The organism is Streptomyces sp. NPDC060232 (assembly GCF_042726555.1).
In the GTDB taxonomy this organism is placed as follows: Bacteria; Actinomycetota; Actinomycetes; order Streptomycetales; family Streptomycetaceae; genus Streptomyces.
Genome location: NZ_JBHXAG010000012.1, coordinates 57672 through 241401 on the forward strand (window position 1 = coordinate 57672; position 183730 = coordinate 241401).

Here is a 183730-nt window from a genome sequence, read left to right on the forward strand (position 1 = left end):
GTCGGCGGGGGCGTCGATCAGCCCCTTCTCCCCGGCGTCCGGCACGGCGGCGAGGATGACCAGGTCGCGCAGCCGCTCCAGCAGGTCGGCGACGAACCGGCGCGGGTCGTTCCCACCCTCGACGACCCGGTCGACGACCTCGAAGGCGGCCGCGCCGTCCCCCGACGCGAAGGCGTCGACGACGGAGTCGAGCAGGGAGCCCTCGGTGTAGCCGAGCAGGGAGGTGGCCATGGCGTACGTCACACCCTCCTCGCCGGCGCCGGCGAGGAGCTGGTCCATGACGGACATCGAGTCACGCACGGAGCCCGCACCGGCGCGCACGACGAGCGGCAGCACGCCGTCCTCGACGCGGGCGCCCTCCCGGCCGCAGACCTCGCCCAGGTACTCGCGCAGGGTCCCGGGCGGGACCAGGCGGAAGGGGTAGTGGTGCGTCCGGGACCGGATGGTCCCGATCACCTTCTCCGGCTCGGTGGTGGCGAAGATGAACTTGAGGTGCTCCGGCGGCTCCTCGACCACCTTCAGCAGGGCGTTGAAGCCCGCCGAGGTGACCATGTGGGCCTCGTCGATGATGTAGATCTTGTAGCGGCTGGACGCCGGGCCGAAGAATGCCTTCTCCCGCAGGTCACGGGCGTCGTCCACACCACCGTGCGAGGCGGCGTCGATCTCGATGACGTCGATGGACCCCGGCCCGTTCCTGGCGAGGTCCTGGCAGGACTGGCACTCCCCGCAGGGGGTCGGAGTGGGACCCTGCTCACAGTTCAGGCACCGGGCGAGGATGCGCGCGCTGGTGGTCTTTCCACACCCGCGCGGCCCGCTGAACAGGTACGCGTGATTGACCCGGTTGTTCCGCAGGGCCTGCATCAGGGGTGCAGTGACATGCTCCTGACCGATGACCTCGGCGAACGACTCGGGGCGGTAGCGGCGGTACAGCGCAAGGGACGACACGTCTACGAGGTTATCCGGGCCCACCGACAACAGCGGCCCGCCGACGCCACCGGACCCCGGAACCCAGGGCCCCGGGAACGCAAAGGGCCCCCCACGCACCCGCCAGAGCCCACTTACCCTTGCTGCCTTCCGGCCCTGGGGGAGTTGGGTGAGATAGCGCCACGTGAGGGGCTGGGCCCCACCCTAGCGGATCCGCACCCCCGGAATCGACCCCGCCCCCGCCCGGAAGCCAGCACCGCCCCCCGCCGGATCCCCGCCGAACGATCACGTTCGCGAGCACCCCTCCACGTCTTGTATTGTTTGCGGCGGAGGATTCGCCTAGAGGCCTAGGGCGCACGCTTGGAAAGCGTGTTGGGGGCAACCCCTCACGAGTTCGAATCTCGTATCCTCCGCCACGGCTGACCAGCCGAAACGAAGACCTCGACCGCACCGCGGTCGAGGTCTTCGTCGTGCGCCCGGTCTCAGTCTTGGTCTCATTTATTTCGGACATTTGATCACGAACCCCTGTGGTGCCACTACGATCGCCGGTCATGGACTGGCTGGAGCGGACCGCGACGTTGAGGCAGTGGACCAAGGGCGGGGCGCGGGCTCCCCACAAGCCGCTACTCCTGCTTTACGCCCTCAGCCGGTTCCAGGAGGATGCTGACAGCGAGCTGTTCTACAGCGCGGTGGAGGAGGACCTGAAGCGGCTGCTGGCCGAGTACGGTCCGCCCAACAAGACGACGCCCGCCTACCCCTTCCACCATCTGACCAGCGACGGGGTGTGGGAGGTGCGCACCGACCGCGGACCCGGCAGCCCCGGGAGCGCGGTGCGGGAGCTGCGGGCATCCCGGGCTGTCGGGCGACTGGCACCGGAGCTGCGGGCGGCACTGCGGCGGGAGCCGGCGCTGCTGGGCCGGATGACGCGCGTACTGCTCGACCAGCACTTCCCACCCTCGCTGCACGGCGAAATGTGCGAAGCGATCGGGCTGGAGCTGGAGCCCACGGAGACCGGACGGCCCCCGTCAGCACGACGGCAGAGGGACCGGCGGATGCGGGAGCTGGTACTGACGGCCTACGAGTACCAGTGCGCCTTCTGCGGATACGACGGGCGGATCGGGGCCGCGCCAGTCGGCCTGGAGGCCGCGCACGTGCGCTGGTGGGCGTTCGGCGGCCCGGATGACGTCGACAACGGCCTGTGCCTGTGCGCACTGCACCACAAGCTCTTCGACAAGGGCGTCCTCGGTGTCGGCGACGGCCACCGCATCCTCGTCTCGCAGCACTTCGTCGGGCGCAGCCCCGCGGCCCGCGAGCACGTCATAGCCCTCGCGGGCCGCCGTCTCGTCGGCCCGCAGCCGGGCGTCCGCCCCGTGGCGACGCGCCACCGCTCCTGGCACACCAGCCAGGTCTTCCACGGCGCCCCGCGCCCAGGCGCAGATCTTCCGCGGAGCCGATCTCGCGGTGCCTCGCGCAACCGCCCGCAGGTCAGCCCTGGTACTCCCACGGGTTGAGCAAGAGTGCGCCGGTCCGGGCCAGGTGCTTGACGTTCCGGCTGACAAGGGTCCACCCGTTCGCGAGGGCGGTGGCGGCGATCAGCGCATCCGGCGGATCGATGCTGGTTCCGGCGCTCTTCAGTTTCCGATGAAGGGCGAGGTACGCGAGGGCCTCCTGTTCTCCGACGGCCGCGATCCGGTCGCCGTAGTCAAGGCGAATGCCGTCGAGCGCCCGCTCGAAAGCGGCACGCCGTGCCTGGTCCGGCGTCGCAGCGATGCCGGCCCCGATCTCAGCAATCGTGATGACACTCAGGTAGAGGCCGGTTGCCGGGACCGAACGGGCAGGCGACAACAGCCGAAGCCGGCTTCGGCCGGGTGGTGATCTCGGAGACCACGTTGGTGTCGAGCAGATAGATCACTCGCCGTCCGCCGCATCGTCGTAGGAACGCTGCCCGAACTCCAGGCCCTCGAACGGTGCCGACTCAAGCCGATCAAGGAATCCGTCACTGCCGAGGGTGGCCCAGCGGTGAAGCATCTCTGGAAGGGCGTCGATGTCCGTGTCGGCGAGTTCGGCGTCGAAGTGCCCGAGCTGCTGTTCGGGCAAGGACTCCCGGATCTCCCGAATCGTCCGCAGCGGATGTGAATCTTCAGGCCGACGGGGCGGAAGCGGAAGGTTCGGGGCAGTACTCATGATCGGCTCCTCCACGAAGCGGTCCGCGGGCCCATACCTGGGGACAAGCCTAGAGTGGTCGGCCGCCGGGCAGGTCGGATCCGGGCGAACCCCAACCAGCCTGGTCTCAGTTCTGGTCTCATTCGCCCTCGTCCAGCCCCGTCCGGACAGGGTCACCCCGAACCCTCCGCCGCAGTTCAGGACGCCCCGACCCCCGCCGGACCCCCGTACGAACATTTGGAAAGCGTGTTGGGGGCAACCCCTCACGAGTTCGAATCTCGTATCCTCCGCAGTCGCCTGACCAGGCGAAACGAAGACCCCGGACCGCTTCAGCGGCCGGGGTCTTCGGCATGCTCTGGTCTCAGCTCCAGTCTCACTCATTTCCGACATTCGCGACATTCTTTGGGATGCGTCGCGACGCCTCCCCCGCGAGGGCCTAACGCCCGGACCGGCAGGCGCATGCCACAAGCCAGACCGACGGAAAGAGGAGTATGTTTTATGGAGGCGTACTTCTATATCTGGAGCAGCTCGTGGACAAGCCTGCCGAGATGTTCGACCGGGATTACGAGTGGTCGGCGCTGAGCCGGTTCATCGCCGATCCTCAGCCAGGAGCGACCCTGGGTGTGGTCTCCGGGCGTCGCCGCCAAGGCAAGACGTTCCTACTGGATGCCGCCTGCCGTGCCGCCGGAGGGTTCTATTTCGGTGCGACCGAGGCCGCCGATGCCGAGTCGCTACGGCGGATCAGCGCAGCGCTGACCGCGCACGTCCGCCCCGCGAGCCCGTTCCACTTCGCCAACTGGGCAGAGGCCGTCGACGCTCTGCTCGCGCTCGGCGCCGAGCGGCCCGTCCCCGTGGTGATCGACGAGTTTCCTTACCTCGCCAAGGCCAACCCGGAGCTGCCCTCGCTCATCCAGGAGGCGTTGCGGCCTCTGCGTGACCAGCGCACCGGCTCCCGTACCCGGCTGCTGCTGTGCGGCTCGGCGCTGTCCTTCATGGGCCGACTGCTGTCGGGCAACGCCCCACTGCGCGGACGGGCCGGACTGGAACTGGTCGTCCGCCCCCTGGACCACCGCCTCGCCGCCGAGTTCTGGGGCATCACCGACCCCCACCTGGCCATGAAGGTGAACGCGATCGTGGGCGGCACTCCCGCCTACCGGCGCGAATTCGCACGCGGCGACTCGCCAAAGGGGCCGGACGACTTCGACGACTGGGTCGTCCGCACCGTCCTCAATCCCGAAACCCCTCTCTTCCGCGAGGCCCGCTATCTACTGGCCGAAGAACCCGACCTCCGCGACACCGCCCTGTACCTGTCCGTCCTGGCCGCCGTCGCCGACGGCAACGCCACACGCGGGGGCATGGCCGGCTACCTGGAACGCAAGGCCACCGACATCGCCCATCCCATCAACGTCCTCGAAGACGCGGGCCTGCTGCACCGGGACGCGGACGTCTTCCGCGACAACCGGCCCACCTACCGCATCGCCGAACCGCTGATCGGCTTCTACCACGCGATCATGCGACCGGTCTGGGACCAGCTCGAACGCCCCGGCAGCGCGCCACGGGTCTGGCAGGCCAGCCGTCGCCGCTTCGTCAGCAATGTCCTCGGGCCCCATTTCGAACAGGTCTGCCGCGACTGGGCATTGCATCACGCCGACCCCGAGCTCCTGGGCGGTCTGCCCGCCCGCGTCGGACACGGCGTCGTCCACGACGCCAAGGCCCGCACCGGCCACGAGGTCGATGTCGCGGCCATCGGAATCGCCGACGGCGCCAAGCCTCCACTCCTGGCCATCGGGGAAGCCAAGTGGAACGACACCATGGGCATCGCCCACATCGAGCGCCTCCGGCACATCCGCGACCTCACCGCCCAGGCCGGGCGCTACGACACGACCAACACCCGGCTCATCTGCTTCAGCGGAGCCGGATTCAACGACAAGGCACACGTCGTAGCGGCAGCCGACCCGGACATCCGATTGATCGACCTGGCTACTCTCTACGGCCAGGTCTGACATCTCGGCGTCGCCGGAAGGTCAGCCTTCGGCACCTCGCAGCACCGCCAGCAGTTCCCCTACTGTTCCTTCAGTACGGGAAGCAGGTAGATCAGCACCATGGTGAGTGACGTCGGCAGGCAGAAGCCCACGATTGCCCTCCAAAGTTGGTAGCGGCGACCGGTCCACCACTTGTCCAGGAAGGGGAGAAGAAGGCTGCTGATAGCCAGCAGCAGCGTGCCCTGCAACACCAGCGCTACATCACCGCGCGCCAAGCCGAATGCCTGACAGGCCCAGCCGTACAGGAGGGCCCCGATCAGGACCAGGCTAGGCAAGAAGATGATCGCAAGCCGACGCCCTGCTCTCCGCTCCGCGGCCTCCATCTCGGGAGTGACGATCTTGACGCGAACGTAGCGGGGCATGTCTCTCCAAGGACCGCGTGTGCCAGGTAAGTAGAGCTGCAGCAGCGTATCGATCCCATCGAACGCACGTGCCGATATGCGCGAGCCCAGACAGCCACCCCTGACACTGTGATGACACTCTTCGAGGACAAGCGGAACTACCGACGGTGAACGCCGCTCTCTACCTGATCGACACCAGCGCCCTCGCCCGCTTCATGCGCGGCGACGCGGAGCAGTACGGCTGGGACCAGGCGGCGGCCGCCGGCCTGATCGCCACGTGCCCCATCACGGAGCTGGAGTTCTTCCACAGCGCCCGATCAGCCGCCGACCGGACGCGCGGGATCGAGGACGTCCGCCTGATCTTCGGCTGGGTCCCGGTCGACGACCGGGCCTGGCAGGTCCAGGAAGCCCTCGCCGAACAAGGCAAGCAGCGCAGCGCCGGTGCGGTGGACCTCGTCGTCGCCGCGACCGCCGAGCTGCAGGGACTCACTCTTCTGCACAGTGACCACGACTTCGAAGGCATCGCCGCAGTAACCGGCCAGCCCCTCCAGTGGTACGGCCCTCGGGCCGCAAGTAGCCGGGCGGTGGTTGCAGTCCTGGTTGCATCCACCCTCGTCCAGCCCCGTTCGAAGGGGCCGTACCGAACGCTCCGTCGCAGGTCAGGACGGGTGGGGCGCCCGCCGGACGGGCGCCGATCCGATGCGACCGGGCGCGGACGCGGTCCGGCGGGGCTCTCGGCCGGGGTCAGCCGAAGGTCGGCATCTCGCCTACCGTCGTCGACATGTCGATCACCGCGAAGGCGGCGCCCTGCGGGTCCGTGACCGCCGCGAAGCGGCCGAACGGGCTGTCCATCGGGCCGAAGTGCAGCTTCCCGCCGTGCTTCTGGGTCTTCGACACCGCCTCGTCGCAGTCCGGGACCCCGAAGTAGACGTGGACGTACGGCGGCAGCTCCGGCGGGAAGTCGTCGTCCATCTTCATCCGGCCCAGCACCGGCTGCGCCGGCGCGCCGAGGCTGAAGACCTTGAAGTCCACGTCGGCCATCTCCGGATCGTCTCCCGGGTCCATCTGCTCGACGGCGTACGGGAAGACCTTCGGCAGGAAGGCGTCCGGCTTGGCCGGCTCCCGGGTGAAGACCTCCGCCCAGGCGTAGGAACCCGCCTCGCCCATCTTCTCGAAGCCCTTGTGCTCGCCCGGCTGCCAGACGCCGAAGACGGCGCCGCTCGGCTCCTTCGCGATGAGCATCGTGCCGAGGGCGCCGACCTGCATCGGGCCCATGAGGACCTCACCGCCGTTGGCGGTCACCTTCCCGGCGGTGGCCGCCGCGTCGGGCGAGGCGAGGTACAGACACCACTGCGAGGGGGCGTCGATCCCGGGCATCGGCGGTACGACGGCCGCGACGGCCTTGCCGTCGGAGTAGGCCTGCGTGTAGTTGCCGTACTCGCTGCTGGACTCGCCGAAGGTCCAGCCCAGCACGTCGCCGTAGAAGGTCTTGGCGGCCTCCACGTCCCTGAACATCGCGTCCACCCAGCACGGCGCGCCTTCGGGGAACTCTTGCATGTTCGATCGACTCCTCGGCTCGTTCGCGGCTGTCGTCGTACTCACGCTAGGCGCGCGGTGTGCCGACCGCGCGGGGAGCGCGCCCGCGCGGGACGCTGGAGCCATGGACAAGGACATCACCATCCGGCTGGCGCAGCAGCCCGAGGCCGACGCGCTGCTCGGCCGGAGCCCGCTCGCCGCGCTCGTCGGAATGCTGCTGGACCAGCAGGTACCGATGGAGTGGGCGTTCTCGGGGCCCTGGACGATCGCCCAGCGGATGGGCGCGGACGACCTGGACGCGCACGCCATCGCCGCGTACGACCCGGAGGCCTTCGCCGCCCTGCTCTCCGAGAAGCCCGCCGTGCACCGGTATCCGGGCTCGATGGCGACGCGGATCCAGCAGCTGTGCGCGTATCTGGTGGAGCACTACGGCGGGAGCGCCGAAGCCGTGTGGGCCGACGCCGCGACGGGGCGGGAGCTGCTGGGGCGCCTCAAGGCGCTGCCGGGCTTCGGGGAGCAGAAGGCGCAGATCTTCCTCGCCTTGCTGGGCAAGCGGTTCGGGGTGCGGCCGACGGGCTGGCGGGAGGCCGCGGGCGGCTACGGCCAGGCGAACGTCTACCGTTCGGCGGCCGACATCACCGGGCCGGAGTCCCTGGCCAGGGTGCGGGCGCACAAGCAGGAGATGAAGGCCGCAGCCAAGGCCGCGAAGGCCGCCGGGGGCGCATGAGCGGGTGCCCGCGCCGGTTGCCGGGCCGGTTGCCGGGCCGATTCCCGAGCCGGTTGCCGCGCCGATTCCCACGCCGATTCTTGAGCTGGCTCCCGAGCTGGCCCCCGGCCTGGGTCGACCGGCCGCACATGGTCCTGATCGACCCCTGATACCGGTCGATCAGGACCGTAGGTTGGGGGACATGACAGAGTTCGCAACCCGCGCCGCCACCGCCGAAGCCATCCAGGACGCCCCCGGCAGCCTCATCACGCTGCTGACCGACACCGCCGAGCTGACCTGCAACACCGCCACCTTCGAGGAGGGCGCGGCAGGCGCCCCGGTGCACTTCCACACCAGGGCCACCGAGTTCTTCCACGTCACCGCCGGACGCCTCGACGTCCTGGTCGGCGACGAGATCCAGACCCTGGACGCCGGCGACTTCATCGCGATCCCGCCGGGCGTCAAGCACGCCTTCGCCCCCGCCGCCGGCCACACGGCGAGCGTCTTCGTCGGCTTCACCCCCGGCATGGGCCGCTTCGACTACTACCGCCTCCTCGGCCGGGTCAACGCGGGCGAGGCCACCGTGCAGGACATCAAGGACAGCTCGGCGACCTATGACAACCACTACGCCGAGAGCCCCGCCTGGAGCGGCCGCCGCCGCAGCGCCGAGCCGTAGACCACGTCCGCGTCGAGGCGGCGCAGTTCCTCCGCGATCAGTTCGGCGCCGCTGCGGATCTTCAGGGCCACCCTGCGGTCGGGGCTCCCCGGCAGGATCAGGGTGGCCAGCGCGCCCGCGGGCCGGTCCACCCGGATCTCCCCGCCCGTGGTGCGCAGCACCACCCCGGTGATGACCGGGCCGTCGGTCGCGACCCGGTCCACCGGGACCCCGAGCCGGTCCTCCAGCCAGCGCGCCAGCAGCTCGGCGCTCGCGTTGTCCGGCTCGCTCTCCACCGCCGCACCGGTCACCGGCAGAGGCTTCTGGTCCAGGGCGGCGGCCAGCAGGGCCCGCCACGGCGTCAGCCGGGTCCAGGCCAGGTCCGTGTCGCCGGGCTGGTAGCCGGCGGCCCGCTCGTCGAGCACGCCCACAGGGTCGAAGGCGGCGGCCGCGTCCGTGATCCGACGCTGCGCGAGCGCGCCCAGCGGGTCCCGTGCCAGGTCGGCGGGGGCATCGCCTGGCCACCACGCCACCACCGGCGCGTCCGGCACCAGCAGCGGCAGTACGACCGACCCGGCCTGCTCGGTCAGCGCCCCGTGCAGGCGCAGCAGTACGAGTTCGCCGGCCCCGGCGTCCGACCCGACCCGCAGCTCGGCGTCGACCCGGCTCGCGCGCAGCTTGTGCGGGCCGCGCGAGACCCGCTTGATGACCGCGATGATGCGGCACGGGTGCTCACGCGAGGCCTCGGAGGCCGCGCGTACGGCGTCGTAGGCGTTCTCCTCGTCGGTGACGACGACGAGCGTCAGCACCAGACCCATGGTGGGGCTGCCTATCGCCCGGCGTGCTGCGAGCAGGGCCCGGTTGACCTTGCTGGACGTGGTGTCGGTGAGTTCGGTCCGCATGCACCGAGTCTGTCACCGCGTCATCTGCGCCTGCGCGCCGTACCGAAGACGGAGCGCGAGATCTCGCGGCCCAGCTGCGTGCCGATCGAGCGGGCCAGCGAGCGGAACAGCCCGCTGCCCACCACCTGCTCGGCCAGCGAGGGCTCCGACTTCGGGGCGCCGCGCCCGTCCGCCCTCGTGCTCTCCTTCTCCGCCGCCTTGGCCTGCTCCTCGGCCTCGGCCGCCGCCGCTGCGGCCTCCGCCTGCGCCTCCGCCGCGGCCTGCTCGGCGCTGATCCTCTCGTACGCCGACTCGCGGTCGACGGGCTCCGCGTAGCGCGACCAGAGCAGCGAGGCGTGCACGGCCCGCTCCAGGCCGGCGGCCCCGATCGGGCCCATCAGCGACTGCGGGGCGCGCAACCGGGTCGCGGCGACGGGAGTGGGGGCGCCGCTCTCGCTGAGCACGGTGACGACCGCCTCTCCGGTCCCCAGCCCGGTGAGCAGCTCCTCAAGGTCGTAAGCGGAGTGCGGGAAGGTCCTCACCGTCGCCTTCAGCGCCTTGGCGTCGTCGGGGGTGAAGGCGCGCAGGGCGTGTTGCACGCGGTTGCCGAGCTGGCCGAGCACGTCGGCCGGCACGTCCTTGGGCGTCTGGGTCACGAAGAAGACGCCGACGCCCTTGGAGCGGATCAGCCGGACGGTCTGGGTGACCGACTGGAGGAAGGCCTTCGAGGCCCCGTTGAAGAGCAGGTGGGCCTCGTCGAAGAAGAAGACGAGCTTGGGCCTGTCCAGGTCGCCGACCTCGGGCAGGTCGTTGTAGAGGTCGGCCAGCAGCCACATCAGGAAGGTGGAGAAGAGCTGCGGCTTGTCCTGGACCGACGGGAGTTCCAGTACGGAGACCACCCCGCGGCCGTCGGCGGCCGTACGCAGGAACTCGCCGGTGTCGAACTCGGGCTCGCCGAAGAACTCCGTGGCGCCTTGCGCCTCGAAGGCGGTCAGGGCCCGCAGGATCACCCCGGCGGTCACGGTGGACAGGCCGCCGATGCCCTTGAGTTCCGCCTTCCCCTGGTCGGAGACGAGGAAGGCGACGACCGCGCGCAGGTCCTTGAGGTCGATCAGCTCCAGGCCCTTGGTGTCGGCGTAGTGGAAGATCAGGGCGAGGGACTGCTCCTGCGTCTGGTTGAGCCGGAGCACCTTCGACATCAGCACCGGGCCGAAGGCGGTGACGGTCGACCGGACCGGGATGCCGGGGCCGATCCCGCCCAGCGAGTAGAACTCGCCCGGGAATCCGGTGGGCTCCCAACTCTGGGCCACATCCCGGGCCCGCTCGTCGATCCGTTCGCCGGGCGTGCCGGGAGCCGTGATCCCCGAGACGTCGCCCTTGATGTCGGCGAGGAAGACGGGGACGCCGTTGGCCGACAGCTGCTCGGCGATGAGCTGGAGCGTCTTGGTCTTACCGGTGCCGGTGGCACCCGCGACCAGCCCGTGCCGGTTGAGCATCGCCAGCGGGATGCGGATCTGACGGTCGGGCAGGCACGCGCCGTCCCAGAGGAGAGCCCCCAGGTCGAGCGCGGGTCCGGTGAAGGCGTAGCCGGCGGCGATCTGCCCGGCCGGGTCCACCGGGTCGGCCGCGTCCGCCGCGTCGGCCGGGTCCGCCGAGTCCGTCCGGTCCGCCGAGTCGGCAGCCGGGGCCGTCTGGCCCGTCCGGTCCGCCGCAGCATCGGTGGCGTCGGTGCTCTCACTCATGGATCACTCCCCATATGGCACTCTTCATCACTTTTGCACCACCCTTGCGAGGCTGCGCCCGCAGGCACGGGCCCGGTAGGCTTTCCGTGTGATCTTCAAGCGCATCGGAAGCGGGCGGCCGTACCCCGACCACGGCAGGGAAACCACCCGGCAGTGGGCGGACGTCGCGCCGCGCCCGGTCCGGCTCGACCAGCTCGTGACGACCAAGGGCCAGCTGGACCTCGAAACGCTGCTCGCCGAGGACTCGACGTTCTACGGCGACCTCTTCGCCCACGTCGTGAAGTGGCAGGGCGACCTCTACCTGGAGGACGGGCTGCACCGTGCCGTCCGCGCGGCTCTGCAGCAGCGTCAGGTGCTGCACGCCCGCGTCCTCGAGATGGACTGACGCTTCGCGTAGATTGCGCCTTTCGGGTCACCATTGACCTATCAGCAGATCATTTAGTAGGCATCGCCACCGGGTCGCATTACGCTGCGCCCATGAGCATGCTCACTCCCCCCGGCATGGGCGGAAAGTACCGCGTCACGGGGACCGCCTACCCCCGCATGAGCCGTAAGCGGAGCCGACGTCGGATCGTCCTCGCCGTGCTCGGCTCGGCCCTCGCGCTTGCCCTGGTCGGCTACGGGGCACTGCAGCTCATCGACGTGTTCCAGGGCGACAGCCCGAAGCGGAACACGGCTGCCGGTGCCAAGGACTGCCCTACGAAATCACCCGAGGCCGCTGCCAAGGGCGGCGCGCCCGCGGCCGCCGCCACGGCGTCCGCCCCCGTCAAGCCGGCGGTCGTACTTCCCCCGCCCGGCGAGATCACGGTCAACGTCTACAACGCGACCCCGCGCGCGGGCCTGGCCAAGGCCGTCGGCGACGAGCTCGCCAAACGCGGCTTCGTCGTCGGCAGCGTCGGCAACGCCCCGGCCGACTTCGACAAGAAGGTCCCCGGTACCGGGATACTGCTGGGCTCCCCGACGACCGACAAGGCCGTCTTCGCCGTACTCGGCACCCAGCTCGCCGGCACCACCCAGCAGACCGACACCCGTGAGACCGCGGACGTCGACCTGATCCTGGGCGACGCCTTCACCGAGCTCAGCACGGAGGCGGACGCGGACAAGGCGCTGGCCCTGCTGGCCAACCCCGTGCCCGCGCCCGCCAAGAACTGCTGAGCCGCCCGCGGATGTACGGCTCGGCGCAGGCCCCCGCCGAGCCGTACATCCGGACGGCCGGACAGCCGGGTAGTTCGGCCGGCCGGACATCCGGCCGGCCGGGGGCTACTCCGCCGAGCCGTACATCCGGTCGCCGGCGTCGCCGAGGCCCGGAACGATGTAGCCGTGCTCGTTGAGCCGCTCGTCCACCGCGGCCGTCACGACCGTCACCGGCGTGCCCGCCAGGTCGCGCTCCATGACCTCGACGCCCTCCGGCGCCGCCAGCAGCACCACGGCCGTGACGTCGTCGGCGCCGCGCTTGATCAGCTCCTGGATCGCCGCGACGAGCGTGCCGCCGGTGGCGAGCATCGGGTCCACGACGTAGACCTGCCGTCCGGAGAGGTCCTCCGGCATGCGGGTCGCGTACGTGGAGGCCTCCAGAGTCTCCTCGTTGCGGACCATGCCCATGAAGCCCACCTCGGCGGTCGGCAGCAGCCGCACCATGCCGTCGAGCATGCCGAGGCCGGCCCGCAGGATCGGGACGATCAGCGGCCGGGGGGCCGAGAGCTTCACGCCGGTGGTCGAAGCCACCGGGGTCTCGATGTCGGCCTGCTCGGTGCGCACGTCGCGGGTGGCCTCGTACGCGAGCAGGGTCACCAGCTCGTCCGCCAGCCGCCGGAACGTGGCGGAGTCGGTGCGCTTGTCGCGCAGGGTGGTGAGTTTGTGCGCCACCAAGGGGTGATCGACGACCTGCAAACGCACAACATCCTCCAAAACTCAGCCTGCGACCTGCAAAAACGGTCGCCCGACGCGACCTGCACCCAAAAGGCTACGCGCTGACGCGGCCCCTTCGCGTCCGAAGCGGCGGCCACGCCCGCGAAGGCCTGCGGATGCGGCCCTCGCGGAGGCCCAGCACGCTGGACTGATGAGCCACGCACCGGTGATCGCAGCCGTCGACGGGTCCGAGCACAGCCTCAAGGCCCTCCAGTGGGCGCGGGGCGCCGCCCTGCGGCACGGTACCGGGCTGCTCATCGCCCATGTACTGCCCGACCACGCCCAGTTGTACGCGGGCCGCCGGGCGGCGCTGCACGACGCCTCCGAGCCGGGGGACTACCCCGACCCCGTGCACGACTGGGTCCGCAGCATGCTGGGCGGGAGCGCCGCGCTGCCCGACGGGGTCCGCTACGAGTCGCTGGAGGGCTCCGTCCCCGAGGCACTGCGGGTGATCGGAGCGGGGGCCATGATGCTCGTGATGGGTTCGCGGGGCCGCGGCGGCTTCGCCAGCCTGCTGCTCGGATCGAGCAGCAGGGCGGTGGCCTCGACCGCCCCGTGCCCCGTCGTGGTGGTCCCGCACGCCGACCGCGCCGCGGGCCGTGACACGGGCCGTGACGCCGGCCGCGACACCGGGGCGGCCGGCTCCGAGGTGTCCGCAGGGCGTGTGGTGCTCGGGCTGCACGCTGCCGAGACCCCCGACGACGTGCTCTCCTTCGCCTTCGAGGAGGCGGCCGTGCGGGGGACCACCGTCCAGGTGGTCTCCGCGTACGCCGTCCCGCCCGCGCCGGCCCTGGTGATCGACAGGCCCTTCGAGGTGGTCCCGCCGGAGGGTCTCGCCGACGAGGGGGACGGCGTACCGGCCGAACGGGAGATGCTCCGCTCCCAGACCCGGCGCCTGGAGCCGCTGCGCACGCGCTACCCGGACGTCCCCGTGGAACAGGCCGCGGTCCCCGGCGACCCCGCCGGCCGGCTGGTCGACGCCTCCCGGTCGGCGGCCCTGGTGGTGGTCGGCCGGCACCACCCGCGGCGCACCGCCATGTCGCTGCAGATCGGCTCGGTGGCCCATGCCGTACTGCACCACGCACACGGCCCGGTCGCGATCGTCCCGACCCTCAAGGACGACGTCTGACCTGCACAGGGGTGGCATCAAACGCCCTGTGCGGGGGAAGGTGGGTGCAGGGGGAAACGACCGACCAGCCCAGGGTGGTGGCCGATGCCCGACACGCAGCCGAGCGACGACGCTCCGGAGACGGCGGCGCAGCGCCGAGCACGCCGCGCGCAGTTCCTGCGTGACCTGATGGAGGCCCGCGCCCTGCGTGATCGCGTACAGCCCCGCCGCGCCCGCGCGGCCCGTATGCGCCAGCAGATGCGGATGCGCACGTTCCGCTGGTGAACCGGGCCGGCCCCGGCGCGACACGAGCGGCCCGTCGGGCAACCGGCGCGACCCCCGTCGACCCCGAAACGCCCCGGCGCCGCAACCCCGCACCGGGCCCGGCGGGGCACGGCGCGGCACGACGCAAGCGCGGAAGACCTCTCGCAAAGCCGCTGTTTCTGCCACGATGCCGATTGGGCGGGGCAGGGCGGCGAGCAGCACGGCCGCTTTCGTCCCAACCTCCGGCCGGGGGGACCTCCAACCGGCACGCCTAAGACCAGTGGGAGAGTCACGGTGTATTTCGCCGCACTGCTCGCGCGCACCGAAGACGGGTGGGAAGCGAGCGACATGGAACTCGACGATGTCGAGTCCCTCAGTGATCTGATCGATCTCGCCCGGTCCGCCGCTGTCGACGACGACACGGTGGTCGCCCTCATCGAGGAGGAGGACGCCTGGTTCGGCGTCGTCCGCGTGGACGGCGAGGAGGACCCGCGGTATTTCGTGTCGAACGCCGCCGCGGCCGCCCGCAGCTCCTACGGCTCGATGCTGACCAAAGAGCTGCTGGGCAGCGACGAGGAGGACGACGAACTCGACGAGCTGGACCTGGACGGCACCGAGGACGGCGAGGAGGACGCCATCGCCGCGTTCACGGACGAGGACTCCGACGAGGACGGGGAGCGCGGGGCCGGCTCCGAGCCGGTACCGGCCGGTCCGCTCGGCGATCCCCGGCTGCTGGACGATCTCGGCGTGACCAACAAGCAGCTGATGACCCTCGACGGAGACGCCCTCTCGGAGATCGCCGAGTCCCTCGGCGCCACCGAGGTCCTGGAGGCCGTCCGCTAGTGCTCACCGCGAACACCACCGATCCCGTCGACCCCGTACGGGACCCGTGGCGGGACTCCATGCGCCTGGCGCTCCAGGAGGCCGCCCGGGCGGTGCCGGCCGGCGACGTGCCGGTCGGCGCCGTCGTGCTGGGCCCGGACGGGGAACTCCTCGCCACCGGGTACAACGAGCGCGAGGCGAGCGGCGACCCCACGGCGCACGCCGAGGTCCTGGCACTGCGCAGGGCCGCCGCCAAACTCGGGGAATGGCGGCTTCCGGGGTGCACCCTCGTGGTCACCCTGGAGCCGTGCGTGATGTGCGCCGGCGCGCTCGTTCAGTCGCGCGTCGCCCGGGTCGTCTACGGCGCGGACGACGACAAGGCGGGCGCCGCCGGGTCGCTGTGGGACCTCGTACGGGACCGCAGGCTCAACCACAGGCCGGAGGTGGTGCGCGGGGTGCTCGGCGACGAGTGCGCACGGCAGCTGACGGACTTCTTCCGCGATCTGTGACCGGGCTCGCGTGGAGCCTGGTGAAGCCCGTGGTGAGGCCCGTGGTGGGCTCGCGGCGGGGCTCGCTCATACCGATTTCAGCGGATGGGGTTCCTTAGGCTAGGATCCATCTCGGTAGTGTGTCCGAGTGGCCGAAGGAGCTCGCCTCGAAAGCGAGTATGGGGCAACCCATCGGGGGTTCAAATCCCTCCACTACCGCTCCGATCGAGAGCCCCGCCCCGCAAGGGTCGGGGCTCTCGGCGTGTTCGGGGGTGTTCCGGGCCGTCCGCCGGCGTCGCACACTCCGTCCGGCGTCCCGTCCGACGCTCCGTCCGGCGGCCGGTCCGACGGTCGACCGATCGGCTCTCCGGAGGACAGCGCCGTGACCGCCCGCCCCGTCGGCCGTTGACACGGCATGACCAAGACCCAGCGCATCCTCGCCGCCTTCGCCCTCGCGGGGGCCGCCGCGGGCCTCGCCGCACCCGCCGCCTCCGCGGACACGGCCCCGATCTCCCCGCTCACCCTCCCGGACGTGCCGATCCCCGCGCCCGGAATGCCCGCCGGGGCCCAGCCCGCCTCCGTCCAGGAGGTCGTCGGGAAGGTCGGCGACGGCGCGAACGGCCTCAACGCGCTGATGGACCTGCCCAACCAGCTGGCGCCCGTGATCGCCCCGGTCCAGCCCCTCACCGACCTGGCCGGCGCCATCCAGTGACCGCCGCTCACCCGAGGCACGCGAAGAAGGCCCCCACCGGGGTCGGGACCTTCGACGTGTAGGACGGGGGAAGTGGCATCGGGGGGACAAGCCACTTCCCCCGACGAGGACGGGCCTGCCGGTCCGGGCCGCGGTCAGGGGGAAGCTCGCGGCCCGGACCCCGCAGTGAGGCCCTGTCCCTCACCCGCCGGTTTCCTGCCAGAACCGGTGGGCTCACATCAATCCTGTGCCCGCCGCAACCGCCGGCCGCCCGGCAAAGGGCCCGGAGTACCGGGTCATTGGTCCTTAAAGGACAGGTGAGTGCCCAAACCTGACCGGTTAGACTCACCCGACTTGCAAGGACCGGTTGGGGAGGCCGCCCGCACGTGGACACCAAGAAGCTCATCACGGGTGCCCTCACCGTATTCGCCCTCTTCGTGATCATCACTCAGCCGAAGCGAGCCGCCGAGATCGTGGAAATAGGGTTCCAGGGGATATCGGATGCCGCCTCCGGCATCGGCGAGTTCATAACCGAACTGGTGCGCTGACCCGTACGCCGAAGCGGTTCCCGGACTTCCGGCCCCCCACTCGACGGGTGGGGGGCTTTTTGCGCACCCATCGCCGGGCATAATGCCCCGATATGCCCAACTTGCCCTCAACACGGAGATATACGGTGCTTGCACACAGTGCACATCTCTTGTGATGCTATGACCGCTTTTGACGGATGAGTTGACTGAAGGGGTGGCGTGACCGTGCCGGCCAGTACTGCGCCTCAAGTGCCACCCCGACAGGACCCCCAAGTACCGCCCCAGCAGGAGCCCCGGACGGGAACCCTCCAGCCACAGCCGCCCGAGGAGCCCCCGGCCGCCCTCCCGACAGCCCCGGCGGTCCCGGGAGCCCCGGGACTTCCGGCAGTCCCGGGAGCCCCGGGAGCCACTTCGGGCCCGGGGGTCCCTGCGGTCCCGGCGGCCCCGAGACCGGCCGGCCGCGGTGCGGACACCCGGGCCCTCACCCAGGTCCTGTTCGGCCAGCTGAAGGGCCTCCAGCCGGGCACCAGCGAGCACGCGCGGGTCCGTGGGGCCCTGATCGAGGCGAACCTCCCGCTGGTCCGGTACGCGGCCGCCCGCTTCCGCAGCCGCAACGAGCCGATGGAGGACGTGGTCCAGGTCGGCACCATCGGCCTGATCAACGCCATCGACCGCTTCGACCCGGACCGCGGCGTGCAGTTCCCGACCTTCGCCATGCCGACGGTCGTGGGCGAGATCAAGCGGTACTTCCGCGACAACGTCCGCACCGTCCACGTCCCGCGCCGCCTCCACGAGCTGTGGGTGCAGGTCAACGCCGCCACCGAGGACCTCACCACCCTCCACGGCCGCACCCCGACCACCGCCGAGATCGCCGAGCGGCTGCGCATCAGTGAGGACGAGGTGCTGTCCTGCATCGAGGCCGGGCGCAGCTACCACGCGACCTCACTGGAGGCCGCCCAGGAGGGCGACGGCATGCCCGGACTGCTGGACCGCCTCGGCTACGAGGACCCGGAGCTGGCCGGGGTCGAACACCGCGACCTGGTCCGCCACCTCCTCGTACAACTGCCCGAGCGCGAACAGCGGATCCTGCTCCTGCGGTACTACAACAACCTGACGCAGTCACAGATCAGTGCCGAGCTGGGGGTGTCGCAGATGCACGTCTCCCGGCTGCTGGCCCGCAGTTTCGCCCGGCTGAGATCCGCAAACAGGATCGAGGCCTAACCCGAACGGGTGTAGACCAATCCCGCGTTTCCCGACAGAACGGGCTGATCACGTTCTGCCCCCTTCTGTCGTCGGAGCTATATGTCGATATGGCGCTACAGCGTGTTGCCGACATGTGACATTCTGCGTGAACCGCGTTTGCCGCGGCCCCGCCTCCGGTATTCAGGTGGAAGCTGCGTTCCTCTGACGGGCGCGCCGTACGCGACCGTCCGCGACCTCAAGGGGGTGGCATGTCCGTAGACCAGGGCAGCTCCAAGGTGCTCACGCTCGTAAAGCCCGTGACGCCGCCGGCAGTGTCCGAACGCTCGGAAGCCATCGACACCCGCACCCTCTCCCGCTCGCTCTTCCAGCGACTTGCCACCCTGGACGCGGACAGCCCGGAACGGGCGTATGTACGCGACACACTGATCGAGCTGAACCTGCCCCTCGTGCGGTACGCCGCCGCCCGCTTCCGCAGCCGCAACGAGCCGATGGAGGACATCGTCCAGGTCGGCACGATCGGGCTGATCAAGGCGATCGACCGGTTCGACTGCGAACGCGGCGTGGAGTTCCCGACGTTCGCCATGCCGACCGTCGTGGGCGAGATCAAACGATTCTTTAGGGACACCTCCTGGTCCGTGCGCGTCCCGCGCCGGCTCCAGGAGCTGCGCCTGGCGCTGACCAAGGCCAGCGACGAGCTCGCCCAGAAGCTGGACCGCTCGCCGACCGTCCCGGAACTCGCCGCCGTGCTCGGGGTCTCGGAGGAGGACGTCGTCGACGGCCTCGCCGTCGGGAACGCCTACACGGCCTCCTCGCTCGACTCGCCCTCCCCCGAGGACGAGGGCGGCGAGGGCTCGCTCGCGGACCGCCTCGGCTACGAGGACACCGCGCTCGAAGGCGTCGAGTACCGCGAGTCGCTCAAGCCGCTGCTGGCCAAACTCCCGCCCCGGGAACGGCAGATCATCATGCTGCGCTTCTTCGCGAACATGACGCAGTCGCAGATCGGCGAGGAGGTCGGCATCTCCCAGATGCACGTCTCCCGGCTGCTGACGCGCACGCTCGCGCAGCTGCGCGTGGGCCTGATCGGGGACTGACGCGGGGGCCGGATCGCCGGTGGGGCGATCCGGCGTCGGGCGCTTCCGGACGGACGCCTCCAGACCGGATACTTCCGGAGCGGATGCTTCCCGATCGGACGCTTCCTGCCGTCCGCTTCCCAATTGACGGAACGTCAGGAACACTGGCGCGATGCGAAAGGGATCGCGAGCGGCCACCACCCTGCTCGCCCTGTGCTGCACGGCCGCCGCCGGCCTCACCGGCTGCGGCGGCCCGGAGCGCGAGGGCTTCTCCGCCGTGGGCGCCGCCGCCCCGGGGCCGGAACGGGGCGCCGGCGAGAACGTCGCACCGCGGGGCGGGGTGGAGTTCCAGCAGCTCGGCGGCCCGTCCGCGGCGGGCGGATCCACCGAGTCGTCCGGTACGTCGGCCGGTCCCCCGGGATCGGCGACCGCGGGCGGTTCCACCCCGGGCGGAGCCACGACCACCACACCCGGCGGCTCCGTTGGCACCCCGGCGGCCCCAGGCGGCCCAGGCCGCGCCACCACGCCGCCCGGCACCCCCGACAAGCCGACGAACCCCGCGAGCCCCACCGGCCCCGCGAGCCCCACAGGGCCGACGAGCCCCACCGGCTCTCCCGGCACCACGCCCCCGGCGCCGCCACCCCCGGCCACCCCGGCACAGCTGACGCTGTCCGCGCCGGCCCGGGCCGCCGCGCCCGACCGCTGGTGCGAGCGGGTCACCGTGACCTTCACCAACACCGGCACCACCGCGGCCCGCTCGGGCACGGTCAGCTTCGCCACGCACGTCATCGGCGCCCTCGGCATCGACTGGGCCACGATCACCACGACCCAGCCGCTGCCCGCACCCATCGCGGGCGGAGCTTCGAGGACGCAGACCTACACGGTGTGCCTGGAGGCCTGGCGGGTGCCGCTGGGCATGCACGTGGACACCCGGAAGGTCACCGCGACCTGGGACTGACCGGACGGACCGGACGGACCGCGGTGGGCTCTCGGCCTCAGCGCAGGACCACCCAGGCGGCCGCGCCGATCACGAGCACGAGCGCGAGGACGAGCCCCACCTTCGCGGCCGGGCCCGACGACTTGGACCCCTCCTGCTCGGCACGGCGCTGCTGGCGCGACCCCGGGCCCGCCTGCCGGGCCGGTGCGGCCTCCTCGACGAAAGCCCGGAACATCTGGGTGCTGCCCGCCGGGTCGTAGTTGCCCTCGGGGACCTGTGAGTTGTGGTTCTCAGCCATGGAGCAGGACCCTAGCCGGTTTTCCGATTCTTTTACCGCCCCCACCCCCCGATTCATTTGCCTGTAGCAACCACCGGCTTCTATGGTTGCCTCAAGCAACAAGATGGGGGACTGCCCGGTGCCGACACAGACAACGCGGACCACTCCGCACGAGGAGCTGGCCGGCCGGCTGACCGGAATCGGTGCGGTCAAGCGCGAGCTCGCCCGCAACCTGCCTGCCGACTGCCCGCCCGGCGCCGCCGCCGTGCTCACCGTTCTCGACCGCCACGGCGAGATGCGGCTGAGCCGGCTGGCCGACCTCATGGCCGTCGACATCTCGGTCACCAGCCGGCACGTCACCCACATCGCCGACCGCGGCTGGATCGAGCGCGAGGTGGACCCCGGCGACGGACGATGCCGCATCCTGCGGCTCACCCCGGCCGGGCGGGCGCTGCTCGCCGAGATCGGCGCCCGGTACACGGCCGCCCTGGAAAGAGCGCTCCACGACTGGTCCGCCCAGGACATCGACGTACTCAACACCCTGCTGGCCCGACTCCGATCGAGCTTCTAGCGGAAGGAAAGAAATGGCCCAGTCGGAGACGACGACCGCCCCCATGTCCACATCCGTGGACATGACCCATCCCCAGATCATGAAGGCACTGTCCGGGCTCATGCTCGGCATGTTCGTGGCGATCCTGTCCTCCACGATCGTTTCCAACGCCCTGCCCCAGATCATCAGCGACCTCGGCGGCACCCAGTCCTCGTACACCTGGGTGGTCACCGCCGCGCTGCTGTCCATGACGGCGGCCACCCCGCTGTGGGGCAAGCTGTCCGACCTCTTCAGCAAGAAGCTGCTGGTCCAGATCTCCCTGGTGATCTACGTCCTCGGCTCCGTCGTCGCGGGCATGTCCCAGAACACCGGCACGCTCATCGCCTGCCGCGTGGTGCAGGGCATCGGCGTGGGCGGCCTCTCGGCCCTGGCCCAGATCGTCATGGCCGCGATGATCTCGCCCCGCGAGCGCGGCCGGTACAGCGGCTACCTCGGAGCGGTCTTCGCCGTCGCCACCGTCGGCGGCCCGCTGCTGGGCGGCGTCATCACCGACACCGAGTGGCTGGGCTGGCGCTGGTGCTTCTACGTCGGCGTGCCGTTCGCGATCATCGCGCTGATCGTCCTGCAGAAGACGCTGCGGCTGCCGGTGGTCCGGCGCGACGTCAAGGTCGACTGGCTGGGCGCGTTCCTGATCAGCGCCGCCGTCTCGCTGCTGCTGATCTGGGTCACCCAGGCAGGCGACTCCTACGAGTGGATCTCCTGGCAGACCTGGGCGATGACGGGCGGCTCCGTGGTCCTCGGACTGCTCTTCGTCCTCGTCGAGTCCCGCGCGAGCGACCCGATCATCCCGCTGCGGCTCTTCCGCAACAAGACCATCACCCTCGCCTCCATGGCCTCGCTCTTCGTGGGCATCGCGATGTTCTCGGGGACCGTGTTTTTCAGCCAGTTCTTCCAGTTGGCCCGTGGAGAGTCCCCCACGATGTCCGGAATCCTCACGATTCCGATGATCGGCGGGCTCTTCATCTCCTCCACGGTTTCCGGTCAGGTGATCACCAAGACCGGGAAGTGGAAGGCCTGGCTCGTCTCCGGCGGTGTGCTGCTGACGGCCGGTATGGGTCTGCTCGGCACCCTGCGCCACGACACCCCGTACTGGCACATCGCGGTCTACATGGCAGTGACAGGCCTCGGTCTCGGCATGATGATGCAGAACCTCGTCCTCGCCACCCAGAACCAGGTGGCCCCCGAGGACCTGGGCGCTGCCAGCTCGGTCGTCACCTTCTTCCGCTCCCTCGGCGGCGCCATGGGCGTCTCGGCGCTGGGCGCGGTCATGGCCCACCGGGTCACGCACTACGTCCAGGACGGGCTCACCGCCCTCGGCCCGAAGGCCGCGGCCATCGGCCAGAGCGGGGCCGCCGGTGGCGGGATCCCCGACCTCGACAAGCTGCCCGCGCCCCTCCGCGAGGTCGTCGAGTCCGCGTACGGTCACGGCGTCGGCGACGTCTTCCTGTACGCCGCCCCGTTCGCGCTCCTCGGACTGGTGCTGGTGGTGTTCATCAAGGAGGTCGCCCTGAAGTCGAAGCCCGCGGTGCACAGCCCGGCGGCGGCTTCGCAGGAGGCCGCGGCCGCCGAGGTCACGGACGCCGCCGTCAAGGCCTGACACCCGCAGCCGATCTCCGCCGATCCCAGAAGAGCGCCGCCGGACGACTTCGGCGGCGCTCGGCTGGAATCAGGCGGTGGCCTTGGCCTTGGCCTGAATGCCCGCGGTCAGGATGTCGAGCGCCAGGCAGAAGTCGCCCTCGGTCGTCCGCCGGACCGCCCCCGCAACCGTGCAGGAACCGCCGTACGGCCTGGTGGACGCCGGTCCCGGGCGGCGCCCACCAGGCCGGTGGCGTCCATCAGCCGCTGGAGGCGGCGTCGAAGGCCCGCGTGCGGGCCGATGTTCGGGCAGGCGGCGCTGACCGGAGCCACCCACGGGTGGTCCGCCAGCACCCGCCAGCATCCGCCGGTAAGCCCGGGCCAGGTCCCTCAGCCCGTCCTGCCGGCCGGTTCCGGAGGGGGCAGGGCCGTCTCAAGCAGTGCGCTGTCCAGGGCCAGTTCGAGCAGTTCGTGCTTGGTGTCCGCATACCCCCACAGGGACATCGCGGCGGCCCCGACCCCGGCGGCCGCCCCCGCATCGTCTGCCGGGTGTGGTGGGCCGGGCCACCAGCCACACGCTGGTCCGGGCCTCGCCCGGATCAGCCGCGGTCACCCTGCGGGCCCTCTCCTCGCGACAGACGGACCAGCCCGAAATGCCCGGTCCACTCTTGACGCCGGGTCGTGTGGCGCCGGTCAAGGCGGATGGCAGTGGATCAGGACGTCGGGGCCGTCAGGTCGTAGAAGGTGGCTCCACCGACCGTGGACTCCGCGAACGTGGCCTTGACCCAGTTCTCGATCTCCGAGCTGGCGCCGCCGCCCGGGCCTGCGGGACCGCCCCCGCCACGGCGTCCGCCGTCCTCGCCGGAGCCCGCGGCGGTGCCGGTGCTGCCGCCCTGGCCGATGAACCAGTGGATCTTCCCGTCCCGGACGTACTCCTTGAACTGCTCCAGGGTCGGCGAGGGGTCGCTGCCGTTGAAGCCGCCGACGGGCATGACGGGCACACCGGAGGCCAGCTGGTAACTGGCCGCGTTCTGCGAGCCGATGGCGGCCGCCGCCCAGGTGTAGGCATCGGCGTCGGCTGTGAGGGCAGCCTTCGCCTCGGCGCTGACCCGGGCACCATTGAGCAGACCGCCGGCGCCGCCGCCGGGGGCGCCGCCCGTCATGCCGCCAGGAAAGCCGCCCGCCCGCTCGGCTGCGCGGCCGTCCGCACCGGGCATGCCGCCCTGTCCCTGGCCCTGCGGCAGCGCGCCGCCAGGCTGCTGCCCGCCACCCGGACCGCCCTGGCCGCCCTGGCCGCCCTGGCGCAGTTCACCGAAGCCGCCCGGACCGCCGGGACCGCCCGCCATCCCGCCGGGTCCGCCCCTGCCTCCCGCCACCGCCGGTCCGGCGGTCACGATGGACCCGGTGTGCCCGGTGCTCACGGTGGTCAGGCAGTACGCGAACGGCCCTGCCAGGGCCGCCGCCACCCCGAGACCCGCCGTGACCCGCAGCACCCGCCGCCCGGCCCTCCCCGCGAGCGGCAGCGCGACCGCGGCGAGCAGCCCGCCCACCAGCACCGCCCAGCGCAGCCACGGCAGGTAGCCGGTGGCGCGGCCGAGCAGTACGTACGACCAGACCGACGTGAGCACGAGCGTGCCGGAGAGGGTGACGGCGGCCGCCGTGCTGCCCCGCTCCTCCCACAGCACCGCGACGCCCATGCCGATCAGCGCGGCCACGAAGGGCGCCAGCGCCACCGTGTAGTACTCGTGGAAGATGCCCTGCATATAGCTGAAGACCACCGCGGTGATCAGCAGCGCGCCGCCCCAGGCCAGGAAGGCCGCACGCGCCATGCCGTCCACCGAGTCGGTGGCCCGGCGGGCCCGCCAGGTGATCACCAGCCCGGCCACGAGCAGCACCAGGGCCGCCGGCAGCAACCAGGAGATCTGTCCGCCGATGTTGCCGGAGAACAGCCGGTCGATCCCGCTCTCTCCCCAGCGTCCGCCGCCGCCTCCCCCACCCGGGCCACCCGCACCACCGCCGCCGACGCTGCCTGTCTCGTTGCCGTTGATCCGGCCGAGACCGTTGTAGCCGAAGGTCAGCTCCAGGAAGGAGTTGTTCTGCGAGCCGCCGATGTACGGACGGGAGGAGGCAGGCCACAGCTCGACGACGGCCACCCACCAGCCGCCCGCCACCACCATCGCGCCCCCGGCGAGCAGCAGTTGCCCGAGTCGGCGGCGCAGCCCGGTGGGCGCGCAGACGGCGTACAGCACGGCGAGCGGCGGCAGGATGACGAAAGCCTGCAGCGTCTTGGTCAGGAAGGCGAAACCGATCGCGACCCCGGCCCAGAGCAGCCAGCGGGTGTGCGCCCCTTCGAGGGCCCGCAGCAGGCAGTACACGGTGACGGTCAGCAGCAGGGTCAGCAGTGCGTCGGGGTTGTTGAAGCGGAACATCAGGGCGGCGACGGGCGTCAGTGCGAAGACGGCGCCGCTCAGCAGCGCGGCTCCCGGACCGAACTGGCGGCGTACGGAGGCGTACAGCACTGCGGTGGTCGCCACCCCCATCAGTGCCTGTGGGACGAGGATCTGCCAGGAGCCCAGCCCGAAGAGCCGGACCGACAGCATCATCGGCCACAGGGCGGCCGGGGGTTTGTCGACGGTGATGGAGTTGCCCGCGTCGGAGGAGCCGAAGAAGAAGGCCTTCCAGCTCTCGCTGCCGGCCTGAACGGCGGCCGAGTAGAAGGAGTTGGCGTATCCGGAGGCGCCCAGGTCCCACAGGAGCAGGGCTGCGGTGGCGATCAGCAGCCCGGCGAGGGCGGGCCGTTCCCAGCGGGGCCGGGCGGCATGGGCGCCGGCCACGGCAGCCGGGAAGATCGGGAGTGCTGCCGTGGTCATCGGCCCTCCTTGGAAGTAGATGTGCGGGGATCGGTGCCGCGCCGCTCGGGGAAGACCCAGGCGCGCAGGAGCAGGAAGCGCAGGACGGTGGCTGCGAGGTTCGCGGTGATCAGGACGGCCAGTTCGGTGCCGTGCGCGGGATGGGGCGCGGCCGCGGTGAGGGCGGCGAGGGAGCCGCTGGTGAGGGCCAGGCCGATGCCGAAGACCACCAGCCCCTGGGCCTGGTGGCGGACGGCGCGCTCCCTGCCGCGGACGCCGAAGGTGAGGCGTCGGTTGGCCGCCGTGTTGGCCACGGCGGAGAGCAGCAGGGCGGCGCCGTTGGCCAGCTGCGGGCCGGCCCCGCCCCGGAAGGCGGAGTACAGCACCAGGTAGAACAGGGTGGAGAGGACTCCGACGGTGCAGAAGCCGATGAGCTGGCGGGCCAGTCCGCCGTCCACCCCGGGCACTGCGGTGCGGTCGCGCGGGTCGTCGCCGAAGGGGCGGGCGAGCCGGTCGAGCGGTAGGGCTCCGACGGCCAGTGCCCGGCCCACGCGCCAGACGCCCTTGAGGTCCTCGGTGGCGGTCCTGACGATGTGCACAGTGGAGTCGGGGTCGTCGACCCAGTCCACGGGCACTTCGTGGATCCGCAGCCCGGCCCGCTCGGCGAGCACGAGCAGTTCGGTGTCGAAGAACCAGCCCGTGTCCTCCACCAGCGGCAGCAGCCGCTCGGCCACCTCGCGCCGGATGGCCTTGAAGCCGCACTGGGCATCGCTGAACCGGGCGGCGAGGGAGGACCGCAGCAGGAGGTTGTAGGCGCGGGAGACGAACTCCCTCTTGGCTCCCCGCACGACCCGCGAGGACCGGGCCAGGCGGGTGCCGATGGCGAGATCGGAGTGACCGGAGATCAGGGGTGCGACCAGGGGCAGCAGCGCGTTCAGGTCGGTGGAGAGGTCCACGTCCATGTAGGCGAGGACGGGGGCGTCGGAACCGGACCAGACGGTGCGCAGGGCCCTGCCGCGGCCCTTCTCCTCCAGACGGGTGCTGCGTACGCAGTCCAGTGCCGCGGCGAGCCCGGCCGCGACCTCGGGGGTGCGGTCGGTGCTCGCGTTGTCGGCGACCGTGATCCGGAAGGGATAGGGGAAGGTCCGCGTCAGGTGCTCGTGCAGTCGGCGCACGCACGGCCCGAGGTCCTTCTCCTCGTTGAAGACCGGGATCACCACGTCGAGGACGGGCTCACCGGGTACGGGCGCGAGGGGCGCGCGTACCGGAAGGGCCCCGGGAGAGGTGTCGGTTGGCATGCTCCGACCCTCGTGGAGCCGCCTGTCACCTCAGTGTGCTGAGCCTGTGGCCTGTCTGTGAGTCCGGACCCGCCGCTCCGGTGGCCCCGGCGAGCGGCAGAACGACCTCGAAGCGGGTCCGCCCCGGCTCGCTCTGTACGCCGACACTCCCGCCGTGGGCCGTGACCACCGCATGGACGATGGCCAGCCCCAGGCCCGTGGAACCGGCGGCACGGGAACGGGAGGCATCACCGCGGACGAAGCGCTCGAAGACGCGGGAGAGCAGCTCGGGCGCGATTCCGGGGCCGTCGTCCTCGATGCGCAGCCGGACGGCGGATGTTTCACGTGAAACATGGGCGGTGACGGTGGTGCCGGGCGGCGTGTGGGTACGGGCGTTGGCAAGCAGGTTCACCAGCACCTGCTGGATGCGGGCCGCGTCGGCGCGTACGGGCGCGGGCTCATCGGGCAGGTTCAGGCGCCAGTGGTGTTCGGGCCCGGCGGCGCGGGCGTCGCTGACGGCGTCGATGACGAGCGGGACGAGGTCTGTGTCGATGTGGTCGGTGGACGGCGGGCGGCCGGCGTCGAGCCGGGCCAGCAGGAGCAGGTCCTCGACCAGGCCGGTCATCCGGGTGGCCTCGGATTCGATCCGGCCCAGGGCGTGCCGGGTGGCGGGGCCCGGCTCCTCGCGGCCCCGGCGGGTGAGTTCGGCGTAGCCGCGGATGGAGGCGAGCGGCGTGCGCAGCTCGTGACTGGCGTCGGCGACGAACTGCCGTACCCGCGTCTCGCTCTCCTGGCGGGCAGTGAGGGCGGACGAGACGTGGCCGAGCATCCGGTTGATGGCGGCGCCGACCTGGCCCACCTCGGTGCGGGGGTCGGCCTCGGCGTCGGGGACCCGTTCATTTAGGGCGGGCTCGCCCTTGTGCAGGGGGAGTTCGGAGACCCGGGTGGCGGTGGCGGCGACCCGGCGCAGCGGGCGCAGGGCGACACCGACCAGGGCCTGCCCGGCGAGCGAGGCGGCTATCAGCCCTGCGAGGGTGACGCAGGCCTCGACCCCGACCAGGGTGCGCACCGTGGAGTCGACCTCCCGGAGCGGGAAGGCGAGGACGAGGCCGCGGTCGGGGGAGGCGAGCACCCGGTAGGCGCCGAGTCCCGGCAGGTCCGCACCCACCGCATGCCCGGGTGAGGCCTGTGCGCCCTTCAGGGCGGATTGGGTGAGGGCCGCGCTCTGGCCCTCGGTGAGGGCCGGCGGCGCCTGGTCGGGCGACCATCCCTCGCCGCGGGTGTTGCGGGCGCTCCCGAGAACCGCGCCGCCCGGGTCCAGGCGGATTCCGGCGGCGTCCAGCGGGCTGCCGGGGGGCATGACGAAGCCCGCGCCGCTCTCGCGGGTCGCTTTCCCACCGGGCGCCCGGGCGGCCATCCGCATGGACGAGGCCAGCTGCTCGTCGAGCTGGGTGACCAGGTACGAGCGCAGCGCGAGGGTGGTGACGGTTCCGATCGCCGCACCCACCACGGCGATCAGCGCCACCGCCGAGACGACGAGCCGGGTCCGCAGCGACCAGGGCCGGCGCCCGCGCGGTCGCCCGCTCCCGCGCGGGGCCACTACTCGGCCGACTTGATCAGGTATCCGGCCCCGCGCCGGGTGTGGATCATCGAGGGCAGGCCGAGGCCGCTCTCCAGCTTGCGGCGCAGGTAGGAGATGTAGAGCTCGACCACGTTGGCCTGGCCGCCGAAGTCGTAGGACCAGACCCGGTCCAGGATCTGCGCCTTGCTCAGCACGCGCCGCGGGTTGCGCATCAGATAGCGCAGCAGCTCGAACTCGGTGGCGGTGAGGTGGACCTCCCGGCCGTCCCGGACCACCTCGTGGCTGTCCTCGTCGAGACGCAGGTCCCCGACGGTCAGGACCGAGCCGCCGCGCGCCGCCTGTGCCGCGCCCGAACGCCGCACCAGGCCGCGCAGCCGGGCCACGACCTCCTCCAGGCTGAAGGGCTTGGTGACGTAGTCGTCACCGCCGGCTGTGAGGCCGGCGATCCGGTCCTCCACGGAGTCCTTGGCCGTCAGGAACAGGACGGGGACCTGGGGGATCTCCCGGCGCAGCTGCCCGAGGACGGCGAGGCCGTCCATGTCGGGAAGCATGACGTCGAGGACCACCACGTCCGGGCGGAAACCGCGCGCGGCCCGCACCGCCCCGGCCCCGTCGCCGGCGCTGCGGACCTCGCAGCCTTCGTAGCGCAGGGCCATGGACAGCAGCTCGGAGAGGGAGGCCTCGTCGTCGACGACGAGCACCCGGCAGGGCTCGCCGTCCGGCCGTACCAGGGCCGTGTGGTTGCTGGTGGACGTGGACGCATGGGAGGTGGTCGTCGCAGTCATACGGACACGCTCCCCGGTGCCTCTGAGAGCGTTCTTGCCCCAACCTGTGAATTTCCTGAGAAAGGGCGGGTCAGCCGTCAAGGCCGAACAGCCGGGCGCCGTTGTCGTGGCAGACCGCCCGCAGCCAGCCGTCTCCCAGGCCCAGCCGTTCGAGGGCGACGAGCTGGTGCTCGTACGGGTAGGGGATGTTCGGGAAGTCGGTGCCCAGAAGGATCCGGTCGCCGAGGTCCGCGAGCCGTCCGAGGTCTCCGGGCGGGAATCCGTTCAGCCGTTCGGCGAAGTCCGTGAAGGCCATGGTCGTATCGAGACGCACCGCGGTGTGGCGGTCGGCGAGGTCGAGGAAGTCCGTGTACTCGGGCATGCCCATGTGGGCGATGACCAGCGGCAGCCGCGGATGGCGGGCCAGCAGCCGGGCGATCGGGGCGGGGCCCGTGTACTTGCCGGGCGCCGGCCCGGAGCCGCAGTGGATCACGGTGGGGATGCCGGCCTCGGCCAGCATCCCCCAGACGGGGTCGAGCAGGTCGTCGTTCGGGTCGTAGTCGCCGACCTGGAGGTGGGCCTTGAAGATCCGGGCCCCGGTGGTGACGGCCTGGCGGACGTACGCGGCCACGCCGTCCTCCGGGTAGAAGGTCGCAGTGTGCAGGCAGTCGGGGGTGCGGGCCGCGAAATCGGCGGACCAGGCGTTGAGCCAGGCTGCCATCTCCGGTTTGTGCGGGTAGAGCATGGAGGTGAAGGCCCGGACCCCGAACTCCCGCAGGAGCGCGACGCGCTGCTCCTCCTCGTGCCGGTAGATGATGGGCCACTCGATGCCGGTCAGCGGGCCGACCGCGTCGAAGTAGTCCCACACCTTCTCCAGGACCCGCTCGGGCATGAAGTGCGTGTGGACGTCGACCAGTCCGGGGAGCCCGAGCCGCTCCCGGAAGGCGCGCACCGCATCAGTCGTTGCGGACAAAGCCGTGGCTCCGCTCGACGGTGGCGACGTGCAGGGTGTAGCTCTCGTACCAGTCGGCGCGGCCCTTCTCCATGGCCGCCTGGTGCTCCATGTCCTCGCGCCAGGCGGTGAGGGCCTCGTGGTCTTGGAAGTAGGCGACGGTGATGCCCAGGCCGCCGGGATTGCGCGCGGACTCGTAGCCGAGGTAGCCCGGGATCGCCTGGACGATCTCTTCCATCCGGTCGTTGCGCTCGTCGAACCCGGTGTCGTCCGCGGTACGGATGCTGGTGAAAACGGCCATGACATAGGGCGGTTCGAAGGCCGCCACCGGCTGAGTGGTCATGCCCTCCACCCTCGGTGGAGGGCCCCCGGCATGTCCACCCGGATCGGCCCCGAACAGCCAAAGGGATCCAAGTCTTGACCTGGCACGCAGGGCACGCGCGTCCTCCGTGGACCGTCATGGTCGCTCGCGGTCGTCGGCGTCCGCAACGTCAGAACAGCCCGTCCTGTTCGGCGGGAGGGGTAGCCGCAGCAGGGATCTGCGCCACCGGCACCGAGGTCACCGCCCCCTCGCCCGGAGCGGCCAGCTCCCAGCCGGCCAGCAGCCGGGTGTCGACCACGAGCCCGTCCTCGAAGTGCAGGTCGGGCCCGGCGGCGCCGACCAGCCGCCCCACGACAGCCCTGTCGGCCACCATCTCCGCGACCACCCGGTCCGGAGCCGGCAGCCCCGCCCAGCCGTCCATCCCGAACACCGCCGCGTGGTCGGCGACTTCGCACCCCAGCCGCTCCAGGGACTCCGGCCACCCGGCCAGCGCCGCCGCCCGGCCGTGCAGCTCGGCGACCTCCCGCTCCCGCTCCGGCGCATCCGGCAGGTGCGCCCGCAGGGCGCGCTTGCGGGCGTACGCGATCCGGTCGGGCACCCCGAGGGCCGCCCGCAGCAACTCCTCGGTGCGCCGTGACGCCATCAGCGGCCCACGCCCCAGCCAGGTCCACGACATCGCCCCCTGCTCCAGCAGCCGGGCGGAGCCGCGCTCCTCGGCGGTGATACCTACCTTGACCATGCCGGGCCCGAACCAGGCCAGATAGACCCGGTAGGTCCGCGGATCGGCGGCGTTGGTGTCGGCCGCCACGGAGAACGACCGGTCGAGGCGGGCGCATTCGGGGCACTGCGCGCTCCCTCCGCGGCCGGGCACGGTGGCGGCGGTGGGGCAGGGCGTCCGCTTACCGGCTCTCCACACGCCGAGGCAGTGCCGTTCCCCGCGTGCGACGAAGGCCAGCCGCTGCCCGTACGCGGGCGCGCTCACCCGCTCGCCGCGCCCCCGGCCGTACCACCCGATGACGGGGGCGGAGTCCTTCCACCGAATGCCGGTACACCACCAGGTCACAGCGGCAGCGGCCGCTCGAAGAAGGTGTCCAGGACGACGGTCGCATGCGTACCGCTGACGCCGTCGATGGCGTAGAGCCGGCGCAGGACGTCCTGCAGTTGCTCGGTCGAGGCCGCGCGCACCTTCACCAGCACCGACGCGCTGCCCGCGATGATGTGCGCCTCCTGGATCTCCGGGATGGCGGCGAAGTCGTCAGCCGACTCGCCCATCCACGCGTTGGAGTCGACCATCACGTAGGCGAGGACCCCGCTGCCGACCGCCGCCGGGTCGACGTCGATCGTGGTCCGCCGGATCACCCCGCGCTCGCGCAGTTTGCGCACGCGCTCGTGGGTGGCCCCGGCCGAAAGCCCGACAGCCGTACCGAGAGCCGCGTAGGACTGCCCGGCGTCCTGCTGCAGGCGCAGGACGAGCGCCCGGTCGATGTCGTCCACGCAATCTTCCTCTCATGGGCCTGAGAACCCTTGCGAAGACGGTACCTGATCCTGCAATCTCACCATCAGACCGAACAGAATTCGGCGGTATTCTCTCAGGGGGAATCATGTCTGCCATAGCTGACCTCACCTTGTACGAGATCCTGGACGAGCGCTTCAAGACCGGCCGCTGCGCCAACGGCGACGCCCGACTGGAGCGGCTCTACGACGACTGCCGCTGGGCAGAAGGGCCGCTGTACCTGCCGGCCTGGCGGCAACTGGTGTGGAGCGACATCCCCAACGACCGGATGCTGCGCTGGGACGAGGCGACCGGGGCGGTCTCCGTCTTCCGCTCGCCCGCCGGCCACTCCAACGGCAACACCCTGGACCGCGAAGGCCGCCTGATCTCCTGTGAACAGGGCAACCGCCGCGTGACCCGCACCGAACCCGACGGCCGCATCACCGTGATCGCCGACCGCTTCGACGGCAGGCGGCTCAACAGCCCGAACGACGCAGTGGTCCGCTCGGACGGCTCCATCTGGTTCTCCGACCCGGACTTCGGCATCACCAACGACTACGAGGGCCACCGCGCGCCCAGCGAGATCGGCGCCTGCAACCTCTACCGGGCCGACCCCTCGACCGGAGAGGTGCGCATCGCCGCCGACGGGTTCCTCGGCCCGAACGGCCTCGTCTTCTCCCCGGACGAGAGCGAGCTGTACGCGGCGGACACCAGGGCGGGCCACATCCGCGCCTTCAAGGTCGCCGACGACGGCACCCTCACCGACGACCGGGTCTTCGCGACCTGCCCCGGCGTCGACAACATCCGCTTCGACGACGAGGGCCGGCTGTGGGCGGCCGCCATGGAGAACGGCGTCCAGTGCTACGCCGCGGACGGCACCCTGATCGGCCGCCTGTGCGTCCCCGAGCCCGTCTCGAACATCGCCTTCGGCGGCCCCAAGAACAACCGCCTCTTCATCACCGCCACCACCTCCCTCTACTCGCTGGTGATGTCAGTGACCGGCCTCCCCCGGGTCCTCTGAGATCGGCCGGACGTCCGGCTACCGGGCGACGAACTGCGTCAGGATCGCCTGCACCTCGTAGATGTCGACGCCCTTGGTGAAGGTCTTCTCGATCGGCGTCGAGCTGCCGGATATCCAGATCTTCAGCTCGGCGTCGAGATCGAAGTGGCCGGCGGTCTCCACCGAGAAGTGGGTGATGCTCCGGTACGGGACGGAGTGATACTCCACCTTCTTGCCCGTGATCCCCTGCTTGTCGACGAGCACCAGCCGCCGGTCGGTGAACAGAATCGTGTCCCGGATCAGCAGGTAGGCGGCGTGCACCTGCTCCCCCTGCCCCAGCAGCCGCGCGTAGTCCCGCTGCGCCGACACGGGGTCGACGGTGTGCGCATTCCCGAACAGTCCCATGAGTGCCCCCGTTTTCCAGCTTCGGACGATCTCCAAGAACCGTACCGACGCCACCGGGTAGCCGACGTCCCCCGCCGGAGCCATCCCGCCCCTGACATCTTCCGGGGGAGCCCTCCCCAACAAGGAGGAGATCCAGATCCCACCCGGCACATCCAGGACAAACGCCAGAGGCCCCGGACTTATCGTCCGGGGCCTCTGGCCTGCTGTGCACTCGGCAGGATTCGAACCTGCAACCTTCTGATCCGTAGTCAGATGCTCTATCCGTTAAGCTACGAGTGCTTGGGCTTCCCGGGGTTTTTCGCCCCGTTGGCCTTGCGAGAACAACAATACATGGACCGCGCCGGGACGCGAAATCCATTACCCAAACCCACCCTGACCTGCGAAAACGCCCAGGATGAAGATCGTCTGCACGACTTCACGGGAAGGGCGGGCCGGGCCGGAACGCCTCCGTCGGCCGCGCGATCCCGGGCCGGCGCGCAAGCCCCGGAACGCATCGAAGCCCCGGTCCTGATGGACCGGGGCTTCGACGAACTGCGGAGGCGGAGGGATTTGAACCCTCGATGGGTGGTAAGACCCAAACCGCATTAGCAGTGCGGCGCCATAGACCGGACTAGGCGACGCCTCCAGCACACCCCCGCGTACGAGGGTGCGTGCAGATGATGACACAGGCGCGGGGCCCCTCACCAATCCGCTCCCACGGTACTAGGCGGGACGGGCCGAGGGCAAAGCCTTAAAGGCCCCGCCGCACGCAACGTCGGCGCGCCCGCGTCGTTGGTCAGGCATATGCCGTACGGACGACCTGGAGTGCCCCATGCTGCGTCTCGCCGCCTTCGCCGCCACCTCGGCCCTGGCCACCGCGGTCGCCGGGCCGCTGCCCCCACTTCCCCTGGGACAGCTGCTGGCCCCGCCCGACCGGCTGACCATGACCATGACCAACACCGGCAACCGTCAGCTGGACCGGGAGTACAGGCTCGAATGCGGCCCCGTCGGCGGTGACCACCCGGAGGCCGAGGGCGCCTGCGCGCGGCTGGACCAGCTCGCCGAGGAGGGGCGCGACCCCTTCGCCCCCGTCCCCCCGGACCAGATCTGCACCAAGCAGTACGGGGGGCCCGCGACCGCGCGCGTGACCGGCACCTGGAACGGATACAAGGTGAATGCCACCTTCCGCCGGACGGACGGATGCGAAATCAAGCGCTGGGACGAGTTGGAACCTCTGCTTCCGAGTGGGAGTTCCTGACCTGGGAGGATGCCCGGAAGGGGCGTGGCCGACCCCACATCGGCCACCCCGCCGCGAGCCTGTGGCCTTAGACTCCTCCCGTGACTTGCCGGTAGTCGTTGGTCAGGGAGGAAGCTCGTCGTGAGCAGCAGGCCATCCCGAGGCGCTGCTCGCCTCGCAGCAATACTCGACGCCCTTCCGGACGCGCTGTTGCTCGTCAACGCCAACGGCACGGTCGTCAACGCCAATTCGATTGCGCTCGAGATCATGGAGAGCCCCGGCACCGGGCTCGTCGGCCGGGGCGTGCTCGACCTCCTGCCCGAGTTCGACTCCAAGCTGATCCCCGGCTCCATGCGCCGGCCCGGCGACGACGAAGGCGGCCGGACCAAGCCCAAGCGGATGGTCGCCCGCCGCACCGACGGCTCGGAGTTCCCCGTCGAGGTCACCAGCGCCCACCTCGACGGCCGCGACGCCTACCGCGAGCCGCAACCCGCCTACACCGGTGACGAGCTGCTGATGCTCGTGGTCCGGGACCTCTCGCAGACCGTCGACACCGAGGCCGAGCTGGCCCGCTCCCAGCGGCAGACCGAGATGATCCTGCGCGCCGCCGCCGAGGGCGTCGTGGGCACCGACACCGACGGACGGGTGGTGCTCGTCAACCCGGCTGCCGCCCAGATCCTCGGCTACCGCGCCACCGACCTCGGCAACCGCGAACTGCACGGCCTGGTCCAGCACTCCCGCGCCGACGGCTCGCCCTTCCCCTTCGAGGAGTCCCCGCTCGCCGACACCCTGCGCAGCGGGCGCAAGCACCGCGTACGCGGGCAGGTGCTGTGGAACAAGGCCGGGCAGCCGGTCGCCGTCGACATGACCACCTCTCCCGTACGGGACGGGGAGCAGCTCGTGGGCGCCGTCATGACCTTCACGGACCGCCGCCCCTACGACGCCCTCGCCGCCCGGCACGCGCAGCTGCTCGCCGTCCTGGGGGACTCGCTGCGCGGCCCACTGGACGAGCTGCGCGCAGAGCTGGCGACTCTGGCCGCCGACGACGCCGGACAACTGTGGCCCGAGGCCAACCAGCTGCTGCACCACCTGGCCGCCGGCTACTCACGGATGACCACCCTGGTGGACAACGTGCTGGGCTTCCAGCGCCTGGACGCCGGCCGCGAGAAGCTCGCCAAGAAGAAGGTCCTGATCAACGGCGTGGTCACGGCCGGTGTCGACGGCGCGGTCGAGCTGATCGGGCCCGGTCGCGTGCAGTTCGCCGTCCACGCGCCGACCATCGAGGCCGAGGTGGACGGAGCGCGGATCGCGACCGCCCTCGCACACCTGGTCGCGGACGTCGCCGGCGTGGACGCCACCGGCAAGACCCGTCAAGGCAGCGGATACAGCGACTCGACGATCGTGGTGGCCGCCGCGCAGCGCGGCGATGTCGTACGGATCGAGGTGCGCGGCCCCTACGAGGGCGGCAACCCGGTCCACGAGCCGATCGTCCGGGGCATCGTGGCCGCGCACGGCGGCGTGCTGCAGACGGTGGAGGTCCCGGGCGCGCCCGGCGGTGCCTACGTGCTGGAACTCCCGCTCGGCTCAGGTGCGGGCACGGTGACCCTGCCCGAGCCGGCGGAGCCCCCGGCGGGCACCGGCCCGGACGGCGCCGGGACGGCCTCGGTTGCCGCTCCCGGCAAGGTCTCCGGCGGTCGGCGGGGCCGACGCGGAGTGGACGCATTCCTGGAGGACGAGACCGCGGGTCCCGAAGCCGCGCAGGCCGGCCAGGGCGGGAGCGCGCTGGCGCTGCCGTCGGGCCGGCGGCGGGCGGGCGAGGCCGGGCCGCCCGCGGGGCCCGAGCTCGCGCAGTCCCCGGTGAACCCGGCGGGTCTGGGAACCGGCCGCAGGCGCGGCCGGGCCGGTGACGACAACGGCGGGGGCGGCGGTGCCGAGGGCCAGGGCGGCCCCGGGCGTCCCCCGCAGCCGCAGGGCACCGCCATGCCCGCGCTTCCGCCCGTGCCCGCGGTGCCGGTGACCGAGCACCCGGCCGGCCGGCGACGGGCGCTGGGTACGGCCGGTCCGGTGCAGCCCGGCGGTCCCGTACCGGCGACGGGTCTCGGCCCGACGCCCGCCCCGGCACGGCCCATCGCCCCGGAGGGCGGCTTCGCGCTGCCGGCCGGTCCCGCCCCCGTTCCCTCTGCTCCGACTGCCCTCACGGGCCCGGGTGCCGCCGCCTCCGAGGGGGAGACCGGCCCTGGCGCCGAGGTACCGGCCGGCCGGCGTGGCCGCCGGGCGCTGGGCGCCCCCGCGGCCGAGCCCGAGGCGCCGGCCGCGCCGTCCGACGCTCCCGCCGAGAACCCGACCGGGCGGCGGCGCGCGCTGTCCAACGCCCCCGCGTGGCCGGTTCCGGCAGCCCGTTCCGCTTCCGACGACGACGGGGCCACCGGCCAGGTCGCGGTCCCCGGAGCGCGCCAGTCGCAGGACACGCCCGCGCAGGGGCAGGCCGCGCAGCCGATCAGTGTGCGCGCTCTGGGCACCCTCGGCCAGGGCATCGTCGTCGACCCGGCCGCCGCGGCCCCCGCTGCGGCTTCCGGGTCCGGCCGGCGCCGCCGGCTCGCCGAGCCCAGCCCGCAGGGCCGGGCCTTCGCCATAGGCGCCCCCGAGGCGGGCGCCGACGAGGGCCCCGAGCCGCTGGACGGCCCGGGCGGTGCAGTCGAGGTGGTCAACCGGCCCGTGCCGCAGCCAGTGGACGACGAACTCCCGCCGGAGCCCCTGGACAACCCGCGCCGGCTCCTGGTGTGGCCTGCCCCCGATGTGCAGACTCAGCAGGCGCTCAGCGACCGCGGCTACCGGCCGGTGGTCGTGCACTCCCGTGAGGAGGTGGACGCGCAGATCGCCGCGTTCCCCGCCGCACTGTTCGTCGACCCGCTGACCGGGCCGATCACCCGGACCGCCCTGCAGTCGCTGCGGCAGGCCGCCGTGGCCGCCGAGGTGCCCGTACTGGTCACGGCCGGGCTGGGACACGCCACGCGCGAGGCGGCGTACGGAGCCGATCCGGCCGTGCTGCTCAAGGCGCTGGCGCCGCGTGACAGCGAGCAGCACCCCTCCCGGGTCCTGCTGATCGAGGAGCACGACGAGATCGCGACCGCGCTGACCGCGGCCCTGGAGCGGCGCGGCATGCAGGTCGCCCGGGCAGGCGCAGACACCGACGCGGTGGAGCTGGCGACGCGGATGCGGCCGAACCTGGTGGTCATGGACCTGATGCAGGTGCGCCGCCGGCGGGCCGGGATCGTGGACTGGCTGCGGGCGAACGGGCAGCTGAACCGGACCCCGCTGGTCGTCTACACGGCGACCGGCATCGATCCGGCCGAACTGCCGCGTCTGGCCTCGGGCGAGAGCGTGCTCTTCCTCGCGGAGCGGGCCACCACGACGGACGTCCAGGGCCGCATCGTGGACCTGCTGGCCAAGATCGGCACCAACTAGCGATCCTGGCCCGATGGCCCTCACCAACACGACCGAGCACACTGTCCCCGCCGACAACGGGGAGGTGAGCCTGCTCATCGCTCGACAGGTGGAACCGGGGCACGAGGAGACGTTCGAGGCCTGGGCCCACGGCATTCTGGAGACGGCCGCCGGTTTTCCGGACCATCTGGGCTACGGGCTCTTCCGGCCCGCGACGCAAGGCGGTCCGTGGTTCCTGGTCCACCGCTTCCGCGACCAGGCCGCCTTGCCGATCGCGGATGCGCTGGTGCTGACCTGGTGCTGACTTCCACTGACGTCCGTTCCGGCCCGTTCGGGTGCGTCGTGCTGGATCGGTGCTGACTCCGGGGCCCTCGTCGCCCGGCAGGCTGAGCACGTCGTCACCGTCCAACAAGCCGGGCTGGGGCGCGGGGGATGCGCCCGTAGCCGTGCCCGGACCGCGGTCATCAGCGCCCAGTACACCGTCCGGCAACTGGGCCGGACAGCCAGGGCCGGATGAGTCCACGCCGTCTGCGGCAGCGTCCGCGATCCCCTCACCCGACGCCGGCAGCGCTTCACCCTCGGCACTGCCACCGCCGCCTTCGCAACGCCCGGCCCTGCCGCCTCATCCCCCGCCGCTGCCGTGCCCGAGAACCCGGCCACGAGCCCGGCCGACGGCGGCCGACTGGGCCTGCGCATCGTCCTCGGCGCCGGCGCGCTCCTCGCGGCGGCCGTCACCAGCGCCCTCGCCCTGCGCCGAACGCTGCAACGGCGCCGCCGCAAACCAGGCGAGAAGATCGCCATCGCACCAGAATCTTCGCCTGCAGAGGCGCAGTTGGCGGCGGTCACCGAACCCGGCGGCGCCGCCCGCCTGGACACGGCCTTGCGGACCATGGCCCACCACATCACCCAGCACAGCAACGGCGACGCGGGCCTGCCGCCGCTGCGCGCCGCCCGCATCGGAACCCAGTACGGCGAGGTGGTGACCTCGCTCCAGGAACCGGACGCCACCGGCATGCTCCCGATGTGCGCCCAGGCGTCGGCGTAGGCGCCCGCCGTGACGCGGCCGCCCGAGGAGAGCCTCGGCTCGTCGAACGCGGCGAGGGACTCCATCAGTTCGTGGGACTCGCCGCCCGCCACCTCGTGACGGCCGTTCCCCGAGTCGGCGTCCACTCCGTAGGCGGCGACGGGTCCCGTCCCGGCCAGCAGGAGCGCGGCGACGGCGAGGACCGATCTGCCGCTGTTCTCCGTCCCGCGGCGCGATCCGCGCCGCGTGGAAGTCACACGCTTGGACATGTCTCCGGCTTCTTCGGCGTAAGCCGCGACCGCCCCTACGGCCGCGCTTCATCTCCTATGCCGAGCGCCGGAACGGTACTCCCGGGTGCCCCGTCAACCACGGGGATTGACAGCTACTTTATGAACTCATGAACGCAACAATGAGTAAATATGTCGATGTTGTCCCGCAGGGTGAGAGGGGCGAACCCCTCACCGGAGGAGCGCACCGAAGGGGCCGGCCGTTACCGGGGCGCCCTCATCCGGCCGGGAGGGGAGCGCGATCTCCGCCCAGATGGTCTTGCCGTCGGCGCGATGGCGGGTGCCCCAGCGCTGGGCGAACTGGGCGACGAGCAGCAGACCGCGGCCGCCCTCGTCGAAGGCACGGGCCCGCCGCAGATGCGGGGCGGTGCCGCTGCTGTCGTACACCTCGCAGATCAGCGCGTGACCCCGCAACAGCCTCAGCTGGACCGGTGGTTGACCGTAGCGGATCGCGTTCGTGACGAGCTCGCTCACCACCAGTTCCGCGGTGAACGCCACGTCCTCCAGCTCCCACGCGGCGAGCCGGCCCTGCACCTTCGCACGGGCGTCGGCGACCGCCGCCGGGTCGGACGGCAGCTCCCAGGTGGCGACCCGCTCCGTGTCGAACGCCCGGGTCCGAGCGACGAGCAGCGCGACGTCGTCCAGCGGCTGCTCGGGCAGCAGCGTGCGGATCAGGTCGTCGCAGGCCGCCTCCAGCGACCGGACGGGCCGTTCGAGGCACCGCCGCAGCAGCGCGAGACCACTGCCCAGATCGTGCTCCTCCCCCTGGACGAGGCCGTCCGTGTACAGCACCAGCAGGCCGCCCGACGGCAGTTCCCACTCGTGGGACTCGAAGGGCAGGCCGCCCAGGCCCAGCGGAGGACCGGGAGGGATGCCCGCGAAGTCCACCGCGCCGTCGGGGGTGACCACGGCGGGCGGCGGATGGCCCGCGGTGGCCGCCGCGCAGCGGCGCGACACCGGGTCGTAGACCACGTACAGGCAGGTGGCGATGAGATCGGTGGGCCCGTCGAGCTCCGGCTCGTGCGGCACCCGGGTGTCCTCCTCGGCCGCCCCGTGGGTGACCAGATCGTCGAGCTGAGTGAGGAGTTCGTCGGGCGGCAGGTCCACGTCGGCCAGGGCGCGCACCGCCGTCCGCAGCCGGCCCATGGTGGCCGACGCCCGCAGCCCGTGCCCCACCACATCGCCCACGACGAGCGCGACCCGTGCCCCGGACAGGGGGATCACGTCGAACCAGTCGCCGCCCAGTCCCGCCCGGGTGCGCGCCGGCAGATAGCGGTGCGCCGCCTCCACCGCCTCCTGCGCGGCGAGCCGGCTGGGGAGCAGACTGCGCTGCAGGGCGAGCGCGGTGTCGCGCTGCAGGGTGTAGCGGCGGGCGTTGTCCACGGCCACGGCGGCCCGCGCACCGATCTCCTCCGCCAGGTACAGGTCGTCCTCCGTGAAGGGCTCCTCCCGCCGGTGCCGGACCAGCAGCGCCACCCCGAGGATCACGCCCCGCGCCCGCAGGGGGACGACCATGAGCGAGTGGACGCCGAAGGCGCGGACCACGCCCGCCCGCCCGGGGTCGGCCGCCTCCCACGCCCTGACCGCCTCGTCGTCGGTCCGGTGCAGCGAGGACCTGCCGGTGGCCAGGCAGCGGGCGGGCGGCGAGGACTCGGGGTAGTCGTCCAGGTCCCCGGGCCGGGCCAGCGCCTCGGGCACACCGGGTAGCACCGACTGCTGCCCCGCGCGCCGCAGGGTGACGCCGCCCGTGGCGGACGGCTTCGGCTCGACCCCCCGGAACAGGGAGTCCAGCAGGTCGATGGTGACGAAGTCGGCGAGCCGGCCCACCGCCACGTCGGCCGTCTCCTGGGCGGTGCGCATCACGTCCAGGGTGCTGCCGATGTGCGCGCTGACGTCGTTCAGCAGCGTCAGCCGCTCCCGGGCCAGGTGCTGCTCGGTGACGTCGAGCGCGGACAGCTCCAGATGGCGCACCTGTCCCGTCGGGCCCCTCAGCGGGGACACGGTGATGGACCAGACCCGGTCGGGGGCGTCCGGCCGGGACCTGCCCCGCACGTGGAACTGTTCGGTCTCCTGCGTGTCGAGCACCCGGCGCATGCCGTCCTCGACCTTGTGGCAGATGTGCGGCGGCAGGACGTCGGTGACGCGCCGGCCCGCCAGCTCCCGTTCGCTGAGACCGAGGTCGCGTTCGGCGCCCGCGCTCGCCCGTACGGCCCGCAGCTCGGCGTCGAACACCATGACGGGGAGGCGGCACTGCGTGAACACCGCCTCCGCCGACGCGGAAGGCGGTCCCGGCAGCTCCGTCGGCGTCGCCACGAGGAGCCGCTGGTCCCGGCCCTCACCGTCCGACCACGGGAACGCCCGCAGCCGCACCGCCACGCGCCGGCCGTCCCGGTGCCGCAGCGACGCCGTCGCGCTCCGGCCGCCGAGGACCGCGCGGACCGCCCCGCCGGTGTCCCGGTCCGTGCCGAGCAGCCGGGCCGCGGGGCGCCCGATCGCCGCCCGGGACGGATAGCCGAGCAGGCGCTCCGCACCCTCGCTCCACCCCGTCACCACGCCCCGGGCGTCGACGACGGCCGTGGCCGACATCGTCGGATCCGGGAGGTCGTCGGCGTCGCCGTCGAGCGGGATGGCGTCGCGCATGTCGATCATCGCCCGTTCTGTCCTCGGAGCCGGCCCGGCCGACGGGTGAAGCCGTCGGGGCCACGCGTCGTCCGACGTGACGATCCGGTCGCGCCGGTCCCCGAAGCCGGGTCTGTCGCCCCCTGCGTCTCTTCTACTTCTACCGTCCTACGCGCCGGGTCGCGTGTCCTGGCGGAGGGCGCCGGGACGACACGGTCGCGTGCCCTGGCCGGACGGAGGCTGCCGGCGGGCGCCGCGCCCCGCGCGGTCCCCGCCGCCGAGCACGTGCGGGGGCTGCGCCCAGCGCGCGCGGGGACTGCCGGCCTGCGCGTGCGGGGGTCCGCCGCGAACGTACGGGTGCCGCCCCTGAGCCCGTGCCGCTGTGCTCGTAGGCTTCCGGCCGCTGTGCGGCACCCCGCATCGCGCCGGGCGCGGACCGTCCGCAGTACGTAAGCTGATGGAGGCGGGCGGGGGTGTCATCCGGCAAGGACAGAATGCGGTGACGAGCAACCAGCAGGTGCCCGGTCTGCCCGGCGCCCAACGAGCGGAGCGGGCCGACGGCCTGCCGTTCCAGCCGCACGCACTGGCCGCCACTCGGGCGGCGGCCAGTGCGGCGGCGCTGATCGCCGCTGGGGTGGGCGTGCTGAGCCTGACCGGCTGGATCTTCGACATCGTCGCGCTGAAGCGCGTCCTGCCCGGCGTCACGCCGGCCATGAAGGCCAACACCGCGGTGGCCGTCATCGCCCTCGGCCTGTCCCTCTACGTCGTCGGCCGCGGGCCCGTCCGCTCGCGGGCCGCCGCCGCGGCCCGTGCGGCGGCGGCCCTGACGACGGTGATCGGCGCCCTCGTCCTCGTCGAGTACGTGACCGGGGCGGACCTCCACGTCGACGAGCTGCTCTTCAACGACAACACCGCCGACCCGGGCACCCCCGGCCGGATGGCCCCGAACACGGCCGCGGCACTGACCCTCGGCGGCGCGGCGGCCCTCTGCGCGAGCGCACGCCGCGTCCCCGCCTGGATCAGCCAGATCGCGGGCCTGGCCGTCCTCGCCCTCGGCACCCTGCGGCTGTACGGGGCCGCCTACCGGGTGTCCGAGCTGGAGCGCTTCGTCCCCTACACGGGCATGGCCCTGCACACCGCGCTGGCCCTTGTACTGCTCGGCGGGGCCCTCTTCCTGATCCGGCCGGACGAAGGGCCAGCGGGCCTGCTGACGAACGCGGGAACGACGGGAACGCTGGGGCGCCGGCTGTTCGTCACCGCCCTGATCGTGCCGCCGCTGCTGGGCTGGGGCATCCTCGTGGGCGAGGACGCGGAGCTGTTCGGGGCCCGGCTCGGCACCGCGCTGCTGGTGTGCGGCCACACGGTCGCGTTCACCGCGCTGATCTTCGCGGCGCTGAACGTGGGCCGCCGCGTCGAGGTGGCGCACGCCCGTCTCGAATGGCAGGTGCGCCAGAACCAGCTGCTCCAGGCGTTCATGGACAACACGCCCGCGGTGGTGTTCGTCAAGGACGTGGAAGGCCGCTACCTGGCGGTCAACACCACGTTCGAGAAGAGCCTGAACCTTTCCCGCGAGCAGGTGCTGGGCCGCTGTGACAAGGACGTCATGCCGTCGCCCCTCGCGGAGGAGGTGCGGGCCTCCGACCTGGCCGTGCTGCGGGCGGGCAAACCCCTGCAACGGGAGGAGCTGCTCACCCTCCCGGACGGCCCGCGGGAGTTCCTCTCCACGCTCTTCCCGCTCCACGACGCCTCCGGCACCCCCTACGCCGTGTGCGGCGTGGTCACCGACGTCACCGAACGGGCCGCCGCCCAGCGCGAGCTGGAACGCGCCCACCGGCGGTTCCGCGCCCTGCTGGAGTCCGCGCCCGACGCCACCCTGATCGCGGACGGCAAGGGCACCATCGTCATGGCCAACGCGCAGGTGGAGCCCCTGTTCGGCCGGACACCGGACGACCTCGTCGGCACCCAGGTCGTCGACCTGGTGCCCGAGTCGTGGCGCCGGCGGCACGGCGCGCTCCTCTGCGCCTACCTCGGCCTGCGCGACCCGCAGCCGACCGTCGTCGACCGGGACCTGTACGGGCTGCACCGCGACGGCACGCACTTCCCCGTCGAGGTGAGCATCAGCAGCCTCCAGGCCGAACTGCAGGCCGAACGGGAGACGCTGGTGGTCCTGTCCGTCCGGGACATCACCGAGCGCAGACGGGCCGAGGCCGAGCGCGCCGAGCGCTACGAACAGCACCGGCGCATCGCCTACGCGCTGCAGCACAGCCTCATGGGGGAGCCGCCCAGCCTCCCGTACCTGCCCAGCGCGTACCGGTACCTGGCCTCCCTCCAGGACCCCGGGGTGGGCGGCGACTGGTTCGACGTCATCCCCCTCGACGGCCGCCGCACCGGCGTCGTCGTCGGCGACGTGATGGGCCGGGGACTGGAGGCGGCGGCCGTCATGGGGCAGCTGCGGGCCGCCTCCCATGCGCTCGCCCACACAGGGTCCACGCCCAGCGGGCTGATGACCGCGCTGGACAGCTTCGTGGGCGACCTGGCGGGCCAGCTCGTCACCTGCGTCTACCTGATTCTGGACCGGGACACCGGCGACGTGACCCTCTGCTCGGCGGGCCACCCGCCCGTCCTCGTCCGGCCCCCCGACGGGCCCACCCGCCGGCTGCCGGCACCGATCGGTGTGCCCCTGGGAGTCAACGACGCGAGCGGCGGCGGGGTGCCGTTCGAGGAGGCCACGCACGCGCTGCCGCCGGGCAGCCTCCTCGTGCTCTACACCGACGGACTGGTCGAACGCCCCGGCACCGACATCGAGGCCCGGATCGACGTCCTCGCCCGCACCGTGGACCGCGCGCCGAAGGACGCTCCCGCGGACCCCGAGCTCCTCGACCAGGAGGCGGACCGGGTGGTCGGCACCCTCATCCCGGACATGTCCGCGCACGACGACGACGTGACGCTGCTGCTGATCGGCGTACCCGGGGCGGACGGGGGGCGGGGCGGGGGCTGAGGGGTACTTCCCCCAGGTGCAGCGAAGCGGCGCAGGGTCCACCATCCTCGGATTGACTGAGGTACCGGGCCGGACCGCATCGCGTCTCACTCAAGGTGGCCTATCGCCGGTCACGGCCTCGGCGTGGTTCACCTTCAATGAGACGGGACAAATATTGCCCGTCCAGCTCGGTGAGGACGCATGCAGGAAACTCGCCTCGATCTCGGCGGGCCGGGACGATTTCTGAGCGGTAGAAGGGCGCCGGCGCGTGGGCAGCATCGCGCGCCTACGGACCGCGGAGACATGGGTCGTCAAATCTTCATGTGCCCAGGCATTTGGCGTGGCCGGAAACATCGACTACAACACCACCCACACCGAAAAACACGACCAAGGGGCGTGTGAGTAGAGATGGGTGAACAGGTTGGCTCAAATCATCGACAACGGTTCTGCCGTGTCCGGCAAGCGGTGGACCGTCCGCTACAGGGAGCCGGGCGGACGCACCGGGCGTCAGCGGGAGAAGTCGTTCGCCCGGAAGAAGGACGCGGTCGACTTCGCCACCAAGATGGAAGGCGACAAGCGCGAGAACATCTACGTCGACCCCGACGCCGGCAAGGTGTCGCTCCGCCGGTACGCGGACGACTGGCTCGCGAAGAAGACCGCTTCCGCCGGCACCCTCGAGTCGCACGAGCGCATCGTCCGCCTCCACGTGGTTCCCCACCTGGGGAGCAAGATGATCTCGCAGGTCACCGCAGCGCACATCGAGGGTCTGTACGCACGTTGGCGCCGGGATGGGGCGGCCTCAACACCATCGAGTCCCGGCACATAGCTCTCTCGGCGCTATTCTCCCACGCTGTGCGTCACAGGCGGATTCCGGTGAATCCCATAACGCAGGCCGAGAAGCTGGAGAACCCTGTCATTCCTGTCGACGACAGGAAACTTCCCAGCTTCGACGAGATAACCGCCATCGCCAAGGAGATCGGACCTCGCCTGTCTCCGGCGATATGACTGATGACGTGTTGCGGACTTCATATAGGGGAATCTCTGGGAGTCTTCCCGGAGGACATGCGCGATGGCACCCTGCGAATCCGGCGGCAGGTGATTCGCTACAAGGACACCTCCAGAAAGTACACGCCGAAATACGCCCCGTTGAAGCATCGGAAAGAAGGCGAGTGGCGCGACATACCCGTTCCTGCTTGCCTTGAGTCTTTCATCGACCGGCTTCCGATCCGCAATGCGAGCGACGGAATGCCGTATCCCGATCTTCTGCGCAAGTCGTGGGGCCGCGCCATCAGGCGGCTCGAGCTTCCTGTATACAACCCGCATGACTTGCGGCATAAATGGACCACCGAGGCCCTGACCAACGGAGTGTCCATTCACGAGGTGTCTCGCTGGCTCGGACATCGTTCGATCAAGGTCACGGTGGACCGGTACGGCCACCTCACACAGGACGGCCAGGAGCGCTGCCGTCAGGTCGCCGAGACGGCCGTGGGGCCGCACATGCAGCGCGCGGTGCTGACTTGGTGCTGACTTGACCGGCCAGAAGATGTAGCAGACACCCCCCGTACCGCCTCTGACCTTGCCGTTTGCGTCGTACCTCTTCGTACGCAGCCAGATGTTCTCCAACTGCCTGGGCCACCACCATACGGAGATAGCCCGGCGGGAACTCCACGGCATGGAGACCTGGTTCGCCAAGCCGGGTACGACCCGGCCCGCGCCGCCGCGGTGGAAGATGGCGATCAGCTCGGGGCTGGCCATCTTCCCGATCTCACTCGCCGGCAACGCGGTGCTCGGGCCGTACCTGGTGGATCTGCACTTCGTACTGCGGACGGCCGCCCTCGCCGTCGTGTTCAGCACGCTGATGACCTACGTGGCCATGCCCGCCGTCAGCAGGCTGCTGCGGCCATGGCTCACGCGGGGGTAGACCCCTTCGGGCCCTTCGGGCCTGGGCGTCAGGTGAGCTTGGTGACGTCGAGTGCGCCGTCCGCGTAACGCTGGCGGATCACCTTCTTGTCGAACTTGCCGACGCTGGTCTTCGGCACGGCCTCGATGATCGTCCAGCGCTCCGGCAGCTGCCACTTGGCGATCGACTGCGAGAGGAAATCGCGCAGCCCCGTGTAGTCCACGGTCGCGCCCTCCTTGAGGACGACCGTCGCCAGCGGCCGCTCGCCCCACTTCTCGTCGGGTACGGCGACCACCGCGGCCTCGGCGACCTCGGGGTGCGCCATCAGCGCGTTCTCCAGCTCGACGCTGGAGATCCACTCGCCGCCGGACTTGATGACGTCCTTGGCGCGGTCGGTGAGGGTGAGGTAGCCGTCGGGGCTGATGACGCCGACGTCCCCGGTCTTGAGCCAGCCGTCGGCGCTGAATTTGTCCTCGGGCGTGAAGGGTTCACCGGACGCACCGCCGTAGTAGGCGCTCGCGATCCAGTTGCCGCGCACCTCGAGCTCGCCGGCCGACGCCCCGTCCCAGGGCAGCAGGTCGCCGCCAGGGCCGACGAGACGGGCTTCGACGCCCGCGGGGAAACGGCCCTGCGTGATCCGGTAGGGCCACTCCTCCTCGGCGCTCAGACCGGCCGGCGGGTGCGCCATCGTGCCCAGCGGGGAGGTCTCCGTCATGCCCCAGGCGTGGCAGACGCGGACCCCGAGCTTGTCGTAGGCCTCCATCAGGGAGGGCGGACAGGCCGCGCCGCCGATGGTGACCTGCTTCATCGAGGTCAGGTCACGCGGGTTGGCGGTGACCTCGGCCAGCAGCCCCTGCCAGATGGTGGGAACGGCCGCGGCGTGCGAGGGCTTCTCCCGCTCGATCATCTCGGCGAGCGGGGCGGGTTGCAGGAAGCGGTCCGGCATCAGCATGTTGATGCCGGTCATGAAGGTGGCGTGCGGCAGGCCCCAGGCGTTCACGTGGAACTGCGGAACGACCACCAGGGTGGTGTCCTTGTCGGTCAGCCCCATCGACTCGGCCATGTTGACCTGCATGGAGTGCAGGTAGAGCGAGCGGTGGGAGTAGACGACGCCCTTCGGGTCCCCGGTCGTGCCGGAGGTGTAGCACATCGCGGCCGCCTGGCGCTCGTCCAGCTCGGGCCAGTCGTAGCTGTCGGAGCGCCCTTCGAGGAGCTCCTCGTACTCGTGCACGCGCACGTTCAGGCCGTCGAGTACGGAGCGGTCGCCGATACCGGTCACGACGACGTGCTCGATGGTCGGCAGATGCGGCAGCAGCGGTGCGAGCAGTGGCAGCAGCGTGCCGTTGACCAGGACGACCCGGTCGGCCGCGTGGTTGACGATGAAGACCAGCTGCTCCGGGGGAAGCCGCAGGTTCAGGGTGTGCAGGACGGCGCCCATGGAGGGGATCGCGAAGTACGCCTCGACATGCTCGGCGTTGTTCCACATGAGGGTCGCGACCCGGTCGTCCTGCTGCACTCCGAGCTCATCGCGCAGGGCGCCGGCGAGGCGGGTGGCCCGGGCGCCGATCTCGGCGAAACTCCGGCGGTGCGGCTCGGCCTCCCCGGTCCAGGTCGTGACCTGGGACTTCCCGTGGATCGTCATCCCGTGACGAAGTATGCGGGTGACGAGGAGCGGTACGTCCTGCATGGTGCTGAGCAAAGCGTCCTCCCGGTGAGCGCTGCGGCGCTGCGGCGGCTACGGATGCTGCCGATTCTGCGCACGTACCGGTCGGTCTGTCACTACCCGAGGGTAGAATCCGCCTCGTGTTTCACGTGAAACATCCCCACGTTTCACGTGAAACACCGCCCGTCTCAGCGAACCGGGGTGAGCTCCGGGTCCTCACGGAGCTTGCCCAGCGCACGGGAGACAGCGCTCTTGACCGTTCCGACCGAGACTCCCAGCAGCTCGGCGGTCTGCACCTCGCTCAAGTCCTCGTAGTAGCGCAGGACGACCATCGCACGCTGCCGGTCGGGCAGCCGGGTCACCGCACGCCACATCGCGTCGCGCAGGGCCTGGGCCTCGGCGGGATCGGAGGAGGGGGCCGGCTCGGTCTCCGGGAGCTCGTCGCATACGAACTCGTCGACCTTGCGCTTGCGCCACTGGGAGGTACGGGTGTTGACCAGGGTCCGCCGAACGTAGCCGTCCAGTGCGCGGTGGTCCTCGATGCGGTCCCAGGCCACGTATGTCTTCGCGAGGGCGGTCTGGAGCAGGTCCTCCGCGTCGCACGGGTTGGCGGTGAGGGAGCGCGCGGTGCGCAGCAGGACCGTGCCGCGGGTCCGGACGTACGCCGAGAACGACGGGTACGGCGTCGGGTTCGAGGCGAGCGTGCACACAGGCGGGGTCATGTCTCCACGCTAGGAGCGTCCGCCACCCCTGGAATCGGCCGCAGGTGCCGATGGGGGATCCATCTCAGGTTGTAGGAGTAGGGCCATCCCCACCCCCTGAAGGTGGAGGGGGCGGGGGCCCGGCACGGACCAGGGTCTCAGCCGTCGGCGCCCAGGATCAGCCCGGACGTCGGCACCCCGGTGCCGGCGGTGACGAGTGCGTGCGAGGCTCCCGCCACCTGGTTGACGGAGGTGCCGCGCAGCTGGCGGACGGCTTCGGCGATGCCGTTCATGCCGTGCAGGTACGCCTCCCCGAGCTGGCCGCCGTGGGTGTTGAGTGCGAGTACGTCCGCGGCCACGAAGTCGGCGGCCTCGCCCGACCGGCAGAAGCCGAACTCCTCCAGCTGCATCAGGACGAAGGGGGTGAAGTGGTCGTAGAGGATGCCGACGTCGATGTCGGAGGGTCGCAACCCGCTGGTGCGCCACAGCTGGCGTGCGACCACGTCCATCTCCGGCAGGCCGGTCAGGTCGTCGCGGTAGAAGGAGGTCATGCCCTCCTGACGGCGTCCGGCTCCCTGCGCCGCCGCTGTGATCACGGCGGGCGCGTGTCGCAGGGCGCGGGCCCGTTCGGTCGTGGTGACGACGAGGGCCTGGCCGCCGTCCGTCTCCTGGCAGCAGTCCAGCAGCCGCAGCGGTTCGACGATCCAGCGTGAGGCGGCGTGGTCGGCGAGGGTGATCGGCTTGCCGTGGAAATAGGCGGCCGGGTTGTTCGCGGCGTGCCGCCGGTCGGTGACCGCGACGTGCCCGAAGGCTTCGGGGGTGAGGCTGTAGGTGTGCAGATAGCGCTGGGCGGCCATGGCCACCCAGGAGGCGGGGGTCAGCAGCCCCCAGGGCAGTGCCCAGCCGAGCGCCGCGCCCTCCGCCGAGGGCTCGCGCTGCTGGACGCCGGAGCCGAAGCGGCGTCCGGAACGCTCGTTGAACGCGCGGTAGCAGACCACGACCTCCGCGACCCCGGTGGCGACGGCGAGGGCGGCCTGCTGGACGGTGGCGCAGGCCGCGCCCCCGCCGTAGTGGATGCGGGAGAAGAAGGACAGCTCCCCGACTCCCACCGCCTGCGCGACGGTGATCTCGGGGCTGGTGTCCATGGTGAAGGTGACCATGCCGTCGACGTCGGCGGGAGTGAGTCCGGCGTCGTCGAGGGCCGCGTGCACGGCTTCGACCGCGAGCTTGAGCTCGCTGCGGCCGGAGTCCTTGGAGAACTCGGTCGCGCCGATGCCGGCGATGGCGGCCCGGCCGCCGAGCTGGTCCCGGGTGCGGACGCTCATGCCGCCACCTCCGCGGTGACCGTTCCCGACACGTGGTGGCCGATGCCGTTGGCGCCGACGACCCGGATCTCGACGGTGTTGCCGAGCACGGCGGTGACGGTGCCGGTGAGGGTCATGGTGTCCCCCGGGTAGTTGGGGGCGCCGAGGCGGATGGCCACCTTGCGCAGGACGGCCCGCGGTCCGAGGTGGTCGGTGACGTAGCGGCCGACCAGTCCGTTGGTGGTCAGGATGTTCATGAAGATGTCAGGGGAGCCCTTCTCCCGCGCCTGCGCTGTGTCGTGGTGCACATCCTGGTAGTCGCGGGAGGCGATCGCACCCGCCACGATCAGGGTGCGGGTGACCGCGATCTCCAGCGGCGGCAGCGTGTCGCCGACGTTCATGCCTGTTCTCCCTCGGCTATCGAAGCTCCCAGCTCGGCCAGCAGCTCGCTGCCGCTGCCCAGATAGGCATCCAGCTGGCGTCCCCACAGGAAGTGCCGGTGGACCGGGTGGTCCAGGTCGGCGCCCATGCCGCCGTGCAGGTGCTGGCCCGCGTGCACGACCCGCTTGCCCGCCTCCGAGGCCCACCAGGCCGCCGTCAGCGCGTGCTCGTACGCCTCGAGCCCCTGGTCGATGCGCCAGGCCGCTTCGTACGTGGTCACCCGGATCGCCTCGGTGTCCATGTAGGCGTCGGCCGCGCGCAGCATGACCCCCTGGTTGGTGGAGAGCGGCCGGCCGAACTGCTCGCGGGTGGAGGTGTACTCCACCGCGCGGGCGAGCGAGCCGGCGCAGACGCCCGCCTGGAGTCCGGCGAAGGCGGTGCGCGCGGCGGCGAGGGTGTGCTCGTAGGCGCCGTCGGACCCGATGCGTTCGGCGGCGGCCCCGCTCAGGACCAGACGGCCCGCCGACCAGGGGGCGGTGGTCTCGACGGGGGACGTCCGCACGCCGGGCGCGTCGGTCCGTACGAGCCACAGTGCCCGCTCGGCGTCCGGGACCAGTACGTGCGTGGCGTCGCGCAGCCAGGGGACGGCGGGGGCGGTGCCGGTGAGCCGGCCGTCCTCGGCGGTGAACCGGCCGCGGGCCGGGAAGGCTCCGGTGGCCACCGCGTCCCCGCTGCCGAGCGCGGGCAGCAGGCGGGCGCGTTGCTCCGCGCTGCCGTGGGCAGCCACGGGGAGGATCCCGTAAGTGCAGGTGGCGGCGTAGGGGACCTGCGCTGTGGTGCGCCCCTGTTCCTCCAGCAGCAGGACCAGTCCGAGCAGGCCGATCTCCTCGACGGCGGCGGTCAGTCCGGCGGCGGTCAGGGCCTTCCACAGCTCGGCGTCGCTGCCGGTGCCGGTGGCGGCGAGGCGTTCGTGGGTGGCGAGGTCGGAGAAGATCCGGGCGGCGAGGCCGACCGCGGCGGCCTGTTCCTCGGTCGGGTGGAAGTCCATCAGCCCTCGCTCCCGCGGAAGACGGGGAGCTCGAGGTCGTCGTCGACGCGTAGGAACTCCAGTTGGACGGGCATTGCGATGCGCACCTTGTCGTGCGGGACACCGGTGATGTTGCTGATCATGCGGACCCCTTCGGCGAGTTCGACGAGCGCGACCGCGTAGGGCGGATCGAAGGCCGGGAAGGGCGGGTGGTGCATGACGACGTAGCTGAACACGGTGCCGGCGCCGGAGGCCTCGACCGTGTCCCAGTCGGGGCTCGTGCAGGTGTTGCACCCGGGAAGCCAGGGGAAGCGGAGGGTGGCACAGGAGGTGCAGCGCTGGATCAGCAGCCTGTGGTCCCGAACCCCGTCCCAAAACCCTTGGTTGTCGCGGTTGGCCACGGGGCGCGGGCGTCGCGCCGCGGGCTTCGTGCGGGGCTCGGGATCCTTCGCCGGCCTGCCGGCGGGCGTGTACTTGAGGATCCGGAAGCGGTGGGTTCCGGCGGGCCGGCCGTCCGCTTGGACGTCCATCCGGGTCGTCACGAAGTGGCCGGTGCCCAACTTGGTCGTCTTGCGCGGCGACACGGACTCGATGACGGCGTCGAAGGTGATCGTGTCGCCGGGGCGCAGCGGGCAAAGGTACTCCTGCTCGCAGTCGGTGGCGACGACGGAGGTGAAGCCGGCGCCGTCGAGGAGGGCGAAGAGCTCGTCGACGGCGGAGGAGCGGTCGGTGTGACCGGAGAGCCCGCCCATGGTCCAGGCCTGGAGCATCGTGGGGGGAGCGATGGCGTCCGGCCCCCAGTAGGCGGGGTTGGTGTCGCCCATCGCCTCGCACCAGTGGCGGATCATCGGCTCGTTGACCACGTCCTTGCCCCGGCCGGCGGTGGCGGCCGGCTGTCCCTCGAAGGCGGCCAGCAACGTGTGGAAACGGGCCGCCTCCTCGGCTGTGCCGGTCGCTTCCGCCGTCATCGCTTCCTCCCCTTCATGCCGAGCCGCATCATGGCGACGATCTCCCGCTGGACCTCGCTCACGCCGCCGCCGAAGGTGTTGATCTGCGCTGCCCGGTTCATCCGCTCGAGTTCGCCGCCCGCGAAGGCCGCCGGCCCCCGGATGAGCGCCTCCTCGCCCACCACCTCCTGGCACATCCGATACACCTCGACGGCGGACTCGGTGCCGAGGAACTTCACACCGCTGGCGTCGCCGGGGGCCAGGCTGCCGCTGCCCACGTCCTGGACGAGGCGCCAGTTGAGGAGGCGTACGGCGGCCAGCCGGGCGTGGGCCTCGGCAAGGCGGGACCGCACCCAGGGCAGGTCGGCGGGCCGCTCTCCGGTGGCCGGGTCCGGGGTGCGGGCGTGCCGGAGCGCGTGCTCGTAGAAGTCCTCGGCCTGCATGCCGATGGCGGCGAGGGCCACCCGCTCGTGGTTCAGCTGGTTGGTGATCAGTCCCCAGCCGCCGTGCTCGGGGCCGACGAGGTTTCCGGCCGGCACGCGGACGCAGTCGTAGTACGTCGCTGTGGTCGTGAGCCCGCCCACGGTGTCGATCGGGGTCCAGGAGAAGCCGGGGTCGTCGGTGGGGACGAGGATGATCGAGATGCCTTTGTGCTTCGGGGCCCGGGGGTCGGTCCGGCAGGCGAGCCAGATCCAGTCCGCGTTCTGGGCGTTGGAGGTGAAGATCTTCTGTCCGTCGACCAGCCAGTCGGCTCCGTCGCGGACCGCCCGGGTGCGCAGGGAGGCGAGGTCGGTGCCCGCCTCGGGCTCGGAGTAGCCGATGGCGAAGACGATCTCGCCCGCGAGGATCCGGGGGAGGAAGTGGTCCTTCTGCTCCGGTGTCCCGTACTTCATCAGGGTCGGGCCGACCGTGTTCAGCGTGACCATGGACACGGGGGCGCCTGCCCGGTAGGCCTCGTCGAAGAAGACGAACTGCTCGTCCGAGCCGCGGCCCTGCCCGCCGTACTCGACGGGCCAGCCGAGGCCGAGCAGTCCGTCGGCGCCGATCCGGCGCAGGAGTGCGCGCTGGCGGGCCGGATCCTCCGGGACCCCGTCCGGCAGTAGTTCCTTGAAGTACGCGCGCAGTGCGGCACGGAGCCGCAACTGGGCTTCGGTCGGGGCGAGGTGCACGGCGCAGGCCTCCCGGCATCGCATCATCGAGGTACCTGACTGTCCGTCAGATTTACCTGTGGTGTCAAGGTCGGGAGGAGCGGGGGGAGCCGGGCATGCGCGAGGGAGGAGGCATTCCGCCGGACCGCCGCGCCCGGACATGCCGAAAAGGGCCGCGCCGTCCGGGAACCCCACCGTCTCCCGGGCCTGCGGCCCTGCAATGCCAAGCTCACGCCCCCTGCACGCTCCCCGGCGCACGCCGGGGCGATCCATCCGTGCCCCACGGCGGGACACCATGTGGCGCGATCCGCGGTCACGACCGACCGGGCTCCAGCGCCTGCCTACGCTGCTACTTCTGCGTACGTTGCTTCCGTCTGTGATCCTGCTTCTGCTGACGCACCTGGTGCTGCCGCCTGCGGTCCTGCTTCGTTCGTCCGACCTGCCCGCACGGGGCTACGCGGCGAGGGCCAGCGTCTCGCGGACGGCGGGTGCCGCGGCGGGGCTCAGGAGGCGGGCGGCGGGTTCTCCGGCAGAGGTCTGGACGCGGGCGGCGGTTCCCGGGGCGGCACCCATGGCTGCGGCGGTGGTAGAGCGACGGACACCGGGGGTCTTGCCGTGGGCCTCGGCCCGGATGCGCTGCTTCAGGGTCGGCGGGAGCGAACCGCCCCGCATCATCTCCCGCCAGCTCCGCGGGGCCGTGACGACCGGCCGCCGCACGGGGGCGGCGGCGGTTGCGGCGACGCCGCCACTGACGGTGGAGGCGGCGACCGGGGCCGCCTTGCCACCGATACCGAGGGCGGAGAGGACGGCCACGAGGGCGGCGAGGACGGAGGTCCAGATCGACGTGAGGATGGTGCGGTCAGTCATGACGGGGTGCCTCGATTCGCGATGTTCCGACGGGCGGATCTGAATACATTCGTCATGATGTGGGGGCAACCGCACTGCGTTCATCACACGCGCCGATCTTCCGACAAACACCACTCGGAAGTACCAATCGAGCCTTTCACCCCCTCTCCCAACCCCTCGGGGCGAGGCCCTCAGGGTGCTCCAGCACCGGCCCGGCCTGCCCTGTTGCCCCCGCACACCGGCGGCCTGCCCGCAATCCGAGATTCCCCCCGCGCGCCTTACCCCGGTGGTGATCTCCCGGACACGAAAGCGGCCCCTGCCCGGTTGTACCGGTCAGGGGCCGTTCATCTGCGGTGGGTGTGGGATTTGAACCCACGGTGACATCGCTGCCACGACGGTTTTCAAGACCGTTCCCTTAGGCCGCTCGGGCAACCCACCTGGCCGGTACAGAGTACCGGCCGGGCGGGGGTGGCGGGCGACCGTGAGGTCAGGAGGTCTGGGCCTTGTCGTAGGCGGCCTTCGCCTCGTTGCCGAGGTACGGGCCGTACATCCGGTTCGGCAGGAAGGTGTAACCGAAGCTGTTCACCGAGACCTGGGTGCCCAGGCCCGTGGCCTCGTTGAAGTCCTGGAACCAGGGGCCGCCGCTGGAGCCGCCGGTCATGTTGCAGCCCAGGCTGTGGTCCTTGGTGAGAAGGAAGTCCTTGCCGCTGTTGCCGCTGCAGTAGACCAGCTTCGTTCCGTCGTACGGGGCAGCCGCGGGGAAGCCGAAGGAGTACATCTTCTTGTTGTAGCCGCCGTTGAAGAGGACCCCCTGGGCGCCGACGGCCTGGCTGAGGGTCTGGCCGTTCAGCGGGGCGACGACGGCGAGGCCGACGTCCATGTTCATGTCCTCGCTCGCCGCCCACTGGTCGGTGGCGAAGGTCTTGGTGGCCGACCACTGGCCGTAGGGCGCCGACCCGTTGTCGTAGGCGGGCACGAAGACCCAGTTCGTGTGCCAGGCGCCCTGGTACTTCACGCAGTGGCCGGCGGTCATCACCGTGCTGCCGTTGGCGCTGGTGATCGAGTTGCCGGAACAGGAGGCGGTGCGGCTGCCCATCGTGAAGAAGACGCGGCCCGAGGTCTTCACTACCGCGCCGCCGCCCGTCCAGGCCCCGCCCGCCTGCGGGAACGCCGTAGGTGATGCGGCTGGCGCGGCAGCGGTCGGGGCGATGGCGGTGGGGGTCGCGGAGGTGGCCACCGGGGTGCGGGCAGCGCCGGGGACCGCCGTCACGTCGAGCGGAGTGGCACCCCGCATCCGCTCGGGGGTCCAGAAGCCCTGGGTGTGCTGCTGGCGGAAGGACGCCGGGGCGTCCGCCGCGATCGAGGGGGTAGCCGCCGTCAGGACGCCCGCGACCAGGGCGCCCGCCGAGAGCAGGACGGACAAGGCCGTGCGATGACGATTCACGCATGACTCCTTCTGCCGTGCCCGGACCGGTCGGAGCCGGGCAGGGTGGGGGTGAAGAGCGGTCGGTGCGGATCGGCTGTGCGTGGTGCGCCGTACGTGTGCGGCTTGCCGGGGCAGAGTGGCACGGCCCCGCGTCAAAGTCAGCGGCCAGTCAGAACGCTCGGTCGGTTCCGGCCAGGAAATGGCCAACTCCCGGCCGTTGCAGCCTCATACGGTGAGCATCACGCCCACGTACGAGACGCCGGCGACGACCACCCACGCGCCGAGCCCCAACGACGCCGCTCGCCCTCCGGTGCGCGCCAGCGTCGGCAGGTGGACCGCGCTCCCCAGCCCGAACAGGGCCGCCGCCAGCAGTGCCTCCTGAGCGGTGTGCGCCCATTCCAGCGCCACGTCAGGCAGCACGCCGGTGGCGCGCAGCGCGGCCGCGGCCAGGAACCCGGCCACGAACAGCGGCACCGGAGCCGGCCGACGCCCCGAGGAGGTACGCACCCCGCACCGTCGGGCCCGTACCGAGAAGGCGACCGCCGCCACCAGCGGAGCGAGCAGGGCCACCCGCATCAGCTTGACCAGCACCGCCTCACCGAGGGCGTCAGGGCCCGCGGTCTGCGCCGTCGCCACCACCTGTCCGACGTCGTGGACACCGGCACCGACCCACCGCCCGAAGGCCGGGTCGGAGAGTGTCAACGGGGCCTGGAGGAGGGGGAGTACGGCGATGGCGAGGGTCCCGCAGAGGGTGACCAGTGCCACCGAGGCCGCGACGTCCTCCTCGTCGCTGCCCGAGACCTCGCTCACCGCGCCGATGGCCGAGGCTCCGCAGATCGAGTATCCGGTGGCGATCAGCAGTGGCTGATCGCCCGGAAGCCCGAGCCGACGGCCCAGCCAGAGGGTCCCGAAGAAGGTGGCCGCGACCACCCCGACGACCATGGCCACCGTGGTCCAGCCCAGCCGCAGCACCTGGTCCAGCCCAAGGCCGAGGCCCAGCAGGACGATGCCGATCCGCATCAGCCGCCGGCCGGCCAGGGAGAGACCGGCGCGCGCGGCTCCGCGTACGAAGGTCCGCGGCCCGGGAACGTGCGCCACCGCGATGCCCAGCACCACCGACGCGGTCAGCATCGGTACGGCCGGTATGAGGCGGTGGATGCACCAGGCCACCAGGGCTCCGCCCGCGGCCAGCGCCAAACCGGGCCAGGGAGTCGATGTTTCACGTGAAACATGCCGAACTGCCGTGCCCTGTGGGCGATGGAGGAGGGCCATCAGTCGACGGGGAGCTTGTAGACGCGACGGATGCTGGTGCCCAGTCGGGAGACGTCGGCGCCGTACACATGCACCGATATCGCCTTCGCGGAACAGGAGTTGCGGACCTTGTGGATGTCTCCGGGCGGCGCGAAACCGCAGACGTCACCCTGGGCGTTGACCACGTCCTCCGTCGCCACCAGGCGGGCGGGGCCGGCGCCGGGTGCGAGCCGGAAGCGGCGTTCACTCTCCTCGCCCTGGTGCACCCCGGCCACGCACCACGACACGTGGTCGTGGATGCAGGTCTCCTGTCCGGGGAGCCACACCAGTGCCACCACGGAGAAACTGCCGTCGGACTCCGCGTGCAGGATGTGCTGCCGGTAGCGCTCCGGGTCGCCCTCCTGCTGCGTCGGCGTCAGCAGGTCGGGCGCCCCCAGATGCGGGGCGAGTCGTTCGCCCACCAGGTAGGCGGTGAGGTCGGGAGCCAGTCCCCGCTCCACGACCGTGCGGATCTCACTGACGAGGGCGGCCATCCTCGTGGTGGTACGGGCCGGTGTGGTGGTGGTCATACGGGCAGCGTGCGGGCGTCGTTCCATCGCGTCCAACGACAGTTGTGACGGGAAATCCCAAGCAGCGCTTATGAATTGGTCAGCAGCCGACCCGGTTCGCCGCCACCTGTTTCAGCGCGTTCAGCACCACGGCCGTCGCCGGGATCCGCAGATGGTCCCGGTAGACGTATGCGGCGATATGCCGGCGCGCGGCGGGCTGGAGGGCTCTTCCACAGACCCGGTTCAGCGAGAGCGAGGGCAGGACCAGCGCGGGCATCATCGCCACGCCCAGGCCTTGGGCCACCAGGCTCTGCACCACCAGGTTGTCGTCGGTGGCGAAACGGATGTCGGGCACGAAGCCCAGCTCGGCGCACTCGTGCAGCAGGTTCGCCCGGCAGCGCGGGCAGCCCGCGATCCACCGTTCCTCGGCGAGGTCGGCCAAATGGACGGCGCGGCGCCGGGCCAGCGGGTGCCCGGTCGGCAGCAGCACCGTCAGCTGGTCCTCCAGCAGCCTGACCTCGGCGACCTCCTCCGGTATCTCCTCGTGCAGGCCGGGATAGGTGAAGGCCAGGGTGATGTCGCACTCGCCGCGCTCCAGCCGGCGCAGCGACTCCGGGGGCTCTCCCTCCAGCAGTTCCACCTGTACGCCGGGATGGTCCTTGGCCAGCCCGCTGAGGGCTTCCGGGACGAGGGTGACATTGGCGCTGGGGAAGCCGCACAGCCTGACGCGGCCGGTGCGCAGGCGCGTGTACGCCCTCAGCTGGGCCTCGGCTGCGGAGAGGTTGCCGAGGATGGTCTCGGCGTGCCGGGAGAGCGACTCCCCGGCCTCGGTGAGCTGCATCCTGCGGCCCACGCGGGTGAACAGCGGGGTGCCGACGGCGCGTTCGAGCGCCTTCATCTGCTGGGTGATGGCGGGCTGGGTGTACCCCAGCACGCGAGCCGCCGCCGAGTACGAACCGGAGGCGACCACCGTGTGGAACGTCCGTATGTGCCGAGAATCGAACACCAGCGAAGCATAAGCGGACATTGGAGGGGTCGTAGGCGGAATCCCGCCCACGACCCCTCGTCACCAGGCCACTGCCGTGGCCGGTGGTGCTACTTGTCGCCGACCCGCGAGCCGAGTGTGATGTCGACGGTGGTCGGCTTGCCGTCGCGCAGGTAGGTCAGCTTCACCGTGTCGCCGGGCTTGTACGTCCAGATCATGCTGATCAGGGTCGGACCGCTGTCCACCGGCTTGCCGCCGAAGTCCGTGATGATGTCGCCCGGCTTGAGGCCCGCCTTGCCGGCCGGACCGTTGGGGTCGACGAGCTCGTTGGCGGCGGCGCCCTGCTCGGAGATCTTCGCGCCCTCGGCCTTGGCCTGGAGGTCCACGGAGACCGAGATCACCGGGTAGACCGGCTTGCCCGTCTTGATCAGCGATTCGGCCACGTTCTTGGCCTGATTGATCGGGATAGCGAAGCCGAGGCCGATGGAGCCGGCCTGCCCGCCGCCGAAGCCGCCGTTCCCGGCCGACTGGATCGCGGAGTTGATGCCGATGACCGCGCCGCGGCCGTCGAGCAGCGGACCGCCGGAGTTGCCCGGGTTGATCGAGGCGTCCGTCTGGAGGGCGCTCATGTACGAGTTCTTGCTACCGGTGCCGTCACCGGAGGCGACCGGGCGGTTCTTCGCGCTGACGATGCCGGTGGTGACCGTGTTGGACAGGCCGAACGGTGCGCCGATCGCGATCGTGGCGTCGCCGACAGCGACCTTGTCGGAGTCGCCGAGCGCCAGCGGCTTGAGGCCGGCCGGCGGGTTCTTCAGCTTGAGCACGGCGACGTCGTAGCCCTGGGCGCGGCCGACCACCTCGGCGTCGTACCGCTTGCCGTCGGAGAAGGTCGCGAAGAGCTTGCCGCCGTTCGCGGCGGAGGCCACCACGTGGTTGTTGGTGAGGATGTGGCCCTGCTGGTCGTAGACGAACCCGGTGCCGGTGCCCCCCTCGCCGTCGCCGGCCGAGGCCTCGATGGTGACCACGCTGGGCAGCGCGCCCGCGGCGAGTCCGGCGATGGAGCCGGCCTCGCGCTTGAGGTCCTTCGGGGTGTTGGTGGCGCTGATGGTGGTCGAGCCACTGCCGTTGTTGCTGCGCTCGGCGGCCCAGTAGCCGACGCTGCCGCCGATGCCACCCGCGATCAGAGCCGCCACGAGCACGGCCGCGATCATGCCGCCCTTGCCCTTGCCCTTGGACGCCGGCCCGGGGGCGCCGCCTGCGGTCGGGTGAGCGCCCCAGACGGGTCCGCCTCCCACACCGCCGGCGCCGTAGGCCGGCACGGTGGGCGGCGGGGGCGGCCAGCCCTCGGCTCCGTGCGTGGCTGGGGCGGGAGGCCGGCCGTAGGCGGGGTCCTGACCGTAGGCGGGGTCCTGACCGTAGGCGGGCGCCTGCGCCGCGGGCGGGATCTGCTGGGTCGGCTCGGTGCCCGGTGCGGGCGTCGGCGGAAGCTGCTGGGTCACCTGCTCCCCGGCGGCGGGCGCCGGAGCTGCGGCGGGTGCGGCAGGCGGGGCGGCCGGGGCGGTCGGGGCGGCGTCCTGCGGGGCGTGGTCCGGCCGCGGGGCGGGCGCGGGTGCCGCCGTCTCGGAGCCCTGAGCAGGGGTTACAGACGGGGCCGCGGGGGGTGTGGGGGCCGCGGTGCCCTCGTTCTCGGTGCTCACAGCTCTCTCTCCTCGTCACACACAGCTGCAGAATCTGGCGATATCGATCCGGCTGAACGTTCGACGTGCCGTACAAGTTCCAGGGCAAAGCCTTTCCCATGCCCCGTCAGAGCACTGTAAGCCGGACCTGTGCATGTCCCCCCATTCTTTATGTCCGGCATTTCGGATGCACTCGCAGGGCGGGACCTGGACCGCCGAGGGGCTGATGGTGGCACCATGACCCGGTGACCCACGCAATGCCGCGCACCATCCAGGTCGTCGCCCACCGCGGCGCTTCGGAGGACGCCCCCGAGCACACCCTGGCCGCCTACCGCAAGGCCATCGAGGACGGCGCCGACGCCCTCGAATGCGATGTCCGGCTCACCGCCGACGGCCATCTGGTCCTGGTCCACGACCGCCGGGTGAACCGCACCTCGAACGGCCGTGGCGCCGTCTCCGCCCTGGAGCTGGCCGATCTCGCCGCCCTCGACTTCGGCTCCTGGAAGGACCGTGAGGAGTCCCCGGACTGGGACGCCGACCCCGAGCGCACCTCCGTCCTCACCCTGGAGCGCCTGCTGGAGCTGGTCTCGGACACCGGACGGCCGGTACAGCTCGCGATCGAGACGAAGCACCCGACCCGCTGGGCCGGACAGGTGGAGGAGCGCCTCCTGTTTCTCCTCAAGCGCTTCGGCCTGGACACCCCGCCGCCGGGCGGCCCCCACCCGGTCCGGGTCATGAGCTTCTCCGCACGCTCCCTGCACCGGGTGCGGGCCGCCGCGCCCACCATCCCGACCGTGTACCTGATGCAGTTCATCTCGCCGCGGATGCGCGACGGGCGGCTGCCGGCCGGGGTGACGATCGCAGGCCCCGGCATGCGGATCGTCCGCAATCATCCCGGCTTCATCCGCAAGCTCCAGGGCACCGGCCATTCCGTGCACGTATGGACAGTGAACGAGCCAGAAGATGTTCAGCTCTGCGCTGACATGGGCGTGGAAGCGATCATCACGAACAGACCTCGACAGGTTCTGTCCCAACTGGGCCGCTGACGTACCCATTTGCGCACGCGCCACCCACACTCCACCCGTCACATGGCGTGCTCCGGCGCATCCGCTCCGTATTCAGTGGGCGCGAATGCGCCAGAGCGGCCCGCTTCGGCGGTTTCCGGTCCAGGCCAAAGGGGCATCCAGACCATGCGTGGGGCTAAGGAGGTTCCGGGGGTGGCGTTGGTGGTGGCACAAGAAGTGCCCACGTCGTCGTGCATGGACGTACGCCATGGTCCTGCGGGCGTGGGTGAGGCCAGACACCGGATGCGCGAACAATTGCGCATCAGCGGCGTGGCGGAATCGGTCGTGGACGATGCCGTACTGATCCTTTCCGAACTGCTCAGCAACGCCTGCCGACACGGCAGGCCCCTGGGCGCGCGGGAAGTCGGGGACGGGGAGATACGCGCCGCGTGGCGCGTCGACAGGGCAGGGCGGCTGACGGTCGAGGTCACGGACGGGGGTGGGCCGACCCGGCCTGTTCCTTCCACGCCCTCGGTCACCGCACGCGGCGGCCGGGGGCTGAACATCATCAGCGCCCTTGCCCAGGACTGGGGTGTCCGGGACGGAGCGGCGGGTGAGGTCACCGTCTGGGTGGTCGTCGCCTGTGGGACCCGGCACGAGGATTTCGCTACGCGCGTTGCGCCCCCGGCGATCGACTTCAGCACGGCGTTCGACGACCTCGATGTCTGAACCCGCGAAACCGGTACCCAGGACACCCTGGCACCGGGACCCCTGACCGCACAACAGCTCAACATCAGCACAGCAGTACCGGTCATCCGTACAGGCGGCCGCCCGGGAGCGCACGCCGACCGTGCTCCCGGCCGCACCCCACCGGTTCCGGCGGTACGAACGGCTAGGCTCGCGCCCAGACACGACGCCGTACCGCCGCAACCGGGAGACACGCACGATGGCTAAGAAGCGCCCCGCAGCCAAGTCTGCAAAGCCGCAGCTCAACAACGGCGAGATCCCCGTTGTCGGCGCACGCGAGCCCTGCCCCTGCGGATCCGGGCGCCGCTACAAGGCCTGCCACGGCGCAGCCGCCGCGCACGCCGTCACCGAGCACGTCCAGCGCCCCTTCGAGGGCCTGCCGGGCGAGTGCGACTGGGTCGCGCTGCGCGAGCTGGTGCCCGCGGCCACCATCCCGCTGTCGCTGAAGGGCGGCCTGCCCGAGGGCGTCCCCTCCGTCACGCTGGTGACCGTACTGCCCATGGCCTGGCCGGCGCTGCGCCGCGACGACGGGTCCGTCCTGCTCGGCCTCCAGAACGAGACGTCCACCGGGGACCTGAGTCGCGACATGGCCGACACCTTGGAGCGGGCTCTCGTGGCGGAGCCGGGAACTCCGGTCGCGGCTCGCCGGGTCCCCGCCGAAGGTCACCGACTTCAGGATCTCCTGGACGCCGACGGCGGTTTCGAGCCGGTTGTGCACACCGGCTTCGAATTCTGGATTCCGGAATCGGAGGGCGGCCAGAACGCGTCCCCGGAGATCGCCGCCTCGCTGGAGCGCGCCAACGCGGCCGCCATCCCCACCGTCAAGCTGACCGGCGTAGACGCCGCCTACTGGTGCGAGACCCCGGAGAAGAACCACCTGCGCTGGGTCATGCCGCACCCCGAGGAGAAGCTGCTCGACGCCCTCGCGCGACTGCACGCGGCCGGCATGTCCTCCCTGGGCGAGGGCACGAAGCTCGTCGGCTCCTTCCGCGCCCACGGGCTGATGGTCCCGGTCTGGGACCTGCCGACCGGCGTGACGGCCGACGACGTCGAGAAGCCGGCGGCGGAGTTCGCCGAGCGGCTGGCCAAGGCGCTGGCCACGGACGCTCCGCTGACCACGGAGGAGCGCCGGGCGCGCGGCGGCCTCACCAACCGCCAGGTGACCCTCAGCTGACGCCGCGCGCACGCACGGAGCCGGTGACCGGAGTCACAACTCCCGCTAATCGTCTGCAAATCGGTGTCTGAATATCAGAGATCGAATTTGCGAACAGGCGATCTCTTGTTACCGTTCTTGTAGCCCGGTCGCTGGTGCATCCCCCGTCGCCAGCGACCGGGCCCTTCCATTTACGGCGGTACTCAACCGTCGCCCGGTGCCGGTGAGTTGCTCCCGGACCGCAAGAGCAGCTGCCCTTCATCATCCGGAACTGCAAACTCCGCAACTGCGGAGTAACTCTCCGGCTCGCCGGCCGAGGCCTCCTTGGGCGTCTCGCACAGACCGGGTTCGTCACCGGCACCGACCTCGCATGCGATCTGCACCGTGCGCCCGGCCGGCCCCATCACCGCCAGCACGGCCTCCAGTGCGCGACCACTCGTGTTCCGGTAGTAACTCCTGCCCCATGTCCGGCCTTCGGCCACCAGCACGCACGTCTGCGCCTCCACTCCGTGAGGCGAGGACACCTCGGGGCCGCAACGGGAATCCGTACGGGGCTGCTCCGCCCGGCCGGACGGCTCGGTCTCGGCGGGCCCCGCCGGGCGGGCAGCCCGGGCGGGGGCGGTGCGAGCAGGCTCCGAAAGGCCGAGGGCCTTGAACAGGCCCCCGCCTTTCCCGTCATCCTGACCGGCAAAACCCGGCCCGGCGATCGCGCCGGCGAGCGGGAGCGACAAGATGATCAGCACACCGGCGCCGATACCGATCAGGCGGAGATTCATTCGCCGAAGATAGCGATGCGGGAAAGGGGCGCGGAGATCCCCGCGCCCAATTCCCTTGGAAACTCGCCCCGCTGGCACCCGTACGAGTGATCCTGCGGGACCTCGCAGGTCAGTACGCGAGTCGGCTGCCGCCGCCGGACGCTCCGCTGCTCGCCTCGACCAACGCGTCCACGACCGCCTCGACGTCGGGCAGCCAGAGTTCAGTCCCCGCGGCCTGCGACGCCCGCGCGCCAAGGGACTTCGGACCCGCCGGACGCCGGGGCAGCGGACGCGGCCCGCGCTCCCAGCGCACCTGGCCGCCACTGGACGCCGCGGACGGCGGCAGCAGCAGGTAGCCGCCCTCGCCGTGGAACCGCAGCGAGGAGGGCACGTGGTCCTTGGCGTACAGCAGTTCCCCGAGCCGCTCCAGCGAGTACGGCGCCACGAGCAGCGCCCACCGGGTGGGTGTGGCGACGACCGGCCCGAGGCGCATGCCCTGCGCGTCGAGTCGTACGAGGGCCCGCGCGGCCGCGCCGGCCGGGAGGCTCACCGCACACGGGGCGGATCCGCCGGTCGCCATCAGGACGGGCGCGGCGGGCCGGTTGGTCCACCACCAGGCCACCATCCGGGGGTCGGTGGAGGCGGCGAGCAGACCCGGGTCGAAGGGATGGGCGCCGGGGACAGCGCAGTCGGGGTCGGGACAGGCACAGCGCCCGCCGTCCGTACCGGACCGGCCGACGCCGGGAAGGACGGGCCACTGGAATGTGGTGGCGCAGGTGAGCGCCGCTTCGAGGAGGGAGGGAGTGCCGCCGCTCTGTACCCGGTCGGGGCGTAGGGATTGAAAGCGGTCGCGGAGCCGCTGGAGACGCCTTCCGAGGATCTCGCGCATGTGCGCTCGTTCCTTTCCGTTGAACGCCGAGGGCCATCACACCATGTAACCGCAGACTCACCACACGTACAGGTTTCGCGTCACTGTCCGCCAGAGGCAGGTTCACACGGTTCGTACAGTCTTCTTACGGGGTCCATCAAACGCCCGGCGGGTAGGAAGCGCGACCCGCGCCGACTGCCGAGACCGGCCGCCGCCGCTAAGGACGACCGCCCGCGGCCGAGTGGTTCCCGGTACGCCAACTGGCCTCGCCCACCATCGAGTACGTACCCGACCCCCCTGCGGGGCTCGTCCAGTCGACCTCAAAAACCGACTGCTTCCAGTTTTTTCCGGCCAAGTTCTAGCCTTGGCCGGACGGTGAGTTGCCGCCTCACGGACACCAGGATTCCCAGCTGGGCAATGCTGGACATGCATCCATGTGTGCGTGTAGATGTGGATTCCTTGATGGCGGTGCAGCACGATCTGGGGGTTTGCGATGCTATTCGGCGAATCGCACCAGGTGGAAAGGCGGACGCCATGAGCGCCCCGCATCTGCCGAAAGTGGCTGGAATCGATCCAGCAGTCACCGCGTCACCGGACACTGCGGCGCCCGCGCCCGCCCGGACCACCCCCGCACCGGCCCCTCCGCCGGCCGCGGGCAGCCTCATCCAGGACCGTCTGGCAGGCATGGTCTCGGACCTCACCACGCTGCACGAGCTCACCGAACGCCTCTCCCGCACAGGCGACCTCGACACCTCCCTCCGCGAGTTCCTGCGCGCCGGAGCCTCACTCGTCGGCGCCCGCCGCGGCCTGATCGTCATGGAACCCTCCGACGGGCTCGGCCCCACCACCACGATCGGCCTCGGCCTCGGCCACGCCGAACTGGGCCACATCGAGACCGTGCCGCGCAGCGCGACCTCCTACGGGCGGATCCTCGACGGACTGCCCGACGCGCAGGGCGGCTCCGAGTTCCTCCCCGAACCGGACGCGCCCCCCGGCACCAGCGGATTCGCCGCCCCCGTGGACCCGCGACACCGCGAGGTCGCCGCCCGCCTCGGGTACGCCGCCAGCTACGCGCTCCCGCTGACCGCCGAGGCCACCGGCCGGCTCGGTGCGGCCGTATGGCTCTACGACGAGCAGGCCGAGCCGAACGACCGCCAGCGCGACCTGGCCGGCCTGTACGTGCGGCACGCCGCCGAGCACCTGGCCCGGATGCTGGAGGTGGAACGATCCCGCACCCGCCTGGCCACCGTCGCGGAGGAACTCCTGCCCAGCCGGCTCCCCCGCATTCCCGGGGTGCAGCTCGCGGCCCGCCACCACGCGGGACCGCGCGGCGGGGGCGACTGGTACGACGCGCTGCCGCTGCCCGAGGGCGCCCTGGGACTGGCCGTCGGATCCGTCACCGGGTCCGGCCCGAGCGCCGTCGCAGCCATGGGACGGCTGCGCGCGTCACTGCGCGCCTACGCCGTCATGGAAGGCGAGGATCCCGTGGCCGTCCTGTCCGACCTGGAACTGCTGTTGCGGCTGACCGAGCCCGCCCGCTCGGCCACCGCACTCTTCGCCTACTGCGAGCCCGCCGGAGGGCCTCAGTCCGGCGGCCTTGGCAGCAAGATCATTCTGGCGGGGGCCGGACACACCCCGCCGCTCCTCATCGGCGAGCACCGCACCGAGTACGTGGAGACCTCGCTCTCCGCTCCCCTGGGCATGCTGTCCTGCTGGGAGGCACCGAGCATGGAGATCGAACCCGCGCCTGGAGAAACGGTGCTGCTGTACACCGACGGGCTGCTGCGCCACACCGGCGACCCGATGGACAGGGCGTACGCGCGGTTGCACGCGGCGGCCGCAGGGGTGCCACGCGCCGCCCGGGAGGACCCGGCGGCTCTGTGCGACCACATCCTGCGGATCGTGCTGCCCGACGGGGAGCCGGGCGACGCCCCTGAGGACATCGTGCTGCTGGCAGCCCGGTTCGAGTGATCCACCGCGGGTCCCGGACCGTGACAACCCGCACGATCCGGACCACGCCTTCCCCGTACACGCATACGATGGATGAGGTCCACACCCAGGTCCGTACCGTCGTAGCTGAGGAGAAGACGTGGCTGACGAGCTCACCCCGGAGACCCCGGAAGAAGAGCAGCCCAAGAAGACGCACAAGCAGCGCAAGAACGGTCTGTACCCGGGCGTCAGCGACGAACTCGCCGAGAACATGCGCACCGGCTGGGCCGACACCGAGCTGCACGGCCTGGAGCCGATCGCGCAGGCCGCGCACACCGCCGCCCGGCGCGCCGCGCTGTCCGAGCGCTTCCCCGGTGAGCGCCTGGTCGTCCCCGCGGGCCGGCTGAAGACCCGCTCGAACGACACCGAGTACCCCTTCCGAGCCTCGACCGAGTACGCGTACCTCACCGGCGACCAGACCGAGAACGGCGTGCTGGTCCTGGAGCCGGCCGGCCCGACCGGGCACACCGCGACCATCTACCTGCTGCCGCGCTCCGACCGGGAGAACGGCGAGTTCTGGCTGTCCGGCCAGGGCGAGCTGTGGGTCGGCCGCCGCCACTCCCTCACCGAGGCCGAGCAGCTCCTGGGCATCCCCGCCAAGGACGTCCGCGAACTCGCCGAGGCCCTCACCGAGGCCGAGGGCCCGGTGCGCAACGTGCGCGGCCACGACCCTGTCATCGAGTCGGCCCTCAGCGACAAGGTGACCAAGGAGCGCGACGAGGAGCTGCGCGTCTACCTCTCCGAGGCCCGCGCCGTGAAGGACGAGTTCGAGATCGGCGAGCTGCAGAAGGCCGTCGACTCCACCGTCCGCGGTTTCGAGGACGTGGTGAAGGTCCTCGACAAGGCCGAGGCCACGTCCGAGCGCTACATCGAGGGCACCTTCTTCCTGCGCGCCCGCGTCGAGGGCAACGACGTCGGCTACGGCTCGATCTGCGCCGCCGGCTCCCACGCCTGCACCCTGCACTGGGTCCGCAACGACGGTGACGTCCGCTCCGGTGACCTGCTGCTGCTCGACGCCGGTGTGGAGACCCACTCCCTCTACACGGCCGACGTCACGCGCACGCTGCCGATCAGCGGCACGTACACCGACATCCAGCGCAAGATCTACGACGCGGTCTACGAGTCCCAGGAAGCCGGCATCGCCGCGGTGAAGCCGGGTGCGAAGTTCCGCGACTTCCACGACGCCTCCCAGCACGTGCTGGCCGAGAAGCTCGTCGAATGGGGTCTGCTGGAGGGCCCGGTCGAGCGGGTCCTGGAGCTCGGCTTGCAGCGCCGCTGGACCCTGCACGGCACCGGCCACATGCTCGGCATGGACGTCCACGACTGCGCCGCCGCGCGCACCGAGGCGTATGTGGAGGGGACGCTGGAGCCGGGCATGTGCCTCACCGTCGAGCCGGGTCTCTACTTCCAGGCCGACGACCTGACCGTGCCCGAGGAGTACCGGGGCATCGGCGTCCGGATCGAGGACGACATCCTCGTCACCGAGGACGGCAACCGGAACCTGTCGGCCGGGCTGCCCCGCACCTCGACCGACGTCGAGGCCTGGATGGCGCGCCTGAAGGGCTGACGTCCGCGGGACCGACGGCCCGAGGACCGATGTCGGCGCCGGAGCGTGTCGGTGGGCGGGATCCCGAACGGGGTCCCGCCCACCGGCGTATCACGACACCTTCAGCACCGCGTCGTCGCGCCACTTCAGCATCTTGTCGAAGCTCACCACGGCGCCCCGGCCCGGCCGGTTGCGGAAACGGACGTGGTCGGAGAGCTCGGCGATCAGGTGCAGGCCCCGGCCGTGCTCGGCCAGGGCCGGTCTGTGGCGGGCCACCGTGGCGGGCGGGAACCCCGGACCGGAGTCCGTCACCTCGATACGGCAGCAATCCCCCTCCAGATAGGCCGTGACGTGGTACCCCTCGGTCTCGTCCGGGACGTCGCCGCGCCCGCCGTGCTCCACCGCGTTCGCACAGGCCTCGCTCAGCGCCACCGAGAGATCGAAGGAGATGTCCGGGTCCACCCCCGCGGTCTCCATCGTCCCCAGCAGCAGTCGCCTGGCGAGCGAGACGCTCGCGGCTTCGCGCCTCAAGTGGAGAGACCACCAGATGCTCATACGGGTACCTATTGCCGCCCGCGAGGGCCCGTAAGCGCCCCGGGGCCCGTCCGGGACCTCATTGCGCCCGTCCGGCGGATGCGGCTCGCCCGGAGGGCGGTGTACGCGGTGGCGTGCGGCCCGGACCACGCCGCCGGGGAGGCCGGCCACGTCCGCGGCGGGCCCGGACCTGTCGGGACCGCCTTCGCAGAGCGGGCTCATGCGGACCTTCCGGACCTGCCGTATGGAGGACATCAGCGCAGTGCGATGATGACCCGGCCATGTCTGACCCCCACGCGACGCACGCCGGAGCCGGCCTCCGGCTGATCCGGGCCGCGGTGTTCACCGCGGTCTGTGTCGTGCTGTCCGCGGCCGGGCACGCCCTGGCGTCCTGCGCCACCGTGCCGTGGTGGTCCCTGTGCGTCGGCTTCCTCGCCGTCTTCGCGGTCGCGGCCCCGCTCGCGGGACGGCGCCGGACGCTGCCCGGCCTCGCCGCGGGGCTCACCGCCGGCCAGCTCTCCCTGCACGCGCTGTTCGGCCTCGGCCAGCACAGCACCGCGGCCGCTCAGGCACCCGGCGGCGCATCCGACGCCTCGCTCGCGGAACTCGCCGCCCGGCTGGTGTGCGGGGGCAACTCCGTCCCGCTGAGCCCGGCCGACGCCCGCCGGATCCTTGAGGCCGCGGGCCTGGACCCGGCCGCTCTGGCAGCACAAGCCGGGCAGGCCGCGGAGCAGGGCCACGGGGCGCACGCGCACGTGGCCGGGGCCGTCACCACCGCACCGGAGACCGGCCTGTTCAGCCCGGCCATGCTGCTCGGGCACCTGCTGGCCGCGCTCGTCGCCGGCTGGCTGCTCAGCCGCGGCGACGCCGCGCTCTTCCGGCTCGTCGAACTGTCCCGGCTCACCGCCGAGGCCGCCCCGATACGCCCGCTGCGCGCCGCACTGGCCTTCGTACGCGCCCTCGGCGCCGGACTCGGCGAGCCCGCCCGCACCCCGCGGACCGGTCGGACCGAAGCCGACCCCGCGGCCTCCACGGGCCGGGAAGCACTGCAGCACACGGTGATCCGCCGTGGGCCGCCCGCGGCGCTCGCCCTCGCAGCCTGACGCGGCATCCGCCTCCCCGGACCACACATCGGGAGCACCGGTGCCGCCTGCTCCGCGCGCCCGTGCGCGGACCAACCGCCACCACAACTTCCGTGGAGTGTTTCCGCCATGAAGACCTCTCGCGTCTCCTTCGCCGCCGCCCTCGCCGCCGGCTCCGTCCTCCTCTTCTCCGGCACCGCCGTCGCGCACGTGGGCGTGCAGCCGGTCGGCGAAGCCGCCAAGGGCGGGTACGCGACGCTCAACTTCAAGGTCCCCAACGAGCGCGACAACGCCTCGACCACACAGCTCGAGGTCAACTTCCCGGTCGACCAGCCCCTCACGTCCGTCATGCCGCAGGACGTGCCCGGCTGGACCGTGAACGTCGAGAAGACGAAGCTCGACAAGCCGCTGACCGTGCACGGCAAGCAGGTGGCCGAGGTCGTCACCAAGGTGACCTGGTCCGGCGGAAAGATCGGGCCGGGCATGTTCCAGCAGTTCCCGGTCTCCGTCGGCAAGCTCCCCGAGAACGCCGACCAGATGGTCTTCAAGGCGATCCAGACCTACGACAACAACGAGGTCGTGCGCTGGATCGAGGAGGCCAAGGAAGGCGCCGCGGAGCCGCAGACCCCCGCACCGGTACTGAAGCTGACCGCCGCGAAGGGCGACGACCACCATGCCGGCGCCAAGACCGACGAGGCGAAGAACGCGGAGAAGGACGCCGGGCAGGGCCACGACGAGGCCGCCGCCGACCACGGCTCCGACACCACCGCGCGCGCCCTCGGCATCGCCGGCATCGTCATCGGACTCGGCGGTGTCGCCTTCGGCTTCGCCTCGCGCCGCCGCTCCGCCTGACGTAACCGCGCCCCGGGCGCTGTCGCTCCGTACATCTCCAGCAGCCCTGCACCCCTACATCCCCGAACCCAGGGACATCTCTCCATGCGCACCACACGTGTGACGGCCGCCGCGCTCCTCGCCGCGGCCGTACTCACCCTCACCGCCTGCGGCGGCGGCGAGCCCGCCAAGAGCAGCGGGGTAACCCAGATCGCCGGCGGCCAGAGCGGCGACAAGGCCGCCACCGTTCTGGACCGCCCCTTCAACAAGCCGGAAATCGTCCTGACGGACACCACCGGCAAGCCGTGGAACCTCCGCGAGCAGACCAAGGGCAAGCCGACACTCATCTACTTCGGCTACACCAGCTGCCCCGACGTGTGCCCGCTGACGATGAGCAACATCGCCGTCGCCAAGAAGAACCTCCCCAAGGAGGACCAGGACAACCTCCGGGTCGTCTTCGTCACCACCGACCCCGAACGGGACACTCCGGAGTCCCTCGGCGCGTGGCTCAAGGCGCAGGACCCGTCTTTCATCGGGCTCACCGGGGACTTCGCGACCATCCAGGCAGCCGCCCGGACCCTCGGCATCGGCATCGATCCCGCCACGAAGGACGCCGACGGCAAGGTCGTCTCCATGCACGGCGCGCAAGTCATCGCCTTCTCGCCCAAGACCGACGAGGGCTACGTCCTCTACGGCGAGGGCACGACCGTCGACGACTACGCCAAGGACCTGCCGAAGCTCATCAAGGGGGAGAACCCGTGAACGCCCGCACCACCCGCATCCTCGCCGCCGCCCTCTCCCTGACCGCGGTGCTCGCCATATCCGGCTGCTCCGGCGACAGCGAGCCGAAGATGACCGTCAGCGGCGCCTTCATGCCGCAGCCGGTCAACGACAAGATGGCCGGTGGCTTCATGGTCATCGAGAACGTTTCCGGAACCGCCGACAAGCTCACCGGTGCCGCCTCCCCGCTCTCCGACGATCTCCAGATCCACGAGACCAAGGACCAGAAGATGCAGCAGGTCCAGTCGATGGACGTGCCGGCGAACGGCGAGCTCCGGCTGGAGCGCGGCGGCAACCACATCATGTTCATGGGGCTGAAGAACACCCCCAAGGTCGGCGACAAGGTCACCGTCGAGCTCCGCTTCGAGAAGGCCGGTGCCGTCAAGGTCGAGCTGGACGTGAAGGAACGCACGTACAACGCGCAGGCTCCGACATCCACGGCCCACAGCGGCCACTGACGGACGAGGACTGACACGCCATGACGGCCACCGCCCCCTCCACGGCCCGCGCCCGTGCCACGGCATTGCTGCCACGGCTCGCGCTGGTCCTCGCAGCGCTGCTGGCGACCCTGTTCACCGCGGCCTCACCGGCCACGGCACACGCCGCACTCACCGCGAGCGACCCTGCGGACGGGGCGGTGGTCGCCACGGCACCCGCCCAGGTCACCCTCTCCTTCTCGGAGCAGGTCGCCATGGGCGACGACTCGATCCGTGTCCTCGACCCCCAGGGCAGGCGGGCGGACACCGGTGAGATGCGCGACATGTGCAGCGGGAACACCGTCCGCTACGGGACCGCCCTGCACTCCGGCCTGCCCAACGGCACCTACACCGTCGCCTGGCAGGCCGTCTCGGCCGACAGCCACCCGATCTCCGGCGCGTTCACCTTCTCCATCGGTGCGCCCTCGGCCACCGAGGTCTCCCTCCCCAGCACGACGGCGGGTGGCGGACCGGTCGGGATCGCCTACGGCATCGCCCGCTACGCCGCCTACGCCGGCTTCACCGTCCTGGTGGGCGGCGCGGCCTTCATCCTGCTGTGCTGGCGCCGGGGCGCCGCGGAGCGGCCGCTCCAGAAGCTCGTCGTGCGGGCCTGGGTCACCCTGACCGCCGCCACCCTCGCGATGCTGGTGCTCCGGACTCCGTACACGGGGTCCGGCCGGTTCGCCGACGCCTTCGACCTGGACGGGCTCAGGGCGGTCCTGGAGACCAAGACGGGCGCGTCGCTGGTCTCCCGGCTGCTTCTGCTGGGCGCGGCAGCCCTCTTCGTAGCGGTCCTCTTCGGCGTGTACGCGCGCCGTGTTCAGGACGCCGGGAGCAAGGAGGAGGACAGGGACACAAGCGACCTCACCTTCGGCCTGGCCATCGGCGGCGCCGTGGTCGCCGGCGGCATCGCGGCCACCTGGGCCCTCTCCGAGCACGCGTCCACCGGTCTCCAGCCCGGGCTCGCCATGCCCGCCGACATCCTGCACTTGCTGGCCGTCGCCACCTGGCTCGGCGGGCTCTCCGCGCTGCTCGTCGCCCTGCACAAGGTCCCCGGGATCGAGCGCTCGGCGGTGCAGCGGTTCGCCGGGGTCGCATTCGTCAGCGTGGTGGGCCTGGCCGGCACCGGCGTCTACCAGGCCTGGCGGCAGACCGGCAGCTGGTCCGCCCTCACCGGCACCGATTACGGGCGGCTGCTGCTCCTCAAGGTCGCCCTGGTCGCCGTACTCATCGGCGTCGCCTCCATGTCCCGGAAGTGGACCGCCCGGCTCGCGGAGGTTCCCGCTGCCCGCGACGGGGCGGCCGCGGAGGCGGCCGGAGCCGCAGCCGGAGCCGGAGCCGACGATGTTTCACGTGAAACATCGCCCGCCGCCGCGACCGTCACCGTCCCGGCGGACCCGGAGCGTGCCGCCCAGCTCGCCAGGCAGCGTGCCGCCCTGGAGAGCGCACGCGAGAAGCGGGTGCGGGACGCGGACCCGGACCGCGCCGGTCTGCGGCGCTCGGTCCTCGTAGAGGCGGCGATCGCCGTGATCCTGCTCGTCGTGACCACGGTCCTCACGAGCACCGAGCCCGGACGCACCGTCGAGCAGGAGGCGGCCCGTGGCTCCAGTGCCACCGCGGTCCCCGACCGCGCGGTGAAGATCACCCTGCCGTTCGACACCGGCGGCCACAACGGCAAGGGGTCGGTCCGGCTGGAGCTCGATCCCGGCCGGGTCGGCGCCAACACCCTGCACCTCTGGGCGGACACCGGCGACGGACAGCCTTTCGGCCTCCCCGAGGTCAAGATCGCCTTCACCCTGCCGGCCAAGGACATCGGCCCCCTGCCGGTCGTGCCCGACCAGGCCGCCCCCGGGCACTGGACCGCATCCGGCGTCCAACTGCCGCTCGCCGGCGAATGGCGCATCGACGTGACCGTCCGAACCTCAGACATCGACCAGACCACCGTCCAGAAGACCGTGAAGATCGGCTGACCAGCGTGACCGAGAGCAACCCCGACATCGAAATCTCCCGGCGACGGCTGCTGGGCACCGTCGGCGCCGCAGGCGCCGCAGGCTTGGCCCTCGGCGGCGCCGGCGGTGCCCTCGCGCACTCCGCGCTCGCCGGCTCCGGGAGCGGCTCCACCGCCGGAGCGGCAGGGAGCCTCTCCTCCCTCGGAGCCACCCAGGTGGCGTTCCACGGGGACCACCAGGCCGGCATCACCACACCCCTGCAGGCCAGGGGACACCTCGCCGCCTTCGATCTGGCCGCGGGAGCGGGCCGCACCGAGGCCGTCGCGCTGCTGCGGCGCTGGTCCGACACCGCGCGGCGGCTCATGGCGGGCGAGACCGCCCCGACCGCCGACAGCGGTATCGCCCTCGACGCCGGGCCGTCCTCCCTCACCGTCACCTTCGGCTTCGGACACTCCTTCTTCGAGCGCACGGGTTTGAGCGCCCGCCGGCCCACCGCCCTCGACCCGCTGCCCGACTTCTCCTCCGACCGGCTCGACGCCCAGCGCAGCAACGGCGACCTGTGGGTACAGATCGGCGCGAACGACGGACTCGTCGCCTTCCACGCCCTGCGCGCACTCCAGAAGGACGCCGGGGACGCCGCGCGCGTCCGCTGGCAGATGAACGGCTTCAACCGGTCCCCCGGTGCCACCGACACCCCGATGACCGCCCGCAACCTCATGGGGCAGGTCGACGGCACCGGCAACCCCAAGCCCTCCGACCCCGACTTCGACCAGCGGATCTTCGTACCCGCGACGGGACCGGGACCCGCGGAGCACGCCTGGATGGGCGGGGGCTCGTACGCCGTCGTGCGTCGCATCCGAATGCTCCTCGACGACTGGGACAAGCAGTCCCTCGCACAGCAGGAGCAGGTCATCGGCCGCACCAAGGCCACCGGCGCCCCGCTGACCGGTGGCGGGGAGACCACCGAGATGGCACTCGACAAGATCGGCGCCGACGGCAGGCCCGTCATCCCGTCCAACGCCCACGCCCGGATCTCGGCACCCGAGCAGAACGGCGGCGCCGCCATGCTGCGGCGCCCCTTCTCCTTCCACGACGGGATCGGCCCCGACGGCGCTCCCGACGCCGGGCTGCTGTTCATCTGCTGGCAGGCCGACCCGCTGCGCGGGTTCGTACCCGTACAGCGCAAGCTCGACCGCGGCGACGCGCTGTCGGCGTTCATCAGGCACGAGTCCAGCGGCCTGTACGCGGTTCCGCCCGGCCCGCGCAGCGGCGAGTACGTGGGCCAGCGGCTGCTCGAAGGGTGAACAGCACCGCGGTGGCCGGCACCCCGGCATTAGGCTGATCGCATGTCAGCCACCCGCTTCACGTATCTCGGTCCCGAGGGCACCTTCACGGAGGCCGCTCTGCGCACCCTGCCGGAAGCCGCGACCCGGGAGCTCGTCCCGATGGTGTCGGTCCCGGCTGCCCTGGACGCCGTACGGGGCGGCGAGGCAGCGGCCGCCCTCGTCCCGATCGAGAACTCGGTGGAGGGCGGGGTCACGGCCACCCTCGACGAGCTGGCCTCGGGCGAACCGCTGATGATCTACCGCGAGGTGCTGCTGCCCATCGCGTTCGCCCTGCTCGTACGGCCGGGGACCGCTCTGTCGGACGTGAAGACCGTCACCGGGCACCCGGTCGCCCAGCCCCAGGTACGCAACTGGCTGCGGGCGAACCTGCCCGACGCGGTGTGGGAGTCGGCGGCGTCGAACGCCGACGGCGCCCGGCTGGTCCAGGAGGGACGCTTCGACGCCGCCTTCGCGGGCGAGTTCGCCGCCGCCACCTACGGCCTCGTCCCGCTGGTCACCGAGATCCACGACGCGGAGAACGCCGAGACCCGGTTCGTGCTGGTGGGACGCCCCGCGCGGCCCGCCGCACCGACAGGCGCGGACAAGACGTCCGTGGTGCTGTGGCTCGGCGACGACCACCCCGGCGCGCTGCTGGAACTCCTCCAGGAGTTCGCGGTCCGCGGGGTGAACCTGATGCTGATCCAGTCCCGTCCGACCGGCCAGGGCATCGGCAACTACTGCTTCGCCGTCGACGCGGAGGGCCACATCTCGGACCGGCGGGTCAGCGAGGCGCTCATGGGCCTCAAGCGGACCTGTCCGCAGGTCCGCTTCCTCGGCTCCTACCCGCGTGCCGGTGTCGCTCAGAGTGACGTCCGCTCCCCGCGGGCCGGAACCTCCGATGGCGACTTCACTGCTGCCTCCGACTGGCTGGCGCGCTGCCTCGACGGCCGGGCGTAGCGTCGTTCCACCGTCCACAGGGTTATCCACAGGCAGGGGTGGAGGCCTGGGGACAAGTCGACAGAAGGGTCCGGCGGAGTCGACAAATCGGTCGGGCGGCCCAGGTTTCACGCAGGGAAGCGCGAGGTGAACGTCGTCACCCCTGTATCGCCGTTCAACTCTTTGGGGCGAGCCATTCCCACCCGAATGAGTGTGTGAGGGCGGTTTGAACCCTGATTCGCCTTGGCCATCCGCCGATCAGGAATGATCTATTCCTGTGTCCACAGAGGCAGCACACAGCCTGTGGATAAGCTGGGGACGGTCGCAATTCCTGTGGACAAGAACCCTCTGCGGCCCTGCTCAGGGGGCCGCTCACGATCCGGCATCGTGCCCCTTTTCGGGGAAAGGGGCGCTTTAATCGACAGCACGACAAGGGTCACTTCCGGTCAGCGATCAAGACTTATCCATTCGTTGCAATTGGGACATAGCGACACGCAGCGTGATATCGGTGTGATCCCAGGAAGCCCAGCCCGGTAGCCTGGAGGGGTGATTGACCTCCGGCTGCTCCGTGAAGACCCTGACCGTGTCCGCGCCTCGCAGCGCGCTCGTGGAGAGGACGTCGAACTCGTCGACGCCCTGATCTCCGCAGACGAGCGCCGCAGGTCCTCCGGCATGCGCTTCGACGAACTGCGCAACGAGCAGAAGTCGCTCGGCAAGCTCATCCCGAAGGCCTCCCCGGAGGAGCGGGCGGAGCTGCTGAAGAAGGCCGAACAGCTCAAGCAGGACGTCAAGGCCGCCGAGGCCGAGCAGAACGAGGCCGACGAAGCCGCCAAGCGCCTTCTCCTCCAGCTCGGCAACATCGTCCACGAGGACGTGCCGGTCGGCGGGGAAGAGGACTTCACCGTCCTGGAGACGCACGGCACCATCCGTGATTTCGCCGCCGAGGGCTTCGAGCCCAAGGACCACCTGGAACTCGGCGAACTGCTGGGCGCCATCGACGTCGAACGCGGCGCCAAGGTATCGGGCTCGCGCTTCTACTACCTGACCGGTGTAGGCGCCCTGCTGGAGCTGGCGCTGGTCAACGCCGCCATCGCCCAGGCCACCGAGGCCGGCTTCATCCCGATGCTGACCCCGGCGCTGGTCCGCCCGCGTGCCATGGAGGGCACCGGCTTCCTCGGCCAGGCCGCGGAGAACGTGTACCACCTGGAGAAGGACGACTACTACCTGGTCGGCACCTCCGAGGTCCCGCTCGCCGCCTACCACATGGACGAGATCATCGAGGGCGACCAGCTGCCGCTGCGGTACGCCGGCTTCTCCCCGTGCTTCCGCCGTGAGGCCGGTACGTACGGCAAGGACACCCGCGGCATCTTCCGCGTCCACCAGTTCGACAAGGTCGAGATGTTCTCGTACGTCGCGCCCGAGGACGCCGAGGCCGAGCACCAGCGGCTCCTGGAATGGGAGAAGCAGTGGCTGACGAGCCTGGAGCTGCCGTTCCAGGTGATCGACGTCGCCACCGGTGACCTGGGCGCCTCCGCCTCGCGCAAGTTCGACTGCGAGGCGTGGATCCCGACGCAGGGCAAGTACCGCGAGCTGACCTCCGCGTCGAACTGCGACAGCTTCCAGGCCCGTCGCCTGTCGATCCGATACCGCGACGGCAAGAAGACCCAGCCGCTGTCCACGCTGAACGGCACCCTGTGCGCGGTCCCGCGCACGATCGTCGCAATCCTCGAGAACCACCAGCTGGCCGACGGTTCCGTACGGGTGCCCCCGGCGCTCCGTCCGTACCTCGGCGGCCGCGAGGTCCTGGAGCCGATCACCAAGTGAGCCCGGCCCCGTTCCCGTACAAGCTCGTCGCGACCGACCTCGACGGCACGCTGCTGCGTGGCGACGACACCGTCTCGGAACGCACCCGTGAAGCGCTCACCGCGGCCACCGCGGCGGGCGCGGCCCACATCATCGTCACCGGCCGAGCCGTGCCCTGGACGCGGCACGTACTGGACGATCTCGGCTACAAGGGGATCGCCGTCTGCGGGCAGGGCGCCCAGGTCTACGACGCGGGTGCGCACCGGCTGCTGACCTCCGTGACGCTGGACCGGCAGCTGGCCGGGCTGGCGCTCTCCAAGCTGGAGGCCGAGGTCGGTCCACTGGCTCTCGCCGCCAGCCGGGACGGGGTCGACGGGGAAGTCCTGTTCGGACCGGGCTACCAGGTGCAGGAGGGCCTTCCGGCCCTCTACCTGGAGGACACCGCCGCGGTGTGGACGGCCCCGCTCAACAAGCTCTACATCCAGCACCCCGAGCTGGACGACGACCAGCTCGTCAAGGCGGCACGCGTGACCGTGGGCAGCCTGGTCGACGTGGTCATGGCGGGTCCCGGCATCGTCGAGATACTGCCGCTGGGCCTGACGAAGGCCACCGGCCTGTCCCTGGCCGCGCGCCGGCTCGGGGTGAAGGCCGCGGAGACGATCGCCTTCGGCGACATGCCGAATGACATCCCGATGTTCGGCTGGGCCGCTCGCGGGGTGGCCATGGCCAACGCCCATCCGGAGCTCAAGGCGGTGGCCGACGAGGTGACGACCTCCAACGAGGAGGACGGCATCGCGGTCGTGCTGGAGCGCCTGATGGGCGCCGCGTAGCACGCAGTACGTACGAGAGGTCCGGGGCAGCCCGCGCCAGAAGGCGCGCTCGAAGTGGCTGCCCCGGACCTTTTTGTTGCTCCCCGCACAACTCACTCTGCCCCGCCCCGAGACCCCTTACCAGCGAATTTCCGCGCATCAGCCGTTAATCCGGGGGCGCCGCCGGTAGGCGAGGGTGAGCACGCCCAGCAACGGCCCCCACAGCAGCAGGGGGCGCGTAGGACAGGCTGAAGATCCGCAGGGCGAGTCCGGTGGGCGCGTCGGGGTTCGCGGCGTTGACCTCGGTCCACGTCGCGGCGCCGAGGCAGGTGATGCCGGTGAGCGCGAGCGCGCCCGGCGCCGCGGGGACCACCGCCACCAGCGGGTGGAACCGGCGCCCGCCCAGCCGGGGAATCCAACGTGGCAGCTCCTCGCCCCAGCGCCGCACCAGGCCGAGGCTCAACAGGCCCAGGCATTTTGATGGCCGACGACCAAGAGGACATCCGCAGCGGATTCCGGCTGATCCTCGATTCACAGCCGGACATGACCGTCGTGGGGGAGGCGCCGGACGGCGAGAGCGCCGTGGCGCTGGCCCGGCAGCTGCGGCCCGACGTGGTGCTCGGGGACATCCGGATGCCTCGGTTCGACGGGCTGGAGGTGACCCGGCTGCTGGCGCCCGGGACGCGGGTGGTGGTCGTGACCACCTTCGGCCTCGACGGATACGTGCACACCGCACTGCGCAACGGCGCCTGCGGTTTCCTGCTCAAGCGGTCCGGACCGGCGCTGCTGACCGAGGGCGTACGGGCCGCGATGGCGGGGGACACCCTGATCAGTCCGCAGATCACGGTGCGGCTGCTGAGCCGGCTGTCGCAGTCTGCCCCGGTCACCCGGCCCGTGGACCATCCGCTGACGAAGCGGGAGCTGGACATCGTACGGCTGGTGGCGCGGGGTCTCACCAACGCCGAGATCGGCGCGGATCTGTTCATCACCAGACCCATATCGCGAGCGTCCAGGCGAAGACCGGGGCCAGGAACCGGGTGGGGATCGCCGCGTGGGCATGGGAGCACGGCATCGCGAAAGCGGAGGCCGACTAGTCACGTTTCACGTGAAACGCGGGCGTTGTTTCACGTGAAACAACGCGGCGCATGAGCGGCCAGGACAGCAGTCCGACGGCGAGCGCGATGGCGTGGCCGAGGTCGGTGAAGGTGCCGCCGGTGGCGAGGGGAATCCCGAAGAAGGCGATCGCGCCGGCGAGGTAGAACCATCTCCAGGGGCGGGGGAGCCGGTACGTGAGGACACCGATGGAGGCCGCGAGCCCGTAGCTGACGCCGATGTCGACGACATGGGTCATGCTGCGCGGGGCCCGGTGGTCCTGGATGGCCGTCAGAAGGACCTTCTGGCTGATCAGGGTGGCGACGACATGAGCGGTGGCCACGATCACGAGCCAGCGCGGGGTTCCGAGCCAGCGTTCGACGGGGGCGTGGAACACCTCGAAGAGCACGGCGTAGAGGGCCAGTGAGGCGGGGTTGGCGATCCAGAACGCGCTGCTGATGAGTGCTCGGACGGGGTGCTGGACGAGCTGGTGGATGTTGCTGCTGTTGCGGTGGAGCAGGACGCGGTCCACCTGGTCGGGGGCTATCGCGACGATGACACTGGTCACGGCGATGATCAGCAGCCAGATGTGCGTTCCGGGCGAGGAGCGTATCCAGGACCGCAGGGGCCGGGAAGGCTCCGGGTCGGTTCGCTCGCTCATGCACCGATGATGACCCGCAAAGCTGTGCCCCGCCTGGCCGATGGGCCGGGCGGGGCACGGTTGCGCGAGTACGGCGGCCGGGCCTACTCCTCGCCGGCCAGCGTGAGGCGGCGCAGCTTCTGGCCCGCGTAGACCGTGGCTCCGACGGTGACCACGACGAGCAGGACCGAGGCGGTGGGCAGGCCCACCGTGGCGTCGACGTAACCCTGCCCGGCGACCTTCTCGGCCAGGGCCAGGGCCCACTGCTGGACGCTGAGGGTCTTGGCGCCCGAGACGAGGCTGCCGAAGAGCGACTCCCAGATCAGGGCGTAGACCAGGCCGAAGACGACCGCATGCCGGCTGACCGTGCCCAGCAGCAGGAACAGTGCGCTGTAGGCGATCGAGGCCACGAGCGCGGCGATCGTGTAGGCGACGGCGATCTGCTGGCCGTTGCCGTTGAGGATGAATCCGGCGATCAGGGTGGGGATCGCGGAGAAGGCCATGGTGACGGCGATGGCCACGATCAGCTTGGTCATGATGATCGTCGGGCGCTTCACCGGCTTCGCCAGCAGATAGACGATGGAGCCGTCGTCGATCTCGGGACCGATGGCGCCGGTACCGGCGATCACGCCGATCAGCGGGACCATCGTGGCCAGGGCGAAGCCTCCGAGCAGGTCCGCCGCGACCTTGTCGTCCACACCCGTGAAGGCGCGGACGGCGATGGCGATGACGATCAGCAGGGCGGGGAGCGCGAAGAGGATCAGCGCTCGGCGCCGGCCGAGCAGGGCCCGGTAGGTGAGCCGGGCGACGGTGGGGTTGTACACGTACATGGGTGCCAGCTCCTTTCAGGCCGTGACGAGGTAGGAGAAGACCGACTCAAGGGACTCGTCGGAAGGCGAGACCGTCAGCAGCCGGATGCCGTGCTGTCGGGCCACGACGGGCAGCAGTTCGGTGAAACGGCCGAAGTCGACGGCCTGGATGCGCAGCGCGCCCTCCTTCAGGTCGACCTCGATACCGGCCGTGGAGGGGTCGGCGATCAGGGCCGCTGCGAGGGCCCGGTCGTCGGAGGAGCGGACGAGATAGCGGTGCGGGCGGTCCGTCATCAGGCGGCGGATCTTGCGGAAGTCGCCGGAGGCGGCGTGCCGTCCGGCCACGACCACCTCGATGTGCGAGGCGAGCTGCTCGACCTCCTCCAGGATGTGGGAGGAGAACAGGACGGTGCGTCCTTCGGCTCCCATGCGGCGCAGCAGGTCCATGAGCTGCATGCGCTGGCGGGGGTCCATCCCGTTGAACGGCTCGTCCAGGAGCAGCACGGACGGATCGTGGACGAGGGCGGACGCCATCTTCACGCGCTGGCGCATGCCCTTGGAGTAGGTGGAGATCTTGCGGTCCTGCGCGTACTCCATCTCGACGGTGGCCAGTGCGCGCTGCGCGGCCGCGTCATCGAGGCCGTGGAGTTCGGCGTTGGCGACGACGAACTCACGGCCCGTGAGGAAGTCGTACATCGCCTCGCGCTCGGGCACGACGCCCACGTGCTTGTAGATCTGCTCGTTGCGCCAGATCGGAGCGCCGTCGAGGGTGACGGTGCCCGTGGAGGGGGCGAGGAAGCCGCCCATCATGTTGATGAGCGTGGACTTGCCCGCGCCGTTGGGGCCCAGGAGTCCCGTGACACCGGGGCCGATGCGCATGGTCACGTCGTTGACGGCGACGACGTTCCCGAACCAGCGGGAGGTGTGGTCGATGTCGATGGTGGTCACAGCCCGGCCTTCCGGTAGCGGGCCATCAGGGCGGCATAGGAGCCGGCGATCAGGCCGAGGGCGACGAGCAGGTAGACGAAGCCGATGCCGGCCGAGGGGCCCTCACCGCCGGGGAAGGCGGAGGTGGCGCCGAGGAACGCGGTCTGCACGCCGTCGATCAGGGTGATCGGGGAGAACAGGCCCAGCCAGTCGATGGCTCCCGTGTTCCCGGTGCTGTAGGCGATGCCCTGTACCGCGGTGACTGCCCCGTAGGGGATCAGGAGCACCGCGATGATCGCCGCGACGCCGAACCCGCGGCGTGGGGTGAGCGCGGCCATCACCAGGCCGATCCCGGAGAAGAGCAGCGACAGCAGCAGAACCGACACGAGTCCTTGCCCGAATCCCTTGGTCTGGTCGGCGAAGTCGAACTTCGCCAGGAGCGCGCCGATCCACATGATCAGCAGCGGGGTCGCGGTGAGGATGAACATGGCCGAGGCCATGGCCGCGTACTTGGCGACGACGTAGTCGACGCGCTCGATGGGCCGCGAGAAGTAGAGCGGAACCGTCTTGAAGCGCAGGTCACGCGATACGGACTGCGGCGCCTGGGAGGCGAGGTAGAGGCCGATGACCACCTGGGTGGTCAGGGCGTAGGTCGTGTACTTGATCGGCAGGTCCGTGGAACCGGGCACCGCGATGGCCACCGCGACGATGATCAGCGCCGGAACGCACATCACCGCGAAGAGCAGCATCGGGAGGACCTTGGACTTGGCGGACCGGCCGAGCCCGTAGGCGCCGCGCAGGGACTGCGAGAACAGCGACTTGCGGGCGTAGGCACGGCCGAGCCGCGGTCCGTCGTAGGACCGGTAGCCGATGTTGTGGATCTGCGTCGACGTCTCAGGCGCCATCGGAACCGGCTCCCTTCTGCTGAGCGGTGTACGCGGGCTGGTCGTTGTCGCGGAAGACCTCCGCGATGTGGTGGCGGCGCTGTTCCATGCGGACCAGGCCGATGCCCAACTCGGCCACGGTGTCGCGGATGGTGTCGTAGGTGTGCTCGCCGGTGGCCTCGACGAGGAGGATGTGGCCGGCTCCGGGCAGGCCCTGCTCCGCGCCGGCGTGCAGGGCGATGCCCGCCTCGGCGAGTGCCTTGCGCAGGGCGGCGGAGCCGTCCGGATGGGCGTCGGAGTCGGTGACCTCGACCGCGAGGGTCGTGGTGGTCTGGGTGAAGTCGCTGGTTGAGCTGGAGCGCAGCAGCTTGCCGCCGTCGACGACCACGACGTGGTCACAGGTCCGCTCCAGCTCGCCGAGGAGGTGGGAGGTGACCAGGACGGAGATGCCGAAGTCGGTGTAGACGCGGCGGATCAGGCCGAGCATCTCATCGCGCCCGACCGGGTCCAGACCGTTGGTCGGCTCGTCCAGAAGGACCAGCTGGGGGTCGTGGACAAGTGCCTGGGCGAGCTTGACGCGCTGCTTCATGCCCGTGGAGTAGCCGCCGATGGGGCGGTACCGCTCCTCGTACAGCCCGACGTGGCGCAGGGTGTCGGCGGTGCGCTCGCGGGCCGCGGTCGGCGGCAGTCCGGACATGCGCGCCATATGGACGACGAACTCGGTGGCCGAGACGTCGGGTGGCAGGCAGTCGTGTTCGGGCATGTACCCGACGCGTTCACGGATGGCGCTGCCATGCGTATTGACGTCGAGGCCGAGCACGGCGGCGCTGCCCTCGGTGGCGGGGGACAGTCCCAGCAGAATCTTGATCAGCGTGGACTTGCCGGCTCCGTTGGCGCCCACGAGCCCGGTCACGCCGGGTCCGATGTCCAGGGAGAGCCGGTCGAGGGCGGTCACTCGGGGGTACCGCTTGCTCAGGCTTTCGGTCGCGATGACAGTCACGGATCCGACGTTAGTGGTGTGGCTCTCGCCAGGCGTCAGACCTGGAGCTGGATCCCGTCTCCGCCTTCCGGCGTACATACCCGTACTGGAGGCTGATGTGGACCGGACAACTTTGTCCACAGGTCCGTGTCCGGCCCTTGACGTGGTCTCCGGTCATTGTCACATTCATCAGTGTCAACTTACGGGCGCGTACGGCTCTACGGATGGACGGCTGACATGGCTGGGGACACCAGGCAACGCACCGCGCGACACCCCGGACGGCACCCCGGACGGCTCTCTGCCGACCTGAGCGGGTTCAGAGAGGTGCAGCGCCTCTCGTACGAGTGCGCCGAGGCGGTCGCGGCCCAGTTGCGGCCCGGAGTGACCGAGCGCGAGGCCGCGCGCATGCAGCGCGAGTGGCTGCGCGCCCGCGGCGTCCGGGACTGGTTCCACCTGCCGTTCGCCTGGTTCGGGGACCGCACCGCCTTCGCGAACTTCCGCATCCCCCTGCAGTTCTTCCCGACCAGTCGGCGGCTGGAGCCGGGGATGCCGTTCATCCTCGACATGGCGCCCGTCTACAAGGGCTTCTCGGCGGACATCGGCTACTCGGGCAGCCTCGGTCTGAACCCGGTGCAGGACCGGCTCATGTCCGATCTCCAGGCGCACCGGACGCTGATCCTGGAGCAGGTGCGGGAGCGCCGCTCCCTGCGCGAGATCTACGAGGACGTCGAGCGGCTGATGAACCGGCAGGGGTACACCAACCGGCACCGCGCCTATCCCTTCGGCGTGATCGCCCACAAGATCGACCGGGTGAGGGAGCGGCGCTGGTCGCCGACGGCGTTCGGGTTCGGTACCCAGTCCCTCAAAGGTCTGGCCGCTGACGCCCTGCACGGGCACCGTGAGGGCTGGTCCCCGCTGTGGAGCCCCTACCACTTCTCCGATCACCCGCCGCAGCCCGGCCTGTGGGCGGTGGAGCCGCACCTGGGCTTCCGGGGCACCGGCGCGAAGTTCGAGGAGATACTCGTGGTCACCGACTCCCGGGACCCCGAGGAGAGCGCGTTCTGGCTGGACGACGACCTGCCGCACGTGCGGCGCTGGGCCGAGGAGGAGAAGGCAGCATGAGCGGCGTGAGCGGAGCAGGAGCGGCGGAGCTCGCGGGTGCGCGGGAGCACTGGGTGCGCACCGGCGGGATCGAGTTGTGCGTGGTCGAGCTCGGCGAGAGGGGCCGCCCGACCGTACTGCTGGTGCACGGCTACCCGGACAGCAAGGAGGTCTGGACGGAGGTCGCCGAGCGGCTCGCGACCCGCTTCCACGTGGTGCTCTACGACGTACGCGGCCACGGGCGCTCCACCGCGCCGCACCCGCTGCGCGGCGGCTTCACCCTGGAGAAGCTGACGGACGACTTCCTGGCGGTGGCGGACGCGGTCAGTCCGGACCGGCCGGTGCACCTGGTGGGCCACGACTGGGGTTCCGTACAGGGCTGGGAGTTCGCGACGGTCGGCCGTACGGAGGGCCGGATCGCGTCCTTCACATCGATGTCGGGGCCCTCCCTGGACCACTTCGGCCACTGGATCAAGAGGCGCATGTCGCGGCCGACCCCCCGAGCGGCGGCGCAGCTCCTCGGCCAGGGCGCCAAGTCCTGGTATGTCTACATGCTGCACACTCCCGTGCTGCCGGAGCTCGCCTGGCGCGGACCCCTCGGCAAGCGGTGGCCCAAGATGCTGCAGCGCATCGAGAAGGTGCCGGCCGGCTCCTACCCGACGGCCTCGCTGCCGTCGGACGCGGCGCACGGCGCCTGGCTCTACCGCGACAACGTGCGGCCGAGGCTGCGCCGGCCGCGCTCCGACGCCTACGCGCACGTACCGGTGCAGCTGATCACTCCGACCGGGGACGCGTTCCTGTCCGAGCGGCTCTACGACGGTCTGGAGCGGTGGGCCCCGGACCTGCTGCGGCGGACCCTGCCGGCCAAGCACTGGATCCCCCGCACCCGGCCCGACCAGCTCGCCTCCTGGATCGCCGAGTTCGTCACGGCCCGGGAGGAGCCGGCCGCGCGGGCCCCTCAGCGGAAGGCCCCGGCCGCGTACGCCGACCGCTTCGGGGGCCAGCTGGTCCTGGTCACCGGCGCGGCCAGCGGCATCGGTCGGGCCACCGCCTTCTCCTTTGCCGAGGCGGGAGCGCGGGTGGTGGCCGTGGACCGGGACGCGGAGGGCGCGGCGCGCACGGCCGACATGGCCCGCCTCGTCGGCGCCCCCGAGGCGTGGGCGGAGTGCGTCGACGTCAGCGACGAGCAGGCGATGGAGAAACTGGCGGTGAAGGTCGCCGCCGAGTACGGAGTAGTCGACGTCCTGGTCAACAACGCCGGCATCGGCCTGTCGGGAGCCTTCCTCGACACCACCGCCGAGGACTGGAAGAAGGTCCTGGACGTCAATCTGTGGGGCGTCATCCACGGCTGCAGGATCTTCGGGAAGCAGATGGCCGAGCGCGGCCAGGGCGGGCACATCGTCAACACCGCGTCCGCCGCGGCCTATCTGCCCTCCCGCACCCTGCCCGCCTACAGCACCTCCAAGGCCGCGGTGCTGATGCTGTCGGAGTGCCTGCGCGCGGAACTCGCCTCGAAGTCCATCGGGGTCTCCGCGATCTGCCCCGGCATCGTCAACACCAACATCACCGCCACCTCGCGCTTCGCCGGTGTGGACGAGGCCGAGGAGAAGCGCCGCCAGGAGCGCTCCTCGCGGCTCTACGGCCTGCGCAACTTCCCGCCGGAGAAGGTGGCCGACGCGATCCTGCGCGCCGTGGTCCGCAACGAGGCGGTCGTGCCGGTCACGCCCGAGTCCAAGGGCGCCCTGTGGATGTCCCGTTTCGCGCCGCGCGTCCTGCGGCGCATCGCGCGAGTGGAGCCCAAGCTGTGAGCAGGCGACGGTATCCGAACTCGTCCACGGGGAGAGAGCCCGGCACGGCCGTATCCCGCTCCTTCCGGCGGTCGTACCATCCCTCGCAGGAGGGCTCGCTGCGCAGGGCGGTCGAGTACCTTGCGGCCTCACCTGCCGCCCGGGCCGCGGCCGGCGCGGTCGGCCGAGCCGCCATGTCGTAGGGAGCCGGGATTGTCCGATCAGGCGGTAGCCGAGTACCGGATCGAGGATCTGGCGCACCACAGCGGGGCGACGGTGCGCACGATCCGCGCCTACCAGGACCGCGGTCTGCTGCCCAAGCCCGAGCGGCGGGGCCGCTCGAACGTCTACCGGGACACGCATCTGGCGCGGCTTCGCCAGATCGCCGACCTGCTGGACCGGGGATACACCCTGGCCTCCATCAAGGAGTTGCTGGAGGCCTGGGACGCGGGGCGCGGCCTGGGCGGCGTACTGGGGCTGGTCGCCGAGGTGCACGGGCCGTGGACCGACGAGGAGGCGGCCCGGATCAGCAGGGACGAGCTGAACGAACGGTTCGGCGGCCTGCCGGACGACGACGCGGTGGGCGAGGCCTGCGAGCTGGGCGTGCTGGAGCGGATTCCCGGGCGCCCGGACCAGTTCCTGGTGCCGTCCCCGCAGGAGCTGGCGGTGGCCGCCGAGCTGCACGCGGCCGGGGTGCCGCTCGCGGCGATCACCGGACACCTCCGGGAACTGCGCGGCCAGGTGGAGCACATCGCCTCACGGTTCCTGGAGTTCACCACCGAGCACGTCTTCGCGCGCTACCTCGGGCAGGTGCCGCCCACGGACGCGGACGCCGCGGAGGCGGCGACGATGGTGCGGCGGCTGCGGCCGCTGGCACAGCAGACCGTGGACGCGGAACTGGCGCGCGCCATGCGGCTCTTCGCGACCCGGCACCTCCAGCGGCACCTGGGAACGGCCGGCGCCCCGCAGCCGACGGGTTCCTCACCGGTGGCTCTGCCGGCCGGGACGGTACGGGCGGTGCAGGAGCTGGTCGGCGCCGACCATGTGGCGGAGTTCGTGCGGGCCGCGACGGAGCGGGAGCTCCAGGCCCGGACGATGAACGACCTGGCGCGCCGGACCGGCCGGTAGCGCCTGAAGGCAGTCGGTCCACAGGTTCCACAGGGCGGATCACGCGTTTGCCGTCAAAACCCGCCCAAACGGCTGTGGACAAGTGCCCTTTTCCTGTGGGTAACTGAGACGGCGTCTCAGCCCACGGTCTGGTACGCACCCCTGTCGGGTCCCTCACCGGCCGCCGTGACGACCCCGGGGAGCGTGGCCGGTACGGCCGTTCCGCCCGGCTTCGGAGCGGCAGCCTCTGGGCCTTCGCCGCCTACAGGGCGGCCGCTCGCGCCGCTCTTCGCCCCGGTCCCGTAGAGGAGGGCGGCCAGGGCCAGACCGAGGGCCCCGCCGGCCAGCTGGGCGGCGACGAAGCCCGGCAGCGACCCGGGTGCGATGCCCGTGAAGGAGTCGCTGAAGCTGCGCCCGATGGTGCCGGCCGGGTTGGCGAAGGAGCCCGAGGAGGTGAACCAGATCGCGGCCGCGAGGTACGCCGCCACCGCCGCCGGTATCAGCCTCGCGCGCCCGATGCGCCCCAGCCCCTGGATCACGAGGACGAGGCCGGCGGTGGCGATCACCTCGCCGACGAGCAGGTGGCCCCCGTCGCGCACCTGGGTGGCGAAGGTGCCCGGGGTCCGGCCGAACATGGTCTCCGCGAGGACGGCGCCGCCGATGGCACCCGCCGTCTGCGCGGCGACGTAGACGGACACCTCACGGCCGCCGAGCCCCGTACCGCCGGTGCGGCCGTCCCACCAGGAGGTGAGGGTCACCACCGGGTTGAGGTGGGCGCCGGACAGCGGACCGAGGAGAGTGATGATCAGGCCGAGACCGATCGCCGACACGAACGAGTTGGCGATGAGGGCTACACCGGTGTCGGGGCTGAGCTCCGCGGCCTTGAGGCCGGATCCGACCACGACCACGAGCAGGCCGGCGGTCCCGGTCAGCTCGGCAGCCGCACGGCGTGGCAGAGAGGTGTGGGCTGTCATGGTTTCTCCCCCAGAGCAGAAGTGTTAATGGAAAATATATTCCGCATCTTGGAATCAAGATAGAGGGTGTCCGGTGCTGCGCGCCCGTCGAAAATCGCTGCCGAAGGACCTGCGGAGCGGGCACGCTGGGGCTCATGGATGAAAGACGCACCGTAAAGGTGTCCAAGTACGTCTCGAAACACCTGAGGCACCAGCCGGAACGGATCGGACTGGTGCTCGATCCCCATGGCTGGGTGGAGATCGACGACCTGCTGAGCGCAGCCGCCGCGCACGGCTTCCACGTCAGCCGCGCCGAACTCGACCATGTCGTGGCCGCCAACGACAAGCAGCGGTTCGCTGTCGACGGCACCCGCATCCGTGCCAGCCAGGGGCACACCGTGGCCGTGGACCTGGACCTGCCGGAGGCTGAACCGCCCGCCCACCTCTACCACGGCACCGTGGCCGCCGCCCTCGACTCGATCCGTGCCGAGGGCCTGCGCCCGATGGCCCGCCACCACGTGCACCTGTCCCCCGACCGGGAGACCGCGACCCGGGTCGGCGCGCGCCGCGGCCGGCCCGTCGTGCTCAGCGTGGACGCCGGGGCGATGCGTGCGGCCGGGCACGTCTTCCGGATCAGCGCCAACGGGGTGTGGCTGGTGGACGCCGTGCCCCCGCAGTTCCTGCGCTTCCCGTAGCCCGGCCGGCGAACCTTGCCCTGTGGGACAGGCCGGCCGGACCTACGCGGAGCTCGGGCCCGCCCGCTTCCCGTACGGAGCGGCGACGACCGGTGGATTCAGCTGTCGAGCTGTGCCAGGGCCTCGGTGGCGATCTTCTCGAAGACGGCCTCGTCGGCGGCGAAGTCGGAGTCCGGGATCGGGGCGTGGATGACCAGCTCCGTGAAGCCCAACTCGCGGTGCCGGCCCGCGAAGTCGACGAACGCGTCCACGGACTCCAGCACGGTGTTGGCCTCGGGCGTGAAGCCGGTCAGCAGGATCTTCTCCATGGGCTCGGGGGTCCGGCCATTCTCCACGAAGGCCGTGTCGAGCCGTTCGAGCTGCCCGCGCAGGGCCTCCAGCGACTGTTCGGGCGTGCCGTTCTCAAAGAGCTTCGGGTCACCGGTGGTGACCCACGCCTGCCCGTACCGGGCGGCGAGCCGCAAACCGCGCGGGCCGGTCGCGGCGATCGCGAACGGCAGCCGCGGCCCCTGCACGCAGCCGGGGATGTTGCGGGCCTCCTCGGCCGAGTAGAAAGTGCCCTCGTGGCTCACGGAGCCTTCGGTCAGCAGCCGGTCCAGCAGCGCCACGAACTCGGCGAAGCGGTCGGCGCGCTCACGCGGGGACCAGGCTTCCTGGCCCAGCGCCGTCGCGTCGAACCCGTTGCCGCCGGCCCCGATACCGAGGGTGATACGGCCGCCCGAGATGTCGTCCAAGGTCATGAGGTCCTTGGCGAGGGTCACCGGGTGACGGAAGTTCGGCGAGGTGACGAGCGTGCCCAGGCGCAGCCGCTCGGTGGCGGCGGCCGCCGCGGTCAGGGTGGGCACCGCACCGAACCAGGGCCCGTCGCGGAAGGTCCGCCACGACAGGTGGTCGTAGGTGTAGGCCGTGTGGAACCCGAGCTGCTCAGCCCGCAGCCACTGGTCCCGGCCCCCCTCGTGCCATCGACGTACCGGAAGGATCACCGTGCTCAGACGCAGACTCATGCGTCGAGCGTACGGCGGGCCGTTGTTTCACGTGAAACATTGCGTTTCACGTGAAACAACGCCAGCGGCGCCAGCCTGGCTTGATCATGGTCCGGTCCTCCGCTCACATGGGTGAAGATGGAGCCGTGACCTCGGCTCCTCAGTGCCCGGACGGGCCAACCCCCATGCCCCGGCTTATCGCCACCGACCTCGACGGCACCCTGCTGCATGACGACAAGTCCGTCTCGCCGCGTACCGTCGCGGCACTGGCCGCTGCTGAGGAGGCGGGTATCGAGGTCTTCTTCGTCACCGGTCGGCCTGCGCGATGGATGGATGTGGTCGCCGACCACGTCCACGGCCATGGCCTCGCGATCTGCGCCAATGGCGCGGCGGTGGTCGACCTGCACGCCGGGCGGGAGTTCGTTCAGGTCAGGGACCTCCCCAGACAGGCCGCACTCTCCGTCGTCGAAGCCCTGCGCGCGGAGGCGCCCGGCACGTCCTTCGCGGTGGAGCTGACCACCGGCATCAACTACGAGCCGGCCTACCCGCCCTTCTTCAAGGATCCGGGCGCCAAGCTCGCGACCGCCGAGGAACTGCTCCACGAGCACTCGGACGAGAGCGCCGCGCCCGTGCTCAAGCTGCTGGCGCACCACTCCGACATCACCCCGGACGAGTTCCTCGTACTGGCCCGCTCCGCCGCGGGCGTGCACGCGTCGATCACCCGGTCCAGCCCCACCTCCCTGCTGGAGATCAGTGGGCAGGGCGTGTCCAAGGCGAGCACCCTGGCGCTGTGCTGCGCCGAACGGGGCATCTCCCCCGACGAGGTCGTCGCGTTCGGGGACATGCCGAACGACGTGGAGATGCTCAGCTGGGCCGGCACCTCCTACGCGATGGGCAATGCCCACCCCGATGTGATCACGGCCGCGTCCGGCCGCACCGTCGCCAACAACGAGGACGGGGTCGCCCTCGTCATCGAGCGCATCCTGGCCGAACGCCTCACATGGCACCAGGCGTAGGCAGCTCAGCCCTACTGGAGCGGGGCCTCCCACACCAGGGTGGTCCCGCCGCCGCCGTCCCCGATTCCGGGACCGTAGGAGCTCGTGCCGCCCAGCGACTCCGCCCGCCGCCGCAGGTTGCGCAGGCCGCTGCGCCGGCCGCTCTCAGGGATGCCCACCCCGTCGTCGGCGACCTCCAGCCGGACTCCGGCCCTGCCGTCGGGCAGCGTGACGGTGCAGTCCAGGACCACCTCGATCCGGGACGCCTCGGCGTGCCGGAAGGCGTTGGACAGCGCCTCGCGCAGCGCGGCGATCAGATTCTTGCCCACCAGCTCACCGACGAGCGTGTCGATGGCTCCGAGGAAGCGGTGGGCGGGTGTGAAGCCCAGCGGGACGGCCGCCATGTTGATCTCCCGCAGGACGCGGGTGCGCAGCCCGGACGGGGCTTCCGCGGGTCCCTGCTGCAGGGCGAAGATCGCCGTGCGGATCTCCTGGATCGTCACGTCCAGTTCGTCCACGGCCTTGCCCACGCCGTCGCGCACCTCTGGGACGATCGACCGGCGCTGGGCGCCCTCCAGCATCATTCCGGTGGCGAACAGTCGCTGGATGACGAGGTCGTGCAGGTCACGGGCGATCCGGTCACGGTCCTCGAAGACCGCCAACCGCTCCCGGTCGCGTTGCGCCTCGGCCATCATCAGCGCGAGCGCGGCCTGCGAGGCGAACTGGGTGGCCAACGTCCGCTCCGCCTCGGTGAAGGGCCGCTTGCCGCGGGCGCGCGGGGTGACCAGCGCACCCAGCACCCGCCCCCCGCTGTGCAGGGGGAGCATCATGCACGGGCCGTACTGGCTGGTGAGCCGGCTGACCATGCGAGGGTCCGACGAGGCGTCGTCGGTGAAGACCGGGTCCCCCCGCAGCAGGTGGTCGACCACCGGGCTCTCGGCCGGGATCACCACGCCGAGCGACGTGGCGGGGTTCTCCGCCGAGACCGCGACGATCTCCATCCCGCCCTCCTCGGCCGGCAGCAGGACGATCCCGGCGGCGGAGTCGGCCAGCCGGCGGGCCTGCTCGGCCACTACCGAGAGGGCGTCGTCGGCGTCCCCGCCGGAGAGCAGAGCAGTGGTGACGGCCACCGAGCCGTCGATCCAGCGCTCGCGCTGGGTGGCGGCCTCGTACAGGCGGGCGTTGCCGATGGCGATGCCCGCCTCGGTGGCCAGCACCCGGACCATGTGGAGGTCGTAGTCGTTGAACTCGACGCCGCCGTTCTTCTCGGCCAGGTACAGATTGCCGAAGATCTCCCCCTGCACCCGGATCGGGACACCGAGGAAGGTCTTCATGGGCGGGTGGTGCGCCGGGAAGCCCGCCGAGCGCGGATCCTTCGTCAGATCGGCGAGCCGCACGGTGTCGGAGTGCGAGATCAACGCTCCGAGCAGGCCCCGCTTCCCGTCCGGGCGGTGTCCGATCTTCCGGGACAGCTCGGGACTGATCCCGTGGGTGACGAAGTCCGAGAGCCCTCGGCCCTCCGTGTCGACGACACCGATCGCCGCGTAGCGGGCGTCCGCCAGCTCGGCCGCGGTCTCGCAGATGCGGTCGAGCGTGGAATGGAGCTCCAGGCCGGTACCGACCGACCGCATGGCCTCCAGCAGCTGCGGCACCCGGGCCGTCAGCTCGGTGGACAGGCCGTGCAGGCTCTTGGTGGCCTGGGTGGCCGCCGCCAAGGGGTCCGGTGCTCCCTGCGATGGATCCGGCAGGGGATCCGGTGGTTCCTGCGACGGCTGCGCTGACATGTCCGTGAGCCTAGTGCCGCGTCAGGCAACGTTCGCCCCGTGGCGACGCCCGGCACGCACTCTCGTTAGTCCCTATGAGCGGGGAAAGTTGGCCATACTCCCGTCCGTCTCCCGTTCGCGCTCCAGCATCCGGCGCAGCGGCCCCTCCACGGCGGCCAGCTCCGCGTACCCGCCGCGCTGCACGACCTCGCCACGGTCCAGCACGAGCACCTCGTCGACCGCCTCCAGGCCGGCCAGCCGGTGCGTGATCAGCACGGTGGTCCGGCCCTCGGTCGCGGCCAGCAGGTCCGCGGTCAGGGCGTCCGCCGTGGCAAGGTCCAGGTGCTCGGCCGGCTCGTCCAGGACCAGCACGGGGAAGTCCGCCAGCAGCGCCCGGGCCAGGGCCAGGCGCTGGCGCTGGCCGCCGGAGATCCGCTCGCCGTGCTCGCCGACCAGCGTGTCCAGCCCGTCCGGCAGGCCGTCCGCCCACTCCAGCAGGCGGGCCGCGGCCAGGGCGTCCCGCAGCTGCTCCTCGCTCGTCCCGGTGCGGGCCAGCCGGAGGTTCTCCCGGACCGAGCTGTCGAAGAGATGCGCGTCCTGGGCGCACAGGCCCACAAGTGCCCGTACGTCGTCGCCGTCGAGCATGCGCGCGTCGGCGCCGCCCAGGGTGTAGGAGCCCTCGGCCGGGTCCAGGAACCGGAGCATGACCTGGGCCAGCGTGGTCTTGCCGGAGCCCGAGGCGCCGACGACGGCGATACGCCGGCCGGCCTCCAGGGTGAGGTCCAGGCCGCGCAGCGCGTCCCGCTCCTGGCCCGGGTGGCGGGCGGTGAGCCCGGCCAGCGTGAGCGGGAAGGGGGAGGCGGGCGCGGTGGCGGGCTGCTCCGGCTCGGCGACGGGGACGGGAGCGTCGATGACCTCGTAGACCCGTTCGGCGCTACGGCGCACCCGCTGGCGGTACTGCACGGCGAGGGGGAGTCCGCTCACCGCTTCGAAGGCGGCGAGGGGCGTCAGGACCGCGACGGCCATCGCGACCCCGGACAGCCGTCCGTCATGGACCGCGTTCGCGGCGACGGCCGCGGCGGCCACGACCGTCAGCCCGCAGACGAGGGCGGACAACCCTCCGCCCAGCCCGCCCGCGGCGGCGCCCCGGGCGGCGATACGCGTCAGGACTCCGTCGCTCTCCCGAGCCCGGCCCTTGCGGTCCCCCAGCGCCCCGGCCACGGTCAGCTCCGCGGTGCCGGTGAGCAGGTCGGCCACCCGGGTGGCGAGCTCGCCCCGGGCGGGCGCGAGCCTGCGCTCCGCACGGCGGGCGCAGGCACCGCTGACCAGCGGTACCCCGAGCCCCGCGGCGAGGAGGCCGACGGCGAGCACCGCTCCGGCCTCGGGCAGCAGCCAGGTCGTGAAGGCCACCGAGCCCGTTCCGACGAGCACCGCGGTGCCGACGGGCAGGAGCCAGCGCAGCCAGTAGTCCTGCAGGGCATCGGCGTCGGCGACCAGCCGGGCCAGCAGGTCCCCGCGGCGGTGCTCGCGCAGCCCGGCGGGCGCGATGCGCTCCAGCCGCCGGTACACCGACACCCGCAGGTCGGCGAGCATCCGCAGGACGGCGTCGTGCGAGACGAGCCGCTCCGCGTACCGGAAGACGGCGCGGCCCAGTCCGAAGGCCCGGGTCGCGGTGACGGCCACCATCAGATAGAGGACGGGGGGCTGTTCGGAGGCCCTGGAGATCAGCCAGCCCGACACGGCCATCAGGCCGACGCTGCAGCCGACGGCCAGCGACCCGAGCAGCAGCCCCAGCCTGAACCGCCCCTGCCATGCCCTGGCCACCGCCCGCACCCGGCGCAGCGGATCGGCTCCCTCCGCGTCGGACGTTCCGCCGGGCCTCACCCGCTCGGGGGCTGCACCGAGGATCCACTCGCCGGCGTCCGGGTCGAGACCGCCGGGGGAGGGCTCCTCGGCACCGGCTCCGGTTACCGCAGGGTGGGGGAGCGGCCCTGCGAGCAGGGCCGCTCCAGGGCGGGGACCGTCGGTCCCCGGACCGGCCGTCATGCGGACCACCCGGTCCGCGACGGCGAGCAGGGCCGGCCGGTGCACGACCAGGAGCACCGTCCGCCCGGCGGAGAGCCGCCGGACGGCGTCCACGATCCCCGCCTCGGTCTCGCCGTCCAGCGCCGCCGTCGGCTCGTCCAGCAGCAGCACCGGCCGGTCCGCCAGGAAGGCCCGGGCCAGCGCCAGGCGCTGCCGCTGCCCGGCGGAGAGGCCCACACCGCCTTCGCCCAGCAGGGTCTCGGCCCCGCGCGGCAGCGCGGACACGAACTCCCAGGCCCCGGCGTCCTTCAGCGCGGCGGCCACCTCGCCGTCACGGGCGTCCGGGCGGGCCAGCCGTACGTTCTCGGCGACCGTCCCGGCGAAGAGGTGGGGCCGCTGCGGCACCCACGCGATCTGCTTCCGCCAGTGCTCCGGGGACAGTTCGGCCAGGTCCGTACCCGCGATCCGCACCCGCCCGGCAGTCGGCCGCACGAATCCCAGCAGCACCTGGAGGAGGGTGGACTTGCCGGCCCCGCTCGGGCCGGTGAGGGCCACGCACTCCCCCGGTCCGACGGTCAGCGAGACGGGACGGGGCGAGTCCTCGTCACGTCCCTCGTAGCGGACGGCGACCCCGTCGATCTCGATCCGCAAGGGGGCGCCGCCCGGCAGGTACGCCGTACCCGCCGGGCCGACGGTGGGGGTCTCCAGGACCTCGAAGATCTCCTCGGCGGCCGCCAGCCCTTCCGCGGCCGCGTGGTACTGCGCTCCTACCTGCCGCAACGGCAGGTAGGCCTCGGGCGCCAGGATCAGGATGACCAGGCCGGTGTAGAGGTCCAGTTCACCGTGGACCAGCCGCATGCCGATGGTCACCGCCACCAGCGCGACCGACAGGGTCGCCAGCAGTTCCAGGGCGAAGGACGACAGGAACGCGATGCGCAGCGTCCGCATCGTCGCCCGCCGGTAGTCGTCAGTGATCTTACGGATCGACTCGGCCTGCGCCTTCGCCCGGCCGAAGACCTTCAGCGTGGGAAGACCGGCCACCACGTCCAGGAAGTGCCCCGACAGCCGCGACAGGAGCCGCCACTGGCGGTCCATCCGGGACTGGGTGGCCATGCCGATGAGGACCATGAACACCGGGATCAGGGGGAGGGTGACCACGATGATGGCCGCCGACACCCAGTCCTCGGTGACGATACGGGCGAGCACCGCCACCGGCACCACGACCGCGAGCCCCAACTGGGGCAGGTAGCGGGAGAAGTAGTCGTCGAGGGCGTCCACGCCCCGGGTCGCCAGCGACACCAGCGACCCGGTCCGCCGACCGCCCGGATGCCCGGGACCGAGCTCCGCGGCCCGGTCCAGCAGCCGCCGGCGCAGCTCCGACTTGACCGCCGCGCCCGCACGGTGCGCGGCCAGCTCCGTCAGCCATGCGATCAGCGCCCTGCCGAGCGCCACCGCCGCGAGCAGCAACAGCGGCGTACGGAGAGCAGCGCCGCCGAGACCTTCCTCGAAGGCGCCGACCACGATCTCGGCGATGAGCATTGCCTGACCGACGACCAGCCCCGCCCCGGCAAGCCCCAGGGCCACCACCGCCCCCAGGAAGAGGCGGGTGGAACGGGCGTACCGGAGCAGGCGCGGGTCGATCGGTTTCACGTGAAACATCCCTCCAGGCTCAGTGCGCGTCGACGATGTGCTGCGTACCGATCCGCTTGCGGAACACCCAGTACGTCCAGCCCTGGTAGAGCAGCACGAGCGGGGTGGCCACGGCGGCCAGCCAGGTCATGATCTTCAGGGTGTACGGGCTGGACGAGGCGTTGGTGACCGTGAGGTTCCAGGCCGTGTCGAGCGAGGAGGGCATCACGTTCGGGAAGAGCGTCAGGAAGAGCATCGCCACGGCCGCCGCGATGGTGATCCCGGACAGTGCGAACGACCAGCCCTCGCGGCCCGCCAGGTTGAAGCCGAGCGCCCCGAGCAGGGCCGCCACCGCCACGGCCATCGCGACCAGGCTCTTACCGTCACCGCGCGAGACCTGGGTCCAGATCAGGAAGACCAGCGCCAGGACGGCGGCGACGAGGCCCAGCACGGTCGCCATCCCGCGCGCGCGGTCCCGGATGTCGCCGACGGTCTTGAGCGAGGCGAAGACCGCGCCGTGGAAGGTGAACAGGGTGAGGGTGACCAGACCGCCGAGGAGCGAGTAGACGTTGAGCAGGTCGAGGAGGCTCCCGATGTACTCCTTGTTCTGGTCGATCTTCACTCCGCGCACGATGTTGGCGAAGGCCACGCCCCACAGGAAGGCGGGGATCAGTGAGGTCCAGAAGATCGCGTGTTCCCAGTTGGTCTGCCAGCTGTCCTCGGGGCGCTTGTGCCGGTACTCGAAGGCCACTCCGCGGATGATCAGGCAGACCAGGATGAGCAGCAGCGGCAGGTAGAAGCCGGAGAAGAGGGTGGCGTACCAGTCGGGGAAGGCGGCGAAGGTCGCACCGCCGGCCGTGAGCAGCCAGACCTCGTTGCCGTCCCACACGGGCCCGATCGTGTTGATCAGGACCCGCTTCTCCGTACGGTCGCGGGCGAGCAGCTTGGTCAGTACGCCGATGCCGAAGTCGAAGCCCTCCAGGAAGAAGTAGCCGATCCACAGGACGGCGATCAGCACGAACCAGACGTCGTGGAGCTCCATGGTGCGTTCTCCTCAGCCTCAGTACGAGAAGGCCATCGGCCGGTCGGGGTTCTTGTCGTCCCCGCCGATCTTGGTGGGCGGGTTGAGGTCGGCCTCGGTGAGCTCCGGCGGGCCGAGCTTGACGTACTTGACCAGGAGCCTGACCTCGATCACGGCCAGCGCGGCGTAGAGCAGGGTGAAGCCGATCATCGAGGTGAGCACCTCGGCCTGGGAGACGTGCGGCGAGACGGCATCCCGGGTCCGCAGGACTCCGTAGACCACCCACGGCTGGCGGCCCATCTCGGTGAAGATCCAGCCCCAGGAGTTGGCGATGAGCGGGAAGCCCATGGTCCAGAGGGCGACGATCCAGTAGAGGTTGCCGATCCTGGGGCTCAGCGCCTTCTTGAAGAGCACCAGGTTCGGGACCTCGTCCTCCCCGGTGCGCAGCCCCGGCGGCAGCAGGAACTTCCTGCGGGTCAGCCAGAGCCCCAGCATGCCCACACCGAGCGAGGCCATGCCGAAGCCGATCATCCAGCGGAAGCCCCAGTAGGCGACCGGGATGTTGGGCCGGTAGTCGCCCGGCCCGAACTTCTCCTGCTCGGCCTTGTTGACGTCGTTGATGCCCGGGACGAAGGAGGTGAAGTCGTCGTTGGCGAGGAAGGACAGAAGGCCGGGAATCTCGACGGCCACCTTGTTGTGGCCCTTCTCGACATCTCCGTAGGCGAAGACGGAGAAGGGCGCGGGCGCCTCGCCGTCCCAGAGGGCCTCGGCGGCGGCCATCTTCATGGGCTGCTGCTTGAACATGACCTTGGCGAGGAGGTCACCGCTGATCGCCGTGCCCATGCCGGCGATGATCAGGACGACGAGGCCCAGGCGCAGCGAGCTGCGCATCACGGGGACGTGCTTCCTGCGCGCCAGGTGGTAGGCGGAGATGCCGGCCATGAACGCACCGCCGACGAGGAAGGCGGCCGTGATGGTGTGGAAGAACTGGGTGAGCGCGGTGTTCTGGGTGAGCACCAGCCAGAAGTCGGTGAGCTCGGCCCGGCCGCGCTCCTCGTTGATCCGGTACCCGACCGGGTGCTGCATCCAGGAATTGGCCGCCAGGATGAAGTAGGCGGACAGGACGGTGCCGATGGACACCATCCAGATGCAGGCCAGGTGGATCTTCTTGGGCAGCTTGTCCCAGCCGAAGATCCACAGTCCGATGAAGGTGGACTCGAAGAAGAAGGCGATCAGCGCTTCGAAGGCGAGGGGGGCGCCGAAGATGTCACCCACGAATCGCGAGTAGTCGGACCAGTTCATGCCGAACTGGAACTCCTGGACGATGCCGGTGACGACACCCATCGCGATATTGATCAAGAAGAGCTTTCCCCAGAACTTTGTGGCCCTGAGGTACTTCTCCTTCTCGGTTCGCACCCAAGCGGTCTGCAGGCCGGCCGTGAGCGCGGCGAGCGAGATCGTGAGGGGCACGAAGAGGAAGTGATAGACGGTGGTGATGCCGAACTGCCATCGAGCCAGGGTTTCTGGCGCCAGAGCCAGGTCCACGTCCTCGTCTCCTTCGTGTCGCCGTGATCACAAGGGAGATCCGCCTCCAGAGCCCTCTCGAACCAGGAGGAAGCAGACACGCTTGTGAACGCGTTCACATTCACAAGCATTATGGCGCACCGCTTTCGGCGACCTGCACGCGGGGTACCCCCTAGCCAATCCGTTCAACAGATTGTTGAATCTGGCTCATGCGGATTCGAATCTCCTGGCCTGCGGGCCAACTCACAGCAACCCTGGACGAGACCCCGACCAGCAAGGCACTGGCCGAGGCCCTTCCGATCTCCGCCTCCGCCCACACCTGGGGCGAAGAGGTCTACTTCGACACCGGCGTCAGCGTGGCCCTGGAGGACGACGCCCGGCAGGTCGTCGAGCCCGGCACCGTCGCGTTCTGGACCGAGGGCGACGCCCTCGCGCTGCCCTACGGCCCGACGCCCGTCTCGCGCGGAGGCGAGAGCCGCCTGGCGAGTCCGTGCAACGTGCTCGGCTCGTTCGACGGCGACCCCCGCCTGCTCTCCACCGTTCGCGACGGCGATCCCGTCCGCGTGGAACTGGCCTGAACCTCCCGGCCGGCCCGTCCGCGCCCGCAGAGCCTGGTGCCGCGCCTGACGCGGCACTAGATCTCCTTGAAGAACGCCTCCGCCGTGTGCAGGAAGAGGTCGTTCGCCTCGGGCTCACCGATCGTGACCCGAAGGCCCTCGCCCGCGAAGGGCCGGACCACCACACCGGCCTTCTCGCAGGCGGCCGCGAACTCCGCGGTCCGCTCGCCCAGCCGCATCCACACGAAGTTCGCCTGCGTGTCCGGCACGGTCCAACCCTGCGCCAGCAGCGTCTCGTGAACCCTCGCGCGCTCGCCCACCAGCGCCCCGACGCGGCCCATCAGCTCGTCCTCGGCCCGCAGCGAGGCCACCGCCGCGTCCTGCGCGAGCTGGCTGACGCCGAAGGGCACCGCCGTCTTGCGCAGCGCCGCCGCCACCCGCTCGTGCGCCACCGCGAAGCCGACCCGCAGGCCGGCCAGCCCGTACGCCTTGGAGAACGTACGCAGCACGGCGACATTGGGGCGGTCGCGGTACAGCTCGATGCCGTCCGGGACGTCCGTGTCGCGCACGAACTCGCGATACGCCTCGTCCAGGACCACCAGGACGTCCGAGGGCACCCGGTCCAGGAAGCGCTCCAGCTCGGCCCGGCGCACGGCGGTGCCGGTGGGGTTGTTCGGGTTGCAGACGAAGATCAGCCGGGTCCGCTCGGTGATCGCCGCGGCCATGGCGTCCAGGTCGTGCACGTCCCCCTCGGTCAGCGGGACCCGCACCGAGGTCGCGCCCGAGATCTGCGTGATGATCGGGTACGCCTCGAAGGACCGCCAGGCGTACATGACCTCGTCGCCCGGGCCGGCCGTGGACTGGATCAGCGACTGGGCCACGCCCACCGAGCCGGTGCCGGTGGCCACGTGCTCGACCGGCACGCCGAACCGCTCGGCGATCTCGTTCACCAGGCCGGTGCAGGCCATGTCGGGGTACCGGTTGAAGGTCCCCGCCGCCGTGACGGCGCTCTCCAGCACCCCCGGCAGCGGCGGGTACGGGTTCTCGTTCGAGGACAGCTTGTACGCGACGGGCCCGCCCGCGGCAGCCGGCTTGCCGGGCTTGTATGTCGGAATGCCGTCCAGCTCGGCGCGCAGCTTCGGGCTGTTCTCGCTCACCGCAGGTCCTCCTCGACCGTCCCGTACGACGTCGCCGTCGACTCAATACTGCTCACCTTATGAGGATTCCGCCCTCACGAGAATGGGGGCGCCTGGAATGCGGGGGAGCGCGCGCATATATGCGCGCGCCGGTGGCCTGCGCCGTAGCGCGCATCCCTCGTGCAGGTGAGTTGCGGCCGACCCGAAACCGCACCGCTTTGGCATGCCCGGTCCCGCCGACAAGCTCCACTATCAGCCTGCGCGATCAAATGCCTTTGTTTCCAAGGTCATTACGGGTGCCGAACCATGCAGAAACGTACCTGTCAACGGGTGCATATGCACTCGGACCACCCACCCCACCGAGCCCTACTATCGGCTCGCCATGACAGCAGCAGGGAAGCATCAGGTGAGCCGGACCGAGACCACCCGGCGGGCCGCCGGCCGACAGGGCCGGGCCGGCATCAGGGACGTGGCCGCCGCGGCGGGCGTATCCATCACGACCGTCTCCGACGCGCTCAATGGCAAGGGACGGCTGCCCGACGCCACCCGCCGCCACGTTCGCGAAGTCGCCGACCGGCTGGGATACCGCCCGTCGGCCGCCGCCCGCACCCTCCGTACCGGCAAGTCCGGCCTCATCGGCCTGACCGTGACCACGTACGGGGATGAACCTTTCACCTTCACCGAATTCGCCTACTTCGCCGAGATGGCCAGGGCCGCCACCTCGGCGGCGCTCGCCCGCGGCTACGCACTCGTCATCCTCCCCGCCACCTCGCGCCACGACGTGTGGTCGAACGTCGCCCTCGACGGCACCGTCGTGATCGACCCCTCCGACCACGACCCCGTCGTCACCGAGCTGGTCCGCCAGGGCCTGCCCGTGGTCTCCGACGGCCGGCCCGCCGGCTCCCTCCCCGTCACCGCCTGGGTCGACAACGACCACGAGGCCGCCGTGCTCGGCCTCCTCGACCACCTCGCCGCCGCCGGCGCCCGCCGGATCGGGCTGCTGACCGGCACCACCACCGACACCTACACCCGCCTGTCCACCACCGCGTACCTCAACTGGTGCGAGCGCGTCGGCCAGGACCCCGTCTACGAGTCCTACCCCGCCCACGACCCGTGCGCGGGCGCCGTGGCCGCCGACCGGCTCCTCGCCCGCCCCGACCGCCCCGACGCCGTCTACGGGCTCTTCGACCCCAACGGCACCGACCTGCTCGCCGCTGCCCGCCGCTACGGCCTGCGCGTCCCCGAGGACCTGCTGCTCGTCTGCTGCAGCGAGTCCACCGTGTACGCCAACACCGAGCCGCCGATCACCACCCTGTCCCTCAAACCGCGCCGCATCGGCACCGCCGTCGTGCAGCTGCTCATCGACGCGATCGAGGGCGTGGACACCGGACGCCCGGTCGAACAGGTCGTCCCGACCGAGCTGATCGTCCGCACCTCTTCGCAGCGCAGGCAGCCCCGCACGACCGTCAGCCCGCCCCGATCTCCGGCTCAGGACTGACCGCCAGACCGTCCAGTCGGCCTGATCACCGGGCGGTCCAGGATTTCAGCAACGCCAATATCGGGCAAAAACGGTAGGAACGATACGCTCCGCAAAGGATTCACCACCCCTGGTGCGTCACACAGCGCGAGCCGCATTCCTATGATGGGCGCACGACATCACGGACCCTCCTCCCCGGAGGTCAGGAGGGTCCGCAGGTGTACGGCAGCGCGACGGTGGTGGAGGGGTCGATGACTCAGGGGGCCGGTCAGGGACCCGCGATGCGGACGGAAACGCTGCGGGACTTCCGGGTGCCAGTCACCGAACCCGCCGCGCAGTACGCCGTATCCACCGGTATGCCCGACGAGGCCCCCGTGTACGGCGAGTACCCCGCGTACTACGAGGACGTCGCACAGGCCGCCGTGCCGCGGCAGCCCGGCGACGCGCCGCAGCCTCCCGCGCCGCTCGCGCCGCCCGTCCCACACCACGATCCGCGCCAGGATCCGCGCCACGACCCCCGGCACGACCCGCGCCGGGAAGAGCACCCGCACGCGCGCCCCCAGGGCCGCCCGCAGCCGCACCCTCAGGCGCAGGCCGACGCCGACGCCCAGGCGGACGCCAACGCCGAAGCCGAGCCGGTGCAGGCGATGAGCCAGGGCCCCGAGGAGGACGAACTCGACGGCTACACCCCGACCTACCGGGACCTCCCCGTCATCAGCTCCGGCTCGCTCGGCGGCCCCGGCGACACCGTCCAGGTCCAGTACGTCCCGCAGGACGCCGCCGGGCCCGGCCCGCTCTACGTCGTCGGCGACGTCCACGGCTACCTCGACGAGCTCGTCACCGAGCTGCAGGCCCAGGGTCTGATCGACTCGGAGGGCCGCTGGTCCGCGGGCAACGCCCGGCTCTGGTTCCTCGGCGACTTCACCGACCGCGGCCCCGACGGCATCGGCGTCATCGACCTCGTCATGCGGCTGTCCGCCGAGGCGGCCGCCGCCGGCGGCTACTGCAAGGCCCTGATGGGCAATCACGAACTGCTGCTCATCGGGGCCAAGCGGTTCGGCGACACCCCTGTCGTCTCCGGCGCCGGCACCGCCACCTTCCAGGCCGCCTGGCTGCTCAACGGCGGCCAGCGCACCGACATGGAGCGCCTGCAGGACGTACACCTGCAGTGGATGTCGCGGCTGGACGCGGCCGTGCTGGAGGAGGGCCACCTGCTGCTGCACTCCGACACCACGGCCTACCTCGACTACGGCGACTCCATCGAGGACGTCAACGACACCATCCACGAGCTCCTCAACCGGGGCGACGTCGACATCACGTGGGACCTCTTCCGGAAGTTCACCAAGCGGTTCGCCTTCCGCGACGAGGAGACCGGCCCGCAGGCCGTCCGCGAACTCCTCGACACCTACGGCGGCAGCCGCGTCGTGCACGGCCACAGCCCCATCCCGTACCTGCTGGGCGAGGTGGGAACCGAGGACGGCGACGACTCACGCGGACCGGAGGCCGTGGACGGCCCGCACGTCTACGCCGACGGGCTCGCCATCGCGATGGACGGCGGCGTGACGATGGCGGGCAAGCTGCTCGTCGTTCGACTTCCGCTGAGCGACTGAGAGCTTACGCAGAGGGGTATTTCTGGAAAGCCCCTGTCACGGCGTGGTGTGGGCGCTCTACCATCGCTCTATCCGTAGCAGGCTCTCCTCCGTTTCAGCCGGCACCCGGGTCTACGCGCGGCAAACCGGCTTCTACGGAGCATCGGGGGATGCACATGACCAGCGCTCCGCACCTGCTGACCGAAGACCGGCCTGAGTTCGACCGGCTCATCGACGAGGCACTGCGCGCCGCGAGCCAACGGCCCGAACTCGCCACTCTCGGCGAGCGGCTGAACGCCGAACAGCTGCGCACGATGGCCCAGGGCGCCAGCGCCCTGCTGGCGGCCGCGGCCGCCGCCGAGTACGGCCACTATGTGAAGGTCCGCGGGGAACGACGCGACGAGGTGCTCTCCGGACCCGCTGCGACGGGCGACGAGGACGGCGACCGGAGCAGCGGCGGCGGCGCGGGCGTCAGTGCCGTGGTCGCGGTCCTCGCCCCGGTCCTGGCGGGCACCGCCATGCTGATCTTCCTGCTCGTCGGCTACATCCTGAAGATGATCGAGCCCGAACCGGCCTTCGCGCAGACCATGCTGACGGCCGGTTGGCTCTTCGGGGCGCTCACCGCGGCCGCCCTGCTCTTCGCCGTGATCGGGCTGCTCGTCACGGCGGTACGCAACAGCGCGACCGAGGTGGCGGCGGACGAGACCGAGGCGATACCCGACGAGGTGGCGCGGGCCCGCGAGGCCTGGCGGCACGCCCTGCTGGAACGCGGCATCATCCCGTTCCTGCGGGACGCGCTGGCCGATCCGAGTGCGGGCCCGGGCTTCCCGACCCCCCGCACGCCAGGGGCCGGGCGCATCCCCAGTCTGGGGTACACCCGGCCCGACTTCACCAGTCCGGGACCCCCGTCACAGGGATCCCCTCCCGGCTACACGCCTCCGGACTTCACGAGCCCGGACTTCGGCGGCCCGGACCACCGGCCGGACTAGTCGCTAGGCGCTCCGACCGGCTCACCGGCCTACTTCGGCGTCTTCGGCATGTGGTTGTGGGCCATGGCCTCGTCGGCCCGGGTACGCAGCGGCGGACTGTCCACCAGCGGGTTCACCGGCGTCCAGGCGTCGTCGCACGTGAGGTCCGGAGGGGGTCCCGGGTCCGTCGTGCAGGTGGTCTCCCAGATGCGTCCGTTGGGAGCGACGGTCTCGACGTTGACGAGGCCGGCCTGGTCACTGACCGAGATGCCGCACGCCCCGGCTGGGAAGTCGGTGTTGTCACTCAGGTTGTTCCACTCGAAGTCGCCCGGCGGTGCCGGGGTCAGGCTTCGGATACCGACCCAGGCCTGCCCGTCGAGCAGGACCGCCTTGACCTCTGTGGCCGCGTTGGGCTTGTAGGCGGCGAGGGCGGTGCACGGGCCGGTGGCGCCCGTGGCACCCGTCGCCCCTGTGGCACCGGTCGCGCCGTCCGCCCCGTCCTCGCCCTGCGGGCCGCGCGGCCCCGTGGGACCCGTCGGTCCCCGTTGGCCCTCGCAGTCGTCGCCGCCGCGTGCACCGGCCTGGGCACCGACAGCTCTGGGATCGTCGTTCGCATCCCGCTTCGCCTTACAGTCTCCGCCGCCGGTCGGGCCGGCCGTCCGGACCGTCTCGGCCGCCTGGACGCTCTGTACGGTGGCGAGCGCAGGGCTGGCGATACCCGCCACCACGAGGGCGAGTGACGCGAGCGTGCCTCCCTTCACCAAAGCACTCCGCCGGGCCACTGGCCCAAGGGGTGACCTGGTCCTGTTCACGGGGCTCATATACGCCGCTCCTTCTCGAAACCGGATCGAACGATGTGCGATCGGCCCGGACGGGCCGCCTCGCCCATAGTGGGGAAATCAGATCGGAAACACCGGTCGCCCCGCTCGCCAGTCATCTCATCGGACCAGCGACAGGCCCCAATAGCGGCTCTCATCGTGGCTTCCTTGCACCCCATTGGCCGGATCCCTACGGTCGCCTCACGTTCGTCTTCACCACCACCGTGGACGGGATCCTTGAAAGCAAAAATCTGTCTGAACATGATCGTGAAGAACGAGGCCGCGGTGATCAGACGCTGTCTCGAATCCGTACGCCCTTTGATCGACACCTGGGTGATCGTGGACACCGGGTCGACGGACGGCACCCAGGAGATCATCCGGGAGTTCCTCGGTGATCTCCCCGGTGTGCTGCACGAACGCCCCTGGAAGGGATTCGACGGAAGCCGCACCGAGGCGATCGACCTGGCCCGCTCCAGCGCGGACTACCTGCTGTTCGTCGATGCCGACGACGTGATCGAGATCGATCCCGGATTCCACATGCCGGAGCTCGCTTTCGACACGTACAGCGTGGCGGTACACCACCAGCCCGTCATCCACTGGCGGCCGGCCCTCGTCTCCACCCGATTGCCCTGGAAATACGTCGGCGTGCTGCACGAGTACCTCGACTGCGACGAGCCGTTCACCCGCGGAGTAGTCGAAGGCTTCCATATCCGCATCGTCGGCGGCGGAGCCCGCCAGGGCGAAGGGAGCGACCGGGAGAAGTACCTCCGCGATGCCGGCATCCTCGAAAAGGGCCTGACCGAAGAACCCGGGAATGCGCGCTACGCCTTCTACCTCGCCCAGAGCTGGCGCGACGCGGGCGAGCCGGAGAAGTCCCTCGCCGCCTACGACCGGCGGGCGGCCATGGGCGGCTTCGCCGAGGAGGCCTACTGCGCGCAGCTCTACGCGGCCCGGCTCGCCGCGCGTCTCCAACGGCCGCCGGCCGAGGTGATGGACCGCTATCTCCGCGCCCACGAGAGCCGCCCCGGGCGGGCGGAGGCGCTCGGCGATCTTGCACGCCTGTGCCGCCTCGACGGCCGCTTCCACCTGGCGTACCTGTTCGCCCGTCAGGCGGCGCGGATCCCGCGCCCCGACGACATCCTGTTCGTCGAGTTCGACTGGTACGAGTGGCGTGCGCTCGACGAGCTCGCGGTCGCCGCCTACTGGGTCGGCGCGTACGCGGAGTCGCTGGAGTGCTGCGACCGCCTCCTGCGGGAGGACGGGCTTCCGGAGATCCAGCGCGAACGGGTGGGTGAGAACCGCGCGTTCGCGCTGTCCAAACTGGGCCCGGACTACCAGGCGGTGGCCTGAGGGACGTCGCTCGCCCACCGCCGAGGGGCCGGACGCATCCACGGCCTCTGCGACCACATCGGTGGCGCGGGAACCGATGCCGTCCGCGGCGGGATACCTCGCCGACAAGTCCACTTATCGGACTACCACCGCGACACCGATGGCCTCATGTCGAGTGCATGTCCCGCGACACCCCTCTGTCCGACGGCACCACAACGGGCGGGCCCGCGACTCCCCCCATGGGTCGCGGGTCCGCCCGTCAGCCGGGTCCGTCCTGCCCTGCCGAACCGCCTCAGTCGGCCAGCGGCAGATAGACGCGGTTACCCGAGGCCGCGAACTCGGCGGACTTCTCCGCCATGCCCGCCTGGATCTCGTCGGCCTTCAGGTCGCCGCCGTGCTCACGGCGGATGTCCTGAGAGATCTTCATCGAGCAGAACTTCGGACCGCACATGGAGCAGAAGTGCGCGGTCTTGGCCGGCTCGGCGGGAAGAGTCTCGTCGTGGAACTCACGGGCCGTGTCCGGGTCCAGGGCCAGGTTGAACTGGTCCTCCCAGCGGAACTCGAACCGCGCGTCGGACAGGGCGTCGTCCCACTCCTGCGCGCCCGGGTGCCCCTTGGCCAGGTCCGCCGCGTGCGCGGAGATCTTGTACGTGATGACGCCGGTCTTGACGTCGTCGCGGTTGGGCAGGCCCAGGTGCTCCTTGGGCGTGACGTAGCAGAGCATGGCCGTGCCCCACCAGGCGATCATCGCGGCGCCGATGCCCGAGGTGATGTGGTCGTACGCGGGCGCGACGTCCGTGGTCAGCGGGCCGAGCGTGTAGAACGGCGCCTCCTCGCAGATCTCCTGCTGGAGGTCGATGTTCTCCTTGATCTTGTGCATCGGGACGTGGCCCGGGCCCTCGATCATCGTCTGGACGTTGTGGCGCTTGGCGATGGTGTTGAGCTCGCCCAGCGTCTTCAGTTCGGCGAACTGGGCCGCGTCGTTGGCGTCCGCGATGGAACCGGGGCGCAGGCCGTCGCCGAGCGAGTAGGTGACGTCGTACGTCGCCAGGATCTCGCAGAGCTCCTCGAAGTTCGTGTAGAGGAAGTTCTCCTTGTGGTGCGCGAGGCACCACGCAGCCATGATCGAGCCGCCGCGCGAGACGATGCCGGTCTTGCGGCGGGCGGTCAGCGGCACGTACGGCAGCAGCACGCCGGCGTGGACCGTCATGTAGTCGACGCCCTGCTCGGCCTGCTCGATGACCGTGTCCTTGTAGATCTCCCAGGTGAGGTCCTCGGCGCGGCCGTCGACCTTCTCCAGCGCCTGGTAGAGCGGCACGGTGCCGATCGGCACGGGAGAGTTGCGCAGTACCCACTCGCGGGTGGTGTGGATGTTGCGGCCCGTCGAGAGGTCCATGACCGTGTCCGCGCCCCAGCGGGTCGCCCAGGTCATCTTCTCCACCTCCTCCTCGATGGAGGAGGTGACGGCGGAGTTGCCGATGTTGGCGTTGACCTTCACCAGGAACTTCTTGCCGATGATCATCGGCTCGATCTCGGGGTGGTTCACGTTCGCAGGGAGCACCGCGCGGCCTGCGGCGATCTCCTCACGGACGACCTCGGGGGAGACGTTCTCGCGGATCGCGACGTACTCCATCTCCGGGGTGATCTCGCCCCGGCGGGCGTACGCGAGCTGCGTGACGGCGGCGCCGTCACGGCCCCGGCGGGGCTGGCGGGGGCGGCCCGGGAAGACCGCGTCGAGGTTCTTGAGGCCACCGCGCGGCGAGGTGTGCTTGATGCCGTCGTCCTCCGGGCGGACCGGGCGGCCCGCGTACTCCTCGGTGTCGCCGCGGCCGATGATCCAGTTCTCGCGCAGCGGCGCGAGACCCCGTCGCACATCGGTCTCGATCTGCGGGTCGGTGTACGGACCGGACGTGTCGTACAGCGTCACGTCCTTGCCGTTGGTGAGGTGGACCTGGCGGACCGGTACCCGGATGTCGGGGCGGGAGCCCGCCACGTAGCCCTTGTGCCAGCCCGGCTTGCGCTCGGTCGAGCCGTCGGCCTCCTGGCTGACGGCAGGCGTGCGTGCGTCCTGAATGGTCATGAGACCTATCTCCCTACGCCGGCATTACCCGGTAACAGGTTCGGCGGTCGACGCAGCCTCCTCCCGCACGCATCTGTGATGCGCTTACGGTGATCAGCGTCCTCTCAGCCCGGTGCTCCGAGCTCCCGCGTTGTGCAAAGTAGCCCCCACGCTAGCGTCATCCATGGCGTGCTGAACAGTGGGCCCCCTCATCTCTTGCGATGATCTGCTGGTGACGTCATCGCCGCAGCCCCCCACCGAGCCCCCTGAGCCCAGTGCCCACGCCGGCCACGCGCACGACGGCCACGGGCATTCCTCCGGGCATTCCCACAGTCACGGCCACGGCCCCGCCGCCCCCGTCTCGAAGCATCTGCGCAAGGTCATCGCGGCCGTACTGATCCCCTTCGCCGTCGCCGTCCTCGTCGGCCTGGTGGTGCTCTGGCCGGGCGGAACGCCCGGCCACGAGCGGACCGGGGTGGGCTTCGACCGGCAGACCCAGCAGGCCAAGGTCGTCTCGCTGGAACACGTCGACTGCAAATCCGTGAACGCCGCGCAGGTGCCGGCGGCCGGCGGGGCCTCCGCCCCGTCGGGCGGCGAGGCCCGGGGCGCGCAGACCGGCGAGTGCAAGAAGGCCACCGTCGAGATCGGAAGCGGGCCGGACAAGGGCCGCACCTTCGTGGAGATCGTCCAGCCTGGCGCGCCACGGCAGTTGGCGGACGGCCAGGAGGTGGTGGTGGCGTACGCCCCGGACGCGCCGCGCGACCTCCAGTACTCGGTGATCGACGTGAACCGCAAGCTCCCGCTGGCGGTGCTGGCCGGCATCTTCGCGCTGTCGGTCGTGCTCGTCGGGCGGATGCGCGGGCTGTTCGCCCTGATCGCCCTGGTCGTCAGCTTCGGCGTGCTGACGCTCTTCATCCTCCCCGCCATCCTCCAGGGGTCGAACCCTCTGGTGGTCGCGGTGGTGGGCGCGAGCGCGATCATGCTGATCGGGCTCTACATGTGTCACGGCCTGACCGCCCGTACGTCGGTGGCGGTCCTCGGCACGCTCGTGTCGCTGCTGCTGATCGGCCTGTTGGGCTCGGTGTTCATCGACTGGGCGTTCCTCAGCGGCAACACCGACGACAACACCGGGCTGATCCACGGGCTCTACCCGGACATCGACATGAGCGGCCTGCTGCTCGCCGGCGTGATCATCGGTTCGCTGGGTGTGCTCGACGACGTGACGGTCACCCAGACCTCGGCGGTCTGGGAACTCCACCAGGCCGACCCGTCGATGGGGCCGCGGTCCCTGTACCGGGCCGCCATCAGGATCGGCCGCGACCACATCGCGTCGGTGGTCAACACCCTGGTGCTGGCCTACGCGGGCGCCGCGCTTCCTCTGCTCCTGCTGTTCTCGATCGCCAACAGCAGCATGGGATCGGTGGCGAACAGCGAGCTGGTCGCGGTGGAGATCGTGCGGACCCTCGTGGGCTCGATCGGGCTGGTGGCCTCGGTGCCCGTGACGACCGCGCTGGCCGCGCTGGTGGTTTCGGCCGACCGGCCGGCATCCCCGGCCGTCGCCCCGGCCGCGGGACCGGTCCGCGGCCGGGGCCGACGGCGCAAGCGCTGAACAGCGGTTCAGCCCTGAGCGGCGCGATTCAGGATGAGCTGCGGCTCAGGAGGAGGAGCTGCGATTCAGGAGGAGCTGCGGCTGCGGCTCAGTCCGCGGCGATGGAGTCTGAGTGGCGATCCGGTCCGAGCCGCCGTTCAGCCGGCGTTCTGCTCGTTCTGCTTCGACTCGGCCAGGATCCTGCCGAGCGCCTCGTCCAGGTGCTCCTCGAAGTCGCCCGTGTTCCGCTCCTGTCCGAGCGGAACGAGCCGGTCTGTGCGGTCGAGGAACGCGACGAGCGGTGCCGCGCTGGCACGGAACAGGGCCCGGTCGCCGCCGACCTGGAGCCGGATGTGGACGTCGGACAACTCCTCGGGGCTGGTGGGGGCGATGTGCACATCGCCGTCACCGCACGGCTTGTTGATGCCGTCGAGGAGGAGCTCCCGGCCGAACGCCCAGGTCACGGGCGCGTCTCCGGGAAGGTGGAAGGTCAGGCGGACTGCGTAGGGATCACGGGCGTCGTACCGGAGTTCCACCGGGATCCGGAACGAGAGCTCCTCGGAAACGAGGAAGCTCATCATGACCTCTGCCTGTACCGACTCGCGCATTGACTACCCCGCTGTAGTGGAAGTGGCCAGGAATGATCCCCCAGGGCCCTCTTGACAAGAGTGGTGGAAGCGCTAGCAGATCACAAGGAGTGAGTTTTCAGATACTGATAGAGAACGAGAGGGTGCTCAACAGCGCGCCTACTTCACTCCGTAGTCGATTGACTACATACAGCAATCGATCCTCCTGATGCAGGGGCAGGGAAATGGCCATAGTTGCGGCCGCATCCCCGGCAGTGATCGGGATGGCGGCACAGACCGTGCCGAGGGCATATTCCTGTCGCTCGATTACAGGCTGCATTCGCCCGAGGGCCCCGATCCGGTGCTCCAAGGACCGCAGATCGCGCACGGTATAAGGGGTGATGGCCTCTACCGGATGGCGGTCGTAATAGTCCTTGCGCGCGCCCTCGTCGAGCTGGCCCAGCAGGCACTGCCCGATGGCGTGCGCGTATCCCGTCTCACGGAAGTCGGCCCACTCCTCGCACGCCGGACTGCCCGAGGTGTCCGAGACGCCCACGACCTCGATTTCACCCTCGCGGTAGACCGCGAAGTAGACGGGGGCCCCGACCGCGTCGCGAAAGTGCGCGAGCGAGTCGAGGATCATGCTGCGACGTTTCTGCTGGAGTCCTCCGCCGGCCAGTCTGGCGGCCGCGTCGCCGAGTACGAAGACTCCGCACTCTCTGCGCAGATAGCCCTCGTGCGTCAGGGTGCGCAGCAGGTGGTAGGCCGTGGGAAGCGGGAGCCCGGCCTCACGGGCCAGCTGCTTCGCCGGGGCTCCCCCGCTGTGGGATCCCGCGGCTTCCAGCAGCCTCAGCGCCCTCTGAACCGAACCGATCAGTGTCGGCACACCGGCATTGTGGACCGGAGACACAGCTCACCCCCAGGCGTGGCGGCGGGCCTTCAGGGGTGACCCGCTCGGCGGGGTCAGCCCCCGCGCATGCCGGTCCTGGGGGTCGCGCTCGGCGGGTCGTCGGCATCACCACAGGTCGGGAGGTGATATCGGCTCTCGGTGCCCAGGGATCGGCACAGATCGCGACTCTATCCACCGATTCCGGGGCCGTGAGCCGTTCAGTGCGCCACGTTCCCTCAGCTGGGTTAATCCCGAGGCCGCCCCCGCCCGTCACCTACCACTCGCCGGACGAGGACTTCGAAGTTCCGCCGCCGAGCTTCTTCACGACGAAGATCAGACCGCCCACGAGGCCGACGAAGAGAAGCAGCTTGAAGACCAACGAGATCAGTGCGCCCAGGACGCTGGTGATGACGCCGCCGAAGACGAGCAGGGCCAGCAGCGGGACGGCGACCCACTTAACCCACCAGGGCATGCCTGCGAATATCTCTCGGATGCCGTTCATGTCCTCGACCTCTTCCTGGTCTTCCCCGTGTGTGACTTCCTGCCCTCGATGCTAGGAGTCCGCAGACTCCGATCGGGGCCCACGAGCCCTCGGAGTCCCCTGATCCGCCCCTTAGGGGGTGTCAGGCGGATCAGGGCCGCGACCCCCACCCGCGGAACCGGTCATGCCTCCGGCGGGGAGAACACCACCATCACCCTCAGGTCCTCGGTGATGTGGTGGAACTTGTGCGGGACGCCCGCCGGGACGTAGACGACGCTGCCGCGTGCCACGGTGGTGGTCTCCTCCCCGACGGTGATCGAGGCCCTCCCGCTGACGACGAAGTACACCTCGTCCTGACCGTGCGGCCGCTGCGGATCGGTCTGGCCGGCGTCGAGCGCGTAGAGCCCGACCGACATGTTCCGCTCGCGCAGGAACTGCAGATAGGCGCCGTCGTTGGCGGCCCGTTCCGCTTCGAGCTCGTCAAGCCGGAAGGTTTTCATCGTGGTTGTTCCCCTTGTGCTCGATCGTTCCCTCGCATCCGCTGATCTGCGGATGTCCCACCGGGATCATCTCTGCCACGATCAGACACATGACGAATTTCGTAGTCAAGACGCTCGCCAACGCGGCGGCCCTGGCCGTCGCCGTGTGGCTGCTTGCCGGCATCACCCTCGACGACGGCAGCAGTCTCGGCCGCCGGACACTTACGCTGATCCTGGTCGCCCTGGTCTTCGGCCTGGTCAACTTGATCGTCAAGCCGCTCGTGAAGCTGCTCTCGCTGCCCCTCTTCGTCCTCACCCTGGGGCTGTTCACGCTGGTCGTGAACGCCCTGATGCTGCTCCTGACCTCGTGGCTGGCCACGCAGCTCGATCTCACCTTCCATGTCGACGGGTTCTGGACCGCGCTCCTGGGCGGCCTGATCATCTCCGTCGTCTCCTGGGCCGTGAACATGGTCCTTCCCGACAAGAACTGAGCGGGCCGCGCATGTACCGCGTCTGCTTCGTCTGCACGGGCAACATATGCCGCTCCCCCATGGCCGAATCCGTCTTCCGCGCCCATGTCGAACGGGCCGGACTCGACGCCCTCGTCGAGGTGGACAGCGCCGGGACCGGCGGCTGGCACGAGGGCGACGGCGCGGACCCGCGCACGATCTCCGTCCTGGAGGCCGCAGGCTACGCGCAGGACCACCGCGCCCGGCAGTTCCGTTCCTCCTGGTTCTCCGGCCTCGACCTCGTCATCGCACTCGACGCCGGGCACCTGAGAGAGCTGCGGGCCCTCGCACCCACTGCGCAGGACGCCGCCAAGGTCCGGCTGCTGCGGTCCTACGATCCGGTGGCCACGGCCGGGCAGTACGACGTACCCGACCCCTACTACGGGCCGATCGACGGGTTCGAGGAATGCCTGGAACTCATCGAGGCGGCCGGCCCCGGTCTGCTGGACGCCGTACGCGAGTCGATGAAGGAGCACACCGCGTGAACGAGCACTTCCCCGAAGGTAACGGCGAGGCGATCGGTGACGGCACCCGCGCCGTACGCGCCGGCCTGCCCGAGGCCGTCAAGAACGAACCGCCCCTGCCGGGGCCGGTCTTCGCCGCCCACTTCCACCTCCCCGGAGACGTCGAGGGCCCGTACGCCTACGGACGCGACACCAACCCGACCTGGACCCTGCTGGAACGGGCCATCGGGGAGCTGGAGGCCCCCGGCCAGGACGTGCACACCATCGTCTTCGCCTCCGGCATGGCGGCGGTCTCCGCCGTTCTCCTCTCCCAGACGCGCACGGGCGACACCGTCGTCCTGCCCGACGACGGATACCAGGCGCTGCCGCTGCTGCGGGAGCAGCTGGAGACGTACGGGATCCACGTACGCACCGCCCCCACCGGCTCGGACGCCCAGATCGAGGTCCTCGACGGCGCCCGGATGCTGTGGATCGAGACGCCGTCCAACCCCGGGCTCGACGTATGCGACGTACGACGCCTCGCGGGGGCCGCGCACGCCGGCGGGACCCTGGTCGCCGTGGACAACACCCTCGCCACCCCGCTGGGGCAGCGGCCCCTGGAGCTCGGGGCGGACTTCTCCGTGGCCAGTGGCACCAAGGGCCTCACCGGCCACGGCGACCTGCTGCTCGGGTACGTCGTGTGCCGCGACCCGGAGCTCGCGGCCCGCGTCCGGGGATGGCGCAAGATCGTCGGCGCGATCCCCGGCCCGATGGAGGCCTGGCTCGCCCACCGTTCGCTGGCCACGATCCAGCTGCGCGCACAGCGCCAGTGGACCAACGCCCTGGCCGTCGCGGAGGCGCTGAGCGAGCGCCGCGACGTGAGCGGCGTGCGCTACCCAGGGCTGACCACGGACCCCTCCCACAAGACGGCCGCCCGCCAGATGCGCGGCTTCGGCTCGGTGGTCTCCTTCACGCTGCCCGACCGGGCGCACGCGGAACGGTTCATGGCGGCCCTGCACCTGGTCGAGGACGCCACGAGTTTCGGCGGCGTGCGCTCCACCGCCGAGCGGCGCGGACGATGGGGCGGCGACGCCGTGTCCGAGGGCTTCATCCGCTTCTCCGCCGGGGCCGAGGACACCGATGACCTGGTCGCGGACGTCCTGCGCGCCCTCGACCGGGCCCTCGACCAGGCCCGTCACGATCGCTGAACAAGCCGTGGAGAGGGCGGTCCGAGCCTCCCCCCTAGTGGCTCGGACCGCCCCGGGTTCCGCGCGCGAAGAACCACGCGACAAGGCTAATTGACCCTGCGTCAGAGTCCAATCACGGTAGCGACAGGGGCCTATCTGCATATTTATAGTTGTAGACCCCCACCGAGAGGTGTCGCGATGGATCTGGCCCTGCTGCGCACCTTCGTCACCGTCCACCGGGCGGGCTCGTTCACGCGCGCCGCAGCCCTCCTCGGACTGTCCCAGCCCGCCGTGACCTCGCAGATCCGCACGCTGGAGCGCCAGTTGGGGCGGCCGCTCTTCCACCGCCGGGCCCGCGGTGTCACCCCCACCGCCGTCGGCGACGAGCTCGCCCACAAGGCCGCCCCGCACCTCGACGCCCTGGTCCGGATCACCGAGGCCGAGCGGGAGGACGCGGGCGGGCTGCGGTCCCTCCACGTCGCCGGGCCCCCCGAGTTCCTGTCCCTGCGGGTGCTCCCCGCCCTGGCACCCCTCGTGGGCCAGGGCCACACCCTGCGCGCCACCCTGCAGAGCGACTCCGGAACCGTCCTCGACGGGCTCGCCGCCGGCCACCACGACCTCGTCGTCACCACCGCCCACCCGCGCGGCGGCCCCTTCACCGCCACCGCGCTGTGCGACGAGGAACACGTCCTGGTCGCGGCGCCCTACTGGGCCGCCCTCGTCGACAGGGACCGGCTGAGGGACGACGGCCCCGGGGCTCTGGAGGGCATCCCGCTCGTCGAGGTCCACGAGACCCTGCCGCTCGTCACCCGGTACTGGAGCGCCGTCTTCGACGTCCTGCCGGCCGCGAGGTCCCTGTCCGCCACCGTGGTCGTACCCGACCTGCGTGCCGTACTGGAATGCGTCCTCGCCGGCGCGGGGCTCGCGGTGCTGCCCCGGTACCTGTGCCAGGACGCCCTCGACAGCGGCCGGATCACGGCCGTGGCGGAGCCCCCCGTGCCACCGCTGCGCACCTGGTTCCTGGTCCTACGGGCCGGGAGTCCCGCCCTCGCCCATCTCGCCCGGGCGCGCGAGCGACTCCTGGACGCCGCCGTGCACTGGTGAGCCCCCTGTTTCCGGCCCGTGGCGCGTTTCAGAAGCGGAACGGTGGGCCACTCTTCTCCCATGACCGAACGTCCCGTGGTCAAACGCACCGCCCGCGCGATCCTGCTCGACGGTGACGACCTGATCCTCATCAAACGCACCAAGCCCGGCGTCGACCCGTACTGGCTCACACCCGGCGGGGGAGTGGAGTCCTCGGACGCCACCGTCGTCGACGCCCTCCATCGGGAGGTCCACGAAGAACTCGGCGCGAAGATCACCGACGTCGTGCCCTGCTTCGTCGACACCGTAGAACACATCGCCGACGGCGGGGTGACCGGCGTGAAGGTGCAGCACTTCTTCGTCTGCCGCCTCGAATCGATGGACCCGAGCCTCCGGCACGGCCCCGAGGTCGACGAGCCCGCAGGCGAGTACGAGATCGTCCGCGTGCCCTTCAGCCGGGTGGGCATCGCAGCGGTCCATCTCGTCCCGCTGTCCCTACGTCACTACCTGGACGGCAACATCGAAGGCGTGCGCGCCATGCACGCGCCCGACCTGGGCTGAGGCCGCTCGGGGCCGGTGGGCTGCCGCCGGTCCCGGACCGGCCGTGCCCGCCGGGTCTCACCCGGCGATGCCCACGAGCTCCTCGACCGCGTCGTGCCTGATGCGCTCGCCGGGAATGCCGATGCGCAGGAGTTCGTCCACCCCACTGCGGATCATCGCGGGCGGTCCCGAGATGAACGCGTCGTACGACCTCCACGGCCCGTGCTCACCCACGGCGTGCGGCAGCTGTCCCGCCAGCCCGTCGCCGACCACCGGCCGCACCGACAGCCACGGGTGGGAGCGCTGAAGACCCAGCAGCGTGTCCTTGTCGTACAGGTCGCTGTCGCTGCGCGCCCCGAAGAACACCTCCACCGGCCGCCGCTCCCCGTGTCCGGCCACGTCCTCGATCAGCGCCTTGATCGGGGCGATGCCGGTGCCGCCGGCCAGGCACAGCATCCCGTTGTCCGTGGTGTGGTCCACCACCATCGAACCGGTCGGTGGCCCCAGGCGCAGCACGTCCCCGGGGCGGGCATGGCGCACCAGAGCGTTGGAGACCCAGCCCGCGGGGACGGCTTTGACGTGGAAGGAGAGCAGTCCGTCGGCCCGGGGGGCCGAAGCGAAGGAGTAGTGCCGCCAGACCCGCGGCCACCACGGGGTCTCCAGGCTGGCGTACTGGCCGGCCAGGAAGGCGTACGGCTGGTCGGGGCGGACGGTCAGCACCGCGATGTCCGGGGTGCGCAGGTCGTGGGAGACCACCTCCGCGTGCCACCAGGCAGGGGCCTGCACCTCGTCCGCGGCCGCCGCGTCGATCATGATCTGGGAGATCGCGGTGTACGCCCGTACCCACGCGGCCTCGGTGTCCGGCCCCCAGCTCTGTGTCGCGAAGCGGGCCAGCGCCCCGACGAGGGCCTCGCCGATCACGGGGTAGTGGCCGGCCATGGTGCCGTACTTGCGGTGCCCGGCGCCCAGGCGGCAGAGGTACGGGGTGAGTACTTCGGGATGGTCGATGTGCTCGGCAGCGGTCAGCAGGGCCTTCAGCAGGCGGTCGCGCTGCGTGTCCATGGCCACCGGGAACATGCCCCGCACTTCCGGGTGCCCGGTGAAGACCAGGGCGTAGAAGAACGAGGTCATTTTGTCGGCGACCGGGGCGATCTCCGCGAGGGTCCGGCGGATGAGTACGGCATCCGGTGAGGGCTCGGCCGCGCCGCCCTCGGAGGGTATCCGGGCCGCTTCGCGTCTGGCCGATCTGGTGGGCGGAGCGTCCATGCGTGCCTCGCTTCGAGCATCTCGGTCGGGGTGCACACGCCACGGTCATTAATCCGTGGTTCCGGGTTTCACAGCGTGCCAGCCGCCCCAGAGGCCTGCGGGGAAACGCGGAAAATTCGCGTTTCGAACCCACTTTCCTCCTAAGATGCGTCAACTCCCGGGCGTGCCATCGCCACGAGCTGGTATACCTCGCGCAGATCCCGTCCCTCGTAGACGTGGCTCGCACGCGCGGCCAGATGCGGTCGCGCATTGACCGCCACCGACACGGATACGGCTTCGAAGAGGTGGATGTCGGTCGCCGAATCCCCGTACGCCACGCAGTCGGCCCGGGTCACACCGAACTGCTCGCACAGCCGGTCGGCCACCATGACTTTGGCCTCGGGGGTCAGGATCCCGGCCGCTTCCACGGGCCGGGTGAACGGCACTTCAGGGAAGACCGACCCGTGGGCGGCATGAGCACCCCACTCCAGCAGCAGTTCCACGAAGAACGACGGCGACAGGGAGACCACCGCGCAGTACTCCCCACGCTGCCTGATCTCCTGCCAGACGTCCCGGATTCCCGCGAGCCAGGGAGCGCCGTCGAACGCGGCCCTGACATGCTGCGGCGTCAGCCCGGCCCACAGGGCGTGTGCCGACACCGAGAACTGGTGCGGTCCGATCTCCCGCGCGGCAAAGGACCGCTCCAGCGTGGCGATCTCGGCACTCACCCCGAGCTGGCGGGAAATCTCCACCGGAGCCGCCGAGCCGTACATCAGCGTTCCGTCGAGGTCGAAGAGGTGCAGGCGCGTCATAGCCCCTGAGGCTAGTGGCTTGGTTTCACGTGAAACACCGCGTTTCACGTGAAACGTCGTCCGGCGTTTCACGTGATGCGTCCTTCGGTGTGACCGGCTGGACGCTGATGTTTCACGTGAAACATCAGCCCAAATCCCCTGGACGACTCCCGGTCCATGATCCAGTCTGGCCCCGTGACACCACCACACATCACCGATCTACCGATCCGGGCGCTGACCGTGGACGATCTCCACCGCTGCGCCGACCTGTCCGAAGATCGTGGCTGGCTCCGCGAAGACCATAAGTGGGGACTGCTGCTCGCCGCCGGAAACGGCTTCGGCGTGGACGCCCCGGACGGCCGGGGCCTCGCCGCCGCCTGCGTCGTCACCCGGTACGGCAGCACCTCCACCGGCCCCGAACTCGCCGCCATCGGCATGGTTCTCGTGGCCGACCGTTACGCCCGACAGGGCATGGGGCGTGCCTTGATGACCCACGTCTGCAATGACGTACTCAAGGGCATCCCGCTCACCCTGCATGCCACGCCTTATGGGCGCCCGCTCTACGAGGAGCTCGGGTTCGAGACCACGGGCCGCGCCGAGATGCTGGTGGGCACCTTCCGCGAGGACGGCACTTCCGACACTCACGGCGTCGCTCGGGTACGGCCGGCGGTCGCCGATGACCTCCCCCGCATCCTGCGCCTCGACGCCGAGGTCTTCGGGGCCGACCGCACGCACATGATCACGCGACTGCCGGCCTTCGCCGACCAGCTGCTCGTCTGCGAGGACCACGGGGGAGACGGCACACTCACGGGATACGCCGCGGCCTGGCCCAACATGCACACCCATGTCATCGGCCCGCTCATCGCCCGCGACACCGGCACCGCCAAGTCCTTGATCGCTGCTCTCGCCAGGGGCACGGACCGGGTCCTGCGCACGGATGTCGACGTACGGCACGAGGAACTGCTGGCATGGCTCAAGGAACGAGGCCTGGAGTCCGTGGCCTTCAATGCCGTGATGGCCCGGGACCTCCCCGACCTCCCCGGTGACTGGACCCGCCGCTGGGCGCCGCTGACCGTGGCCGCGGGCTGAGAGGAGCTCCCCTCATGACCGACTCCCCCGCACTGGCGATCCGGCCCGCCACCGAGGCCGATCTGCCCGCCATCGTCGCCATGCTGGCCGATGACCCACTCGGCGCCACCCGCGAGTCCCCCGAGGACCTCACCCCGTACCGCGCGGCACTGGAGCGTCTCACCCGTGACCCGAATCAGCACCTGGTCGTCGCGGTGCGGGCCGACCTGGTCGTGGGCACCCTCCAGCTGACGATCGTCCCAGGCCTCTCCCGCAAGGGCTCCACCCGCTCCATCATCGAGGGCGTCCGCGTCCACGCGGACGAGCGCGGCAGCGGGCTGGGCACCCGCTTCATCGAGTGGGCGATCGAGAAGTCCCGTGCCGAGGACTGCGCGCTCGTCCAGCTGACGTCGGACCTGACCCGGACCGACGCCCACCGCTTCTACGAACGACTCGGGTTCACCGCATCGCACGTCGGATTCAAGCTCCAGCTCTGACCTGCCGCACCGTGGGCCGGGCCGGAGCTCTGTGCCGGCGGCCCGGCCTACGATCGGGAAGATGAGCGCCAGTCTCCCCCTCATCAGCACCACCGAGCGCCGCAACCGGCTCGGCCGCCGCCACCGGCTGGCTCCGTCGGCCCGCGCAACGACGGTCGGGGAGGCGGCGGACTCCGTCGTCGCCCTGCACGCCACCGACGCCGCGACCGTCTTCCTCTCCACGCGGGCCCGGCTCGCCGAGGGCAGCCCTGGGACGGTCGAGCAGGCGCTCTACGACGACGTCCGGCTCGTCCGGCTGCTCAGCATGCGCAACACCCTCTTCGCGGTGTCGACGGAACTCGCCCCTTACGTCGACGCGTCGACGGCCCGTACGATCGCCGCCAAGGAGCGCCGCACCTTCCTCAAGCACCTCGACGAGGACGGGCAGGGACTCGACGCCGAGTGGCTGGCCCGGGCGGAGGCGGCCGCGCTGGACACCCTCGACATCCGTGGTCCCCTCACCGGCAGTCAGCTGTCCGCCGCCGTGCCGGCCCTGCGCCAGAAGATCACCCTCAGACGGGGCAAGAAGTACGAGACGGAGCAGGGGGTCGCCACACGGGTCATCCGCCTGCTGGCCGCCGACGGCCGGATCCGCCGGGACCGGCCGCGCGGATCGTGGACCTCCAGCCAGTTCCGCTGGGTCCACACCGCGCCCTGGCCCGCCGTGCTGGCCGCCGAAGCCCGCGCGGAGATCGCCCGTCTCTGGCTGCACGCGTACGGCCCTGCCACCGAAGCCGACCTCAAGTGGTGGACCGGCTGGACCCTCTCGGACGTCCGCAAGGCCCTTGCAGCCGTCGGCCCCGACCAGGTACGCCTCGACGACGGCAGGACGGCCCTCGTCAGCCCCGGAGACACCGCGCCCGAACCGGCCCCCGAACCGTGGGCGGCGCTGCTGCCCGCGCTCGACCCCACCGGCATGGGCTGGGCCGACCGGGGGTTCCACCTCGATGCCGCCCACCGGTCCGTCCTCTTTGACTACGCGGGCAACATCGGGCCCACCGCGTGGTGGAACGGCGAAATCGTCGGCGGCTGGGCCCAGCGTCCGGACGGTGAGATCGTCTGGCGGCTGCTGGGCGACCCCGGCCGCACCGCCGAGATAGCGCTCGCCGCCGAGGCCTCCCGCCTCTCCGCCTGGGTCGGCGACGCCCGCATCACCCCGCGCTTCCGCACACCGCTGGAGCGTGAACTCGTCGCCTGAGGCGGGCCCGGGCCGTCAGCCGATGCCGCGCCAGCCCTGCGGGTCGACCCCGCCGGGCACCGGGGCGCCGGCATCGTACGGCTCCCTCGTGAACACGAAGGACGCCAGATCGAGGTGGCTCACCGAGCCGTCCTCGCGGCGCACCGCCCGTAGGGTCTCCCCGGCGTAGTACCCGGACAGCCCGGTCCAGCTGCCGTCCGGCTCTGCCCGGAACCGGGCCGTACGGCCCGCCCCGCCGACCGGCGCCAGTTCGAGCGAGCCGTCCGCGATCAGCCGCACCACCTGGGCCGAAGTCCCCCAGTACCAGGGGCCGCACAGCTCAAGCGGCACCTGATCGGCCTCCTGGAACGGCCGCCACGGCGGTGGGAACGGTGGCTCGGCGTCCGCCACGATCCCGACGAGGTCGGCTGCCACGGCCGTGGCAGGCGGCCCCGACGTGCAGTTGGCCAGGACCACCGCTGCCACGTCGTCCGCCTCGCTCAGCCACAGCCCCGCGACGAACCCGGGCAGCGAGCCGCTGTGGCCCACCAGCCGGCGCGCGCCGTGGGCCATCAGCTGCATCCCCAGTCCGTAGCCGAGATCGGCGAAGCCGGGCTCGGGCGGCGCCGTCGGCCGGCGCATCTCCCGTACGGACTGCGCGCTCAGGACCCGGTCGTCACCGCGCAGCAGGAAGTCGGCGAACCGTGCGAGGTCCCGGGCCGTGGACCACAGCTGGCCGGCCGCGGCCATCAGTCCCAGGTCTTCGAGCGGCTCGGGCATCATCACGTCGGCCCACGGATGGACCGCCCAGCCGCCCGCGTGCGGTGCCTGCGGAAATCCGCTCGTGCGGTCCAGGCCGAGGGGCTCCAGCACTTCGGCCCGCAGGACCTCTTCCCAGGGCCGGCCGCGCAGTGCCTCCACCAGCGAACCCAGCAGGGTGTAACCGGGGTTGGAGTAGTGGTGCCTGCTGCCCGGGGTGAGCTTGAAGGGCTCCTCGCCCAGCACGTCGGCGAGTTCGGGCCGCTGCGTGCCGGGGGTGCGCTCCCACCACTCACCGGGTGTCTCCGCCGCCAGCCCGCCGGTGTGGGCCAGTAGTTGGGCGATGGTCACCTGGCCGACGGCGGTGCCCGGGAGGTGCTTCTCCAGCGGGTCCTCAAGCCTCAGCAGCCCTGCGTCCCGCAGGCGCATGACGAGGACGGCGGTGAAGGTCTTGCTGATCGATCCGATCCTGTACTGGACGTCGCCGTGCGGGCCGTGCCCCTCGACGGAGGTCCGGGAACCCTCCCAGACAACCTCCCCGCCGCGGAGTACGGCCGCCACGACCGACGGCGCGCGGCCCGTGCTCTGCGCGACGGCGATCCGGTGCCTCAGCGCACGCCGGGTGGCAGGGAGCAGTTCACGATCCTCGGCAAGCTCGTCCATGATCGGATGCTACGTGTTGGCCATGTCCACAAAGCGCGAATAGTGGCCCTGGAAGGCCACGGTGATCGTCGCGGTGGGCCCGTTTCGGTGCTTGGCCACGATCAGGTCGGCCTCACCGGCGCGAGGGGACTCCTTCTCATAGGCGTCCTCGCGGTGCAGCAGGATCACCATGTCGGCGTCCTGCTCGATCGAGCCGGACTCACGCAGGTCGGAGACCATCGGCTTCTTGTCGGTTCGCTGCTCCGGACCACGGTTCAGCTGGGAGAGCGCGATCACCGGGACCTCCAGCTCCTTCGCGAGCAGCTTGAGGTTTCGGGACATGTCCGAGACCTCCTGCTGACGGCTCTCGGGACGGCGCGAGCCACCGGACTGCATCAGCTGGAGGTAGTCGATGACCACGAGCGAGAGATCGTTGCGCTGCTTGAGCCGGCGGCACTTGGCCCTGATCTCCATCATCGACAGGTTGGGGGAATCGTCGATGTAGAGGGGGGCGGCGGAGACGTCCGGCATCCGACGGGCCAGCCGGGTCCAGTCGTCGTCCGTCATCGTGCCCGAACGCATGTGGTGCAGCGCCACCCTGGCCTCCGCCGAGAGGAGGCGCATGGCGATCTCGTTGCGCCCCATTTCGAGAGAGAAGATCACGCTCGGCAGGTTGCTCTTGATGGAGCAGGCCCGGGCGAAGTCCAGCGCGAGGGTGGACTTACCCATGGCCGGACGGGCGGCGATGACGATCATCTGGCCCGGGTGCAGGCCGTTGGTCAGCGAGTCCAGGTCTGTGAAGCCGGTGGGGACGCCGGACATCTGCCCGCTGCGCGAACCGATGGCCTCGATCTCGTCGAGGGCGCCCTCCATGATGTCGCCGAGCGGCAGGTAGTCCTCGGAGGTCCGCTGCTCGGTGACGGCGTAGATCTCGGCCTGGGCGCTGTTGACGATCTCGTCGACGTCGCCGTCGGCCGCGTATCCCATCTGCGTGATCTTCGTACCGGCGGCGACCAGGCGGCGCAGGACTGCCCTCTCGTGGACGATCTCCGCGTAGTACTCCGCGTTCGCCGCCGTCGGTACGGACTGGACCAGGGTGTGCAGGTACGAGGCCCCGCCGACCTTGCTGATCTCGCCGCGTCGCGTCAGCTCGGCGCCGACGGTGATCGGGTCGGCCGGCTCGCCCTTTGCGTACAGGTCGAGGATGGCCTGGTAGATCGTCTCGTGCGAGGGCCGGTAGAAGTCGTGGCCCTTGATGACCTCGACGACATCGGCGATGGCGTCCTTGGAGAGCAGCATGCCGCCGAGCACCGACTGCTCGGCGTCGAGGTCCTGGGGAGGGACGCGCTCGAAGCCGCCGCCACCACCGTCCCAGGAGCCGCCTTCGCGACCCCGGTCGTGCTGTTCGTCGCCGCGGCCCCGGCCTCCGCTGTTGCGGCGCGGACGGGCGGGCAGACGGTCACTCGGACCGCTGTCGGCCCAGGGGTCGTCCATGGGCTCGGGCATGCTCACCGGGCCGCCTCCTCCCGTCCGCAACGCGGACCTCGCCGTGCGACTCTTTCTACGACACGGCTCTGACATTTGGGGCACCCGAAACCGCTGTCGGAGAGTCGGGCAACGCACCACGGTAGGGCCGCGAGCGGCGTCAGCCAATCTTGTTATCCACAGGCTCTGTGGATGAGATGTGGATGACGGCGCCAATGCTGTGGGTAACTCCACGGAAGCTGTGCACGGACCGGGGGACGACGCTGTGGACAAAATCACCCGGGGCACCCCCTCACCGCATCTGACCTGGGGTTTCTTCTTCCACCGCCAGCGGGCGTGAAAATTGTTCGCCGCGCTCTCGAGAACGCCTCCAACGAGGTGGGAAGAACCCGCAAGTCAGCGCACTGGTAAGGATTCATACAGTGTTGCATCCATTACCTGTGGAAGATTAGATTGGTCGCATGACACAGGCCCTCGCAGCACCCACGGCGGGGCCGAGACGGCATGACCGAGAGATCTTCGCTCTCGCCGTCCCCGCCTTCGGCGCCCTCGTCGCGGAGCCCCTCTTCGTGATGGCCGACAGCGCCATCGTGGGACACCTCGGCACCCCCCAGCTGGCCGGCCTCGGCATCGCCGCCGCCCTGCTCACCACCGCCGTGAGCGTCTTCGTCTTCCTCGCTTACGCCACCACCGCGGCCGTCTCCCGCAGGGTCGGCGCGGGAGACCTGCAAGCGGCCATCCGTCAGGGCATGGACGGCATCTGGCTGGCCCTGCTGCTCGGCGTGGCCGTCATCGCCGTGGTGCTGCCTGCCGCACCCTCGCTGGTCTCCCTCCTCGGCGCCTCCGACAGCGTCGCCCCCCACGCGATCACCTATCTGCGCATCTCCGCCCTCGGCATCCCCGCGATGCTCGTGGTCTTGGCAGCCACCGGGGTGATCCGCGGCCTCCAGGACACCCGTACACCGCTGTACGTCGCGATCGGCGGCTTCACCCTCAACGCAGGTCTGAACGTCGCGCTCGTCTACGGTGCGGGCCTCGGCATCGCCGGCTCCGCCTGGGGCACGGTCCTGGCCCAGTGCGCCATGGCAGCCGCCTACCTCGTCGTGGTCGTTCGCGGGGCCCGACGGCACGGCGCCTCCCTGCGCCCCGATACCGCCGGGATACATGCCTGCGCCCATGCCGGGGCTCCACTGCTGGTCCGCACTCTGTCCCTGCGCGCCATTCTGATGATCGCGACCGCCGTGGCCGCCCGGCTCGGCGACGCCGACATCGCAGCCCACCAGATCCTGCTCTCCCTGTGGAGCCTGCTCGCCTTCGCCCTGGACGCCATCGCGATCGCCGGGCAGGCGATCATCGGTCGCTACCTGGGCTCGGGCGACACGGACGGCGCAAAGGCCGTCTGCCGCCGGATGGTGCAGTGGGGCGTCGCAACGGGCATCGTGCTCGGGCTGCTGGTGGTCCTGGCGCGCCCGGTCTTCATCCCGCTGTTCACCAGGGACCCGGCTGTCGAGAACGCCCTGCTGCCCGCCCTGCTGGTGGTGGCCCTCTCCCAGCCCGTGTCCGGCATCGTCTTCGTACTGGACGGAGTCCTGATGGGCGCGGGTGACGGCCGCTACCTGGCCAGGGCCATGCTCGTGACGCTTGCCGCCTTCACGCCGGTAGCGCTGCTCGTCCCGGCCCTGGGCGGCGGGCTGACGATGCTCTGGTGGGCCATGACCCTGATGATGCTGGTCCGGATGGTCACCCTTCAGCTGCGTGCACGTTCCGGCCGATGGGCGGTCGCGGGAGCCACCCGGTAGGTGTTTCACGTGAAACATCGCCTCGGCGTCGTCGTGTTCCACGTGAAACATCGCCTGCCGCCTCTGCCCGGAGAGCCCAGGAAACGGCGAAGGGCCGCACCCCATCGGGGTGCGGCCCTTCACGTGCAGCCCTTAGGCGGCGACGACCTCGATGCCCACGTTCGCGGCCACGTCGCTGTGCAGACGCACAGAGACCTGGTACGAACCGAGGGTCTTGATCGGGGAGCCCAGCTCAACGCGGCGCTTGTCGACCTTCGGGCCACCCGAAGCCTCGATCGCCGTGGCGATGTCGGCCGGGGTCACGGAGCCGAAGAGACGACCGGCGTCACCCGCGCGGGTGGCCAGACGGACCTTGACACCCTCGAGCTTGGCCTTGACCTCGTTGGCCTGCTCGATGGTCGCGATCTCGTGGATCTTGCGGGCGCGGCGGATCTGCGCCACGTCCTTCTCGCCACCCTTGGTCCAGCGGATCGCGAAACCACGCGGGACCAGGTAGTTGCGAGCGTAACCGTCCTTGACGTCGACGACATCGCCGGCGGCACCGAGGCCAGAGACCTCGTGGGTCAGGATGATCTTCATTAGTCGGTCACCCTTTCCTTATCGCGCGGTGGACGTGTAGGGCAGCAGCGCCATCTCACGGCTGTTCTTCACGGCCGTGGCGACGTCACGCTGGTGCTGCGTGCAGTTGCCGGTTACGCGGCGGGCACGGATCTTGCCGCGGTCGGAAATGAACTTCCGCAGCATGTTCGTGTCCTTGTAGTCCACGTACGCGGTCTTGTCCTTGCAGAACGCGCAGACCTTCTTCTTAGGCTTGCGCACAGGCGGCTTCGCCATTGTGTCTCTCCTGTGTGATCAAGAAGTTTGGATGGAGCAGCCCTAGAAGGGCGGCTCGTCCGAGTAGCCACCGCCGGAGCCGCCGGAGCTTCCGCCCCAACCGCCCCCGCCGCCGCCCTGCTGCTGGCCACCGGCCGGCGCGCTGGACGCCCACGGGTCGTCGGAGGGAGCTCCGCCGCCCTGCTGGCCGCCGCCGCTGGGGGCTCCGCCCCAGCCACCGCCGCCACCCTGCTGCTGACCGCCGCCGCCGTATCCGCCCTGGCCACCGCGACCGGTGGTCTTGGTGACCTTGGCCGTGGCGTTCTTCAGGCTGGGGCCGACTTCCTCGACGTCCAGCTCGTAGACCGTGCGCTTGACACCCTCACGGTCCTCGTACGACCGCTGCCTCAGCCGGCCCTGCACGATGACGCGCATGCCTCGCTGGAGGGACTCGGCGACGTTCTCCGCCGCCTGCCGCCACACCGAGCAGGTCAGGAACAGGCTCTCGCCGTCCTTCCACTCATTGGTCTGACGGTCGAAGGTGCGGGGGGTGGACGCGACACGGAACTTCGCGACCGCCGCACCCGAGGGGGTGAAGCGCAGCTCGGGGTCGTCGACGAGATTGCCGACGACCGTGATGACGGTCTCGCCTGCCATGGATGAACCTCTCGGCGGGGATTGCTGCTGGGCTGCTGTGCTACTCGATCCCGATTACCGCTGAACCGAAGTTCAGTGGGTCTCGGGGCGAAGGACCTTGGTCCGGAGAACCGACTCGTTCAGGTTCATCTGTCGGTCAAGCTCCTTGACGACCGCAGGCTCGGCCTGAAGGTCGATGACCGAGTAGATGCCCTCGGGCTTCTTCTTGATCTCGTAAGCGAGACGACGACGGCCCCAGGTGTCGACCTTCTCGACCTTTCCGTTGCCCTCACGGACGACGGAGAGGAAGTTCTCGATCAGCGGGGAGACAGCGCGCTCCTCGAGATCGGGGTCGAGGATGACCATCACTTCGTAGTGACGCATGTGGAACCCACCTCCTTTGGACTCAGCGGCCACGGTCGTTCCGTGGCAGGAGGGTCGTGATGCGTGAGCACGGCGTCCGCAGAGCAGACACCGCGCAGCTGTACAGACTACCTGCTCGCGTCCTTCCGGTTGAAATCCGGCAGGAGAGGGCCACAATCTGTATCCATCGGGTGTGCTCGGTGCTATGCCCTCGGCCCCCTGCCGGAGGCAGCCCGCAGCACCGCCAGCTTCAGCCAGGAGGTGCCTTCCGATGGCACAGGCAATGCGGCCCCCTCAGATCTCCCTGCTCTCCACCGACGGAAAGCCCCACCCGCTGCAGGACACCCTGATGGCGGTCACTCTGACCCTCGGCGTCGTGGCGTTCATCACGGCCTTCTTCCACAACCTGCACCTGATCAGCTCGTGGGCCGGGCTGATCGGAATCCTGACCGGCGCGTACGGACAGTTCGTCTCCGTCACGACACGCGAGCGCTTCGCGCTGATCATCGGCCTTGGCGCGTCTGCCATCGGCTTCTACCTCGGCATGTTCCACGGCGGCCTCTTCGGGAGCTGACCGGGCCGCCCGGGACACCTCCTCGGCAGGGCGCCGGCCGCACTCCGGCCCGGGCCCACGGCCCGTCCCCCAGAAGGGTGGCGCCCCTGTCGCAGTAGGCTTCGCGCCATAGCCAGCGAAGCCGCCGAGGAGACGCCCCGCATGAGCCTGTCCCTGAGGACCATCAGCCGAGAGCAGCATCTGGGTTACCTCCAGAGCCTGCCCTCGGCGAGCCACTGCCAGGTCCCGGCGTGGGCCGACGTCAAGAACGAGTGGCGTTCCGAGAACCTCGGTTGGTTCAACGAGGCCGAGGAACTCGTCGGAGCGGCGCTCGTGTTGTACCGGCAGCTGCCCAAGGTGAAGCGCTATCTGGCGTACCTCCCCGAGGGGCCGGTCATCAACTGGTACGCCCCGAATCTGGAGGAGTGGCTCCAGCCGATGCTGGCCCACCTCAAGCAGCAGGGCGCCTTCACCGTGAAGATGGGCCCGCCCGTCGTCATCCGCCGCTGGAACTCGGCCGCCATCAAGGCCGGCATCCAGGACCCGAACGTCAAGCGCCTGCGCGACGTGGAGGCCTCGGTCATCGAACCGCGCGCCTTCGAGGTGTCCGACAAGCTGCGCCGCATGGGCTGGCAGCAGGCCGAGGACGGCGGCGCCGGCTTCGGCGACGTCCAGCCCCGCTACGTCTTCCAGGTCCCGCTGGCCAACCGCTCGCTGGACGATGTCCTCAAGGGCTTCAACCAGCTGTGGCGCCGCAACATCAAGAAGGCGGAGAAGGCCGGCGTCGAGGTCGTCCAGGGCGGCTACGACGACCTGCCGACCTGGCAGCACCTCTACGAGATCACGGCCGAGCGCGACAAGTTCCGCCCGCGCCCGCTCAGCTACTTCCAGCGCCAGTGGACGGCCCTCAACTCCGAGGACCCCAACCGGATGCGCCTGTACATCGCCACGCACGAGGGAGAGCCGCTGGCCGCCGCCACGATGCTCACCGTCGGCCAGCACGTCTGGTACTCCTACGGCGCCTCCGCCAACCACAAGCGCGAGGTCCGGCCCTCGAACGCGATGCAGTGGCGGATGCTGCGCGACGCGTACGCACTCGGTGCGAGCGTCTACGACCTGCGCGGAATTTCTGACACGCTGGACGAGAACGACCACCTGTTCGGTTTGATCCAGTTCAAGGTCGGTACGGGCGGCGAAGCCGTGGAGTACGTCGGCGAGTGGGACTTCCCGCTGAACAAGGTGCTGCACAAGGCGCTCGACATCTACATGTCGCGGCGCTGACCCAGATCCACCCGCTTTCCCCCTACAGTCCCGCTGCACCGCGCAGCTTCCCAGGAGAGGTCCCGGACGGGCATGGCGCTCACGCTCTACGTCGACACCGCGCGCTGGCGTGCGCACCAGAAGCAGATCCAGGACCAGTTCCCCGGGATGGTCCCGGTCTGCAAGGGCAACGGTTACGGCTTCGGCCACGAGCGGCTGTGCGAGGAGGCGACCCGGATGGGCGCCGACGTACTCGCCGTCGGCACGACGTACGAGGCCGCCAGCATCAAGGACCTGTTCGGCGGCGACCTGCTGGTCCTCACCCCGTTCCGCCGGGGTGAGGAGCCGGTGCCGCTGCCGGACCGGGTCATCCGCTCGGTGTCCTCGCTGGACGGGGTCCGCAGCCTGGTCGGCGCCCGTGTGGTCATCGAGTGCATGAGCTCGATGCGCCGCCACGGGATCTCCGAGCAGGACCTGGGCCAGCTGCACGGCGCGATCGAGGACGTGCGGCTGGAGGGCTTCGCCCTGCACCTGCCGCTGGACCGCCCCGACGGCTCGGACGCCGTGGAGGAGGTCATCGGCTGGATGGACAGGCTGCGCGCGGCCCGGCTGCCGCTGCACACCATGTTCGTCAGCCACCTGCGGGCCGAGGAGCTGGCACGGCTCCAGCAGCAGTTCCCGCAGACCCGCTTCCGGGCCCGGATCGGCACCCGGCTGTGGCTGGGCGACCACGAGGCGACCCAGTACCGCGGCTCGGTGCTCGACGTCACGCGCGTGGCCAAGGGAGACCGCTTCGGGTACCGCCAGCAGAAGGCCGCGTCCGACGGCTGGCTGGTCGTGGTCGCCGGCGGTACCTCGCACGGTGTGGGCCTGGAGGCCCCGAAGGCGCTGCACGGTGTGATGCCGCGCGCCAAGGGCGTCGCCCGGGCAGGTCTGGCCACGGTCAACAGGAACCTGTCGCCGTTCGTGTGGGCGGGCAAGCAGCGCTGGTTCGCCGAGCCGCCGCACATGCAGGTGTCGATCCTGTTCGTGCCCGCCGACGCGACCGAGCCGAAGGTCGGCGACGAGCTGGTGGCGCACCTGCGCCACACCACCACGCAGTTCGACCGCGTGCTCGACGCCTGAGCCGCCCGGTCAGTGGCTGGAGCCGGTGCCCCAGTCGACCCGCTGTCCCTCCGAGGGCGTCGCGTATCGCGGCGCCCTCGCTGCGTCAGACAGCACGAACACGTCCTCGGCGCCGTCCAGGACGCCCCCGGAGGGGTCGTCCGAGCCGTCCCGGCGGACGACGTCCCGCTCCGGGAGGAGAATGTCGCGGACGATGACGGCGCACAGGTAGAGCGTGGTCAGCAGATGGGCGGCGATGGCCAGCTGGTAGCCCTCCACGGGCAGGCCCTGGTGCTTGTCCCCACTGTTGATGTACGCGAGGTAGAACCAGATCCCGAGGAAGTAGGCGACCTCGCCGGCCTGCCAGATCAGGAAGTCCCGCCAGCGCGGCCGGGCCAGTGCGGCGAGCGGGATGAGCCACAGCACGTACTGCGGTGAGTAGACCTTGTTGCACAGGATGAAGGCGGCGACGACCAGGAAGGCCAGCTGGGCGAAGCGGGGGCGGCGGGGGGCGGTCAGGGTGAGCAGTCCGATGGCCCCGCAGAGCAGGAGTGTCAGCCCGGTCGCGTAGGTGTTGGCGTCGTGCAGGGGGTTGCCCGAGCGCTGGGAGATCAGCAGCCAGACGGAGCCGAAGTCGATGGGCCGCTCCTGGCTGAAGGTGTAGAACTTCGTCCAGCCCTCCCAGGCGAAGAGCATGACGGGCAGGTTCGCCACGAGCCAGGCACCGGCCGCTCCCAGGACCGCGCCGCCGAAGGCACGCCACTTCCCGGCCCGCCAGCAGAGCACGAACAGGACCCCGAGCAGCAGTACGGGGTACAGCTTGGCGGCGGTGGCCAGGCCGATGAGGACGCCGAAGAGGACCGTGCGCCCACGGGACCACATCAGCATCCCTGCCGCGGTCAGGGCGATGGCCAGCAGGTCCCAGTTGATCGTGGCCGTCAGGGCGAAGGCGGGCGCGAGGGCGAAGAGCAGGGCGTCCCAGGGGCGGCGGCGGTGGGTGCGGGCGACGCAGACGGCGATGACCGCCGCGCAGGCCATCAGCATGCCCGCGTTGACCATCCAGTACATCTGCTCGCGGTGCTGAATGGAGCCGCTGCCGGGGGTCAGCCAGGAGGCGATCTCCATGAAGAGCCCGGTGAGCACCGGGTACTCCAGGTACTCCATGTCGCCGGGCAGCCGGTCGAAGTAGGGCGTCAGGTTGTCGGCGAAGCCGCGGACCGCGTACAGGTGCGGGATGTCGGAGTAGCAGGCGTGGGTGTACTGCGAGGTCGCCCCGCGGAACCACGCCCAGTCGTAGCAGGGGAGCTTCTGCACCATGCCGAGGGCGAACATTCCGATGGCGATGAGGGCCACGACACGCACCGGTCCCAGCCAGTGCCCTCCGAGCCGGGCGTAGCGGCCGAGCGGGCCGCCGATGAGCTCACTGCCGGCTGCGGCGACCTCGTCCTGCTGCGTGGGCAGTACGGGGCGGTCCTCGTGCACCTTCGTCATGGGGGCCATCCTGCCGTACGGGGCCGGGCATGGAGGAAGGCCGCCGCACAGTGCGTGCGACGGCCTTCCTCGGCTGACAGGGCTGCGGGGGATCAGTCCTGCATGGTGCTGGTGGTGGTCGATCCCGTCAGGCCGCCCGGGCGCCCCGGTCTGCCGCTGGGCGACGGGGACGGCGATCCGCTGGGCCCGCCGATGACCCCGGAGGTGGTGCCGGTGTTCGTGCCTCCGTCGGTGGTCCCGCGCGTGGTGTCCGGGTCGCAGTACAGCTCCCACGGCTTGCACGGACGGCCGTCGCCCTTGGAAGGCGTCGGAGACGGCGGCGGGCTGGTCGGCGGGAGCGACGACGGGGACGTGGACGGCGTCACGGGTGCCACGGGGGTGGGGGAGGGGGCGCCGGCGGAATCGGCCGTGACGCCGATGTCCTCGGCCTCGGGGAACTCCGTGACCGGCTTGCCCTTGAGGGCCTCGCTCATGTACTCGGTCCAGATCTCGGCCGGGATGTCGCCACCGTGGAGGGAGGGGATGTCGCCCACGCCCTTCATGGAGATGAGCTCCTTCTCCGCCGAGTTGGGGTCGGTGCGGAAGAGGACCACGGAGGTGGACAGCTCCGGGGTGTAGCCGACGAACCACGCCGACTTGTTCTCGTCGGTGGTACCGGTCTTGCCCGCGGCGGGCCGGCCCAGCTTCTTGGCCTTCTTGCCGGTGCCGTTCTCGATGACGTTCTGCAGCACCTTGGTGACGTTGTCGGCGACCGCGTTGTCCATGGCCCGCTGGTCCTTGGGGGGCTCGAAGCCGGTCAGCTTCTCGCCGTTCTTCTCGACCGCGATCACGGAGTACGGCTCGCGGTGCGTGCCGGAGGCGGCGAAGGTCGCGTACGAGTCGGCCATGCGGATGGCGCTGGGGGTCGAGGTGCCCAGGGCGAAGGAGGCGTCGGCGTTCGGGTTGATCGACTCCTCGAGGATGCCCGTGGCCTTCGCCACGCTCCTGACCTTCTCGTGGCCGACGTCGAAGACAAGCTGGGCGAAGGGGACGTTGATGGACTTCTCCATCGCCTCGTTGAGGGTCACGTACCCGAATGCGGTGGGGCTTTCGTTCTTCTGCCGGAACGGGTTGCCGGAGGCGTCGCGCAGCGGCTTGCCCTCACGGTTGTTGATCACGGTGAGGTCGTTGGCCTGGTACTTGCTGTCGACCGAGATGCCCTTGCCGCCCGAGTTCTGGGTGCCGTACTCCATGGCCGCCGCCAGCACGTACGGCTTCCAGGTCGAGCCGACCGGGACGCCGCTGGTGTTGGCGTTGTTGCTGAAGTACTTCTGGTCCCACCCCGGGCCGCCGTACAGGGCGACGAGCGCGCCGGTCTTGACATCCACGGAGGCGGCGCCGAACTGTACGAAGGTGTCGGTCTCGGGGCGCTTCTTCTCGTCGATCAGGCCGGCGCGGATGTCCTCGACGGCCTTGGTCATGGCGTCCACCTTCGGCTTCTCGAAGGTGGTCTTGATCCGGTAGCCGCCCAGGGCCATCTGCTCGGCGGTGATGCCCTTGGTCTTCATCACGTACGCCTTGGCCGTGTCGACCAGGTAGCCGATCTGGCCGGTCATACCGCGGGCCTGCTCCGACTCGACGAGCGCGGGGAAGTCCTTGTACTTCGCCCGCTCCCCCGCCTCCATGCGGCCCACCTCGACCTCGCGGTCCAGCACCCAGGCCCAGCGCTTTCTGGCGCGGTCCTCGTTGAGGGCGGGGGTGGCGGCGGCGCCGATGCCGCCGTCCGGGTTGTAGAGGTTGGGGCCCTTCAGCACGGCGGCCAGGAACGCGCACTCGGAGGGGTTCAGGTCCTGGCTGTCCTTGCCGAAGTAGGCACGGGCGGCGGCCTGGATGCCGTATGCGTCCCGCCCGTAGTAGGCGGTGTTCAGGTACCCGGCGAGGACGGTGTCCTTCTCCTCGGAGACACCGAGCCTCAGCGCGATGAAGAGCTCGGTGACCTTCCGCTTGAGCGTCTGGTCGGAGTCCAGGTACGTGTTCTTCACGTACTGCTGGGTGATGGTCGAGCCGCCCTGGGTGGATCCGCCCGTGCCCATGTTCCAGACGGCGCGGGCGATACCCATGGGGTCCACGCCCTTGTCCGTCTCGAAGGACTCGTTCTCCGCCGCGATCACGGCGTCCCTCATCGACCGGGGAATGCTCGAGATGGGGACGATCTGCCGGTTCATCGAACCGCCCGTCGCCACCATCTGGGTGCCGTCGGCCCAGTAGAAGACGTTGTTCTGCGCCTTGGCCGCCTTGTTCGGGTCCGGCGTGCTCACCATGGCGATACCGATGCCGGTACCGGCGATGATGACCGCGAAGAAGCCGAAGGCGGTGCCGGAGACCAGCTTCCAGGAAGGCACGAAGCGCTTCCAGCCATCCCTGTCGGACCGCGGGTAGTTGATGAACCGCTTGTCCGGGCGGCCGGCGCCGCGCGCGCTCCCCGTAGCGCCTCTGCCGCGGCCCGAGGCCCCTCTCTGCGCCGCCCGGCGGGCGTCGGCGCGACTGCCCTGGGCGGGCTGCTGTGTATACGGGCCGCTGTGTGACGCCGTGGGGACGTCACGTCCGGCCGGGGCACCCCTGCCGGGGCGCTGCTGGGCGGCGCGGCGGGCGGAGGCCCGCCCCCCGCCCTGGGGCTGCGGCGGTTTGCGGCGGTGCTCGCTCATCGAACGACTACTCCTCGGGCAGGCGAGTGGCCTGGAAGCGGCAGATGAATTCCGGTTCCCCCCGGTGTCATGGCGCACAGACTACGCACGGTCAAAACCCGCCCAGTGCCGAAGTTCACCCCAAATCAGGCAACCTGCCTGGTGCGAATCGGTGATGTGATGCCGGTCACCATGTCTCCCCTTGTCGATGAAGGCGGCCCGTTCTATCGTCTGGATGTATCGAGTCGATACATCAGCTCGACATAATGACTCAGGGGTGGAGGAGAGGCAGGCGGATGAGCAGACGCTCCGGCATCCTCGAGTTCGCCGTCCTCGGCCTGCTCCGCGAATCCCCCATGCACGGCTATGAGCTGCGCAAGCGGCTCAACACCTCGCTGGGAGTGTTCAGAGCCTTCAGCTACGGGACGCTCTACCCCTGCCTCAAAACGCTCGTCGCCAACGGCTGGTTGATCGAAGAACCGGGCAACGCCCCGGAAGACGCTCTCGCCGCTTCACTCGCAGGGCGCCGCGCCAAGATCGTCTACCGGTTGACGGCCGCAGGTAAGGAGCGCTTCGAGGAGCTCCTCTCCCACACGGGCCCCGAGACCTGGGAGGACGAGTCCTTCGCCGCCCGCTTCGCCTTCTTCGGCCAGACCGAACGAGACGTGCGGATGCGGGTACTGGAGGGCCGCCGCAGCCGGCTGGAGGAGCGCCTGGAGAAGATGCGCGCCTCACTCGCCCGAACGCGGGAGCGCCTCGACGACTACACGCTTGAGCTGCAGCGGCACGGCATGGAGTCCGTGGAGCGCGAAGTGCGCTGGCTGAACGAGCTCATCGAGAGTGAGCGGGCGGGACGGGATCGGAGACGATCAGGTCCGCCCGACGAAACCGAAAAATGAGGACTGCATCTTGCAGGCCTTGTCCGAGAACAAACAGGGAGCAACCGGAATGGGTTCGGTTCGCGTAGCCATCGTCGGCGTGGGCAACTGCGCCGCCTCGCTGGTGCAGGGCGTCGAGTACTACAAGGACGCCGACCCGGCGGCCAAGGTCCCCGGGCTGATGCACGTCCAGTTCGGCGACTACCACGTGCGTGACATCGAGTTCGTCGCCGCGTTCGACGTCGACGCGAAGAAGGTCGGCCTCGACCTTTCGGACGCCATCGGCGCCAGCGAGAACAACACCATCAAGATCTGCGACGTACCGAACACCGGTGTCACCGTTCAGCGCGGTCACACCCTGGACGGCCTGGGCAAGTACTACCGCCTGACGATCGAGGAGTCCGCCGAGGCTCCGGTCGACGTGGTCAAGGTCCTCAAGGACCGCCAGGTCGACGTCCTGATCTGCTACCTGCCCGTCGGCTCCGAGGACGCGGCGAAGTTCTACGCGCAGTGCGCCATCGACGCCAAGGTCGCCTTCGTCAACGCCCTCCCGGTCTTCATCGCCGGCACCAAGGAGTGGGCCGACAAGTTCACCGAGGCCGGTGTCCCGATCGTCGGCGACGACATCAAGTCGCAGGTCGGCGCCACCATCACGCACCGTGTGATGGCGAAGCTGTTCGAGGACCGCGGTGTCCGTCTTGAGCGCACCATGCAGCTCAACGTCGGCGGCAACATGGACTTCAAGAACATGCTCGAGCGCGACCGCCTCGAGTCGAAGAAGATCTCCAAGACACAGGCCGTCACCTCGCAGATCCCCGACCGTGAGCTCGGCGAGAAGAACGTCCACATCGGCCCGTCCGACTACGTCGCGTGGCTCGACGACCGCAAGTGGGCCTACGTCCGCCTTGAGGGCCGCGCCTTCGGCGATGTCCCGCTGAACCTCGAGTACAAGCTCGAGGTGTGGGACTCCCCGAACTCCGCCGGTGTCATCATCGACGCCCTGCGCGCCGCGAAGATCGCCAAGGACCGCGGTATCGGCGGCCCGATCCTGTCGGCGTCCAGCTACTTCATGAAGTCTCCGCCGGTCCAGTACTTCGACGACGAGGCCCTGGCCAACGTCGAGAAGTTCATCAAGGGCGAGGTCGAGCGCTAGTCGAAGCCTGCGAGTCCGGTCGACACCTGGACTTCGGCTGTTCTTCCGCGGAGGGTCCCCGGGCAATGTGCCCGGGGACCCTCCGCGTATGTGACCCTTTCCCTCATGCCTGTCGTACGTGATCTGCGCGTACTCCTGCGCCTGAGGGGCTTCCGCAACCTGCTCGCCGTACGGCTGCTCTCCCAGGCGGCGGACGGCGTGTACCAGGTCGCGCTCGCCACCTATGTCGTCTTCTCCCCCGAGAAACAGGCCTCGCCGGCGGCCATCGCCTCGGCCATGGCGGTACTGCTGCTGCCCTACTCGGTGATCGGCCCCTTTGCCGGGGTGCTGCTCGACCGCTGGCGCCGCCGCCAGGTCTTCCTCTACGGCAACCTGCTGCGGGCCTTCCTCGCCTGCATCACCGCCGTGCTGATCGTCGCGCACGTGCCCGACTGGCTGTTCTATGCCTCGGCGCTGTCCGTGACTGCGGTCAACCGCTTCGTGCTGGCAGGACTGGCCGCCTCACTGCCCCGCGTCGTCGGAGCCGACCAGCTGGTCACCGCGAACGCGCTCTCCCCGACCGCGGGGACCCTCGCGGCCGTGGCCGGCGGTGGGCTGGCCTTCCTCGTCCGGCTGCTCGCCTCCGGCTCCAACGCCCTCGTCGTGCTGCTCGGAGCCTGTCTCTATCTCTGTGCGGCCCTGGTCTCCCTGCGCCTGGCCATCGGGCTGCTCGGCCCCGACCACTGCGCCGGGCAGGTCCATCCCTCGCTGGCCGAAGGTATCGCCCTCACCGTACGGGGCATGGTCGAAGGCCTCCGGCACCTCGCCGGCCGGCGCCGGGCGGCCTGGGCGCTCACGACGATGACCCTGATGAGGTTCTGCTACGGGGCCCTGTTCGTCATGCTGCTGATGCTCTGCCGCTACGCCTGGTCGGACAGCGAGGCCGAGGGACTCGCCCTCCTGGGCATCGCGATCGGGGCCTCGGGGGCCGGATTCTTCGCGGCCGCCGTCGTGACCCCGTGGATGGTGGGGATGCTGGGCACCCTCGGCTGGATCACCGCCTGCGCCGCGGGATCCGCCGTCCTGGTGCCGGCCCTGGGCCTGTTCTTCGCCCCGGGGCCGATGCTGGTCGCCGCGTTCGTGCTCGGCCTCGCCACCCAGGGCGCCAAGATCTCCACCGATACCGAAGTGCAGTCCCGGGTGGACGACGACTACCGCGGCCGGGTGTTCTCGGTCTACGACGTGCTGTTCAACGTCGCTTTCGTCGCTGCGGCGGCAGTGGCCGCCCTCATGCTCCCCGCCGACGGGCAGTCCGTGGTCCTGCTCGTCTGTGTGTCCGTCCTCTACGCCCTGACCGCGGTGATGCTCGGTCGGCGCAGCCGATGTTTCACGTGAAACATCGCCCATCCCCGTTCCATGGGTGCCGATGTTTCACGTGAAACATCGGCACCCTCGCTCGCAGGTCAGGCCTGGGCGGCCCACCACTCCTTGAGGGCGACCACGGCGGCGTCATGCCCCATCGGTCCGTTCTCGAGCCGCATCTCCAGCAGGAATGCGTAGGCCTTGCCGATCACGGGCCCCGGGCCGACGTCCAGGACGCGCATGATCTCGTTGCCGTCCAGGTCGGGCCGGATCGCGTCCAGCTCCTCCTGCTCCTGAAGCTGTGCGATGCGCTGCTCAAGCCCGTCGTAGGTGCGGGAGAGCGCGTTGGCCTTGCGCTTGTTGCGGGTGGTGCAGTCGGACCGGGTCAGCTTGTGCAGGCGCTCCAGCAGCGGCCCGGCGTCACGGACATAGCGCCGCACCGCGGAGTCGGTCCATTCACCGTCCCCGTAGCCGTGGAAACGCAGGTGCAGCTCGACCAGCCGGGACACGTCCTTGATCATGTCGTTGGAGTACTTCAGCGCGGTCAGCCGCTTCTTGGTCATCTTCGCGCCCACCACTTCGTGGTGGTGGAAGGAGACCCGGCCGTCGCTCTCGAAGCGGCGGGTGCGGGGCTTGCCGATGTCGTGCAGCAGGGCGGCCAGCCGCAGCACGAGGTCCGGGCCGTCCTCCTCCAGCGCGATCGCCTGCTCCAACACGATCAGCGAGTGGTCGTAGACGTCCTTGTGCCGGTGGTGCTCGTCACTCTCCAGCCGAAGTGCGGGCAGCTCGGGCAGCACCCGGTCGGCCAGCCCGGTGTCCACCAGCAGTCCCAGCCCCCGGCGCGGGTTGGCGGAGAGGATCAGCTTGTTCAGCTCACCCTGGACCCGCTCCGCGGAAACGATCTCGATCCGCTCGGACATCGCCTTCATCGCCGCCACGACCTCCGGGGCGACCTCGAAGTCCAGCTGCGCCGAGAACCGCGCCGCCCGCATCATGCGCAGGGGATCGTCCGAGAAGGATTCCTCGGGGGTTCCGGGGGTGCGCAGCAGGCCGGTGGCCAGGTCATCCAGGCCACCGTGCGGGTCGATGAACTGCTGCTCGGGCAGGGCGAGGGCCATGGCGTTGACCGTGAAGTCGCGGCGCACGAGGTCTTCGTCGATCGATTCGCCGTAGGAGACTTCCGGCTTGCGCGACGTGCGGTCGTAGGCCTCGGAGCGGTAGGTCGTCACCTCGATCTGGAAGTTCCGCACAGCGTCTCCGACGCTGGCGTTCTTCTGCGCCCCGACGGTGCCGAAGGCGATCCCTACGTCCCAGACCGAGTCGGCCCACGGCCGGACGATCTTCAGGACGTCCTCGGGGCGGGCATCGGTGGTGAAGTCGAGATCGTTGCCGAGACGCCCGAGCAGCGCATCGCGGACGGAACCGCCGACCAGGGCGAGGCGGAAGCCCGCCTCCTGGAACCGGCGGCCGAGCTCGTCGGCGACTGGAGCGACCTGCAGCAGTTCACTGACCGCGCGGCGCTGCACCTGACTCAGGGCACTGGGGTTGTCTTCGTTGGCATTCGGCACAACAGAAAAGGGTACGTGCCCGGCCCACCAGGGACCGCCCTGTTTATCGGCGACCCCCAGTACGCGGCCGCCGTGGGGCTGAGCCGATCATGTGGAGCAAGGTGCGGCACTCGCACACAGCACACCTCGTTACCATTCGTGGACGCACAAAAGACGACCACTGACACTTCTAGGGACGGGCTAGCGCGTGGCCGAGGCGGCAGACATCCAAGGGGCGTCCCCCGCCCCTGTCCGGCGCCGATGGCTGCGGCGCGCGATCGTCCTGCTCGCCGGGACTCCCGTGCTGGCCGCTCTCGTCTACGCTCCCGCCCCGCAGGCCGAGGCCGCCCCGGCCTCCTCCGTCGACGTCCAGCTGGTCTCGATGGCGCCCAGCGCCCCGGTGAAGGGCGACACCCTCACCATCCAGGGCACCGTGGTCAACACCGGATCCGAGACGATCACCGACGCCCACGTCGGCCTGCGGGTCGGCCCCGCGCTCACGGACCGGTCGTCCATCGACGAGACGGCCGACCGCAACGGCTTCCGGGCCGGCACCGACCCCGGCGAGATCGACTCGGCGTACGCGGTGAAGATCGCCTCCCTGCCGTCGAAGGTCACCCAGAACTTCACCCTCACCGTCCCGGTCAACAAGCTCGAACTCGACAAGGACGGCGTCTATCAGCTCGGTGTATCTCTGTCCGGGGTCACCGACAGCCGGCCGTCCGAGCAGGTGCTGGGCATCAAGCGGACCTTCCTGCCCTGGCAGCCGGAGGCCGCCGCCAAGCGCTCCCAGCTGACCTACGCCTGGCCGCTGATCTCCACCACCAGGGTCACGGCGGAGACCGGCTCCGACGAACTCCAGACACCGGTCTTCCTCGACGACTCCCTCTACGAGGAGATCAAGCCGGGCGGCCGCCTGGAGCAGATGGTCACCCTCGGCAAGGACCTGCCGATCACCTGGGTCATCGACCCCGACCTGCTCTACACGGTCGACGCGATGACCAAGGGGTACCGGGTCCGCGGCGCCGACGGGAAGACCGTCCAGGGCAAGAAGAAGGCCGCCGCCGAGCAGTGGCTGAGCTCCCTGGAGGCGGCAGTCCAGGGCAAGAAGGTCGTCGCCCTGCCCTTCGCCGACCCCGACCTCGCCTCCCTGGCCCACCACGGCCAGGACGTCTCGGGCACCCTGGGGCAGCTGCGCCCGGCCACCGACAAGGCGAAGCAGGCCGTGGAGACGGTCCTGCACGTCCCCGCATCCACCGACTTCTCCTGGCCCGTGAACGGCGCGATCGATCCCTCGATCGTGAACGTGGCCACCTCGGCCGGTGCCCACAACGTCCTGACCCGCAGCGACAGCCTCGTGGAGAGCGGCGCCCTCGGCTACACGCCGTCGGCCGCCCGGCCCATCGGAGCCGGAACCACCGCCGTCGTGGCGGATGCCGAGCTGTCCACCGCGTTCGAGGGCGACATGCTGAACGCCGGAAGCTCCACGCTCGCCGTGCAGCGGTTCCTGGCCCACAGCCTCGCCCTGAACCTGCAGAAGACCGACGAGCCGCGCAGCTTCGTCGTGGCTCCACAGCGGATGCCCACGGTCAGCCAGGCGCAGACGATGGCCGCCGCCATACGCGGCCTCCAGGGGGGCCGCTGGACGCAGCCCGCGGACCTGGAAGCAGCGGCCGCCGCCAAGCCCGACCCGGGCGCCACCACCCAGGTGCCGGGCGCCGGCCAGTACCCCGAGGACCTGCGCAAGCAGGAGCTGCCGGTGTCGGCCTTCGAGAAAATCCGCACCACGCAGAACACGCTGGACCATTTCAAGGTGATCCTCACCGCGCCCGACCGCGTGGAGATCCCCTTCGGCAACACCATCAACCGGGAGATGTCGACCTCCTGGCGAGGCCGTCCCGACGAGGCCCGCCTCTACCGGGACCAGGTGCAGGAGTACCTGATCGGTCTCACCGAGAAGGTCAAGGTCATCCCCAAGTCCGACGCCACCCTGTCCGGACACAGCGCCACCATCCCGGTCAGCGTCCAGAACAGCCTCGTGCAGGACGTGCACGACCTGGTCCTGCGGGTGAAGTCCGCCAACCCGTCCCGTCTGATGTTCAACGGCAGTGGCCAGGCGGAACAGCAGGTCACCGTCCAGGGCGACCACACCCAGACGGTGAAGTTCCCCGCCAACGCCACCGCGAGCGGGCCCGTCGAAGTCACCGCGCAGCTTTTCACCAAGGACGGCATCCCCTACGGCAAAGAACGCCGGTTCACCGTCGAGGCCACCGAGATCACTCCCACCGTGATGCTCGTGATCGCCGGCGGTGTGCTCCTCCTGGTCCTGGCAGGCATCAAGATGTATGCCAGCCGCAAGCGTGTCGCGGCGCGCGCCGCCGCCGAGGAGAGCACGCAGCCGAGTGACGAGTCCCCGGACACCGAACCGCAAAGCACCGAGGGGTCCGGCACGAGTGAGACAGTGGACCGTTGAGCGATGCCGTGGCCGGTCGGCCTGGGGACGATGAGGTGGGGTTTCGATGAACGCGCCGTACGACGGTGGCCGCGCGCAGGGCACTGGCGGGCCTGCGCCCTCCCAGGGCACTGCCCCGGGCACCCCGGTGCCCGGGCAGGTTCCCGCGCCTGCGCCCGCGCCGGACCACGACCCGTATGTCCAGGATGCCTACGGCTACGACCCGTACCGGTCCCAGGATCTGTCCGCCCAGGACCCCGTCGGCGAGGTCCTCTACGACCGTGCCGCGCACCCCCCGCCGCCCCCCGGTACCTTCCAGGAGCCCGGTCCGCTGTACGCAGCACCGGCGGCGCCCATGTACTCCCCCGACCCGCGCGTCTGGGCCCAGACTCCGCCGCCCGAGCCGGACGGCCCCTCCCGGCACCTGCCCTACGGCGACCGCGCCACCACCACCGAATTCGTGGGCGTGGACTCCCTCGTCACCCGAGCCGCGGAGGAACAGCCCGCGCCGGACGCCTTCGCCCACCTCTACCGGGACCAGGAGGCGGCCCCCCGCACAGCCGTCGAGGACACCCCCGTCGCCGCCCCGGCACCGGCCAAGCCCGCCGGACGTGCCGCGAGCCTGCTCAAGTCCAGTGCGCTCATGGCCGCGGGAACGATCGTCTCCCGCGTCACCGGCTTCCTGAGAACCCTGGTCATCGCCGCGGCGATCGGCGTCGGCACCTTCAACGACACGTACCAGATCGCCAACACGCTGCCCACGATGATCTACGTGCTGGTCGGCGGTGGCGCCCTCAACGCCGTCTTCATCCCGCAGCTGGTCCGCGCGATGAAGAACGACGACGACGGGGGAGAGGCGTACGCCAACCGGCTGCTGACCCTCGTCGTGGTCCTGCTGGCCGGCATCACCACCATCTGCGTCCTGGCCGCACCGGTGTTCATCACCATGATGTCGCCGAAGATCGCCTCCGACCCGCAGCAGATGGACGTGGCCGTCGCGTTCGCGCGCTACTGCCTGCCCACCATGTTCTTCATGGGCGTCCATGTGGTGCTCGGTCAGATCCTGAACGCGCGCGGCCGCTTCGGCGCGATGATGTGGACCCCGGTCCTCAACAACATCGTGGTCATCGCCACCTTCGGCGCCTTCATCTGGGCCTTCGGCGGCTTCACCACCTCCGGGGTCAACGCCACCACCGTCACCTCGGAAGGCGTCCGCCTGCTGGGTCTGGGCACCCTGCTCGGCCTGACCGTCCAGGCCCTCGCGATGCTCCCGTACCTGCGCGACGCCGGCTTCACGCCGCGCCTGCGCTTCGACTGGAAGGGCCACGGCCTCGGCAAGGCCGCCCGCCTGGCCAAGTGGACGTTCTTCTTCGTCCTCGCCAACCAGGTCGGCCTCGTCATCGTCACCCAGCTCGCCACCTGGGCCGGTTCGGTCGCCGAGAAGCAGGGCCACCCCGGTACCGGCATCACCGCCTACAACTACGCACTGCTGCTGTGGCAGATGCCGCAGGCGATCATCACCGTGTCCGTCATGACGGCCGTCCTGCCCCGCATCTCGCGCTCCGCCCACGACGGGGACGCCGCCGCGGTCCGCGACGACATCTCCTACGGACTGCGCACGTCGGCCGTCGCGATCGTGCCCTGCGCCTTCGCATTCCTCGCGCTCGGCGTCCCGATGGCCACCCTGCTCTACGCGGGCTCCGGCGCCGGCGCCCAGAACATCGGCTACGTCCTGATGGCCTTCGGCCTCGGACTGATCCCCTACTCCGTCCAGTACGTCGTCCTGCGCGGCTTCTACGCCTATGAGGACACCCGCACGCCCTTCTACAACACCGTCATCGTCGCCGCCGTCAACGCCGCGGGCTCGGCGATCTCCTTCTTCGTGCTTCCCGCCCGCTGGGCGGTCGTCGGCATGGCGGCCTCGTACGGTCTCGGCTACGCCGTGGGGGTCGGAGTGGCCTGGCGCCGCCTGCGCACCCGGCTCGGGGGCGACCTCGACGGCGCCCACGTGATGCGCACCTACGCCCGCCTCACCGGGGCATGCGTCCCGGCCGCCGCAGTGGCCGGCGCGGCCGCGTTCGGAGTCACCCAGTGGCTGGGCAGCGGAGTCCTTGGTTCCGCCACCGCCCTGTTCGCCGGCGGTATCGCCCTGGCAGCCGTGTTCCTCATCGCCGCCAAGCGGATGCGGATCGAAGAGCTCAACGCGATGGTCGGGATGGTCCGAGGACGTTTGGGGCGCTGATGCGCACAACCGTCGCCCCCTTTCGTGTGTCGTGCATAGCGTCGGACTGTGGGCACAATTGGCATGGCTTCGCAGACTGGCCTACAGCGCGCAACGGATGGGGAGGCAGGAACGACGGTGGCGGAACGTAGCACGGCTGCCGTCGACGTGGCCGACAACGACGGCGACGAGCCGTCTGCCGCTCAGGCGGCACAGGCCACGTCCGACGGGGTGGACACCCAGAACGGACGAGCCGCGGACGGACCCATGCCCGAAAAGGACGGCGAACGCACGAACTCGGCCTCCACGGCCGCACCCGAACTCCACAGCGGTCACAAGCTCGCCAGACGCTACCGGCTGGAAGAGTGCGTCACCCGTGTGGACGGATTCAGCAGTTGGCGCGCGATGGACGAGAAGCTGCGGCGCGCCGTGGGCGTGCACCTGATGCCCGCCGACCACGCACGGGCTCGTTCCGTCCTGGCCGCCGCCCGCTCGTCCGCCCTCCTCGGCGACCCGCGGTTCGTCCAGGTGCTCGATGCCGTGGAGGAGAACGACCTCGTCTACGTCGTCCACGAGTGGCTGCCCGATGCCACCGAGCTCACCGCTCTGCTCGCCGTGGGCCCGCTGGAGGCCCATGAGGCCTACCAGCTCGTCAGCCAGGTCTCCCAGGCGATGGCCGCCGCGCACCGCGAGGGGCTCGCCCACCTGCGGCTTACGCCGAGCGCGATACTGCGCACATCCACGGGCCAGTGGCGCATTCGCGGCCTCGCCGTGAACGCGGCGCTGCGCGGCATCACCAGCGAGACCCCGCAGCGTGCCGACACCGAAGCCATCGGCGCCCTGCTGTACGCCGCCCTGACGCAGCGCTGGCCGTACGAGAGCGATGCGTACGGCCTCGCCGGTCTGCCCAAGGGGGTCGGCCTGATCGCCCCCGACCAGGTCCGCGCCGGCGTCCATCGGGGCCTGGGCGAGCTCGCCATGCGCGCACTCGCCAACGACGGTGCCACCGCCTCCCGCCAGGAGCCGGCCTGCACCACCCCGGAGGAACTGTCCAAGGCCGTGGCCGCGATGCCCCGCATCCGGCCGCCGGAACCCGCCTTCACGGCGCCGCCGGAGTACCAGCACACCACCTACCAGCAGGGCAGCTACGGCCGCAACACGCCTCCCGGCGTGAGCACCGTCCAGAGCCTGCCCGTCGCGCCCCCGCCGCCGCCCCTGCAGAGCCGTACCGGCCGCGCGCTCAAGTGGGGTGTCGCCGCCCTGCTCATCGCCGCCCTCGGCCTGGGCAGCTGGCAGCTGGCCGACACCCTCCTGGAACGCGGCACCCAGAAGGGCAACAGCGGCACCAGCAACACCACCAAGCCCGGCACCGACGACAACGGTGAGAAGAAGGAGCCGATCCCTCTCCCGATCGCGGGTGCCCAGGAGTACGCGCCGGACGGCAAGGCGCAGAACGCCGAGGACGTCGGGAAGACGTACGACGAGGACGCCGCCAGCTACTGGCGGACCAAGAGCTACATCGACGGCCCTGAAGTGAAGATCAAGGACGGCCTCGGAATCGTCTACGACCTCGGGTCCGAGCAGGAGGTCAGCGCAGCCTCGATAGGGCTGAAGTACGGCGGCCCGCACACCACTCTCACGTTGTACGCCACCGACGCCAAGTCCCCCAAGGGCTCCGTCGACTCCATGGTGAAGATCGCCGAAACCACGACCTCGGAAACCAGGCTCCAGCTGACCGCCGAGAAACCGGTCAAGACGCGGTATGTGCTCGTGTGGATCACCGCCATGCCGCACGCGCCGGGCGACACCTATAGCGATTCCGGCTACAAGCAGGCCATCACGGACGTGAAGTTCTCCGGCTGACCGCACAACCGGGAGGGGCTCACCGTTGAACGACACGACACCCGGCGCGCGCAGCGACCAGGAGCTTCTGGCGCTGCACGTGGCCGGTGATCCCGATGCCTTCGGGGAGCTCGTGCGACGGCATCGGGACCGGTTGTGGGCCGTGGCGCTGCGGACGCTCGGGGACCGGGAGGAGGCCGCGGACGCCGTGCAGGACGCCCTGGTCTCCGCGTACCGGGCCGCGCACACCTTCCGCGGGCAATCCGCCGTCACCACCTGGCTGCACCGGATCACCGTCAACGCCTGCCTCGACCGTGCCCGCAAGGCAGCCTCGCGCAGAACGGCGCCCCTGGACGACACGGAGCGCCTGGAGCGCCTTCTGGAGCCCCACGAGTCCGCCGAGGCGCCCGCGGAGCGCGAGGACCTCCACCGCCAGCTTCTGGCCGCTCTCAGGACCCTCCCGGACGAGCAGCGGGCCGCGCTCGTCCTCGTCGACATGCAGGGATACCCGGTCGCCGAAGCCGCCGACATCCTCGACGTGCCCACCGGAACGGTGAAGAGCCGGTGCGCCCGTGGCCGGGCGAAACTCCTGCCGCTCCTCACTCATCTGCGCACGAATGCCGGGGATAACACCACCGCCGAGCGGGGAAGGAACCGGACGCCGGGCAGGCCCGTCCCACCAGCGGCAGGACCCAGGCAACCAGACCCAGATGCTGTGAAGGGCGGAGGTGGACGACCGTGAGCCCTGCGACTGGCACGCCCGGCACGACCGGCACGATCCGGCACCCGGACGTCTCGGAGATCTCCGACCTGACCGAAGGGCTTCTCTCCCCGTCCCGAACCGCGGAGATCCGCCGTCACCTCGACACCTGCGACCTGTGCGCCGACGTCCACTCCTCCCTGGAGGAGATCCGCGGACTCCTCGGCACCCTTCCCGGGCCTGCCCGTATGCCTGGCGACATCGCCGGGCGGATCGACGCGGCCCTCGCCGCCGAGGCCCTCCTCGACGCGACCCAGCCACGGAACCAGGCCTCACCGGCTCCCCGCCCCCGCCCGACGGTCCGCGACGTTTCACGTGAAACATCCCCGGCCGGTCACCCGAGCGGCCCAACCGGTCCCGGGCGACGCCGCGCACGCCGTCGGATCGCCGTCCTCGGCGGTCTGGCCGGCGCGGCCGTCTGCGCACTCGGCCTCTTCCTCTTCGTCGACTTCTCCGGCACTCCCCACCCCAACACCGCGGCTTCGGACTCCGCCGCCCACCCGCCCGTCAGCGCGCCTGCCGGAAGCACCTATACCGCGCAGGGCCTCCAGGACAGCGTCCAGCGGCTCATCGCCCCCGGAACGGCTGCCAAGACCGCCCCCGCCGGCGAGCAGAACAACACCTTCGGGATGGAGGAGACCACCGGCGCTCCCGGTGTCGCTCCCGGTGGCGAGAGGGCGGCGCCGGAGATCCCCACCTGCGTCCAGGACGCGACCGGCCGCCCCGATACCCCGCTCACCGCCGAACGCGGCAGCTACCAGGGCACCGCCGTCTACCTCCTCGTCCTGCCTCACCCGGAGGACGCCTCACGCGTGGACGCCTACCTCGTCGACACCACGTGCGAGAGCACCGGCTCGGCCACCCCAGGAAAGGTCCTCCTGAAGAACAGCTATCCCCGAAGCTGACCCGTTCAGGTCCACTGCGACGGGCGGGGAATGCGGGCGCCGTAGGATCCGTTGGGTGGGGTGAGAGTCCGCACCGGCCCCCGGTAGGCAGCACGCAGTCCGCAGAGACGAGGAAGAAACCCGTGAGCGACGTTCGAAACGTGATCATCATCGGCTCCGGGCCGGCCGGTTACACCGCCGCCCTGTACACCGCACGCGCTTCGCTCAAGCCGCTGGTCTTCGAAGGTGCCGTCACCGCCGGTGGCGCCCTGATGAACACCACCGACGTGGAGAACTTCCCGGGCTTCCAGGACGGCATCATGGGCCCGGACCTCATGGACAACATGCGTGCCCAGGCCGAGCGCTTCGGCGCCGAGCTGGTCCCGGACGACATCGTGTCCGTGGACCTCACCGGTGAGATCAAGACCGTCACCGACACCGCCGGCACGGTGCACCGCGCCAAGGCCGTCATCGTGACCACCGGCTCGCAGCACCGCAAGCTCGGCCTGCCCAACGAGGACGCGCTCTCCGGACGCGGCGTCTCCTGGTGCGCCACCTGCGACGGGTTCTTCTTCAAGGACCACGACATCGCCGTCGTCGGCGGCGGCGATACCGCGATCGAGGAGGCCACCTTCCTCTCCCGGTTCGCCAAGTCCGTCACGATCGTCCACCGCCGTGACAGCCTGCGCGCCTCGAAGGCCATGCAGGACCGCGCCTTCGCCGACCCGAAGATCAAGTTCGCCTGGGACAGCGAGGTCGCCGAGATCCATGGCGAGCAGAAGCTCTCCGGCCTCACCCTGCGCAACACCAAGACCGGTGAGACCTCCGAGCTGCCCGTGACCGGCCTCTTCATCGCCGTCGGCCACGACCCGCGCACCGAGCTGTTCAAGGACCAGCTGGACCTCGACGACGAGGGCTACCTCAAGGTCGACGCCCCCTCCACCCGGACCAGCGTCACCGGCGTGTTCGGCGCCGGCGACGTCGTGGACCACACCTACCGTCAGGCCATCACCGCCGCCGGCACAGGCTGCTCGGCCGCCCTCGACGCCGAGCGCTTCCTCGCCGCCCTCGCGGACGCCGAGAAGGCCGCCCACGCGGCGGTCTGAACGGCCTGATACCGCACCGCCCCACACCCCACCCCGCAGGAAGAACAAGGAGGCCGCTGTGGCCGGCACCCTCAAGAACGTGACCGACGCAGACTTCGACGCCGAGGTCCTCAAGAGCGACAAGCCCGTACTGGTGGACTTCTGGGCCGCCTGGTGCGGACCGTGCCGCCAGATCGCGCCGTCCCTCGAGGCCATCGCCGCCGAGTACGGCGACCAGATCGAGATCGTCAAGCTCAACATCGACGAGAACCCGGCCACCGCCGCCAAGTACGGCGTCATGTCCATCCCGACGCTCAACGTCTACCAGGGCGGCGAGGTCGCCAAGACGATCGTCGGTGCGAAGCCGAAGGCCGCCATCCTGCGCGACCTCTCCGACTTCGTCGAGGTCAAGACCGCCTGACAGCGGCCGACGTTTCACGCGAAACGGGCCCGCCCCTCAAGGGGCGGGCCCGTTCTCCGTTTTCGGTACTCAGAGCGGTCGCAGCGCCGGCTCCTTGCGCGCCGCGCCCAGCAACCGGTCCAGCGCCAGCTCGACGTCTTCCTTCCAGGACAGGGTGGACCGCAGTTCCAGTCGCAGTCGGGGATGGGCCGGATGCGGGCGTACGGTTTTGAACCCCACCGCCAGCAGATGGTCTGCCGGCAGCAGGCAGGCGGGCCCCTCCCACCGTGCGTCCCCGAAGGCCTCGATCGCCCGGAACCCCCTGCGCAGGAGGTCCTTGGCCACCGTCTGCACCATGACCCGGCCCAGCCCCTGCCCCTGGTACCCGGGCATGATCCACGCGGTGATCAGCTGGACGGCGTCCGGCGAGACCGGACTCGTTGGGAAAGCAGTGGCCCGCGGGACGTAGGCCGGCGGGGCGTACAAGACGAAGCCCACCGGAACGTCATCCACATAGACCACACGGCCACAGGACCCCCACTCCAGCAGCACAGCGGAGATCCATGCCTCCTTCTCCGTCGCCGAAGTGCCCGCCTTCACGGCGGCCTCACCGCTGACCGGATCCAGTTCCCAGAAGACGCAGGACCGGCAACGTCGGGGCAGATCCTGGAGGTTGTCCAGCGTGAGCGGTACCAGCCGACGACCCATGACGGCATCGTATCCACTGGTCCATCGTTCTTCGACAGCAAGCAAAGGGGCGGACCGCCGGTTCACACCAGCACGATCCGCCCCTCGGCCACCCCGGAGATCACTCCCCGGCGAGGCCCTGATCCAGCACCCGTCCTTCGCCCGGTGCCAACGTCCCCAAAATCCGCTCTAGGTCCTCCATCGAAGCGAACTCGACGGTGATCTTGCCCTTCTTCTGGCCCAGATCCACCTTCACCCGGGTCTCGAACCGGTCCGACAGCCGCGTCGCCAGCTCGTTGAGTGCCGGGGACACCCGGGCTCCGGCACGCGGACCCTTCGGCTTGACGGCGCTCGACGGCTCCGAGGCCATCAGCGTCACGATCTCCTCGACCGCACGCACCGACAAACCCTCGGCCACAATGCGATGGGCCAGCTTGTCCTGCTCCGCGGAGTCCTCCACCGAGAGCAGCGCCCGAGCGTGCCCCGCGGAGAGCACCCCGGCGGCCACCCGACGCTGCACCGGCGGCGACAGCTTCAGCAGTCGCAGGGTGTTCGACACCTGGGGCCGCGAACGACCGATCCGGTCGGCCAGCTGGTCATGCGTGCAGTTGAAGTCCTGGAGCAGCTGGTCATAGGCCGCAGCCTCTTCCAGCGGGTTGAGCTGAGCCCGGTGCAGGTTCTCCAGCAGCGCGTCCAACAGGAGCTTCTCGTCATCCGTCGCACGGATGATCGCCGGAATGGCCTCCAGCCCGGCTTCCCGACAGGCACGCCAGCGCCGCTCACCCATGATCAGCTCATAGCGGCCGGGAGCCGACTGTCGCACCACCACCGGCTGGAGCAGACCCACCTCCTGAATGGAGGTGACCAGCTCGGCGAGCGCATCCTCGTCGAACACCTCGCGCGGCTGCCGCGGGTTCGGCGTGATCGTGTCCATCGGAAGCTCCGCGAACATCGCTCCCGCCACCACGTTCGCCTCAGGCTCCGGCTCCGGCTCCGGCTCCGACCCAAGACCTGTCGCCGGCTCGTCCACCGTGACGACCGCCAGCGATGTTTCACGTGAAACATCGGCCTGCGCCAGTGCCGCGAGCTTCGCCGCCGCGATCCCGCGCTCGGACGGCAGATCCGGTACCGCCGTCGGCGAGGTGGAACCGGCACCGCTCGTCGGCAGCGTTTTCTCCTGTGGAGCCTGCGGGATCAGAGCAGCGAGCCCCCGTCCCAGCCCTCTACGTCGCTCGCTCACTGGTTCCCCTCCGCCACACTCTGCGTGCTGTTCATTCCCGCGCCCAGATGGGCGTGCTGGGACTCGTACTGCATACCGACCCCCCGATACGCGATCTCTCGCGCCGCCTCCAGATAGGAGAGGGAACCACTGGAACCCGGGTCATACGTGAGCACCGTCTGCCCATAGCTCGGCGCTTCGGAAATACGCACCGACCGGGGGATGCTCGTCCGCAGCACCTCCTTGCCGAAGTGGCTGCGCACCTCCTCCGCCACCTGCGAGGCCAGCCGCGTCCTGCCGTCGTACATCGTCAGCAGGATGGTCGACACGTGCAGGGCCGGGTTGAGGTGAGCCCGCACCAGATCGACATTGCGCAGCAGCTGGCCCAGGCCCTCCAGCGCGTAGTACTCGCACTGGATCGGAATCAGCACTTCGGCGCCCGCCACCAGGGCGTTCACCGTCAGCAGTCCGAGGGAGGGCGGACAGTCGATCAGGATGTAGTCGAGGGGCTGGTCGTATGCCTGGATCGCCCGCTGGAGTCGGCTCTCCCTTGCCACCAGCGACACCAGCTCGATCTCCGCGCCTGCCAGGTCGATTGTGGCCGGAGCGCAGAAGAGCCCCTCCACGTCCACGACCGGCTGGACGACCTCCAGGAGAGGCCGGCTGTCCACGAGCACGTGGTAGATGGACGGCACGTCTGCATGGTGGTCGATACCCAGAGCGGTGGACGCGTTCCCCTGCGGGTCGAGGTCGACCACGAGGACCCGCGCCCCGTTCAGGGCCAGCGAAGCCGCCAGATTCACGGTCGTCGTGGTCTTGCCCACGCCGCCCTTCTGGTTGGCGACCACGATGACGCGGGTCTGTTCCGGGCGCGGCATGGCCGCACCGGAGCGCCCCATGGCCTCAACCGCCAGCTGGGCGGCGCGACCGATGGGGGTCTCGTTGTCTACAAGGGGTGGGGGCGATGTTTCACGTGAAACATCCTCCCCCACCGGTTCTGAGCGGGGACCGGGGACCGGGTCGGCCATCGGCCCCGCGAGGTTGGCGTCGGACCGCACGGTGTCACTCTCCTCGACATCAGGCTCGCGATGAACAGAGCCTGCCATGTCACCGGGGTCGCGAACCAGCGGGGCCCGTACTCCTGTGGATGAATCCACCGATGTGGACAACTCCGTCCCCCTTGCCTCCTTGCGCTGGAGGGGGGACGCAGCCGCACGACCGCGGCTGATGATTCCGTGCAGCAGAGAGCGACGTTTCACGTGAAACACGATGCCCGGACGGAGTCTTCAGGCCTCTACGACACTCCGAAATGCATACCTATAGGGCCCAACGCAGACGAAATCTCCGCATGGGCCCCACACAGCCAGAGAATCAACGACGCCGGCGAGACCGGCTGGTCCTGGCGGCCTTAGCCCGCTTGGCCGCGAACCTCACTCCACCGGGGCTTTCTCCGACCTCGACTCGGACCACCGTCGACAGCGGGTCCACGAGGCCCTCGCCCACATGCAGCACCGAGGTCTTCACCACACCGAGCTTCGTCAGCGCCGTCTTCGCCGACACCAGCTCCTCCTCGGCGGTGTCGCCCTTGAGCGCCAGCATCTCCCCATACGGGCGCAGCAGGGGAACGCCCCAGCCGGCCAGCCGGTCCAGTGGAGCCACCGCACGCGCCGTCACCACGTGCACCGGCTGGAGCTTGCCGAGGACCTCCTCGGCCCGCCCGCGCACCACCGTGACGTGGTCGAGCCCCAGCAGTTCCACGGCCTCCTGGAGGAAGGTCGTCCGGCGCAACAGCGGTTCGAGCAGTGTGATCTTGAGATCCCGTCGCACCAGTGCCAGCGGGATGCCGGGCAGACCCGCACCGGAACCCACGTCGCAGACGGTGACGCCCTGGGGCACCACCTCCGACAGCACCGCGCAGTTCAGCAGGTGCCGCTCCCACAGCCGCGGCACCTCGCGCGGGCCGATCAGGCCGCGCTTGACTCCCGCGTCCGCGAGCAGCTCCGCATACCGCACAGCTTCCGGGAAAAACTCACCGAACACCGCGCGCGCCTCTTCGGGCGCCTCGGGAAGCTCAGCTGCCTCCGTCACGGGGACCGTCCTTCCGTACCTCGTGGTTCTGAGGACCACGTATTCAAGATGCCGCGTTCACATGCCAGGCTGACAAACATCGGCCCCGCCTGCGACACAGACGGGGCCGAACACTCGTGCTGACGATCAGGCCGGGAGCACAACGACGAAGCGCTGCGGCTCCTCGCCCTCGGACTCGCTCCGCAGACCGGCGGCCGCCACGGCGTCGTGGACGACCTTCCGCTCGAACGGGGTCATCGGAGCCAGCTTCAGCGGCTCGCCCGACGCCTTCACGTCCGCCGCCGCCTTCGCGCCCAGGGCCGCCAGCTCCTCGCGCTTCTTCGCCCGGAACCCGGCGATGTCGAGCATCAGCCGGCTGCGGTCCCCGGTCTCCCGGTGGACGGCCAGACGGGTCAGCTCCTGCAGGGCCTCCAGGACCTCACCGTCGCGGCCCACGAGCTTCTGCAGGTCACGGCTGGCGGAGTCACTGACGATCGACACCGCGGCCCGGTCGGCCTCCACGTCCATGTCGATGTCACCGTCCAGGTCTGCGATGTCCAGCAGACCCTCAAGGTAGTCGGCCGCGATCTCACCCTCCTGCTCAAGGCGGGTCAGGGTGTCGCCACTCTCAGCGGCGGCGGTGGTGGTGCCTTCCGTCACGGGAGGGACTCCTTCTTACTTCTTGGGAGAGGGCTTGCTGGGCGTCTGGCGCTGCGACTTCGTCTGCCGCTTCGGCTGCTGCCGCTTCGCGGCAGCGCCGCCGGCCGCATCCGCGTCCGCGGTGGTCTCGGAACTCTTGATCACGGAACCGTCGGCCTGAGCGGCCAGACCCTGCTTGGACAGAGCCGTGATGAACTTCCGCTCGTTGTCGTTGCGGTCCGGACCCTTGGCCACGATGGCAGCGACGACCTTCTTCTTGCCCCGGCCCTTGACCTCACCGTGCGAGGTGGCGTGCTTGAGCAGCCGCGTCAGGTACTGGTCCTGCGCCTTGCTGCCCGGCGTCGGGTTCTGGTTGATCACGTACATCTGCTGACCCATGGTCCAGACGTTGGTGGTCAGCCAGTAGACGAGGACACCGACGGGGAAGTTGATACCCATGACCGCGAAGATCACCGGGAAGATGTACATCAGCATCTTCTGCTGCTGCATGAAGGGCGTCTTGACCGACAGGTCGACGTTCTTCTGCATCAGCTGACGCTGGGTGTAGAACTGCGACAGCGACATCATGATGATCATGACTGCGGTCACGATCCGGACGTCCGTCAGCGTGGCCCCGAGGGCCGCGACCTTCTCCGGGCTGTCCATGAACTTCGCGGCGATCGGCGCACCGAAGATCTTCGCCGCGCGGGCGCTGTCGACCAGCTGCTGGTCCATCGCGCCGACCGGCTTGCCGTCGGCGATGTTCGACAGCACGTGGTACAGAGCGAAGAAGAACGGGGACTGCGCCAGGATGGGAAGGCACGAGGAGAGCGGGTTGGTACCCGTCTCCTTGTACAGCTTCATCATCTCTTCGGACTGGCGCTGCTTGTCGTTCTTGTAGCGCTCCTGGATCGCCTTCATCTTCGGCTGGAGCGCCTGCATGCCACGCGTCGCCTTGATCTGCTTTACGAAGAGCGGGATCAGGCAGATGCGGATCAAGATCACCAGGGACACGATGGACAGGCCCCAGGCCCACCCACTGGACTCACCGAAGATCGCCCCGTACAGCGAGTGGAACTGGACGATGATCCATGAGACGGGGTAAGTGATAAAGCTGAACAGACTGGCAATCGTGTCCACTAATCAGGCTCCTTGAGCATTGCGAGATCTACGCAACGCACTGCGCAGCTGCTCGTGCCAACGCGGGCGTTTACGGGGTGGGACATGGTCCACACCACCCGGGGACCACGGATTGCACCGCAGGATCCGCCAGGCGGTCAGCGCTGTCCCCTTCACCGCACCATGCCGGTCGATGGCCGTGTACCCGTAGTGCGAACACGACGGGTAGTAGCGGCACACCGGCCCGAGCAGGGGACTGATCGTCCACTGGTACAGCTTGATCAAAGCGAGCAGCGGGTACTTCATCGAGCCACGCCTCCCAGGAGCCGCACCAGAGCGGCATCCAGGTCCCGGGCCAGTTCGTCGGGGCCGGCATCACCCGCTCCGGGCAACGCTCGTACCACCACCAGGCTACCGGCGGGCAGCTGTGAGAGCCGCTCGCGGACCAGATGGCGAAGGCGCCGCTTCACCCGGTTCCGTATGACGGCGTTGCCTACGGCCTTGCTGACGACGAAACCCGCACGCGACGAGGGATCGATCTCCCCCGACTCGTGCGGGTCCGTTGCACCGCTTGTACGTAGGTGGACGACGAGGAGTGGGCGACCGGCCCGGCGTCCTCGGCGTACCGCGCTCGCGAAGTCCTCGCGCCGCCTCAGCCGATTCTCGGGAGACAGCACGACGTCACGACCTGCGCGTTGTTACGCGGAAAGGGCGGAACGGCCCTTGGAACGGCGGTTCGCGAGGATCGCGCGACCGGCGCGGGTACGCATCCGCAGGCGGAAGCCGTGGGTCTTGGCACGACGGCGGTTGTTCGGCTGGAAGGTGCGCTTGCTCACTCGGGGGCTCCAGAGAATGAATCGTTGTGGCGGGACATCGCCTGGCTGTCACCGTGCGCCCACGAGGAAACTCGCGTGTTCGCCCGAGTGGCACCGCTAATTGATCACTATCAGTGACCTTCGCCCATCGGTAGGCAGGCGGCAGCAGCCATCGACAACTCGACCTCGTTACGGTACGCGCGGCTACGCCATCCGGTCAAACCGAGCCTGCCCGACCCCGCACTGTGCACAGGCTGTGGACAACGACTTGAACCGCAGCCTCCGGCCTGACTACCGTTGTCTGACCCCGGATTTTTTGTCCCGACCGTCCCAAAGAACCACACATTCGTGGGACCCCTGTGAGAGAGCGTGCTCTGTGGCTGACGTACCTGCCGATCTTGCCGCAGTGTGGCCAAGGGTGCTGGAGAAGCTCCTCGGGGAGGGACAGCCGGGCATCGAGCCCAAGGACAAGCAGTGGGTCGAGCGGTGCCAGCCCCTGGCACTCGTCGCCGACACCGCCCTCCTGGCCGTCCCCAACGAATGGGGCAAACGCGTCCTCGAAGGCCGTCTCGCCCCGCTGATCAGCGACGCCCTCAGCCGCGAGTGCGGCCGCCCCATCCGGATCGCCATCACCGTGGACGACTCCGCCGGCGAGCCCGCCCCCGCGGCCCCGACCGTCCAGCAGCCCGGCGGCTACGAGCCCTACGGCGGCCAGCGCCCGGGCGGCGGCGGCCCCTCGGACGACCAGCTCCCCACGGCCCGTCCGGCCTATCCGGACTACCAGCAGCCGCGCCCCGAGCCGGGCGCATGGCCCCGCGGCGGCCAGCAGGACGACTACGGCTGGCAGCAGCCGCGCCTGGGCGGCTTCCCCGAGCGCGACCCCTACGCCTCGCCCCAGCCGGGCTACCTCCAGCAGGCCGAGCCCTCGGGCTACGACCAGCAGCAGTACGACCAAGGCTCCTTCGACCAGCAGCAGTACGAGCAGTCCCCGTACGAGCAGCAGCAGTCACACCAGCCCCACCCATACGAGCAGCCGGCGCCCCGCCCGGCCCCCGGCCGCCCCGCGGCGCCCCCGGCCCCGTCCGGCGGCTCCACGTCGGGCCCGCTGGAGCCGACCGCCCGGCTGAACCCCAAGTACCTCTTCGACACCTTCGTCATCGGTGCGTCCAACCGCTTCGCGCACGCCGCCGCGGTGGCCGTGGCCGAAGCGCCGGCGAAGGCCTACAACCCCCTCTTCATCTACGGGGAGTCGGGCCTCGGCAAGACGCACCTGCTGCACGCCATCGGGCACTACGCGCGGAGCCTCTACCCCGGCACCCGCGTGCGGTACGTGAGCTCCGAGGAGTTCACGAACGAGTTCATCAACTCGATCCGCGACGGCAAGGGCGACGCGTTCCGCAAGCGCTACCGCGAGATGGACATCCTGCTCGTCGACGACATCCAGTTCCTCGCGAGCAAGGAGTCGACGCAGGAGGAGTTCTTCCACACCTTCAACACGCTGCACAACGCCAACAAGCAGATCGTCCTCTCCTCCGACCGGCCGCCCAAGCAGCTCGTCACCCTTGAGGACCGGCTCCGCAACCGCTTCGAATGGGGCCTGATCACGGATGTCCAGCCCCCCGAGCTGGAGACCCGCATCGCGATCCTGCGCAAGAAGGCGGTTCAGGAGCAGCTCAACGCCCCGCCGGAGGTACTGGAGTTCATCGCCTCCCGTATCTCGCGCAACATCCGCGAGCTGGAGGGGGCGCTGATCCGGGTCACGGCCTTCGCGAGCCTCAACCGCCAGCCGGTCGACCTGGGCCTGACCGAGGACGTCCTCAAGAACCTGATCCCCGGCGGCGAGGACAGCGCGCCGGAGATCACGGCCACCGACATCATGGCGGCCACCGCGGACTACTTCGGCCTGACCGTGGACGACCTGTGCGGCTCCTCGCGCAGCCGGGTCCTGGTCACCGCCCGGCAGATCGCCATGTACCTGTGCCGGGAGCTCACCGACCTGTCACTGCCCAAGATCGGGGCGCAGTTCGGCGGCCGCGACCACACCACGGTCATGCACGCGGACCGCAAGATCCGCGCTCTGATGGCCGAGCGGCGCTCCATCTACAACCAGGTCACCGAGCTCACCAACCGCATCAAGAACGGCTGACTGGCCCCTTCAAACGCATTTCAGAGGGCGCTCCCGGTCCACAACGGGGGCGCCCTTCTTCGTGCGTGCGCCCCTGACCTGTTCGAATACGCCCCCCGCGGAGCAACTCATCCACAGATTCGGCGACTTTCTTCCGTCCACACCCTGGGGACTGGTCGCGTCACCCACAATCTGTCCACAGGCCTGCCTGGTGAGGAACCATCAGACCTGGTCAGAACCCTGTGGATTTGTGCGCAACCGTTATCCACAGCCTGTGGACGAATCTTTCGTCCACAGGCCTGTCCACGCCGTTGTCCACCGCCACCCCACAGGTTCCCTCATGCTGTGCACAGCTTCTGCGGACTTCTCCACACCCTTGTCCACTGTTCGGCAACCCGCCACCCCCTCTCACCGCCCGGAGTGAAAGCCGTCACACGGATGTAGACGTTTGGGCTGTGGAGTACCGGGGGAAAGCTGGGGACACACCTGTGGACTAACCGGGCGTATCTGGGGACAGCCTGTGCAGAACTTTTCGTTCTCCACAGGGACACCGGGTTGTCCACCGGTGCCACCCACAGGGCCGGTGGATAAAAAACGCACTCTGACCTGCGACGACGGGCTTATCCACCGTTTCCACAGGCCCTACTACTACCCCCATAGAGAGTTAGCCCGGTTTCGGTTTTCAAGCAGGTCCTGTGCACAACTCGTCGGTCGCCCGCCCCGACGCCTCGCTCCCGACTTGACCGCCGGCCGCACCGACTGTCGGCGCCGTACGTCAGACTGGTCCCCGGCATCGGTCGAGGCATCGACGAGCCGACGACGAAGGCCGGCAGACGAGCGAGCAACAGCAGGAGGCGGTTCCGGTGAAGATCCGGGTGGAGCGCGACGTACTCGCGGAGGCGGTGGCCTGGGCGGCCCGCAGCCTCCCGGCCCGGCCGCCGGTGCCCGTTCTCGCGGGCCTGCTGCTCAAGGCCGAGGAAGGCACTCTGAGCCTCTCCGGCTTCGACTACGAGGTCTCGGCCCGCGTCTCCGTCGAGGCGGACGTGGAGGAGGACGGCACCGTCCTGGTCTCCGGCCGGCTGCTCGCCGACATCTGCCGCGCCCTCCCCAACCGCCCGGTGGAGATTTCCACAGACGGTGTACGGGCGACCGTGGTCTGCGGCTCCTCGCGGTTCACACTCCACACCCTGCCTGTGGAGGAGTACCCGGCCCTGCCGCAGATGCCGACCGCGACCGGCACCGTGCCCGGCGAGGTCTTCGCCGCCGCCGCCAAGCAGGTCGCCACGGCCGCCGGCCGCGACGACACGCTGCCTGTGCTGACCGGTGTCCGCATCGAGATCGAGGGCGACCGCGTCACCCTGGCCTCCACCGACCGCTACCGCTTCGCGGTCCGCGAGTTCCTGTGGAAGCCGGAGAACCCGGACGCGTCGGCCGTGGCCCTGGTGCCCGCCAAGACGCTGCAGGAGATCGCCAACTCGCTGACCAGCGGTGACACCGTCACTCTGGCGCTTTCCGGCTCCGGTGCGGGCGAAGGCCTGATCGGTTTCGAGGGCGCCGGCCGCCGCACGACCACCCGGCTCCTTGAGGGCGACCTGCCCAAGTACCGGACGCTCTTCCCGACCGAGTTCAACTCCGTCGCCGTGATCGAGACCGCGCCCTTCGTCGAGGCCGTCAAGCGTGTCGCCCTGGTGGCCGAGCGCAACACCCCGGTCCGCCTGAGCTTCGAGCAGGGCGTGCTGATCCTGGAGGCCGGTTCCTCCGACGACGCACAGGCTGTGGAAAGGGTCGACGCCCAGCTGGACGGCGACGACATCTCGATCGCCTTCAACCCCACCTTCCTGCTGGACGGCCTCAGCGCCATCGCGTCCCCGGTGGCACAGCTCAGCTTCACCACGTCGACCAAGCCCGCGCTCCTCAGCGGCCGCCCGGCGGTCGACGCGGAGGCCGACGAGTCCTACAAGTACCTGATCATGCCGGTGCGCCTCTCCGGCTGACGCTCCACCCGTCGGCGCCGGGCCCGGTCTCGCACGCTGCTGCGGGCCGGGCCCGGCGCCGTCCACAGGTTGGGGAGGGCGCCGGGGAAACCCGGAAGCCGGACCGGCCGCCATGGAGCGCCCGCGGGGCCCGTCGCCACGGCCCGGCGTAGGCTCGGACCCGGTGGGCGGCCCCGCCCGTCCCGCGCGGACACCGCCGGGGCAGCCCCGGCAAAGACGGCCACAACGCTTAAGGAACCACCTGATGGAGCTTGGTCTCGTCGGTCTCGGCAAGATGGGCGGCAACATGCGCGAGCGCATCCGCCGCGCAGGCCACACCGTCATCGGATACGACCGCAACCCGGACCTCGCGGATGTCCACAGCCTCCGGGAACTTGTGGACAGCCTGCAGGCCCCCCGCGTCGTGTGGGTGATGGTCCCCGCCGGTGCGGCGACGCAGTCCACCGTCGACGAGCTGGCCGAGCTGCTCACGATCGGCGACATCGTCGTCGACGGCGGCAACTCCCGCTGGACGGACGACGAGAAGCACGCCGAGCAGCTGGCAGCCAAGGGCATCGGCTTCGTCGACTGCGGCGTCTCCGGCGGTGTGTGGGGCCTGGAGAACGGCTACGCGCTGATGTACGGCGGCGCCAAGGACCACGTCTCACGGGTCCAGCCGATCTTCGACGCCCTCAAGCCCGAGGGCGACTTCGGCGCCGTGCACGCCGGCAAGGTCGGCGCGGGCCACTTCGCGAAGATGGTCCACAACGGCATCGAGTACGCCATGATGCAGGCCTACGCCGAGGGCTGGGAGCTCCTGGAGAAGGTGGACTCGGTCACCGACGTCCGCGAGGTCTTCCGCTCCTGGCAGGAAGGCACCGTCATCCGCTCCTGGCTGCTGGACCTGGCCGTGAACGCCCTCGACGAGGACGAGCACCTGGAGCAGCTGCGCGGCTTCGCCCAGGACTCGGGCGAAGGCCGCTGGACGGTGGAGGCGGCGATCGACAACGCCGTACCGCTGCCCGCGATCACGGCGTCGCTGTTCGCGCGGTTCGCCTCGCGGCAGGACGACTCCCCGCAGATGAAGATGATCGCCGCGCTGCGCAACCAGTTCGGCGGCCACGCGGTCGAGAAGAAGTAGCAGTTCAGCAGCACAGCACCAAAAGAGCAGTGGAAAGCCGGGGGAGGTCGGCGCCGTATGCATGTCTCGCATCTCTCATTGGCCGACTTCCGCTCGTACGCCCGGGCCGAGGTACCCCTCGACCCGGGCGTCACCGCTTTCGTGGGGCCCAACGGCCAGGGCAAGACCAACCTCGTCGAGGCGGTCGGCTACCTGGCGACCCTGGGCAGCCACCGCGTCTCCTCGGACGCCCCGCTCGTACGGATGGGCGCGGAGCGGGCCGTGATCCGCGCGGCCGTCACCCAGGGCGAGCGCCGGCAGCTGGTCGAGCTGGAGCTGAACCCCGGCCGTGCCAACCGGGCCCGGATCAACCGGTCCTCGCAGGTCAGGCCGCGGGACGTCCTGGGGATCGTGCGGACGGTGCTGTTCGCGCCGGAGGACCTGGCCCTGGTCAAGGGCGACCCGGGCGAGCGGCGCAGGTTCCTCGACGAGCTGGTCACGGCGCGCTCCCCGCGGATGGCCGGGGTCCGCTCGGACTACGAGCGCGTGCTCAAGCAGCGCAACACCCTGCTGAAGTCCGCGGCGATGGCCCGCCGGCACGGCGGCCGCTCGATGGACCTGTCCACCCTCGACGTGTGGGACCAGCACCTGGCGCGCGCGGGCGCGGAGCTGCTGGCGCAGCGCCTCGACCTGATCGCGACGCTGCTGCCGCTGGCGGACAAGGCGTACGAGCAGCTCGCGCCCGGCGGCGGCCCGCTGGGGCTCGCGTACAAGTGCTCGGCCGGCGAGCCCGTCGACAGCGGGGCGGCGCGCACCCGCGAGGCCCTGTACGAGGTGCTCCTGGCCGCTCTCGGCGAGGTGCGCAAGCAGGAGATCGAGCGCGGCGTGACCCTGGTCGGCCCGCACCGCGACGACGTGCTGCTGCGGCTGGGGGAGCTGCCCGCCAAGGGCTACGCCAGCCACGGCGAGTCCTGGTCGTACGCGCTGGCGCTGCGGCTGGCCTCCTACGAGCTGCTGCGCTCGGAGGGCAGCGAGCCGGTGCTGATCCTGGACGACGTGTTCGCGGAACTGGACGCGCGGCGCCGGGAGCGGCTGGCGGAGCTGGTGGCGCCCGGCGAGCAGGTGCTGGTGACGGCGGCCGTGGACGACGACGTCCCCGGCGTGCTGGCGGGTGCGCGGTTCGGGGTGTCCGGCGGTGAGGTGACCCGGTTGTGAACGAGCACGGCAAGGATCCCCAGCCCGGCAAGGACGCGCAGCAGGGCAGGGATCCGCGGCAGGGCCGCAAGGCGCCGGAGGCCTCCGGGGTGGACCTGGCGCGCCAGGCCCTCGCGGCGGCGCGCGAGCAGGCGCGGGCCCGGGGCAACGCGGCGGGCGGCAAGAAGCGCCAGCAGCATCCGGGGCTGCGCTCGGGCGCCCGCGCGGACGGCCGGGACCCGATGCCGCTGATGGCGGCGCTGGACCGGCTGCGCACCGAGCGCGGGTGGGAGATGCCGATGGCGGTGGCGGGCGTGATGGAGCGCTGGGCGCAGATCGTCGGCCCGGAGATCGCGGCGCACTGTGAACCGCAGCGCTACGAGAACCGTGAGCTTGTCGTGAGGTGCGACTCCTCGGCGTGGGCGGCGCAGCTGAAGCTGCTGGCCCCGCAGCTGGTGGCGCGGTTGAACGCGGATCTGGGGCAGGGCACGGTCCGCGTGATCAAGGTGCAGGGACCGGGCGGACGCCCGAAGGGGTACGGGCCCTGGCGGGCTCCGGGGAGCACGGGACCCGGCGATACCTACGGGTGAGTAGCACCCGCGGGCCGCTGTCGTGCCCGCGTCGGCGGGTGGCGTCCCTCACGGTAGCCGGAGGTTGACAGGCCGAAGCGCTGGATGCCCGCGTGAGCCTCTTTGAGCCCCTCCCCGGATGTGGGGAGTCGGAGAGAGGAGGTTCAGGGCGGCACATGCGGACTCAGGTACCGGCAAACCCCCATTCATGTCCGTGGTACCGGTAGACTGGAGGAAATCCCGCCCATTTGCGGGATCACGCAGACAACGCAGATCGACGCGGCCGCTCCGCTGGCGCACTTGCTGGGTCCGGAGCACGGGCTGCGCTGTGCCAGAAAGGGCGCTTCGTGGCCGATTCCGGCGACTCCAACGAGAAGAATTACGACGCCAGTGCGATCCAGGTCCTTGAGGGCCTGGACGCGGTCCGCAAGCGGCCGGGTATGTACATCGGCTCGACGGGTGAGCGTGGTCTGCACCACCTCGTCTACGAGGTCGTCGACAACTCGGTCGACGAGGCGCTGGCCGGGCACGCGGACACCATCGACGTGACGATCCTCGCCGACGGCGGTGTGCGCGTCGTGGACAACGGCCGCGGTATCCCGGTCGGCATCGTTCCGTCCGAGGGGAAGCCGGCCGTCGAGGTCGTCCTGACGGTGCTGCACGCGGGCGGCAAGTTCGGCGGCGGCGGCTACGCCGTCTCCGGTGGTCTGCACGGCGTCGGCGTGTCCGTCGTGAACGCCCTGTCGACCAAGGTCGCGGTCGAGGTCAAGACGGACGGCCACCGCTGGACCCAGGACTACAAGCTGGGCGTCCCGACGGCCCCGCTGGCCAGGAACGAGGAGACGGCGGAGACCGGCACCTCGGTGACCTTCTGGGCCGACGGCGACATCTTCGAGACGACCGAGTACTCCTTCGAGACGCTGTCGCGGCGCTTCCAGGAGATGGCCTTCCTCAACAAGGGCCTCACCCTGTCGCTGACCGACGAGCGCGAGTCCGCGAAGGCGACCGTCGGCGCGGACGACCCCGACGCGGACACGGCGGAGCCCTCGGCGCGCACCGTGAAGTACTACTACGAGGGCGGCATCGTCGACTTCGTGAAGTACCTCAACTCGCGCAAGGGCGAGCTGATCCACCCCACCGTCATCGACGTCGAGGCCGAGGACAAGGAGCGCATGCTCTCGGTCGAGATCGCGATGCAGTGGAACTCGCAGTACACCGAGGGTGTCTACTCCTTCGCGAACACGATCCACACGCACGAGGGCGGCACCCACGAGGAGGGCTTCCGCGCGGCGCTGACCGGTCTGGTCAACCGCTACGCGCGTGACAAGAAGCTGCTGCGCGAGAAGGACGACAACCTCGCCGGCGAGGACATCCGCGAGGGTCTGACGGCGATCATCTCGGTCAAGCTGGGCGAGCCGCAGTTCGAGGGCCAGACGAAGACCAAGCTGGGCAACACGGAGGCCAAGACCTTCGTGCAGAAGGTCGTCCACGAGCACCTGAACGACTGGTTCGACCGCAACCCGGTCGAGGCCGCGGACATCGTCCGCAAGTCGATCCAGGCGGCCACCGCGCGCGTCGCGGCCCGCAAGGCCCGTGACCTTACGCGCCGCAAGGGCCTGCTGGAGAGCGCCTCGCTGCCGGGCAAGCTGTCCGACTGCCAGTCGAACGACCCGACCAAGTGCGAGATCTTCATCGTCGAGGGTGACTCCGCCGGCGGTTCGGCGAAGTCCGGCCGCAACCCGATGTACCAGGCCATCCTGCCGATCCGCGGCAAGATCCTGAACGTCGAGAAGGCGCGCATCGACAAGATCCTGCAGAACACCGAGGTCCAGGCGCTGATCAGCGCCTTCGGTACCGGTGTGCACGAGGACTTCGACATCGAGAAGCTCCGCTATCACAAGATCATCCTGATGGCGGACGCCGACGTCGACGGCCAGCACATCAACACCCTGCTGCTGACCTTCCTCTTCCGCTTCATGCGGCCGCTGGTCGAGGCCGGTCACGTGTACCTGTCCCGTCCCCCGCTCTACAAGATCAAGTGGGGCCGCGACGACTTCGAGTACGCGTACTCGGACCGCGAGCGCGACGCGCTGGTGGAACTCGGCAAGCAGAACGGCAAGCGGATCAAGGAAGACTCGATCCAGCGCTTCAAGGGTCTGGGCGAGATGAACGCCGAGGAACTGCGCGTCACCACCATGGACGTGGACCACCGTGTCCTCGGCCAGGTCACCCTCGACGACGCGGCGCAGGCCGACGACCTGTTCTCGGTGCTGATGGGTGAGGACGTCGAGGCGCGGCGCTCCTTCATCCAGCGCAACGCCAAGGACGTCCGCTTCCTCGACATCTGAGTCGGCTCCGCTGACCGCCGCCTGAAAGGACTTCTGACCAGCAATGGCCGACGAAACCACCCAGCCCGCAAAGAACGCCGAGAACGCCGCGGAGGAGCAGCCCGTGCTGCGCATCGAGCCCGTCGGGCTCGAGACGGAGATGCAGCGCTCCTACCTCGACTACGCGATGTCCGTCATCGTCTCGCGCGCCCTGCCGGACGTGCGCGACGGCCTCAAGCCGGTGCACCGCCGCGTGCTGTACGCGATGTACGACGGCGGCTACCGGCCCGAGAAGGGCTTCTACAAGTGCGCCCGCGTCGTCGGCGACGTCATGGGCACCTACCACCCGCACGGTGACAGCTCGATCTACGACGCCCTGGTCCGCCTGGCCCAGCCGTGGTCGATGCGCATGCCGCTGGTGGACTCCAACGGCAACTTCGGCTCCCCGGGCAACGACCCGGCGGCCGCGATGCGCTACACCGAGTGCAAGCTCATGCCGCTGGCCATGGAGATGCTCCGGGACATCGACGAGGAGACCGTCGACTTCCAGGACAACTACGACGGCCGCAACCAGGAGCCCACGGTCCTCCCGGCGCGCTTCCCGAACCTGCTGGTCAACGGCAGCGCGGGCATCGCGGTCGGCATGGCGACCAACATCCCGCCGCACAACCTCCGCGAGGTCGCGGACGGCGCGCAGTGGTACCTGGCCAACCCGGAGGCCTCGCACGAGGAGCTCCAGGACGCGCTCATCGAGCGGATCAAGGGCCCGGACTTCCCGTCGGGCGCCCTGGTCGTGGGCCGCAAGGGCATCGAGGAGGCGTACCGGACCGGTCGCGGCTCCATCACGATGCGCGCGGTGGTGGAGGTGGAGGAGATCCAGAACCGCCAGTGCCTGGTGGTCACGGAGCTGCCGTACCAGACCAACCCCGACAACCTGGCGCAGAAGATCGCGGACCTGGTCAAGGACGGCAAGGTCGGCGGCATCGCCGACGTCCGCGACGAGACCTCCTCGCGGACCGGCCAGCGCCTGGTGATCGTCCTCAAGCGCGACGCCGTCGCCAAGGTCGTGCTGAACAACCTCTACAAGCACACCGACCTGCAGACGAACTTCGGCGCGAACATGCTGGCGCTGGTGGACGGCGTGCCGCGCACGCTGTCGATCGACGCCTTCATCCGCCACTGGGTGACGCACCAGATCGAGGTCATCGTCCGGCGCACGCGCTTCCGCCTGCGTAAGGCGGAGGAGCGGGCGCACATCCTGCGCGGTCTGCTCAAGGCGCTGGACGCGATCGACGAGGTCATCGCGCTGATCCGGCGCAGCAACACGGTCGAGATCGCGCGCGAGGGCCTGATGGGCCTCCTGGAGATCGACGAGATCCAGGCGAACGCGATCCTGGAGATGCAGCTGCGCCGCCTCGCGGCCCTGGAGCGCCAGAAGATCGTCGCCGAGCACGACGAGCTCCAGGCCAAGATCAACGAGTACAACGCGATCCTGGCCTCGCAGGAGCGTCAGCGCTCCATCGTCAGCGAGGAACTGGCCGCGATCGTCGAGAAGTTCGGCGACGACCGGCGCTCGAAGCTGGTGCCCTTCGACGGTGACATGTCCATCGAGGACCTGATCGCCGAAGAGGACATCGTCGTCACGATCACCCACGGCGGCTACGTCAAGCGCACCAAGACCGAGGACTACCGCTCGCAGAAGCGCGGCGGCAAGGGCGTGCGCGGCACGAAGCTGAAGCAGGACGACCTGGTCGACCACTTCTTCGTCTCCACCACGCACCACTGGCTGCTGTTCTTCACGAACAAGGGCCGGGTCTACCGGTCCAAGGCGTACGAGCTGCCGGACGCCGGCCGCGACGCGCGCGGCCAGCACGTGGCGAACCTGCTGGCCTTCCAGCCGGACGAGAAGATCGCCCAGATCCTCGCGATCCGCGACTACGAGGCGGCGCCCTACCTGATCCTGGCCACCAAGGGCGGCCTGGTGAAGAAGACGGCGCTGAAGGACTACGACTCCCCGCGTTCGGGCGGCGTGATCGCGATCAACCTGCGCGAGACCGAGGACGGCAGCGACGACGAGCTGATCGGTGCCGAGCTGGTGTCCGCCGAGGACGACCTGCTGCTGATCAGCAAGAAGGCGCAGTCGATCCGCTTCACGGCGACCGACGAGGCGCTGCGCCCGATGGGCCGCGCGACGTCGGGCGTGAAGGGCATGAGTTTCCGCGAGGGAGACGAACTGCTCTCCATGAGCGTGGTCCGGCCCGGTACGTTCGTCTTCACCGCGACCGACGGCGGCTACGCCAAGCGGACGCCGGTCGACGAGTACCGCGTCCAGGGTCGTGGCGGTCTGGGTATCAAGGCCGCGAAGATCGTGGAGGACCGCGGGTCGCTCGTCGGGGCGCTCGTGGTGGACGAAACGGACGAGATTCTCGCCATCACGCTCAGCGGTGGTGTGATTCGTACGCGCGTCAATGAAGTCAGGGAGACCGGCCGTGACACCATGGGCGTCCAGCTGATCAACCTGGGCAAGCGCGATGCCGTGGTGGGCATCGCCCGTAACGCCGAGGCCGGTCAGGAAGCTGACGAGGTCGAGGTCGACGAGAACGAGACCGAGGCGGCCGACGCACCGGCCGCCGAGGCCGCCGAGGGCACGCAGCCTTCGGCCGGGGAGCACGAGGAGTAAGTCGTGAGTGGAGCCACGGGCGCCGGACCGGCCAAGACTGGAGCGAACGGTGCCCGTGGCCCCGCCGCGGACTCCCAGGGGGGAACCGTGACGGACACCCGAGGACCGAAGGCACCGGAGGAGACCGGGGCCGAGGCCGCTGCGGGCGCGGACACGCCGGCGCAGCCGTACCAGCCGCCGCAGGCCTACGCGGCGCCCGCGGGCCCGGGTGCGCCGCGCGCCGGCGGTGCTCCCGCCACGCAGCGCAAGCCGCGTACGCCGGTCCGTACGACCCCCAGGACGCGCAAGGCGCGGCTGCGGGTGGCCAAGGCCGACCCGTGGTCGGTGATGAAGGTCAGCTTCCTGCTGTCGATCGCGCTGGGCATCTGCACCATCGTGGCGGCGGCGGTGCTGTGGATGGTCATGGACGCCATGGGCGTCTTCTCGACCGTCGGCGGCACCATCAGCGAGGCGACCGGGTCGAACGAGAGCAACGGCTTCGACCTGCAGGCGTTCATGTCGCTGCCGCGCGTGCTGATCTTCACGTCGGTGATCGCGGTGATCGACGTGGTGCTGGCGACGGCGCTGGCGACGCTGGGCGCGTTCATCTACAACCTGTCGGCCGGCTTCGTCGGCGGCGTCGAGCTCACCCTCGCCGAGGACGAGTAGGCCTTCCGGTGGAGCGCCTGCGAGGGGTCGGATGACCTGCGCAGACGCCCCCCGGGAACGGATTTTGGCCTGACCGGGTCTGTGCGCTAATCTTCAGGAGTCAGCGCGCAGCGCGGATGGGGCTATAGCTCAGTTGGTTAGAGCGCATCCCTGATAAGGATGAGGCCACAGGTTCAAATCCTGTTAGCCCCACAGTGTCGAAGACCCCCAGGCCAAGGCCTGGGGGTCTTCGTCGTTGGGCCAGTTGGCGGGTTGCCAGGTCACCGATCGGTATCGGTCGGTGTGTATTGTTGGGCGCCAGAAGTCCCCTACGTCAACGAAAGACGAGGTCGCGCGGTGAAGAAGCTGCTCCTGGTCGCACTGGCCGCCATCGGCGGGCTCCTCGTGTACCGCCAGATCCAGGCGGACCGCGCCGAGCAGGACCTGTGGACGGAGGCAACCGACTCCGTGCCCTCTGGTTCCGGTGTGTGAGACCGAAGGCTGAGTTCATGAAGCCCCGGCTGCCGCTGCGGCCGGGGCTTTGTGCTGTTCTGTGACGAAAACTTGCATTTTGCAAAGATTTGGCTTGCGGTAGCAAATTCGGGGTGGGTGTGATGGGTCGGGTACGGACGACGGTGTGGGCGGCGGCCCTCGGCATGGCGGTGGCAGGCGTGCCCGTGACGGCGTATGCCGAGGGGAGCGCGCCCCAGCCCCCGCCCCTGCCCCCCTACCGCACCGCCGACGGCGCCCGGCCGGTCGAGGGCAAGCCCTCCACGGCGGACGCCCCGCTCATCGAGGCCGGGAAGACCTACGAGGACACCATCGGGCCCGGGGACCGCGTCTACCGGCTCGTCCTGGAGAAGGACGGCTCCAACGCCTACGTCTCCGCCGTGGTCCGGCCGCCGGCCGGCGCCAAGGTCTCCGGCAGCGACGGCATCGAGGTGGAGCTCATGACCACCACCGGGCGCTCCTGCCCGGCCGGCACGGGCCGGGCGACCTTCGGCTACGACGCGGTGCCCCTGGCCGCCGCCGGGGTCCGCTGGGGGGTCGAGGACGCCGACTGCGCGCCCGGCGGCGTGTACTACGCGAAGGTGACCCGAACTTCGGCGAAGGACTCCGACCAGAGCCCCTGGCCGCTGGAGCTCAGGGTCCAGCGCGAACCCGGGCGCGGAGCGGGCGCTGCCACCACCGCGCCCAGCGGCCTGCCCACCGGAGCCCCGTCGCTGCCCGGCACGGAGGCGGTGGGCCGCACCGGCGGCACCGGCTTCAACGACGCGCGGGCCCTGGGCGCGGGCGTGTGGCGCGACGAGATGCGGCCCGGGCAGACCCGGTGGTACCGCGTCCCGCTGGACTGGGGGCAGCAACTGGGCCTGGGGGCCGAGCTGTCCGCGGCCCAGGTGACCAAGAAGTTCAGCTCCGCCTCGGGCGGACTGGCCGTCACCCTCTACAACCCCTACCGGGGCCAGGTCGCGGACAAGAACACCTCCTACGACGGGGTGCAGGCCGGGGTCACCCTGGCGAAGACCCCGCCCGTCGACTACGCGAACCGCTTCTCCAGCGACCGCGAGGTCCAGCCGGTGAGCGTCGCGGGCTGGTACTACGTCGCCGTGACGATGGGCGGGAAGGTCGCCGACTTCACCGAGGACGCGGTACCCGTACCGCTGACCCTGCGGCTGGAGGTCACCGGCACCCCGGCCAAGGCTCCCGCGTACCAGGGGGATCCGGCCGCGGGCGGCTTCGCGGTCGGCGCGGACGACCGGACGGCGGCGCAGGAGGGGCTCACGGCCCCGGAGGCCGCCGAGGCGGCCGGGACCCGCTCGATGATGCGCGTCGTGGCGGGCGCCGGCTTCGGCACCGGCGGGCTGCTGCTGGCGGTGCTGGGCGGATGGGTGCTGCTCGGGCGGCGGGGGCGCGGCGCTACATCTGCGTGAGGGCCCAGACGCCGACCGCGAAGCACAGCAGCGCCGCGGCGAGCAGGGACGCCACCGCCTTCGGCGCGGGCGGGGCGATGCCGCCGCGCGCGGGGACCGGCGCGGACGCGGGTGCGACGGGGACCGCCGCGGTGGGCGTCCCCGGGGCGCCCTGGGCGCCCGGCGGGGGCAGGTGGAAGCTGCCCGTCTCCGAAGGCCCGTACGAAGGCCCGTACGAAGGCCCGTGCGAGGGCGCATACGAGGGGCCGTACGAGGGCGCGGGGGCCGCGCCGGCCGCCTGCCGCGGGACGAGGGGCGCCGTGGCGGAAGCACCGCGGGGGTCGGTACGGGTGGGCTCCGCGGCCACCGTCACGGCGGCGGAGCCGCCCGGCGCGGCCGCGCCGGAGGTGGGCGGCGGCGCGACAGCGGAGGCGGACGCGGAGGCGGTATCGGGCGCGGACGGGGCCGCGCCCGTCGGGCCGTCGGGGCCGAAACCGGGCGGGAGGGGGCCGAGTTGGTCGAACACCTCCACCGGATCCTCGTCCGGGGCGGACGGCGGCAGCAGTTCCACGGCCCCGGCAAGGGCCTTGCGCGCCCCTGTGGCCGTCCGGAAGCGGCTCTGGGGGTCGGGCTGCAGGAGGTTCGCGATGACGTCCCAGAGCGCGGCGGGGACGCCTTGCGGGGCGTCCGGGGTCCCATGGGTGAGGAAGTGGTCCACCAGCGCCTGGGAGTCGGGTTTGCTCCCCTGGAGCAGGTACAGGGCGACCAGTCCCACGGCGAAGAGGTCCGCGGCGAAGTCGGGCTCCGCGCCCATCAGTTGCTCGGGTGCGAAATAGCCCGGCGTGCCGACCACGTAGTTCGTCTCGGTCAGGCGGGGCTCGCCCTTGCGCATGGAGATGCCGAAGTCGGACAGCCGCAGGTGCGGCCGTCCGCTTCCGGTGGCCTCCAGCAGGATGTTGGCCGGTTTGATGTCGCGGTGGACCACGCCTTCCGCGTGCACCGCCGCCAGGCCCGACAGGAGCTGGTCGAGCAGCGTGCACACGAAGCGGGGCGGCAGGGCGCCGTAGTCCCCTATCACGTGGCCGAGAGAGCCGCCGCCGACCAGGTCCATGGTGAAGAGGACCTTGTCGTCGTCGGCCGCCCAGCTGGCGGGAGCCAGTACGTGCGGGTGGTCGATCCGCAGCGCCTGCTCCCGGACGAACCGCAGGAGCGTGTGGGCGTCGCTCTGCAGGAGCACCTTCGCGGCGACGTAGCGGCGACGGCGGTGGTCCCAGGCCCGCCACACGGCACCCGCGCCACCCCGCCCGATCGGCTCGATCAGCTCGTACCGGCCGGCGAAGACCTCACCCATCGCTGCGCCCGTCCCCCGTCATCCGTTGTCCGCCGTCGTGCGTGTCAGTTCTGGTGCGCCTCGTAGTGGGCGACCGCGTCGGCGGTGCGGCCCGCTCCGTACACCCGGAGGAACTCTGCCAGTTCCGGGTGACTGGGGGCGAGGCTGTTCGCCGCGTCGATGATGTCGCCGGCCGCGGAGACCGAGCGCAGCAGCGACTGGATCTCGCGGACCACGCGCTTGACGGTGGGTGCGCCGGAACCGGTGGTGGTCTGGCCGCTGCTGCTGAGGACGGATCCTCCCTGGGTCTTCTTGATCTCGTCCATCCGGTCGGTCGCCTCCGCCGCGCTGACGCTGCCGTCGGCCACCTGCCCGGCGAGGTCCTGGAGGGCCTGGACACGCTGGACCACGGCAGGGTTGCCGATCTTGGCGCGCTGGCCGCTCATCAGCTGGGACAGCATGGGCGCCGACAGCCCGAGTACGGCAGCGAGACGGGCCTGGTTCAGGCCGAGGTCGTCTATGAGCCGGCGGAAGAGCGCTCCCAGAGGCTCTCCGTACCAGCTGCGCTGAAGCTCTCTGGCTCTGGCCGTGGCCTCTTGCTGCACTGCGTCCACTCTTACTACTCCCCTTCGCTGGTGCGAACCTCGCGAGCATCTTACGGAGAGTGGTCGCAGGGCGGGAGTCCCTATCATTTTGCGGGATGAGGGGGTACACCCGGTACTCTGTTCTGCGGAACGACCACACCCCGCACGCGGGACCGGTGCGTCCAGTTCCATGGGGCCTTAGCTCAGTTGGTAGAGCGCTGCCTTTGCAAGGCAGATGTCAGGAGTTCGAATCTCCTAGGCTCCACATTCAAATGCCCTCCTACCTGCGGAAACGTAGGCAGGAGGGCATTTTTTTCATGCCGGCCGGCGGCTGTGGTCCCGGCCGTGCGGCGCGCGGTGGCGCGGGGGCCTGGGAGGTCTGCCCGCCCGGCGCTCCCCGAGTTGCGCCCGCAGGCCCGGGGCGGGGGTCGAGGCGCAGCCGGACATATGTCGTTGCCGGGTCGGCCGCCGTCCGAAAGTATGGTCGATACACCTATCGACGGGGATCTCGCGTGCGGGCAACTCGGTCGCAGTCCCGCGGGCTCGGGTCGGCTGAAGTCTCGCTAAAGCGGCGGGCCGGGCCGACGCCGGAGTGGCGTACGCCACGGTGGGAGTGGCGCCGATCAAGGTACGGTCGTATGCGTACCTCCGTTTGGAGACGTACCTGCATGCAAGAGGGGGAACTCAGCCATGTCCACGACCCTGGCCACCGAACTCAGTTACGCGAACACCGTGACGCGGGCCCTTGTGCACCGAGCAGCCGTCTGCGAGGTGTTCCTCACGGACTCGGTCCGGGTGGCCGAGGACGAATACCTCATCGCCGCGCAGCTTCCGCGCGTGCACAGCTACTACAGCGACCAGACCACCTCGCCCGCCGTCTACGACCCGCTGCTCCTCGTCGAGGTCTTCCGACAGGCTTCGATCTACACGGCCCACACCTTCCTCGACGCCGCGATCGACCAGAAGTTCATCTTCAACGGCGGCGAGATGAACGTCACCGACATCACCGCCCTGCACATCGGCGCGCGGCCGGGCCACGCGCGGATCCACGCCCGGCAGGCGGGGCTGAAGCACCGCGACGGCGTCGTCACAGGCAGCACGCTCGACATGGTCCTCACGGTGGACGGGCGTGAGGCCGCGACCATGCGCACCACCTGCCAGTGGATGCCGGGCCGGGCCTGGGACCGGATGCGGGAGAAGGGCCGGGCCTCGCTCCCGCTCAACACCGCCCGGCCGCACCACACGGGGCGCCGCGTACCCCCGGTGGCCGTGGGCCGTGTCTCCCCGCACAACGTCGTGCTGTCCGAGACCGAGGTCCGCGAGCACGAGGTGCTCACCCAGGTCATCGTCGACCAGGCCAACCCGGCTCTCTTCGACCACCCGCTCGACCACATCCCGGGTGCACTGATCTTCGAGGGCTTCCGCCAGTCCGCGGTGCACGCCGCGCACGAGCTCTTCGGCCTCTCGCCGCAAGGGCTGCTGCTCACGCGGGTGGAGACGGACTTCACCCGCTTCGGCGAGTTCGAGCTGCCCACCGACTGCCTGGTACGGGTGGTGGAATCGCCGACCCCGGACACGGTGGCCTTCGAGATCACCATGACCCAGGAGGACCAGATCGCCCGGGCCCGGGTGCACCTCGCCTTGACCAGCCCCATCGGCGGGGCGCTGCTGAACCGGTTCTCCCACGCCACCGCCGGCGCCTGAGAGCCCGTATCCCGTATCCGGGCGACCCAAGGAGACACCGCAGTGCCCCAGCCCATGATCTGGTTCGACTTCGGCGGCGTGCTCTCGCCGCCGCTCGACGAGCTCTTCGACTCGTACCACGCGCGAACGGGCATCACACCACGTCAGATGAAGACCGCGCTGGCCGCGGTCGCGGCCGAGCTGGGCGTCGAGCCCCTGGCACCCCTCGAACTGGCCCTGCTCACCGAGGCCGAATGGGGACGGTCGATGGTCCGCGTCCTCCAGGAGGCCGACCCCGGCATCGACCTGTCCCGTGCGCGCTTCGAGGAGTTCGGCCGGCAGTGGTTCGAGGGTGTCCGCGCCAACCCGGTGATGGTGGCCACGGCCCGGCAGGCCAAGGAGCACGGATACCGGGTCGGCATCCTCAGCAACAACGTCGCCGAGTGGGAGCCCTACTGGCGCGCGATCGTCGCGCCCGTCGGCGAGGTCGACTGCATCGTCGACTCCTGCGTGGTGGGCGTCCGCAAGCCCGACCCGGAGATCTTCCGCCGGGCCGAGAAGGAGGCGGGCGTGCCGGCCGCGGAGTGCGTGCTGATCGACGACCTCGCCGAGAACTGCGCCGCGGCCCGCTCTGTCGGCTGGCGTGCGGTGCACTTCCGCAACAACGCCCGGACCGTACGCGAGCTGGCGGGCCTCACCGGGCTGCCCGCGCTCGTCTGACGCACCACTCTTCCCCACGGAGCACACATGACCAGTACCGTCACGTCCGCGGCCGTCACCGTCACGGACATACCCCACCTCGACCCCGTCCCGGCGTTCACCGTGCTCGACGAGCGCGGCCCGGGCGGCGTTCCGCTGATCCAGCTGCCGAGCGGCCACAAGGTCGCCCACCTGACCCGTTACGCCGACGTGCACAAGGTGCTCACCGACCCGGCGTCCGGTCGCGCCGAGACCAACGTCGAGGACGGGCCGAGCTTCCTGCCGACCGTGATGCCGAAGGAGCTGCTGCTCAACCTGGACGCCCCGCACCACGCCCGGATCAGGGGTTTCGTCGCCGCCGACTACAGCGCCGCGGGCACCGAGCGGCTGCGCCCGGTGATCGGCGAGGTGGTGGACGAGGGCATCCGGCGACTGCGCTCCAGCGCGTCCCCCGACCTCTTCACCGATCTCCTCGACACGGTCCCGGTCACCGTCAACTCCCACTTCCTCGGCTTCCCGCTGGAGGACGTACCGTACTTCCGGCCGTCGTCGCGGATCGTGCAGATCGCCTCGCACGAGGACGTGCCGGATCTGGTGCAGCACTTCTACCGGTTGTACGGCTACGTCGAGGACCTGGTGACGGGGGTCAGGCCGGCGGTGCCCGGAGGGCTGATCGACCGCTTCCGCGCCGCCCGGGACCGGGCCGAGCCGCCGCTGGACGACGCCGAGCTCACCGGCATCTTCTTCGGCTCGCTGCTCGGCGGCGACCAGAACGTGGTGTCGGTGCTGACCAAGTCGCTGTACGCGCTGCTCGCGGCGCCCGCGCTGTGGCGCCGGCTCGCCGACGATCCCGCGATCGCCCCGCGTCTGGCGGAGGAGCTGATCCGTCTGATCCCGCTGGGGGCGATCTCCGCGTTCCCGCGGATCGCGGGCCGCGACCTGGAGACCGGCGCGGGGGTCGTGGCGCGGGGCACCGTGGTCTACCCGGACGCCTTCGCCGCCAACCGGGACCCCGAGGCGTTCCCGGACCCGCTGACCATCGACCCCGACCGCGCGCCGGCCAAGCGGCACCTGCAGTTCGGCTACGGAATGCACCACTGCATGGGCGCCGCGCTCGCCCGCATGGAGATCGTGGCCGTACTGACGCGTCTGGCCCAGGAGTTCCCGGACCTGGCCCTGGCCGTCGACCCGGCCGAGGTCCCCTGGGACAACGGAACGGTGCTGCGGCGGCCGACATCGCTGCCGGTGCGGTGGTGAACCGAGGCACCGGCTGACGCGGCGGCGCCGGGACGGGGGCGGGCACGGGGTCTCGTGCCCGCCCCTCGCCGCGCCCGTCAGCGGGGTTCGCCGAACCACTGGCGCAGCGTGTCGGCCAGCGGGCCGCCGTCCGGGGCCCAGGCGACGTATCCGTCGGGCCGCACGAGGACGGCGTCCCAGGGCATCGGGACGGCGGTCGTCGCGGGGACCGTGCGCAGCACGTGGGCCCAGCGCCCGGCCTGTTCGCGGTGGACCCCGCCGTCCTCGCCGAGGAGGATCAGCACGGGGCGGCCGGGCAGCAGCAGCCGGGTCAGGTCGGTAGGGCCGTCGTCCGTGGTGAGGGGCAGGTTCGGCAGGAAGCGGCCCTCCCAGCGGGAGCCGAGCCCGCCCTGCGGGGGGTACGCCGTCTCCTGGGCGCTGATCATGTGGCCGAGGCGGCCCTTCACCTCGTCGAGACCGAGCAGTTCGGTGACGAGGTCGCGCAGCGGGTCGAGGCCGGGGTCGGGCCGCATGAGGGCCAGCTGGGCCCGGGTGTTGTCGATGACGCGCTGTCCGGCCGGCCGGCGTTCGGTGTCATAGGTGTCGAGCAGGTCCTTGCCGGCGGTGCCCGCGAGGGTGTGGGCGAGTTTCCAGGAGAGGTTGAGTGCGTCCTGCAGACCGAGGTTGAGGCCCTGCCCGCCCACGGGGAAGTGCACGTGGGCGGCGTCGCCGGCGAGGAACACCCGGCCATGGCGGTAGTCGCGCACCAGGCGGGCGAAGTCGTTGAAGCGGGAGAAGAAGACCGGGTCGGCCATCGGCACGTCCTGGCCGAGGATGCGCTCGCCCTCGCGGCGCAGCTCGCCGAGGGTGAGCGGGGAGTGCCGGTCGGGGTGGGGGCCGCGGAAGTCGATCGTGATGAACCGGCTGTGTCCGTACGGGTTGACGCCCGCCACCGTCCAGCCGCGCGGGGTGCGGTGCCAGCCGTACGGCACGCGGTCGGGGTCGGTCAGCCGCACCAGGCCGAGCAGGGCGGACACGGTCGCGGGGTGCGTGTCCTCGGGGAAGCCGAGCCGTTCGCGCACGGTGCTGCGGGCGCCGTCCGCGCCGACGACGTACTCGGCGGTGAAGCGCCGCACGCCGTCCGGTCCTTCGGCGGTCACCTCGACCGAGTCGGGACCCTGGTGGATGTCGCTCACGCGGTGTCCGCGCAGCACGCTGACGCCCCTGGCGCGGGCCCGCTGTTCGAAGTCCCGCTCCAGATCGGCCTGCGAGCGACCGACGATGGGGCCGGGCTCGGTGGCGGGGGCGGTGATGACGAGCCCCGGCATGCCCGCGAAGTGGAACGCGTCGGCGGAACTGCGCCGCAGCCGGTCCTCGGTCGCGGCGTGCGCGTGCAGATGACCGCGCCGGGCGAGGCCCTGCACGGTGCGGGCGTGCAGGGTGCCCGCCTTGGGCTGGTCACGGGTCCGTGGTTCGGCTTCGAGCACGACGGTGGAGACGCCGTAGTGCCCGAGCTCGGCGGCTGTGAGCATCCCGACAGGTCCGCCCCCGATGACCAGGACCTGGGCATGTGCGGGGGCGGGGCGGATGTCGTGGAGGGCGCGGTTCATGGGGGCGCGGATCCTTTCCTGGTGCCGCCCCGCCGGGCGGACACGGTGTGCCGCGGGAAGCGCGGTGGCGGCGCGGGTGAACGCGGGAGGCCCGGCGCTTTGACGGGGGAATCGGAGCGCCGGGCCGGTCTCGTCGGTGTCGTGCGGAACGGGAGGGGAGCGCGGTGCGCGCTCCCCTCGCTCACAGGACGGTCACGCGGCGCTCTTGGCGGGGCCGCCGCGCAGCAGGGCGGCGACCACGGCGCAGAGCACGGCGCAGACCGCGGCCAGTGCCCACAGGACGGTGTGGAACGCGGAGTCGTAGGACTGGGCGAGGAAGTGGGTGAAGCCCTCGGTGTCCACGGCGCCGGAGACGCCGGTGGCGCGGGCGAAGTCGCCGCCCGCGGCCTGGTCGGCGACCTGGTCCGCGTTCGCGGCGCCGGCGTAGTCGCCGATGCCGTCCTCGATGCGCGTGCCGAGGACGGTCGCGAGGACCGATCCGTACACCGCCACGGCGATGGCCTCGCTGCCGAGCCGCAGGGTGTTGAGGAAGCCCGCGGCCATGCCGGCCTTCGCCGGGTCGATCAGCTCCAGCGCCTGGCCGTCGACGAGTCCGGCCGAGAGGCCCATGCCGGCGCCGGTGACGAGCATCGGCAGGGCGACGACGAGGATCGTCACGTCCGGAGAGAAGAGCGTGAGCGCCAGATCGCCGACGACCAGGCAGGCGAGGCTGATGTAGATGAGGGTGAGCGCGGAGACCCCGCGGGTGACGAGTTTGGCGGCGAGCATCGGGCAGACCAGCACGGGCGCGGTGAGCAGCAGCATGATCAGGCCGGCGGCGCCGGTGTCGCGGCCGGTGGCCGCGGTCAGGTAGCTCGGCAGGTAGGTGAGCATCGTGACGAACCCGAAGGACGCCGCGACGGGCACCAGGCACAGGCCGACGAAACGCCGGTTGCGCAGCACGCTCAGGTCCAGCATGGGGTGCTCCCTGCGGTTCTCGACCGCCGCGAAGACCGCGAGGACCACGACGGCACCCGCGAACAGCGCCAGTACGCCGGTGCTGCCCCAGCCCCACTGCGAGCCCTGCACGATGGCGGTGGTCAGCAGCACCATGGCGACGACGAACAGCGCGCTGCCGGGGACGTCGATGCTCGCACCGCTGCCGCCGTCCGCCGGCATGGCCTTGGCGATGGCGGGCACCGCGAGCAGTACGAGGAGCAGGGCGACGGCGTGCACCGCGAACACCCAGCGCCAGCCGAGGCCTTGTACGAGGACGCCGGCCAGCGAGGGGCCGATCGCCACGCCGACACCCGCGACCGTGCCGAACAGCGCGAACGCCTTGGCGCGTGCCGGGCCGTCGAACACGGTCGCGATGATCGCCGCGCCGCAGGAGAAGATCGCCGCGCCGCCGATGCCGGCGAGGGCGCGGGCGCCGTCCAGCCAGAGCACGTTGGTGGCGAGGGCGCTGGCGAGCGAGGCCACGGCGTAGACGGCGGCCCCGGCCGCGAAGGCCTTGACCCTGCCGACGATGTCGGCGATGGAGCCCCACACGAGCGTGAAGCAGGCGAAGGCGACGTTGAAGGCGTTCACCACCCACTGCAGGGGTGCGAGGCCGGCGTCGGTGTCGGCGCCGATGTCGGGCAGCGCGACGGCCGTTCCGGAAATCGACATGGGGACGACGAACACCGCGAGGAGCACTGCGGCCAGGGTGAGGGTGCGGCCCGGCTGCCCTTCCGCCTGCACAGGTGGCGCGGCCGACGACGTGGTCTGCGTACTCATGGGGGCACAACTCCAGGCTCGGCCCGGCCGGCGGTGCGACCAGGTACGGTTCGGATCGAACCTTAAGCTGACACAGAAGAGAGGTATGATGCAAGCCGTACCTCAGGAAGGACCATGCCGATGCCCGATGAGGATGGCCACCCCTCGATCGAGGAGATGAGCCTGCCGGCCGTGCTGAGCGCGCTCGCCGATCCCCTGCGCTACGCGGTCGTCTCCGCCCTGCTGAAGGAGCCGGAAGGCACGGCACGGACCTGTGCGTCCTTCAACCTCCCGGTCTCGAAGTCGACGATCACCCACCACTTCAAGGTCCTGCGCCAGGCGGGCCTGGTGGGACAGGTGGACCGCGGCAACAGCAGGGCGGCGACCCTGCGCGGGGCGGAACTGGACGAGCGCTTCCCCGGCCTGCTGGACCTGATCCGCGCCAACCCCTGACCACGCGCCACGGCGGCCGCCGTGAACCGGCGCGCCGCTCGTCAGGGCGCGCCGGCGGGCGCACGCGGCTTTTGATTGTCCGGGGCGCGGACTCCTTCCGGGCAACCGGTCGGGGCCCTGCAATGGGGTGGAGCCGGCGCATCGGAGAACCGGACGTTCCCGACGGGTGAAGGCCACGTGGTCCGGGCCGCCGATCCGGTCCTGCCGCCGTGCCTCGGCCGTGCCGTCACCGGGCCGTTCCGGTCGACGCCGGGGCCTGACCCTCCAGGAGCCACTGTGTCCACGACCGCCCCGACCCGGCCCGATCGGGCCGCAAGGACGCTCATCCCGGCGACGCTCATCCCGGCGACTCCCGTTCCGGCGACCCTCATCCCGGCCGGGGGCTGAGATGCCGGCGAGGGTGACGGTCGTGGGCGGCGGGGTGATCGCCCTGCTCACCGCGGTCGAGTGCGTGCTCGACGGACACCGGGTCACGGTCGTGGGCCAGGGCGCCGTCCCGGACGCCGGGGCCGCCTCTGCGGGACGGCACCGCATCCTTCGGGCGCTGCATCCCGCGGACCCGCGGACCACGGGGGCGGCGCTGCGCGCGCACCACCGCTGGGTCGAACTGGAAGAGCTGTTCCTGACGCGTTTCTACGAGCGGGTCGGAGCCCTCACCGTGCTGCCGCCCGCGGCGGCGGCGGATGGCGCGGCCCTGGTCGCGAACGCCGGAGGCACTGCCCGGGAGCTGACCGCGGCCGGCCTGTCCGACCGCTATCCGCACCTGCGCCTGGACACCGGCCTCGGCGCCGTACTGGAGGAAGAGGCGGGCGTCCTGCTCGCCGGACGCGTCCTCGCCGCCTGCGCCGGCTGGCTGAAGTGGCAGCGGGGGGTCGAGCTGGTCGAGCACCGGGCCGTGTCCGCCGTCGACGGCGGGAGCGGCACCGTGCACCTGGCCGACGGGCGGGCGGTGCTCGGTGACGCGGTGCTCGTGGCGGTGGACCCCCGGTCCCGCGAACTGCTGCCGGAGGGTGTCGCCGAGCGGCTGACGCTCTACCGGCAGTCCCTCCTGCACTGCCGGGTGCCGCCGCACCAGGCGCGGGCGTGGGCGGCCACCCCGGCCATCGCCTCCCTCGGCACCCCGGGCGGAGCCCGGCTGGTCCCGCCGGTGGCCGGTAGGGGCCTCAAGCTCACCTCGGCCGCCGCCCGCCGGGTGGTGGACGAGATCACCGACCACGCCACCGACCCGTACTGGCAGCGCATCCTGGAGAGGGAGTTCGGCGACGTCCTGCCCGGCTTCGGGCCGGCCTGGGTGACCGCGGCCGAGGACGCCTACTACGCGGCCTTCGCGCCGGCCGGCGGCACGCCCCTGGCCGCCCTGGGCGGCCAGGGGTACGCGTACGCGGCCTGCGGGGGGACGTCCTTGGCGTTCGCGCCGCTCATCGCGAGGTCGCTCGCCGACCGGCTGGCCGGCGCAAGCCCGCCGCCGACCGGTGTCGGCGTGTTCGACGCACCGCCGACGGCCGGGCCCGCCCCGCGGCTCGCGGGACTGCCGGCCGGCGGCCGGGTGTGAGGCAGCTGTACGTCCTGCGCCCCGAGCCCGTGATGCCGTGAGCCTGGCAGCTGTCCGGCCGATCAAGGCCGGCCCTGCATCCCTGCGGGGATGCAGGGATGCAGCACCGCCGGATGACCGCTCAGCGACGCCCCTGCGGAGCAGTCGCGTGATCGGCGGACAGGTCCTAATCGGTGCAGTACCTCTTGAGTGCGCTGTTGAAGGCGGTGTCGTAGGCCGTGGTGTAGGCCTCCTTGGCCTTCTGCACGCCCTCCGCGTTGGGGACCAGGCCTTGGGGTTCGCGGACCTTCGGTTGCGGCTTCGCGTCACAGACGCCGGTCTCGGCGAGTGCCTTGCCGTCGGTGAAGCCCTCTTGGGCGCCACGCGCGCGCTCCGAGGCGATGAGCCGCTGGTTGACCGCGTCCTGGGCCTGCTGGCCGCCCAGGCAGGTCGCGCTGGCGCCGCCCTCCTGGAAGGCCCGGTACTTGCCGGCGGGCATTTCACCGGAGGTGAACTTGCCGTCGTCGCCCACCGTGGCGCCGCCACTGCCGCCGCCGTCGGTCTGGTCGAGGAATACCTTGCCCTTCTTGAAGCCGTCGCCGCTGACCACGGCCTTCGCGGGATCGGCGGCGGCCTCGACGAAGCACGCCGCCGCGGGAGCCGCGGCGGGGGCCGCAGCCCCTGCCGCCGCCGCGGCCGGGCCGGCGGCGAGCGATCCGGCAAGGAGGGGGGTGAGCAGAGCGATACGCGTGCGCTTGTTCATGGTCGTTCCCCAGGTGGAGGAGATGTGACAGGGGGAGGCGGGGTGTCACGCGACCGGCCTCGGAGGCAGCCGCTGCACGCGCGGCGGGAATCGACGGCTGCGGAGTGCAGCCCACGACGCCTCCGCCGCGGCGCGGGGTGAGGCGCTCGGAGCGCACCCCGTCGGCCCGGAGGGTTCGTCCGCCCCTCATCCATCGTCCTCCGCCCCTCCAGAGGTGTCGACCGGTGGCAGCGGCTCGGACTCTCCCGCCCGGCGCTGCGGAGACGTAGGCGTCGTGCATTTCGGCTCCGCGCGGGATCGGCCGGACCAGGGTCTGTATCGAGTTGCCCCGTGGAGCAAGGAGCGGCGTTCGGCACGTGCCCTCGGCGTGCGGGACGAATGTCCTCGTAGCGGAGCTACTAGG

The 183730-nt window shown here is 70.7% G+C and carries 166 protein-coding genes, 7 tRNA genes, 1 other RNA gene, 4 pseudogenes and 1 riboswitch (1 of these 179 running past the window's edge); of the genes and pseudogenes, 94 read left to right on the top strand and 84 right to left on the bottom strand.

Annotated elements, in window-relative coordinates; translation table 11 throughout:
* Together ACFWFZ_RS18885 and ffs are read right to left on the bottom strand one after the other, a co-directional pair.
* Positions 1-945 carry the 5' end (the start) of a DNA polymerase III subunit gamma and tau gene (locus tag ACFWFZ_RS18885; RefSeq protein ID WP_387123687.1) on the bottom strand. 1281 nt of this gene lie to the left of the window's left edge, so the window shows 945 of its 2226 coding nt (coding positions 1-945); its start codon is at positions 943-945; its stop codon lies off the left edge, out of view.
* 80 nt (positions 946-1025) lie between these two features.
* Positions 1026-1120, bottom strand: an RNA gene (ffs, locus tag ACFWFZ_RS18890) — signal recognition particle sRNA small type.
* Between the two features lie 132 nt (positions 1121-1252).
* On the opposite strand from ffs, the gene ACFWFZ_RS18895 reads away from it, so the two are divergent.
* A tRNA-Ser gene (locus ACFWFZ_RS18895) sits at positions 1253-1340 on the top strand.
* A 135-nt stretch (positions 1341-1475) separates the two neighbouring features.
* A complete protein-coding gene (locus ACFWFZ_RS18900; protein ID WP_387123689.1) occupies positions 1476-2435 on the top strand; it encodes a phosphorothioated DNA-binding restriction endonuclease in 960 nt (319 codons plus the stop codon).
* Here ACFWFZ_RS18900 and ACFWFZ_RS18905 read toward each other — a convergent pair.
* The gene (locus ACFWFZ_RS18905) at positions 2410-2769 is read right to left on the bottom strand and encodes a PIN domain-containing protein (protein ID WP_387123691.1); all 360 of its coding nucleotides are present in this window, start codon (positions 2767-2769) and stop codon (positions 2410-2412) included. The genes ACFWFZ_RS18900 and ACFWFZ_RS18905 overlap by 26 nt on opposite strands.
* Positions 2770-2832: 63 nt before the next feature.
* The gene (locus ACFWFZ_RS18910; protein ID WP_387123693.1) at positions 2833-3021 is read right to left on the bottom strand and encodes a hypothetical protein; all 189 of its coding nucleotides are present in this window, start codon (positions 3019-3021) and stop codon (positions 2833-2835) included.
* 596 nt (positions 3022-3617) lie between these two features.
* Here ACFWFZ_RS18910 and ACFWFZ_RS18915 point away from each other — a divergent pair.
* Positions 3618-5090, top strand: coding sequence for an ATP-binding protein (locus tag ACFWFZ_RS18915; RefSeq protein ID WP_387123695.1), 1473 nt, complete (start codon positions 3618-3620; stop codon positions 5088-5090).
* A 59-nt stretch (positions 5091-5149) separates the two neighbouring features.
* On the opposite strand, the gene ACFWFZ_RS18920 is transcribed toward ACFWFZ_RS18915, so the two are convergent.
* Complete coding sequence (locus tag ACFWFZ_RS18920; protein ID WP_387123697.1) at positions 5150-5491, bottom strand: hypothetical protein; 342 nt, start codon at positions 5489-5491, stop codon at positions 5150-5152.
* A gap of 146 nt (positions 5492-5637) precedes the next feature.
* Here ACFWFZ_RS18920 and ACFWFZ_RS18925 point away from each other — a divergent pair.
* Positions 5638-6039: pseudogene (locus ACFWFZ_RS18925) on the top strand (PIN domain nuclease); the annotation flags it as partial.
* Positions 6040-6214: 175 nt separating this feature from the next.
* On the opposite strand, the gene ACFWFZ_RS18930 reads toward ACFWFZ_RS18925, so the two are convergent.
* Positions 6215-7027 carry a VOC family protein gene (locus ACFWFZ_RS18930; protein ID WP_387123699.1) on the bottom strand — a complete coding sequence of 271 codons (813 nt, stop codon included), beginning with the start codon at positions 7025-7027 and terminating at the stop codon, positions 6215-6217.
* A gap of 103 nt (positions 7028-7130) precedes the next feature.
* Between ACFWFZ_RS18930 and ACFWFZ_RS18935 the strand changes: the two genes are divergently transcribed.
* Together ACFWFZ_RS18935 and ACFWFZ_RS18940 are read left to right on the top strand one after the other, a co-directional pair.
* Entirely contained in the window at positions 7131-7733 is a 603-nt protein-coding gene (locus ACFWFZ_RS18935; protein WP_387123701.1) for an HhH-GPD-type base excision DNA repair protein, read from the top strand.
* Between the two features lie 181 nt (positions 7734-7914).
* Positions 7915-8388: a cupin domain-containing protein gene (locus ACFWFZ_RS18940; RefSeq protein ID WP_387123703.1), complete on the top strand. Its 474-nt coding sequence runs from the start codon at positions 7915-7917 to the stop codon at positions 8386-8388.
* Here ACFWFZ_RS18940 and opcA read toward each other — a convergent pair.
* A complete protein-coding gene (gene opcA, locus ACFWFZ_RS18945) occupies positions 8337-9269 on the bottom strand; it encodes a glucose-6-phosphate dehydrogenase assembly protein OpcA (RefSeq protein WP_387123705.1) in 933 nt (310 codons plus the stop codon). The two genes, ACFWFZ_RS18940 and opcA, sit on opposite strands and share 52 nt — an antisense overlap.
* A gap of 20 nt (positions 9270-9289) precedes the next feature.
* Complete coding sequence (locus ACFWFZ_RS18950) at positions 9290-10990, bottom strand: helicase HerA-like domain-containing protein (RefSeq protein WP_387123707.1); 1701 nt, start codon at positions 10988-10990, stop codon at positions 9290-9292.
* Between the two features lie 88 nt (positions 10991-11078).
* On the opposite strand from ACFWFZ_RS18950, the gene ACFWFZ_RS18955 reads away from it, so the two are divergent.
* Positions 11079-11375, top strand: coding sequence for a type II toxin-antitoxin system VapB family antitoxin (locus tag ACFWFZ_RS18955; RefSeq protein ID WP_008740979.1), 297 nt, complete (start codon positions 11079-11081; stop codon positions 11373-11375).
* 92 nt (positions 11376-11467) lie between these two features.
* Positions 11468-12145: a LytR C-terminal domain-containing protein gene (locus tag ACFWFZ_RS18960; protein WP_387123709.1), complete on the top strand. Its 678-nt coding sequence runs from the start codon at positions 11468-11470 to the stop codon at positions 12143-12145.
* A gap of 105 nt (positions 12146-12250) precedes the next feature.
* On the opposite strand, the gene upp is transcribed toward ACFWFZ_RS18960, so the two are convergent.
* Entirely contained in the window at positions 12251-12886 is a 636-nt protein-coding gene (gene upp, locus ACFWFZ_RS18965; protein WP_387123711.1) for a uracil phosphoribosyltransferase, read from the bottom strand.
* Between the two features lie 163 nt (positions 12887-13049).
* Between upp and ACFWFZ_RS18970 the strand changes: the two genes are divergently transcribed.
* The 10 genes from ACFWFZ_RS18970 (at position 13050) to ACFWFZ_RS19015 (ending at position 20029) form a co-directional block, all read left to right on the top strand.
* Positions 13050-14027, top strand: a complete 978-nt coding sequence (locus tag ACFWFZ_RS18970; RefSeq protein WP_387123713.1) for a universal stress protein — start codon at positions 13050-13052, stop codon at positions 14025-14027.
* 84 nt (positions 14028-14111) lie between these two features.
* Positions 14112-14291, top strand: a complete 180-nt coding sequence (locus ACFWFZ_RS18975) for a hypothetical protein (protein ID WP_030027564.1) — start codon at positions 14112-14114, stop codon at positions 14289-14291.
* Between the two features lie 273 nt (positions 14292-14564).
* Positions 14565-15113: a hypothetical protein gene (locus tag ACFWFZ_RS18980; RefSeq protein ID WP_387123715.1), complete on the top strand. Its 549-nt coding sequence runs from the start codon at positions 14565-14567 to the stop codon at positions 15111-15113.
* A 59-nt stretch (positions 15114-15172) separates the two neighbouring features.
* Positions 15173-15601, top strand: a complete 429-nt coding sequence (tadA, locus tag ACFWFZ_RS18985; RefSeq protein ID WP_387123956.1) for a tRNA adenosine(34) deaminase TadA — start codon at positions 15173-15175, stop codon at positions 15599-15601.
* Between the two features lie 113 nt (positions 15602-15714).
* A tRNA-Ser gene (locus ACFWFZ_RS18990) sits at positions 15715-15799 on the top strand.
* A gap of 196 nt (positions 15800-15995) precedes the next feature.
* On the top strand, positions 15996-16292 hold the full coding sequence (locus ACFWFZ_RS18995; protein ID WP_387123717.1) for a hypothetical protein: 297 nt from the start codon (positions 15996-15998) through the stop codon (positions 16290-16292).
* Positions 16293-16657: 365 nt separating this feature from the next.
* Complete coding sequence (locus ACFWFZ_RS19000; RefSeq protein WP_167344740.1) at positions 16658-16819, top strand: hypothetical protein; 162 nt, start codon at positions 16658-16660, stop codon at positions 16817-16819.
* Positions 16820-17023: 204 nt separating this feature from the next.
* Positions 17024-18019, top strand: a complete 996-nt coding sequence (locus tag ACFWFZ_RS19005; protein WP_387123719.1) for an RNA polymerase sigma factor SigF — start codon at positions 17024-17026, stop codon at positions 18017-18019.
* 230 nt (positions 18020-18249) lie between these two features.
* Complete coding sequence (locus ACFWFZ_RS19010) at positions 18250-19092, top strand: RNA polymerase sigma factor SigF (RefSeq protein WP_030027569.1); 843 nt, start codon at positions 18250-18252, stop codon at positions 19090-19092.
* 151 nt (positions 19093-19243) lie between these two features.
* On the top strand, positions 19244-20029 hold the full coding sequence (locus ACFWFZ_RS19015) for a hypothetical protein (protein ID WP_387123721.1): 786 nt from the start codon (positions 19244-19246) through the stop codon (positions 20027-20029).
* 37 nt (positions 20030-20066) lie between these two features.
* Here the strand turns inward: ACFWFZ_RS19015 and ACFWFZ_RS19020 are convergent, their stop codons facing one another.
* A complete protein-coding gene (locus ACFWFZ_RS19020; protein WP_387123723.1) occupies positions 20067-20306 on the bottom strand; it encodes a hypothetical protein in 240 nt (79 codons plus the stop codon).
* 103 nt (positions 20307-20409) lie between these two features.
* Here ACFWFZ_RS19020 and ACFWFZ_RS19025 point away from each other — a divergent pair, with 103 nt between their 5' ends.
* Complete coding sequence (locus tag ACFWFZ_RS19025) at positions 20410-20856, top strand: MarR family winged helix-turn-helix transcriptional regulator (RefSeq protein ID WP_387123958.1); 447 nt, start codon at positions 20410-20412, stop codon at positions 20854-20856.
* 43 nt (positions 20857-20899) lie between these two features.
* The gene (locus tag ACFWFZ_RS19030; protein ID WP_387123725.1) at positions 20900-22492 is read left to right on the top strand and encodes an MDR family MFS transporter; all 1593 of its coding nucleotides are present in this window, start codon (positions 20900-20902) and stop codon (positions 22490-22492) included.
* 691 nt (positions 22493-23183) lie between these two features.
* Here ACFWFZ_RS19030 and ACFWFZ_RS19035 read toward each other — a convergent pair.
* The 8 genes from ACFWFZ_RS19035 to ACFWFZ_RS19070 all read right to left on the bottom strand — a co-directional run bounded on the left by ACFWFZ_RS19035 (position 23184) and on the right by ACFWFZ_RS19070 (position 31710).
* On the bottom strand, positions 23184-25340 hold the full coding sequence (locus ACFWFZ_RS19035) for an ArnT family glycosyltransferase (RefSeq protein ID WP_387123727.1): 2157 nt from the start codon (positions 25338-25340) through the stop codon (positions 23184-23186).
* Positions 25337-26617 carry a glycosyltransferase gene (locus ACFWFZ_RS19040; protein ID WP_387123729.1) on the bottom strand — a complete coding sequence of 427 codons (1281 nt, stop codon included), beginning with the start codon at positions 26615-26617 and terminating at the stop codon, positions 25337-25339. The genes ACFWFZ_RS19035 and ACFWFZ_RS19040 overlap by 4 nt, the downstream gene beginning before the upstream one ends.
* A 25-nt stretch (positions 26618-26642) precedes the next feature.
* Entirely contained in the window at positions 26643-28196 is a 1554-nt protein-coding gene (locus ACFWFZ_RS19045) for a sensor histidine kinase (protein WP_387123731.1), read from the bottom strand.
* Positions 28196-28963, bottom strand: a complete 768-nt coding sequence (locus tag ACFWFZ_RS19050; protein ID WP_387123733.1) for a response regulator transcription factor — start codon at positions 28961-28963, stop codon at positions 28196-28198. Before ACFWFZ_RS19050 ends, ACFWFZ_RS19045 begins: the two co-directional genes overlap by 1 nt.
* 70 nt (positions 28964-29033) lie before the next feature.
* Entirely contained in the window at positions 29034-29915 is an 882-nt protein-coding gene (locus ACFWFZ_RS19055; protein ID WP_387123735.1) for an amidohydrolase family protein, read from the bottom strand.
* Positions 29899-30237 (bottom strand): antibiotic biosynthesis monooxygenase family protein, encoded by a 339-nt coding sequence (locus tag ACFWFZ_RS19060; RefSeq protein WP_387123737.1) that lies wholly within the window; start codon positions 30235-30237, stop codon positions 29899-29901. The genes ACFWFZ_RS19055 and ACFWFZ_RS19060 overlap by 17 nt, the downstream gene beginning before the upstream one ends.
* 148 nt (positions 30238-30385) lie before the next feature.
* Positions 30386-31279: a DUF2797 domain-containing protein gene (locus tag ACFWFZ_RS19065; protein WP_387123739.1), complete on the bottom strand. Its 894-nt coding sequence runs from the start codon at positions 31277-31279 to the stop codon at positions 30386-30388.
* Positions 31276-31710, bottom strand: coding sequence for an Lrp/AsnC family transcriptional regulator (locus ACFWFZ_RS19070; protein ID WP_387123741.1), 435 nt, complete (start codon positions 31708-31710; stop codon positions 31276-31278). The genes ACFWFZ_RS19065 and ACFWFZ_RS19070 overlap by 4 nt, the downstream gene beginning before the upstream one ends.
* A gap of 107 nt (positions 31711-31817) precedes the next feature.
* On the opposite strand from ACFWFZ_RS19070, the gene ACFWFZ_RS19075 reads away from it, so the two are divergent.
* Positions 31818-32729 carry an SMP-30/gluconolactonase/LRE family protein gene (locus ACFWFZ_RS19075; protein WP_387123743.1) on the top strand — a complete coding sequence of 304 codons (912 nt, stop codon included), beginning with the start codon at positions 31818-31820 and terminating at the stop codon, positions 32727-32729.
* 18 nt (positions 32730-32747) lie between these two features.
* Here the strand turns inward: ACFWFZ_RS19075 and ACFWFZ_RS19080 are convergent, their stop codons facing one another.
* The 3 genes from ACFWFZ_RS19080 to ACFWFZ_RS19090 form a co-directional block, all read right to left on the bottom strand.
* A complete protein-coding gene (locus ACFWFZ_RS19080) occupies positions 32748-33113 on the bottom strand; it encodes a PH domain-containing protein (protein ID WP_030816900.1) in 366 nt (121 codons plus the stop codon).
* Between the two features lie 206 nt (positions 33114-33319).
* Positions 33320-33392, bottom strand: a tRNA-Arg gene (locus tag ACFWFZ_RS19085).
* Between the two features lie 255 nt (positions 33393-33647).
* A tRNA-Ser gene (locus ACFWFZ_RS19090) sits at positions 33648-33738 on the bottom strand.
* Between the two features lie 186 nt (positions 33739-33924).
* On the opposite strand from ACFWFZ_RS19090, the gene ACFWFZ_RS19095 reads away from it, so the two are divergent.
* From ACFWFZ_RS19095 to ACFWFZ_RS19110, 4 genes are all read left to right on the top strand, one after another.
* Positions 33925-34350, top strand: a complete 426-nt coding sequence (locus ACFWFZ_RS19095; RefSeq protein ID WP_387123745.1) for an SSI family serine proteinase inhibitor — start codon at positions 33925-33927, stop codon at positions 34348-34350.
* A 120-nt stretch (positions 34351-34470) separates the two neighbouring features.
* Entirely contained in the window at positions 34471-37794 is a 3324-nt protein-coding gene (locus tag ACFWFZ_RS19100) for a PAS domain-containing protein (protein ID WP_387123747.1), read from the top strand.
* Positions 37795-37807: 13 nt separating this feature from the next.
* Positions 37808-38077 carry an antibiotic biosynthesis monooxygenase gene (locus tag ACFWFZ_RS19105; protein ID WP_387123749.1) on the top strand — a complete coding sequence of 90 codons (270 nt, stop codon included), beginning with the start codon at positions 37808-37810 and terminating at the stop codon, positions 38075-38077.
* Positions 38078-38413: 336 nt separating this feature from the next.
* Entirely contained in the window at positions 38414-38818 is a 405-nt protein-coding gene (locus ACFWFZ_RS19110) for a hypothetical protein (RefSeq protein WP_387123751.1), read from the top strand.
* A 437-nt stretch (positions 38819-39255) separates the two neighbouring features.
* Here ACFWFZ_RS19110 and ACFWFZ_RS19115 read toward each other — a convergent pair whose 3' ends face one another.
* Positions 39256-41733 carry a SpoIIE family protein phosphatase gene (locus ACFWFZ_RS19115; RefSeq protein ID WP_387123753.1) on the bottom strand — a complete coding sequence of 826 codons (2478 nt, stop codon included), beginning with the start codon at positions 41731-41733 and terminating at the stop codon, positions 39256-39258.
* Positions 41734-42202: 469 nt separating this feature from the next.
* On the opposite strand from ACFWFZ_RS19115, the gene ACFWFZ_RS19120 reads away from it, so the two are divergent.
* From ACFWFZ_RS19120 to ACFWFZ_RS19130, 3 genes are all read left to right on the top strand, one after another.
* The gene (locus ACFWFZ_RS19120; protein ID WP_387123755.1) at positions 42203-44701 is read left to right on the top strand and encodes a SpoIIE family protein phosphatase; all 2499 of its coding nucleotides are present in this window, start codon (positions 42203-42205) and stop codon (positions 44699-44701) included.
* 430 nt (positions 44702-45131) lie between these two features.
* Positions 45132-45506, top strand: a complete 375-nt coding sequence (locus ACFWFZ_RS19125; protein WP_387123757.1) for a hypothetical protein — start codon at positions 45132-45134, stop codon at positions 45504-45506.
* A gap of 419 nt (positions 45507-45925) precedes the next feature.
* Complete coding sequence (locus ACFWFZ_RS19130) at positions 45926-46207, top strand: tyrosine-type recombinase/integrase (protein ID WP_387123960.1); 282 nt, start codon at positions 45926-45928, stop codon at positions 46205-46207.
* Here ACFWFZ_RS19130 and ACFWFZ_RS19135 read toward each other — a convergent pair.
* A pseudogene (locus ACFWFZ_RS19135) lies at positions 46181-46309 on the bottom strand (peptidase C39 family protein); the annotation flags it as partial. The gene ACFWFZ_RS19130 and the pseudogene ACFWFZ_RS19135 sit on opposite strands and share 27 nt — an antisense overlap.
* Here ACFWFZ_RS19135 and ACFWFZ_RS19140 point away from each other — a divergent pair.
* Positions 46257-46601 (top strand): hypothetical protein, encoded by a 345-nt coding sequence (locus ACFWFZ_RS19140; RefSeq protein WP_387123759.1) that lies wholly within the window; start codon positions 46257-46259, stop codon positions 46599-46601. The pseudogene ACFWFZ_RS19135 and the gene ACFWFZ_RS19140 sit on opposite strands and share 53 nt — an antisense overlap.
* A gap of 28 nt (positions 46602-46629) precedes the next feature.
* Here ACFWFZ_RS19140 and ACFWFZ_RS19145 read toward each other — a convergent pair whose 3' ends face one another.
* From ACFWFZ_RS19145 to ACFWFZ_RS19210, 14 genes are all read right to left on the bottom strand, one after another.
* Positions 46630-48279, bottom strand: a complete 1650-nt coding sequence (locus ACFWFZ_RS19145) for a long-chain fatty acid--CoA ligase (RefSeq protein WP_387123760.1) — start codon at positions 48277-48279, stop codon at positions 46630-46632.
* A 152-nt stretch (positions 48280-48431) separates the two neighbouring features.
* The gene (locus ACFWFZ_RS19150) at positions 48432-48965 is read right to left on the bottom strand and encodes a SigE family RNA polymerase sigma factor (protein WP_387123762.1); all 534 of its coding nucleotides are present in this window, start codon (positions 48963-48965) and stop codon (positions 48432-48434) included.
* A gap of 137 nt (positions 48966-49102) precedes the next feature.
* Positions 49103-50269, bottom strand: a complete 1167-nt coding sequence (locus tag ACFWFZ_RS19155) for a lipid-transfer protein (protein WP_387123764.1) — start codon at positions 50267-50269, stop codon at positions 49103-49105.
* Positions 50266-50649, bottom strand: coding sequence for a MaoC family dehydratase (locus ACFWFZ_RS19160; RefSeq protein WP_387123766.1), 384 nt, complete (start codon positions 50647-50649; stop codon positions 50266-50268). Before ACFWFZ_RS19160 ends, ACFWFZ_RS19155 begins: the two co-directional genes overlap by 4 nt.
* Positions 50646-51677, bottom strand: a complete 1032-nt coding sequence (locus ACFWFZ_RS19165; protein ID WP_387123768.1) for an acyl-CoA dehydrogenase family protein — start codon at positions 51675-51677, stop codon at positions 50646-50648. Before ACFWFZ_RS19165 ends, ACFWFZ_RS19160 begins: the two co-directional genes overlap by 4 nt.
* A complete protein-coding gene (locus ACFWFZ_RS19170; protein ID WP_387123770.1) occupies positions 51677-52624 on the bottom strand; it encodes a bifunctional MaoC family dehydratase N-terminal/OB-fold nucleic acid binding domain-containing protein in 948 nt (315 codons plus the stop codon). The genes ACFWFZ_RS19165 and ACFWFZ_RS19170 overlap by 1 nt, the downstream gene beginning before the upstream one ends.
* Positions 52621-53772: an acyl-CoA dehydrogenase family protein gene (locus tag ACFWFZ_RS19175; protein ID WP_387123772.1), complete on the bottom strand. Its 1152-nt coding sequence runs from the start codon at positions 53770-53772 to the stop codon at positions 52621-52623. Before ACFWFZ_RS19175 ends, ACFWFZ_RS19170 begins: the two co-directional genes overlap by 4 nt.
* A 432-nt stretch (positions 53773-54204) precedes the next feature.
* Positions 54205-54618, bottom strand: coding sequence for a DUF6344 domain-containing protein (locus ACFWFZ_RS19180; protein WP_387123774.1), 414 nt, complete (start codon positions 54616-54618; stop codon positions 54205-54207).
* A gap of 330 nt (positions 54619-54948) precedes the next feature.
* Positions 54949-55035, bottom strand: a tRNA-Ser gene (locus tag ACFWFZ_RS19185).
* Between the two features lie 49 nt (positions 55036-55084).
* Positions 55085-56041: a trypsin-like serine peptidase gene (locus ACFWFZ_RS19190; protein ID WP_387123776.1), complete on the bottom strand. Its 957-nt coding sequence runs from the start codon at positions 56039-56041 to the stop codon at positions 55085-55087.
* A 207-nt stretch (positions 56042-56248) separates the two neighbouring features.
* Positions 56249-57295 (bottom strand): YeiH family protein, encoded by a 1047-nt coding sequence (locus ACFWFZ_RS19195; RefSeq protein ID WP_387123778.1) that lies wholly within the window; start codon positions 57293-57295, stop codon positions 56249-56251.
* Positions 57295-57843: a cysteine dioxygenase gene (locus tag ACFWFZ_RS19200; protein ID WP_387123780.1), complete on the bottom strand. Its 549-nt coding sequence runs from the start codon at positions 57841-57843 to the stop codon at positions 57295-57297. Before ACFWFZ_RS19200 ends, ACFWFZ_RS19195 begins: the two co-directional genes overlap by 1 nt.
* Positions 57844-57922: 79 nt before the next feature.
* Entirely contained in the window at positions 57923-58828 is a 906-nt protein-coding gene (locus ACFWFZ_RS19205) for a LysR family transcriptional regulator (RefSeq protein ID WP_387123782.1), read from the bottom strand.
* A gap of 89 nt (positions 58829-58917) precedes the next feature.
* On the bottom strand, positions 58918-60504 hold the full coding sequence (locus tag ACFWFZ_RS19210; protein ID WP_387123785.1) for a S1C family serine protease: 1587 nt from the start codon (positions 60502-60504) through the stop codon (positions 58918-58920).
* A 236-nt stretch (positions 60505-60740) separates the two neighbouring features.
* Here ACFWFZ_RS19210 and ACFWFZ_RS19215 point away from each other — a divergent pair, with 236 nt between their 5' ends.
* The 3 genes and pseudogenes from ACFWFZ_RS19215 to ACFWFZ_RS19225 all read left to right on the top strand — a co-directional run bounded on the left by ACFWFZ_RS19215 (position 60741) and on the right by ACFWFZ_RS19225 (position 63408).
* On the top strand, positions 60741-61529 hold the full coding sequence (locus ACFWFZ_RS19215; RefSeq protein ID WP_387123962.1) for a glycerophosphodiester phosphodiesterase: 789 nt from the start codon (positions 60741-60743) through the stop codon (positions 61527-61529).
* 85 nt (positions 61530-61614) lie between these two features.
* Positions 61615-62216, top strand: a pseudogene (locus ACFWFZ_RS19220) (ATP-binding protein).
* Between the two features lie 217 nt (positions 62217-62433).
* On the top strand, positions 62434-63408 hold the full coding sequence (locus tag ACFWFZ_RS19225; protein ID WP_387123787.1) for a DUF5926 family protein: 975 nt from the start codon (positions 62434-62436) through the stop codon (positions 63406-63408).
* A gap of 182 nt (positions 63409-63590) precedes the next feature.
* Here ACFWFZ_RS19225 and ACFWFZ_RS19230 read toward each other — a convergent pair whose 3' ends face one another.
* Together ACFWFZ_RS19230 and ACFWFZ_RS19235 are read right to left on the bottom strand one after the other, a co-directional pair.
* Positions 63591-64163, bottom strand: a complete 573-nt coding sequence (locus ACFWFZ_RS19230; RefSeq protein WP_387123789.1) for a hypothetical protein — start codon at positions 64161-64163, stop codon at positions 63591-63593.
* A gap of 109 nt (positions 64164-64272) precedes the next feature.
* Positions 64273-65031, bottom strand: a complete 759-nt coding sequence (locus ACFWFZ_RS19235; RefSeq protein ID WP_387123791.1) for a bifunctional DNA primase/polymerase — start codon at positions 65029-65031, stop codon at positions 64273-64275.
* A gap of 396 nt (positions 65032-65427) precedes the next feature.
* Between ACFWFZ_RS19235 and ACFWFZ_RS19240 the strand changes: the two genes are divergently transcribed.
* Entirely contained in the window at positions 65428-66981 is a 1554-nt protein-coding gene (locus ACFWFZ_RS19240; RefSeq protein WP_387123792.1) for a PP2C family protein-serine/threonine phosphatase, read from the top strand.
* A gap of 118 nt (positions 66982-67099) precedes the next feature.
* Positions 67100-68566, top strand: coding sequence for an aminopeptidase P family protein (locus ACFWFZ_RS19245; protein ID WP_387123794.1), 1467 nt, complete (start codon positions 67100-67102; stop codon positions 68564-68566).
* 90 nt (positions 68567-68656) lie between these two features.
* Here the strand turns inward: ACFWFZ_RS19245 and ACFWFZ_RS19250 are convergent, their stop codons facing one another.
* Positions 68657-69100 carry an ATP-binding protein gene (locus tag ACFWFZ_RS19250; RefSeq protein ID WP_387123796.1) on the bottom strand — a complete coding sequence of 148 codons (444 nt, stop codon included), beginning with the start codon at positions 69098-69100 and terminating at the stop codon, positions 68657-68659.
* Between the two features lie 260 nt (positions 69101-69360).
* Here ACFWFZ_RS19250 and ACFWFZ_RS19255 point away from each other — a divergent pair, with 260 nt between their 5' ends.
* The 9 genes from ACFWFZ_RS19255 to ACFWFZ_RS19295 all read left to right on the top strand — a co-directional run bounded on the left by ACFWFZ_RS19255 (position 69361) and on the right by ACFWFZ_RS19295 (position 79091).
* Complete coding sequence (locus ACFWFZ_RS19255) at positions 69361-70182, top strand: hypothetical protein (RefSeq protein WP_387123798.1); 822 nt, start codon at positions 69361-69363, stop codon at positions 70180-70182.
* 108 nt (positions 70183-70290) lie between these two features.
* Positions 70291-71013, top strand: coding sequence for a YcnI family protein (locus ACFWFZ_RS19260; RefSeq protein ID WP_387123800.1), 723 nt, complete (start codon positions 70291-70293; stop codon positions 71011-71013).
* An 84-nt stretch (positions 71014-71097) separates the two neighbouring features.
* Positions 71098-71754, top strand: a complete 657-nt coding sequence (locus tag ACFWFZ_RS19265) for an SCO family protein (RefSeq protein WP_387123802.1) — start codon at positions 71098-71100, stop codon at positions 71752-71754.
* Positions 71751-72230: a copper chaperone PCu(A)C gene (locus ACFWFZ_RS19270; RefSeq protein ID WP_387123804.1), complete on the top strand. Its 480-nt coding sequence runs from the start codon at positions 71751-71753 to the stop codon at positions 72228-72230. The genes ACFWFZ_RS19265 and ACFWFZ_RS19270 overlap by 4 nt, the downstream gene beginning before the upstream one ends.
* Before the next feature lie 20 nt (positions 72231-72250).
* On the top strand, positions 72251-74218 hold the full coding sequence (locus tag ACFWFZ_RS19275; protein WP_387123806.1) for a copper resistance protein CopC: 1968 nt from the start codon (positions 72251-72253) through the stop codon (positions 74216-74218).
* Positions 74143-75501, top strand: coding sequence for an iron uptake transporter deferrochelatase/peroxidase subunit (gene efeB / locus ACFWFZ_RS19280; protein ID WP_387123808.1), 1359 nt, complete (start codon positions 74143-74145; stop codon positions 75499-75501). Before ACFWFZ_RS19275 ends, efeB begins: the two co-directional genes overlap by 76 nt.
* A 42-nt stretch (positions 75502-75543) precedes the next feature.
* Positions 75544-76479, top strand: coding sequence for a prephenate dehydratase (pheA, locus tag ACFWFZ_RS19285; RefSeq protein WP_030026448.1), 936 nt, complete (start codon positions 75544-75546; stop codon positions 76477-76479).
* Positions 76480-77004: 525 nt separating this feature from the next.
* Positions 77005-78282, top strand: a complete 1278-nt coding sequence (gene serS / locus ACFWFZ_RS19290; protein ID WP_387123810.1) for a serine--tRNA ligase — start codon at positions 77005-77007, stop codon at positions 78280-78282.
* The gene (locus tag ACFWFZ_RS19295; protein WP_387123812.1) at positions 78279-79091 is read left to right on the top strand and encodes an HAD family hydrolase; all 813 of its coding nucleotides are present in this window, start codon (positions 78279-78281) and stop codon (positions 79089-79091) included. The genes serS and ACFWFZ_RS19295 overlap by 4 nt, the downstream gene beginning before the upstream one ends.
* A 145-nt stretch (positions 79092-79236) precedes the next feature.
* On the opposite strand, the gene ACFWFZ_RS19300 is transcribed toward ACFWFZ_RS19295, so the two are convergent.
* Positions 79237-79533 carry a hypothetical protein gene (locus tag ACFWFZ_RS19300; protein WP_387123814.1) on the bottom strand — a complete coding sequence of 99 codons (297 nt, stop codon included), beginning with the start codon at positions 79531-79533 and terminating at the stop codon, positions 79237-79239.
* A gap of 17 nt (positions 79534-79550) precedes the next feature.
* Here ACFWFZ_RS19300 and ACFWFZ_RS19305 point away from each other — a divergent pair.
* A pseudogene (locus tag ACFWFZ_RS19305) lies at positions 79551-80164 on the top strand (response regulator).
* Here the strand turns inward: ACFWFZ_RS19305 and ACFWFZ_RS19310 are convergent.
* From ACFWFZ_RS19310 to ACFWFZ_RS19330, 5 genes are all read right to left on the bottom strand, one after another.
* Positions 80161-80823, bottom strand: a complete 663-nt coding sequence (locus ACFWFZ_RS19310; RefSeq protein WP_387123816.1) for a rhomboid-like protein — start codon at positions 80821-80823, stop codon at positions 80161-80163. The pseudogene ACFWFZ_RS19305 and the gene ACFWFZ_RS19310 sit on opposite strands and share 4 nt — an antisense overlap.
* 83 nt (positions 80824-80906) lie before the next feature.
* Positions 80907-81626, bottom strand: a complete 720-nt coding sequence (locus tag ACFWFZ_RS19315) for an ABC transporter permease subunit (protein WP_356815343.1) — start codon at positions 81624-81626, stop codon at positions 80907-80909.
* A 21-nt stretch (positions 81627-81647) separates the two neighbouring features.
* The gene (locus ACFWFZ_RS19320) at positions 81648-82559 is read right to left on the bottom strand and encodes an ABC transporter ATP-binding protein (RefSeq protein ID WP_387123818.1); all 912 of its coding nucleotides are present in this window, start codon (positions 82557-82559) and stop codon (positions 81648-81650) included.
* Positions 82556-83443 carry an ABC transporter permease gene (locus ACFWFZ_RS19325; RefSeq protein WP_387123820.1) on the bottom strand — a complete coding sequence of 296 codons (888 nt, stop codon included), beginning with the start codon at positions 83441-83443 and terminating at the stop codon, positions 82556-82558. The genes ACFWFZ_RS19320 and ACFWFZ_RS19325 overlap by 4 nt, the downstream gene beginning before the upstream one ends.
* Positions 83433-84422, bottom strand: a complete 990-nt coding sequence (locus ACFWFZ_RS19330) for an ABC transporter ATP-binding protein (protein WP_387123822.1) — start codon at positions 84420-84422, stop codon at positions 83433-83435. The genes ACFWFZ_RS19325 and ACFWFZ_RS19330 overlap by 11 nt, the downstream gene beginning before the upstream one ends.
* Before the next feature lie 216 nt (positions 84423-84638).
* Here ACFWFZ_RS19330 and ACFWFZ_RS19335 point away from each other — a divergent pair, with 216 nt between their 5' ends.
* The 3 genes from ACFWFZ_RS19335 to ACFWFZ_RS19345 all read left to right on the top strand — a co-directional run bounded on the left by ACFWFZ_RS19335 (position 84639) and on the right by ACFWFZ_RS19345 (position 88417).
* Positions 84639-85523 carry a M24 family metallopeptidase gene (locus tag ACFWFZ_RS19335; RefSeq protein WP_387123824.1) on the top strand — a complete coding sequence of 295 codons (885 nt, stop codon included), beginning with the start codon at positions 84639-84641 and terminating at the stop codon, positions 85521-85523.
* Positions 85520-87310 (top strand): SDR family oxidoreductase, encoded by a 1791-nt coding sequence (locus tag ACFWFZ_RS19340; RefSeq protein ID WP_387123826.1) that lies wholly within the window; start codon positions 85520-85522, stop codon positions 87308-87310. The genes ACFWFZ_RS19335 and ACFWFZ_RS19340 overlap by 4 nt, the downstream gene beginning before the upstream one ends.
* 192 nt (positions 87311-87502) lie before the next feature.
* On the top strand, positions 87503-88417 hold the full coding sequence (locus tag ACFWFZ_RS19345; protein ID WP_387123828.1) for a MerR family transcriptional regulator: 915 nt from the start codon (positions 87503-87505) through the stop codon (positions 88415-88417).
* Between the two features lie 116 nt (positions 88418-88533).
* On the opposite strand, the gene ACFWFZ_RS19350 is transcribed toward ACFWFZ_RS19345, so the two are convergent.
* Entirely contained in the window at positions 88534-89370 is an 837-nt protein-coding gene (locus ACFWFZ_RS19350; protein WP_387123829.1) for an aquaporin, read from the bottom strand.
* 134 nt (positions 89371-89504) lie between these two features.
* Between ACFWFZ_RS19350 and ACFWFZ_RS19355 the strand changes: the two genes are divergently transcribed.
* Positions 89505-90044 (top strand): RNA 2'-phosphotransferase, encoded by a 540-nt coding sequence (locus tag ACFWFZ_RS19355; protein WP_387123831.1) that lies wholly within the window; start codon positions 89505-89507, stop codon positions 90042-90044.
* A 98-nt stretch (positions 90045-90142) separates the two neighbouring features.
* Here the strand turns inward: ACFWFZ_RS19355 and ACFWFZ_RS19360 are convergent, their stop codons facing one another.
* Positions 90143-91048 (bottom strand): LLM class flavin-dependent oxidoreductase, encoded by a 906-nt coding sequence (locus ACFWFZ_RS19360; protein WP_387123832.1) that lies wholly within the window; start codon positions 91046-91048, stop codon positions 90143-90145.
* Positions 91049-91155: 107 nt separating this feature from the next.
* Between ACFWFZ_RS19360 and ACFWFZ_RS19365 the strand changes: the two genes are divergently transcribed.
* A complete protein-coding gene (locus ACFWFZ_RS19365; RefSeq protein ID WP_387123834.1) occupies positions 91156-92043 on the top strand; it encodes a Cof-type HAD-IIB family hydrolase in 888 nt (295 codons plus the stop codon).
* Positions 92044-92054: 11 nt separating this feature from the next.
* On the opposite strand, the gene ACFWFZ_RS19370 is transcribed toward ACFWFZ_RS19365, so the two are convergent.
* The 4 genes from ACFWFZ_RS19370 to ACFWFZ_RS19385 form a co-directional block, all read right to left on the bottom strand.
* Positions 92055-93806 carry a GAF domain-containing protein gene (locus tag ACFWFZ_RS19370; RefSeq protein WP_387123835.1) on the bottom strand — a complete coding sequence of 584 codons (1752 nt, stop codon included), beginning with the start codon at positions 93804-93806 and terminating at the stop codon, positions 92055-92057.
* A gap of 72 nt (positions 93807-93878) precedes the next feature.
* Complete coding sequence (cydD, locus tag ACFWFZ_RS19375) at positions 93879-97460, bottom strand: thiol reductant ABC exporter subunit CydD (RefSeq protein WP_387123837.1); 3582 nt, start codon at positions 97458-97460, stop codon at positions 93879-93881.
* Positions 97461-97479: 19 nt separating this feature from the next.
* A complete protein-coding gene (gene cydB, locus ACFWFZ_RS19380) occupies positions 97480-98481 on the bottom strand; it encodes a cytochrome d ubiquinol oxidase subunit II (protein ID WP_387123839.1) in 1002 nt (333 codons plus the stop codon).
* 18 nt (positions 98482-98499) lie between these two features.
* A complete protein-coding gene (locus ACFWFZ_RS19385; protein ID WP_387123841.1) occupies positions 98500-100005 on the bottom strand; it encodes a cytochrome ubiquinol oxidase subunit I in 1506 nt (501 codons plus the stop codon).
* Between the two features lie 188 nt (positions 100006-100193).
* Here ACFWFZ_RS19385 and ACFWFZ_RS19390 point away from each other — a divergent pair, with 188 nt between their 5' ends.
* Entirely contained in the window at positions 100194-100562 is a 369-nt protein-coding gene (locus ACFWFZ_RS19390) for a cyclophilin-like fold protein (RefSeq protein ID WP_387123843.1), read from the top strand.
* A 56-nt stretch (positions 100563-100618) separates the two neighbouring features.
* On the opposite strand, the gene hisC is transcribed toward ACFWFZ_RS19390, so the two are convergent.
* Positions 100619-101698, bottom strand: coding sequence for a histidinol-phosphate transaminase (gene hisC / locus ACFWFZ_RS19395; protein WP_387123845.1), 1080 nt, complete (start codon positions 101696-101698; stop codon positions 100619-100621).
* 361 nt (positions 101699-102059) lie between these two features.
* On the opposite strand from hisC, the gene ACFWFZ_RS19400 reads away from it, so the two are divergent.
* The 3 genes from ACFWFZ_RS19400 to ACFWFZ_RS19410 all read left to right on the top strand — a co-directional run bounded on the left by ACFWFZ_RS19400 (position 102060) and on the right by ACFWFZ_RS19410 (position 105732).
* The gene (locus ACFWFZ_RS19400) at positions 102060-103175 is read left to right on the top strand and encodes a LacI family DNA-binding transcriptional regulator (protein ID WP_387123847.1); all 1116 of its coding nucleotides are present in this window, start codon (positions 102060-102062) and stop codon (positions 103173-103175) included.
* A 260-nt stretch (positions 103176-103435) separates the two neighbouring features.
* Positions 103436-104764, top strand: a complete 1329-nt coding sequence (locus ACFWFZ_RS19405; protein ID WP_387123849.1) for a metallophosphoesterase — start codon at positions 103436-103438, stop codon at positions 104762-104764.
* A 149-nt stretch (positions 104765-104913) separates the two neighbouring features.
* A complete protein-coding gene (locus ACFWFZ_RS19410) occupies positions 104914-105732 on the top strand; it encodes a hypothetical protein (RefSeq protein ID WP_387123851.1) in 819 nt (272 codons plus the stop codon).
* A gap of 29 nt (positions 105733-105761) precedes the next feature.
* Here ACFWFZ_RS19410 and ACFWFZ_RS19415 read toward each other — a convergent pair whose 3' ends face one another.
* Positions 105762-106472: a hypothetical protein gene (locus tag ACFWFZ_RS19415; RefSeq protein WP_387123853.1), complete on the bottom strand. Its 711-nt coding sequence runs from the start codon at positions 106470-106472 to the stop codon at positions 105762-105764.
* A 318-nt stretch (positions 106473-106790) separates the two neighbouring features.
* On the opposite strand from ACFWFZ_RS19415, the gene ACFWFZ_RS19420 reads away from it, so the two are divergent.
* The gene (locus ACFWFZ_RS19420; protein WP_387123855.1) at positions 106791-107879 is read left to right on the top strand and encodes a glycosyltransferase; all 1089 of its coding nucleotides are present in this window, start codon (positions 106791-106793) and stop codon (positions 107877-107879) included.
* 271 nt (positions 107880-108150) lie between these two features.
* Here ACFWFZ_RS19420 and thiC read toward each other — a convergent pair whose 3' ends face one another.
* Positions 108151-109938, bottom strand: a complete 1788-nt coding sequence (thiC, locus tag ACFWFZ_RS19425) for a phosphomethylpyrimidine synthase ThiC (protein WP_387123857.1) — start codon at positions 109936-109938, stop codon at positions 108151-108153.
* Positions 109932-110077: riboswitch (TPP riboswitch) on the bottom strand. It overlaps the preceding gene by 7 nt.
* 72 nt (positions 110078-110149) lie before the next feature.
* On the opposite strand from thiC, the gene ACFWFZ_RS19430 reads away from it, so the two are divergent.
* Positions 110150-111526, top strand: a complete 1377-nt coding sequence (locus ACFWFZ_RS19430; RefSeq protein ID WP_387123859.1) for a YibE/F family protein — start codon at positions 110150-110152, stop codon at positions 111524-111526.
* Between the two features lie 137 nt (positions 111527-111663).
* On the opposite strand, the gene ACFWFZ_RS19435 is transcribed toward ACFWFZ_RS19430, so the two are convergent.
* The 4 genes from ACFWFZ_RS19435 to ACFWFZ_RS19450 all read right to left on the bottom strand — a co-directional run bounded on the left by ACFWFZ_RS19435 (position 111664) and on the right by ACFWFZ_RS19450 (position 113941).
* Positions 111664-112113, bottom strand: coding sequence for an SsgA family sporulation/cell division regulator (locus ACFWFZ_RS19435; protein WP_030647381.1), 450 nt, complete (start codon positions 112111-112113; stop codon positions 111664-111666).
* Positions 112114-112210: 97 nt separating this feature from the next.
* Positions 112211-112948, bottom strand: a complete 738-nt coding sequence (locus ACFWFZ_RS19440) for an IclR family transcriptional regulator (protein WP_387123964.1) — start codon at positions 112946-112948, stop codon at positions 112211-112213.
* A 286-nt stretch (positions 112949-113234) separates the two neighbouring features.
* On the bottom strand, positions 113235-113453 hold the full coding sequence (locus ACFWFZ_RS19445) for a DUF5326 family protein (RefSeq protein ID WP_387123966.1): 219 nt from the start codon (positions 113451-113453) through the stop codon (positions 113235-113237).
* 170 nt (positions 113454-113623) lie between these two features.
* Positions 113624-113941, bottom strand: coding sequence for a cupin domain-containing protein (locus ACFWFZ_RS19450; protein WP_387123861.1), 318 nt, complete (start codon positions 113939-113941; stop codon positions 113624-113626).
* A gap of 89 nt (positions 113942-114030) precedes the next feature.
* On the opposite strand from ACFWFZ_RS19450, the gene ACFWFZ_RS19455 reads away from it, so the two are divergent.
* The 5 genes from ACFWFZ_RS19455 (at position 114031) to ACFWFZ_RS19475 (ending at position 117703) form a co-directional block, all read left to right on the top strand.
* On the top strand, positions 114031-114411 hold the full coding sequence (locus ACFWFZ_RS19455) for a phage holin family protein (protein ID WP_387123863.1): 381 nt from the start codon (positions 114031-114033) through the stop codon (positions 114409-114411).
* Positions 114412-114422: 11 nt separating this feature from the next.
* Positions 114423-114914: a low molecular weight protein-tyrosine-phosphatase gene (locus ACFWFZ_RS19460; RefSeq protein ID WP_387123865.1), complete on the top strand. Its 492-nt coding sequence runs from the start codon at positions 114423-114425 to the stop codon at positions 114912-114914.
* On the top strand, positions 114911-116080 hold the full coding sequence (locus tag ACFWFZ_RS19465; RefSeq protein ID WP_387123867.1) for a cystathionine gamma-lyase: 1170 nt from the start codon (positions 114911-114913) through the stop codon (positions 116078-116080). Before ACFWFZ_RS19460 ends, ACFWFZ_RS19465 begins: the two co-directional genes overlap by 4 nt.
* Positions 116081-116257: 177 nt before the next feature.
* Entirely contained in the window at positions 116258-117163 is a 906-nt protein-coding gene (locus ACFWFZ_RS19470) for a LysR family transcriptional regulator (RefSeq protein ID WP_387123869.1), read from the top strand.
* 60 nt (positions 117164-117223) lie between these two features.
* Entirely contained in the window at positions 117224-117703 is a 480-nt protein-coding gene (locus ACFWFZ_RS19475) for an NUDIX domain-containing protein (protein ID WP_387123870.1), read from the top strand.
* Between the two features lie 57 nt (positions 117704-117760).
* On the opposite strand, the gene ACFWFZ_RS19480 is transcribed toward ACFWFZ_RS19475, so the two are convergent.
* Both ACFWFZ_RS19480 and ACFWFZ_RS19485 read right to left on the bottom strand, forming a co-directional pair.
* Complete coding sequence (locus tag ACFWFZ_RS19480) at positions 117761-118948, bottom strand: globin domain-containing protein (protein WP_387123871.1); 1188 nt, start codon at positions 118946-118948, stop codon at positions 117761-117763.
* 140 nt (positions 118949-119088) lie between these two features.
* On the bottom strand, positions 119089-119739 hold the full coding sequence (locus ACFWFZ_RS19485; RefSeq protein ID WP_387123873.1) for an HAD family hydrolase: 651 nt from the start codon (positions 119737-119739) through the stop codon (positions 119089-119091).
* A gap of 174 nt (positions 119740-119913) precedes the next feature.
* Here ACFWFZ_RS19485 and ACFWFZ_RS19490 point away from each other — a divergent pair, with 174 nt between their 5' ends.
* From ACFWFZ_RS19490 to ACFWFZ_RS19500, 3 genes are all read left to right on the top strand, one after another.
* Positions 119914-120807: a GNAT family N-acetyltransferase gene (locus tag ACFWFZ_RS19490; protein WP_387123875.1), complete on the top strand. Its 894-nt coding sequence runs from the start codon at positions 119914-119916 to the stop codon at positions 120805-120807.
* Positions 120808-120821: 14 nt separating this feature from the next.
* Positions 120822-121283, top strand: a complete 462-nt coding sequence (locus ACFWFZ_RS19495) for a GNAT family N-acetyltransferase (RefSeq protein WP_387123877.1) — start codon at positions 120822-120824, stop codon at positions 121281-121283.
* A 61-nt stretch (positions 121284-121344) separates the two neighbouring features.
* Positions 121345-122520: a winged helix DNA-binding domain-containing protein gene (locus ACFWFZ_RS19500; RefSeq protein WP_387123879.1), complete on the top strand. Its 1176-nt coding sequence runs from the start codon at positions 121345-121347 to the stop codon at positions 122518-122520.
* 15 nt (positions 122521-122535) lie between these two features.
* Here ACFWFZ_RS19500 and ACFWFZ_RS19505 read toward each other — a convergent pair whose 3' ends face one another.
* Positions 122536-123921: a serine hydrolase domain-containing protein gene (locus tag ACFWFZ_RS19505; RefSeq protein WP_387123881.1), complete on the bottom strand. Its 1386-nt coding sequence runs from the start codon at positions 123919-123921 to the stop codon at positions 122536-122538.
* A 9-nt stretch (positions 123922-123930) separates the two neighbouring features.
* Entirely contained in the window at positions 123931-125394 is a 1464-nt protein-coding gene (gene dnaB / locus ACFWFZ_RS19510; RefSeq protein WP_387123968.1) for a replicative DNA helicase, read from the bottom strand.
* A 452-nt stretch (positions 125395-125846) separates the two neighbouring features.
* Here dnaB and ACFWFZ_RS19515 point away from each other — a divergent pair, with 452 nt between their 5' ends.
* Positions 125847-127184 carry an MATE family efflux transporter gene (locus tag ACFWFZ_RS19515; RefSeq protein ID WP_387123883.1) on the top strand — a complete coding sequence of 446 codons (1338 nt, stop codon included), beginning with the start codon at positions 125847-125849 and terminating at the stop codon, positions 127182-127184.
* Positions 127185-127316: 132 nt separating this feature from the next.
* Here ACFWFZ_RS19515 and rplI read toward each other — a convergent pair whose 3' ends face one another.
* The 4 genes from rplI to rpsF all read right to left on the bottom strand — a co-directional run bounded on the left by rplI (position 127317) and on the right by rpsF (position 129017).
* Positions 127317-127763: a 50S ribosomal protein L9 gene (gene rplI / locus ACFWFZ_RS19520; RefSeq protein WP_030956813.1), complete on the bottom strand. Its 447-nt coding sequence runs from the start codon at positions 127761-127763 to the stop codon at positions 127317-127319.
* A gap of 18 nt (positions 127764-127781) precedes the next feature.
* Entirely contained in the window at positions 127782-128018 is a 237-nt protein-coding gene (rpsR, locus tag ACFWFZ_RS19525; RefSeq protein ID WP_005315025.1) for a 30S ribosomal protein S18, read from the bottom strand.
* A 42-nt stretch (positions 128019-128060) separates the two neighbouring features.
* Positions 128061-128654: a single-stranded DNA-binding protein gene (locus tag ACFWFZ_RS19530; RefSeq protein ID WP_387123885.1), complete on the bottom strand. Its 594-nt coding sequence runs from the start codon at positions 128652-128654 to the stop codon at positions 128061-128063.
* A 72-nt stretch (positions 128655-128726) separates the two neighbouring features.
* On the bottom strand, positions 128727-129017 hold the full coding sequence (gene rpsF / locus ACFWFZ_RS19535; RefSeq protein WP_004950685.1) for a 30S ribosomal protein S6: 291 nt from the start codon (positions 129015-129017) through the stop codon (positions 128727-128729).
* A 250-nt stretch (positions 129018-129267) separates the two neighbouring features.
* Here rpsF and ACFWFZ_RS19540 point away from each other — a divergent pair, with 250 nt between their 5' ends.
* From ACFWFZ_RS19540 to ACFWFZ_RS19550, 3 genes are all read left to right on the top strand, one after another.
* Positions 129268-129570: a hypothetical protein gene (locus ACFWFZ_RS19540; protein ID WP_387123887.1), complete on the top strand. Its 303-nt coding sequence runs from the start codon at positions 129268-129270 to the stop codon at positions 129568-129570.
* 141 nt (positions 129571-129711) lie between these two features.
* Complete coding sequence (locus ACFWFZ_RS19545) at positions 129712-130830, top strand: lipid II:glycine glycyltransferase FemX (protein ID WP_387123888.1); 1119 nt, start codon at positions 129712-129714, stop codon at positions 130828-130830.
* A 72-nt stretch (positions 130831-130902) separates the two neighbouring features.
* A complete protein-coding gene (locus ACFWFZ_RS19550; RefSeq protein ID WP_387123890.1) occupies positions 130903-131934 on the top strand; it encodes an alanine racemase in 1032 nt (343 codons plus the stop codon).
* Between the two features lie 9 nt (positions 131935-131943).
* On the opposite strand, the gene ACFWFZ_RS19555 is transcribed toward ACFWFZ_RS19550, so the two are convergent.
* Together ACFWFZ_RS19555 and ACFWFZ_RS19560 are read right to left on the bottom strand one after the other, a co-directional pair.
* Positions 131944-133404, bottom strand: a complete 1461-nt coding sequence (locus ACFWFZ_RS19555) for a glycosyltransferase family 87 protein (protein ID WP_387123892.1) — start codon at positions 133402-133404, stop codon at positions 131944-131946.
* A gap of 92 nt (positions 133405-133496) precedes the next feature.
* A complete protein-coding gene (locus tag ACFWFZ_RS19560) occupies positions 133497-136088 on the bottom strand; it encodes a transglycosylase domain-containing protein (protein WP_387123894.1) in 2592 nt (863 codons plus the stop codon).
* 275 nt (positions 136089-136363) lie between these two features.
* Between ACFWFZ_RS19560 and ACFWFZ_RS19565 the strand changes: the two genes are divergently transcribed.
* The 3 genes from ACFWFZ_RS19565 (at position 136364) to ACFWFZ_RS19575 (ending at position 139472) form a co-directional block, all read left to right on the top strand.
* Entirely contained in the window at positions 136364-136966 is a 603-nt protein-coding gene (locus ACFWFZ_RS19565) for a helix-turn-helix transcriptional regulator (protein WP_387123895.1), read from the top strand.
* Between the two features lie 49 nt (positions 136967-137015).
* Positions 137016-138098: an inositol-3-phosphate synthase gene (locus tag ACFWFZ_RS19570; RefSeq protein ID WP_387123897.1), complete on the top strand. Its 1083-nt coding sequence runs from the start codon at positions 137016-137018 to the stop codon at positions 138096-138098.
* A 105-nt stretch (positions 138099-138203) separates the two neighbouring features.
* Entirely contained in the window at positions 138204-139472 is a 1269-nt protein-coding gene (locus tag ACFWFZ_RS19575) for an MFS transporter (protein WP_387123899.1), read from the top strand.
* Between the two features lie 68 nt (positions 139473-139540).
* On the opposite strand, the gene ACFWFZ_RS19580 is transcribed toward ACFWFZ_RS19575, so the two are convergent.
* A complete protein-coding gene (locus tag ACFWFZ_RS19580; protein ID WP_387123901.1) occupies positions 139541-141007 on the bottom strand; it encodes a CCA tRNA nucleotidyltransferase in 1467 nt (488 codons plus the stop codon).
* A 187-nt stretch (positions 141008-141194) separates the two neighbouring features.
* Between ACFWFZ_RS19580 and ACFWFZ_RS19585 the strand changes: the two genes are divergently transcribed.
* From ACFWFZ_RS19585 to trxA, 7 genes are all read left to right on the top strand, one after another.
* Positions 141195-143459: a DUF6049 family protein gene (locus tag ACFWFZ_RS19585; protein WP_387123903.1), complete on the top strand. Its 2265-nt coding sequence runs from the start codon at positions 141195-141197 to the stop codon at positions 143457-143459.
* A 46-nt stretch (positions 143460-143505) separates the two neighbouring features.
* Positions 143506-145680, top strand: coding sequence for a murein biosynthesis integral membrane protein MurJ (murJ, locus tag ACFWFZ_RS19590; protein ID WP_387123905.1), 2175 nt, complete (start codon positions 143506-143508; stop codon positions 145678-145680).
* Between the two features lie 117 nt (positions 145681-145797).
* Positions 145798-147522 (top strand): protein kinase family protein, encoded by a 1725-nt coding sequence (locus ACFWFZ_RS19595; protein WP_387123907.1) that lies wholly within the window; start codon positions 145798-145800, stop codon positions 147520-147522.
* 25 nt (positions 147523-147547) lie between these two features.
* Positions 147548-148243: an RNA polymerase sigma factor SigM gene (gene sigM, locus ACFWFZ_RS19600; RefSeq protein WP_387123909.1), complete on the top strand. Its 696-nt coding sequence runs from the start codon at positions 147548-147550 to the stop codon at positions 148241-148243.
* Positions 148240-149166, top strand: a complete 927-nt coding sequence (locus ACFWFZ_RS19605) for a hypothetical protein (protein WP_387123911.1) — start codon at positions 148240-148242, stop codon at positions 149164-149166. Before sigM ends, ACFWFZ_RS19605 begins: the two co-directional genes overlap by 4 nt.
* A gap of 122 nt (positions 149167-149288) precedes the next feature.
* Entirely contained in the window at positions 149289-150251 is a 963-nt protein-coding gene (gene trxB / locus ACFWFZ_RS19610; protein ID WP_030647464.1) for a thioredoxin-disulfide reductase, read from the top strand.
* 58 nt (positions 150252-150309) lie between these two features.
* On the top strand, positions 150310-150651 hold the full coding sequence (gene trxA, locus ACFWFZ_RS19615; RefSeq protein ID WP_365164370.1) for a thioredoxin: 342 nt from the start codon (positions 150310-150312) through the stop codon (positions 150649-150651).
* 69 nt (positions 150652-150720) lie between these two features.
* Here the strand turns inward: trxA and ACFWFZ_RS19620 are convergent, their stop codons facing one another.
* From ACFWFZ_RS19620 to rpmH, 9 genes are all read right to left on the bottom strand, one after another.
* Positions 150721-151338 carry a GNAT family N-acetyltransferase gene (locus ACFWFZ_RS19620; protein WP_387123913.1) on the bottom strand — a complete coding sequence of 206 codons (618 nt, stop codon included), beginning with the start codon at positions 151336-151338 and terminating at the stop codon, positions 150721-150723.
* A gap of 100 nt (positions 151339-151438) precedes the next feature.
* Entirely contained in the window at positions 151439-152557 is a 1119-nt protein-coding gene (locus ACFWFZ_RS19625; protein ID WP_387123915.1) for a ParB/RepB/Spo0J family partition protein, read from the bottom strand.
* Entirely contained in the window at positions 152554-153642 is a 1089-nt protein-coding gene (locus ACFWFZ_RS19630) for a ParA family protein (protein ID WP_387123917.1), read from the bottom strand. The genes ACFWFZ_RS19625 and ACFWFZ_RS19630 overlap by 4 nt, the downstream gene beginning before the upstream one ends.
* Positions 153643-153907: 265 nt before the next feature.
* The gene (gene rsmG / locus ACFWFZ_RS19635; RefSeq protein ID WP_387123919.1) at positions 153908-154624 is read right to left on the bottom strand and encodes a 16S rRNA (guanine(527)-N(7))-methyltransferase RsmG; all 717 of its coding nucleotides are present in this window, start codon (positions 154622-154624) and stop codon (positions 153908-153910) included.
* 126 nt (positions 154625-154750) lie between these two features.
* Positions 154751-155263 carry a R3H domain-containing nucleic acid-binding protein gene (locus ACFWFZ_RS19640; RefSeq protein WP_030025736.1) on the bottom strand — a complete coding sequence of 171 codons (513 nt, stop codon included), beginning with the start codon at positions 155261-155263 and terminating at the stop codon, positions 154751-154753.
* 15 nt (positions 155264-155278) lie between these two features.
* Positions 155279-156382 (bottom strand): membrane protein insertase YidC, encoded by a 1104-nt coding sequence (gene yidC / locus ACFWFZ_RS19645; RefSeq protein WP_387123922.1) that lies wholly within the window; start codon positions 156380-156382, stop codon positions 155279-155281.
* 3 nt (positions 156383-156385) lie between these two features.
* Positions 156386-156667, bottom strand: a complete 282-nt coding sequence (gene yidD / locus ACFWFZ_RS19650) for a membrane protein insertion efficiency factor YidD (RefSeq protein WP_076043740.1) — start codon at positions 156665-156667, stop codon at positions 156386-156388.
* Positions 156664-157038 (bottom strand): ribonuclease P protein component, encoded by a 375-nt coding sequence (gene rnpA / locus ACFWFZ_RS19655; protein WP_078848045.1) that lies wholly within the window; start codon positions 157036-157038, stop codon positions 156664-156666. Before rnpA ends, yidD begins: the two co-directional genes overlap by 4 nt.
* A 21-nt stretch (positions 157039-157059) precedes the next feature.
* Positions 157060-157197 carry a 50S ribosomal protein L34 gene (gene rpmH / locus ACFWFZ_RS19660; protein ID WP_007265229.1) on the bottom strand — a complete coding sequence of 46 codons (138 nt, stop codon included), beginning with the start codon at positions 157195-157197 and terminating at the stop codon, positions 157060-157062.
* Positions 157198-157594: 397 nt separating this feature from the next.
* Here rpmH and dnaA point away from each other — a divergent pair, with 397 nt between their 5' ends.
* The 11 genes from dnaA to ACFWFZ_RS19715 all read left to right on the top strand — a co-directional run bounded on the left by dnaA (position 157595) and on the right by ACFWFZ_RS19715 (position 171722).
* A complete protein-coding gene (gene dnaA / locus ACFWFZ_RS19665; RefSeq protein ID WP_387123970.1) occupies positions 157595-159322 on the top strand; it encodes a chromosomal replication initiator protein DnaA in 1728 nt (575 codons plus the stop codon).
* An 842-nt stretch (positions 159323-160164) separates the two neighbouring features.
* On the top strand, positions 160165-161295 hold the full coding sequence (gene dnaN / locus ACFWFZ_RS19670) for a DNA polymerase III subunit beta (RefSeq protein ID WP_387123924.1): 1131 nt from the start codon (positions 160165-160167) through the stop codon (positions 161293-161295).
* Positions 161296-161539: 244 nt separating this feature from the next.
* Positions 161540-162415 (top strand): phosphogluconate dehydrogenase (NAD(+)-dependent, decarboxylating), encoded by an 876-nt coding sequence (gene gnd / locus ACFWFZ_RS19675; protein ID WP_387123926.1) that lies wholly within the window; start codon positions 161540-161542, stop codon positions 162413-162415.
* A 57-nt stretch (positions 162416-162472) separates the two neighbouring features.
* A complete protein-coding gene (recF, locus tag ACFWFZ_RS19680) occupies positions 162473-163609 on the top strand; it encodes a DNA replication/repair protein RecF (RefSeq protein ID WP_387123928.1) in 1137 nt (378 codons plus the stop codon).
* Positions 163610-163698: 89 nt separating this feature from the next.
* Positions 163699-164178 (top strand): DUF721 domain-containing protein, encoded by a 480-nt coding sequence (locus ACFWFZ_RS19685; RefSeq protein ID WP_387123972.1) that lies wholly within the window; start codon positions 163699-163701, stop codon positions 164176-164178.
* Between the two features lie 305 nt (positions 164179-164483).
* A complete protein-coding gene (gyrB, locus tag ACFWFZ_RS19690) occupies positions 164484-166505 on the top strand; it encodes a DNA topoisomerase (ATP-hydrolyzing) subunit B (protein WP_387123974.1) in 2022 nt (673 codons plus the stop codon).
* A gap of 43 nt (positions 166506-166548) precedes the next feature.
* Positions 166549-169164: a DNA gyrase subunit A gene (gene gyrA, locus ACFWFZ_RS19695; RefSeq protein ID WP_387123930.1), complete on the top strand. Its 2616-nt coding sequence runs from the start codon at positions 166549-166551 to the stop codon at positions 169162-169164.
* A gap of 3 nt (positions 169165-169167) precedes the next feature.
* Entirely contained in the window at positions 169168-169812 is a 645-nt protein-coding gene (locus ACFWFZ_RS19700) for a DUF3566 domain-containing protein (protein ID WP_387123932.1), read from the top strand.
* A 118-nt stretch (positions 169813-169930) separates the two neighbouring features.
* Positions 169931-170004: transfer RNA gene (locus ACFWFZ_RS19705), tRNA-Ile, on the top strand.
* Positions 170005-170148: 144 nt separating this feature from the next.
* The gene (locus ACFWFZ_RS19710) at positions 170149-170283 is read left to right on the top strand and encodes a DLW-39 family protein (protein WP_208809277.1); all 135 of its coding nucleotides are present in this window, start codon (positions 170149-170151) and stop codon (positions 170281-170283) included.
* 122 nt (positions 170284-170405) lie between these two features.
* Positions 170406-171722 (top strand): hypothetical protein, encoded by a 1317-nt coding sequence (locus ACFWFZ_RS19715; RefSeq protein WP_387123976.1) that lies wholly within the window; start codon positions 170406-170408, stop codon positions 171720-171722.
* On the opposite strand, the gene ACFWFZ_RS19720 is transcribed toward ACFWFZ_RS19715, so the two are convergent.
* Positions 171709-173052: a serine/threonine-protein kinase gene (locus tag ACFWFZ_RS19720; RefSeq protein WP_387123934.1), complete on the bottom strand. Its 1344-nt coding sequence runs from the start codon at positions 173050-173052 to the stop codon at positions 171709-171711. The two genes, ACFWFZ_RS19715 and ACFWFZ_RS19720, sit on opposite strands and share 14 nt — an antisense overlap.
* A 44-nt stretch (positions 173053-173096) precedes the next feature.
* Complete coding sequence (locus ACFWFZ_RS19725; protein WP_030647515.1) at positions 173097-173645, bottom strand: transcriptional regulator; 549 nt, start codon at positions 173643-173645, stop codon at positions 173097-173099.
* A 162-nt stretch (positions 173646-173807) separates the two neighbouring features.
* Here ACFWFZ_RS19725 and ACFWFZ_RS19730 point away from each other — a divergent pair.
* The 4 genes from ACFWFZ_RS19730 to ACFWFZ_RS19745 all read left to right on the top strand — a co-directional run bounded on the left by ACFWFZ_RS19730 (position 173808) and on the right by ACFWFZ_RS19745 (position 177254).
* Positions 173808-173880 (top strand) — tRNA-Ala (locus ACFWFZ_RS19730).
* A gap of 425 nt (positions 173881-174305) precedes the next feature.
* Positions 174306-175319 carry a ScbA/BarX family gamma-butyrolactone biosynthesis protein gene (locus tag ACFWFZ_RS19735; protein ID WP_387123937.1) on the top strand — a complete coding sequence of 338 codons (1014 nt, stop codon included), beginning with the start codon at positions 174306-174308 and terminating at the stop codon, positions 175317-175319.
* A gap of 42 nt (positions 175320-175361) precedes the next feature.
* A complete protein-coding gene (locus tag ACFWFZ_RS19740; protein ID WP_387123939.1) occupies positions 175362-176018 on the top strand; it encodes an HAD family hydrolase in 657 nt (218 codons plus the stop codon).
* Positions 176019-176045: 27 nt separating this feature from the next.
* On the top strand, positions 176046-177254 hold the full coding sequence (locus ACFWFZ_RS19745) for a cytochrome P450 (protein WP_387123941.1): 1209 nt from the start codon (positions 176046-176048) through the stop codon (positions 177252-177254).
* A gap of 77 nt (positions 177255-177331) precedes the next feature.
* On the opposite strand, the gene ACFWFZ_RS19750 is transcribed toward ACFWFZ_RS19745, so the two are convergent.
* Entirely contained in the window at positions 177332-178843 is a 1512-nt protein-coding gene (locus ACFWFZ_RS19750) for an FAD-dependent monooxygenase (RefSeq protein ID WP_387123943.1), read from the bottom strand.
* Positions 178844-179035: 192 nt separating this feature from the next.
* On the bottom strand, positions 179036-180601 hold the full coding sequence (locus ACFWFZ_RS19755) for an MFS transporter (protein WP_387123945.1): 1566 nt from the start codon (positions 180599-180601) through the stop codon (positions 179036-179038).
* A gap of 120 nt (positions 180602-180721) precedes the next feature.
* On the opposite strand from ACFWFZ_RS19755, the gene ACFWFZ_RS19760 reads away from it, so the two are divergent.
* Together ACFWFZ_RS19760 and ACFWFZ_RS19765 are read left to right on the top strand one after the other, a co-directional pair.
* Entirely contained in the window at positions 180722-181033 is a 312-nt protein-coding gene (locus tag ACFWFZ_RS19760) for an ArsR/SmtB family transcription factor (protein ID WP_387123947.1), read from the top strand.
* Positions 181034-181421: 388 nt separating this feature from the next.
* The gene (locus ACFWFZ_RS19765; RefSeq protein WP_387123949.1) at positions 181422-182585 is read left to right on the top strand and encodes an NAD(P)/FAD-dependent oxidoreductase; all 1164 of its coding nucleotides are present in this window, start codon (positions 181422-181424) and stop codon (positions 182583-182585) included.
* Between the two features lie 166 nt (positions 182586-182751).
* Here ACFWFZ_RS19765 and ACFWFZ_RS19770 read toward each other — a convergent pair whose 3' ends face one another.
* Positions 182752-183327, bottom strand: a complete 576-nt coding sequence (locus ACFWFZ_RS19770) for a hypothetical protein (RefSeq protein WP_387123951.1) — start codon at positions 183325-183327, stop codon at positions 182752-182754.
* Between the last annotated feature and the right edge of the window lie 403 nt (positions 183328-183730).

What these genes read in the sequence shown, in the direction of transcription:
- yidD (WP_076043740.1), bottom strand. Translation starts at nt 156,667, where the DNA reads ATGAAGTACCCGCTGCTCGCTTTGATCAAGCTGTACCAGTGGACGATC.
- ACFWFZ_RS18960 (WP_387123709.1), top strand. Translation starts at nt 11,468, where the DNA reads ATGAGCATGCTCACTCCCCCCGGCATGGGCGGAAAGTACCGCGTCACG.
- ACFWFZ_RS19485 (WP_387123873.1), bottom strand. Translation starts at nt 119,739, where the DNA reads ATGACGCGCCTGCACCTCTTCGACCTCGACGGAACGCTGATGTACGGC.
- ACFWFZ_RS19555 (WP_387123892.1), bottom strand. Translation starts at nt 133,404, where the DNA reads ATGACGAAGGTGCACGAGGACCGCCCCGTACTGCCCACGCAGCAGGAC.
- ACFWFZ_RS19165 (WP_387123768.1), bottom strand. Translation starts at nt 51,677, where the DNA reads ATGGACTTCCACCCGACCGAGGAACAGGCCGCCGCGGTCGGCCTCGCC.
- ACFWFZ_RS19575 (WP_387123899.1), top strand. Translation starts at nt 138,204, where the DNA reads ATGCCTGTCGTACGTGATCTGCGCGTACTCCTGCGCCTGAGGGGCTTC.
- ACFWFZ_RS19235 (WP_387123791.1), bottom strand. Translation starts at nt 65,031, where the DNA reads ATGCGCGAGATCCTCGGAAGGCGTCTCCAGCGGCTCCGCGACCGCTTT.
- ACFWFZ_RS19545 (WP_387123888.1), top strand. Translation starts at nt 129,712, where the DNA reads ATGAGCCTGTCCCTGAGGACCATCAGCCGAGAGCAGCATCTGGGTTAC.
- ACFWFZ_RS19570 (WP_387123897.1), top strand. Translation starts at nt 137,016, where the DNA reads ATGGGTTCGGTTCGCGTAGCCATCGTCGGCGTGGGCAACTGCGCCGCC.
- ACFWFZ_RS19275 (WP_387123806.1), top strand. Translation starts at nt 72,251, where the DNA reads ATGACGGCCACCGCCCCCTCCACGGCCCGCGCCCGTGCCACGGCATTG.
- ACFWFZ_RS19620 (WP_387123913.1), bottom strand. Translation starts at nt 151,338, where the DNA reads ATGGGTCGTCGGCTGGTACCGCTCACGCTGGACAACCTCCAGGATCTG.
- ACFWFZ_RS18975 (WP_030027564.1), top strand. Translation starts at nt 14,112, where the DNA reads ATGCCCGACACGCAGCCGAGCGACGACGCTCCGGAGACGGCGGCGCAG.
- ACFWFZ_RS19435 (WP_030647381.1), bottom strand. Translation starts at nt 112,113, where the DNA reads ATGCGCGAGTCGGTACAGGCAGAGGTCATGATGAGCTTCCTCGTTTCC.
- ACFWFZ_RS19260 (WP_387123800.1), top strand. Translation starts at nt 70,291, where the DNA reads ATGAAGACCTCTCGCGTCTCCTTCGCCGCCGCCCTCGCCGCCGGCTCC.
- ACFWFZ_RS19745 (WP_387123941.1), top strand. Translation starts at nt 176,046, where the DNA reads ATGACCAGTACCGTCACGTCCGCGGCCGTCACCGTCACGGACATACCC.
- ACFWFZ_RS18940 (WP_387123703.1), top strand. Translation starts at nt 7,915, where the DNA reads ATGACAGAGTTCGCAACCCGCGCCGCCACCGCCGAAGCCATCCAGGAC.
- ACFWFZ_RS19420 (WP_387123855.1), top strand. Translation starts at nt 106,791, where the DNA reads ATGATCGTGAAGAACGAGGCCGCGGTGATCAGACGCTGTCTCGAATCC.
- ACFWFZ_RS19540 (WP_387123887.1), top strand. Translation starts at nt 129,268, where the DNA reads ATGGCACAGGCAATGCGGCCCCCTCAGATCTCCCTGCTCTCCACCGAC.
- ACFWFZ_RS19500 (WP_387123879.1), top strand. Translation starts at nt 121,345, where the DNA reads ATGAGCGCCAGTCTCCCCCTCATCAGCACCACCGAGCGCCGCAACCGG.
- ACFWFZ_RS19050 (WP_387123733.1), bottom strand. Translation starts at nt 28,963, where the DNA reads ATGACTGCGACGACCACCTCCCATGCGTCCACGTCCACCAGCAACCAC.
- ACFWFZ_RS19020 (WP_387123723.1), bottom strand. Translation starts at nt 20,306, where the DNA reads ATGGCTGAGAACCACAACTCACAGGTCCCCGAGGGCAACTACGACCCG.
- ACFWFZ_RS19075 (WP_387123743.1), top strand. Translation starts at nt 31,818, where the DNA reads ATGTCTGCCATAGCTGACCTCACCTTGTACGAGATCCTGGACGAGCGC.
- ACFWFZ_RS19195 (WP_387123778.1), bottom strand. Translation starts at nt 57,295, where the DNA reads ATGGCCCTCCTCCATCGCCCACAGGGCACGGCAGTTCGGCATGTTTCA.
- ACFWFZ_RS19080 (WP_030816900.1), bottom strand. Translation starts at nt 33,113, where the DNA reads ATGGGACTGTTCGGGAATGCGCACACCGTCGACCCCGTGTCGGCGCAG.
- ACFWFZ_RS19560 (WP_387123894.1), bottom strand. Translation starts at nt 136,088, where the DNA reads ATGAGCGAGCACCGCCGCAAACCGCCGCAGCCCCAGGGCGGGGGGCGG.
- ACFWFZ_RS18935 (WP_387123701.1), top strand. Translation starts at nt 7,131, where the DNA reads ATGGACAAGGACATCACCATCCGGCTGGCGCAGCAGCCCGAGGCCGAC.
- tadA (WP_387123956.1), top strand. Translation starts at nt 15,173, where the DNA reads ATGCGCCTGGCGCTCCAGGAGGCCGCCCGGGCGGTGCCGGCCGGCGAC.
- pheA (WP_030026448.1), top strand. Translation starts at nt 75,544, where the DNA reads ATGTCAGCCACCCGCTTCACGTATCTCGGTCCCGAGGGCACCTTCACG.
- ACFWFZ_RS19335 (WP_387123824.1), top strand. Translation starts at nt 84,639, where the DNA reads ATGGCTGGGGACACCAGGCAACGCACCGCGCGACACCCCGGACGGCAC.
- ACFWFZ_RS19390 (WP_387123843.1), top strand. Translation starts at nt 100,194, where the DNA reads ATGCGGATTCGAATCTCCTGGCCTGCGGGCCAACTCACAGCAACCCTG.
- murJ (WP_387123905.1), top strand. Translation starts at nt 143,506, where the DNA reads ATGAACGCGCCGTACGACGGTGGCCGCGCGCAGGGCACTGGCGGGCCT.
- ACFWFZ_RS19255 (WP_387123798.1), top strand. Translation starts at nt 69,361, where the DNA reads ATGTCTGACCCCCACGCGACGCACGCCGGAGCCGGCCTCCGGCTGATC.
- thiC (WP_387123857.1), bottom strand. Translation starts at nt 109,938, where the DNA reads ATGACCATTCAGGACGCACGCACGCCTGCCGTCAGCCAGGAGGCCGAC.
- ACFWFZ_RS19770 (WP_387123951.1), bottom strand. Translation starts at nt 183,327, where the DNA reads ATGAACAAGCGCACGCGTATCGCTCTGCTCACCCCCCTCCTTGCCGGA.
- ACFWFZ_RS19760 (WP_387123947.1), top strand. Translation starts at nt 180,722, where the DNA reads ATGCCCGATGAGGATGGCCACCCCTCGATCGAGGAGATGAGCCTGCCG.
- ACFWFZ_RS19735 (WP_387123937.1), top strand. Translation starts at nt 174,306, where the DNA reads ATGTCCACGACCCTGGCCACCGAACTCAGTTACGCGAACACCGTGACG.
- ACFWFZ_RS19410 (WP_387123851.1), top strand. Translation starts at nt 104,914, where the DNA reads ATGCACATGACCAGCGCTCCGCACCTGCTGACCGAAGACCGGCCTGAG.
- ACFWFZ_RS18950 (WP_387123707.1), bottom strand. Translation starts at nt 10,990, where the DNA reads ATGAGTGAGAGCACCGACGCCACCGATGCTGCGGCGGACCGGACGGGC.
- ACFWFZ_RS18900 (WP_387123689.1), top strand. Translation starts at nt 1,476, where the DNA reads ATGGACTGGCTGGAGCGGACCGCGACGTTGAGGCAGTGGACCAAGGGC.
- ACFWFZ_RS19250 (WP_387123796.1), bottom strand. Translation starts at nt 69,100, where the DNA reads ATGAGCATCTGGTGGTCTCTCCACTTGAGGCGCGAAGCCGCGAGCGTC.
- ACFWFZ_RS19025 (WP_387123958.1), top strand. Translation starts at nt 20,410, where the DNA reads ATGGGGGACTGCCCGGTGCCGACACAGACAACGCGGACCACTCCGCAC.
- ACFWFZ_RS19200 (WP_387123780.1), bottom strand. Translation starts at nt 57,843, where the DNA reads ATGACCACCACCACACCGGCCCGTACCACCACGAGGATGGCCGCCCTC.
- ACFWFZ_RS19565 (WP_387123895.1), top strand. Translation starts at nt 136,364, where the DNA reads ATGAGCAGACGCTCCGGCATCCTCGAGTTCGCCGTCCTCGGCCTGCTC.
- ACFWFZ_RS19010 (WP_030027569.1), top strand. Translation starts at nt 18,250, where the DNA reads ATGTCCGTAGACCAGGGCAGCTCCAAGGTGCTCACGCTCGTAAAGCCC.
- ACFWFZ_RS19470 (WP_387123869.1), top strand. Translation starts at nt 116,258, where the DNA reads ATGGATCTGGCCCTGCTGCGCACCTTCGTCACCGTCCACCGGGCGGGC.
- ACFWFZ_RS19095 (WP_387123745.1), top strand. Translation starts at nt 33,925, where the DNA reads ATGCTGCGTCTCGCCGCCTTCGCCGCCACCTCGGCCCTGGCCACCGCG.
- ACFWFZ_RS19015 (WP_387123721.1), top strand. Translation starts at nt 19,244, where the DNA reads ATGCGAAAGGGATCGCGAGCGGCCACCACCCTGCTCGCCCTGTGCTGC.
- ACFWFZ_RS18920 (WP_387123697.1), bottom strand. Translation starts at nt 5,491, where the DNA reads ATGCCCCGCTACGTTCGCGTCAAGATCGTCACTCCCGAGATGGAGGCC.
- ACFWFZ_RS19405 (WP_387123849.1), top strand. Translation starts at nt 103,436, where the DNA reads ATGCGGACGGAAACGCTGCGGGACTTCCGGGTGCCAGTCACCGAACCC.
- ACFWFZ_RS19360 (WP_387123832.1), bottom strand. Translation starts at nt 91,048, where the DNA reads ATGAGTCTGCGTCTGAGCACGGTGATCCTTCCGGTACGTCGATGGCAC.
- ACFWFZ_RS19265 (WP_387123802.1), top strand. Translation starts at nt 71,098, where the DNA reads ATGCGCACCACACGTGTGACGGCCGCCGCGCTCCTCGCCGCGGCCGTA.
- ACFWFZ_RS19400 (WP_387123847.1), top strand. Translation starts at nt 102,060, where the DNA reads ATGACAGCAGCAGGGAAGCATCAGGTGAGCCGGACCGAGACCACCCGG.
- ACFWFZ_RS19455 (WP_387123863.1), top strand. Translation starts at nt 114,031, where the DNA reads ATGACGAATTTCGTAGTCAAGACGCTCGCCAACGCGGCGGCCCTGGCC.
- ACFWFZ_RS18930 (WP_387123699.1), bottom strand. Translation starts at nt 7,027, where the DNA reads ATGCAAGAGTTCCCCGAAGGCGCGCCGTGCTGGGTGGACGCGATGTTC.
- ACFWFZ_RS19750 (WP_387123943.1), bottom strand. Translation starts at nt 178,843, where the DNA reads ATGAACCGCGCCCTCCACGACATCCGCCCCGCCCCCGCACATGCCCAG.
- ACFWFZ_RS19105 (WP_387123749.1), top strand. Translation starts at nt 37,808, where the DNA reads ATGGCCCTCACCAACACGACCGAGCACACTGTCCCCGCCGACAACGGG.
- ACFWFZ_RS19450 (WP_387123861.1), bottom strand. Translation starts at nt 113,941, where the DNA reads ATGAAAACCTTCCGGCTTGACGAGCTCGAAGCGGAACGGGCCGCCAAC.
- ACFWFZ_RS19040 (WP_387123729.1), bottom strand. Translation starts at nt 26,617, where the DNA reads ATGCCAACCGACACCTCTCCCGGGGCCCTTCCGGTACGCGCGCCCCTC.
- dnaB (WP_387123968.1), bottom strand. Translation starts at nt 125,394, where the DNA reads ATGGACGACCCCTGGGCCGACAGCGGTCCGAGTGACCGTCTGCCCGCC.
- ACFWFZ_RS19505 (WP_387123881.1), bottom strand. Translation starts at nt 123,921, where the DNA reads ATGGACGAGCTTGCCGAGGATCGTGAACTGCTCCCTGCCACCCGGCGT.
- ACFWFZ_RS18970 (WP_387123713.1), top strand. Translation starts at nt 13,050, where the DNA reads ATGAGCCACGCACCGGTGATCGCAGCCGTCGACGGGTCCGAGCACAGC.
- ACFWFZ_RS19325 (WP_387123820.1), bottom strand. Translation starts at nt 83,443, where the DNA reads ATGGCGCCTGAGACGTCGACGCAGATCCACAACATCGGCTACCGGTCC.
- ACFWFZ_RS19215 (WP_387123962.1), top strand. Translation starts at nt 60,741, where the DNA reads ATGCCGCGCACCATCCAGGTCGTCGCCCACCGCGGCGCTTCGGAGGAC.
- ACFWFZ_RS19060 (WP_387123737.1), bottom strand. Translation starts at nt 30,237, where the DNA reads ATGACCACTCAGCCGGTGGCGGCCTTCGAACCGCCCTATGTCATGGCC.
- cydB (WP_387123839.1), bottom strand. Translation starts at nt 98,481, where the DNA reads ATGGAGCTCCACGACGTCTGGTTCGTGCTGATCGCCGTCCTGTGGATC.
- ACFWFZ_RS19495 (WP_387123877.1), top strand. Translation starts at nt 120,822, where the DNA reads ATGACCGACTCCCCCGCACTGGCGATCCGGCCCGCCACCGAGGCCGAT.
- ACFWFZ_RS19550 (WP_387123890.1), top strand. Translation starts at nt 130,903, where the DNA reads ATGGCGCTCACGCTCTACGTCGACACCGCGCGCTGGCGTGCGCACCAG.
- ACFWFZ_RS19370 (WP_387123835.1), bottom strand. Translation starts at nt 93,806, where the DNA reads ATGTCAGCGCAGCCGTCGCAGGAACCACCGGATCCCCTGCCGGATCCA.
- ACFWFZ_RS19225 (WP_387123787.1), top strand. Translation starts at nt 62,434, where the DNA reads ATGGCTAAGAAGCGCCCCGCAGCCAAGTCTGCAAAGCCGCAGCTCAAC.
- ACFWFZ_RS19310 (WP_387123816.1), bottom strand. Translation starts at nt 80,823, where the DNA reads ATGAGCGAGCGAACCGACCCGGAGCCTTCCCGGCCCCTGCGGTCCTGG.
- rpsF (WP_004950685.1), bottom strand. Translation starts at nt 129,017, where the DNA reads ATGCGTCACTACGAAGTGATGGTCATCCTCGACCCCGATCTCGAGGAG.
- ACFWFZ_RS19340 (WP_387123826.1), top strand. Translation starts at nt 85,520, where the DNA reads ATGAGCGGCGTGAGCGGAGCAGGAGCGGCGGAGCTCGCGGGTGCGCGG.
- ACFWFZ_RS19230 (WP_387123789.1), bottom strand. Translation starts at nt 64,163, where the DNA reads ATGAATCTCCGCCTGATCGGTATCGGCGCCGGTGTGCTGATCATCTTG.
- rplI (WP_030956813.1), bottom strand. Translation starts at nt 127,763, where the DNA reads ATGAAGATCATCCTGACCCACGAGGTCTCTGGCCTCGGTGCCGCCGGC.
- ACFWFZ_RS19115 (WP_387123753.1), bottom strand. Translation starts at nt 41,733, where the DNA reads ATGATCGACATGCGCGACGCCATCCCGCTCGACGGCGACGCCGACGAC.
- ACFWFZ_RS19150 (WP_387123762.1), bottom strand. Translation starts at nt 48,965, where the DNA reads ATGACCCCGCCTGTGTGCACGCTCGCCTCGAACCCGACGCCGTACCCG.
- ACFWFZ_RS19365 (WP_387123834.1), top strand. Translation starts at nt 91,156, where the DNA reads ATGGGTGAAGATGGAGCCGTGACCTCGGCTCCTCAGTGCCCGGACGGG.
- ACFWFZ_RS19720 (WP_387123934.1), bottom strand. Translation starts at nt 173,052, where the DNA reads ATGGGTGAGGTCTTCGCCGGCCGGTACGAGCTGATCGAGCCGATCGGG.
- ACFWFZ_RS19170 (WP_387123770.1), bottom strand. Translation starts at nt 52,624, where the DNA reads ATGACGGCGGAAGCGACCGGCACAGCCGAGGAGGCGGCCCGTTTCCAC.
- gyrA (WP_387123930.1), top strand. Translation starts at nt 166,549, where the DNA reads ATGGCCGACGAAACCACCCAGCCCGCAAAGAACGCCGAGAACGCCGCG.
- ACFWFZ_RS19530 (WP_387123885.1), bottom strand. Translation starts at nt 128,654, where the DNA reads ATGGCAGGCGAGACCGTCATCACGGTCGTCGGCAATCTCGTCGACGAC.
- ACFWFZ_RS19240 (WP_387123792.1), top strand. Translation starts at nt 65,428, where the DNA reads ATGCTGGACATGCATCCATGTGTGCGTGTAGATGTGGATTCCTTGATG.
- ACFWFZ_RS19355 (WP_387123831.1), top strand. Translation starts at nt 89,505, where the DNA reads ATGGATGAAAGACGCACCGTAAAGGTGTCCAAGTACGTCTCGAAACAC.
- gnd (WP_387123926.1), top strand. Translation starts at nt 161,540, where the DNA reads ATGGAGCTTGGTCTCGTCGGTCTCGGCAAGATGGGCGGCAACATGCGC.
- ACFWFZ_RS19475 (WP_387123870.1), top strand. Translation starts at nt 117,224, where the DNA reads ATGACCGAACGTCCCGTGGTCAAACGCACCGCCCGCGCGATCCTGCTC.
- ACFWFZ_RS19765 (WP_387123949.1), top strand. Translation starts at nt 181,422, where the DNA reads ATGCCGGCGAGGGTGACGGTCGTGGGCGGCGGGGTGATCGCCCTGCTC.
- ACFWFZ_RS19035 (WP_387123727.1), bottom strand. Translation starts at nt 25,340, where the DNA reads ATGACCACGGCAGCACTCCCGATCTTCCCGGCTGCCGTGGCCGGCGCC.
- ACFWFZ_RS19130 (WP_387123960.1), top strand. Translation starts at nt 45,926, where the DNA reads ATGCCGTATCCCGATCTTCTGCGCAAGTCGTGGGGCCGCGCCATCAGG.
- rpsR (WP_005315025.1), bottom strand. Translation starts at nt 128,018, where the DNA reads ATGGCGAAGCCGCCTGTGCGCAAGCCTAAGAAGAAGGTCTGCGCGTTC.
- ACFWFZ_RS19515 (WP_387123883.1), top strand. Translation starts at nt 125,847, where the DNA reads ATGACACAGGCCCTCGCAGCACCCACGGCGGGGCCGAGACGGCATGAC.
- ACFWFZ_RS18995 (WP_387123717.1), top strand. Translation starts at nt 15,996, where the DNA reads ATGACCAAGACCCAGCGCATCCTCGCCGCCTTCGCCCTCGCGGGGGCC.
- ACFWFZ_RS19630 (WP_387123917.1), bottom strand. Translation starts at nt 153,642, where the DNA reads ATGGCAGGCTCTGTTCATCGCGAGCCTGATGTCGAGGAGAGTGACACC.
- ACFWFZ_RS19480 (WP_387123871.1), bottom strand. Translation starts at nt 118,948, where the DNA reads ATGGACGCTCCGCCCACCAGATCGGCCAGACGCGAAGCGGCCCGGATA.
- opcA (WP_387123705.1), bottom strand. Translation starts at nt 9,269, where the DNA reads ATGCGGACCGAACTCACCGACACCACGTCCAGCAAGGTCAACCGGGCC.
- ACFWFZ_RS19180 (WP_387123774.1), bottom strand. Translation starts at nt 54,618, where the DNA reads ATGACTGACCGCACCATCCTCACGTCGATCTGGACCTCCGTCCTCGCC.
- ACFWFZ_RS19350 (WP_387123829.1), bottom strand. Translation starts at nt 89,370, where the DNA reads ATGACAGCCCACACCTCTCTGCCACGCCGTGCGGCTGCCGAGCTGACC.
- ACFWFZ_RS19155 (WP_387123764.1), bottom strand. Translation starts at nt 50,269, where the DNA reads ATGAGCGTCCGCACCCGGGACCAGCTCGGCGGCCGGGCCGCCATCGCC.
- ACFWFZ_RS19715 (WP_387123976.1), top strand. Translation starts at nt 170,406, where the DNA reads ATGGGTCGGGTACGGACGACGGTGTGGGCGGCGGCCCTCGGCATGGCG.
- ACFWFZ_RS19030 (WP_387123725.1), top strand. Translation starts at nt 20,900, where the DNA reads ATGTCCACATCCGTGGACATGACCCATCCCCAGATCATGAAGGCACTG.
- ACFWFZ_RS19460 (WP_387123865.1), top strand. Translation starts at nt 114,423, where the DNA reads ATGTACCGCGTCTGCTTCGTCTGCACGGGCAACATATGCCGCTCCCCC.
- ACFWFZ_RS19755 (WP_387123945.1), bottom strand. Translation starts at nt 180,601, where the DNA reads ATGAGTACGCAGACCACGTCGTCGGCCGCGCCACCTGTGCAGGCGGAA.
- efeB (WP_387123808.1), top strand. Translation starts at nt 74,143, where the DNA reads ATGGCGCATCGACGTGACCGTCCGAACCTCAGACATCGACCAGACCAC.
- ACFWFZ_RS19160 (WP_387123766.1), bottom strand. Translation starts at nt 50,649, where the DNA reads ATGAACGTCGGCGACACGCTGCCGCCGCTGGAGATCGCGGTCACCCGC.
- recF (WP_387123928.1), top strand. Translation starts at nt 162,473, where the DNA reads ATGCATGTCTCGCATCTCTCATTGGCCGACTTCCGCTCGTACGCCCGG.